This window comes from Candidatus Thiothrix sulfatifontis (assembly GCA_022828425.1).
Taxonomy (GTDB): domain Bacteria; phylum Pseudomonadota; class Gammaproteobacteria; order Thiotrichales; family Thiotrichaceae; genus Thiothrix; species Thiothrix sulfatifontis.
This window is the reverse complement of the sequence record CP094685.1, coordinates 456,215-686,020: the sequence shown is the minus strand read 5'-3', so window position 1 is coordinate 686,020 and position 229,806 is coordinate 456,215. Positions and strand designations below refer to the sequence as shown.

General features: G+C 52.5%; 235 protein-coding genes, 7 pseudogenes and 1 riboswitch (2 of these 243 only partly in view). Of the genes and pseudogenes, 121 read left to right on the top strand and 121 right to left on the bottom strand.

All coding sequences use genetic code 11. The features are described 5' to 3' along the window. From L3K52_03500 to L3K52_03490, 3 genes are all read right to left on the bottom strand, one after another. Positions 1-92: the 5' end (the start) of a hypothetical protein gene (locus L3K52_03500; protein ID UOG92804.1), read on the bottom strand. 727 nt of this gene lie to the left of the window's left edge; only the first 92 of its 819 coding nucleotides appear in the window; the start codon lies at positions 90-92; the stop codon falls past the left edge of the window. Positions 93-197: 105 nt separating this feature from the next. Beyond that, on the bottom strand, positions 198-1,841 hold the full coding sequence (locus tag L3K52_03495) for a HAMP domain-containing histidine kinase (GenBank protein UOG92803.1): 1,644 nt from the start codon (positions 1,839-1,841) through the stop codon (positions 198-200). Beyond that, entirely contained in the window at positions 1,832-2,530 is a 699-nt protein-coding gene (locus L3K52_03490) for a response regulator transcription factor (GenBank protein UOG92802.1), read from the bottom strand. Before L3K52_03490 ends, L3K52_03495 begins: the two co-directional genes overlap by 10 nt. 366 nt (positions 2,531-2,896) lie before the next feature. On the opposite strand from L3K52_03490, the gene fusA reads away from it, so the two are divergent. Beyond that, positions 2,897-4,993 carry an elongation factor G gene (fusA, locus tag L3K52_03485; GenBank protein UOG92801.1) on the top strand — a complete coding sequence of 699 codons (2,097 nt, stop codon included), beginning with the start codon at positions 2,897-2,899 and terminating at the stop codon, positions 4,991-4,993. Between the two features lie 66 nt (positions 4,994-5,059). On the opposite strand, the gene L3K52_03480 is transcribed toward fusA, so the two are convergent. Beyond that, positions 5,060-7,354: a PKD domain-containing protein gene (locus L3K52_03480; GenBank protein UOG92800.1), complete on the bottom strand. Its 2,295-nt coding sequence runs from the start codon at positions 7,352-7,354 to the stop codon at positions 5,060-5,062. Positions 7,355-7,522: 168 nt separating this feature from the next. Here L3K52_03480 and L3K52_03475 point away from each other — a divergent pair, with 168 nt between their 5' ends. From L3K52_03475 to L3K52_03445, 7 genes are all read left to right on the top strand, one after another. Further along, positions 7,523-8,221 (top strand): SDR family oxidoreductase, encoded by a 699-nt coding sequence (locus L3K52_03475; protein ID UOG92799.1) that lies wholly within the window; start codon positions 7,523-7,525, stop codon positions 8,219-8,221. Further along, complete coding sequence (locus L3K52_03470) at positions 8,215-8,757, top strand: hypothetical protein (GenBank protein UOG92798.1); 543 nt, start codon at positions 8,215-8,217, stop codon at positions 8,755-8,757. The genes L3K52_03475 and L3K52_03470 overlap by 7 nt, the downstream gene beginning before the upstream one ends. A 169-nt stretch (positions 8,758-8,926) precedes the next feature. Continuing rightward, complete coding sequence (mog, locus tag L3K52_03465; protein ID UOG92797.1) at positions 8,927-9,475, top strand: molybdopterin adenylyltransferase; 549 nt, start codon at positions 8,927-8,929, stop codon at positions 9,473-9,475. A 241-nt stretch (positions 9,476-9,716) separates the two neighbouring features. Continuing rightward, positions 9,717-10,919 (top strand): RtcB family protein, encoded by a 1,203-nt coding sequence (locus L3K52_03460; protein UOG92796.1) that lies wholly within the window; start codon positions 9,717-9,719, stop codon positions 10,917-10,919. A gap of 39 nt (positions 10,920-10,958) precedes the next feature. Next, positions 10,959-11,909: a hypothetical protein gene (locus tag L3K52_03455; protein UOG92795.1), complete on the top strand. Its 951-nt coding sequence runs from the start codon at positions 10,959-10,961 to the stop codon at positions 11,907-11,909. Next, complete coding sequence (locus L3K52_03450) at positions 11,887-12,063, top strand: hypothetical protein (protein UOG92794.1); 177 nt, start codon at positions 11,887-11,889, stop codon at positions 12,061-12,063. Before L3K52_03455 ends, L3K52_03450 begins: the two co-directional genes overlap by 23 nt. Positions 12,064-12,163: 100 nt before the next feature. Next, positions 12,164-13,129 (top strand): class I SAM-dependent methyltransferase, encoded by a 966-nt coding sequence (locus tag L3K52_03445; protein UOG92793.1) that lies wholly within the window; start codon positions 12,164-12,166, stop codon positions 13,127-13,129. Positions 13,130-13,139: 10 nt separating this feature from the next. Here L3K52_03445 and L3K52_03440 read toward each other — a convergent pair whose 3' ends face one another. Next, entirely contained in the window at positions 13,140-14,204 is a 1,065-nt protein-coding gene (locus L3K52_03440) for a polysaccharide deacetylase family protein (protein UOG92792.1), read from the bottom strand. A gap of 182 nt (positions 14,205-14,386) precedes the next feature. Here L3K52_03440 and L3K52_03435 point away from each other — a divergent pair, with 182 nt between their 5' ends. The 8 genes from L3K52_03435 (at position 14,387) to L3K52_03400 (ending at position 23,605) form a co-directional block, all read left to right on the top strand. Next, positions 14,387-15,673, top strand: a complete 1,287-nt coding sequence (locus tag L3K52_03435) for a hypothetical protein (GenBank protein UOG92791.1) — start codon at positions 14,387-14,389, stop codon at positions 15,671-15,673. 3 nt (positions 15,674-15,676) lie between these two features. Beyond that, positions 15,677-16,939 carry an O-antigen ligase family protein gene (locus tag L3K52_03430; GenBank protein ID UOG92790.1) on the top strand — a complete coding sequence of 421 codons (1,263 nt, stop codon included), beginning with the start codon at positions 15,677-15,679 and terminating at the stop codon, positions 16,937-16,939. A 402-nt stretch (positions 16,940-17,341) separates the two neighbouring features. Further along, positions 17,342-18,109: a bacteriorhodopsin-like gene (locus tag L3K52_03425; GenBank protein ID UOG92789.1), complete on the top strand. Its 768-nt coding sequence runs from the start codon at positions 17,342-17,344 to the stop codon at positions 18,107-18,109. 85 nt (positions 18,110-18,194) lie between these two features. After that, positions 18,195-19,100 (top strand): polyprenyl synthetase family protein, encoded by a 906-nt coding sequence (locus L3K52_03420; GenBank protein UOG92788.1) that lies wholly within the window; start codon positions 18,195-18,197, stop codon positions 19,098-19,100. Then, positions 19,093-20,658: a phytoene desaturase family protein gene (gene crtI, locus L3K52_03415; protein ID UOG92787.1), complete on the top strand. Its 1,566-nt coding sequence runs from the start codon at positions 19,093-19,095 to the stop codon at positions 20,656-20,658. Before L3K52_03420 ends, crtI begins: the two co-directional genes overlap by 8 nt. Continuing rightward, positions 20,618-21,544, top strand: a complete 927-nt coding sequence (locus L3K52_03410) for a phytoene/squalene synthase family protein (protein ID UOG92786.1) — start codon at positions 20,618-20,620, stop codon at positions 21,542-21,544. Before crtI ends, L3K52_03410 begins: the two co-directional genes overlap by 41 nt. A gap of 10 nt (positions 21,545-21,554) precedes the next feature. Then, positions 21,555-22,748 (top strand): lycopene cyclase family protein, encoded by a 1,194-nt coding sequence (locus L3K52_03405; GenBank protein ID UOG92785.1) that lies wholly within the window; start codon positions 21,555-21,557, stop codon positions 22,746-22,748. Next, on the top strand, positions 22,730-23,605 hold the full coding sequence (locus L3K52_03400) for a Brp/Blh family beta-carotene 15,15'-dioxygenase (protein ID UOG92784.1): 876 nt from the start codon (positions 22,730-22,732) through the stop codon (positions 23,603-23,605). The genes L3K52_03405 and L3K52_03400 overlap by 19 nt, the downstream gene beginning before the upstream one ends. A gap of 83 nt (positions 23,606-23,688) precedes the next feature. Here L3K52_03400 and L3K52_03395 read toward each other — a convergent pair whose 3' ends face one another. From L3K52_03395 to L3K52_03380, 4 genes are all read right to left on the bottom strand, one after another. After that, on the bottom strand, positions 23,689-24,159 hold the full coding sequence (locus tag L3K52_03395; protein ID UOG92783.1) for a fasciclin domain-containing protein: 471 nt from the start codon (positions 24,157-24,159) through the stop codon (positions 23,689-23,691). Positions 24,160-24,535: 376 nt separating this feature from the next. Then, entirely contained in the window at positions 24,536-27,940 is a 3,405-nt protein-coding gene (locus tag L3K52_03390) for a polysaccharide biosynthesis tyrosine autokinase (GenBank protein ID UOG92782.1), read from the bottom strand. A gap of 50 nt (positions 27,941-27,990) precedes the next feature. Next, positions 27,991-29,493 (bottom strand): oligosaccharide flippase family protein, encoded by a 1,503-nt coding sequence (locus L3K52_03385; protein ID UOG92781.1) that lies wholly within the window; start codon positions 29,491-29,493, stop codon positions 27,991-27,993. Then, positions 29,486-30,604 (bottom strand): glycosyltransferase family 4 protein, encoded by a 1,119-nt coding sequence (locus L3K52_03380; GenBank protein UOG92780.1) that lies wholly within the window; start codon positions 30,602-30,604, stop codon positions 29,486-29,488. Before L3K52_03380 ends, L3K52_03385 begins: the two co-directional genes overlap by 8 nt. 156 nt (positions 30,605-30,760) lie before the next feature. Between L3K52_03380 and L3K52_03375 the strand changes: the two genes are divergently transcribed. Next, positions 30,761-31,801, top strand: a complete 1,041-nt coding sequence (locus tag L3K52_03375; GenBank protein UOG92779.1) for a tRNA (5-methylaminomethyl-2-thiouridylate)-methyltransferase — start codon at positions 30,761-30,763, stop codon at positions 31,799-31,801. 1 nt (position 31,802) lies between these two features. Here the strand turns inward: L3K52_03375 and rnd are convergent, their stop codons facing one another. From rnd to L3K52_03360, 3 genes are all read right to left on the bottom strand, one after another. Beyond that, a complete protein-coding gene (gene rnd / locus L3K52_03370; GenBank protein ID UOG92778.1) occupies positions 31,803-32,945 on the bottom strand; it encodes a ribonuclease D in 1,143 nt (380 codons plus the stop codon). Positions 32,946-33,269: 324 nt separating this feature from the next. Beyond that, positions 33,270-35,012, bottom strand: coding sequence for a hypothetical protein (locus L3K52_03365; protein ID UOG92777.1), 1,743 nt, complete (start codon positions 35,010-35,012; stop codon positions 33,270-33,272). 8 nt (positions 35,013-35,020) lie between these two features. After that, complete coding sequence (locus tag L3K52_03360; protein ID UOG92776.1) at positions 35,021-36,298, bottom strand: hypothetical protein; 1,278 nt, start codon at positions 36,296-36,298, stop codon at positions 35,021-35,023. 106 nt (positions 36,299-36,404) lie between these two features. On the opposite strand from L3K52_03360, the gene L3K52_03355 reads away from it, so the two are divergent. The 8 genes from L3K52_03355 to L3K52_03320 all read left to right on the top strand — a co-directional run bounded on the left by L3K52_03355 (position 36,405) and on the right by L3K52_03320 (position 44,801). Further along, on the top strand, positions 36,405-36,752 hold the full coding sequence (locus tag L3K52_03355) for a hypothetical protein (protein ID UOG92775.1): 348 nt from the start codon (positions 36,405-36,407) through the stop codon (positions 36,750-36,752). 72 nt (positions 36,753-36,824) lie between these two features. After that, a complete protein-coding gene (locus L3K52_03350; protein ID UOG92774.1) occupies positions 36,825-37,112 on the top strand; it encodes a heavy-metal-associated domain-containing protein in 288 nt (95 codons plus the stop codon). 4 nt (positions 37,113-37,116) lie between these two features. Beyond that, positions 37,117-37,476, top strand: a complete 360-nt coding sequence (locus tag L3K52_03345; GenBank protein UOG92773.1) for a hypothetical protein — start codon at positions 37,117-37,119, stop codon at positions 37,474-37,476. A 109-nt stretch (positions 37,477-37,585) separates the two neighbouring features. After that, complete coding sequence (locus tag L3K52_03340) at positions 37,586-39,199, top strand: hypothetical protein (GenBank protein UOG92772.1); 1,614 nt, start codon at positions 37,586-37,588, stop codon at positions 39,197-39,199. A gap of 113 nt (positions 39,200-39,312) precedes the next feature. Beyond that, positions 39,313-40,968 carry an ATP-binding protein gene (locus tag L3K52_03335; GenBank protein UOG92771.1) on the top strand — a complete coding sequence of 552 codons (1,656 nt, stop codon included), beginning with the start codon at positions 39,313-39,315 and terminating at the stop codon, positions 40,966-40,968. Between the two features lie 76 nt (positions 40,969-41,044). Further along, complete coding sequence (locus L3K52_03330; GenBank protein UOG92770.1) at positions 41,045-41,887, top strand: transglutaminase family protein; 843 nt, start codon at positions 41,045-41,047, stop codon at positions 41,885-41,887. A gap of 94 nt (positions 41,888-41,981) precedes the next feature. Continuing rightward, positions 41,982-43,784 carry an ATP-binding cassette domain-containing protein gene (locus L3K52_03325; GenBank protein ID UOG92769.1) on the top strand — a complete coding sequence of 601 codons (1,803 nt, stop codon included), beginning with the start codon at positions 41,982-41,984 and terminating at the stop codon, positions 43,782-43,784. A gap of 234 nt (positions 43,785-44,018) precedes the next feature. Then, positions 44,019-44,801 carry a methyltransferase domain-containing protein gene (locus L3K52_03320; protein ID UOG92768.1) on the top strand — a complete coding sequence of 261 codons (783 nt, stop codon included), beginning with the start codon at positions 44,019-44,021 and terminating at the stop codon, positions 44,799-44,801. Here the strand turns inward: L3K52_03320 and L3K52_03315 are convergent. Beyond that, a complete protein-coding gene (locus L3K52_03315) occupies positions 44,782-45,378 on the bottom strand; it encodes an SCO family protein (GenBank protein ID UOG92767.1) in 597 nt (198 codons plus the stop codon). The two genes, L3K52_03320 and L3K52_03315, sit on opposite strands and share 20 nt — an antisense overlap. A 149-nt stretch (positions 45,379-45,527) precedes the next feature. Between L3K52_03315 and L3K52_03310 the strand changes: the two genes are divergently transcribed. From L3K52_03310 to L3K52_03280, 7 genes are read left to right on the top strand one after another with little or no spacing between them, the layout of a single operon-like run. After that, positions 45,528-46,385 (top strand): TonB family protein, encoded by an 858-nt coding sequence (locus L3K52_03310; protein ID UOG92766.1) that lies wholly within the window; start codon positions 45,528-45,530, stop codon positions 46,383-46,385. Positions 46,386-46,407: 22 nt separating this feature from the next. After that, positions 46,408-46,974 (top strand): YqgE/AlgH family protein, encoded by a 567-nt coding sequence (locus tag L3K52_03305; protein ID UOG92765.1) that lies wholly within the window; start codon positions 46,408-46,410, stop codon positions 46,972-46,974. After that, positions 46,971-47,417, top strand: coding sequence for a Holliday junction resolvase RuvX (ruvX, locus tag L3K52_03300; GenBank protein UOG92764.1), 447 nt, complete (start codon positions 46,971-46,973; stop codon positions 47,415-47,417). The genes L3K52_03305 and ruvX overlap by 4 nt, the downstream gene beginning before the upstream one ends. Beyond that, positions 47,398-47,904, top strand: coding sequence for a bifunctional pyr operon transcriptional regulator/uracil phosphoribosyltransferase PyrR (pyrR, locus tag L3K52_03295; protein UOG92763.1), 507 nt, complete (start codon positions 47,398-47,400; stop codon positions 47,902-47,904). The genes ruvX and pyrR overlap by 20 nt, the downstream gene beginning before the upstream one ends. 10 nt (positions 47,905-47,914) lie before the next feature. After that, positions 47,915-48,445 (top strand): bifunctional adenosylcobinamide kinase/adenosylcobinamide-phosphate guanylyltransferase, encoded by a 531-nt coding sequence (gene cobU, locus L3K52_03290; GenBank protein UOG92762.1) that lies wholly within the window; start codon positions 47,915-47,917, stop codon positions 48,443-48,445. After that, complete coding sequence (gene cobT, locus L3K52_03285; protein UOG92761.1) at positions 48,433-49,476, top strand: nicotinate-nucleotide--dimethylbenzimidazole phosphoribosyltransferase; 1,044 nt, start codon at positions 48,433-48,435, stop codon at positions 49,474-49,476. The genes cobU and cobT overlap by 13 nt, the downstream gene beginning before the upstream one ends. Continuing rightward, the gene (locus L3K52_03280) at positions 49,477-50,118 is read left to right on the top strand and encodes a histidine phosphatase family protein (protein ID UOG92760.1); all 642 of its coding nucleotides are present in this window, start codon (positions 49,477-49,479) and stop codon (positions 50,116-50,118) included. Between the two features lie 6 nt (positions 50,119-50,124). Here the strand turns inward: L3K52_03280 and L3K52_03275 are convergent, their stop codons facing one another. The 3 genes from L3K52_03275 to L3K52_03265 form a co-directional block, all read right to left on the bottom strand. Continuing rightward, on the bottom strand, positions 50,125-50,604 hold the full coding sequence (locus L3K52_03275) for a cupin domain-containing protein (GenBank protein UOG92759.1): 480 nt from the start codon (positions 50,602-50,604) through the stop codon (positions 50,125-50,127). Continuing rightward, complete coding sequence (locus tag L3K52_03270; GenBank protein ID UOG92758.1) at positions 50,601-51,182, bottom strand: sigma-70 family RNA polymerase sigma factor; 582 nt, start codon at positions 51,180-51,182, stop codon at positions 50,601-50,603. Before L3K52_03270 ends, L3K52_03275 begins: the two co-directional genes overlap by 4 nt. A 148-nt stretch (positions 51,183-51,330) precedes the next feature. Then, positions 51,331-53,211 (bottom strand): hypothetical protein, encoded by a 1,881-nt coding sequence (locus L3K52_03265; GenBank protein UOG92757.1) that lies wholly within the window; start codon positions 53,209-53,211, stop codon positions 51,331-51,333. Between the two features lie 182 nt (positions 53,212-53,393). Between L3K52_03265 and L3K52_03260 the strand changes: the two genes are divergently transcribed. From L3K52_03260 to L3K52_03240, 5 genes are all read left to right on the top strand, one after another. Beyond that, positions 53,394-55,292, top strand: coding sequence for a Dam family site-specific DNA-(adenine-N6)-methyltransferase (locus L3K52_03260; GenBank protein ID UOG92756.1), 1,899 nt, complete (start codon positions 53,394-53,396; stop codon positions 55,290-55,292). After that, entirely contained in the window at positions 55,292-56,995 is a 1,704-nt protein-coding gene (locus L3K52_03255) for an AlwI family type II restriction endonuclease (GenBank protein ID UOG92755.1), read from the top strand. Before L3K52_03260 ends, L3K52_03255 begins: the two co-directional genes overlap by 1 nt. Beyond that, positions 56,992-57,720: an adenosylcobinamide-GDP ribazoletransferase gene (locus tag L3K52_03250; protein UOG92754.1), complete on the top strand. Its 729-nt coding sequence runs from the start codon at positions 56,992-56,994 to the stop codon at positions 57,718-57,720. The genes L3K52_03255 and L3K52_03250 overlap by 4 nt, the downstream gene beginning before the upstream one ends. A gap of 136 nt (positions 57,721-57,856) precedes the next feature. After that, positions 57,857-59,149 (top strand): hypothetical protein, encoded by a 1,293-nt coding sequence (locus tag L3K52_03245; GenBank protein ID UOG92753.1) that lies wholly within the window; start codon positions 57,857-57,859, stop codon positions 59,147-59,149. A gap of 32 nt (positions 59,150-59,181) precedes the next feature. Further along, positions 59,182-60,009, top strand: coding sequence for a hypothetical protein (locus L3K52_03240; GenBank protein UOG92752.1), 828 nt, complete (start codon positions 59,182-59,184; stop codon positions 60,007-60,009). Positions 60,010-60,016: 7 nt separating this feature from the next. On the opposite strand, the gene cobO is transcribed toward L3K52_03240, so the two are convergent. The 5 genes from cobO to L3K52_03215 all read right to left on the bottom strand — a co-directional run bounded on the left by cobO (position 60,017) and on the right by L3K52_03215 (position 65,043). Continuing rightward, positions 60,017-60,622: a cob(I)yrinic acid a,c-diamide adenosyltransferase gene (cobO, locus tag L3K52_03235; GenBank protein UOG92751.1), complete on the bottom strand. Its 606-nt coding sequence runs from the start codon at positions 60,620-60,622 to the stop codon at positions 60,017-60,019. A 27-nt stretch (positions 60,623-60,649) separates the two neighbouring features. Beyond that, positions 60,650-61,555 carry a tRNA-dihydrouridine synthase gene (locus tag L3K52_03230; protein ID UOG92750.1) on the bottom strand — a complete coding sequence of 302 codons (906 nt, stop codon included), beginning with the start codon at positions 61,553-61,555 and terminating at the stop codon, positions 60,650-60,652. A 37-nt stretch (positions 61,556-61,592) separates the two neighbouring features. Next, a complete protein-coding gene (locus L3K52_03225) occupies positions 61,593-62,156 on the bottom strand; it encodes a hypothetical protein (protein ID UOG92749.1) in 564 nt (187 codons plus the stop codon). Between the two features lie 9 nt (positions 62,157-62,165). Continuing rightward, a complete protein-coding gene (locus tag L3K52_03220) occupies positions 62,166-64,001 on the bottom strand; it encodes a TonB-dependent receptor (GenBank protein UOG92748.1) in 1,836 nt (611 codons plus the stop codon). A 56-nt stretch (positions 64,002-64,057) separates the two neighbouring features. Next, positions 64,058-64,198, bottom strand: a riboswitch (cobalamin riboswitch). A gap of 20 nt (positions 64,199-64,218) precedes the next feature. Continuing rightward, on the bottom strand, positions 64,219-65,043 hold the full coding sequence (locus L3K52_03215; protein UOG92747.1) for a metallophosphoesterase: 825 nt from the start codon (positions 65,041-65,043) through the stop codon (positions 64,219-64,221). A 174-nt stretch (positions 65,044-65,217) separates the two neighbouring features. Between L3K52_03215 and L3K52_03210 the strand changes: the two genes are divergently transcribed. Both L3K52_03210 and L3K52_03205 read left to right on the top strand, forming a co-directional pair. After that, positions 65,218-66,003: a TatD family hydrolase gene (locus L3K52_03210; protein UOG92746.1), complete on the top strand. Its 786-nt coding sequence runs from the start codon at positions 65,218-65,220 to the stop codon at positions 66,001-66,003. Continuing rightward, positions 66,000-66,494 carry a hypothetical protein gene (locus L3K52_03205; GenBank protein ID UOG92745.1) on the top strand — a complete coding sequence of 165 codons (495 nt, stop codon included), beginning with the start codon at positions 66,000-66,002 and terminating at the stop codon, positions 66,492-66,494. The genes L3K52_03210 and L3K52_03205 overlap by 4 nt, the downstream gene beginning before the upstream one ends. 1 nt (position 66,495) lies before the next feature. On the opposite strand, the gene L3K52_03200 is transcribed toward L3K52_03205, so the two are convergent. The 10 genes from L3K52_03200 to L3K52_03155 form a co-directional block, all read right to left on the bottom strand. Then, entirely contained in the window at positions 66,496-67,161 is a 666-nt protein-coding gene (locus L3K52_03200; protein UOG92744.1) for a hypothetical protein, read from the bottom strand. Between the two features lie 8 nt (positions 67,162-67,169). Then, the gene (locus L3K52_03195; protein UOG92743.1) at positions 67,170-67,898 is read right to left on the bottom strand and encodes an OmpA family protein; all 729 of its coding nucleotides are present in this window, start codon (positions 67,896-67,898) and stop codon (positions 67,170-67,172) included. 161 nt (positions 67,899-68,059) lie between these two features. Beyond that, on the bottom strand, positions 68,060-69,106 hold the full coding sequence (locus L3K52_03190) for a hypothetical protein (protein UOG92742.1): 1,047 nt from the start codon (positions 69,104-69,106) through the stop codon (positions 68,060-68,062). 2 nt (positions 69,107-69,108) lie between these two features. Further along, on the bottom strand, positions 69,109-69,858 hold the full coding sequence (locus tag L3K52_03185) for a phosphate/phosphite/phosphonate ABC transporter substrate-binding protein (protein ID UOG92741.1): 750 nt from the start codon (positions 69,856-69,858) through the stop codon (positions 69,109-69,111). Between the two features lies 1 nt (position 69,859). Beyond that, complete coding sequence (locus tag L3K52_03180) at positions 69,860-70,345, bottom strand: PAS domain-containing protein (GenBank protein ID UOG92740.1); 486 nt, start codon at positions 70,343-70,345, stop codon at positions 69,860-69,862. Positions 70,346-70,447: 102 nt separating this feature from the next. After that, positions 70,448-70,810, bottom strand: a complete 363-nt coding sequence (locus L3K52_03175) for a roadblock/LC7 domain-containing protein (protein UOG92739.1) — start codon at positions 70,808-70,810, stop codon at positions 70,448-70,450. 38 nt (positions 70,811-70,848) lie between these two features. Continuing rightward, positions 70,849-71,496, bottom strand: a complete 648-nt coding sequence (locus L3K52_03170) for a hypothetical protein (GenBank protein UOG92738.1) — start codon at positions 71,494-71,496, stop codon at positions 70,849-70,851. Next, positions 71,496-72,041, bottom strand: a complete 546-nt coding sequence (locus L3K52_03165) for an ATP/GTP-binding protein (protein UOG92737.1) — start codon at positions 72,039-72,041, stop codon at positions 71,496-71,498. The genes L3K52_03170 and L3K52_03165 overlap by 1 nt, the downstream gene beginning before the upstream one ends. Before the next feature lie 4 nt (positions 72,042-72,045). After that, entirely contained in the window at positions 72,046-73,419 is a 1,374-nt protein-coding gene (locus L3K52_03160; GenBank protein ID UOG92736.1) for a hypothetical protein, read from the bottom strand. 27 nt (positions 73,420-73,446) lie between these two features. Further along, positions 73,447-74,163, bottom strand: coding sequence for a hypothetical protein (locus tag L3K52_03155; GenBank protein ID UOG92735.1), 717 nt, complete (start codon positions 74,161-74,163; stop codon positions 73,447-73,449). 186 nt (positions 74,164-74,349) lie between these two features. Here L3K52_03155 and L3K52_03150 point away from each other — a divergent pair, with 186 nt between their 5' ends. From L3K52_03150 to L3K52_03115, 8 genes are all read left to right on the top strand, one after another. Further along, positions 74,350-74,745, top strand: a complete 396-nt coding sequence (locus L3K52_03150; GenBank protein UOG92734.1) for a hypothetical protein — start codon at positions 74,350-74,352, stop codon at positions 74,743-74,745. 75 nt (positions 74,746-74,820) lie between these two features. After that, positions 74,821-75,183, top strand: a complete 363-nt coding sequence (locus L3K52_03145) for a polymer-forming cytoskeletal protein (GenBank protein UOG92733.1) — start codon at positions 74,821-74,823, stop codon at positions 75,181-75,183. A 211-nt stretch (positions 75,184-75,394) separates the two neighbouring features. Beyond that, positions 75,395-75,577, top strand: a complete 183-nt coding sequence (locus L3K52_03140) for a hypothetical protein (GenBank protein UOG92732.1) — start codon at positions 75,395-75,397, stop codon at positions 75,575-75,577. A 118-nt stretch (positions 75,578-75,695) separates the two neighbouring features. Beyond that, entirely contained in the window at positions 75,696-76,013 is a 318-nt protein-coding gene (locus L3K52_03135) for an NAD(P)H-dependent oxidoreductase subunit E (protein ID UOG92731.1), read from the top strand. Then, positions 76,010-76,867 (top strand): 4-hydroxybenzoate octaprenyltransferase, encoded by an 858-nt coding sequence (gene ubiA / locus L3K52_03130; GenBank protein UOG92730.1) that lies wholly within the window; start codon positions 76,010-76,012, stop codon positions 76,865-76,867. The genes L3K52_03135 and ubiA overlap by 4 nt, the downstream gene beginning before the upstream one ends. A 50-nt stretch (positions 76,868-76,917) precedes the next feature. After that, positions 76,918-77,433: a 3-hydroxyacyl-[acyl-carrier-protein] dehydratase FabA gene (fabA, locus tag L3K52_03125; protein ID UOG92729.1), complete on the top strand. Its 516-nt coding sequence runs from the start codon at positions 76,918-76,920 to the stop codon at positions 77,431-77,433. 105 nt (positions 77,434-77,538) lie between these two features. Continuing rightward, entirely contained in the window at positions 77,539-77,790 is a 252-nt protein-coding gene (locus L3K52_03120) for a type B 50S ribosomal protein L31 (GenBank protein UOG92728.1), read from the top strand. An 84-nt stretch (positions 77,791-77,874) separates the two neighbouring features. Further along, the gene (locus L3K52_03115) at positions 77,875-78,858 is read left to right on the top strand and encodes a M48 family metalloprotease (protein UOG92727.1); all 984 of its coding nucleotides are present in this window, start codon (positions 77,875-77,877) and stop codon (positions 78,856-78,858) included. A 5-nt stretch (positions 78,859-78,863) separates the two neighbouring features. Here the strand turns inward: L3K52_03115 and L3K52_03110 are convergent, their stop codons facing one another. From L3K52_03110 to hemC, 4 genes are read right to left on the bottom strand one after another with little or no spacing between them, the layout of a single operon-like run. Next, positions 78,864-80,141, bottom strand: a complete 1,278-nt coding sequence (locus tag L3K52_03110) for a heme biosynthesis protein HemY (protein UOG92726.1) — start codon at positions 80,139-80,141, stop codon at positions 78,864-78,866. Beyond that, on the bottom strand, positions 80,138-81,481 hold the full coding sequence (locus tag L3K52_03105; GenBank protein UOG92725.1) for a uroporphyrinogen-III C-methyltransferase: 1,344 nt from the start codon (positions 81,479-81,481) through the stop codon (positions 80,138-80,140). Before L3K52_03105 ends, L3K52_03110 begins: the two co-directional genes overlap by 4 nt. Next, the gene (locus L3K52_03100) at positions 81,478-82,257 is read right to left on the bottom strand and encodes a uroporphyrinogen-III synthase (protein ID UOG92724.1); all 780 of its coding nucleotides are present in this window, start codon (positions 82,255-82,257) and stop codon (positions 81,478-81,480) included. Before L3K52_03100 ends, L3K52_03105 begins: the two co-directional genes overlap by 4 nt. Further along, positions 82,250-83,182 (bottom strand): hydroxymethylbilane synthase, encoded by a 933-nt coding sequence (gene hemC, locus L3K52_03095; GenBank protein ID UOG93961.1) that lies wholly within the window; start codon positions 83,180-83,182, stop codon positions 82,250-82,252. The genes L3K52_03100 and hemC overlap by 8 nt, the downstream gene beginning before the upstream one ends. A 331-nt stretch (positions 83,183-83,513) precedes the next feature. On the opposite strand from hemC, the gene L3K52_03090 reads away from it, so the two are divergent. Further along, entirely contained in the window at positions 83,514-83,954 is a 441-nt protein-coding gene (locus tag L3K52_03090; GenBank protein ID UOG92723.1) for a transcriptional repressor, read from the top strand. On the opposite strand, the gene L3K52_03085 is transcribed toward L3K52_03090, so the two are convergent. After that, complete coding sequence (locus L3K52_03085) at positions 83,949-84,749, bottom strand: sulfite exporter TauE/SafE family protein (GenBank protein ID UOG92722.1); 801 nt, start codon at positions 84,747-84,749, stop codon at positions 83,949-83,951. The two genes, L3K52_03090 and L3K52_03085, sit on opposite strands and share 6 nt — an antisense overlap. Before the next feature lie 112 nt (positions 84,750-84,861). On the opposite strand from L3K52_03085, the gene L3K52_03080 reads away from it, so the two are divergent. Continuing rightward, positions 84,862-85,461, top strand: a complete 600-nt coding sequence (locus L3K52_03080) for a CAP domain-containing protein (GenBank protein ID UOG92721.1) — start codon at positions 84,862-84,864, stop codon at positions 85,459-85,461. Between the two features lie 58 nt (positions 85,462-85,519). Next, entirely contained in the window at positions 85,520-86,437 is a 918-nt protein-coding gene (hemF, locus tag L3K52_03075; GenBank protein ID UOG92720.1) for an oxygen-dependent coproporphyrinogen oxidase, read from the top strand. Between the two features lie 4 nt (positions 86,438-86,441). On the opposite strand, the gene L3K52_03070 is transcribed toward hemF, so the two are convergent. From L3K52_03070 to L3K52_03055, 4 genes are all read right to left on the bottom strand, one after another. Next, on the bottom strand, positions 86,442-86,588 hold the full coding sequence (locus L3K52_03070) for a hypothetical protein (GenBank protein UOG92719.1): 147 nt from the start codon (positions 86,586-86,588) through the stop codon (positions 86,442-86,444). Between the two features lie 134 nt (positions 86,589-86,722). Beyond that, positions 86,723-87,949, bottom strand: a complete 1,227-nt coding sequence (locus L3K52_03065; GenBank protein UOG92718.1) for a S8 family serine peptidase — start codon at positions 87,947-87,949, stop codon at positions 86,723-86,725. 7 nt (positions 87,950-87,956) lie between these two features. Continuing rightward, entirely contained in the window at positions 87,957-88,703 is a 747-nt protein-coding gene (locus tag L3K52_03060; GenBank protein ID UOG92717.1) for a hypothetical protein, read from the bottom strand. A gap of 23 nt (positions 88,704-88,726) precedes the next feature. Continuing rightward, positions 88,727-89,335 (bottom strand): sigma-70 family RNA polymerase sigma factor, encoded by a 609-nt coding sequence (locus L3K52_03055; protein UOG93960.1) that lies wholly within the window; start codon positions 89,333-89,335, stop codon positions 88,727-88,729. 277 nt (positions 89,336-89,612) lie between these two features. On the opposite strand from L3K52_03055, the gene L3K52_03050 reads away from it, so the two are divergent. Next, positions 89,613-90,623, top strand: coding sequence for a class 1 fructose-bisphosphatase (locus L3K52_03050; protein UOG92716.1), 1,011 nt, complete (start codon positions 89,613-89,615; stop codon positions 90,621-90,623). Between the two features lie 53 nt (positions 90,624-90,676). On the opposite strand, the gene L3K52_03045 is transcribed toward L3K52_03050, so the two are convergent. From L3K52_03045 to purE, 6 genes are read right to left on the bottom strand one after another with little or no spacing between them, the layout of a single operon-like run. Then, entirely contained in the window at positions 90,677-91,276 is a 600-nt protein-coding gene (locus L3K52_03045) for a methyltransferase (GenBank protein ID UOG92715.1), read from the bottom strand. Beyond that, entirely contained in the window at positions 91,276-91,653 is a 378-nt protein-coding gene (locus tag L3K52_03040) for a SirB2 family protein (protein UOG92714.1), read from the bottom strand. Before L3K52_03040 ends, L3K52_03045 begins: the two co-directional genes overlap by 1 nt. Before the next feature lie 12 nt (positions 91,654-91,665). Beyond that, complete coding sequence (locus L3K52_03035; protein UOG92713.1) at positions 91,666-92,793, bottom strand: 5-(carboxyamino)imidazole ribonucleotide synthase; 1,128 nt, start codon at positions 92,791-92,793, stop codon at positions 91,666-91,668. 52 nt (positions 92,794-92,845) lie between these two features. Beyond that, on the bottom strand, positions 92,846-94,090 hold the full coding sequence (locus tag L3K52_03030; protein ID UOG92712.1) for an ATP-binding protein: 1,245 nt from the start codon (positions 94,088-94,090) through the stop codon (positions 92,846-92,848). A 54-nt stretch (positions 94,091-94,144) separates the two neighbouring features. Beyond that, positions 94,145-96,454 carry an ATP-binding protein gene (locus L3K52_03025; protein UOG92711.1) on the bottom strand — a complete coding sequence of 770 codons (2,310 nt, stop codon included), beginning with the start codon at positions 96,452-96,454 and terminating at the stop codon, positions 94,145-94,147. Between the two features lie 9 nt (positions 96,455-96,463). Further along, positions 96,464-96,967 carry a 5-(carboxyamino)imidazole ribonucleotide mutase gene (purE, locus tag L3K52_03020; GenBank protein UOG92710.1) on the bottom strand — a complete coding sequence of 168 codons (504 nt, stop codon included), beginning with the start codon at positions 96,965-96,967 and terminating at the stop codon, positions 96,464-96,466. Between the two features lie 77 nt (positions 96,968-97,044). Here purE and L3K52_03015 point away from each other — a divergent pair, with 77 nt between their 5' ends. From L3K52_03015 to L3K52_02990, 6 genes are all read left to right on the top strand, one after another. After that, a complete protein-coding gene (locus L3K52_03015) occupies positions 97,045-97,944 on the top strand; it encodes a phosphoribosylaminoimidazolesuccinocarboxamide synthase (protein ID UOG92709.1) in 900 nt (299 codons plus the stop codon). 29 nt (positions 97,945-97,973) lie between these two features. Further along, positions 97,974-98,990: an NAD-dependent epimerase gene (locus L3K52_03010; GenBank protein UOG92708.1), complete on the top strand. Its 1,017-nt coding sequence runs from the start codon at positions 97,974-97,976 to the stop codon at positions 98,988-98,990. A gap of 34 nt (positions 98,991-99,024) precedes the next feature. After that, positions 99,025-100,008, top strand: a complete 984-nt coding sequence (gene gspC / locus L3K52_03005) for a type II secretion system protein GspC (GenBank protein UOG92707.1) — start codon at positions 99,025-99,027, stop codon at positions 100,006-100,008. An 81-nt stretch (positions 100,009-100,089) separates the two neighbouring features. After that, positions 100,090-101,430 (top strand): NAD(P)/FAD-dependent oxidoreductase, encoded by a 1,341-nt coding sequence (locus L3K52_03000; GenBank protein UOG92706.1) that lies wholly within the window; start codon positions 100,090-100,092, stop codon positions 101,428-101,430. Positions 101,431-101,523: 93 nt separating this feature from the next. After that, entirely contained in the window at positions 101,524-101,748 is a 225-nt protein-coding gene (locus L3K52_02995; GenBank protein UOG92705.1) for a hypothetical protein, read from the top strand. After that, positions 101,748-102,152 carry a type II toxin-antitoxin system VapC family toxin gene (locus L3K52_02990; protein UOG93959.1) on the top strand — a complete coding sequence of 135 codons (405 nt, stop codon included), beginning with the start codon at positions 101,748-101,750 and terminating at the stop codon, positions 102,150-102,152. The genes L3K52_02995 and L3K52_02990 overlap by 1 nt, the downstream gene beginning before the upstream one ends. On the opposite strand, the gene L3K52_02985 is transcribed toward L3K52_02990, so the two are convergent. Further along, positions 102,149-104,197, bottom strand: coding sequence for a primosomal protein N' (locus L3K52_02985; GenBank protein ID UOG92704.1), 2,049 nt, complete (start codon positions 104,195-104,197; stop codon positions 102,149-102,151). The two genes, L3K52_02990 and L3K52_02985, sit on opposite strands and share 4 nt — an antisense overlap. 435 nt (positions 104,198-104,632) lie before the next feature. Between L3K52_02985 and L3K52_02980 the strand changes: the two genes are divergently transcribed. Continuing rightward, positions 104,633-106,255, top strand: a complete 1,623-nt coding sequence (locus L3K52_02980; GenBank protein ID UOG92703.1) for an ABC-F family ATPase — start codon at positions 104,633-104,635, stop codon at positions 106,253-106,255. 2 nt (positions 106,256-106,257) lie between these two features. Here L3K52_02980 and L3K52_02975 read toward each other — a convergent pair whose 3' ends face one another. Next, positions 106,258-108,069: a hypothetical protein gene (locus tag L3K52_02975; protein UOG92702.1), complete on the bottom strand. Its 1,812-nt coding sequence runs from the start codon at positions 108,067-108,069 to the stop codon at positions 106,258-106,260. A 103-nt stretch (positions 108,070-108,172) separates the two neighbouring features. Between L3K52_02975 and L3K52_02970 the strand changes: the two genes are divergently transcribed. Further along, positions 108,173-108,406, top strand: a complete 234-nt coding sequence (locus L3K52_02970) for a DUF6489 family protein (protein ID UOG92701.1) — start codon at positions 108,173-108,175, stop codon at positions 108,404-108,406. Here the strand turns inward: L3K52_02970 and bioF are convergent. Both bioF and L3K52_02960 read right to left on the bottom strand, forming a co-directional pair. Then, positions 108,382-109,575: an 8-amino-7-oxononanoate synthase gene (gene bioF, locus L3K52_02965; protein ID UOG92700.1), complete on the bottom strand. Its 1,194-nt coding sequence runs from the start codon at positions 109,573-109,575 to the stop codon at positions 108,382-108,384. The genes L3K52_02970 and bioF overlap by 25 nt on opposite strands. A gap of 53 nt (positions 109,576-109,628) precedes the next feature. After that, on the bottom strand, positions 109,629-109,859 hold the full coding sequence (locus L3K52_02960) for a sulfurtransferase TusA family protein (GenBank protein ID UOG92699.1): 231 nt from the start codon (positions 109,857-109,859) through the stop codon (positions 109,629-109,631). Between the two features lie 126 nt (positions 109,860-109,985). Here L3K52_02960 and dapF point away from each other — a divergent pair, with 126 nt between their 5' ends. Genes dapF through xerC form a run of 3 tightly spaced genes read left to right on the top strand, consistent with a single transcriptional unit; the run spans position 109,986 to position 112,459 of the window. After that, positions 109,986-110,825 (top strand): diaminopimelate epimerase, encoded by an 840-nt coding sequence (gene dapF / locus L3K52_02955; GenBank protein UOG92698.1) that lies wholly within the window; start codon positions 109,986-109,988, stop codon positions 110,823-110,825. After that, complete coding sequence (locus tag L3K52_02950; GenBank protein UOG92697.1) at positions 110,822-111,541, top strand: DUF484 family protein; 720 nt, start codon at positions 110,822-110,824, stop codon at positions 111,539-111,541. The genes dapF and L3K52_02950 overlap by 4 nt, the downstream gene beginning before the upstream one ends. A 6-nt stretch (positions 111,542-111,547) precedes the next feature. Next, positions 111,548-112,459 carry a tyrosine recombinase XerC gene (gene xerC, locus L3K52_02945; protein ID UOG92696.1) on the top strand — a complete coding sequence of 304 codons (912 nt, stop codon included), beginning with the start codon at positions 111,548-111,550 and terminating at the stop codon, positions 112,457-112,459. Positions 112,460-112,470: 11 nt separating this feature from the next. Here the strand turns inward: xerC and L3K52_02940 are convergent, their stop codons facing one another. From L3K52_02940 to rpmH, 9 genes are all read right to left on the bottom strand, one after another. Then, positions 112,471-113,076, bottom strand: a complete 606-nt coding sequence (locus tag L3K52_02940) for a hypothetical protein (GenBank protein ID UOG92695.1) — start codon at positions 113,074-113,076, stop codon at positions 112,471-112,473. Positions 113,077-113,110: 34 nt separating this feature from the next. Then, positions 113,111-113,452: a hypothetical protein gene (locus L3K52_02935; GenBank protein UOG92694.1), complete on the bottom strand. Its 342-nt coding sequence runs from the start codon at positions 113,450-113,452 to the stop codon at positions 113,111-113,113. Positions 113,453-113,529: 77 nt separating this feature from the next. Next, positions 113,530-114,312 (bottom strand): ATP-binding protein, encoded by a 783-nt coding sequence (locus L3K52_02930; protein ID UOG92693.1) that lies wholly within the window; start codon positions 114,310-114,312, stop codon positions 113,530-113,532. A 94-nt stretch (positions 114,313-114,406) separates the two neighbouring features. Beyond that, a complete protein-coding gene (locus tag L3K52_02925; GenBank protein UOG92692.1) occupies positions 114,407-115,147 on the bottom strand; it encodes a YdcF family protein in 741 nt (246 codons plus the stop codon). Next, positions 115,144-116,094, bottom strand: a complete 951-nt coding sequence (gene lipA, locus L3K52_02920; protein UOG92691.1) for a lipoyl synthase — start codon at positions 116,092-116,094, stop codon at positions 115,144-115,146. The genes L3K52_02925 and lipA overlap by 4 nt, the downstream gene beginning before the upstream one ends. Before the next feature lie 54 nt (positions 116,095-116,148). Further along, positions 116,149-117,489: a tRNA uridine-5-carboxymethylaminomethyl(34) synthesis GTPase MnmE gene (gene mnmE, locus L3K52_02915; GenBank protein UOG92690.1), complete on the bottom strand. Its 1,341-nt coding sequence runs from the start codon at positions 117,487-117,489 to the stop codon at positions 116,149-116,151. Between the two features lie 13 nt (positions 117,490-117,502). Beyond that, positions 117,503-119,245, bottom strand: coding sequence for a membrane protein insertase YidC (gene yidC, locus L3K52_02910; protein UOG92689.1), 1,743 nt, complete (start codon positions 119,243-119,245; stop codon positions 117,503-117,505). Next, positions 119,206-119,583 (bottom strand): ribonuclease P protein component, encoded by a 378-nt coding sequence (gene rnpA, locus L3K52_02905; GenBank protein UOG92688.1) that lies wholly within the window; start codon positions 119,581-119,583, stop codon positions 119,206-119,208. The genes yidC and rnpA overlap by 40 nt, the downstream gene beginning before the upstream one ends. Positions 119,584-119,587: 4 nt before the next feature. After that, the gene (gene rpmH, locus L3K52_02900) at positions 119,588-119,722 is read right to left on the bottom strand and encodes a 50S ribosomal protein L34 (protein UOG92687.1); all 135 of its coding nucleotides are present in this window, start codon (positions 119,720-119,722) and stop codon (positions 119,588-119,590) included. Positions 119,723-119,954: 232 nt separating this feature from the next. Here rpmH and dnaA point away from each other — a divergent pair, with 232 nt between their 5' ends. The 9 genes and pseudogenes from dnaA to L3K52_02855 all read left to right on the top strand — a co-directional run bounded on the left by dnaA (position 119,955) and on the right by L3K52_02855 (position 131,507). Further along, complete coding sequence (gene dnaA, locus L3K52_02895; protein UOG92686.1) at positions 119,955-121,337, top strand: chromosomal replication initiator protein DnaA; 1,383 nt, start codon at positions 119,955-119,957, stop codon at positions 121,335-121,337. A gap of 221 nt (positions 121,338-121,558) precedes the next feature. Further along, positions 121,559-122,668, top strand: coding sequence for a DNA polymerase III subunit beta (gene dnaN, locus L3K52_02890; protein UOG92685.1), 1,110 nt, complete (start codon positions 121,559-121,561; stop codon positions 122,666-122,668). Between the two features lie 18 nt (positions 122,669-122,686). Next, positions 122,687-123,784: a DNA replication and repair protein RecF gene (recF, locus tag L3K52_02885; GenBank protein ID UOG92684.1), complete on the top strand. Its 1,098-nt coding sequence runs from the start codon at positions 122,687-122,689 to the stop codon at positions 123,782-123,784. A gap of 31 nt (positions 123,785-123,815) precedes the next feature. Beyond that, entirely contained in the window at positions 123,816-126,248 is a 2,433-nt protein-coding gene (gene gyrB, locus L3K52_02880) for a DNA topoisomerase (ATP-hydrolyzing) subunit B (GenBank protein UOG92683.1), read from the top strand. A gap of 8 nt (positions 126,249-126,256) precedes the next feature. Further along, positions 126,257-128,297, top strand: a pseudogene (locus L3K52_02875) (M3 family metallopeptidase). After that, positions 128,294-129,061, top strand: a complete 768-nt coding sequence (xth, locus tag L3K52_02870) for an exodeoxyribonuclease III (GenBank protein ID UOG92682.1) — start codon at positions 128,294-128,296, stop codon at positions 129,059-129,061. Before L3K52_02875 ends, xth begins: the two are co-directional and overlap by 4 nt. After that, positions 129,058-129,561 (top strand): hypothetical protein, encoded by a 504-nt coding sequence (locus L3K52_02865; protein ID UOG92681.1) that lies wholly within the window; start codon positions 129,058-129,060, stop codon positions 129,559-129,561. Before xth ends, L3K52_02865 begins: the two co-directional genes overlap by 4 nt. Positions 129,562-129,655: 94 nt before the next feature. Further along, positions 129,656-130,525: a hypothetical protein gene (locus L3K52_02860; GenBank protein UOG92680.1), complete on the top strand. Its 870-nt coding sequence runs from the start codon at positions 129,656-129,658 to the stop codon at positions 130,523-130,525. Between the two features lie 4 nt (positions 130,526-130,529). Beyond that, the gene (locus L3K52_02855) at positions 130,530-131,507 is read left to right on the top strand and encodes a patatin-like phospholipase family protein (GenBank protein ID UOG92679.1); all 978 of its coding nucleotides are present in this window, start codon (positions 130,530-130,532) and stop codon (positions 131,505-131,507) included. Here L3K52_02855 and L3K52_02850 read toward each other — a convergent pair. Next, positions 131,504-132,181 carry an energy-coupling factor ABC transporter permease gene (locus L3K52_02850; GenBank protein ID UOG92678.1) on the bottom strand — a complete coding sequence of 226 codons (678 nt, stop codon included), beginning with the start codon at positions 132,179-132,181 and terminating at the stop codon, positions 131,504-131,506. The two genes, L3K52_02855 and L3K52_02850, sit on opposite strands and share 4 nt — an antisense overlap. Here L3K52_02850 and L3K52_02845 point away from each other — a divergent pair. Then, the gene (locus L3K52_02845; GenBank protein UOG92677.1) at positions 132,180-132,569 is read left to right on the top strand and encodes a VanZ family protein; all 390 of its coding nucleotides are present in this window, start codon (positions 132,180-132,182) and stop codon (positions 132,567-132,569) included. The genes L3K52_02850 and L3K52_02845 overlap by 2 nt on opposite strands. Here L3K52_02845 and L3K52_02840 read toward each other — a convergent pair. From L3K52_02840 to L3K52_02795, 10 genes are all read right to left on the bottom strand, one after another. After that, positions 132,566-133,231, bottom strand: coding sequence for a DUF3299 domain-containing protein (locus L3K52_02840; GenBank protein UOG92676.1), 666 nt, complete (start codon positions 133,229-133,231; stop codon positions 132,566-132,568). The two genes, L3K52_02845 and L3K52_02840, sit on opposite strands and share 4 nt — an antisense overlap. Before the next feature lies 1 nt (position 133,232). Next, on the bottom strand, positions 133,233-134,492 hold the full coding sequence (locus L3K52_02835) for an ABC transporter permease (GenBank protein UOG92675.1): 1,260 nt from the start codon (positions 134,490-134,492) through the stop codon (positions 133,233-133,235). After that, on the bottom strand, positions 134,489-134,737 hold the full coding sequence (locus L3K52_02830) for a VF530 family protein (protein UOG92674.1): 249 nt from the start codon (positions 134,735-134,737) through the stop codon (positions 134,489-134,491). Before L3K52_02830 ends, L3K52_02835 begins: the two co-directional genes overlap by 4 nt. Before the next feature lie 87 nt (positions 134,738-134,824). Beyond that, a complete protein-coding gene (locus tag L3K52_02825) occupies positions 134,825-135,907 on the bottom strand; it encodes an ABC transporter ATP-binding protein (protein UOG92673.1) in 1,083 nt (360 codons plus the stop codon). Continuing rightward, positions 135,907-137,031, bottom strand: coding sequence for a GTP-binding protein (locus tag L3K52_02820; protein UOG92672.1), 1,125 nt, complete (start codon positions 137,029-137,031; stop codon positions 135,907-135,909). The genes L3K52_02825 and L3K52_02820 overlap by 1 nt, the downstream gene beginning before the upstream one ends. Beyond that, positions 137,012-137,383, bottom strand: a complete 372-nt coding sequence (locus L3K52_02815) for a DUF2237 domain-containing protein (protein UOG93958.1) — start codon at positions 137,381-137,383, stop codon at positions 137,012-137,014. Before L3K52_02815 ends, L3K52_02820 begins: the two co-directional genes overlap by 20 nt. Positions 137,384-137,491: 108 nt before the next feature. Beyond that, positions 137,492-139,123: an NAD(P)-binding protein gene (locus tag L3K52_02810; protein UOG92671.1), complete on the bottom strand. Its 1,632-nt coding sequence runs from the start codon at positions 139,121-139,123 to the stop codon at positions 137,492-137,494. After that, on the bottom strand, positions 139,120-140,124 hold the full coding sequence (locus L3K52_02805) for a thiamine pyrophosphate-dependent enzyme (protein ID UOG92670.1): 1,005 nt from the start codon (positions 140,122-140,124) through the stop codon (positions 139,120-139,122). The genes L3K52_02810 and L3K52_02805 overlap by 4 nt, the downstream gene beginning before the upstream one ends. A gap of 10 nt (positions 140,125-140,134) precedes the next feature. Next, positions 140,135-141,388, bottom strand: a complete 1,254-nt coding sequence (gene porA / locus L3K52_02800) for a pyruvate ferredoxin oxidoreductase (GenBank protein ID UOG92669.1) — start codon at positions 141,386-141,388, stop codon at positions 140,135-140,137. After that, positions 141,382-141,963 carry a 2-oxoacid:acceptor oxidoreductase family protein gene (locus tag L3K52_02795; GenBank protein ID UOG92668.1) on the bottom strand — a complete coding sequence of 194 codons (582 nt, stop codon included), beginning with the start codon at positions 141,961-141,963 and terminating at the stop codon, positions 141,382-141,384. Before L3K52_02795 ends, porA begins: the two co-directional genes overlap by 7 nt. Positions 141,964-142,114: 151 nt before the next feature. Between L3K52_02795 and L3K52_02790 the strand changes: the two genes are divergently transcribed. The 4 genes from L3K52_02790 (at position 142,115) to L3K52_02775 (ending at position 148,045) form a co-directional block, all read left to right on the top strand. Next, the gene (locus L3K52_02790) at positions 142,115-143,236 is read left to right on the top strand and encodes a PQQ-dependent sugar dehydrogenase (GenBank protein ID UOG92667.1); all 1,122 of its coding nucleotides are present in this window, start codon (positions 142,115-142,117) and stop codon (positions 143,234-143,236) included. 184 nt (positions 143,237-143,420) lie between these two features. After that, a complete protein-coding gene (locus L3K52_02785) occupies positions 143,421-146,321 on the top strand; it encodes a molybdopterin oxidoreductase family protein (protein ID UOG92666.1) in 2,901 nt (966 codons plus the stop codon). 1 nt (position 146,322) lies between these two features. Then, positions 146,323-147,054 (top strand): 4Fe-4S dicluster domain-containing protein, encoded by a 732-nt coding sequence (locus L3K52_02780; GenBank protein ID UOG92665.1) that lies wholly within the window; start codon positions 146,323-146,325, stop codon positions 147,052-147,054. 13 nt (positions 147,055-147,067) lie between these two features. Then, complete coding sequence (locus tag L3K52_02775; protein UOG92664.1) at positions 147,068-148,045, top strand: dimethyl sulfoxide reductase anchor subunit; 978 nt, start codon at positions 147,068-147,070, stop codon at positions 148,043-148,045. A gap of 661 nt (positions 148,046-148,706) precedes the next feature. On the opposite strand, the gene L3K52_02770 is transcribed toward L3K52_02775, so the two are convergent. Both L3K52_02770 and L3K52_02765 read right to left on the bottom strand, forming a co-directional pair. Further along, on the bottom strand, positions 148,707-149,162 hold the full coding sequence (locus L3K52_02770; protein ID UOG92663.1) for a hypothetical protein: 456 nt from the start codon (positions 149,160-149,162) through the stop codon (positions 148,707-148,709). Continuing rightward, a complete protein-coding gene (locus L3K52_02765; GenBank protein ID UOG92662.1) occupies positions 149,159-149,875 on the bottom strand; it encodes an ATP-binding protein in 717 nt (238 codons plus the stop codon). Before L3K52_02765 ends, L3K52_02770 begins: the two co-directional genes overlap by 4 nt. A 100-nt stretch (positions 149,876-149,975) precedes the next feature. Here L3K52_02765 and L3K52_02760 point away from each other — a divergent pair, with 100 nt between their 5' ends. Both L3K52_02760 and L3K52_02755 read left to right on the top strand, forming a co-directional pair. Continuing rightward, the gene (locus L3K52_02760) at positions 149,976-150,551 is read left to right on the top strand and encodes a YaeQ family protein (protein UOG92661.1); all 576 of its coding nucleotides are present in this window, start codon (positions 149,976-149,978) and stop codon (positions 150,549-150,551) included. An 80-nt stretch (positions 150,552-150,631) separates the two neighbouring features. Continuing rightward, positions 150,632-151,691, top strand: a pseudogene (locus tag L3K52_02755) (transposase). On the opposite strand, the gene L3K52_02750 reads toward L3K52_02755, so the two are convergent. The 8 genes and pseudogenes from L3K52_02750 to dprA all read right to left on the bottom strand — a co-directional run bounded on the left by L3K52_02750 (position 151,668) and on the right by dprA (position 158,597). Beyond that, complete coding sequence (locus L3K52_02750) at positions 151,668-152,795, bottom strand: MvaI/BcnI restriction endonuclease family protein (GenBank protein UOG92660.1); 1,128 nt, start codon at positions 152,793-152,795, stop codon at positions 151,668-151,670. The pseudogene L3K52_02755 and the gene L3K52_02750 overlap by 24 nt on opposite strands. Before the next feature lie 396 nt (positions 152,796-153,191). Beyond that, positions 153,192-154,202, bottom strand: a pseudogene (gene dcm, locus L3K52_02745) (DNA (cytosine-5-)-methyltransferase). Positions 154,203-154,332: 130 nt separating this feature from the next. Continuing rightward, positions 154,333-154,409, bottom strand: a pseudogene (locus tag L3K52_02740) (hypothetical protein). Positions 154,410-154,517: 108 nt separating this feature from the next. Continuing rightward, positions 154,518-155,510, bottom strand: a complete 993-nt coding sequence (gene dcm, locus L3K52_02735; protein UOG92659.1) for a DNA (cytosine-5-)-methyltransferase — start codon at positions 155,508-155,510, stop codon at positions 154,518-154,520. Continuing rightward, a complete protein-coding gene (locus L3K52_02730; GenBank protein UOG92658.1) occupies positions 155,500-155,688 on the bottom strand; it encodes a hypothetical protein in 189 nt (62 codons plus the stop codon). Before L3K52_02730 ends, dcm (L3K52_02735) begins: the two co-directional genes overlap by 11 nt. Before the next feature lie 347 nt (positions 155,689-156,035). Continuing rightward, positions 156,036-156,893 carry a polyamine aminopropyltransferase gene (speE, locus tag L3K52_02725; protein UOG92657.1) on the bottom strand — a complete coding sequence of 286 codons (858 nt, stop codon included), beginning with the start codon at positions 156,891-156,893 and terminating at the stop codon, positions 156,036-156,038. A 70-nt stretch (positions 156,894-156,963) separates the two neighbouring features. After that, positions 156,964-157,437, bottom strand: coding sequence for a DUF494 domain-containing protein (locus tag L3K52_02720; protein ID UOG92656.1), 474 nt, complete (start codon positions 157,435-157,437; stop codon positions 156,964-156,966). After that, entirely contained in the window at positions 157,437-158,597 is a 1,161-nt protein-coding gene (gene dprA / locus L3K52_02715) for a DNA-processing protein DprA (GenBank protein ID UOG92655.1), read from the bottom strand. The genes L3K52_02720 and dprA overlap by 1 nt, the downstream gene beginning before the upstream one ends. Positions 158,598-158,778: 181 nt before the next feature. On the opposite strand from dprA, the gene L3K52_02710 reads away from it, so the two are divergent. The 3 genes from L3K52_02710 to L3K52_02700 are packed head-to-tail and all read left to right on the top strand — an operon-like array spanning position 158,779 to position 160,308. Further along, entirely contained in the window at positions 158,779-159,111 is a 333-nt protein-coding gene (locus L3K52_02710; protein UOG92654.1) for a hypothetical protein, read from the top strand. A 13-nt stretch (positions 159,112-159,124) separates the two neighbouring features. After that, a complete protein-coding gene (locus L3K52_02705; protein ID UOG92653.1) occupies positions 159,125-159,799 on the top strand; it encodes a transporter substrate-binding domain-containing protein in 675 nt (224 codons plus the stop codon). After that, the gene (locus L3K52_02700) at positions 159,796-160,308 is read left to right on the top strand and encodes an SEL1-like repeat protein (GenBank protein UOG92652.1); all 513 of its coding nucleotides are present in this window, start codon (positions 159,796-159,798) and stop codon (positions 160,306-160,308) included. Before L3K52_02705 ends, L3K52_02700 begins: the two co-directional genes overlap by 4 nt. On the opposite strand, the gene hisH is transcribed toward L3K52_02700, so the two are convergent. From hisH to moaA (L3K52_02660), 8 genes are all read right to left on the bottom strand, one after another. Beyond that, positions 160,309-160,947, bottom strand: a complete 639-nt coding sequence (hisH, locus tag L3K52_02695; protein UOG92651.1) for an imidazole glycerol phosphate synthase subunit HisH — start codon at positions 160,945-160,947, stop codon at positions 160,309-160,311. It lies immediately after the preceding gene. Positions 160,948-160,977: 30 nt separating this feature from the next. Further along, positions 160,978-161,280, bottom strand: coding sequence for a DUF3368 domain-containing protein (locus L3K52_02690; GenBank protein ID UOG92650.1), 303 nt, complete (start codon positions 161,278-161,280; stop codon positions 160,978-160,980). A 174-nt stretch (positions 161,281-161,454) separates the two neighbouring features. Next, positions 161,455-161,718, bottom strand: coding sequence for a UPF0175 family protein (locus tag L3K52_02685; GenBank protein ID UOG92649.1), 264 nt, complete (start codon positions 161,716-161,718; stop codon positions 161,455-161,457). Then, entirely contained in the window at positions 161,709-162,962 is a 1,254-nt protein-coding gene (locus L3K52_02680; GenBank protein ID UOG92648.1) for an XRE family transcriptional regulator, read from the bottom strand. Before L3K52_02680 ends, L3K52_02685 begins: the two co-directional genes overlap by 10 nt. Positions 162,963-162,996: 34 nt before the next feature. After that, entirely contained in the window at positions 162,997-163,536 is a 540-nt protein-coding gene (locus L3K52_02675) for a hypothetical protein (protein ID UOG92647.1), read from the bottom strand. Then, entirely contained in the window at positions 163,508-164,566 is a 1,059-nt protein-coding gene (locus tag L3K52_02670) for a transposase (protein UOG92646.1), read from the bottom strand. The genes L3K52_02675 and L3K52_02670 overlap by 29 nt, the downstream gene beginning before the upstream one ends. 287 nt (positions 164,567-164,853) lie before the next feature. Further along, on the bottom strand, positions 164,854-165,447 hold the full coding sequence (hisB, locus tag L3K52_02665) for an imidazoleglycerol-phosphate dehydratase HisB (GenBank protein ID UOG92645.1): 594 nt from the start codon (positions 165,445-165,447) through the stop codon (positions 164,854-164,856). A gap of 63 nt (positions 165,448-165,510) precedes the next feature. After that, on the bottom strand, positions 165,511-166,521 hold the full coding sequence (gene moaA, locus L3K52_02660) for a GTP 3',8-cyclase MoaA (GenBank protein ID UOG92644.1): 1,011 nt from the start codon (positions 166,519-166,521) through the stop codon (positions 165,511-165,513). Positions 166,522-166,666: 145 nt separating this feature from the next. On the opposite strand from moaA (L3K52_02660), the gene L3K52_02655 reads away from it, so the two are divergent. Beyond that, positions 166,667-167,155 carry a disulfide bond formation protein B gene (locus L3K52_02655; protein UOG92643.1) on the top strand — a complete coding sequence of 163 codons (489 nt, stop codon included), beginning with the start codon at positions 166,667-166,669 and terminating at the stop codon, positions 167,153-167,155. A gap of 204 nt (positions 167,156-167,359) precedes the next feature. Here the strand turns inward: L3K52_02655 and L3K52_02650 are convergent, their stop codons facing one another. The 5 genes from L3K52_02650 to moaA (L3K52_02630) all read right to left on the bottom strand — a co-directional run bounded on the left by L3K52_02650 (position 167,360) and on the right by moaA (L3K52_02630) (position 170,111). Continuing rightward, complete coding sequence (locus L3K52_02650) at positions 167,360-167,503, bottom strand: hypothetical protein (protein UOG92642.1); 144 nt, start codon at positions 167,501-167,503, stop codon at positions 167,360-167,362. A gap of 648 nt (positions 167,504-168,151) precedes the next feature. Beyond that, positions 168,152-168,292 (bottom strand): DUF433 domain-containing protein, encoded by a 141-nt coding sequence (locus L3K52_02645; GenBank protein ID UOG92641.1) that lies wholly within the window; start codon positions 168,290-168,292, stop codon positions 168,152-168,154. Next, the gene (locus tag L3K52_02640; protein ID UOG92640.1) at positions 168,265-168,444 is read right to left on the bottom strand and encodes a hypothetical protein; all 180 of its coding nucleotides are present in this window, start codon (positions 168,442-168,444) and stop codon (positions 168,265-168,267) included. Before L3K52_02640 ends, L3K52_02645 begins: the two co-directional genes overlap by 28 nt. Beyond that, complete coding sequence (hisB, locus tag L3K52_02635) at positions 168,444-169,037, bottom strand: imidazoleglycerol-phosphate dehydratase HisB (protein UOG92639.1); 594 nt, start codon at positions 169,035-169,037, stop codon at positions 168,444-168,446. Before hisB (L3K52_02635) ends, L3K52_02640 begins: the two co-directional genes overlap by 1 nt. Before the next feature lie 63 nt (positions 169,038-169,100). Beyond that, positions 169,101-170,111: a GTP 3',8-cyclase MoaA gene (gene moaA / locus L3K52_02630; protein UOG92638.1), complete on the bottom strand. Its 1,011-nt coding sequence runs from the start codon at positions 170,109-170,111 to the stop codon at positions 169,101-169,103. 145 nt (positions 170,112-170,256) lie between these two features. Here moaA (L3K52_02630) and L3K52_02625 point away from each other — a divergent pair, with 145 nt between their 5' ends. Next, the gene (locus tag L3K52_02625) at positions 170,257-170,745 is read left to right on the top strand and encodes a disulfide bond formation protein B (GenBank protein ID UOG92637.1); all 489 of its coding nucleotides are present in this window, start codon (positions 170,257-170,259) and stop codon (positions 170,743-170,745) included. 78 nt (positions 170,746-170,823) lie between these two features. Here L3K52_02625 and L3K52_02620 read toward each other — a convergent pair whose 3' ends face one another. Genes L3K52_02620 through L3K52_02605 form a run of 4 tightly spaced genes read right to left on the bottom strand, consistent with a single transcriptional unit; the run spans position 170,824 to position 171,943 of the window. Continuing rightward, positions 170,824-171,090: a hypothetical protein gene (locus tag L3K52_02620; protein UOG92636.1), complete on the bottom strand. Its 267-nt coding sequence runs from the start codon at positions 171,088-171,090 to the stop codon at positions 170,824-170,826. A gap of 51 nt (positions 171,091-171,141) precedes the next feature. Further along, entirely contained in the window at positions 171,142-171,345 is a 204-nt protein-coding gene (locus tag L3K52_02615) for a hypothetical protein (GenBank protein UOG92635.1), read from the bottom strand. Positions 171,346-171,359: 14 nt separating this feature from the next. Further along, a complete protein-coding gene (locus L3K52_02610) occupies positions 171,360-171,713 on the bottom strand; it encodes a DUF5615 family PIN-like protein (GenBank protein UOG92634.1) in 354 nt (117 codons plus the stop codon). Next, positions 171,710-171,943: a DUF433 domain-containing protein gene (locus L3K52_02605; GenBank protein ID UOG92633.1), complete on the bottom strand. Its 234-nt coding sequence runs from the start codon at positions 171,941-171,943 to the stop codon at positions 171,710-171,712. The genes L3K52_02610 and L3K52_02605 overlap by 4 nt, the downstream gene beginning before the upstream one ends. Before the next feature lie 193 nt (positions 171,944-172,136). Here L3K52_02605 and L3K52_02600 point away from each other — a divergent pair, with 193 nt between their 5' ends. Then, complete coding sequence (locus L3K52_02600; protein UOG92632.1) at positions 172,137-173,195, top strand: hypothetical protein; 1,059 nt, start codon at positions 172,137-172,139, stop codon at positions 173,193-173,195. 306 nt (positions 173,196-173,501) lie between these two features. On the opposite strand, the gene dld (L3K52_02595) is transcribed toward L3K52_02600, so the two are convergent. After that, entirely contained in the window at positions 173,502-175,208 is a 1,707-nt protein-coding gene (gene dld, locus L3K52_02595) for a D-lactate dehydrogenase (GenBank protein UOG92631.1), read from the bottom strand. Between the two features lie 9 nt (positions 175,209-175,217). Beyond that, entirely contained in the window at positions 175,218-176,912 is a 1,695-nt protein-coding gene (locus L3K52_02590) for an L-lactate permease (GenBank protein UOG92630.1), read from the bottom strand. 142 nt (positions 176,913-177,054) lie between these two features. Here L3K52_02590 and L3K52_02585 point away from each other — a divergent pair, with 142 nt between their 5' ends. The 6 genes and pseudogenes from L3K52_02585 to L3K52_02560 all read left to right on the top strand — a co-directional run bounded on the left by L3K52_02585 (position 177,055) and on the right by L3K52_02560 (position 183,077). Further along, the gene (locus L3K52_02585; protein UOG92629.1) at positions 177,055-177,852 is read left to right on the top strand and encodes an FCD domain-containing protein; all 798 of its coding nucleotides are present in this window, start codon (positions 177,055-177,057) and stop codon (positions 177,850-177,852) included. Positions 177,853-177,856: 4 nt separating this feature from the next. After that, positions 177,857-178,606, top strand: coding sequence for a (Fe-S)-binding protein (locus L3K52_02580; protein UOG92628.1), 750 nt, complete (start codon positions 177,857-177,859; stop codon positions 178,604-178,606). After that, a complete protein-coding gene (locus L3K52_02575; protein ID UOG92627.1) occupies positions 178,603-180,018 on the top strand; it encodes a LutB/LldF family L-lactate oxidation iron-sulfur protein in 1,416 nt (471 codons plus the stop codon). The genes L3K52_02580 and L3K52_02575 overlap by 4 nt, the downstream gene beginning before the upstream one ends. Next, positions 180,011-180,661 carry a lactate utilization protein gene (locus L3K52_02570; GenBank protein UOG92626.1) on the top strand — a complete coding sequence of 217 codons (651 nt, stop codon included), beginning with the start codon at positions 180,011-180,013 and terminating at the stop codon, positions 180,659-180,661. Before L3K52_02575 ends, L3K52_02570 begins: the two co-directional genes overlap by 8 nt. 22 nt (positions 180,662-180,683) lie before the next feature. Further along, positions 180,684-181,412 (top strand): annotated as a pseudogene (locus L3K52_02565) (transporter substrate-binding domain-containing protein). A 330-nt stretch (positions 181,413-181,742) separates the two neighbouring features. Next, a complete protein-coding gene (locus L3K52_02560) occupies positions 181,743-183,077 on the top strand; it encodes an IS4 family transposase (protein ID UOG92625.1) in 1,335 nt (444 codons plus the stop codon). Here the strand turns inward: L3K52_02560 and L3K52_02555 are convergent. After that, positions 183,055-183,441, bottom strand: a complete 387-nt coding sequence (locus L3K52_02555) for a transposase family protein (protein UOG92624.1) — start codon at positions 183,439-183,441, stop codon at positions 183,055-183,057. The two genes, L3K52_02560 and L3K52_02555, sit on opposite strands and share 23 nt — an antisense overlap. 172 nt (positions 183,442-183,613) lie before the next feature. Here L3K52_02555 and L3K52_02550 point away from each other — a divergent pair. The 19 genes and pseudogenes from L3K52_02550 to L3K52_02460 all read left to right on the top strand — a co-directional run bounded on the left by L3K52_02550 (position 183,614) and on the right by L3K52_02460 (position 198,211). Then, positions 183,614-184,246: pseudogene (locus L3K52_02550) on the top strand (DUF3363 domain-containing protein). 128 nt (positions 184,247-184,374) lie between these two features. Then, positions 184,375-185,103, top strand: a complete 729-nt coding sequence (gene phnF, locus L3K52_02545; GenBank protein UOG92623.1) for a phosphonate metabolism transcriptional regulator PhnF — start codon at positions 184,375-184,377, stop codon at positions 185,101-185,103. Between the two features lie 50 nt (positions 185,104-185,153). After that, positions 185,154-186,023 carry a phosphonate ABC transporter substrate-binding protein gene (gene phnD, locus L3K52_02540; GenBank protein ID UOG92622.1) on the top strand — a complete coding sequence of 290 codons (870 nt, stop codon included), beginning with the start codon at positions 185,154-185,156 and terminating at the stop codon, positions 186,021-186,023. 57 nt (positions 186,024-186,080) lie between these two features. Next, complete coding sequence (phnC, locus tag L3K52_02535; protein ID UOG92621.1) at positions 186,081-186,860, top strand: phosphonate ABC transporter ATP-binding protein; 780 nt, start codon at positions 186,081-186,083, stop codon at positions 186,858-186,860. 31 nt (positions 186,861-186,891) lie between these two features. Continuing rightward, positions 186,892-187,638 carry a phosphonate ABC transporter, permease protein PhnE gene (gene phnE / locus L3K52_02530; protein ID UOG92620.1) on the top strand — a complete coding sequence of 249 codons (747 nt, stop codon included), beginning with the start codon at positions 186,892-186,894 and terminating at the stop codon, positions 187,636-187,638. Then, complete coding sequence (gene phnE / locus L3K52_02525; protein ID UOG92619.1) at positions 187,635-188,444, top strand: phosphonate ABC transporter, permease protein PhnE; 810 nt, start codon at positions 187,635-187,637, stop codon at positions 188,442-188,444. The genes phnE (L3K52_02530) and phnE (L3K52_02525) overlap by 4 nt, the downstream gene beginning before the upstream one ends. A 41-nt stretch (positions 188,445-188,485) precedes the next feature. Next, positions 188,486-188,980: a phosphonate C-P lyase system protein PhnG gene (gene phnG, locus L3K52_02520; protein UOG92618.1), complete on the top strand. Its 495-nt coding sequence runs from the start codon at positions 188,486-188,488 to the stop codon at positions 188,978-188,980. Continuing rightward, positions 188,970-189,563: a phosphonate C-P lyase system protein PhnH gene (gene phnH, locus L3K52_02515; protein UOG92617.1), complete on the top strand. Its 594-nt coding sequence runs from the start codon at positions 188,970-188,972 to the stop codon at positions 189,561-189,563. Before phnG ends, phnH begins: the two co-directional genes overlap by 11 nt. Beyond that, positions 189,551-190,657: a carbon-phosphorus lyase complex subunit PhnI gene (locus L3K52_02510; protein ID UOG92616.1), complete on the top strand. Its 1,107-nt coding sequence runs from the start codon at positions 189,551-189,553 to the stop codon at positions 190,655-190,657. The genes phnH and L3K52_02510 overlap by 13 nt, the downstream gene beginning before the upstream one ends. After that, the gene (locus L3K52_02505; protein ID UOG92615.1) at positions 190,654-191,568 is read left to right on the top strand and encodes an alpha-D-ribose 1-methylphosphonate 5-phosphate C-P-lyase PhnJ; all 915 of its coding nucleotides are present in this window, start codon (positions 190,654-190,656) and stop codon (positions 191,566-191,568) included. The genes L3K52_02510 and L3K52_02505 overlap by 4 nt, the downstream gene beginning before the upstream one ends. Then, a complete protein-coding gene (locus tag L3K52_02500; GenBank protein ID UOG92614.1) occupies positions 191,565-192,404 on the top strand; it encodes an ATP-binding cassette domain-containing protein in 840 nt (279 codons plus the stop codon). The genes L3K52_02505 and L3K52_02500 overlap by 4 nt, the downstream gene beginning before the upstream one ends. Positions 192,405-192,415: 11 nt before the next feature. Further along, on the top strand, positions 192,416-193,138 hold the full coding sequence (gene phnL, locus L3K52_02495) for a phosphonate C-P lyase system protein PhnL (GenBank protein ID UOG92613.1): 723 nt from the start codon (positions 192,416-192,418) through the stop codon (positions 193,136-193,138). Beyond that, positions 193,135-194,289, top strand: a complete 1,155-nt coding sequence (locus L3K52_02490) for an alpha-D-ribose 1-methylphosphonate 5-triphosphate diphosphatase (protein ID UOG92612.1) — start codon at positions 193,135-193,137, stop codon at positions 194,287-194,289. The genes phnL and L3K52_02490 overlap by 4 nt, the downstream gene beginning before the upstream one ends. A 10-nt stretch (positions 194,290-194,299) precedes the next feature. Further along, positions 194,300-194,914: a phosphonate metabolism protein/1,5-bisphosphokinase (PRPP-forming) PhnN gene (gene phnN / locus L3K52_02485; GenBank protein ID UOG92611.1), complete on the top strand. Its 615-nt coding sequence runs from the start codon at positions 194,300-194,302 to the stop codon at positions 194,912-194,914. After that, complete coding sequence (gene phnP, locus L3K52_02480) at positions 194,905-195,666, top strand: phosphonate metabolism protein PhnP (GenBank protein ID UOG92610.1); 762 nt, start codon at positions 194,905-194,907, stop codon at positions 195,664-195,666. Before phnN ends, phnP begins: the two co-directional genes overlap by 10 nt. Before the next feature lie 11 nt (positions 195,667-195,677). Further along, complete coding sequence (locus L3K52_02475) at positions 195,678-195,932, top strand: hypothetical protein (protein ID UOG92609.1); 255 nt, start codon at positions 195,678-195,680, stop codon at positions 195,930-195,932. Between the two features lie 30 nt (positions 195,933-195,962). Further along, entirely contained in the window at positions 195,963-196,874 is a 912-nt protein-coding gene (locus L3K52_02470) for a LysR family transcriptional regulator (GenBank protein ID UOG92608.1), read from the top strand. A gap of 32 nt (positions 196,875-196,906) precedes the next feature. Then, positions 196,907-197,128 (top strand): EexN family lipoprotein, encoded by a 222-nt coding sequence (locus L3K52_02465; protein UOG93957.1) that lies wholly within the window; start codon positions 196,907-196,909, stop codon positions 197,126-197,128. Positions 197,129-197,413: 285 nt separating this feature from the next. Next, positions 197,414-198,211, top strand: a pseudogene (locus L3K52_02460) (type IV secretory system conjugative DNA transfer family protein). Between the two features lie 156 nt (positions 198,212-198,367). On the opposite strand, the gene L3K52_02455 reads toward L3K52_02460, so the two are convergent. The 5 genes from L3K52_02455 to L3K52_02435 form a co-directional block, all read right to left on the bottom strand. Next, positions 198,368-199,408, bottom strand: a complete 1,041-nt coding sequence (locus L3K52_02455) for an IS5 family transposase (protein UOG92607.1) — start codon at positions 199,406-199,408, stop codon at positions 198,368-198,370. A 249-nt stretch (positions 199,409-199,657) separates the two neighbouring features. Further along, positions 199,658-200,035: a transposase family protein gene (locus L3K52_02450; protein ID UOG93956.1), complete on the bottom strand. Its 378-nt coding sequence runs from the start codon at positions 200,033-200,035 to the stop codon at positions 199,658-199,660. Then, positions 200,023-200,568, bottom strand: coding sequence for a transposase (locus L3K52_02445; protein UOG92606.1), 546 nt, complete (start codon positions 200,566-200,568; stop codon positions 200,023-200,025). Before L3K52_02445 ends, L3K52_02450 begins: the two co-directional genes overlap by 13 nt. 296 nt (positions 200,569-200,864) lie before the next feature. Continuing rightward, positions 200,865-202,571, bottom strand: coding sequence for a D-lactate dehydrogenase (gene dld, locus L3K52_02440; GenBank protein UOG92605.1), 1,707 nt, complete (start codon positions 202,569-202,571; stop codon positions 200,865-200,867). Between the two features lie 10 nt (positions 202,572-202,581). After that, positions 202,582-204,276, bottom strand: a complete 1,695-nt coding sequence (locus L3K52_02435; GenBank protein ID UOG92604.1) for an L-lactate permease — start codon at positions 204,274-204,276, stop codon at positions 202,582-202,584. 142 nt (positions 204,277-204,418) lie between these two features. Here L3K52_02435 and L3K52_02430 point away from each other — a divergent pair, with 142 nt between their 5' ends. The 5 genes from L3K52_02430 to L3K52_02410 are packed head-to-tail and all read left to right on the top strand — an operon-like array spanning position 204,419 to position 210,114. After that, the gene (locus L3K52_02430) at positions 204,419-205,216 is read left to right on the top strand and encodes an FCD domain-containing protein (protein ID UOG92603.1); all 798 of its coding nucleotides are present in this window, start codon (positions 204,419-204,421) and stop codon (positions 205,214-205,216) included. Positions 205,217-205,220: 4 nt separating this feature from the next. After that, entirely contained in the window at positions 205,221-205,970 is a 750-nt protein-coding gene (locus L3K52_02425) for a (Fe-S)-binding protein (GenBank protein UOG92602.1), read from the top strand. Further along, a complete protein-coding gene (locus L3K52_02420) occupies positions 205,967-207,382 on the top strand; it encodes a LutB/LldF family L-lactate oxidation iron-sulfur protein (GenBank protein UOG92601.1) in 1,416 nt (471 codons plus the stop codon). The genes L3K52_02425 and L3K52_02420 overlap by 4 nt, the downstream gene beginning before the upstream one ends. Further along, positions 207,375-208,025 (top strand): lactate utilization protein, encoded by a 651-nt coding sequence (locus L3K52_02415; GenBank protein ID UOG92600.1) that lies wholly within the window; start codon positions 207,375-207,377, stop codon positions 208,023-208,025. Before L3K52_02420 ends, L3K52_02415 begins: the two co-directional genes overlap by 8 nt. 22 nt (positions 208,026-208,047) lie before the next feature. Beyond that, on the top strand, positions 208,048-210,114 hold the full coding sequence (locus L3K52_02410; GenBank protein ID UOG92599.1) for a response regulator: 2,067 nt from the start codon (positions 208,048-208,050) through the stop codon (positions 210,112-210,114). 98 nt (positions 210,115-210,212) lie between these two features. Here L3K52_02410 and L3K52_02405 read toward each other — a convergent pair whose 3' ends face one another. From L3K52_02405 to L3K52_02395, 3 genes are all read right to left on the bottom strand, one after another. Next, positions 210,213-210,788 (bottom strand): Uma2 family endonuclease, encoded by a 576-nt coding sequence (locus L3K52_02405; GenBank protein ID UOG92598.1) that lies wholly within the window; start codon positions 210,786-210,788, stop codon positions 210,213-210,215. A gap of 138 nt (positions 210,789-210,926) precedes the next feature. Next, positions 210,927-211,991 (bottom strand): tRNA pseudouridine(13) synthase TruD, encoded by a 1,065-nt coding sequence (gene truD / locus L3K52_02400; protein UOG92597.1) that lies wholly within the window; start codon positions 211,989-211,991, stop codon positions 210,927-210,929. Between the two features lie 7 nt (positions 211,992-211,998). Continuing rightward, positions 211,999-212,934, bottom strand: coding sequence for a prenyltransferase (locus tag L3K52_02395; protein ID UOG92596.1), 936 nt, complete (start codon positions 212,932-212,934; stop codon positions 211,999-212,001). 83 nt (positions 212,935-213,017) lie between these two features. Between L3K52_02395 and ubiD the strand changes: the two genes are divergently transcribed. Next, entirely contained in the window at positions 213,018-214,481 is a 1,464-nt protein-coding gene (gene ubiD / locus L3K52_02390; GenBank protein ID UOG92595.1) for a 4-hydroxy-3-polyprenylbenzoate decarboxylase, read from the top strand. Positions 214,482-214,508: 27 nt separating this feature from the next. Here the strand turns inward: ubiD and L3K52_02385 are convergent, their stop codons facing one another. The 9 genes from L3K52_02385 to L3K52_02345 form a co-directional block, all read right to left on the bottom strand. Then, positions 214,509-215,507, bottom strand: coding sequence for a hypothetical protein (locus tag L3K52_02385; protein ID UOG92594.1), 999 nt, complete (start codon positions 215,505-215,507; stop codon positions 214,509-214,511). A 156-nt stretch (positions 215,508-215,663) separates the two neighbouring features. Next, positions 215,664-216,347: a hypothetical protein gene (locus tag L3K52_02380; GenBank protein UOG92593.1), complete on the bottom strand. Its 684-nt coding sequence runs from the start codon at positions 216,345-216,347 to the stop codon at positions 215,664-215,666. A 41-nt stretch (positions 216,348-216,388) separates the two neighbouring features. After that, on the bottom strand, positions 216,389-217,444 hold the full coding sequence (locus L3K52_02375) for a hypothetical protein (protein ID UOG92592.1): 1,056 nt from the start codon (positions 217,442-217,444) through the stop codon (positions 216,389-216,391). Then, positions 217,441-218,103, bottom strand: a complete 663-nt coding sequence (locus L3K52_02370; protein ID UOG92591.1) for a hypothetical protein — start codon at positions 218,101-218,103, stop codon at positions 217,441-217,443. The genes L3K52_02375 and L3K52_02370 overlap by 4 nt, the downstream gene beginning before the upstream one ends. Positions 218,104-218,149: 46 nt before the next feature. After that, complete coding sequence (locus tag L3K52_02365) at positions 218,150-218,620, bottom strand: lysozyme inhibitor LprI family protein (GenBank protein UOG92590.1); 471 nt, start codon at positions 218,618-218,620, stop codon at positions 218,150-218,152. After that, positions 218,598-219,293, bottom strand: a complete 696-nt coding sequence (locus L3K52_02360; GenBank protein UOG92589.1) for a lysozyme — start codon at positions 219,291-219,293, stop codon at positions 218,598-218,600. The genes L3K52_02365 and L3K52_02360 overlap by 23 nt, the downstream gene beginning before the upstream one ends. Before the next feature lie 13 nt (positions 219,294-219,306). Continuing rightward, positions 219,307-220,263 (bottom strand): hypothetical protein, encoded by a 957-nt coding sequence (locus L3K52_02355; GenBank protein ID UOG92588.1) that lies wholly within the window; start codon positions 220,261-220,263, stop codon positions 219,307-219,309. Between the two features lie 160 nt (positions 220,264-220,423). Beyond that, the gene (locus tag L3K52_02350) at positions 220,424-221,392 is read right to left on the bottom strand and encodes a HAMP domain-containing histidine kinase (GenBank protein ID UOG92587.1); all 969 of its coding nucleotides are present in this window, start codon (positions 221,390-221,392) and stop codon (positions 220,424-220,426) included. Between the two features lie 19 nt (positions 221,393-221,411). Then, complete coding sequence (locus L3K52_02345) at positions 221,412-222,065, bottom strand: response regulator transcription factor (GenBank protein UOG92586.1); 654 nt, start codon at positions 222,063-222,065, stop codon at positions 221,412-221,414. Between the two features lie 231 nt (positions 222,066-222,296). Here L3K52_02345 and L3K52_02340 point away from each other — a divergent pair, with 231 nt between their 5' ends. Further along, positions 222,297-223,469 carry an ATP-binding protein gene (locus L3K52_02340; protein ID UOG92585.1) on the top strand — a complete coding sequence of 391 codons (1,173 nt, stop codon included), beginning with the start codon at positions 222,297-222,299 and terminating at the stop codon, positions 223,467-223,469. Here the strand turns inward: L3K52_02340 and L3K52_02335 are convergent. Then, the gene (locus L3K52_02335) at positions 223,466-224,344 is read right to left on the bottom strand and encodes a fumarylacetoacetate hydrolase family protein (GenBank protein ID UOG92584.1); all 879 of its coding nucleotides are present in this window, start codon (positions 224,342-224,344) and stop codon (positions 223,466-223,468) included. The genes L3K52_02340 and L3K52_02335 overlap by 4 nt on opposite strands. 98 nt (positions 224,345-224,442) lie before the next feature. Between L3K52_02335 and L3K52_02330 the strand changes: the two genes are divergently transcribed. Beyond that, positions 224,443-225,744, top strand: a complete 1,302-nt coding sequence (locus tag L3K52_02330) for a hemolysin family protein (protein ID UOG92583.1) — start codon at positions 224,443-224,445, stop codon at positions 225,742-225,744. Here L3K52_02330 and L3K52_02325 read toward each other — a convergent pair. Genes L3K52_02325 through L3K52_02315 form a run of 3 tightly spaced genes read right to left on the bottom strand, consistent with a single transcriptional unit; the run spans position 225,721 to position 228,139 of the window. Further along, on the bottom strand, positions 225,721-226,497 hold the full coding sequence (locus tag L3K52_02325; GenBank protein UOG92582.1) for a sulfite exporter TauE/SafE family protein: 777 nt from the start codon (positions 226,495-226,497) through the stop codon (positions 225,721-225,723). The genes L3K52_02330 and L3K52_02325 overlap by 24 nt on opposite strands. A gap of 18 nt (positions 226,498-226,515) precedes the next feature. Beyond that, a complete protein-coding gene (locus tag L3K52_02320; protein UOG92581.1) occupies positions 226,516-227,697 on the bottom strand; it encodes a hypothetical protein in 1,182 nt (393 codons plus the stop codon). A 43-nt stretch (positions 227,698-227,740) separates the two neighbouring features. Further along, positions 227,741-228,139 carry a hypothetical protein gene (locus L3K52_02315; protein ID UOG92580.1) on the bottom strand — a complete coding sequence of 133 codons (399 nt, stop codon included), beginning with the start codon at positions 228,137-228,139 and terminating at the stop codon, positions 227,741-227,743. Positions 228,140-228,268: 129 nt separating this feature from the next. Between L3K52_02315 and L3K52_02310 the strand changes: the two genes are divergently transcribed. The 4 genes from L3K52_02310 to L3K52_02295 all read left to right on the top strand — a co-directional run. Further along, entirely contained in the window at positions 228,269-228,433 is a 165-nt protein-coding gene (locus tag L3K52_02310; GenBank protein UOG93955.1) for a rubredoxin, read from the top strand. 54 nt (positions 228,434-228,487) lie between these two features. Beyond that, positions 228,488-229,177: a DUF433 domain-containing protein gene (locus L3K52_02305; GenBank protein UOG92579.1), complete on the top strand. Its 690-nt coding sequence runs from the start codon at positions 228,488-228,490 to the stop codon at positions 229,175-229,177. Beyond that, entirely contained in the window at positions 229,174-229,608 is a 435-nt protein-coding gene (locus L3K52_02300; GenBank protein ID UOG92578.1) for a hypothetical protein, read from the top strand. Before L3K52_02305 ends, L3K52_02300 begins: the two co-directional genes overlap by 4 nt. Before the next feature lie 98 nt (positions 229,609-229,706). Then, on the top strand, positions 229,707-229,806 hold the 5' end (the start) of the coding sequence (locus L3K52_02295; protein UOG92577.1) for a YebC/PmpR family DNA-binding transcriptional regulator. 650 nt of this gene lie beyond the right edge of the window; the window shows 100 of its 750 coding nt (coding positions 1-100); its start codon is at positions 229,707-229,709; the stop codon falls past the right edge of the window.

Sequence of the window (229,806 nt, the reverse complement as noted above, 5' to 3'; positions counted from 1 at the left end):
TCCACCTGAACTTGGGCAGGTGCGGTGAATGCCCAGAGCTGCAAAGGCAGACAAGTGAGCAATACCAATAACAAGGCTTTGAGGTAACGCATACGCTGATCCCGACGCTATTAAATGAAATCACAGCTATTCTGTAACGCTAGGCGCTAGTAAAGGAAAATGCACCGGGGTTAGCGGTAGTGGAAAAACGATAGCCGTTATTTGCCGTCGCTTTTTTCCAGCGACAATAGCAGGATAAATTCCGCCCCGTGAGCCGCATCCCCCAGCCGAATGCTGCCGTTGTAAGCTTTTAGGATGGAGGCAACGATTTCCAGCCCCAAACCCGTGCCGCCTTTGGTGCGTTTGGTGGTGAAAAATGGGGTGAAAATCTTGTCACGATTCGCTGCCGAAATTCCCTCCCCGTTGTCGTGCAAGCGCAGACACAACTGCTGCCCGGAAGCATTCGCATACACATCCACGCCCTTGGCGCCGTGTTGCAAGCTGTTATCGAACAGGTTGATAACAACGGTTTCCAACGCATCCGGCGCAATCGCCAGCGGTGTATTGGGCAAGGCATTGTGAATGCGCACCTGCAAACCCCGTTCCTGATAACGGTTGTGCAAGGCTTTGAACAAGGCAGGCAACGTGCTGGTTTCTTTGCGGGTTTCGAGTGAATCGGCGCGGGCTAATTCCAACAAGCGATTCACCAATTGCTTGAGGCGCTGGGTATCCGCCAATAAGTTTTGAATGAATTTTTCACGGCGTTCAGCGGGCATGGTGTCAAGGTGATCATGCAGCAATTCCAATGCGCCTTGCATCGCGGTCAGGGGTGTTTTGAATTCGTGGGAAACGTGGGTAGCAAAGCGGCGGATGTAATCGGAACGTTCCGCCAGCGCGTGTGACATGCCCGCGAAACTTTCCGACAATTGCGCAATTTCTTTGGTGACGGGATTTTGAATCGGTTCGACTTCGCGCTGTTCGCCTTGGCGTACCCGTTCGGTTTGCCGCAATAATTCGCGGATGGGGCGCGAAATGGTGGATGACACCAATAAAATCAGCAACACCGCCAGCACCAACAAGCTGAAGGTAGCCATGAACAATACACCCTTGTTGGCGTACAAGTGCTTGATAATATTGTTCGGCGTGCGCGATAGCAGCAGCACGCCTTGCAGCCGTTCGTCTTCAATAATCGGAAACGCGGTGAACACCCGAATCTGGCTGCCCCGGCTAATCGAATACAGCGGCGGCGGGGGCTGATCAGAAATGCGCTGGCGGATGACGCTGGCGTATTTCCCTTGTATGGCCTGCTTGACTTCAGCAATGTGCGCCAGTGATAAGCCGACTTCTTCGCGCCCGGCAATCACGGTGCCATTGGGGTCGAGCAAACGTATCCCGGATAGCGTCACTTGCTGGGTATCGCGCAATATTTGGCTCATTTGCTCGCCGATCTCGCGGGCTAACGGGTCAATCGCTTGCGTGCTAGGGCGGGCTTCGGGGCGTGGTGGTGCAATCGGCGCAATCAAATCCACGCTAGGTTTGACCGGGGTGTAAAATGGATCGTCCAGCGGTTGTTCTTCCGTGTACGGTGGGTCAGGTTGTGTCAGAGAAGTGGAAAATCGAATGTAGCCGTAATTGCCCTTTTGCGGCTGATTGCGCACCAATTGCCGAAACGTGGCGGCGAGTGCCGCCGATTGCGAAATCAGTTCCAACTCGGTTTGCTGGACTAATTCATTTTCATAAATGCGGAAAAAATACAGCCCACCCAAGGGCAACGCCAATACCGCGAGCATCACCAATAGCAAAATGCTCCGCAAGCGGAATAGCGTTTTACGAGGAAACGGTAGGCGTGCATTTATTGGCATGTGGCAAGTTTATAACCGACTCCATGCACCGTTTCAATCACATTTTCACAGCCGATGTCCGCAAATTTCTGGCGAATGTGGCGAATATGGCTATCAATGGTGCGGTCACTGACATACACATTGCCGTCGTAGGCGTTGCCCATAATGCTGTCACGGCTGAAAACGCGAGTGGGTTGGCGGGCAAACAATTGCAACATGGCAAATTCGGTGGCGGTTAGGTTCAACGCTTTGCCATCCCAATTGGCGGTGTGTTGTTCGGGCTGAATGCTGAGCTTGCCGTGACGCAGTGAACTTTGCTCTGGCTCCGGCGCTGCTTTGCTGTGCTGTTGCGTGCGTTTGAGAATGACATTAATGCGTGCCACCAATTCACGCGGGCTGAACGGTTTGGTCACGTAATCATCGCCGCCGATTTCCAAGCCTAAAATGCGGTCAATCTCGTCATCGCGGGACGAAAGAAACAAAATCGGCACCTCTGAAAACTTGCGGATTTCGCGGCAGACTTCTAGCCCATCAAGCTCTGGCATATTGATGTCGAGTACGATCAAATCAGCGGCATGACGGCGGAAGGTGTCGAGGGCTTGGCGACCGTCTTCGGTTTGGGTGACTTGCATCCCCGCTTTTTCCAGCGCAAAGCTAATCACATCGCGGATATGAGGGTCGTCGTCGGCAATGAGGATATGTTTATTCATGTGAGCCATTGTAGCAAACAATAAGAAACCCCGACCAACGGGTGTCGCGCCGTTGGTCGGGGTCTAGGCGTCTCAGGGTGTTACAACCCCGCCGGGAAAACTGGTCGTAGCAGAAGATTATTGTTGTCATCTCCAGCCTCCCGTTCAGTGAGTAGTGTCAGGGCTGCATGGTACGGAAAACATGTGCAGGTATTATCCCAATGGTGTGGAGATGCGTCGGAAATAGTTTGCAGATTGTGTGCAGAGCCGCAAAATCAGCAATTTCTACAAATCGTGCTTGAATTCCCCCTTACTCCGTGTTGCAAGATGGATTACAATCACGCCTTTATCCGCAGTTCCTGCGCTTATTCTTAGAGATTTGGACACATGACTGACTTAACACTTTACCGAAATATTGGCATTTTTGCCCACGTTGACGCGGGCAAGACCACTACCACCGAGCGTATTCTGAAGCTGACCGGCAAAATCCATAAGATCGGTGAAGTGCACGACGGTGCTGCCACCACTGACTTCATGGTGCAGGAAGCAGAACGCGGGATCACCATCCAGTCGGCTGCGACCACCTGTTTTTGGAAAGGTCACCGCTTCAATATCATCGACACCCCAGGGCACGTTGACTTCACCATCGAAGTTTACCGTTCACTGAAAGTTCTCGATGGCGGTATCGGCGTATTCTGCGGTTCCGGCGGTGTTGAACCCCAGTCTGAAACCAACTGGCGTTATGCGAATGATTCAGGCGTTGCCCGTGTCATTTACATCAATAAACTTGACCGTATCGGTGCCGATTACTACCGCGTTATCAAACAGGTAGAAGAAGTGTTGGGCGCACGTCCAATGCCCATGACCTTGCCTATCGGTATCGAAGACAACTTCGTTGGTGTGGTTGACCTGTTGACCCGTAAAGCATGGGTCTGGGACAACTCCGGCGACCCCATGAATTACACCATCGAAGACGTTCCCGCCGACATGGAGGAGCTCGTCAATGAATGGCGCGAAAAGCTGATCGAAATGGCGGTCGAGCAAGACGACGAACTGATGGAAATGTACCTCGGTGGCGAAGAACCGGCACTGGAAGACATTAAGCGCTGCATCCGCAAAGGCACGATTGCGCTGGACTTCTTCCCGACGTTTGCAGGTTCTTCTTTCAAAAACAAGGGCGTGCAATTGGTGCTGGACGGCGTAGTCGATTACTTGCCAAGCCCGGGTGAAGTGAAGCCGCAGCCTGAAGTGGACTTGGAAGGCAACCCGACCGGCGAATTCGCTATCGTGGATGCGGCGCGTCCCTTGCGTGCTTTGGCATTCAAAATCATGGATGACAAATACGGCGCCTTGACCTTTACCCGCATTTATTCCGGTACGATGAAAACCGGCGACACCATCCTCAACACGTTCACCGGCAAAACCGAACGCGTCGGCCGCATGGTGGAAATGCACGCGGATGAAGCCAACGCGATCGACTTCGCACAAGCGGGCGACATTATCGCCTTGGTTGGTCTGAAAAACGTGCAAACCGGCCATACCTTGTGTGACCCGAAACAACCGGCGACGCTCGAACCAATGGTATTCCCTGATCCGGTTATCTCGCTTGCTATCTCACCGAAAAATAAAGCCGGTGCCGAAAAAATGGGTGTTGCCCTCAACAAAATGGCAAAAGAAGACCCCTCTTTCCGCATTGAAACCGACCAAGAAACCGGCGAAACCATCCTCAAAGGCATGGGCGAATTGCATTTGGACATCAAGGTCGACATCTTGCTGCGTACTCACGGTGTGGAAGTCAACATCGGTAAACCGCAAGTGGCTTACCGCGAATCCATTACCCAGCGTGTGGAAGACAGCTATACCCACAAGAAGCAGTCCGGTGGTTCGGGTCAATACGGCAAAATCGACTACACCATCGAACCCAATGAAACGGGCGCGGGTTACGGTTTTGAATCCGTGGTCGTCGGGGGTTCTGTACCACGCGAATTCTGGCCTGCGATCGACAAAGGCTTCCGTGACAGCATGGTAAAAGGCCCCTTGGCTGGCTACCCAGTGGTTGACGTGAAAGTGACCTTGCGCGAAGGCGGTTTCCACGCAGTTGACTCCTCTGCCATCGCGTTTGAAATTGCGGCAAAAGGCGGCTACCGTCAAACCATGCCAAAAGCTGGCCCGCAAATCCTTGAGCCAATCATGAAAGTTGACGTATTCGCACCAGACTCCCACGTCGGTGACGTGATCGGTGACTTGAACCGTCGCCGTGCGATGATCAAGTCACAAGATACCGCGCCTATTGGTGCACGTATCAAGGCTGACGTGCCGTTGTCTGAGATGTTTGGTTACATCGGTGACTTGCGCACCATGACGTCCGGTCGTGGTCAATTCTCGATGGAGTTCTCACATTACGCGGCTTGCCCACGCTCGGTTTCCGATCAGGTTATCAAAGAAGCGCAAGAACGCAAGAAAGCGTTGGACGCTGAGAAGTAAGCTTCGCGATCTCCGACTGCAAAAAAGCCCCGCGATTGCGGGGCTTTTTTTTGTTACGGAATGATATTAAAACGCCATCACGTAACTCTTACCACTCTGCTCCAGCACGCTATAACGCTCTGTCCCCTCCGCATTGAAAAACACAAAGCGTGGTTTAACCGCCGCGCTGCTGCCATCAATGCTCAAGCCTTGCAGCGTCAAGCTGTTGTCAAGATTCAGCAACGGTGTAGTGTACGTCTTGAAGCGGTAGCTATCCGCCGCCGCTTCAATCGCCACAAACTTGGCTGCTTTTTGCGAATGGTCAGCGTGCAATAAATACGTGGCAGAATTGCCGTCATCATCCGCCAAGCTACGTTGGTACCGCATATCCGCTTCAGCTTGCGCGGCGGTTTGGAATAAGCTGCCGCCAGCAGTCAGCAAATACATGCCATCATCTGTGCGCCACAAATTGCTATTGACAGCACCGACGTCATGCTGACCGGCGTATGGCGAGTCATACAACCAGCGCGGTTGCGCAGCGCTGGTGTCGTAGCGGTTCAAATCATTTTTCACAAAACTGGTATCCAAGGTATAGGCGGCTTTCAAACCCGGCACCAATTGCAGATGTGCGCCCCCAAACAGGCGTTGTGTGCCGCTGTCTTCTTGCACGTTGCCGCTGGCAAGATCAATCACGTACAAATAGCTCCACGACGCACTCGCCGGGGGTGTCACGTAAGCCTTGCCATCATTGCTGAGAGCAATATCAAATACTTGAAAACCCAGATTGTCGTGAACCTCTAAAATTTCAGCGTCGATTAAATCAACGTAAGTCAGCGCACCGTCATGCCCGACCACGGCGGTTTCACCATCCGCACTGATCGCGAGGCTAGTCGGCACCGCTGGTAATGCCACGGCTCGCTGCCTACCACTGCTAGGGTTAATGATGTTTAGCGCGTTGCGGGGTTGGCTACTGACAGTGATCAATTGTTCCGTCTCATCGTTGTAAGCAGCATCCAGTGCATTACTGCTCAAGGGGTTAGCCGCTGCCAGCACCGTCAAGGTGCTGCTGGTCACGTGGGTATTGCTGAATGCGTCGGTCACTTTCAGGCTGACGGTGTAGGAGCCTTGTTTGTCGGGGGTGAAATTGGCGGTGATGCTGTCAGCGGCGATCAGCGCGGCCAGGCTATCGGTTGGCGCGGCTTCCAGCGTCCATTGGTAGGTGAGGAAATCGCCGTCGGGGTCGGTGGTTTTGCTGGCGTCTAATACAACGGGTACGCCCAATGGCATGGCAAGCGGCAAGGTGGCAATCGCGGTGGGGGCGGTATTGGCGGTGACGGCGTAGTTTTTCAGTACCGATTCGTTGCGGATCGACGGAGATTCGTACACGCCATCGCCATTGCTGTCCAAATTCACTTGTAATTTGCGCTGTGGCGGGGTGGACGTGTCGTAACCTTGTGCAATCACTTGGACTTTGCTGTTGGCGGCACCCGTCAGGGCGAGTTCACCTTCGAGGGGAACGCCATCGGTCGCAAACAGCAGCGGTTTTACGGTGGTAACATTGACACAACCTTGCACACCCTCGCAGAATTTACCGCTGATGTCGGTATAGCCGTCGCTTGACACCAGCATTTTTACGGTTTCGGCGAGTTGCTGTTTACCCGTGCTGAGATTGCGTTGGAATTGATTTGCCAGCAAAGTGCCCTGCCCGGTGGTCATGTTGACATCGGTTCGTAACGTGCCCGTGACCGTGTAAGGCACATCGTCGACACGAATGCTTAAGCCTTTCATGCTGAGGGTGAAGGCGGTGGGCTCTAAATACGCAATATTAACGCTGTGGATAACCAGCATTGCGCTGCCATTGGTGACGACATTTTCGCTCTTGCATTGGTTGTAGGTCACTTGCAAGGTGCCGGTTAAGGTGGTGTCATCCACGTCGCCAGTCACAGTAGCGCTGCCGCCACCGGGACAGGTATCGCTCTCAGTCACAGAGCGAGCTTGGTAGTGTTGCGCGGTAATGTGTTGGGCGGCCAGTGCAGACAATACACGTTGAGATTGCAGCCAATTGAGTTGCGCAGTAGTAGCCGTCGCCGGGGGCGTGCTGGCTTCTGCCGGGCGTGGCGCGGTAATATTGTCATTAATATTTTCGGTGCCTAACACCAAATTCACAAACGCCATGCTGCTGACAGTATCCAGCAAGGCCAAGGAACGGCTGCCGGTGTAAACGCTGCTCGCCTCTGCCAATGCAGTATTTGTGGTATTGCTGCTAACAATGCTGGTACTTGTGTTGCTGCCCGTGGTGGTGCTGGAAGTGGTCGTGCCACCGCCGCACGCGCTTAACAGTGTGCCTGCCACCAATGCAGGCAAGATGTGCGATATTTTCATGAATAGCCCCTGTTATTAGTAATTGTCGTCGCCAAAGACGTAGATCCCATTATAACTCAATTAGCTGAATAGATTAATATCATTAATTAAAACTACTGCTCATGCGGTCTCCCACAATCTTTAACGACCCTGCTATAATCGTTTCACCCCACTAGAAGGAAGCGTTACATGCCTACAATTATGATTACAGGTGCCAATCGCGGCATTGGTTTGGAACTGGTTCGTCAATACGCTGCGGATGGCTGGCATGTTTTGGCTGGTTGCCGTTCCCCCGAAAATGCGCACGATTTGAATAAATTGGCTGCTGCATCTGCGGGTAAAGTCGCAGTGTATTTGCTGGATGTTACCAACGCTGCCCAGCGCACGGCACTGGCGGCGCAACTCAACGATCAGCCCATCGACATTCTGTTCAACAGTGCGGGCGTATCGGGCAGTTGGAGCACGCAAGGTTTCGGGCAATGCCAAGCCGATGAATGGTTGGATGTGTTGAATATCAACGTCATTACCCCGATGCTGATGATGCAAGATTTTGCCGCCAATGTTGCCCTAAGCGAGCGCAAAATCATTGCCAATATGAGCAGCAAAATGGGCAGTATTACCGACAATACGTCGGGTGGCAGTTACATCTACCGCTCCAGCAAAGCCGCGTTGAATATGGTCAATAAAAGTGCGGCGCACGATTTGGCGCGTAAAGGCATTAGCGTGGTATTGCTGCATCCGGGTTGGGTGCGCACCGACATGGGCGGCCCCAACGGTGAGCTGTCGGTGGAAGAATCTGTTACCGCGTTGAAACGCAATTTGGCAACCGTGACTTTGGCGGATTCGGGGCGTTTGATTGATATTGATGGCAGTACCATCGCGTGGTAGCAACGTCGGATAAGCAGCAGCGCCTGCTCACCATTTTTGAACGCTTGCTGCCGTTGGTGGATAGCGTGTCTGACAAGGTGCGTTTCGCCGCCTTGTTGGGCGTGGGGCTGGATGTGTGGATTTTTATCTGGCTGTTTTTCCTCAAAGGGCTGTCGTTGACCAGTGCGTTGATTGTGGCGGGCGTGGTATTGCTGCCGCTGCTGATCTTGCTGCGCTTTTGGTGGGCGTTGGAAGAGCTGAAAGATTTGCCGAACATCGCCGGGCGCATGATGACCGATGCCAAAGGCGAGATTCAGGAAACGGTGCAAGGCATCCGTGCGGGGCAAGTCAAAAAGCTGAGTTTCTTGAGTTCGGCGAAAAGTTTGTGGAGCATTGGTTCGCTGGCAAGCGAAGCGCGCGAATTAGTGGGTTCGTATATCAGCATCGGCACGCTGGTCAACCCACTGTCACTGATTCTCGGCTTTTTGTCGTTACTGTTTGTTTTCTTGCTGATAGTGGTGGGTGTCGTGTTGCTGATCTTGGCATTTTTCTTGTGAGGGTTCACCCTCGGATAAGCCCTTTTGAAAACACTACACAGTGCTTTACGTATCCACTGACGCTAGGAAAAACTCACATGAAATTACACGCACTTATTCTCGCTGCTCTGCTTGCCACTTCCGGGGCTGCTGGAGTACCCGTAACCCACCCCACCGTTGCACAGTAAATATGACACAAGCCATCGCACGTATTGGTATTTTAACCGTTTCCGACCGCGCTAGTCGCGGCGAATACGAGGACAAAGGCGGCCCGGCGATTCATGCGTGGTTTAGCCGGGTCTTGACCAGCCCGTGGGAAGCGGTGGCGCGGGTGATTCCTGACGAACAGCCAGAAATTGAAGCGGCATTGCGTGAACTTAGCGATGTGGCAGGGTGTAGCCTGATTGTGACGACTGGCGGCACGGGGCCTGCGTTACGTGATGTTACCCCGGAAGCGACCGAGGCGGTGTGCAGCAAGCTAATGCCCGGTTTCGGTGAGTTAATGCGCACGGCTTCGCTGCTTGTTGTGCCAACAGCGATTTTGTCACGGCAAACGGCGGGTATTCGCGGGCGCAGTTTGATCGTGAATTTGCCGGGTAAACCGTCAGCGATTGATGATTGCTTGCAAGCGGTATTCCCGGCAATTCCGTATTGCTTGGATTTGATTGAAGCGGCGTATCTGGAAGCTGACCCGGAACAGTGCAAAGCGTTTCGCCCGGCCCATGCCAAACCACGCTAGTGATTACACGCAAAATTCTCATTGACTTTAGCAACATTGCCGCTACACTTTCTTACCATTATCAACCTTATTTTATGGAGACACCCAACATGCTGAATGGACATATACGGAGCAATTCAATCAATTAGTGTCTCCCGCGCTTGTGCCGGGGGACTGATCTCAGTCATCCGGCGTAACAATGCGGTGCTTCGTGTACAGCATGTCGAAAACCCCGGATGGTGTGAACCAACGGGGTTTTTTTATGCCTATCAGTTTTATGCTCAATAAGGGCAAAGTGCCGGTCAAGATTTTTACTGACGATGTGGATAGCGGCTCGCTGACACAGTTGGGAAACCTGTCGCAACTGCCCTTCATCCACAGCCACATTGCGGCGATGCCAGACGTGCATCACGGCATTGGTGCGACCGTGGGTTCGGTGATTCCCACCCGTGGCGCGATTATTCCCGCTGCTGTCGGCGTGGATATTGGTTGTGGAATGAACGCGGTACGTTTATCGCTCAAAGCCCACGACTTGCCCGACAACTTGTACAGCATTCGCAGCGCGATTGAACAGCGCGTACCCACGGGTTTCGACGAACACGAACGCCCCAGCATCAACGGTTCGACGCTCAATAATATGGGTAAGCATCTGGATGTTATTACCGACAAGCACCCCGGACTGGTGAAAATGTTGAAAAACTTTCACCGTCAATGGGGCAAGCAACTCGGCACACTCGGTGGTGGCAATCATTTTATCGAGCTGTGCATCGACGAAAGTGACGACGTGTGGGTGATGCTGCATTCCGGCAGTCGCGGGGTCGGCAATGCCATCGGGCGTTATTTCATCGAAAAGGCCAAAAAGGATGTGGGGCGAGAACTCGGTCAATTGCCCGACAAAGACCTCGCCTACTTCACCGAAGGCACAAAGCATTTCGATGATTACGTGGAAGCGGTCGGTTGGGCGCAGGATTACGCCCTGGTCAATCGTCGCGAAATGATGCGCTTGGTATTGGATGCGTTGCAACGCAGCAAAGCCTTGCCCACCTTCACCACCACCCGCGAAGCGATCAACTGCCACCACAATTACGTGCAAAAGGAAACGCACTTCGGCGCGGAAGTCTACCTGACCCGCAAAGGCGCAATCAGTGCGCAGTTGGGGCAGCTCGGCATTATTCCCGGCAGCATGGGCGCGAAATCGTACATCGTGCGCGGCTTGGGCAACGAACAATCGTTCTGCTCCTGTTCACACGGCGCGGGGCGACGCATGAGCCGCACCGAAGCCAAACGGCGTTTCAACACCCTCGATCTGGAAGCCCAGACCAAGGGCATCGAATGCCGCAAGGACAAAGGCGTGGTCGATGAAATTCCCGGCGCGTACAAAGACATCGACGCGGTAATGCAGAACCAAACCGATCTGGTCGAGGTCGTACATACGTTGAAACAAGTCATTTGCGTGAAAGGTTAGTAGGGGCGTATTGCATACGCCCTCTTCAAGGAGCAACCCATGGAAAAAACACAAGTTGAACTGATCCGCGAGTGCTTAAGCGGCAGCCGCACGGTGTTCCGCTACGCACCGGACAGCTACGCACTGCAATTGCTCAAAGACTACATCGGCAATGGCATGGGGATTGCAGCATTGCGCCGCTCCCCTTACGCCAAATTGTTAACCAAACCGATTGTCACCGAAGCCTTGGCATTAGCGGGCAAAGGGCAGCTAGAACCGTGGCATTTGGAAGCGGTCATTGCCCAATACCGCGACCACAAACCACTGAATTTCATCCTCACGCTGGACGAGTGGGGTACAGACGACAAAGACGACCGCCACTGGAAACAGACCTGCCGCACAGGTTACGACTTGGTGCTGCAACTGAATTTTGCCAATGATCACCACCAGCACCTCAAAACGCTGGTTGGCGCAGACGATGTTGCGCCGTTTTCCTATCACGGGCACCCGGTGCGCAAAGATGGCACGCTGGAAACACTGGCATGGGCGCGGATCGACCTCGACTTTGCCAGCAATCAGGCGCTGATCGAAGAAATCCAGTCCGATTGGGTCAAAGGTGCAGCGGATAGCTACCAAAACTGTCTGTACGGCGAGGACAAGATGCAGCAATACCGCGAGGTATTACGTCCTTATGCCAAGGTGTGGGATGAGGCGATGTTGACGGCGGCACTGTGCTTTATTCGCCGCGAACTGGGTATTCGCGACGTGTTTTACCACAGCTACGACACGGGTAATCGCCTCAAAGGTATCGAGCGTTACTACCATCTCGGCAAGCCGCCGCGTTACTTGTACACCGAATTGCCGAAAAAGTTTTGCTTCGTCCCGACCAGCGAAGCGCCGGACTTCCTCAAACCTGTCCGCTATCTGCATTACCTGCAACGGCACGGTAAAGCACAATGGTTCAAACTGCCCACACAGGAGCAATCTCATGGCAAAAAAGCCGCCGCGTAAGCGCAATCCCGTCGCCCACCACTTATTCGTCAATCGGGGTGGGGTTCACGAAAAAAGCCAGTCTGCCAAGCGGCAGGAAGACAAACGCCAGTTGCGTAAGCTGGTAGCGAAAGTCAGTGCCGGTGATCCCGGCGCTGATGCCCTTGCTGCTTAATTCTTCCCATCTGCAAAAGCACGCCCTCTATCCTACCTGAAGCCGTTAATCGGTGAGTCGCACCTAGACTTGAGAGTATTTACCCTAGGAATACTTTTCCATGAAACAGTCTGTTAAGCGCCTTGCCAAGCAATGGTTATTGCCCGTGCCGAACGCCTTACGCAAGAACCAGATCAAACCCGACCCCGCTGGATTGGCGCACATCGAACAGGCTATCCGCACCCATTATCACCAAGATTGGCGCAGCGAAGCACATTATTCCCCTGAAAAATACCAAGAAGATTTGCAAGCGCATTTATCCGAACGGCTGGAAAACGACCGACGTTTGATTGTACCGTGGTTGAATAAAGCCAAACCGTTACGCGGGCAGCGCATTCTGGAAATCGGTTGCGGCACAGGTTCATCGACCATCGCTTTAGCCGAGCAAGGGGCGCAAGTTACCGGCATCGACATTGACCAAGGCGCACTAAAAGTGGCGCGTGAACGGGCGGCGGTGTACGGGGTTTCCGCCGACTTTCAAAGCATCAATGCCAATCAATTGCTGAATACTTTCGGTAAAGGCACTTTTGACAGCATTATCTTCTTTGCCTCGTTGGAACACATGACTTTGACGGAACGGCTGGCGTCGCTGCGGGATGCGTGGCAGATGTTGCCGCTGGGTGGTTCGCTGGTGATTATTGAAACGCCGAATCGCTTGTGGTTTTTTGATAGCCATACCTCGCGCTTACCGTTTTTTAACTGGTTGCCGGATAAGCTGGCGTTTCGTTATTCAAAATTTAGCCCGCGTGAAAATTTCCGCGAATTGTATCGGCAATACACACCCGAATCCGCCGAGCACTTTTTACGGCGTGGGCGCGGCATGAGTTTTCATGAGCTGGATATTGCGATTGGGGAGGTGCAAAAGCTCAAGGTGGTAAGCAGCATTTCTTCATTTCTGGGGATGCGTTATCGGCTGAAACAATCCGCCATCGACCGCGAATACAAAAACCTGCTTGGTAAAATTTACCCGGATATTCACCCCGGTTTTTTCGACGATCATTTGTATTTGATCATCGAAAAAACCTGAGGGGATGCTATTACCAATTAAACGGGGCGGAAACGCCTACTTTGGCGGTGTTGCGGTAGAGGATGGCGACATACGCTTGCCCGCGTGGTGCGTTGGCAAGGGTGATGCCTAGTTTACCGGCAGCGCTGCCATCGGCAGTTGCGCCCGCCATGCCTGTTTGCCACTCGGTTTGGTTGGCGGGGACGATGCCGATAAAATCGGTGGGGGTGTTGTCCCATTGAATGCGCACACGGTCGCCATCTACTGTCGCGCTGATGGCGGCGTTGCTGGGGGCAACAGTGCTGCTAACTGCGCCACTGCGATTGCCGACTTTATAGGCTTCTTGGAAGGTGTAAAACCGTAAGCCCAAGGCTTTGGCTTGCTCAATCACGGCATTCAATTTGCTGGCGGGTGTGCCGTAAGCGTGGGTTTCACCAGCGGGTAAAATGCGGTGGGCGTACAGGGTGAGAATTTCACCACGATCTTTGGCGCGTTGCATGGCGGCGGTGATTTCGGGCAATTCGTGTTGGTAGCTGCTGTCGATACCATCGCCGGAGAGGAAACCGTAACGGCTGCTGCTGGTGTGGTAAAGCTCATTCAAGGTGGATAAGGATTGCCCGGTATTGGGGGTGGTTGCCCGCAAGTACGGCAGGTAAGGGCGCAGCGCGTCATCATACGCGGCATTGTGTCGTCCATTCGGGTAGGCAAAACTCTGCGGATAAAACCCTGCCGCCTGCATATTGGCGATGGCGGGTAACACTTGCTGCGCCAGGTAGAGCGGCGCATTCGCGGGTTCAGATAAATACGGGGCATGATGAATCGGGATATGGTCATAGCTGTGGCAACCGATTTCATTGCCTTTGTTTTGCAAGCTACGCAGCTTTTCAATTTGAGGGCTGGATAAGGTATGCCAGTGACTCACAAAAAATGTCGCTTTGACATCATTACGTTCAGCGAAAAAATCATACCATTGATCGACTGAGGTATCGTCAAAGGTTAAAACAATACCTGCATCAGCAGCAAACACTTTAGAAACAGGTAATACCAAACAGCCTATTAATAAAATTGGCATTAATGCATTGATTAGGCGTTCCATGCCTTTACTCCTTATACCCAGCACCGTTAAAAATCATTTATTTCTTAATAGCATAGCCTTTGTCAGCCACAATGCAAGACCAGTTATCACCAATAACACTTATGTTATCGTGAAAATGCTAAAATTATTCGACAGCTATAATACCATTGAATTAACAACAATAATTGAATAAGCAGCGTTGAATGAAAAGATCGCACCTTCATCTTCTGAGCATGAGTTTGCTTAGTTTGTTGCTCATCCATGGCGTGTCGGCGCGTGAACACGTTGCCAGCCCACTGCCAATCCCGCCGCTGGCTGGCTTCAAACTTGACCCCGACACGGGCTTGAAAGTTTGGCGCTTGGGCGGCAGTGCAACAGAAATGCAGCAGCAACACCCGCACCCAGAGGGCGAAGAGGTGATTACGCTGTTACATGCACAACACTTTTACAGCCGCACCTCGCCTGCTAACCGTGACGAAACCCACGCCCTCAGTTCGGGTGGGCAACATAAACCCCATGCGGCGTTATGGCGGCTCAAAGACAAGCAATTGGTGGCGTGGGTTCCGGCAGCTGATCCCGCTTTGCACCTGCAACAGCGCCAATTATTGTGGGATAAACAAGCGGCGAATGTGTATTGGTTTACGTCCGGCAATCGCCTAATGCGTGCCAGCATTGATTTTGCCACTTATGAAACCCGCACCGAGGTTTGGGATACGTTCCCCGCTTTTGATTACGTCACCTTTGGCTTCGGTGAAGGCAACTTTTCCGATGATGGCAAGCGGGTAGTGTTGGCGGGGGAAGCCAAAGACGGCGCGGGGATTTACCTGCAACCCTACGACATTTCGCGCAAACAAGCGCTGCCTTGGCGCAACGTTGCGGACGATGAAAGCGCTTTCGATTGGGCGAGCGTTGATCCCAGCGGCGAATATATCGTGTATGCGCAACATGCCCCGCACGAAATCACTGCCATCATACCGTTTAGTGAAGCTGCCAGCGCTAAGCCACGCAGTTTGCTGGACGATGTAAAACACAGCGATCTCATCCTTGATAACGCTGGGGAGGCGTGGTGGGTGTATGGCAATTGGCGCGGTTTGTTTGCCGTGCGGCTGGCGGATGGGCATTCCAAACGTATCTGGCCGGTGCAGGATAATGGGGATGCGGAAGACGCCCCACCTAGCTATAACGCTTCCGGGCATGTGGCACGCATTGCGGGCAAACCCGGTTGGGTATTGCTCTCCCGTCAGCAAAATGGCGGTTTGTATTTAGTCGATAGCAGCGGCAAACAAGCGGCGCGTTACGTGGGGAATTCCCGTCACGGCCCCGGCGAAGTGAGCAATTATAAACGTGAAGCCCGTGCTGCCAGCTCTATTTCAGGGCGTTACCTGTTTTTTGTGTCGGATTATTATGCTCATGCCAAACGTGGCTATGACCCCGAACCTGAGCCGGGTACGGCTTACCTCAATCTGATTGAACTCGACCAAGGGCTATAAATCATGCGTACTGTCATTTTGGGCTTGTTCGCCCTGCATTTCATTTTCTTGGCTTACCTGAATAATGTGTACCTCGCCGGTTTGCCGATGCGCTCGTTTCTGATTTTGCTGGCGGGTGGTTTGGTGATCATGCTGGATTATGGAACCCTGTTTCGCATAGGGTTGGTGAGCAAGGTGTATGCATTGCTGGCGATGCTGGGTTTGCTGGTGTCGTTAGCCAATAACGTACCATTCAGCAGTATTGTCAATGGCGAGTTGAAATTGCTGCAATCTTACTTGATGGTGCTCGTGGCTTTTTTTGTGGTGGAACAATACGGATTTCGGATGCTGGCTTATTTGGTGATCGGGATTGCACTGCCATCGGCTTTGGTGGGGATTATGCAGGGCTTGGAGGTGCAGTTTGCTTGGAAATTGCACGGCATCTTGATGGGGATTCAGAACAAAGAATTGAGTGATGAAATTCAGTCACAAATTACCGAAGCCTTGCTGCGTCCGCCGGGCTTGAGTTTGTATGCGATTCCGCAAACTTACATGCTCTTGGGTGCGTTGATTTTGAATTTGTATCTGGTGCTGCAAAACCGCGATAACCCACGGCTACAAGCGATTGCCCTAGTAGTAAGTATGGTACTGATTGGTGGAATTTTTGCGTCAGAAACCCGCTCGGCGATGGGGGCGGCGTTATTAATGCCTGCACTGATTTACCTGATCTTATTTCCAGCGCGGGTGTTGCCGATTGCGGGTTTGCTGGTCTTGTTGGGTGGGGTTGCCGCCGTGTTACTGGCAGACAAAGCAGGCTTGGATTCGCGGCTGGTCAGCTTGGATGATGCTTCCGCCGTGGGGCGTAGCACGCTCTATAAATACGGCACGGAATTATTCTTGCAACAGCCGTTCGGTTACGGGTTTAATTTTGATACGGTGGACTATGCGGTGAATTATTTTATTAACGATAATAACCTGTTCCGCTACGAACCGAATGAAAAAGCGCATTACATTGTGCCGGTACACAATTCCATTCTGAATTTGGTGCATACCTTTGGGTTTGCGGGGGTGTTGCTGCTGGGCTATTACGTTTACCGACTCATCGGTTGGCGTTGGTATCGGGCAGTGTTTATTTTTGGCGCATTTGTAAACTCCATTTTTCACAATGCGGGCATTCTGAGCAACGACCTGTTTATGGATATTGGAATCGCGGTAATGGTATACGAATTGTACCGCCAGCGTACAACCAGCATCGCGCCCGTTAAGTTTAATCTAGCGCAAAGGTGATTGTATTTTTGTATAAATATTTCGTTAAAATCTCTACAATTTTAATCAGAATTTGTACAACACATCCCTAGTCTTTTTTAGGGTAAACCCTAAAGGTTTTGTCATTTATTATAATTTTCATGATTTATGTTTTTAACAAAAATACGCTGATATTATACAAATAACTGATAATAAAGACTATATTCAATTTTGTTGATTTATATCATGGTAATGCAAAATAGTAAAAAAATCATGGCCGGTTGTATTTCTAATACCACACAAAGATTATACACATCTTGCTAAACGCAAATAAACCTCTACAATATTTAAATAACTTTGTACAACAATTCGTAGTGTCTCAGTCTGTTGTCAAAGTTAGGAGCAATATTTATTGTTTTCCATCATCAATTAAAGAGGTGAAACATGGACGGTATAACCGTTGGTCAATTCGATCTCGTCTACAATGCTCTATCCTTTGGCTTTGCTACCATGGCAGCCGCCACTCTGTTTTTCTGGATTAGCCTGACGCAAGTCAGTCGAAACTACAAAATGGCGTTAACCATCACCGGCTTGGTGACATTCATCGCTGCTTATCACTACTTCAGAATTTTCGAGAGCTGGGAAGCCGCGTACACGGTCACTGATGGTGCAGTCGCGTTGTCAGGGGCACGCTTTAATGATGCTTACCGTTATGTGGATTGGTTATTGACCGTGCCATTGCTGCTGGTTGAACTGATTTTGGTTATGCGTTTGACGCCGCAAGAAACGCTTAACAAAGGTCTGAAATTGGGCAGTTTGGCAGCTATCATGGTGGTTTTGGGTTACCCTGGTGAAATTTCTGACGCGTCAACCACACGTTGGATCTGGTGGGCACTGGCAATGATTCCATTCGCGATGATCGTATTGGAATTGTTCAAAAGCCTGAGCACCTCCATTGAATCACAGCCAGAAGAGGTGCGTGGTTTGGTCAATACTGCGCGTTGGGTAACGGTGTTATCTTGGTCATTCTACCCAGTGGTCTTTATTTTCCCAATGATTGGTTTAACAGGTGGCGCGGCGGAAACAGCGGTGCAAGTCGGTTATACCATTGCGGATATCGTTGCTAAAGCCGGTTTCGGTGTGTTGATTTATATGATTGCAGTACGCAAGTCTGAAATCGAATTTCGTGCAGCACAGATGAGCCATGCATAACCGTTAGTGGCGTGAACGGTACGGCATTGGGCTTGCGTTCAATGCCGTACCACACCTGAGCAACTGGCGATGCAGGAGAATAATCATGGCACTGGTAAAAGCTTATTCAGAACGCTTTGACACCGAACAAGCATTGACTGCCTGTCACCTGACAATGACCAACACGTGTTTGGATGGCAGCTTTCACGATGACACCCTCAAACAAGCACTTTCACACCACTTATCTTCGGGTGGTCATTACACCCGCTTAAGTTTGGCACTGGACGCTTCCGCCACCTTGGAGCTGCCGCAAGATGACGCGGTTTACATTGCCAGTGCTTGCGAATTGCTACATAACGCCTCCTTGATTCACGATGATTTGCAAGATCGCAGCGCATACCGGCGCGGCAAATTAGCCGTGTGGAAACAGTTTAACCCCAATATTGCGATATGTTTGGGCGACCTGATGCTATCAGGCTCTTATGGACTGCTGGCACGCGTCTCGCCTGCCTGTAACCCCAGTAATTTAGTGCAAATCATGCACACAGCGGTTGCCAGCACCGTTCACGGTCAGGCAGCCGACTTGGATTATCACGCGCAGCAACCGCTGTCATTGGATGCGTATGAAACCATTGTGGCGTTGAAATCGGCTTCGTTATTGTCACTTGCACTGGAATTGCCGCTGGCAGCCTCTGGTCAGCAAGCGTTATTGCCTACCGTGCGCCGGGCGAGTCGCGCCTTTGGCATTGCTTACCAAATCAGCGATGATTTGCAGGACATTGAACAAGACCGTCACCGCAATGGTGGTCAGCCGCTCAATGCGGTGTTGCTATTGGAGCGCGAACATCCCCCACAAGAAGCGCGGCGCATCGCCGTGCAACGCGCGTTTCAACACCTGACCCAAGTCAAACGCTCACTGGAAGGTTTGCCCGCTGATTGCGGCAGACTCATGATGCACCACGTTGTCCGGCTGTATCAGACGCTGGAGCAAGGAGAACAAACCCATGATTAATGAGCAAGCCCGCACCGCACTGGTAATCGGGGGTGGCTTGGGTGGCATCGCCGCCAGTTTGCGGTTGCGTGCCAAAGGTTACGCGGTAACGGTGGTAGACCGTTGCCCGCAATTGGGCGGTCGCGCTCAAGTGTTTGAGAAAGATGGGTTCCGGCACGATGCAGGCCCTACCGTGATTACCGCCCCGTTTTTGCTGGATGACTTGTTCGCATTATTTGGCAAGCAGCGCGAAGATTACGTGCAATTGGTGCCCTTGAACCCTTGGTACCGCTTCTATTTTGCTACGGATAACACCACCTTTGATTACGGTGGCAGTGTTGAAGATACCCAGCGTGAAATCGAACGCATTTGCCCGCAAGACGTGGCGGGTTATGCCGCTTTATTGGAAAAATCGCGCGTTATTTTTGACGTGGGTTTCACGCAATTAGCCGCGCAACCGTTCCACCGACTGGGGCTGATGCTTAAACAAGTGCCACGTTTATTGAAATTGGGCAGTTACCGCAGCGTTTGGTCGTTGGTTTCCCAGCATTTATCGCACCCGAAATTGCGCCAAGCATTCAGCATTCACCCCTTATTGGTCGGGGGTAGCCCGTTTGACACCACCAGCATTTACAATTTGATTCATTATTTGGAACGCCAATGGGGTATCCATTTCGCGATGGGCGGCACAGGTGCGCTGGTTAAAGGCTTGGAACGCCTGATGCGCGAACAAGGTATTGAGATTCGTCTGCAAACTACCGTGAAACACTTGGCGGTGGCGAATAACCGAATCACCCACGCGGTATTGGAAGACGGGCAAACCTTAACGGCGGACATTATTGTTTCCAACGCCGACCCCGTGCACCTCTATACCAATATGCTGGATCGTGAGGCGCAGCGTTATTCAGCACAGGTAAAAGCACGGCACGCACGTTTGTCAATGGGCTTGTTTGTGTTGTATTTCGGTACGCGCCGTCAATACCCAGAGGTGAAGCACCACACGATTTGGTTGGGCGAACGTTACCAGACGTTGTTGAACGATATTTTTCACCGCAAGATTTTGCCGCAAGATTTTTCACTCTACATTCACCGCCCGACCGCGACCGATGCGTCGTTTGCGCCTGAAGGCTGCGATTCGTTTTATGTACTCGCCCCTGTGCCCAATTTGCAGGCGAATATTGATTGGGACGTGGAAGGCGCGGCCTTGCAAGAGCGTATTATTGACGCGCTGGACAAAACCCTACTGCCCGGTTTGCGCGAAAGCATTACCGCTGAATTCCACATGACGCCGCGCGATTTTGCCGCCAATTACCAAAGCGCGTTCGGCAGCGGTTTTTCGGTTGCGCCGTATTTTACGCAATCGGCGTGGTTTCGCTTCCACAATAAAGCGGAAGGCCCCGAAAACCTTTATTTGGTCGGAGCAGGCACGCATCCGGGCGCTGGCGTTCCCGGCGTACTCAGTTCCGCCAAAGTGATCGACCAGCTTATTCCCGCCGTTGCCAATGCCTTTACCCCCGTGCAGCAAAGAGGCCACACCCATGGAAACCCCAGCGCTCAACCCGCTCCAAGTGCTCCGTAAACACGGCAAAACGTTTTACTTTGCCAGCCATTTGTTGGGAAAAACCGAAGCCCTGCGGTGTGCGCGGTTATACGCTTTCTGTCGCTACATCGACGACATTGCGGATGAATCCCCTGACAAAGTGTGGGCTGATCAGCAATTAGCCGACATCTACCAGCAGATTGAACAGCGGCAAGCACGCGATGTGTACGCCATTGATTTTTTGGCATTGGCGGCTGAATGCGAATTTTCGCCGCAACCGGCGTTGGAATTGATCAAAGGGGTGCGCGGTGATTTGCAACACCAGCAACTGCGCGATGAACAGGAATTGATGCACTATTGCTACCGCGTGGCGGGTACGGTGGGTTTGATGATTTGCGGCGTGCTGGGAATGCGTGACCCGACAGCGCTACCGTTCGCGATTGATTTGGGCATTGCCATGCAATTAACCAATATTGCTCGCGATATTAAAGAGGATGCCGCAGCCGAGCGGGTGTATCTGCCAGTGCAATTGATCGGTGCGGTACAGCCACAAGCCATCAGCGAGCCCGATGCGTTTATGCAAGCGTACCTGAAAATTGGCATCGCCTGTGTATTGGATAAAGCGGAAGAATATTATGAGAGCGCCGAACACGGGCTAGGCTTTTTGCCTTGGCGGTCGCGCTTGGCTATTTTGGTGGCATCGCGTTTGTATCGTGCAATCGGCTTGCGCTTGTGTCGGCAGCAATTGGCGTTTTGGCAGGGGCGCACGGTGGTGCCCGTCAGCGAAAAACTGTTGCACGCGGCAACAGCGTGCGGCGAATTTGTCACGCGCCCGGTTTATCACCAACGTTCGCACCCGCACCAAGCCGATTTGCACCGCACTTTGCACGGCTTGTTCGGCACCAACACCCGGCAATTGCACTGAGGTTGGGGTTATGCACCAAGCGACGGCACCATTCGACTTGGCAATCATTGGCGGTGGCTGCGCCGGGTTAATGTTGGCGCATTACTTGCTCCAACAAGCACCGCCACAAATTCGTATCCTGTTGCTGGAAAGCCGTGCGCATTACACCCGCGATAAAACCTGGTGTTTCTGGCAAGCAGACCAACACGGTTTCAGCGATTTGGTGCAACACCGTTGGCAGCAATGGTCTTTCGGTTTGCAGGGGGAAGTCCGCGATTGGCAGCACACGCAAGCGGGTGCATTAAGCTATCAATGCATTCCCAGCGACGTGTTTTACGAGGCGATGCAAGCGCGATTGTCGCAACACTCCGGCTGTACTTTGCTGCTAGGCACCCGCCTCACCCACTGCCAAACGCACGATACGGGTTATTCCCTGCAAACAGACGCAGCCACTTTTTATGCCAACGCGGTTGTCGACACCCGCCCACCCGATGCCGCGCGTTGGCGTGGTGGTTTGCAGCAGGTATTTTTGGGTTACGAAGTGCGCACCACCATCCCCGTGTTTTCCGCAGGCAGTGCGGGCTTGATGCAAGGCATGAGCAGTGATGAATACGGGTTTCGTTTCACGTATACCCTGCCATTCAGTCCCACCCATGCGCTGGTGGAAGAAACCCGCTTCACGGCGCATACCGTTCCGCTGACCCAATTGCAACAACGTTTGACGCAAACTTTGCAGCAACGCTTGAACGGACAAGCCTACCAAGTGGAACGCGAAGAATACGGCTGCATTCCCATGACAACACATTTAGCCAATGGCGCGTCCAAACCCGCAACCTATGTACGCGCTGGCACCGGCGGTGGCGCGGTTCGGGCTGCCAGCGGCTATGCGTTTCAACGCATTCAGGGCTGGGCACTGCAATGTGCACAGGAGTTTTTACGCACGGGCTTATTATTGCCGCATCCACCAGAACCGCGTTGGCGGCAAGCAATGGACGCGATTTTTTTAGAGGTGTTGCGCACCCGTCCAGCACTCACGCCGCAACTCTTTATGCGCATGGCGCAAGCCTTGGATGATCAAACATTCGCGCGTTTTCTGTCAGAAAAAGCCAGCATTGCCGACGTGCTACAAGTGGTTCGTGCCATGCCAACACTGCCCTTTATTCAAGCACTACCCGTTTTACTTCCACACATACCGCGAGGTTTACGATGGACATCAACACATTGAATCGCTACCACCACTACGCTTTTTTGAGTATTGGCGCGTTGTTTATTTTGACCAACTTAATGGGATTAACACCGCCGCTGACAGCGCAAATCATCATCTTAAGTTTGGTCGTGGCTGTTGTGGGCATTCCACACGGTGCACTTGACCCCTTGGTCGCTTATCAAGCGGGGGTGTGGAAAAAACCTGCTGGACTGTTATTGTTTATGCTGGCTTACGCAGGGCTATCGGTGAGCGTAGTGGCGGCTTGGCTGTATTTGCCAACAACCAGCTTGATGATTTTTCTAATGGTATCCGCTTGGCACTTTGCGGGTGATTGGAAAGCACATTTGCCACTGGCAGTGCGGGTGTTAGCAAGCAGCAGTGTTATCGTGTTGCCAACGCTATGGTATGCGCCGGAAATCCAGCAATTGTTTGCTTGGTTGACGTCGGCTGAAGCAGCAGCGCAATTGACCCAAGGGCTAAGTGTTATTGCTCCGGTGCATTTAGGGTTATTGGCATTGGCTTTACCTTATATTTGGTCACGTGATTCGGCTGCTGCTGCTGAAATAGCCATTTTGAGCGTAGCGGCTGTTTTATTGCCACCGCTGGTATTGTTTTTTCTGTACTTCTGCGCATTACACAGCCCACGGCATTTAATAAAACACATTGCGAACGCTGCCGTATCCCCGTCAACAGTTATTGCCACATTACTGATTTTTTCATTATTAACATTTATATTAGCTGCTATTTATTGGTATTTTGTTGTTGATCGTCATGCCGTAATCACACAACAATTAACACAGATTATCTTTATTGGTTTAGCGGCATTAACCATGCCGCACATGGTATTAATCACCAAAACCAAACAACAATTTTAAAAAGATAACGCAATAAAAAAGCCAAACAATTGTTTGGCTTTAAATGATGGGAAACTCTGTATAACGTTCAAGTCACGCCGGTTTTATTTCGCGGGTGGCATTAAGACCGTATCAATGACGTGAATTACGCCATTGCTTGCCATAACATCCGCTTGTATTACCGTTGAGTCATTGATTTTGACACCGCTGGTGGTGTCAATTTTGACTGGCAACTCCGCCAAGGTATCAGCGGTTGTTAGTTTGCCAACGTCTGCGGCAGTAACTTTGCCACTCACCACGTGGTATTTCAGAACCGTTGCCAGCTTTTCTTTATCTTTCAGCAGATTGTCTAAGTCAGCCTTGGGAATTTTCGCAAAAGCTTCATCATTCGGCGCAAATACCGTGAACGGGCCTTCCGCTTTCAAAGCATCAACCAAACCAGCCGCTGTCAGTGCAGCCGCCAAGGTATTGAATGAACCCGCAGCAACGGCAGTGTCCACAATATCTTTCGTCGCTTCAGCGACCGGCGCCGCTTGAGCAGCCGAGGCTTTTTCATAATTGCCGGTTTTCATCATGCCATAGCCTTGTTGATTATAAGCGGGATGCATATAATTAACGGCAGGTTGATAAGAACGGTAAGCTTGGTTTTGCTTATACCCATTACAATGGTCTCCACCGGCATAAGCAGTTGAAGTGAGTAATCCTAAAGCAGTTAATCCTACTAATAATTTGAAATACATCATCAAACTCCTTCCAACATAATCTCAGTAAACCAATACATGGTTAGCGTTTTGTCTCTTGACAAAAATCAATATACTGAGCTCTTATCTAACTGTCGAACAGCCATTGTTTAGCTATGGACTTTAAAACGTTTAATCATGGGGTTTTATTTTAAAGCATCATTAAATTTTAGTAAGAATACGCAATAAGTTTTAAAAGCACACACCGCAATTAGGCGTGCACAATCATATTGCGCCCATCCGAGTAATAGCTGCCAGCGCTGCTAGCTTTGCTCGGCACCATGTTTTGCACCAGCCCCAAGAGTTTACCGTGGCTTTTTTCAATGCAATCAATGCCGGTGCGCACATCCTGTTTGGTGGAGCGGTTATTCGCCACAATCAGTAAAGTGCCATCGGCACGATTTGCCAGCAACAGGGAATCAGCCATGCCCAGCACGGGCGGTGCATCAATAATCACGTAATCAAAGATTTCGCGTGATTTATCCAGCAAGGTTTGCATGTAATCGCTGGAAAGCGCTTCCACAGGGTCGGGAACCGCCGGGCCCGCACACACCACGAACAATAAGCGTGAGCCTTTCACCCGTGCCAGCGGGCTTTCATGCGCTACACCCGTGAGGTAATGGGTTAAACCGTGGGTATTATCCAGTTCCAAATGCTTATGCACGGTAGGTTTGCGCAAGTCAGCATCAATCAGCAACACCTTATTGCCGGTATTTGCCAGCATCAGCGCCAAATTAACCGCTGTCGTGCTTTTGCCTTCGCCCGGTAACGGGCTGGTAATGTGCAAGATTTGCGGAAACTTGCCATTATTCGCCAACACCAACGAGGTTTTCAGGTAACGCAAGGCATCCACCCACACCGGGTCTGGATTCTGGCGCAGCAATTCGGCCTGCGCACCCCGCCCCAAGGTTTTACTGAAAGGCAGAGAGTGCAACACTTGGTATTTACCCCCGATTTCTTGTAAATCAGCGGTGAGGCGCACCTTGGGTTGCAGGCTTTCACGCAATAACACCAGCAATGAACTCAAAAATAAGCCTGACAATAACCCCAACAAACCGTATTTGGCGTAATTCGGGCCATCTTTACGCGGTGGAATAATGGCTTTGTCCACTACCGAAATGCTGCCGGTCTGCGCCGTTCCCACCACGCTGATTTCCTTGAGACGTTGCAGCAAACCGTCATACAAACTGCGGGATGTTTCGACATCGCGCTTGAGGTTGGCATAACCAATGCTGTCATCACGGAATTGCAGCAATTGCTGTTCCAAGAGCTTAATTTCTTTGCCCAGCTTACTTTCTTCCGCAGCGGCAGCTTCATACGACGCTTTCATATTCGTGGTGGTGCTGGAGCGGATATGGGCACTTTCGGTCGCAATCAGGCGTTTGCGGCTATCAATTTGTTCCTGTAATGACAGCATTGACGGGTAATTTGGCTTGAATAGCTCCAAGTTAGCCAAATACGTGCTTTCCAGTTTGCCCAACTCTTTTTTATGCTCCTGAATCAAAGGGTTTTCATCCACATTTAGCCCGCCGGAAAGCTTACCTTTGCTGTCGTATAGGCTCTGGGTTTGGATGCGCTTTTCTTTAGCCGCCATGAATGACTTGCTGAGTTCTTCCAGATTTTTCGCAATCAGGGATTTGTCCGAATCGGTATCGACAATGTTTTTATCACGGGCATAGCGAATCAAAGCGGTTTCACTGGTTTGCAGCTTGCCACGGGCTTCGTCAATTTGTTGGTCAAGGAATTGCTTGGCTTGTTCCGCCGCCGCTTGGCGTCCACGGTGCTGCAATTGCACGAACACTTCCGTCATGCTTTGCACCACATCCCGCGCCATGACCGGATCGGCTGCCGTGAAGTGGATGTCAATAATGCGTGAATTACGCACCGGGCTGATGGTCAGGTGTTCGAGAAAAATCTCTTCCGCCGATACGGGTGAGGTATCCCCCAGCGCGGCATCGTTGCTGGGGAACAGTTGGCGTGCGTCCGCGATCAAACTTTTCAGCGGGTCAGTCAACCAATAAACCGGCGCTTTAAATGCCCGCTCTTGTAGCAAGGCGTTACGTATCCCTAGGGTATCAATCACTTCTGTCGCCAAATCGCGGCTGCGCAACATTTTATACTGCGTGTTGTAGAAAATGTTTTCATCAATATAGGACGGCGGACGGGCGGTATCCACGTCGTATTCCAATAACTTAGGCGAAGTGGTTTCGATTTTAACGCTACTTTTCGCGGTGTAGGTCGGGTTAGTCAGCAATGCCAACGCTAACAGCAACGCCGTCAGCAGCGCGGTTGCTAATACGATAGACCCCAGATTCTGGCGCAAGGTGCTCCAGTAATGCGACAAGGGAATTTTCGGCGGCGCAGCATACGCGCCGTACTCACGCCCGGCGACGGGTTCTGCCAGCAAAATGTGTGGGGCGTTGGGCGACTCCTGCACGGTCTTGGCAGGGTAGTGAATCGGGGAAGCGTGGTTGCTTTTCATAATGGTTACATTGCCTTTATTGACCGTCGCGGGTAATGCTTTCTGATAAAACTGGATGAATTGATCCGTCACCAATGTCCAGGTGTAATGGGTTAAAACGTGTTGGTACAAGGTATCGCCAATGGCTTGCACTCGCGCTGGATCATCGAGCGCCGCTTGCAAACAATCGCGCAAGGCAGCGGGTTGCCCGGTCGGAAACAAAATGCCTTTGCCGCCGAGTGCTTCGGTATTCGCGTCAATGTCACTGGCGATGCAACAGCAACCCAGACTCATCGCCTCCAATAAGGTGATCGGCAAGCCTTCCATCTGTGAGGGCAATACGTACACGAACGCATTGTCGTACCACTCCGCCAATTCTTCGCCATACACCGCGCCCGTAAACACGATATTCGGATCAGCGTTTGCCAGCACTTGCAATTCCTCGCCATAAGGGTCTTGCGCTCGTGCACTGCCGACTATCACCAGTTTGACGCGGGGTTGCACCAATTGCTGGTAAGCCTGAATCAGGTCATGCACCCGTTTTTCCAAGGATAAGCGCCCGACATAGAGGATGTAGCCCCCTGCGGTTACGCCGTAAGCTGCGATTTTGTGCAAAGCAGCCGGGTGCAAGCGCGGCGTGATACCTGTCGGAATGTAGGTAACATTTTTTTGATACTTTTGCTGGTAATACTGCTGGAGAGTGCGTGAAACCGCCGTGGCATCGTTAGCAAACCAAAACGTTAGCTTTTCTGAAACCTGAAAAAACAGTCTGGCTACCCAATTCCAAGAATTACGTTCCCATTCATGCCCGTGGCTTTGAAACACAGTGTAACGCCCGATCAAACGTGGCAAAAACGCAAACAAGCTGGGGCCTACCGCGTGATAATGCACCACATCAATGCCTTTCACCGCAAACTGATGCAGACTCGCGAGGATAACCAACACCATTTTTTCAAAATATTTATGACGCAATGTGGGCAGCGGGATAATCCGCATCCCCTGATAATAGAATGGCGTCGGGTGTTCCGGGGTGGTTGCCGTGTACACAATGACCTGATGCCCGGCATCAACCAACCTTCTGCCCAACTCGATGGTATAGGTCTCAACCCCGCCGATGCGGTCGATTCCTTTGATGGCAATGAATGCGATTTTCACGGGATGCTCGTTTTTAATGGTTTCGGTAAGCTTGACAATAGGCAAAGCAGTCAGCCGCCGCTAGACAGGCGTGGACAAATGGCAGAAACCACTCGATGATGCGTATTAATGGGTTTTTTGATAAGAAATAATAATCCCAATGCTTGTAGGCATAAAATCGTGGCAATGGTCAAGAGCAGTGGTATACCCGCTGTCTCCAGTACCCAGCATAATCCCCATAACACGCCCAATAACCCGATAACTGGCAGTAATTTGCAGATAACGACCCGCACCAAATGCCAAAATTTGCAACGCACAATCCCCGCCATCACCCACAAACGCAGCAACGCCGTAACGATTGCCGCCACTACACCGGCGAAAATAACCCCATCCGCATCAAACCCATTAATCAGTGGCAGCAGCAAGCCCAACTTGAGCACAATTTCCAATAATGCCAGCGTCGCATTGCTGCGTTGTCGCCCTAACGCATTGAAATACGGTGAGGTTGCCAGTTGCACTGCCAGCCCCGGCAATATCAACGTGAATAACGTTAGCGAGGTTGAAAGCGCCGCATAGGTGTCACCCACCCACAAGCTAAGAAATTGAGCGCCCAATAACCAAGTATCAAACGTGGCTAACAACGCCAGCGACACCCCAATTTGCAAAGAAGTCAGCGTGGTATCCAAGGCACTCGCCAGCCGCTGTTCCCCCGCATGGCGCATAATGATGGTGTCCCAATAGCTTTGAAAACGCATCAGAATTTGCGTCAACATGTCGATGACCACCACCATAATCGCGTAAGGCGCGACCGCACTCACGCCGAGCAATACCCCGACCAACAGATTGTCGGTACGGTATTTGAAAAATTCCGCCACCTGAGTCACCGCCGCGTATTGGCTAAAACCCAGCAATTCGCGCAGATGCTGCGCATCCCATGCTTGCCAATCGAGGTAGGTGTTGCGTTCACGCCAATACACACTGCCCAGCATTAAGGCAAAAAACAGCACATTGATGACCGAGGCATACACCAAAATGGTCATTAACCCGCCGCCTCCCCACAGCAGCAGTGGAATTCCCACCAAGCGCAGCCCAATCCGCACGATTTCAAATAGCCCGATTTCCACATAGCGCACTTCTGCCCGCAAAATGCTTTGGTACAAACGCAAGGGAATCGAGAGCGCCACTTCCACCAACAACAGCGTAATCACATCCGGTAGCGGTTGATAAGCGGCAGGCAATACCCCGCTGTACAGCAATAACTGCACGGCGCTGGCAATACCTACCAAGATTGCCGCCAAGCCCAGTGACAGCAGGAACGCACTGCTAAACGTGCGTCGCCATTGCTGTTTATCCTCGCTGTGCACCGATAAATAACGGGTACACGCCAAGGCAATCCCAAAATCGAGCAGCATTAAATAGCCGGTGATCGAGGTTGCCATGGCCCAAATCCCAAAATCGCTTGCGCCCAAGGCATTGAGTACAAACGGCAACAACAGCAACGCGCCAACCGCATTCAGCCCAATTGCCAGCAAGCGAATCAGGGTAGAACTGGCATAACCGTGACGCTTAGCCATCAATAGCCGCATCAACCAAGGCGACCAGACGCTGATCCCAGTCAAAGGTATAACGTGCGCTGCACTGTGCGGTTTTGGCTTGAATCACTCCTGCGTAACCGGGCAGTTGCAAAAAACGCTCCAGTTTGCGGGTCAATTCCGCCGGATGGTGCGGGTAAAACAACAATTCCGCGTCGGGTAAAATTTCACGAATTTCAGGAATATCGCTGGCAAGGCAGGGCAGCCCATACCCCATGGCCTCCAACAAGGCATTGGGCGAACCTTCGTGCAAGGTCGGCAGCAACAACAAATGGCAGCGTTGCAATATGGCGGGAACATCATCACGCCAGCCGAGAAATTTCACCCGTTCGCTCAAGCCATTGTCGGCAACAAATGCCTGCAATTCTGCTTGGTAATCAAGCCCGCTGTTATCACTGCCAATCAGCAGGTATTCCCAGTGTTGCGCCGGTAATTGCTGAAGCGCTTGCAACACCAATAACTGATTTTTGCGCGGATTCAACACCGACAGCGTGGCAATCCGTACCGTGTCTTGACGAATATTCGGCAACTGAATGGGCAGTGCTTGCGTGGTAATGTTATTGGGCAAGCTTTGGGTTTTATCCTGCCCGCCGGAACGCTGATTGATAATTGCCTTCATGGTCTCGCTGGTGGTAATCACCTGATATGAATAGCGTATTCCCAGTTTTTCCAACACGCGATGCACCCACAGGCGCGGGCGGGCAAAACGTTTTTTTGCCGCATCGAAAATATCATCCCCACGAATAAACGTGAGGGTACGCACCCCCAAGCCCCAACTCGCCAGAATCGACAAGCTGGCATAAAAAAACGAAAACATCAGGTGATGTTGCACCCGATGTTCACGGGTCAGACGGCGCAATTCACGCGCAGCACGCCAGTAAAATTCCGGCCAATACCACAGTGAAGTTGGGCGGGAACGCATCGGTAAAATGACCGGCTGGATACGTTCACCTGCCACCGGCAACGTTTCAGTTGCAATATAAATCACCCGATAACCCGCCGCATCCAAGGCGCGGTAAGCGCGATACAGGCGCGTGGTAAACCCGCCGGGTTTGTGCCGGTAATACGCAGACAAAATAACAGTGGCATTCATGCAATCAACTCAAACGTAGACATAAATACACCCTATCACTGTATCGAATCGCTGTTGAGCGCCGCTGCGAACAGTGGTAGCAGTCGCAGGAAGACTGGCACAAGCGCCCGGCGCATAGCGTATACTTAGCCTCAACCCAACCAGTTAGTGAGCCTAATGACCCGACAATACCGCGCTGTTTCCCTGCTTTCCGGTGGCCTTGATTCCATGCTTGCCACCAAAGCGGTGTTGGAACAAGGCATTCATGTGGAAGGCATCAACTTCTACACCGGCTTTTGCGTGGAAGGCCATACGCACGCCATCCGCCGACGTCACAGCGACAAAAACAAGCGGAATAACGCCCTGTGGGTAGCCGAGCAACTCGGCATCAAATTGCACATGATTGACATTGTGGAAGCCTACAAAGATGTCGTGCTCAACCCCAAATACGGTTACGGAGCGCACCTAAACCCTTGCCTTGACTGCAAGATTTTCATGGTAAAAAAAGCGCACGAATGGATTCAGCAAAAAGGTTTTGACTTCATCATTACCGGCGAAGTGGTGGGGCAACGCCCAATGTCACAGCGCCCGGATACCATGCCGATTATCGCCGCCGAATCGGGCGCGGAAGAACTGCTGTTACGCCCGCTGTCTGCGCACAATTTACCCCCCAGCAAACCCGAACGCGAGGGCTGGGTGAATCGCGAACAACTGTTTGGTTTTAGAGGGCGCAGCCGCAAACCGCAAATGGCACTCGCCACGCAATGGGGAATTACCGATTACGCGCAACCGGCAGGTGGCTGTTGCTTTCTCACCGACGCGCATTACGCCGGTAAACTGCAAGATTTGTGGGCACATCGCCCCAACCGCGCTTACGAACTCGATGACATTATGTTGCTGAAAATCGGGCGGCATTTACGCCCGCGCCCGCATTTCAAAATGATTGTGTCACGCGAGGAGGGTGAAACCCATTTCCTCGAAGGCTACCAAAACCAATTCCTCTGGATCAAAACCGCCAGTCATTCCGGCCCCCTAACCCTGCTGGATGGCGACACGCTTACCGATGACGATGTGCACCTTGCCGCGCAAATTTCAGCCCGTTACAGCCACGGCAAACACGCGCTGGAAGTCGTCTGCCAGTTCGCTCGACCGGGTACTGCGCTTCAGGAAATCAGGGTCACGCCCTTGCGCGACTTGCCGGATAATTGGCTACTTTGAATCACGCTTCCATCACCAATTGCTGATCCCGCACCCGAATGCTGGCCTTGCCTGCCAATACCGCCGTAAACAAATCATTCACTAACGCGCCCCGCCAATCGTCAGACAGAGTATTTCGCCCTTCTTCCAGCATTTTTTCAAGCTGTTGGCGGGTGGCAATCATCTGCGCCGAAATGCCATTTTCATGCGCGACTTGATTGAGCAGGGCAGTCAACACATCCGCCACCACGCTCATGGAGGCGTCCAGTTTGCGGCGACGCGGCAAAGACGGGCATTCACTTTTCGGCACCGCTTGTCCGCGTGCAATGCAGGCCAGCCATTCGCCCGCGCCGCGTTCAATTTGTTCATCGCTTAAGCCACGAATCTGGCGCAATGCCGCTGGGCTGTCCGGTTGCATCCGTGCCATGTCCAGCAAGATTTCATCGGATAAAATCCAGCGTCGAGGAATGTCTTTGAGCAAGGCACGCTGTTCACGCCATGCCGCTAATTCGCGCAAAATTGCCAATTGCTGCGGCTTGAGGATTTGCAAACCTTTCACCCGTTCCCACACGGTTTGCGGGTCAACGGTGTAAGTCGCGGGATCGGCGAGTTTTTGGAACGGTTTTTCCAACCAATGCATCCGCCCCAATTGTTCCAGTTGTTCACGCAAGCGCAGATAAACATCGCGCAAATGGCGCACATCGTCGATGGCGTATTCCAGTTGCGCGGTCGTCAAAGGGCGGCGTGACCAATCGGTACGTGACTGCGATTTATCCAGCGCTATGCCCAGCAAGGCTTCCACCAAACGCGCATACCCCAATTGGTCGCCCATGCCCAACACGGCAGCGGCAACTTGGGTATCAAACAGCGGAGCGGGTACGTTGCCATCGCCTAAATAGTGGAAAATTTCCATATCCTGCCAAGCAGCGTGCAACACTTTCAGGCGCTGCGGCTGATTGAGCCAAGCTAAAAACGGTTGCAAATCACCGATTGCCAGCGGGTCAATACACGCCAACGTGTCGGCACTGGCAATTTGGATCAAACACAAACGCGGGTAATACGTCTTTTCGCGGATAAATTCCGTATCCAAGGTAATCCACTCGGCAGCATCGAGCCGAGCCAGCAAATCGGTTAATTTCTCAGCATTATCAATATAATCAAACATAGACGTGGTGCGCTTTAACTAAAACAATCAAGATTGTACGGTAAACATGCACACAACCATACCGTGTAACCCCAACATACCCATAAAAACACAGCAATCACCATGGCTTTGTTGCAGCGCAACGTTAGTATTTAAGAATATTTTAAATATCAACTGCTTATTGACATTGCGCGTGTTTTTCTGCACATTGAGTAATATCAAATTTCCTGAACAGCAACGCTTTTAAAACCGCTAGTGAGGGTAGTTGCCATGCACAGTATTGCTAGGTTGTGTATGGTCTGAGCGGTCAACCCGGTCACCGCGACCGGGTTTTTTTTAGGTTGACTAAACCGACTTCAAAATGGATTCAAGGTAAGTAGTAATGCTACTTGCTGTTTTTCGTGTCGAGCCACTCAAATCCATCACCTGAATCAGCGCGGCATTGCGCAAGCCCAACAAATAACGTATCAGCAAAATCGCATCTTTGTCAGCCTGTTGTTGCCCATCCGCATCAATATCCATCACCTGCTGCACGGCGGCTAATTGCGTTTCCAAGGTCGCAAGATTGAACGTATGCTGAGTAACACCTTCCACCAACGCGGCCCCGCGTGTCCCTTGCAAATAACGGGCGACAAGCACGCCTTCCACTAAACCCGTGGGCGGAATGCTGCTACCGCGCAGGCGCAATGACGGCGGCGTGCCGGTTGCCCCCAACCAACTGCTAATCAACGGCCAAGTGCGCTCGAAACGGCTGTATTCATCCGGCGCAGCGGGGTTGGCACAATCCGACGAACCGCCCAGTAAAGAACCGTTAAGATAATGTTTGCCGCCCTGTTCCACCCAAATGCCCGAACCGCTGCTCCCCGGCGCGGTAATGCCGGTGTGCCACTGCACGCTGGAAAAATCACCGTTAGTATCGGGGATGACAGAATAGCCACCGTTGAGGGTTTCCATGCGCATGTGCGCTTGAAAATTGCCCATCGCGTACTTTTTCGGGCTGCCCAAACCGTGATGGATGCCGGTCACGGCTTGGTTGCTGGTCAAGGGCGTATTCGTCCACCCCGACATCAGCACGCCAGTGGGCGGATTTTTATTCAGACGCACAAAAGTTGTGTCCAGCGCCGTTTTGCTCATCAACAATTGTGCGCCGCCGGTGGTTTGCGTAAAGCTGCTGTTAGTGCCGCCACAGGTGGCATTCGCATACAACCAAAACAAATCCATGGTGCTGGCGGCTTGCTGATCACTAACGCAATGCGCGGCGGTGAAAAAATACGGCACTTGCGTGTACACATCGTTATCCGCCAGCACCGTTCCCGAACACAAATAACTCAAACCATCTGCTTCGGTAAACACATAACGCGCCACCGCTTTGCCGGTTTCCTGCCAAGCGGGGCTGGCACAGGCGATGTCTTGCTGGCAACTGGCGTATTCTTCTTTGAGAATACTGCTTTTGAGTTGGCTACTGGCAGGGTCAAGCACCAAATGTGAAAGCTGCGGCAGCGCCAATTCCACCTGTTGTGGTGTCACGCCGGTGGGCAGAAACACCTCCATGCCCAAGGTATCGCCTTCCACCGTCGGCGACCAAGTAAGGCTATGGGCGGCGGCATCCGCCGCAAACACTTGGGCCGGGTTCGTGGGGGAATAAAAGCGCAGCTCTGCGCCTGCGGGGAAATTGCCGATCTGCACCTGCGCCCGTACCCGCACCGCGCCAGTGGAGGTCACACTGAAATGCGCCACTTGACCGCCGCTAACCGTTGTCCATTGCCAAGCATTCAAATCCATGGTGTCACTGACGCTGCTGGGCAATGCCCGCCCGACGCCGACGCGATACGCCTTCGCCCCTTGCCCGTTTTGCAATAACTGAAGTTCAGCGTCTTGCAATGCCGGTAAACTCACCGCATTAACCGTTGCCGTAGTGCTGCGCGTGCTTGCACCCCGTGCCGCCGTCTTGGGCAATACCGGCAAGCGCAATGCCACCGCTTCTGTAGCGGTTTCGCCTTGAAACACTTCCGGTTCAGCGCGGCTATTTGCCTGCACCGGGTGCGCCAAGGCCAGTAATAAACACGTCAGGGTTAGCGTTTTCATCATAAATGACCTTATTGCGGCAAGCTGCTGGGCAGAATGTAATTGGTGCTGTTAGTGCTATTGCCCGGTGCTAATAAAATGCTACCCAATAAGGCATTGACATCATTATCCGGGCCGACGTAGAGGGTTTTACCGTCCAGATTCACATCGGTTGCCCGATAGCCCGGTAACTGATAATTGGTGTGTGCCCCGGCATTGTCAGGGCTGGCGAGAACGGCACCTAGCACCGCGTTTTTGTCGTTACCGGGGCCATCGGCAATCAATTTGAAATCCGCATTGGCATCGCCCGTCGGCAATAGCCGCACGGCGCTTTGTGAAATCCGCATCTCATTGCCGTAAATCGGCGTGGTGCTTTGGCTGAAATCCAGCGTGCTGGCGGTGGCGGTCAGTTTGAGCGGGGCAGCACTCATTACCCCTAAATGGTTACGGTGACGCAAAGCCACGTAATAATTCCCCGGCGCAACCTTAACGCTCAGAGTAGGGCTTCCCGTTACGGCATCAACGACATCGCCATCACGCTGCAATAAGGCGGCTTGGCTGGCAACGCGCGTTTGCGGCTGTTGTTGCGGGCGTAATTCCACCAATACCCAGTCGACGATTGCATCATTACCCGTGGTCGCCAGCAAGGTGGTGGTCGTGGTTTCACTGCCCGCGTGACCCCATGCTGCATACGGCTGTGTCAATGGAATCGAATTAGTGGTACGCAAACTATCCCGCATCTGCGCATCCGCACTCACGTAAGCGCCTTGTAACATTCCGCGCAACTTGAGCGTTACCGGCTCTGCGACGGTTTCCGCCGTCACCTTCATTGGCGTTGTTTGCAAAGCCACGCCATCCGCCGTGTCACTGGCGCTGGTGCGGATGTGGGTCGTGCCGGTAAACCCTGGCAACACCTCAAACGCCACTTCACCCAAGGTTAGCGGCAATCCGTCAGCGCCCGGCCATTGCGCGGTCACATCCACCCAAGCCAGCGTGAGGTAGCTATCGGTACTGGCATCGGCATCCGCATTAGCGCTGTCCACGCTCACCTCGCCCACCGGCTGAAGACCGTAAGCGAACGCCTTACTCACCCCCTTGAATTGCAACGCATTGGCATTGAAATGCACCCGCAAACCCAGCCCGGTTTCTGCGCCATTATCCGGGGTTGCCACGGTGTAAACCGGCTTAAAAACGATTACACTACCGCCGCTAACCGTGGTAGCTGCTGTGGAAGGCTGGATGATTTGAGTGGCGTGAACCGGCAATGCCAGACACACCAACAGACACGCCAAACCGATGGAATACTTCATACTTGATGGCTATCCATGATATTTTTTATGATTAGTGATAAATTTAACAGAACTCTCTTTACAAATAAAACTCCAATGATCTAAACGGTCTATCAAAGGGCAAACAATGAACGATTATTCTCTCACTACCGCGCCAAGCACTGACATTCTCTCCTCCGCTTTCCTGTTGGGGAACGTGGGCGCACCTTTTGTCATCGGTCTGGCGGTCGGCTATTTCGCTAAAAAGATGTTGCGGCTTGCCTTGTTTCTTGGGGGCGCGGCGATTGTGTTGTTATTCGTCACCGAGTATTACGGGATTACCGAAATGACCGATGAAAAGCTGCAAAGTGCCGCCAATGCCGCCACCGGCATGGTCAAACAATCGGGTGGTTTTCTGGTCGAACGCCTCTCGTACATCACCAGCAAAGGGGTGAGTGCAGTTGCTGGATTTTTTGTCGGACTGAAAATCGGCTAGTACTTGTATTTCTCTCCCATTGACTTCATATTAATATTCCTAGATTAATCGCCAGTCAGGGAGATGAGTGTCATGGAAACCCGTATCGAAGTTGAAAATATCCGCTGTGGTGGGTGTGCGAATACCATTTCCAAAAAATTAATGGAAAATGAACAAATCCAAGCGGTGGATGTCGATATAGAGCATCAGGTTGTCACCTTGCACAGCAACGAAGCCGTGCGTGACGCTGCCGTGCAAACCCTGTTTGGCCTTGGCTACCCCGAACGCGGTTCCGTCGAAGGCTTGGCATCCCTGAAAGAAAAAGCCCGCTCAGTCGTCAGTTGCGCGATTGGGCGGATTGACATGCCTAAAAAAGGTTAACCCCATGAAATACCCTCTCATCCTGCTGACCCTGCTCGGCATCAGCACCAGTGCTACCCTCCATGCAGAAGACAGTGCCGCTGAAAACAACAATGCGGCACTCACTGAACTGTGCAACACCTATGCCGAAGAAGACGGCATTAGTGACGGCAAAAAATCGGCATACCTGCAAGAATGCTTGAGTAATATGACCGATTTAACCGAAAGCATACAGGAAGATTTACCCCTCGCGGCAGCGGAAGAAACCCCAGCACTCACTGAGTCAGCGACCAAGCCGGTGAATAATACCCCAGAGAAATTGGTGCAAAATGAGTTGGTTGAAACCCCGGATCCTTCCGCCGAACAACTGAGTGCTGGAAAATAGAACGCTTCTATGCCATAAGCCCAATTTAATAAAAAAAATCTATTTTACTTGATAAGCTGATTAGCTAATAAATAACAATATTCGACCTATTTATCAGGTGGGCAACAATATGATCGGGGTATTTGTCACCTTTTGGCGGCATCAACAAGGGCAACACGCCGTTGCCAACGTACTGGATAGCGCCCAAGGATTCGTCGCCCGTGAGCGCGAACTCTTGGCATTGGATCACGCTTGGCACGATGAAGCCACCGGCTTTTTTCTGCTCAATGCACTCGGCGGCACGGGGAAAACGTCCTTGCTGCAAGCGTGGTTAAGCAGGCTGGAAGCCGCTGATTGGTTAGGAGCTGACAAAGTGTATGCGTGGTCATTCCCCGACAGCACTGACGCGGCGGATGTGCCAGCATTGGTTGACGAATTCGTCCAACACGCGCTGCAATGGTTTGGCAATCACCTGATTTTGCCCGAACACCCCCTTGAGCGCGTCAACCTGTTAGCCAAACTGATTCAACGCACGCGCACGCTCTTAGTGTTGGATAATTTCCCCAGCGTCAGTTTTGATGCTGATGAAATAACCGATGAATCACCCGCCCCGCAGACGCAGGCACTGGGTGTTCTCATTAATTTACTGGCAGCGTATAACCCCGGCTTATGCGTGATTGCTTCCCGCCTGCCATTGCCAAGCTGCGAAGTATTTCAACAACATATCACCCAATACACCTTGCCCGATTTGAGTGAAGACGAAGGCGCGGAATTATTGCGTCAACGCGGTGTGCTCTTATTACCCGACACCTTGCGCAGGCTTTCACATGACTTTTGCGGTCATGCGCTTACCCTCAATTTATTGGGGTCACACCTTGCTAATGGCGGGCGTGTCGAAGAAGCACACAGCATTCTGGCATGGCGCGATAAAGAACGCGAAGGCTTACAAACACGGCGGGTACTCGCGTTAATCGAACAATGGCTGTGGAAAACCCCAGAGCTATTATTGCTCTACCTCATTGCCTTATTAGACCGCCCGGTGACGCAAAAGGAATTATTCTTGCTGCTGCACAGTCAGCGGCAGGCGTGGTTTCAGCGTTGGTTGAAGCCCGATGAAACCCTGCAAGCGCTGGCGCCACTGAGCAAACTCAGTATTCGCGAATTTTCCAGAGTGCAACGCCGCTTGTATCACCTCCAATTAATCACCGCCGCTCCCGACACTGGCGCATTGGATGTGCACAGCTTATTACGCACCTATTTCCGCGAACGGGTACACGCCAGATTTCCCGGCATCCCCGAACGCCTGCAAAGTTTATTGGAAAAATGCACGCAAACACTCGCCACCGTGCTTCCCCCTAATACTGCGACCTTGCCCGGTAGTCAGATCAAATATTTGGCATTGGGGCATTCTGACTTGCAAGCAACCGTCACAGCGACTCGTTCGCTCGGCGTCAAACTGGAAAAATCTGCCTTACAAAAACATTGGTATCGCGCTTCGATCATTGCGAATCACTTGTGTGAACACCATTTGATTCTCGGCAACCTCGCGGCGGCAATGTATTGCGCCCGACGCGGGGTCGCGTATGCGGAACTCAGCCACGACCAACCCAGCATGGCGCAAAACATGAAGCTGTTGACGCGCTTATTGCGTTTAACCGGCGGTATCCGCGAAGCCGCATTCCTGTTGCAACGCGCTCGCCATATGGCGGGCATTCAACCCACGGTTAAACGCCTCAGTGCCTGACTGAACTTTCTGCCACAAAGCGGGACTGAATGGCAGACGGGCTGCTTGACAAGTGCGGGTGATTTGCTACCGTGTAGCCCATAAGAACGTTTTACAGGCATTGGGGAATGCAAATGACCAGGATCTTTATCCGGGACGAACACCATTGTGGACAGCGCGATACCGAGGCGGAAGACTACGTTAAGCAGTTTGAAACCCCCGTGCTCTTTGGGCGTACTCACGAAATCGGTTTGCTGAATCAGGCTTGGGTTGATAGCCAGTCACGCTTGTTTTTGCTGCACGGGGAAGCGGGGATAGGCAAAACCGCCCTGATGCACAAATGGCTGCATACCCTGCAAAAAAAGCACTGGCATGATGCCGAAACGGTATTTCTCTGGTCATTTTACCCGCCCGATCTGACCCAACCCCTCCAAGACCCGGTAGAAGAATTTTTCCACTACGCGCTGCATTGGTTCGGTGGAGAAGTCGCCACCCGTTGCCCCAATTTACTACAAGGTGAATATTTAGCCAAACTGGTGATTGCGTACCATACCTTATTGATTTTGGACGGCTTGGAAACCTTGCAATACACCAAAGGCAGTAGCGAGAACCAAGTCGGCGACCCGCGTCTGAAGGTATTATTGGAACGCCTTGCTGCTCAAAATCCAGGTTTGTGTGTTGTCATTGGTCGTCAACCCTTAGCAGGCCATTTCCCCGCCGCTGGGGTCAAACGCCATGCACTGGAAAAATTATCCGTTGATGCTGCCGCCGAATGCTTAACCCACAAAGGCGTGCAAGCCGATAGCGACAAATTGCGTCAAATGGCGGTCGATTATGGGCAAAATCCGCTGACGCTGCATTTGCTGGGCGGCTACCTGAGCGTTTGGCACGCGGGCGACTGGCAACGCATGGATCAAATCCCCGTGTTGATGGATCAGCAAACCGACGGTCGCCAAGCCCGCCGCATTCTGGTCGCCAACGCCACCGAATTGCACGGCAAACCCAGCGAAGCCATCCTCTATCTCTTGAGTTTATTGTACCGCCCGGTGCACTGGGACACGCTGGAAGCTTTACTCAGCCGAGAACGCGGCTGGGCGTTGCCCCCGATTTTCAAGCGCCCGCCGCAAGATAATTACGCCAGCTTGATCGCAGGCTTCTTACGCCTAAGCCAACGCAAGCGTTATCAAGCCATTTTGCAATTACGCGAATTGGGTTTGTTGGAACTCTCCGGGCGGTGTTTCTGGCTGCCGCTCTGGGTGCGGGAAGCTTACCAACGGCAATTCAAATACGATTGGCCGGTAGCATGGAAACAAACCAACGCGCATTTGATGCAATACCACGCGGCGCTGCCGCCTGTTACCGACACGTTGGCAAATATCGTTCCGCTGACGGTCACACAAAAATCGGTCAAAGTAGCCGAGCCGTTCGGAAAAGTCATGACTCCAACGCCTGCGTTCACCGCAGCCAGCGTATACACGCCAAACATTGATTTGGCTTGGCTCAACACCATAACCCCCGCGCTCACGGCAGCGTTACCGCCCACAACCGCACGTAACACGGAAACCATTCCCGAACCTGCACAAATCAGCGTTTTTGATACCGATACTGCACCGCCGGTCGCTCCTGCTGTCGCACTGCACCGCGCCGATCTCGATAAAATGACCGAACTAATGGCACAACTCAAGCACTACCAAAACGCCCTGCATACCTTGGAAATCCGTACCCAGAAATACCAAAAACAGGTGCGACAATTCGATAAGGAAGTGCAAGCTTACGCAGCCCGCGCTTGAATAATCATGACGATGGCGGTTACTAAGTGGCAAGGGAAATGCTATGTTAATGCTGCGTTTTAAAGGAAGTTACTCGATGTTGAATAACGTGATCAATGTTTTTTGCAAATTGGATTACACCATTATTAATCCCACGAGTTTTGTATTCAATATTGCCCCGGCGCTAACAAATTTCCAGCAATTGCATCAAGAAGCCTTGATCATCACGCCGTATACGTCCGCCGAATGGTTAAACGTGGGCGATTACGGCAGCCGTTTAATTCGGTTTCAATCGCAACCGGGAACTTTAACGGTAGAGTACTGCGCCACCGTGCAATTAATGTCGGTATTAACCCCAGCAATGCCATTGGAAGAAATTCAATTCAGTGCGTTATCGGCCGAAATCTTGCCTTATTTAAATCCCAGCCGTTATTGTGAATCTGACCGTTTAAGCAGTTTTGCTTTCAAAGAATTCGGTCAACTGCCAACGGGTTACGCACGTGTACAAGGCATCGCTGATTGGGTGTATCACAATATTGATTACATACCGGGCAGCACCGACGCGTTATCCAGTGCTTGCGATGTATTGATTCAGCGGGCTGGCGTGTGCCGTGATTTTGCGCATTTAAGCATTGCTTTTTGCCGCGCGATTGGCATTCCCGCGCGTTACGTGGCGGGTTATGCGCCAGAATTGCAACCACCTGATTTTCACGGCTTCTTTGAGGCGTATTTGGGCGGCAAGTGGTATTTGTTTGATGCGACCAAGCTGGCACCTGTCAGCGGTTTTGTGCGCATTGGCACCGGCAGGGATGCCGCCGATGCCTCATTCGCTACGCTTGTGGGGCAAGCCACGATGGATAGCATGGTGGTATCAGCGGTAACGGCTTCTGGGGAAAGTCTGATTGATACTGGAATTGCGGTTTCCAGTGCCACGCAATAAGTGACGTTTTGTGCAACGTGACGGATGACAGACAGAACCCTTTTTCCCGCATCTGCGCTATACTGCCCGCCTGTTTAACACCTTGCTGGCACTCATGGCTTTACTTCACTTACGCAATATCCACCTCGAAAACGGCGACAATCGCCTGTTTGACGGCATCGACCTCACCATTGAACCGAACGAACGCCTCTGTTTGTTAGGGCGCAACGGCACGGGCAAATCCACCCTGATGAAGCTGTTGTGCCGCGACATCCTGCCGGATGATGGCGAAATGATTCACCAGCCCGAACTCAAAATTGCCCGCCTGCAACAAGACGTGCCGCACGACCTGTCAGCCCGCATTTTCGACATCGTGGCAGAAGGCTTAGGCGAAGTAGCCCCTGAAGACGACTGGCAAATCCAATGGAAAGTCGACACGGTGCTTTCCCGCATCCAGCTTGACCCTGACACCTTGTTTGAAAGCCTCTCCGGTGGCTGGAAACGTCGCGCATTGCTCGCTCGCGCCCTCGTTGCCGAACCCGATTTGCTGTTGCTGGACGAACCGACCAACCACCTCGACATCCCCGCGATCGAATGGTTGGAAACCTTTCTAATGGGCTTCAAAAGCACGCTGTTGTTTGTCAGCCATGACCGCTCCTTCGTGCAAAAGCTTGCCACGCGCATTATTGAACTCGATCGGGGCAAGCTCACCAGTTGGCCCGGCAATTTTCAAAAATACCAAGAAAACAAACAAGCCGCGCTCGATGCCGAAGCCCAACAAGCCGCACTCTTCGACAAGCGCTTAGCAGACGAAGAAGTGTGGATACGCCAAGGCGTCAAAGCCCGCCGCACCCGTAACGAAGGCCGCGTGCGCCGCCTCGAAGCCATGCGCGAAGAATTCAAGCAACGCCGCAACCTGCAAGGCAAAGTCACTGCGCAAATCGGGCAAGGCGACAATTCCGGCAAAATCGTAGTCGAAGCCGAACACTTGGATTACGGCTGGGATGGCAAGCTGTTGATTCAAGACTTCAACACCACTGTATTGCGTGGCGACAAGATCGGCATTATCGGCCCTAACGGTGTCGGCAAAACCACCCTGATCAAACTGTTATTAGGGCAATTACAGCCCACAGCAGGGACGGTGAAGCTCGGCACACGTTTGCAAGTCGCCTATTTCGACCAACACCGCTCGCAATTTGATGGCGAAAAGAACCTGCGCGACAATATCGCCAGCGGTTCCGATTTCGTCGAAATCAACGGGCAACGCCGCCACATTATCAGCTATTTGCAGGATTTCTTATTCACTCCGCTGCAAATCCAAAAGCCGGTAAAAGTGCTCTCCGGCGGCGAACGCAACCGTTTATTGCTGGCACGTTTATTCTCGCAACCCTCCAATTTGCTGGTGCTCGACGAACCGACCAATGATCTCGATGCCGAAACCCTCGAATTGCTGGAGGAATTGCTGATCGACTACCAAGGCACCTTATTGCTGATTTCGCATGACAGAAGTTTCCTCAACTCAGTAGTCACGCGCACCATCGTGTTTGATAACGGCACTATCGGCGAATACGCGGGCGGTTACGATGACTGGCTGTTACAACGCCCGCAGCCGGTGTCAGAGAAAGACAAATCTGCCGCCAAAACCGAAAAACCGGCGGAAAAACCCGTCGCGGTCGCCGCTAAACCCGCTCCTAAAAAAAAGCTTAGCTTTAAAGATCAGCGCGAACTTGAACAATTGCCTGCCCGCATTGAGCAACTGGAATTGGCGATTGCTGCTCTCCATGACCTGATGAGCCAGCCCGATTTTTTCCAACAAAGTGCCGCTCAAGTGGCAGCACGTCAGGATGAATTGCAAAAGCTGGAGGCGGAAATGGAAACCACGTTCGCCCGTTGGGAAGCGCTGGAGCAACAAGCTTAAGCTTGCGGGCATAAAAAAACCGGCGTCCACAAGTGTCGGCCGGTTGAAATATGTGCCAGATGATATGGTCAGTTGAGGGGTCTCTGGCACACCAAGTTGATTAGAAAGAGTCCTTACAACTTGAAATCAGCATAGCAAACAAAAAGTTAATGCCGGTTTACACGTCAAGTCTTTTTCCATGATCTTTGTCAAAAATTGTGGGAATTTTCCTAGTAATCACCATAGGTTTCCGCCATGCAACACGACCGCATCTTTGATGGTTTGGCTCAACGCTTCCAGCGCAGCATCTACGATGACCCGCGTGGCGCGATTCGCTTGGCTATTCTGCAAGATGATTTGCAAGCCTTGGTGGTCAATACGCCCCCGTTGCGGATTCTGGATGCCGGGGGCGGCTTGGGGCAAATGGCGATTTGGTTAGCAGAGCAAGGCCACCGTGTGGTGTTGGCGGAACCGTCCGGCGAAATGTTGCAACGCGCTGCCGCCACCATTGCCGCCGCTGGGGTGCAAGATTCCATCCAATTATTGCCGCTGAGTGTGCAAGAACTCACCGCCAACGACTGTGGCAGTTTTGACCTGATTACGTTTCACGCGGTATTGGAATGGATGGCGCAGCCACGGGCGGGATTAGCCGAATTGTTATCCCACTTAAAGCCCGATGGCTGGTTGTCGCTGATGTTTTTCAACCACCATTCCACCGTGATGCGGCGGCTGATTGCGGGCGATTTGGAAACCGTGCGCCAAGGCAATATTGCCAGTGACGGGCAACGCGGCTTGGCACCAATTTCCCCGCTGAAGCCTGATGAAGTCTTAAGTTGGCTGGCTCCCATGGGTTTGGAATTGCATACCTGGTCGGGGGTGCGTTGCTTTTACGATTATATGTACCGTGATGTGCGCAAAGCCGCCAAATTGGAGGAAGTGTTGCCGTTGGAACGCCAGTATTCACAACAAGAACCTTGGCGTTCGCTGGCGCGTTACCAGCACATGCTGTGCCGCAAACTCACAACCACCGGCGAATAGCAGCGGCTAATTCAGCGGGGGGAACCGCGTGTTGCACCTGTTCGCGCACTTGCCCTTGCTTATCAATCACGTACAAAATCGCGGAATGGTCAATGGTGTAAGCCATGGCTGACCCCGGCACTTCCACCTTGCGGTAAAACGCATTGTAGCGGCGGGTAATTTCCTGCAACTGCGCCTGTTCACCGCTCACGCCCACCAGATTGGGGTGAAAATAACCGACATAACGCTGGATGTGCGCCAAGGTGTCGCGTTCCGGGTCAACCGATACGAATAACCCTTGCACTTGCGGCAATTCGGCAGCATTCAACTGCCCCAGCGCGGCTTTCAAGGTCGCCATTGACGTGGGGCAAATATCCGGGCAGGCGGTGTAGCCAAAATACAGCACCACGGTTTTGCCACGAAAATCACTCAGATTGACCGCGCCATTGACGCCCTGCAAGGTAAAATTCCCACCTTGCGGTAAGGGTAAAGCGGCATCGCTGACCACCGCATCCGGGCTAAAAAATCCGGCGGCGAACCACGCGCCACCCGCGCCCAACACCATGGCTAACACGACCCCAATGATTTGTTTCAACATCAAACTCTACTCAATCGGCTATCAATAATGCTAAGATAAGCCTAATCAAAGGGGCATACCTTGAAAAAAAGCAAGCAGGATCATATTAACAACAATATCCTGTCCGTGGGACACGTTATCTGCGTACTATAACAATGCATGTATTGCCAATGAACCTAGCTGACGAACCGTTAGCCAAAACATTTCCCATTGCCGCGCTGTTGCACTTGGCACTGATTTTCGGCGTGGGCTTTCTCCCGGAAATTAACCAGAATACCCGCCTTGCACCTGTATTGGACATTACCCTCGTGCAAACGCATTCGGCAGCAGCGCCCGATGTGGTGGATTTCATTGCGCAAGCCAACCAGCAAGCCAGCGGCAGCAGCGATGAAACCAACCGCCCACAGAGCCCGTTGTCCTCGCTAGTACCCATCGAAACCAGTGGCGAATCGCCGGTGCAATCGGAAGCCAGTTCCCCCGACACGCCGCTGAAATTGACACCGCAAATCCTCACCACCAAGGGCGAAACCTTCCAGCGCGTCGAAAAAACCCCGGAACAGCCAGAGGAAGCAGAAGACGTGCCGGTGGCGGATGAACGCACCGATGCCACCGAAGAAATTGCGCAATTACTCGCCGAAATGGACGAAGACGAAGCGCGTTACGCCCGCCGCCCGCGCATCCACTTCATTGATGCGGTCAGTGCCAAAAGTGCGGTGGAAGCGGAATACATTGATGCCTGGGTGAAAAAAATTGAGCGCATCGGCAATATCAATTTCCCCGAAGAAGCCATTATGCGCAACCTCAGCGGCAAACTTATCTTGAATGCCACGCTGGATCATGGCGGGCGTGTTGTTGACGCGCAAATTAGTCTATCATCAGGGTATGACGTGCTGGACAAAGCCGCGCTGCGCATTATTAAACTCGCAGGCCCTTACCCCGCATTGCCAGATGAAATTCGCCGCAAGTGGGATCAATTGAACATCACTCGCACGTGGATTTTCCACAGCGGAACCCTGAATACCCAATAGCCAGAGTGTGACCGAAACAACCGTGACCCAAGATACCTTCAACTTGCGTAATCATTTGCTGATTGCTATGCCGAGCATGGGCGACCCCAACTTCGAGCACACGGTCAGCCTGATCTGCCAACACGATGAATTCGGTGCGTTTGGTGTGACCATTAATCGCCCACTGGACATGACCGTGGGCGAGTTATTTGAGCAACTCGACATTGTGATTGACGACCCGCACATTGCCGGGCAATACGCGCTCAGTGGCGGCCCGGTGCAAGCCGAACAAGGCTTTGTGCTGCATGATGGCGACCGCAACTGGGATAGCACCTTGCGGATCAGTGACGATTTAGCGCTCACTTCATCGCGCGATATTTTGCAAGACATTGCGCACAATCGCGGCCCGGCACACTTTTTGCTGTTGCTGGGCTGTGCGGGCTGGAGTCCGGGGCAACTCGAACACGAAATCAAAGAAAATACGTGGCTGACCTGCGATTCCACTGCGCCGCTTTTATTCGAGATGCCGTATCAGGAACGCTGGCGCGGTGCAGCGCGTACCCTCGGCGTGGATTTGAATCTATTAGGGGTTGCGGCGGGTCACGCATGAGTCACATGACGGTGCTGGGCTTTGATTACGGCAAGGCAAGAATTGGGGTGGCGATTACCAATACCGTCACCGGGATTGCGACCCCGCAGTCGACCATTCAAGCGCACGACGGCGTACCCGACTGGAATGCGATTAGCCGTTGCCTGCAAGAATGGCAGCCGAAGCGCTTGGTGGTGGGAATGCCGCGCAAACTGGATGGTTCGGACAGCGCCATGCAAGAGCCGATTTTACGCTTTATCCGCCAATTGGAAGGGCGTTATCACCTGCCTGTCGACGTGGTAAGCGAACAACTCTCGTCGCTGGAAGCGGAACAACGCTTGAAACAAGCCCGCCAAGCCGGACGCAAGCGCAAAGTGCGTAAAGAAGAAATTGACCAAATAGCAGCGACGATCATTCTCGAAAGCTGGATGCAGGAATACACCCATGAACAACAAAAACTATAATATCAACGAATTACTCGACCAGCTCGAACAACAAACGCGCGCATGGATGCAAGCCAAACACATTACCAATCCGGTGATGGTCGGCTTACACACGGGCGGCGTTTGGGTAGCACAAGCCTTGCAGCAACGCTTGGCGATTACCGAAGCGCTCGGCGAACTCAGCGCTACGTTTTACCGCGATGATTTCCATCAAGTCGGCTTGCATCGCCAGCAAAAGCCATCGCACCTGCCGTTTGAAATTGAAGGTCGCCATGTATTGCTGGTGGATGATGTGGTCTACACCGGGCGTACTTTACGCGGCGCAATGAACGAATTGTTTGATTTTGGCCGCCCTGCCAGCATTACCGCGATCGCACTGATTGCACGTGAAGGCCGTGAATTACCCATCGAACCGCAAATTGTCGCCTTGCGTGAAGAACCGGGTAGCGGTTTCCGTTATCAAGTCAGCGGGCCTGCACCACTGACGTTGCAATTGGTTAAAGTCTGAGCGGCTCACGATGCAAGCCCTGATCCTCGGTGGCGCACGTTCTGGCAAAAGCCGCTACGCCGAAACCTTGGCGCAACATGCCGCCTGCGAGGTGATTTACATCGCCACCGCGCAAGCCCACGACGCCGAAATGCACGCCCGGATTGCCCACCACCGCACTTCGCGCCCGGCACACTGGCAAACCGTGGAAGAGCCCATCGCCCTAGCCGCCACCTTGCAACGTTACGCCACGCCCGGACGCTTGTTATTGGTCGATTGCCTCACGCTCTGGCTCACCAACCTGCTATGCTCAACGGATACGGAATGCTTAGCCCGTGAAACGCAGGCATTGCTCACGTGTTTACCGCGACTTCCCGCTGACTTATTACTGGTCAGTAACGAAGTCGGTTTGGGCGTTGTGCCGCTGGGCGAATTAACCCGCCGTTACGTCGACCATGCGGGGCAACTTCACCAGCAATTGGCGGCACAAGCCGACACGGTAATCTTCATGGTGGCGGGTTTGCCACAGGTTTTAAAAGGAGTGATTCCATGGAATGGTTAAATGCCACCTGCCCCGGCCCAGACACCTTGGCACAAGAAGCCGCCCGCTTGCATCAGGCACAACTCACCAAACCACCCGGTGCCTTGGGTGAATTGGAAGCTGTTGTGATTCGCTTGGCGGGCTTGCAAGGGCACGCGGAACCGTCACTGGATAAGGTTCACATTACGGTATTTGCTGCCGATCATGGCGTAGCCGACGAAGGCGTATCGGCTTTTCCGCAAGTTGTGACCGCGCAAATGGTGCAAAACTTCCTCAATGGCGGCGCAGCGATTAGCGTGTTGGCACGCGAATTGGAAGCAACGCTGGAAATCGTGGATGTTGGCGTCAAAACGCCCATCGACCACCCGCAATTGCTGAGCCAACGCGCCGGGAATGGCACTGCCAATAGCGCCCTTGAAGCGGCCATGACACTCGCCCAACTGGAGCTTGCGTTGCAAGCCGGAGCAGACGCGGCTGACCGCGCCGCGCTTGCCAACGCTGATTTATTCATCGGCGGGGAAATGGGCATTGCTAACACCACAGCGGCAACCGCGATTTATTGCGCGGTGTTGGATGTTCCCATCCTCGATGCCACCGGCCCCGGCACGGGTTTGGATCGCGAAGGCATGTTGCATAAGGTGAATGTGATTCGCCGCATCCTCAACCAACACCGCAGCCATTTCGACCAACCGCTGGAAGTCTTACGCCGCTTGGGTGGGTTTGAAATCGCGGCGCTGACTGGGGCATATATCCGAGCGGCGCAACTGGGTTTGCCGGTGTTGGTGGATGGTTTTATCAGCACGGCGGCGGCATTGATTGCCATCCAAGTGCAACCGGCGGTGGCGGATTGGTTGTTGCTGTCGCATACGTCAGCCGAACCGGGGCATTTCTTTGCAGTAGCAGAGCTGAAACAGCGCCCTTTGCTGGATTTGAATTTACGCTTAGGCGAAGGCAGCGGGGCAGCCATCGCCGTGCCATTGCTGCGCATGGCTTGCGCTTTACACAATCAAATGGCGACCTTTGCGGAAGCTGCGATTGCCGGAAAATTGTAAGTGACCCTAGAAAACCCAGCGGATGAACCAGCACCGCCCGCCCCCATTACCACGCCGACAACAGTGGACTTATTGCGCCACGGGCAAGTCGTGACCCCTGATTTGTTTTGCGCCCCCAGTCACGAACCGCTCGGCAATCACGGCTGGAAACAGCTTACCCTCGCCACCAATCCGGGGAAGTGGGACATCGTAATCAGCTCCCCCAGCCGCCGTTGCCACGATTTTGCCCGCTTGTTAGCCCAGCGCCTCGATTGCCCGTTTGTGGTGGATGCGCGTTTTGGGGAAATGGATTTCGGCGATTGGATCGGCAAAACCCACACCGCCATCTGGGAGCAAGACCCCGAACTCATGCAACATTTGTGGTATCAGCCGCGCCGTTTTATTGCCCCCAATGGCGAAGCGATGGAAGATTTCATCGACCGCGTGCAAGCAGGTTGGCAGGATTTGCAGAACATTTACGCGGGGCAAAAGGTGTTACTGCTGACTCATGCGGGCGTGATTCGGGTGGTGCTGGCGAAAGTACTCGACATCCTTTATCAGCGTAGCTTGCGGTTTGAAGTGGGTTACGCGCAGATTACGCGGGTGCGCACTTACCCTGACGGGGAAACCTCATTGGTCGGGCACGGTTTGCCACACGCCTGACACGTTTTAAACCGGCAACACCCCTTTCTGAAACACCAATGCGCCCGTTTCTGTCCGCAACTTGCCGTGCAACACGCCCTTGGCGGCAAAATGGTAATCGCCCGCCTTGAGGTGCAAGTCCCCCAGCCACATTTCGCCTTCGAGCATAATGCACTCTTCATCGTAGGGGTGCGGATGCCCCGGCATTTCAAACCCCGGCTCCAACCGTGCCAAATACGTGACCACCGGGGAATGCGCACTTTGGTGCAAGATTTTGATTGCTGCACCGGGGACAGCGTGTATCCATTCCCCATCCGCCGCGCGAATAGTTTGGAAACCCGGTGTTAGGCACGCGCTTTCTGCCGCCACTTTTTCCAGCACAGCAGTGCGCATCCGCAGTTTCAGCGCGGCTGGCACGGTCGCACTGGCGTGGTGTTCTGCCAATAATGCTGCCACGTCCGCGTCCAATGCGTCTGTCATTACGTTGTTGTCGTCATTGCTGTTCATGACACACCTCTGTCTGGAAAAGAATCCGCTAAGGCGGCGCGTAAAATCGCTTGCGCCCGCCGTAACTGTGTTTTGATTGTCCCTAACGGTTCGCCGGTATGCGCGGCGATTTCCTGATGGCTCATGCCTCGATAAAACGCCAAGGCAATCAATTGGCGTTGCGGCGCATCCAACAATTGCAAGGCGGTTTGCAAGGCACTGTCCGCTTCTACTGCCAAGGTTAAATCGAGCGGGTTAGGCGTATCGGGGTCGGCTGCCTCGAAATCATCGCTCAATTCCACCTGCTGTTTGGTGGTGGCAGACTCTTTGCGCAGCGCGTCAATCGCACGGCTGTGTGCCATCATCAACAACCATGCCAGCGGGGTAGCACGTTCGGCGCTGTAACTGCCCGCCGCTCGCCACACTTGCCAATACACATCGCTGACAATCTCTTCCGCCAACGCCGGATTCGCGGTGACTTTGAGTGCAATGGCATACACCCTGCCCACGGTTGCATCGTAAAAATTGCCCAATGCCTGTTGATCACCCCGCTGCACTTGTGCCAGCAAAGGGTAAAGTTCGGCCTGATCGTGTGCCATTCATGCTCTCCCGCAAAATGATTTTGTGAGTCTAGCACAGGGGCATTGCATCCCGAATTTTAAAAAAATAAGCCTGACGGATGAGGGGGAATCCTGTCAGGCTTTAAAACCCCAGCCATGACAGCCAGGGGAGTGTGTTGCGGAACGCTTATTGTTGAGTGGTACGGCTACGCAAGTATTCGGTCAACGCTTCACGCCCGGCACTGCCATCACCATTGCCCAGATAAGGCCCCAATTGCAGCTCACCCGTGGCACTCAAGCCCGGAAAGTAGAACGGATGCGGTGACTCCGTGCCGCGTGCGGGGTCAAGCAGTTTGTTCAAACCTGCCGCAGCCGTTGCCCCGCCCACCGAGCCGTCATGCAGGAAATCATCCTTGGCATTCAAGTCCAGCAATAACGGTTTGGCGTAACCCGGTTTTGACCCCGGCGCACTGACTGGTTCACCGCGAATACTCGCATCCAACACCACCAGTGACAGGTCGTAATTCGGGTCAGCCCCTGCCAGCGTTTTCTGGATATTGGTAATGCCTTTGTCCGAACGATCCAGCAAGGTCAGCAAGTTAGTGCTGTAAGGGCGGTACATTTGTTCGAGTGGGCGCACAAAACTTTCCACCGCCTTATCCGGTGCGGTATGGCAGGCAATGCAATTTGCCCCACCCGCAGCGCGTGGCATCATGAAAATCTGTTCGCCCAACGCCACTTTTTCAGGATTCAAACCCGCCGGAGCAGCAGGCGATTGCAATTGATCGGTGTACGCCCGCAATGCCTGCAATTTGCTCTCATCCACCCGCAAACCCACGGGGCCAGTCGGCGAACCTGCCGCCATGCCGGTGGCATTCGCGGTGACAAACGGCTTGATGGCGTCGGAAGTCGTGGCATCGGGAATCACATGGGTCGCCCGCAACACCGTTTCATAGCGTTCGGCAATTTCATCCCCCACCGGCCCTGCGAGGAAGTTCAGGAAAGCACGCCCGTCTTTGGTCAGCAAGCTGGTCGGGTCGAGTGCCACGGTGTATACCAGATTGTTGAAATCATCCAGCTTCTCAAACGCGCCACTGCTACCCCACGGCGCGGCAAGGTCGGTGCGGAAAAACGGCGGGATGTAAGTGGCATTGCCGATACCGTCCGGGGTCGCGTCAAACGAGCTAATCGGGTAATGGCGCAAACCTTCAGCGGTCATGCCTGTCAGGTATGCGCGAGCAGCGGCGGTTTGATCCGCAATCGAATCGCTGCTTTTAATACCGGCGAAACTGCCACGCCCTAGGGTTGCATCGCCCAGCGCGTCATACGAGAGTTGCAGGAACGGCAAATACGCCAGCGGGTTTTCTGCTGCGGCAAAAATTGCCCCAACATCCAGCTTTTCCGCAATCACGCCATCGACTTGTCTGCCAACTGAACCGGGGCCTGCAAAGCCTGCGGGCACGACCGAATTATCGGTGGCGGCATGGCACAAGGAACACGAGACCCCAATGCGGTCGCCGACCAGCGGGTTGAAGACGCTATCATTTTTGAACGCGGGATCACTGCCCAAGGGTTTGCGTTGGCCTGACGCATCGAAGGGTACAACCCCGATGACTGCGCCTTCGTTGATCAAGGCAAGGGTCACTTCCGGCTTTGCCAGCACGGTGTCGCTGGGGGATGTGCCTGCCTTGATTTGATCCAACGCGCCCACTAAGGCGGTGGCTGTTCCCGGCGATAGGGCTTCCACATTCACGTTCAACCCCAGATTCAGAGCATCCAGCGGGGTGACGCCTGCGCCCGCCAAGCCTTGCGGCAAGCGCATGGCATCTGTCCAGAAACGTTCATTGCCGAAGGTTTCGTAGCTGAATACGCTTTTGCCCAAAGCGACGGAGGAAACGGCTGGCGGGGCAGGGGTCACAGGCGTTACGGGTGTGGGGTTCGGGTCGGGGGTGACAGTTGCGCTGTTGCTGCTGCCGCCATTGCAGCCACTCAGTAAGGCTGCCAGTAATACGCTGGCACCGCCCACACGCGGGTAGGTGAGATTACGTCGGCTAAGGTTATTCATCATGGCTCTCCAATCGTTCGTTGTCAGGATTCGGGCAGCGCTGGTATCGACATGTCTTGAGGTATTACGCAAGCGCGTGACAACTGGATTGGTGTTTGTGCCATTTTGTGCAGAAAAAAGTGAAACGGCTCACTATTTAGGGAATACTGCTGGCTTAGTGTCTCGGTAAGTATTAGGGAAAAATCATGGCATACGCATTGAAGCATTTATCATCAAGCACGGACAAACCCCGCCCCTTACTCAAGTGGGTCGGTGGCAAGTCACAGTTGCTCGATGAATTATTCAACAAAATGCCGAAACGCTACGGTCGTTACATCGAACCCTTCATCGGCGGTGGTGCATTGTTTTTTGCATCTCAACCCCAAAACGGCTTAATCGCTGATAGCAATCCCGAACTCATCAATTTGTATCAGGCGGTCGCTGACGATGTGGAAGCGGTGATTAACCATCTGGCGCAATTCCGCTACGATAAAGAGCAATTTTATGCTGTCCGCGCATGGGATTGGCACAGCCTCGAATCCAGTTTAGCCGCAGCCCGCACGATTTATTTAAACCGTACTTGTTTTAACGGTTTGTATCGGGTGAATAAACAAGGGCAATTCAATGTGCCATTTGGTCGTTACACCAACCCCACGATTTTGGATGCTGATAACCTGCGGAATGCAGCGATTTTGCTGCAACATACCCAGATTGTGTGCGCGGATTACAAAACGGTTTTGCACGAATACACCCAACCCGGCGATTTTGTATTTCTCGATCCGCCTTATTTGCCGGTATCGACTTATGCCGATTTTAAACGCTATACCAAAGAACAATTTCACGAAGAAGATCATATCGAATTAGCCAGCGAAGTCATGCGCTTGCATGAATTGGGTTGCCATGTGGTCTTAACCAATGCGAATCATCCGTTGGTGCATGAGTTGTACGGCGCTTTTACCTTGGATGTCTTGCAAACCAAGCGTTATATTTCCTGCCAAGGCAAAAAGCGTGAAGGGCAGGATGTCATCGTGAGCGTTCCCCTGAAAAAACAGTTTCAACTCAAACTCGTTACCGCCTTGCCGGTACAAATGAGCAAATACCCCTCCACCCGTTACATGGGATCGAAAAATAAGCTGTTGGATGCGATTTGGAGTGTGGCTTCGCAGTTTGAATTTGACACCGTACACGATTTATTTGCCGGTTCTGGCGTGGTGAGTTACTTGTTTAAAACGCAAGGTAAACAAGTAGTTAGCAATGACTACATGGCAATGTCTCACACGATTAGCAAAGCACTGATTGAAAATAGCGATGTCACTTTGAGCAGTGCTGACGCGCAGGCGTTATTGGATACGCCAACACTCGGCGATGGTTTTGTGGAAACGACCTTTCAAGGTTTGTATTTCAGCGATGACGACAACCGCTTAATCGACCGTTTGCGGGCGAATATCAAGCTGATGGCTGATCCGTATCAACAAGCGATTGCGCGTGCCGCGTTAATCCGTGCTTGTGTTAAAAAACGCCCGCGCGGTATTTTCACCTATACGGGGGAACGTTACGACGATGGGCGCAAGGATTTAAAACTCACGTTTGCCACGCAATTTTTAGAAGCCGTTACCAGGTTGAATGCGGCGGTTTTTGATAACGGTAAACAAAACCGCTCATTGCATAAAGACGCGCTGGAAGTTTCCTCGAAAGGTTGCGATTTGGTGTATCTTGATCCACCTTATTATTCGCCTTATTCAGACAATGAATACGTGCGGCGTTACCATTTCGTCGAAGGCATTGCCCGCGATTGGCAAGGTGTGGAAATTCAACAACACACCCAAACCAAAAAGTTTAAGTCTTACCCAACGCCATTTTCTTCACGCCAAGGCGCGACAGCCGCATTTGATACCTTGTTTAAGCGTTTTAAAGACAGCATTTTGCTGGTTTCCTACTCGTCCAATAGCCAGCCCACGCAAGAAGAAATGTTAGCCTTAATGGGTAAATACAAAACGCATGTACAAGCCATTCCGGTTAATTATCGCTATTCAATGGGCAATCAACAGCACAAAGTCGGGGATAACAAGAATCAGGTCACAGAATACCTGTTCGTGGGGTACTAATGAAACCGTGGCTATTTGGTAATACCACTGTCCGCAGCCCGTTGCGCTTACGCGATGGTTTGGCGGTGTTACGGCATTCTGCTTTGCATGGCAATTTGCGCGGCAAAGAGGCGGATTGCGCATTTTATGAGTTATTGGGAGCGGCAGGCATTGTCGATCCCAAAGGTGATGAAACTTGTAGCGTCAGCCGCAAGTGGCGTTCCGCACTGGGGCAAATGGGGTTTCTCTACCCCAAATTGCAAGGTCAAGCAGCAGCGTTGCAAAGTCAGTTGGGGGCGGCAGATACCATCACCCCCAATGGCGAACGTTTGTTACAAAATACCACGTTAGGCGGTTGGCAACTCTGTTTCTTGCGGGCATTGGCGGCTTATTACATTCCATCGCCGGTTGAACCCAAACACGATTGTCCGGTATTTTCACCCTTGCGGCATGTGTTGGGCGTAATGGCGGCATTGCAGCAACAAACAGGTGATGAATCGTTAAGCTTTATGGAAATGGCATTGTTTACTCAGCGCACCTCCTCAGCAATGCCTGCGTCGCAGCTTGCTACTGACATTCTCGCTTTTCGGATGCAACGCGACGCTGCACCGTATAAACGCAAATTCGACGATGCGGCACTGCAAACCGCGCAACAGCAAGACGGTATTCAAGCCAGTTCGCTGAAAGATTATGCGGACACCAATCTGCGCTATTTGAAAGCGACAGGTTTGTTCTTGCGCAAAGGACGTGGGATTGCTTTTGCCCCCGAAAAACGCAGCGTTATTCACGCTTTAGCACAAGAAGCGTTCAAACCCGCGACAGACTTAGCCTTACTTCAAAGCCTGACCAATGGTGCAACTTTGCCCACCGATGAAATTGCTGGGGCGTGGGAAGCCTTACACGATGTCAGCGCAGCATTGCAGCAATACGGTGAACAGCCACCTGTTCCAACCGATTTAAACCAAATCGCCGACATTGCGAGCCTGACCGCCACCTTGCAAGCGCAATTGGAGCAGCACAAAGAAACTGACTACGCCCATCAGCAAGCGGGACAAGTCAGCGACATACTCGATTATCTCGCACTGTTAACCAAGCGCAACCGCAAACTGGTGCGTGAAAACGATGACATCTTGGAAATTCCCAGTTCAGAAGCGCCTGCTTATTTTGAATGGGCGGTGTGGCGAGCGTTTCTAGCCATTAATTCATTGGTCAAACCTTCATGGGAAGCCCGGCGTTTTACGATTGACCGTGATTTTTTGCCCGTCGGCACAGCCCCCGGCAATGGGGCAGATATGGTGTTTGAATTTGACGATATGGTGCTGGTGGTGGAAGTTACATTAACCGTTTCATCGCGTCAGGAAGCCGCAGAAGGTGAGCCGGTGCGTCGCCATGTGGCACAAGTCATCGAGCAATACGAGGGGACGGGCAAACAGGTGTTTGGGTTATTTATTGCAATCAATATTGACACCAATACTGCTAATACCTTCAAATTGGGTGAGTGGTATCTCAAAGACGACCGTAAACTGGACTTGCACATTATCCCGCTGGCACTGGCAGACTTTTCCTGCTTACTCGCAGCCTTTACCGATCATCCCAGTGAGCTATTGCCCCACTTAAAGTTGTTATTGCGCGACTGCCGCATGTACGCCAATAAAGATGCGCCGGACTGGAAACAGAAAATTAGCCAATTGGCGCAACAGTTAGCCACAAGGCAAGTAACGTGATAAAACACTTTTTCCTTGCCCTCTCCTTCCTCACGCGCATTCCCATACCCAACCTTGGCAAGCTGGAACCGCCCGATTTTGCCCATGCTGCCTTGTTTTACCCACTGGTCGGCTTGGTGATCGGTGCTTTGCTGTGCGCACCCTTGCTGCTGTTCCCGCACGCCGCACCGTTGTTGCTGGCAGCAATCCTCAGCGTGTTCTGGGCGGTGCTGACCGGCGGTCTGCATTTGGATGGGCTGGCAGACAGTGCTGATGCATGGCTTGGTGGCTTGGGGGATGCGGAAAAAACTCACCGCATCCTCAAAGATCCACGGGTGGGTGCAGCGGGCGCGATTGCGCTGATCAGCGTGTTACTGCTGAAATTCGCGGCGTTGACGGTCTTGATTGAGCAGCAACACTGGCAAAGCGTGTTATTGGCGCCATTGGTGGGGCGCACCTTGATTTTATTGCTATTTCTCACCACGCCCTATGTGCGGGCTGGTGGATTGGCGAGCGCTGTGACCGAACATTTGCCTCGGCAAACCGCAGGGTGGTTCACTGCTGGCGGTTTATTGTTAAGCGCCAGCATCTCCCCGGTTGGAACCGCGTTGACGTTATTAGGATTTTGGCTACTACGGCGCATGATGTTGCAACGCTTACAAGGGTGTACCGGGGATACCGCCGGAGCCAGCGTAGAAATTGGGGAAATGTTTTGGCTGCTGGGCGCGGCGTTGGTGATACATTAAAACCTGATTAACACGAATCAACGGCATATTTTTTTCAACAAATGGGGTATTTCACACTAGAATTAAGGGATACAAACCGGAAAACAGCGGTCTATTCAATAATACGATGGGCAAATAACATCTGGGGAACGACACCATGCCACCAACCACAACCAGCGCTTCAGAAAACCGTGACACCGTAAAAGCCAAAATTCAGGAAATGAATCAGTTGGCGAAAGACGCTGACGCTAAAATGCGCGAAGCCTTGCAAGCCCGCAATCAAGCTTCGGCCGATTTATGGCGCGAACGCCGTGACTACTACAATGCCGAAGTGAGGCGTCTCACCGATTGGTTGAACGCGCCACCAGCCGCCGCGCCTGACACTGCCAGTGCGAATCAATTCATTATCGCGGTAGCTGATTCTTTTAACGCCACGGGCAACCAAGATTCTGCGCACAATGCGATTCTCAAAGAATTGCTGGACGGTAAATACAGTGCTGCCCGGATTCCCGCCAATGACAGTAAAGCTGCCGCCTACAAGATTATTCGCGAAAACAATAGCTCACCGCTGTACTGGATTCGTAACCAAACCCAAGCTCAAGACATGTACAACCGTTTGCCGCTGATTAGCGATGCGGAACAACGCCGGTTCACGCGCCTCAACCTAAGCGGGCGCCGCATGGGGCAGACATTTTTTATTCGCGACTTTATGCAAATCTACAGTCAAGGCAATTTAACGATTGGCAATCTAGTGGTGGTGGATGATAGCGTGTACGCCAGCTTTGCCCAAGACTTTGACAAGTTAGTGAACAATATCAATGCCTATCAACAACAACGCGGGCGCACCCACCGTATGTTTCCGTTTTTGCGCATGGCACACCGCGATGCCTTCCAATTGATTCCCGACCGCACAGCGGATGGCATTGACCGCTTCGGCGGGGCGGTTATGAGCAACGTCAGCATTTCAGGCAATGTGATTTATTCTGATGGAGCGCTGCAAGGCATCTTTGCCAGTGATGGCGCGTTCCGCAATTTGCATGTTCGCAGCAATCACTTGCAGATCGGTGGGCAACACACGATTTCGATCAGCGGCATGTTGAGCGGATCGATCATGGGCAACACGGACATTCAAAATCAACCGCTGGCAGCCGATAAAATTACGTTGTATCCTTTGCGGCTGGGTGGTGGTGCTAATATTTATATCATCGGTTTCAAGAATAAATCATCGCTTAGCCCAACCGACGGTCGCTATTATCAGTATGACGCGATTTTAGGCGTACCGCCCGCACGTGATTTCCGGCAGCAAGTGCAAACACGCGGGCGCTGTTACCGCGCAGTGGATATGTTGGAGTTGCATACCCTGCTCAAGCGGCAAAACCCGCAAACACCCGCGCAATGGCAGGTGCTAATGGATAGTTTGGTACAACAGGGCTTCGCGCAAGCCGTTTAATGACAGGATTATCACGGAGGATAACCAACCCAATGGTGTACAACATCACAACCTTAAGCCGCTTATTGCTTATTATGGGCTGCTGTTTAAGCACTGCCGGCCACGCCGCTCCCGATGAAGCAGCGGTTAAATTGCCAACCAACTGGTACAAAGCGGCGTTTGAAACACGCTTTCCCCCCGTCGTGCCCGCACTGCCTGCGGCGAATGGCTGGGTCATATTGTATAAAAACAAAGCCGATTTAATGGGCGAACAACACGATGATGTGTTCCACGCCATCAGCCCGGCGCTGAACGCGGCGCTGTCAGCCGACAGCACGGACAACCCGTTTCGCAAGCGTTACCCGGCTTTCTACACACCCGCTAATAATCGCAAGCGGCTTGACGATTGCGCGGTGCTAGGCGTCCCTTTCGAGCTGGATGATAAGCCCACCACACAGGAATGGGTGATCGCGTTTTCCGCCAGGCAATGCTTAAGTGATGATGAAAGCGCCAAGTTGCGCCAAGGCGATACCGAACCGCATCAGTGGGTGTTGCAAAAAGCCGCTAACGGCAAATACCGCGTGTTGGCAGAAGGTGATGGCAGTTTGCATGTGCTCAATCACCAAAAGGAACAAGGGTACAAAGAAATTCGCACCCGCTTAGTGCTCAAACGCGCGTTTCCCAACGATGAATTGCAATGTGGCGGCGCAGAATTTACGTGGCGCTACCGCAATCAAGGTTATTACCTCGCGGCGACCGAAATCATGGCGCAAGATTGCCAGCCGCTGTATTTCCCAGAACTCAGCGGCGAAGCTTGGCAACAGGCGTATAACGAATACGCTCGCCGCGCCAAAGTATTGGTAGACCAATGGGTGAAGTAAGTTAGCGCTACAAGTCAATGCCCGGTTGCGCCTTAATGCCGTCGCGGTAAGCGTGTTTCACATCGGTAATGTCCGACACGGTGTCGGCGAAATCGCGTAAGGTCTCGCTGGCGGCTCGCCCTGTAACCACCACGTGTTGCATGGGCGGGCGAGCGCCGATGGTATCCAGCACCTGATCCGCATCCAGATAGCCGTAATTGAGCAAATACGTCAGCTCATCCAACACCACCAAATCGTAACTGGCATCGGTCAACATGGCTTGTGCCACTGCCCAGCCGCGTTCCGAGGTGGCAATGTCTTGTTCGCGGTTTTGGGTTTCCCAGGTAAAACCGTCGCCCAATACGTGCCATTCGCAGCGGGCTTGCTTGCCAAAAAACGCTTCTTCGCCGGTATCGGTACGGCTTTTGAGGAATTGGCAGACGCCAACTTTCATGCCATGCCCCAAGGAGCGCCCCACCATGCCGAATGCGGAGCTGGATTTGCCTTTGCCATTGCCGGTCAACACCAGTAATAAGCCTTTTTCTTGGTCAGCATTGGCGATGTTGGCGTCGATAATGGCTTTTTTGCGTGCCATGCGCAGTTGGTGGCGGGTGTTTTTATCGGTGTCAGTCATCGGTTCGTCTCGGTTCAAAGGGGGAAGCTACGCGATAATAGCCGCTTTGATCTCGCTCGGCAGTTTCATACGTTTTATGTGTTGGAACAGCGCTTCGGCTTCGGGGTATTGGCGGCGCAAATAGGTGAACCATTGCTTGATGAAACTCGCGGCGTATTGCGGGGCGCGGGCTTCTAATTCGGTAGAATAGCGCACCACCAGGGGCAGCACTTGCGCCCATGACAGCGGCGTATACGCTTCACCGGCTAATCGCGCCCGAATCGCCAGTGCCAAATCGGGGAAACTTAATGCGCCACGCCCCAACATTAAATCCGCACAGCCGCTGTCGGTTTGGGCTTGAATGGCATCCGCCACTGACCAGATTTCACCGTTGGCAATCACCGGCAGGCGCAAATGCGGTTTGACCGTGCCGATTTCTGCCCAATACGCGGGGGGTAAATAACCGTGTTGCTTGGTGCGGGCGTGGATGCACAATTCGGTTGCCCCCGCTGCTTGGACGCCGTGCGTAATCTCCGCCAGCAAGCTGCTGTCTTTGAAGCCGAGGCGGATTTTGGCAGTGACCGGAATTTGTGGGCTGACTGCCGCCCGCACCGCTTGCACAATGTCATGCACGCGCTGCGGTTCGCGCAATAACACCGAACCGCCATCGCTTTTGTTCACAGTTTTGGAGGGGCAACCAAAATTGATGTCGATGCCGGGTGCGCCCAAACGTTCCAGCACCTGCGCATTTAACGCCATGTACAGCGGATCGCCGCCGAGGAGTTGCACATACACCGGCGTTCCGGCGGGCGTTTTACCGCCCGTGTGCAATTCGGGGCAAGCGCGGTAAAACACCCGCGTGGGCAATTGCCGATCAACCACCCGCACAAATTCGGTCACGCAACGGTCGTAACCGCCGACACGGGTAAGCAAGTCACGCATGGTGTGATCCATCACGCCCTCCATCGGGGCGAGGATTAGGCGCACACCATTACGCCGTGGTTTTCAGACCCGACACTTGCTTAACGGCAATGTGTAACAAAGCCGCAACCGTTAAATACAGGCCGGTCACATACAAACCATGCGGTGCATACGTCACCAATTGCATCACAAAACCCATCACGCTGATTTCAGCAGAAGTGCCCGACAAGGCATAAAAACTGCCGCTGGAAATCACTTCCGTTAGCGCAAACCCGACCAATACCGCCAACACCAACTTGCCAAGTGCTATTAACGTTTCCCCTTGATACTGCCCCGCGAACCAACGACCCGCCGCAAACATCGCACCATAAGCCGGAATCAACGCAATGTACGCAGGCGACACGCAGAAATTACTCACACCCAATTGACTGGTAGCAACGTAATCAATCGCCACCGCCGTCGCCATCAAGACCCCGAACGCCAACAAATTGCGCAGGTAAAATCCAGCAAGGAAAAAAACTGCCCAGGACGCATCCAGCAAGTGATCGCTCACATGAGCGCGGGTGACAAGCATCGCCAGCAGCAACATGCCGCCGACCAACCCTTGATTTTTTGTAGAAAGTGCAAACATCATGATCTCCTGTTATTGAGGTGCATATTTAACCGTCACCAAACCGTTAATACCGTCTTGATTATACCCAGCATTGGTTTGGTAATCTTTGTCCAATACATTGCCGAGTTTTGCGCCAACCGTCCAGTCTTTTGCCAAGCGGTAATCAGCGCGTAAATCGACCGTACCGTAGCCGGGCAATTTGGCACTGGCGGTATTGGCATCGTCGGTATAACGCTGACTTTCCGCGCGTAACGTCGCACCAACCCGGAATTTATTCACCGCGCGATCAATGTCGACACTGGCCAGTTGTTCTGGGCGGTAGATCAACGTCTTGCCCGCGTCCGTGCCGCTGCGGTTTTCGGGACGTTGCAGGGTAACATTGCCCGCAATCTCCCAAGCGGCTAATTGGGTGCTCGCGCTCAACTCCACGCCTTGAATCCGGGCTTCGTTGGTTTGGCTGACTTGGTAAGTGGGAGGGCGATAGCTGATCAAGTTGTCGATGCTGTTATTAAAAGCATTCGCTGACCAAGTGGTGTTACCCTCGGCAAGTTTACCGGCAATGCCGAGTTCCGCGTTTTGCGACTCTTCCGGTTGCAAGCTCGGCTCACCGCTGAATGGGTAGTATAAATCGTTGAAACTAGGCGCTTTAAAAGCGGTGCCATACGCCGCCGTTACACGCATCCCATTGCTGAGATCGCGCCCGATGGCAACGCCGCCGCTGTTGTAAGTACCGAATTGCTCGTTGTCGTCATGCCGGGCGGATACTTCCAGCCGATTCGCACCGACATCGGTTTGGTAGCTGGCGAACACCCCGGTATTGTCGCGAGTGGTGCGTTCATAAGCACTGTCACTGGTCACTTGATCGCTTTGCTGATCCAGCCCTACCGTTGCGGCGCTGTTGTTGCCCACGTCAATATCAGCTTGCAGGGACGCAGTGTCACGCTGAGTATTGTAAGTGCGGAACGCCGCCAGCGGCTCACCATTGAGGTAGTTTTCCGCTTCATCCCGTGCTTGCCCCAATTGTGTTGTCACCAAAACACGTTCACCCACCGGCTGTTGCCACTGAGCACTCAAAATTTGCTGGGTAACGTGTGTTTCGTTGTTAAAACTGCTATCAAACTGGCTTTGTCCTTGGGCACGCAGCGCCGACACCTCCGCGCTACCGCCATTGGCAAAGCGATGCCCGGCACGCAATGACAAACTGTCGCGCTCATAGCCATCCGCATCCGGCTCGCGCTGATCAGCAGTCGCGTCAATGCCATCGGTTGTTTCCGTGCCTGCGTTGAGGTTGTACCACGTTTTGGCGTCGCCACCTGCCAGATTCACATGGGCTTTCTGGGTATTATTGCTGCCCACACTCACGCTGACTTCAGGCTGAAAGCCCTTGCCACCTTTGCGGGTGAAAATTTGGATGACGCCACCCAGTGCCTCTGAACCGTACAAACTGGAACGCGGGCCACGCACCACTTCAATGCGTTCGACTTGATCCAACGGTAAATCTTCAAAAGCCACGCTGCCAGTGGTAGCGGAACCCACTTTAATCCCGTCAATCAACACCAAGACGTGGTTGGAATTGGTGCCGCGCATGAATACTGACGTTGCTTTGCCGGTGCCGCCGCTGTTACTCAGGTTGATACCGGGTACACGGCGCAAGGCATCGGCAATGCTGCTGGCTTGGTATTTTTCAAGATCCGCCCGCGTAATAATGCTGACAGGGGCTAAGGTTTCATCAACGGTGCGGGCTTTGCGGTCAGCCGTGACGATAATGGCGTCAAGCGCGGTGGTTTCATCAGCCAATACCAGCGGGGATGCCAATAGGCAATGAGCAGCAGTGCCAAACACTGCGGCAAAAATCGTGTATTTCATGGGGGTATGGATTTCCGTAACGCTGCGCCCATCGCGCACGCATGTGAAAACGACTCGAAAGTCGCGCCTTGTCAGGCCGGTGTCGGACTTATCAGATTGATCAAACCTGCTTACCGTTGCGAGGGCAGTGTTGGTGTTGCACCAACTTCCCGTTTAACGCTCACCGCAATGAGCGCACCTAAACAGCGCTGCAAACTACGGGATTAAGCCGCCACTGTCAAATGGAGTCGAGCGCATCGGCATGAACCACGAAGGGCAGATAATGCACATGCGTTTCCACCCTGCCATCCGCCAACAGCGCAATATCACGCCATGCCGGTTTGCTGTGGTCAAACTCAATGTTTTTGCGCACGGGTTTCATTTGCACACACGTAGCCGGTGTGCCGTGAACCGCCACACTACGTCCATCGGCATACTCATGCTTGCCGTTGAATTCTTGGTGAATATGCCCGTTGAACACCACTTTGACTTGCGGGAAATGCGCAATCACATTCCAAAAATACGTTTTCTGCCGCAAGCCCATCACATCCATCCACTCGCTGTCTATCGGCACCGGGTGATGGTGCATGAAAATAGCAGCAAAGTGATCGTCAGGAAGCGTCGCGAGGTGCTGCTCAAAACGTTCAAATTGCGCATCGGTTAAACGTCCGTCGGGTTTGCCATCGGCATGGGTATTCAGCAATAATAAGTGCCACACGCCCAAAGTAACGTGTTCCGGCATGGTGACATTGCCATTCAGATGTTCCTGCATCATTTGCGGAATATCGTGATTACCGGGAATGGTGTAGACCGGCAAAGGGAAACTGTTCAACAAGGCATTGACGCGCTGATAAGTTGCCGGAATTTCTTCCTGTGCCAAGTCACCTGTCAATAACAATGCACTGTAACCCTGTGCCTCCGCGCCCAAATGTGCCAGCATCGCCTGCAATGACAAATTGGGATAAATCGGCAGATCCGTCCAAGTCAGGCGACTGTCATCGCTGGCATAGCAATGGCTATCCGTCACTTGAAATAGATGCACCGCGTCAGGTGTTTTTTTCATATTAATAGCCCCTCACGAGCCTGTTTTAAGCGTAACTGACCACATAACAACATCTTATAATTATTTTCGATGGATTGGCTAGTTTCTTTTTTGGGTAACAATATTCGCCAATAGCGATCATCAACACCAGCCACATCCTATTCATTCCATTCATTATATTGTACTTTACTGCAAATGAGACTGATCGACACACACTGCCACTTCGATGAACCTGATTTTGCCGACGATCGGTCATTATTAGTAGATAAAATGAGCGCACTTGGCGTTAGCGACCTGATTTTTCCTGCCATCAGCGCCAAGCACTGGCCTCGACTGCGCGATATTTGCGCGACTTCGCCGCATTTTCATGCAAGCTATGGCTTACACCCGGTGTACCTTGCTGAACATGCCCCTACTGATCTTGTGTCATTGCGCCACTGGTTAAAACAAGAACAACCCGTCGCGATTGGCGAATGCGGGTTGGATTTTTTCTTGCCAGAACTGAGCGTAATGGAACAAGAATCTTTATTTATCGCCCATTTAATACTCGCTCGCGAATTCGAGCTGCCACTCATTATCCACGCTCGCCGCTCGCTTGACTGTGTTCTCAAACACATTCGACGCTTTTCTGATAAAAAAAATTTAGGTGGCGTGATCCACAGTTTTGCAGGCAGTCAGCAGCAAGCCGATATGTTGATCAAATTAGGGTTTTATTTGGGGGTGGGCGGCACCGTGACGTATCCTCGCGCACAACGGCTGCGGCAGGTACTTGCCAATGTACCGCTGGAGCGGCTGCTATTGGAGACGGACGCACCTGATCAGCCGGACAGTGCATGGCGTGGTAAACGCAATGACCCTACACGCCTGCCAGTGATTGCGGCAAGCTTGGCAGAATTACGGGGTGAAAGCCTTGAGCACATTGCTGAAATAACCACCGCGAATGCGTTACACTTATTTAAACTGCAACACGAGTCTTTATGAAATACTTTTTTCCAACCCTAATGATCTTAGCCATCCTTTCTGGGGTAAGTCTGGCACTGACGCCTTACATTGCGGAACTGTTTTTTCCGGCATCTAAAACCAGTTTGCGTATTGCCGACCCCGAACGTGCCAAACAAGCGCTTGCCAACTGGTTTGGTACTGAACCGACTAAAGTGAGCGAAGTGCAAGCCAGTAATCAGACATCTGCGGAAAGCAATACCTCGTGGTTTGCGTTTGGCATGGAGCGCTCAGCAGTCGAATATTTCATCCGTCAAAACGGTTTGAAACAACAAAATTTAAGCTCTGAGGTCTTACAAAACACCTTCATGACGCAGCAACCCCCGGCTCCTTGGTGGCAACCGGCAGCGTTAGGGCGCGAAACCTGCTTTACTGGCAGCGCTGAAGGCCGTGAAATCGGCTTGATTTATCATGCGGAATTGAAGAAGGGTTTTCTGATTATGCGCACTCACCAAAAACCTTCTAAGTTTTGAGTCAGCATAAGGCACGTGCGTTTTGCACCCACGTTTCTGGCGGTTGATACAGATCTGTGCCGATAATGCGTTGAATGTGCTGCACGTCATCCGTGGTAAATTCAGCCACTTGGCGGTAGGTAACAATGCCTAGCGCCTTCAAGTGACTGGCTAATTGTTGGCTAATGCCTTGAATGCGGGTCAGATCGTCGTGCGGTGCAGCGCCTGACAGCAAGCTATCGGCTGCTGATGCAGAGTGCAGCGCATCTTCCTTGGCAGTTGTAGCGGGAGCCGCTTGCATCGCCGTGCATACCTGCTGCTGACGTTGCCGCTCAACGCGCCAATCAGCCAAGGTTTTTTCTTGCGCGTGGTATTGTTCCAGCAGGTGTTGGTATTCGCGCCGAGTCTTTTCCAGTGTTTTCCTGAGTTCTAGGAACTGACCATAATCGCTTGCTGCTGACGGTGTACTAATTTTGCGCAAGACTTTTTCCAACTGACGGGCTTTATCGCGCAAATACGCATTGTCTGCCCTCGCATCTTGATAATTGCGCCGCAAACCTGCCAATTCGGTCAGGCATTGCGCTGCTTCGCGGGCACAATGCCATCTCACAACCCAAGCGCCCAACAGTGCACCGATCAAGACTGCAATGCTGAGCCACGACACCATTTGGAGAGCGAGATAGAACATTGCCGCTATTACTCCAACACCGTAATAGCGATCCGACGGTTTCGCTCCGAATCTGTGGCGCTGGCGTCCACGATTGGGCGGGTAGAACCGTAGCCCTTAGCTTGCACCTGCTTAGCTTCGATGCCTTGCGACAATAAGTAATTGCGGATCACTTCGGCGCGCGCTTGACTGACCGTCAAATTACCCAGTGCCGTGCCGCCGTGGTCGGTGTGTGCGGAAACTTCAATAATCATTGTCGGCTGTTGACGCAATTCAACCAGCACTTGCTCCAACGCAGCCATAGCCTCGCCGTCTAATTCGGCTCTGGAATACTCAAATTGAATGGCACTCAAATCAATTTTTTCAATGGGAAAACGTTTAGATGGGGTATGTAACCCAGCGGGTGCGGCGGGAATTTCCAAACTGTCGGCCTGTGCGGAAGCCGTACTCACAGGGATAAGACGATTCTCAACGTGACGCACCCCGTAAACATTGCTAACGATTTGTTGCAAGCGTTGCCCCTCTGTTTCACCGGCAACGGTTCCGGTCAAGACGCCATCACGCCCATTAAAATGAACCAAATGCGTGGGCAAACCCGACTCCGCTAATGCTTGGCGGGTACGTTGCAATAAATCTGTTTCAATCGCCGGTTGTTGCACCCACAAACTCAACAAAGTTAAGACGGTGACTGCTACCAATGCCAGCAGCGCAGCAAACGGCATGACTTGCTGTTTGCTCACGGTTACGGAAAAAGCCATTAGATGCTCCCAATCTATTACTCGAACCATAGAATATAGACCAATGGTTGAGTCTTGAGATTAGAAGCATCGCGATATATTCGCCAGTGACAACAGGATAGAGGGGGATAAGCAGCAGATCAGCAGGATAAACTGCTAATTTATAAAGATTAACGGTTTTATCAAGTAATAAACGATAAAATTTCGCGGGCTTCTTGGCGTTGCTGTTCGCCGCCTTCGACCAAAACATCCTGCAAAATGTCAGCAGCGCCTGTCGAATCCCGCAAATCCAAATACGCGCGAGCAATATCCAGCTTGAGGGCAGCGTCCGGGTTTTCATCTGAGGGAAGTACAATACTGGTCGTTGCAGGCGGCAAATCCGTCATGACGGGCAGCGGCGGTACCTCAACCGATGCCGTTGGCTCGGTGATCACGCGACTGGTTACGGCTGCAACGGGTGCTACTGCACGTTGGCGCTGCAACAGCCACAACAGTGGCAGAGTCAATAGCGTTAGCAAACCGAGTAAAATCCACGGCAAGTTACCCGAGCCTACCGCTTTGGTTTCTGCCACTGCTGCCGCCGCGCGAATTTGTTGCAGGTCATTCTGCAATACTTCGTTTTCGCGCTGAATTGCTGCCAGTTGTTCCTCTAACGTGGTATTAGTGGCTTTACTCGCAGACAAGGCTTTTTCTGCCTCCGCCAAGCGCTGTGGCAATGCGTCATCAACCGGGGATGGCGCGGACACTGGCTCAGTGGTAGGTTTGCCTGCTGCCGCCTCATTCACCATTTCCTGTAACGAGGCATTTTCCTCTTCTAAAATGGTAATGGTTTCTTCGAGTTCCGTGACCTGTACCGTTAGCGCTTGTACTTTTTCTTGGAGCGCGGGGTCAACACCTTCAGCAGGCTTGGGAACCGGCGGTTTAAGCTCAGGAATGTCAGCGGGCTCAGGGAGCTGAAGCGTTTTGCCCACAATCAAGCTATTAATATTTTCACTGCGAAAAGCTTGCGGGTTCCGTTTGAGGATTTCCCGCATAATCGCCTGACGGTTGTCATAACCGGGATATTTTTCAGCAACAATCTTGCCCAAAGTATTGCCGGACTGAACCTCCCAAGCACTATCTGCTGCTAGAGCCGTGCCAGACAAACACGTTCCTACCAATGACACAGAAATTAACGCCCGCAATAAACGGGAGCGCACCTGCTGGTGAAAATAGGTCAGTTTTTTCATGCTTAGTTAACCAATGTATCCATCAGGTCAATCATAAATTCGGTATCTTCCTGTTCCTGTATTTCCCAGCCTTGCAAACCCATGCTGGCTAAAACGCCTTGGCTCTTGGGGTCAGCACTCATGGCTGGCAAAATACGGCGCAATGACTCATGCTGCGCTTGCAAACGTGGGCCTGCCAACAACACATGGCGAATCACGTGTATTTCGCTGCGAATCAATTCACGCAACTGGCGGCGAATCATGCCAGAGAGCGCTTCAAACGCATCCCGCAGGAAAAATCCAACATCCGCTTGCTCCTGCAATAAGCGCTTAGCCACCAACACATAAGTATCCACCGTATGGGTTTGGATATTTTGCGCCGATAAATCCGCAGGCTCTAACATAATCATCGCGATCAGGTTCACATCCGGGTCATCGGTTGCCGCAATCCGAATACCCGGCAACAAATCTTCGATACATTGCACGGGTGAGTCGACCGCCACCGCAATAATCGCCTCATCCGATTTGTGCAACGGCGTTGCAATGGCAGTGAAACCCTTTTCGCGCACCAACATTGCCGCATCGAAAGGGTTGGCATAAATCAGGTCGATCCCATCTTGCTGAATCACTGCCCGCTGACTGGCAAAATCATCAAACAAACTCACGTGAATGGGCACATCCAACTGGCGTTGCAACCACGTGTTAAAAATGTACCAACCTGCAATCTGTGCGGGTGGAAAATCGGGGCTGACACTCATTACATAAGGCTTCATTTCAGACCTCCGCTTGCTTTAACTGCGCGTAATACGCAATGCAGGCATCGACTTGGGTGCGCGAAGGTTTGCGTCTTACCGAGGTACAACTGATCGCATTTCCTGCCCGCATATTGAGAATTATCGTGGCATACACCCAGTAATAACACCCGTTTTTACACAAATTCTTAATGTAACCGTGCCATTTTTCGCCCCGTGCCACCGTTTCCCACGCATCCTTGAAAATGGCTTTCGGCATATCGGGATGCCGCAAAATGTATTGTGGCTGCCCAAGCAATTCGGTTTCAGAATAACCAGACATTTCCACAAATGCCTGATTACAATGGGTGATAATGCCACGCAAATCCGTGCGCGACACAATTAACTTACCTTCTGGAAAAGGTGTTTCTTCGTCCCTCACCAGTACACGCCGCGAAGTACCGTCGTAATAATGTAACTGATGCGCCGTGTAAGGCGCTTCCACGTCCTTGTTTGTCATATCTTCCATCACATCACTCCGTGTTGGCTTCCCGCAATCTAAAACGGCGTAGCAATAAACCGTCAGGCATGGGTTGAGACAACTTTATTGTTATGATATTCAGCTTAGCGATTAGATAATTTTGCCGATATTCTCGGCAGCACGCTTCACGTCCAAGAAAATCAGACCAAGACGTGCATTCGGTTTCGCCAATACTGTCACCACCGCTTCATTGCCTGCGTGTGTCATCAAAATATAGCCTCTAGCGCCTTTAATCAGCACTTGTTCCAGCGCACCACGCGCCAATTCTTCTGCCGTGCGATCGCCCAAAGACAACATCGCAGCACTCATTGCGCCCACGCGGTCTTCGTCCATACCACCGGGTAACATCGAGGCCATCATCAAACCATCCGTAGACAAAACCGCAGAGGCTTCGATATCCGCAGACGAACCGTTTAGGTCACTAAGAATAGAATTCAGCATTTCAGAGCGCATGTCGCGTTTTCTCCTTGATTATCAATAGTTAATTCAATTTATACAGGTATTTCAGTATTGCCGTAACGCATTTCCAGCGCCCACACCAAGCGTTTGAAGTCTGGCTGGTTAAATTGGGGAATGCCGCCAATAATCAGGGTAAAACGGTTTTGACCAATGTAGAGCGGCCAAAAACCGACTTCACTGTTACCACTGGCATCCACCAGACCCCACGCCCGTTGACGATAGCCCAAATTGCCATGCAACAATTCTTTATGGCGAGAATACACTGCCGTCAAGTTGGCACTTAAGGCGGCAAGCTCTTCAGCTGCTTCGTGGGTAAAACCGGCACTGCCCAAATACAGCCCCCGGCTTTCCGCCAAAATCGCCTTGCCCTCATCAGACAGGGTACGCAATAATTTAGGCAGTAAACGCTCCAGCGTTTCTTCCGGTGCAGACTCATCTTGCTCTTGCCCCAGAATCATCCCGGCTTCTTGCATCCAGTGGACGAATTCCAATGCACGCTTTTTCTTGTAGCCGCTAAGCTCACAGGCAATATCAACCGTAAACAGTGGAGTAACAGCTTCCTGAAACAAGCGGTGTAAAAATACCCGCCCCGGTTCTGCGGCATTGTCTTGTACCGCATAATAAGTACCTGCCGGGGTCACGCCCAGATGCAAGTTTTCGGTGAGTATGTATTCGCTCATCAGTTGCTTACTCCGGGATCCAGTGAGAATAACAACGCCTGAATCAGCATGGTGACATCTTTATGACTGCGTGCGTCGACCTCGAACACCGGCGCTTGCAGTGACAACGATTCCAGATAATGCCGGTATTCGATCAAGCCTGGTTTGCGGTGCAAATCCATGCGTGTCACTCCCACCACCATTTGCTGCTTTTCAATGAAGTCGCGGAAAGCGTTCGTGTAGAAGCGGATGTCTTGAAACGGATCCTTGCGGGTATTGTCCAGTAGCAAAATCAAGCCGATTCCACCTTTAGTCAAAATATCCCACATAAAATCAAAGCGTTCCTGACCGGGCGTACCGTATAGGTGCACCCGCTCGTTTTCACCCAAGCGGATCAAACCATAATCCATCGCCACCGTGGTTTGCGGCTTGCGGCTTTTGGTCATGTCCGAAGCGTATTCATCGGTCGAAATGGGTTTTATATCACTGATGGCGGCGATGGCAGTGGTTTTACCAGCACCGACCGGGCCTGTGAAAATAATTTTGCGGTTAATCATGCTACTCATAAAGCTATTTCGTCCCCCCTCCCAACAAACGCTTCAACAAGCGCGAGAAGAAGCCACGATTTTCCTGCTGCGGCTTCTCTTTTTCCCGACTTTTGAGTTTGTTCTGATCCATTTCAAACAAGTTAAGTGCATTAGCTGCGGTGTGGAATGCAAATACATAGCGTTGCGGAATGACCAAAGCCTTGGCAATATCCAGCGCGTTTGCCGGGCGTTGATTCCACAAAGCAGCGATACGCATAATGTGGGGGAATTGCTCAAGACGTGTCAGGTTTGGCCAGTATTTCAGCGAAATCTTTTGCTCAATCTCAACACCACGCCCTAAACGACCGCGTGCAGTCAATAAACTGCTGACCCACGCAAAGGCCTCCAGATCCAACAGCATCTCAGCATTGTGCGCTGCATGCTGTTCTAATCTTTCAAGTTCCGCACCGTTGGGTATATGTAGCGCAATTTGCCCCGTTTGTACGGGATTATTGCACAGGATGCGAAATTCTTCTGATCGGGTGTCCAATGTGCAGTGCGCCAGCCCTTGCTGCGGCATCAGTAAAGCGTAATTTTGCGCTGATAATTTAAGATACACGGTTTGTTGTGAATCTCTTGCGACCCGTATGGCTTCTAAAATTGTGCTGAGCACGTAATTTTCCGGGGTAAATAACGCTATATCAGCCATGGACGCCACGTCGTCTTGTTCACCACACAATGCTTTCCAACGATTCTCTGCCTCTTCCTGAGACAATGAATCATCGACAGGGCGATCGATTTCCTCCAAAGGAATATCCACTTCCGCCGGATCAAACACGCTGGCGGGAATGTCCGCTTCAGGCAGGGGTGTAGCGGGGGGAGCCTGCTCCTCGGTTTCGTCTTCATCGGGCAGATTGATGACCAGCGAGCGCAATTTTTTATCAGCACGTTGCGCGGATGCTGCCACCCCAAACGGTTGCGGCAGGTCACGAAAATGGGCTTGCGCGTGCTGTACCAAGGGTTTCTCAGCAGCAATTTCTGCACTTGAATCCGCCAAGGGGCGTTGCACTTTGTGAGACTTCGATTCCAACGTCACCAGTAACTCGTGTACCCTGTCAGCGGCATCAGTCAAAGCACGTGAGGTCAAGGGTTTAGGAATCCAGATGCAGTTCGGTAATTCAGCGGGATGCACCGACAAAATAATGCCCGGTTTGTGTGCAGCCGTCCGCTGTTGCCAATCTTCCTTCGCATCAGGGTGATCATGATCCAGAATAAAGGCATCAGCCTCGGCTTCTGGCACCACCCGAAATAAATTGCGCCCAGCACCTGAGAAAAAAAACTCAAGTATTGCTCGGTTGTGCGGGCTAATCGCCAGCAACGCAACTTTCAAGGGGCCTGTTTTAGAATGTTTCAGCATAAATCCAGCCTGCTTATCGTTATTTTTTTACCATTGTTCGGATTCCTGCTGCTTCTCCAGCCACAGGGCAGAAATTTCGCGCCCCGCTGCCTGCATCCGCTCGACCATGGTATTCAGCCCATCCTTGCTGCGCGTGTACTGATAAATGTTCACAAGCTCCTGCTCCATTGCTACCTCGGTGTTGCCTGCGAGAACTTCGGCTTCCAATAACTCGCGGGCAGTATCAATCTGACCGTATTCCAAACAAGCGAAAACTTCTTCCATCACATTGGAATATTGAGCCGCTTCTTGAGCACGCTCAAGCATTAGCAATTTGACCCCGGAGGTTTCTTGCCCAGTGGATAAAACCGATCCCTCGCGCCATTGCTGGTAATCGTCAAGCGCTGCCGGTGCTGCCAGCCATTGCTGGAAAAACATCTCATCTTGGCGATTCAAGTCGTCTTTCACCAAATTAAACAAGCGTTCGCGTAGCAACGAACCTGCACCGTCCAAGGCCAGAAATAAATCCTGAAGACTACCTGCTAAATAATTACGCAATGACTCGTGCTGTGTCAACAAAATGCGCTGGGTGTGTGCACGTAAATCCTGTGGGTAGCGGCAAATGTGGTGAGAAAGAAAACGCCACACGCCCAAAACGTCATGGTGCTGATGCAGCCGGAGCTGTCGCTCAGACGCAAGACTAAAAGCCAAGGGCAATTCCGGCGGGGGCTGGGTTTTCCCGCTGCGTAGCAATTTTCCTAACATAATTTCAGGTTCACACCAAACACTCAATCATGATTTATAGTATATTCTATCAGAATAGAAGAAGACATTTTAATCATAGTCTATAAACAACGGGGAAAAATGTTTTTCTGATGAAAGGTGAGGCTCTCTAGTGGCACGATGCTGCTACAATAGGGCAGTCTGGTGATTTAAGGCAAGAGGACGCCGATGTTTTACCTAACAATACAAATTGCTTTGTTGTTGGCACTAGCGGTGGTAAGCGGCTTGGCCATTGGCTGGTGGGCTGGTAATAAAACGGCACAATCACACACATTGGCTCCAGAAACGGTCGATGACCCTTTTGATGCGCGGTTTCGCTTGGAACAATGCCATCGTGAGAATGCGACCTTGCGCCGCGATTTGAAAGAAGCCGAGGAACGTGCTGAAAAACTAACAGCACGTTTAGAAAACAGCACGCAACCGGATGATGACGTGCTGGAGCGCTTGGAAACTTATGAAATTCGCGTGCAAGCGTTGTTAGAAGATTTGCAGATGCGCGACGATACCATTGCGGTATTGGAAAATGAGCTGGAACAAATGCGGGCACATGGCAATAACACATGATGTTTCGTCAGACACCTGCTAGTATCCTTGACTTGATTACTTTGTTTTTACGAACTCAATAAATAAGACAAATACATGACAACCAGAAACACCTCTTCAGCTTCGTTGCTTGAAAAAGACCTGGAAATTATTGGCAATATCACTTTTCAGAACAATTTATACGTTCACGGAAAAGTGAATGGCAATATTGTTGCCCCCATGGACTCGCGTGCTGCTTTGTATATTCAGGGAGATAGCGAAGTGAGGGGGGAAATACGTGCACCACTCATTATTGTTTCGGGCGCTATATCAGGTGATATATTTGCATCCCGGCGCATCTCATTAAAATCCACTGCTAAGATTAATGGTAATATTCATTACGTTGAAATTCAAATGGATGAGGGCGCCGAAGTGAACGGTGTGCTCGCCAGCATGAACAGTATTTCTGATGACCAATAAGACTGGCTTGCTGCTTTATTAAAAATCTATACATAAATTTTAAAACAGTGCTACGCTTAGCATCGTAGGAACACCTATGAAAGATAAGCAAGGATTGCTCATATAGAACAGTGGTTTTCAAGGAAACAAGAAGGCCACAAGTGTTAGGCGCGTATTCGATGCGACCATCACTTAACTATTTTTTAAAGTCAACTTTTGTGGAGATAAAACAATGACTCAATACCGTGTACTGATCGCTGCGCTGCTGGCTGCTTTCGCTCTGACTGCTTGTGGCGAAAAAGCTGCTGAAGCACCTAAAGCTGATGCACCTGCTATGCAAACTGCTCCTGCTGCTGAGCAAGCTGCACCAGTCGCACCTGCTGCTGATCCGGCTGCACCTGCTGCACCAAAGTGATCACTGGCCGTTAGGCTGTTGACTACAGAACAGGGTGGATTTTTCCACCCTGTTTTATTTTGTGGGTATCCTATCGTCTGGCATAATCGGTTTCTGTTTTCCAGAAAAGCCATTACCCATGAGTTACTACCAATACCACGTCTTTTTTTGCACCAATCAACGTGCTGATGGCGAATCCTGTTGTGCGCAATTTGACGCCCAAGCCATGCGCGATTACGCCAAGCAACGCACCAAAGACCTCGGCTTGCACAAAGACGGCAAGTCACGCATCAATTCTGCGGGCTGCTTGAATCGCTGTGCTGAAGGGCCAGTGATCGTCGTTTACCCTGAAGCCATCTGGTACACCTATGTCGATAAAGACGACATTGATGAGATCGTCGAAAGCCATTTGCAGCAAGGCAAACCCGTCGAACGTTTAATGCTTGACCCAGTATGATGGATAAATGGCGGCATTATGCCCGTTTGGTACGCCTTGACCGCCCGATTGGTATTTATTTATTGCTGTGGCCTACTTTGTGGGGGCTGTGGATAGCGGCGGAAGGCGTACCCGATTTATTGGTGTTGCTGGTGTTTGTTGCTGGCGTGGTGCTGATGCGTTCTGCCGGTTGCGCGATTAACGATTATGCTGACCGTGAAGTTGACCCACACGTTGCTCGCACCAAAACGCGCCCGTTGGCGGCAGGGCACATCACCTCGCGTGAAGCCTTGGGTGTATTTGCAGTATTAGGCTTAAGCGCTTTTGCGTTGGTGCTATTGTTGAACGGCTTGACCATTGCGCTATCGGTGGCGGCGGTATTATTGGCGGCGACTTACCCGTTTATGAAGCGCTTCCACCATTTGCCGCAAGTGCATTTGGGAGCAGCGTTTGCGTGGGCAATTCCGATGGCGTTTACGGCGGTAACAAACACGTTGCCACCGTTGGTGGCGTGGTTGCTGTTTCTGGCTGCGGTGCTGTGGACAACGGCCTATGACACCATGTACGCGATGTGTGACCGCGAGGATGATGTAAAAATCGGGGTAAAGTCCAGCGCGATTTTGTTCGGGCAACACGACCGCTTGATCATCGGTATTTTGCAGATTCTTACGTTGGCGTTGCTGGTTGCTGTGGGTATTCTGAGCGAACGCGGGGCGTGGTATTGGCTGGGATTAGTGGTGGCGGCGTTACTGTCGGTCTACCAACAATGGTTGATTCGTGAACGTGAACCGCAATCCAGTTTACAAGCTTTCCTCAATAATCATTGGCTGGGCATGGCGGTATTTGCCGGAATTGCAGCCGATTATGCTTTCTGAAGCAGATTCCGCTACAATCGCCTGCTTTATGACACTTTTGAGCTTGCATTATGTCCAGACAATCCAGTTTTACCCGTGAAGAACTTCTACAATGTGGCCGTGGCGAGATGTTCGGCCCCGGTAACGCGCAATTACCTGTCCCCAATATGCTGATGATGGATCGCATTGCCGAAATCAGTGCGGATGGCGGCACGGCAGGCAAAGGCCATATTGTGGCAGAACTGGATATTACCCCCGACTTATGGTTTTTTGATTGCCATTTCCCCGGCGACCCGGTGATGCCCGGCTGTTTGGGCTTGGATGCGATGTGGCAAATCATCGGTTTTTACCTCGCGTGGCTCGGCAACCCCGGTCATGGACGCGCCTTAGGTGTGGGTGAAGTCAAATTCTTTGGTCAAGTATTGCCAAAAGCCAAGCAAGTGACTTACAAAATCGAATTAACCCGCGTCATTACCCGCAAACTGGTAATGGGCATCGGCAACGGCACCATGGAAGTCGACGGGCGCGAAATTTACAGCGCGAAAGACTTACGGGTTGGGTTGTTCACCTCAACCGACAATTTCTAATGCAATAACTGCGAGCGAATCGGTAAACCGTGATTGAAGTTTGGATTCAATCACGCTATCATACTTCGCTTTTCGTACATACCCGAATAACTTAAGGATTTCAACATGAAGCCCGGCATTCACCCTAACTACAGAGAAGTCGTCTTTCAAGACATGACTAGCGGCTTCGCGTTTTTGACCCGTTCCACGGTCAACACCAGAGAAAATATTACCTGGGAAGATGGCAAAGAATACCCACTGGTCAAAGTGGAAATTTCTAGCCAATCTCACCCATTCTACACCGGCAAGCAAGCGGTTAGCACCACGGCTGGTCGTGTAGACAAGTTCAAGAGCCGTTATGCACGTGGCGCTAAGTAAGCCCTAGCAGACTGTTCCAGAATCATGCATCATTGAAAGGCGTTCATCAGAGCGCCTTTTTTGTGTTTGATGGAGAACGATAACATGCGGCTAACGACTCTTATTTCCAGCATCCTGGTCAGTGGCACAATCTTACTTGCCGGGTGTTCGGTCAGCCCGGTCACGGGTGAAAAGCAACTGGCCTTGATGTCCGAAGCAGAAGAAATTCAAACCGGGCAACAAGCCCACCGTGAAATTTTGGCGAAAAGCCCACCGTATCAAGATGCTGGCGTACAAGCTTACGTCAGCCGCATTGGGCAACTGATGGCGTCACAAAGCCATCGCAATAACTTGCGTTTTACCTTCACGGTATTGGATGACCCCGCTGTCAATGCGTTTGCTTTACCCGGTGGCTACGTTTACATCACCACGGGGTTGATGATGTATTTGAATTCCGAAGCCGAGCTTGCCGGGGTATTGGGGCATGAAATTGGTCACGTTGCCGATCGTCACAATGTCCAACAAGCTTCTTGGAATGCCGTGGGCGGTCTTGCCGCCAGCGTAATCGGTGAAAAATTCGGCAACAAAGAGCTGATTAACACCCTCGGTGAGTTTGGCTTGAGCAGTTACAGCCGCACCCAAGAACTCGAAGCCGATGGTTTGGGTGCGGAATACTTGGCTCGCGCCGGGTACGACCCTGCGAATATGGCGAATGTAATTGCGACCCTGCAAGCTTACGACCAATTCAAAGGTGGCAGTTCTGACCCTTATCGCGATTTGTTTGCCACGCACCCCAACAACGACGTGCGCTTGCAACAATTGATCGGGCAGGCACGACGCTACGGCAGTGGCACCCGCGATAATGGGCGTGATACGTATTTGCGCCAGATCGACGGCTTGCGCCTGCCGCTAGGCAATGGGCAAACCGTCCAAGTGCGTCTGATGACGGCGCGTCCCGGCGATAACTTCGACAACTTGGCGGTATCCAGTCGTTTGAGCAATAACGCGGCGATGCACTTGCGGGTAATGAACGGGTTATTCCCAAATGGTGAACCCGTCCCCGGTCAGTTACTCAAAACCATTCAGTGAGCGCCTTACAAACCGTTGTAGGGGGTTAAGGCTGGCGGCGTCTGCGGGTTTATCTGCGGACGCTGCGTTGGGGTCAAGCTCAGTTTCTCGCCATCAGCGCGGATGCAATAACGCAAGCCCATGCGATAGCAGCGCTGCGCATTCGCTGGCTCTTTCATGGTTTCCAGCAATTCCGCCAATTCCAAATAGCCTTCGGTGTTCGGCGCTTGATTGAGGCTGGCTTCGTAATAACTTTTCGCCATGCCCCACAGTTTTTGCTGGTTATACAACCGCGCCAGCAACAACAGCAATGCCGGATTATTCGCGGGTTGGCTAAGCTGCCATTTTTCCGCTTGCTGGATGGTATTGCCGAGGCTGTGGTGTTGAATCCGCCCGTATAAATCCGCCAAGTCATCGTCCCAACGCTTATTGAGAATGTTGTTGACGAAGCTGTTACACGCCAAATCGTCCCCGGCAGTGTGCAGCGCTTTGGCATACAACACCATCGCCTCGTGGTTGTCACGAATCAAAGGCGGTAGCTTTTTCCACATGGCTTGGAGCTTATCGGTCTGTCCCGCTTTAGCATAATGCTGGAACATGGCTTTCAGGGTCGCGCCTTGTACCTTGCCCATGTCGTCGTTTTTAAGAAGATTTTGCTTGGCTAAGTCCGGCAATAATCCCAGCAGCGCGTCCCAATTTTCTTGGCGATACAACACTTTCGCCAACAATTTCAAGACGTAAGGATGCTTGGGGGACAGTTCGCGCAAACGCACCAAGGTAGCGTGGGCTTGTTCCAATTGCCCGCTGCCGAATTGCATTTCAGCTTGTGACACCCCGACCGCAACATTGGCTTTGCTGTCGCTTTCAATCGCTTGCTTGAGCAATTCGTCACGGCGTTCATACGCTTCACGCATATGTGCCGCGCGTGCCGCCGCGAGGTAGTTCAGCAGCGGCGTATCGCTATAAGGTGCATGATCCACCAACAGCTTTTCGGCTTTATCCCAATGGCCTTCGGTCAATTGGATCAAGCCTTGCGTCAACGCACGGTTGGCTTTGCTGCCCAGTCGCGCGGCACGAAAACGGCTAAAACTGCGGCGCATCCCAAAGCCGTGCCGCAACAACGTGACCAGCAAATAAAATCCCACACACGCCAGCAACACCAATGCAGCAAGCGTGGCAGTCTTCATTTCCAGACTCCACACGCCCCACGTAATGGTGGCAATACCGGGGTGTGCCAACACCAACTGCCCCAGCCAGGTCAGCAGTGCAAGCAGAATCAGCAACACGATTAGGTAAAACATCATTCGCGTTTGCCTCCTTCTGCGTTAGTCTTGCCTGAATTTTTTGCTGGTTTTTTGCCAGTACTGGTTTTGGCTGCGTCAGCATCCTCCGCTGCGGGTTCAGCGGTCTCGGCGGGCTTAAGCGCCTCCGTTTTACTGTCAGCAGCGGATTGTTCTTGCAGCACTCTAGCCGTTTCCGCCTGACGCGCACTGTCCAACTGCTTGAGGCTGGCCGAAATATCAGGGATAAGCGGCTGCAACTCCAATTTGCCGATGTCGTCCAGTTCCGCCAATAACGGCTTGGCCTGATCGGGCGGGTAATAGCCATTCAAGGTTTCCCGAATCAGAGTCAATTGCGCCTTGAACCCGGCAGCGTCGCCTTGAAGTACCAATAAGCGCAAATTTTCCAACCGCAATTGCAACAGTTGGAACAAATGCAAACGGGCGTCGGCGTCCAACTGCATTTGCAGAGGCTTGTCGTGTTGGCGGATAACCACGGCGTCATTCAATGTTTCTAAGAATTTACGCTTGTAATCTGCCCATAACGAATTACCTGCCACCACCGATTCAGCATCCGCTGCTGCAAGCGCGGATTCTTCCGTCACCGGGGTCGCAGTCAGTGCGGGTAGCGGCTTCAAACCTAGCGTCATGGCGTTGATGCGTTGCGATACGCCCACAATGTCGGGTATCGGCACGGCCTCTAAACTCGACATATCCCGCGCAATTTGTTGGCGCACCGGCAAATAATTCACCGAGCCGACCTTTGCCAACAACACATCGGCCTCTTTCAGCGCGGTGATGGCGGTGCGTACATCATGCGCCAGATGCAATTGCCGGGAAGCCAGTTTTAACAGGAACTCCACTTCAGCAATCTGCCATTCAGCAGCACTGGCCGGGGTCGCGCTTTGCTGCATTTTCGCTTGCAAAAAGGTCACTTGCTCGACTTGTGAGGCGACTGTATCGGCAAATTGGCGGGTTTGGTTTTGCAACCTGGCCATTTCTTGTAAGGCTTGCTCATTATTACTAAGCGATTTAGCGGTTTTGGCTTCTAAATCCGCGCGCAAGGTATTCAACGCATCACTGGTCGGCACCGTATTGAGCTGTTCACGCAAGTTGGCAATTTCAGCGGCATCTTCGCGCACTTTATCGTTCATGCGCTGCCAATGCTTGTAGCCTGCGGCAATGCCGATAACCGTGAACGAGAGCGCCAAAATGGACATAAAAGCAGCAAAACGGGCGCTGGCTGATCTTGAGGCGGCAGCGCTGTTTTCAACCACTGTAGCCGACCCCATCGGCTCAACCGCATCCACTGTTGAGTGCAAAGTATCGTTATCGGCTGCGTGTGTCGCTGGTTTATCAATCATGCTTGGAATTCCTGTGCCCAATGAATCAGCGCCTGTAACATCGCCTCATCACCGGGGTTGTCTGCAATGCGAATGGCTCCAGTGAATCCAGCGCTGCGTGCCGTGGCTAACATGCGCTGGCTACCGACCAACAAGGGAACCGTTTTTATCCAGTCGAGATTTTCCAGCAAGGTAAGCAAATTCAACACTCCCTCGCTGCTGGTGATAGTGATTATATCAAGCTGACGCTGTTCATGAAGGTATTTCAGGTGATTAGCGTCGATTTGTGGGCAAACCCGTTGATACACATCCAAATAAGTGACCTGTGCACCGCGTTCCCGCAAGGTATCAGCGAGTAATTCCCGCCCACCTTGCCCGCGAAAGATTAGGATATGCCGACCGGCTAAATCCTGTGTTTGCGGCAATGCCAGAAAATCTTCGCTGGTAAAACCTTGTGCGGGAACCCAGTTTGCAGTGAAACCGTGCTGTTGCAACGCCTGCGCGGTTTGCTTGCCAATCGCACCCAGCGTCATCCGGTGTAGCAGTGCTTGCTGTGCCGGATGCAGCGCTGGCAAACCGTATTCCACGGCATTCGCGCTGATAAAGATGGCGGTGTCATGACACGATAACTGTGCCAACGTGAGCGGGATTGCCGCTTGATTATCCGGTGGGCGAATCTCAATCAATGGCAACGGCAACACTGTCGCGCCAGCTTGCTGCAACGCTTGCCGAAACCCGGCGGCTTGATGCGCAGGGCGAGTAACGGCAATGTGCAAGCCCTGCAATGCTTTAGGCATGAATGCCCAGCAACGCCAGCACTTTATCCCCACCTTGTGCCAGCAAATCTTCGGCAATCGCTACACCCAAAGCCTCCGGGTCAACGGTGCAACCGCGTTGTTCACAGGTGTACAGCGCCGAACCATCCGGGAAGCCAATCAACCCGCGCATCCGTAACGCGCCGTCTTGCAATTCCGCAAACCCTGCCACCGGCACTTGACAACCACCGTTGAGGCGCTGATTCATGGCACGTTCGGCACGCACACACACCGTGGTTTCTGCATGGCGCAAGGGAGCCAGCAGATTTTCCACCCGTGGGTCGTTGTGGCGGCATTCAATCCCCACCGCGCCCTGCCCAATTGCAGGCAAGCTTTGTTCGGTGGATAAAAAAGCGGTAATCCGTGCTTGGAATTCAAGCCGAATCAACCCCGCTGCCGCCAGAATAATCGCATCGTATTCGCCGTTATCCAGTTTCGCCAACCGCGTATTCACATTACCGCGCAAATCCTTGATCTGCAAATGCGGGTAACGGGCACGAATTTGAGTTTGACGACGCAAACTCGACGTTCCCACAATAGCGCCATGCGGCAAAGCATCTAAATTCTGGTAATGATTGGAAACAAACGCATCACGCGGGTCTTCACGCTGCAAAATCACCGGCAGGTGCAACCCTTCGGGAAATTCCATCGGCACGTCTTTCATGGAATGCACGGCAATATCCGCAATGCCTTCCAGCATCCCCAGCTCCAGTTCCTTGACGAACAAGCCTTTGCCACCGATTTTAGACAGCGGGCTGTCGAGAATTTTATCGCCACGCGTCACCATTCCCACCATTTCAATCTGGAGGTCAGGGTGAAGTGCTTGTAAACGGTGAGCGACGTGTTCGGCTTGCCACATGGCGAGCGGGCTGGTGCGGGTAGCGATACGAATAATCTCGGACATGATTCCTGCGCGTGTCTGATTGAATAAAGGAATAACAGCCTAGCACTTTACGGCAAAGCTGGGGCAACTTCCATCCTCAGGCAATATTTACGATTAAACTTTAGTCATAATCCTTGCTTTTTTCTCCATTCAGGCTACATTAAGCATACGACCAACGGAATGAAAAAATAACACGGAAGTTATACCCATTTCTTCCTCTTAACGTGGTTGTTCAAGGACGGGCGAGATGATCAGCCCCCATATGTTTCGCTTGTAACGTGCCGGATCTTTAGCCCGGATCCGGCACTTCCTTGATTACTTAACTTTTGGCTGCGCTAAGGTTTATACTAAACCCATGAGCACATCCCCTTACGAACAAACTGCCCGTACCTTATTACAGCAAGCCAGTGGGCGTGTCACGCCTGCCAGAATCGGCGTGTTGGGCATACTGCTCGCCGCCACTGCCGCGCTCACGCATCAAGAAATCGAACACCTCGCCCAACAACAAGGTTTCAGTTTTGACCGTGTAACCCTGTACCGTGCGCTCGATTGGCTAGTCGAACACCACATGGCGCACAAAATTGCCGGAGCCGACCGTACCTGGCGCTACAATGCGCAAATGGGGATTCCCCACCAACACGCCCACTTCCATTGCAAACGTTGCGAGCACGTATTTTGCTTAGAAAATTTGCAACCCGCATGGCTGTTCGCGCTGCCCCCCGGCTATCAATTGGAAGAAGTCGACTTGAATCTGCAAGGCTGCTGCCCCGATTGCGCGGTTAATCGCGCGTCATAACACCGAATGCAACATCTTCGCACTCAGTAAAATCAGCAATACAGCGAACACCTTTTTCAACGCCGCTACCGGCAAGGTATGTGCCAAATTTGCCCCCAAACGTGTCGTGAAAAAACTCATCGATGCAATTAACAACACCGCAGGCCAATACACAAAGCCGATGGTGTAAGCGGGCAACCCCGTTTGCCCCCAACCATTGACGAGATAACCCAGCGTCCCCGCAATCGCAATTGGCAAGCCAATCCCGGCAGAAGTCGCAATCGCCTTGCGCACGTCAACATTGCACCACATCAGGTAAGGCACCGACAACGAACCGCCCCCAATCGCGACCAGCGCTGACACGCCACCAATCACCAAGCCCGCGACGGATAAACCCGCCATGCCCGGCAATTCCCGATGCGGTTTCGGTTTGATATTCAGCCACATTTGTACCGCGACATACGCCATAAACGCCGCGAAAAACCATGCCAAGCTAAGTGTTGACAACACCGTTGCTAAAAATGTTGCGGCAAACGTTCCCAGCAAAATCCCCGGCGTAATACGTTGCACCACCGCCCATTGCACCGCTTGTTTGGCATGGTGCGCCCGCATACTCGCCAACGCCGTGGGCACAATTGCCGCCATCGAAGTTGCCAGCGCCACGTGTACCACATGCTCAGTGGGAAAGCCTTGCGCCACCAATAACGCCGTCAGCACCGGCACCATAATGCCGCCGCCGCCAATGCCCAGCAGCCCTGCCGCAAAGCCCACCACTAAACCCAGTGCCAGAAAAGAAACCAATAAATACCATTCCAAGCTATAATCTCCCACGTAAACTCATGCATCCGGCTGACCAAGATGATGTTAGCGCCATTTTAGGGTGTGAGTCGAACACAACCCCTTTATCCCATCATGCGAGGACGGTAAAGTGCGCAATCTACTGGTCATCATTGGCATAACCCTGCTGAGCGCCTGTGGCGGCGGCGGTTCGTCGAACACTCTCCCAGCGACTCCCACAGCACCGTCTACCACGGTTCCCGTTTCGCCCGCCCCTGAGCCGAGCACCCTGAGTGGAATGTTGGAAACCCACAACCAAGCGCGCGCAGCAGTGGCGGTGATGCCGCTTACTTGGTCAAGTCAAATGACCAAGTACGCCCAAGAATGGGCAACTTACCTTGCCAATAACAACAATTGTGAGATGAAACACCGCGCGGTGGCAGGCAATGCCCCTTTAAATGTCGGCGAAAACCTGTTCTGGGGCAGTGCGGTGCGCTGGAGCGACGGACGTACCGACGTTCAAGCCATCACCCCCAGCCAAGTTGCAACGGCGTGGGCAGATGAAAAAGCTGACTATGATTATACCACTAACAGTTGTGCCCCCGGCAAAGCCTGCGGGCATTACACCCAGATGGTCTGGAATGCGACCACCGAAGTGGGCTGCGGCATGGCAATTTGCCCCGACAAAGGCCAGATTTGGGTATGCAACTATAACCCACCGGGTAATTACGTCGGGATAAAACCGTATTAGAGCCACGCACCATTTCCCGCTACAATAGGTGTTTTTCAAGCATTAAGGTACGAACACCATGTCGCAAGTGGATATTGCCGCCGTCAAAACCTACCTGCTGGCCTTGCAGGATGATATTTGTGCGCAATTAGCAGCCGAAGATGGCAATGTCACGTTTACTGAAGATGCGTGGGAGCGTCCCGAAGGCGGGGGCGGGCGTACCCGCGTGATTAGCAATGGTGCCGTATTTGAGCAAGGCGGGGTGAATTTTTCGCATGTGTTTGGCAATAAATTGCCGCCATCAGCAACCGCGCAACGCCCGGAATTAGCAGGGCGCAGTTTTCAGGCATTAGGCGTTTCGCTGGTGATTCATCCCAATAATCCGTTGGTGCCGACTTCACACGCGAATGTGCGCTTTTTTATTGCCGAAAAAGCAGGCGAAGACCCGGTATGGTGGTTTGGCGGCGGTTTCGACCTCACCCCGTATTACGGGTTTGCAGACGATTGCATCAGTTGGCACCGTGCCGCCAAAGTAGCGTGCGACCCATTCGGGGAAGATGTTTACGCGAGTTACAAGCAATGGTGCGACGACTATTTCTTCCTCAAGCACCGCAACGAGCCGCGCGGTATCGGCGGCCTGTTTTTCGATGATTTGAATGCCTGGGGTTTCGAGAAAACGTTCGCTTTCACACGCAGTGTCGGTGACACTTACATCAATGCTTATCGCCCGATTGTTAGCAAACGCAAAGGCTTGCTGTTTAACGATACCCAGCGCGATTTTCAACTTTACCGCCGAGGGCGCTATGTCGAATTCAACCTCGTTTATGACCGAGGCACATTGTTCGGTTTGCAATCGGGCGGACGCACCGAGTCCATTCTCATGTCATTGCCGCCATTGGTGAAATGGCGCTACGCTTGGCAGCCAGAACCGGGCAGCGAAGAAGCCCGTTTATACACTGACTTTCTGCGTCCGCGTGATTGGTTAGCAGAAGCTTAGCGAATCACCAGTTTTTTTCACCGGGCACTGGCTTGTGACCAGACAATTTGTAAAATTTCCAAGCCAGATAGCCCATAAAACCAAAAATAAAAGCGATGGTTAAGACAGACATTAGAATGATGCCTTCAAAACTGGTGAAAAAACTTGACATGGCGTTTGTTCCTTTGCGGTGAATTTATGGAATCATCGTAAAGGTAGCCTTGCGGTGAAGCGTTGAGCAAAATCAAATTCAACAGTGCTGAAAAAGCGAATTCTTGCTAAAAATCAAGTTTATAGCAATTTCCGCTATTGCACTGCCAGCGCCCGCTCAATATTGATCAGGCCATGACCATAATCCCGGTCAAGACTCGGCTGCCCTAAATCGGTGGCGGTGTGTTTGAGCGATTCGGGGTCGAAATGTGGGTTCAGCGACTTCAATAAAGCTATCGCGCCGGTCACATGCGCGGTTGCCAACGAAGTACCGCTCGACACTTGAAAGGAACTGTGCGGTGCAGTTGTCAAAATCCCCACGCCAGGCGCAGACAAATCAATGTAATCGCCACGATTAGCGCGATTAAATACCTGCTCATTTTTATCAACAGCCGTTACCGCAATCACTCCCGGCAAAGCCGCAGGGTAAGCAGGCGGCGCCCCCGGCCCGCCATTGCCCGCCGACGCCACCACCACAATGCCTTGTTGAATCGCTGCCGCGACCAATTTGTCGACCAGCGGATCAGCCTTGCCTGCAAAACTGAGATTGAGCACTTGCACCCCTTCACGCATCGCCCGCTCCAAGGCACGCGCCACCAAACTGGAATTGCTGCGGCGCTCGTCAGGGTTGGCGGGGTTAGCACTGAACGCACTGATTGCAATCAATTTAGTATCGGGCGCAATCCCAATCCGCGCATTCTGGCTAATAATGACACCCGCTACTTCCGTGCCGTGCAAACGATTGCGTTCGTCGCCTCGCGGAATCAACTCAATGCGGTCAATCGGCGAGCGGAACGAATCGTGGTTAATGTCAATCGGGGTATCAATCATCCCGACCACCACGCCACGCCCAGTGGTGCGTTGGCGCATCGCGTCTGCGCCGGTTATGCCCAAGGGATACTCGCCACTTAGCGTGCCGCTAGTACCGGCGGAAACATAAAAATTGCTAGTGGTTGCCTCCACTTCGGTTTCATTGGCTTTAATCGACTTGACCAAATCGTAAGGGTCTTGCCCGTTGGTCGCTGCCGTAATCATGGTGGTGCCAATAGAATCCAAGTTGTCACTGCGTTTTGCGCGTAATTTGTATTTTTTCAGCACGGCATCCGCGACCTCAGCGGGTTTTTGCTGGTCATAAGCGAGTAACATTTCATCTTTTTCGTAGTCTACGCGCCGAAATACCGGCGTTTCCACACAAATACTGCTGCTGAGATTGCAAGCGGGCGAATCGCTGGCTTTGCCAATCACTTTGTATTCCACGGGGCTGCAAGCACTAAGCAAACCCAGAGCTGCGATGAGGGTAAAAAGGCGTAATACGGCTGGCATGGTGATTTCAGTATTCTTGTCCGATAAAAGCAATGACGGCGTTATCCTGCTGCATTTGCTGTAAAATAACACTCGCTTGCGGGTCGGACGAGAGTACATCCTTCATTTCAATTTTGAAATAGCCCGTCTCGGTCGGACCATCAAGGATGCGGGCATTCCAATGCGATAAAAACTCGCGAACTTGTTGTATCCGCGCCTCCCCATTGAAATCGACCAACAAGACCATGCCTTTAATCACCGGCACGGTCGCAGCAGGGTCATCGGCCACGGTAGCACTCACATAAATACCTTCTGGCTGACTGCTGCTGGCATTAGCAAACCACCCTAAGAAACCTGCCTGGATCAACAACAATAAAGCAAACACTGCGTTGGCGGGCGTTAAACCCTGCCAATTTGGTAATAGCCTGCGCATCCATTGCTTGGCTTCGCGCAGCCGATCACGCGGTGGCGGGCGTGGGTGCACCGCTGTTGGCGATGGTGCTGCATTGATCTGCTCGTCACGTTCAATGCGCTTCATTAACTTCTCTAAACGCTGTTGCGTGGTGTCAACGGCTGATAATTCCAACAGCGCGGTATTGGCGCGAATCATGTCCACTAACTTGAGTTCACTGCGGTATTCGTCGGCTAACTCAGGGTGGGTTTCCAGCATCCGTTCAACCAGTTTACGCTCGGTTTCGGTTAATTTGCCGGTGATATACCAAGGCAATAACAGCCGTGCTTCTTCAACTGGATCGCCATGTGGGTATAAGCTCATATCACAATAGTCTCAAATGCCGTTTAAAAGTCGACGCCGACGATACCGGCTTTTTCCAGTAACTGCGCCAAGCGCTTACGCGCATAAAACATGCGAGTTTTGACGGTGTTTTCCGAAATATCCAACACAATCGCCACCTCCTTAACCGACTTATCCTCAAAATAAGTCAGGCGAATCACTTCACGGTGTTCTTCCGTCAACTGATCCATTAAACGCAGCAATTGCTGTTTCATGTCATCCAATGCCAATTCCTCGTGAGGGCCGGCGGCTGGGTCAATCATGGCATCGAGTATCGACTCATCTTCCAACGTCACTTCCGAGGTTTTGCGTAACCACGACACCATCTTGTTGCGAGCAATCGAATATATCCACGTCGATACTTTTGATCTGCCTGCAAAATTTTCCGCTGACCGCCAAACATCAAACATGGCCTCATCCACTAAATCAGCCGCCTGAGCAATGTCGTCACGCAAAACGCGCGAACAATATTTAACCAATCTGGGCTGGTATCTCAGGTATAACTGACTGAATGCCTGTTGGTCTCCGCGACCGATGCATTCCATCAGGGTTTCATCGCTAAGCTTGCTTATCAGTTCAGTTTGTTGCTTGCTGCCTTGTGGGTGGCCTTCCATCACTGTGTCGCTCTCGTTACCGTTTTGGTTCTAATCGATTTGGCGTATATGCCAAAAAAATAAAAAATAATTTTTTTCAACTGCTGTTGAACCACTAGCGCAATGGTAGCGACTCATCAGCAACACTACACACTCAACTAGTAATATTCAAAGTTATAATACTCCCTCGCAAGTCTGGCGGGTCTTCGGATCCGCCTTTTTTTATTTACAATCCATCCATCAGCATATCATAATCAATTTATACACGATTTTTTCTTTCTAACCTTGGAAGCTAGGCATGTATCAAATTGGCACCACACTGACACAATTTATCCTCGAAGAACAACGCAAACACGCAGGCGCAACCGGCGAATTCAGCCTAGTACTGAATGACGTTACCCTTGCTTGCAAAAAAATTGCAGCACTCACCAGCAAAGGCGATCTCATCGGCGTGCTAGGTTCTGCTGGCTCTGAAAACGTTCAGGGCGAAGAGCAGAAAAAAATGGACATTATCACCAATGACGTGATGATCGAAGCCCTTTCCCACGGTCACGCAGCGGGATTAGCCTCTGAGGAAATGGATGAGGTTTACCATCTGCCTAACCATGTGCCGCGTGGTCATTACTTGGTGACATTCGACCCTTTGGATGGCTCTTCTAATATGGACGTGAATGTATCGGTTGGTACGATTTTCTCCATCATCAAAGCCCCCGAAGGCGTGGAAAACCCGACCGCTGCCGATTTCATGCAGCCGGGCACCAAGCAAGTCGCGGCAGGTTATTGCCTGTATGGGCCTTCTGCCATTATGGTGTTGACCACGGGCAACGGCGTGAACATGTTCACCCTGGATAAGGATTGCGGTGAATTCTTGCTGACCCGTGAAGACGTAAAAATCCCGGTTGACACCAAAGAATTCGCGATCAATATGTCGAACCAACGTTTCTGGGAACCGCCGATGCAACGTTACATCAGCGAATGCTTACAAGGCGTCGAAGGCCCGCGCGGTAAAGACTTCAATATGCGTTGGGTAGCGTCAATGGTTGCCGAAATTCACCGCATTTTAACGCGCGGCGGCATTTTCATTTATCCCATGGATAGCAAAATGAAAGCCAGCGGCAAAACCGGCAAATTGCGTTTGTTGTACGAAGCCAACCCGATGGGCTTCATCGTTGAGCAAGCGGGCGGCATGGCAACCACGGCTTACGAACGCATCATGGAACTGCAACCGACTGACCTGCACCAGCGCGTGCCTGTCGTCATGGGTTCACGCAATGAGGTGGAATTGGTGACGAGTTACCATAACGCCTAAAGATTCCCCCCATCCCAACCCTTCCCCCGCAAGGGGTGAAGGGCTCTTCTGTTTTATGCGTTACTTATTTTTTCGGCATACGACACGGTGTACGACTGGCCTTGTTTGAGCTTGTCGAAATTGCCGAACACGTCCTTCAGGTTGCGCTTCATGTATTCGCGCAAGCCATTAATCGTCACGATATACACGCGCCCGCCCGGTTTGAGGTGATGTTTCATGTCGTGCAGCAAAATGCTCATCATTTCCTTGCCCACTTTCGCGGGCAGGTTGGATGCAATCACATCAAACCGCGCCTCTTTGTCGAGGTGCTGGAAACCGTTGCTGAGCATGGCGCGCGCATTCGTCAATTTATTCACGCCCGCATTGCGATTCGCGTATTCCACTGCCATGAAATCCTTATCCACCATCAAGGTTTGACCTTGCGGGGCAAGTTTCGCCATCACCAAACCCACCGGCCCATAGCCGCAGCCAAGGTCGAAGCAATCATCGGTCGGGTTGATTTTCAAGTATTTCAGCAGCAAATCCGTGCCGTCATCAATTTCACGTGGTGAAAAAATCCCCCACGTTGATAGGAAAGTAAACGGCTGCCCGCACAGTTCGGTTTCAAAACGGATGTCGTCGCGCAGGCTTTTAGTGTAAGGAATATCAGCCATTAGAGGATCGCCGGTGCAAGATTTTTCGCATACAAAAAGGTGTAAACAAATGCCGCCAAACCTGCTAACCACAGCATTACCGCACTGATTTTCCCCAAGCCCGGTTTCAGTGCAATCACGCCCAATACCACGTACACAATCAAACCCACCGCTTTGATAATGACAAAATTATCCACGCCGTGTGCGGTAGTGACGAATGCCAGCCACAGGCCGGTTCCCAACAAAATCAGCATCGACAATGACGCACTCGCTAAAGCCGTTTTGCCGTTGACAGCGGGGTTATTGGTCAACATCCATACCCCTCGGATGAGGTAAATGGCCACGGAAAGCAGCGCGATAATCGCGTGTACTTTCAGTATCAAAGTGTTCATATCCATGTGGTACGTTCCTTATTGCAATTGTTGAAAGATGTGTCCCGCTTCTGCCAGTGCATCGTCAAGCTGCGGCGCTAGTGTGCAGTAATGCCCCATTTTACGACCGGGGCGGGCTTCGTGTTTGCCGTACAAGTGTAGCTTGGTATGGGCACTTTGCAGCAAGGCTACCCATTCCGGTTGGGTGTCGTGCCACAAATCGCCGAGCATATTGACCATGACCACGGGGGACAGCAGGTCGGTTGCGCCGAAGGGTAGTTCACAGACCATGCGCACTTGCTGCTCGAATTGCGAGGTGATGCACGCATCAAGGGTGTAATGCCCGCTGTTGTGAGTGCGCGGTGCCATTTCATTGATGAGCAATTCGCCCTGGCGGGTGACGAAGAATTCCACTGCCATCACGCCAATGAAATCCAGCTTGTCCGCCATGCGGGTGGCGGCGGCTTGCGCGGCGGCAGCGAGGGCGGCATCAATGCGGGCGGGTACAATGCTTTGGTGCAGGATGCCGTCGCGGTGTTCGTTTTCTGCTACAGGAAAACAGCGCACTTCGCCGCCGACACTGCGGGCGAGGATGACCGAAATCTCGCGTTCCAATTCCACGCGCTGTTCCAGCACACACGCCACACCGTGCAATTGGGCAAACGCGGCTTGCGCTTCGGCAACCGAATGCACCGTGACTTGCCCTTTGCCGTCGTAACCTAGGCGGGCGGTTTTGAGGATGGCGGGGAATTGGATGCTGTTGGGTGCTGCGGCAATATCCGCCGCTGTGTGAATCGCCGCAAACGGCACAGGCTGCAAGCCGCACGCTCGCACGAATTCCTTTTCCACAATGCGGTCTTGTGCCATTTTCACCGCTTGGGCGGACGGGCGTACTGGGCAGAACTGCGCAAGGAATTCCAGCGTTTGCGCGGGAATATTCTCGAATTCAGTGGTGATCACATCGCAACGTTTACCGAAAGCCGTAAGCGCGGCTTCGTCATCGTAAGCGGCAATAATGTGGTCGTCAGAGAGTTGCGCGGCAGGGCTGTGAAAATCCGGTTCGAGGATAAGCACGCGGTAGCCGAGGGTGCGAGCGGCGACGGTAAACAGGCGTCCGAGTTGCCCGCCGCCGAGCATTCCGATGGTTGATCCGGGGAGTAGTGTCATAAGGTGTCGAGTAAGCTGGGGTTACGAAATAACAGATAAGGATACAGGAAATTCATGGTTTCTCCACTCCCCACCACAGCGACAACGGCACGGCAAAGAGCCGTTCACCAAACGGCACGACTTCGCGCCCACTATACAGCACGATGCCGCGTTGAAACAGCGTGGGTTCGGTTTCTTGCAAATGCCGCAAACCTTTGAAATCTTTGCTATCTATGGTGGCGCTGGCTTTGACTTCGATGCCCGTGAGTTTGCCTGCCCGGTTTTCCAACACGAAATCGACCTCTATATCGCTGATGGTGCGGTAATGCCATAACGACAAACGCTGGGCAGAAAATGTCAGGTGTTTGAGTAATTCACTGAGGACGAAGGTTTCGACTAGCCCGCCGAGTACATTGGGTTCATGCTCGATGCGCTCCAATGAGGTGTGGGTAAGGTGCGCCAGCAAGCCGCTATCCGGCAAAAAGATTTTCGGGGCTTTTACCATGCGTTTGCCGAAATTGCGTTCCCACGCGGGGAGGCGATACACCAAAAACAGTGTTTCCAGTAAAGTGAAGTAACGCTTGAGGGTGGATTGTGCCAAGCCGCTGGTGCGGGCAAGTTCGGCAAAATTCAGCAGTTTGGCACTGCGCGTTGCCAGCAATTGCAGCAAGTGCGGGATTTCGCTGAGTTGCTCGACGCGGGCTAACTCACGCACATCACGGTACAAAATCGCTTGTAGGTAATTGTCGAACCATGCCGCTCGCCGCCGGATTTGCGTGCGCCCCACGGCTTCGGGGAAACCGCCCGCCAGCAAGCGTTCCAGCAGCACGGTGCGTTCACACGGGGCAATCGTCACGCTATCCAGTGCGCCATCGAACAGCCAATCTGCCCAGTTAAAGGTGGAGGAATGCGTGATTTCAGCGCTGGAGAGCGGTAATAACGACAGCACTTCCATGCGTCCTGCCAATGAATCCGCCAGCGTTGGCAATAACATGACATTCGCTGAACCCGTTAGCAGAAAGCGTCCCGCTTGACGGTCGCGATCAACCGCTGCTTTGATGGCAAGGAATAAAGCGGGGGCGCGTTGCACTTCATCCAATGCCACTTTACCTTGCAGACCTGCGATAAAACCGGCTGGATCACTCTGTGCCGCTGCTAACACGGCATGATCATCCAGCGTCAGGTAGCGGCGCTGCTGCGTTTTTGCCAGCGTTTGCGCCAAAGTGCTTTTGCCCGTTTGGCGTGCGCCATTGAGCAATACCACGGGGGTATCGGTGAGCGCTTCGTGCAGCAGTGGGGTGATGTGGCGTGTATACATAACCGTGAGTATAGCTCAGGAAAATCAGCCAGTGAATGGTTGATTTTCAGCGCATCAACGCAACCACCGCTGCATAATGGTTTGTAAATCCTTCATCTCGAACGGCTTCACCAGAAAATCATTCATCCCCGCTGCAAGACAGCGCTCGCGTTCCCCCGCCAAGGCGTGTGCTGTCAGCGCAATAATCGGCAATTCTGCCGATGACTTAAAGCAACGAATTCGCCGGGTTGTTTCGTAACCATCCATCCCCGGCATACTCACATCCATGAGCACCAGCGCGAACGTTTGCTGTTGCACCTGTGCAATTGCGTGTTGCCCGCTACCCACTACGGTGACTGTTAATGACAACGTATTCAGCAATTTGGGCAGAAAAAATTGATTCAGTTCATCATCATCCACCAGCAAAACGTGGGCAGGCACCTCAGGTTTGGGAGTATCCGACAGCAGCGATGTAGGGGCAGCGACTGCCAAGGGAAACGTCAGGGTAAACTGGAAACAACTGCCCTTACCCAGCGTACTTTCCAGCAACAAGTTTCCACCCATTTGTGCTACCAAGCGCTGGCTGATGGCCAAGCCCATGCCACTACCGCCGTAACGACGCGCCGTGCCACGCTCCGCTTGGGAAAACGGCTGAAACAACTTGGCTTGCTGTTCTGGAGTCAAGCCAATGCCGGTATCGGTCACGCTAAAGCGCAAACTGATCGAATGCGTATCTGCGGGCGGCGTGTTCACCGGCTGGATTGCCAAGCGCACACTGCCGCGATGGGTAAACTTAATGGCATTGCCGACTAGATTAAATAACACCTGCTTCAAACGGGTGGGGTCGCCTTGCAACTGCGTGGGGAAATCCAGTGACTGCGGCACGCTTAAGTGAAGCTGTTGCGCCCGTGCTGGTTCGGCAAACAAGGTGTGTAGCTCATCCAGGATCTTTGCAAGGTCAAACGGAATCTGTTCCAGCACTAGCTGGCGTTGTTCAATTTGGGATAAATCCAAGACATTGTTCAGCAACGCCAGCATGTGTTTGGCAGCAATTTCCAGTTTCTCCACATAACCTTGCTGAGGTGGGGTCAGCGCCGTCTGGCGCAACAACACCCCCGTCCCCACAACCGCATTCATGGGGGTACGCAATTCGTGGCTCATGGTGATCAAAAACTCACTTTTCGCCTGATTCGCGGCTTGGGCACTCGCCGTTTGTTCACGCAAAACCCGCGTCTGATCCGCTTGCGCCAACGACAATAACAAGGAAAACAACGCAATCCCCGTCAGCGCCAGCAAAATATCTTCCGATAAACGCGGCATAATCGCCAAATCCGCCAAAATCGTCGGCAATAAACCCAGCAGCAAAATGACAAACGCGCCGATCAATTTACCCGCTACCGGCTGTTTTACCCGGAATGCCTGCCAAAACACCAATACCACTAAGCACGTTGCCCCCAGTGCTACACCACTCATTAAGAAGGAACGGTAGGGCAACCAAGCACTATTCAGCGCAATGACCAAAGCCACCCAGAAGAAGCCCCGCAGCACCTTATCCAGCGTCTGTAACGGGTAAGTCGGCACGATATGCCGAAAAAAGGCGACAAATCCCACCACCGCCAAATGCCCGAAGACATTGTGAAACTGCGGATATTGCGACCAGCTTCCCGCGTATTGCTCAAAAATCCCCGTGTGGCGGTTCAATTCAAACAGCGTCGCTAAAATGAACAGGCTTAACCAAGCGTAACTGCTATCCCGCAGGCTGGTAAACAACAGCAAGTTGTACAGCCCCAACGCCAATAATCCCCCCGTGATAATGGCTTCCACCACGAGCACAGGCAGATTGATCCGAGCCTCTGCGTTTACCAAGCGGAAATCGACCGGCATAAAATCATTCACACGGGGCAAATAAACATACAACGCTTGCACGCCTTGCGCGGGTAAGGCGAGCTGATAAGTGTGATGGTGAAAATACGGCGTATGCGGCAACATTACTGGCGTATTGCCAGACGCTGAATCATTGGGGGTTAGGTAAAGCTGCGTCTGTGGAACCGCAATTCCCCAACACTGCACGTAACCTTGCCAAGCAGCACCCGTTTGATTATCAATCAGTATCCTGAGCCAATAAGGGTGGTCGCGCCGGTCTGCTAAGAATGCCATCTGCCCAGTGTTGCGAAATTGCGCTGCATACGTGGGCGCGATCACGTCATTCACGCCCAGTGTTCCGGTGGGGTCAGGTAAAAAATCCAGAGAATGGTCAATCACTAGCGGGGCATGGCGCAATACGTGAGAACGTTCTACCGCCCAGCCATTCACTGGCGCGAACAAGCACCCCAGACTCAGCAGCAACACGAGTCGAATGCTGACACCCCATCCCCCATGCCACATGGTTAAGGATTACGTCGGGGGTAACGCCATATTCATGGCACACTGGCGTTGTTCTTCACGGAATTGCGCCAACTTTTCCGCCAGCACTGGGTCGTTATTCGCCAGCATCGCTACCGCAAACAACGCCGCATTCGCCGCACCCGCTTCGCCAATCGCAAACGTGGCCACGGGGACACCTTTGGGCATTTGCACAATCGAATACAGCGAATCAATGCCGTTCAAGGCACGACTGGTGACGGGCACGCCTAAAATCGGCAAGGTGGTTTTTGCCGCTAACATGCCGGGCAAGTGCGCAGCCCCTCCAGCACCCGCGATAATGCATTTCAAACCGCGTGCGCGGGCGGTTTCCGCGTATTCAAACAGCAAATCGGGTGTGCGATGGGCGGAAACGACGCGGTATTCATGCGCAATACCGAATTTTTCCAGTTGTTCAACGGCTTTGGACATCACGTTCCAATCGCTGTTGCTACCCATGACAACCCCTACCACTACCGCCGAATTGGGTTGAGTCATGAAGCTCCCCTTATTTCTCTGCAAAATCTGATATTATAACGTGATGTACCTTTTACGCACTAACTAACCGCAAGCGAATGAATACAAACAGTCACCCAAGCAGCGTTCTTGAGACGCACATCACCTCCCTGCCGTTGATTGCACGGGGCAAAGTCCGCGATATTTACGCCGTCGATGACCAGCACATGCTGATCGTGACCACGGATCGTTTATCGGCATTCGATGTGATCATGCCGACGCCTATTCCACAGAAGGGCGTTATCCTCACCCAAGTGGCGAATTTCTGGTTTGGCTTGCTGCATGACGTGATCCCGAATCACTTGAGCGACAAAACATTGGATGATCTGCCGCTGACCGCCGATGAAAAAGCGCAATTGCAGGGGCGCAGCATTATTGTGAAACGCCTCAAGCCCTTGCCGGTGGAAGCGATTGTGCGCGGTTACTTGATCGGTTCGGGCTGGAAGGATTACCAGCAAACCGGCGCGGTGTGCGGTATCGAATTGCCCGCTGGTTTGCAAATGGCAGACCGTTTGCCTGAACCGATTTTCACGCCCTCCAGCAAAGCCGACGTGGGCGATCACGACATCAATATCAGCTTTGCCGACATGCAAACCCGCATTGGCGCAGACCTTGCTGAGCAAGTGCGCAGCGTGAGTTTGGAATTGTATCGCCAAGCGGCGGAATACGCGCTCAAACGCGGTATTATTATCGCTGACACCAAGTTCGAGTTCGGGTTGGATGCGGAGGGTAAGCTGGTGTTGATCGACGAAATCCTCACGCCGGATTCTTCGCGTTTCTGGCCTGCTGATCAGTACGAACCCGGCATTAGTCCGCCATCGTTTGACAAACAATTCGTGCGGGATTATTTAGAAACGCTGGATTGGGGCAAAGTCGCGCCGGGGCCGGAGTTGCCTGCGGAGATTATGGAAAAAACCGCAGCTAAGTACCACGAAGTTGCCGACTTACTCACGAAATAACCAAAAAATTAATAACACAGGAATAAGCCATGCGCGTATTGATCACAGGGGTTGCGGGATTCATCGGGATGCACCTCGCGTTGCAATTGCTGCAACGCGGTGATGAAGTTGTCGGTATCGACAATTTCAACGATTACTACGATGTGACCTTGAAAGAACGCCGTTTGCAACGGGTGATCGAGGCGGATGCGGCAGGCAAATTCAAGTTCATTCGCTTGGATTTAGCTGATCGTGCGGGGATGGCAAAGCTGTTTGCGGAAGAAGGTTTGGATGCGGTGGTGAACCTTGCGGCGCAAGCGGGGGTGCGTTATTCCATCGATAATCCGCTGGCTTACATTGACAGCAATCTGGTGGGGTTTGGGCATATTTTGGAAGGTTGCCGTCATAATGGCGTGAAGCATTTGGTGTATGCGTCGTCCAGTTCGGTGTACGGCGCGAATGAATCCATGCCGTTTTCGGTGCATGACAATGTGGATCACCCGCTGTCGCTCTACGCGGCTTCCAAGAAAGCCAATGAGTTGATGGCGCATACGTATTCGCATTTGTACAACTTGCCGACCACGGGTTTGCGCTTTTTCACGGTGTATGGCCCGTGGAGTCGCCCCGATATGGCGATGTTCAAATTCACCAAGGCGATTTTGGCAGGTAAGCCGATTGATGTGTTCAACTACGGCAAGCATCGCCGCGATTTCACCTACATCGACGACATTGTGGAAGGTGTGATTCGCACGTTGGATCATACCGCGACAGGCAACCCCGATTGGAGCGGGATGCAGCCAGACCCCGGCACAAGCAAATCCCCTTGGCGCGTTTACAATATCGGCAATCAGAATCCGGTGGAATTGATGGACTATATTCGTGCCATTGAAGAGGCATTGGGGATGAAGGCGGAGCTGAATTTGCTGCCATTACAACCGGGCGATGTGCCGGATACTTACGCGGATGTGGGTGCGCTGGTGCAAGATGTGGGCTATCGTCCCAGTATGTCGGTTGACGAAGGTACACGCCGCTTTGTGCAGTGGTACCGCGATTATTATCAGGTTTGAGGCATTAACTGCCATTAACGAATGAGGCTTTCCCATGCAAGGTACGCAACGTGCGCGTTTCGTTGAGCAACTGCTAAGCCGCGCCCCGGACTACGCCAGTTTTGTGCTGGTGATTCTGGCGGGCTTTTTGCTGGCACGCTTGGCGTGGATGCTATTTCCCACCGAGCCACCGCCACTGCTTACTGCCAGCGGTGCGGGCGTGGTCAATAGTGCCGCGTCAACACAACCAAATCTCGGCGATACTTTAGCGGGCTATCATTTGTTTGGCGTCTATCAAGCAGATACCAGCAAACCCGCGCCAAGTAATATTCAAAACACCCAATTGGCACTCAAACTTCAGGGGGTTTATGCCCCGCCAAATAACAGCGGTTATGCGGTAATCGAGGAAAATGCGCAGCAGAAAGCTTACGCAGCGGGCGAAACCATTGGAAGTTCTGGCGCAGTATTGGAGCAAATTTTAGCGGATCATGTGCTATTGCGGCGCAATGGGTTGCTGGAAAAACTGGCACTTCCCAAACCGGAACTCAGCGGTGGTGGCAATACCGCTGCGGGGTTGGTGGACAATGCCCCCATGGACATGCCCACTACCGACTTTACCCAGCCGCCACCGGACATTATGCCGCCGGAAGTGTTCATTCCCAGCGAAGGTGCAGTGCCACCGCCGCAAGCAGAAGAGCCTCCCCCCATGGAACCGGCAGCAGAACCCCAAGCTAATTTGGGGGAATTTCGTCAGTCGGTGATGAACAATAATACGCGCTTGTTAGAGGTTGCCAGCCCCCAGCCTTACGAACGTGATGGCAAATTTCTGGGGTTTCAATTAAGTCCGGGTAGCAATGTGGCAATGTTCAACCAATTGGGGCTGCAACCGGGCGACATTGTGACCGCCGTGAACGGCACCGTGCTGGAAAATCCGGGGATTGCGATGCGCGTGCTTCAAGAAGCAGCGACGGCTAACCAAGTGAACCTCAATATTACCCGCAATGGGCAAGAAGTCTCCTTGCCGATTAATTTCCAGTAACCCTCTATCCCCCCAACTTTTTGCCAATCCGTTTTCGCTGCGTTATGCTGCACTGCAATATCCTTAACGGTGAGAACGATTATGCAAACTCATATTCCTGACGGGCAGGGGATGCACCGCATTGTGATTGTCGGCGGCGGCGCGGGCGGGCTGGAGCTGGCGACTTTGCTGGGTGATAGCCTCGGTAAAAAGCAGCTTGCTCACATTACCCTGATCGACAAAAACCGCACGCACATCTGGAAGCCGATGCTGCACGAAATTGCCTCCGGTAGCATGGATTACAGCCTGCACGAAATCGACTACCTCGCTCAAGCGCACTGGCACCATTTCCGCTACCGCATCGGCGCCATGACTGGCATTGATCGCCAGCAACAACGGGTGCATGTTGCCTCCCACCAAGATGAAGATGGCAAACCCGTTACCCAAGAGCGCAGTTTCCCTTACGACACGTTGGTGATTGCGGTTGGCAGCCGTACCAACGACTTCAAAATTCCGGGCGTGGCGGAACACGCAATTCAATTGGATACCCCTGAACAGGCGCAACGTTTCCACCGTAAGCTGGTAAATGCTTGCATTCGCGCTCATGCCCAACCCGAACCCTTATTCCCGAATCAGTTGCAAGTCGCGATTATCGGCGCAGGCGCTACCGGCGTGGAACTCTCGGCTGAATTGTACCGCAGCATTCGCACCTTGGTGTCGTATGGCTTGGAACGCATCGAAGCCGATCAAGACGTTACCCTCACCCTGATCGAAGCCGCCCCGCGCATTTTGCCGGTATTGCCCGAACGCATTGCCAGTGAAGCGACCCGCATCTTGGAAAAGCTGGATGTGAAAATCCGCACCAATGCTCGCGTCTCCGGCGTAACCCCGTTTGGGGTGCAATTGGCAACGGGTGAGTTTTTGCCTGCCGAATTGGTGGTGTGGGCGGCGGGAATTCGCGCTCCAGCGTGTTTACAAGACCTAGATGGCTTGGAAAGCAATGGCATCAACCAATTGCTCGTCAAACCGACCTTGCAAACGACGCGCGACGATAATGTGTTTGCGTTCGGCGATTGTGCCGCTGCACCTTGGTTGGACGCAGCCGCCGAAACCATGATTCCACCTCGCGCCCAAGCCGCGCATCAGCAAGCGGTACACCTTGCTAAACAATTGCGGCAACGCATAAACGGCAAACCGCTGGCCGACTTCCACTACCAGGATTTCGGTTCATTGGTGTCATTGGGTGAAAACTGGGCGGTTGGCGGCTTAATGGGCAATCTTGCCAAGGGAACCTTGTTCGTGGAAGGCTATATTGCGCGTTTTATGTACAACATGCTCTACAAAAAGCACCAAGTGGGGTTACATGGCGTTTGGAAAGTCGCCCTGAATTCATTGTCAGCGCTGATTCACCGCAGTACCACGCCGCGCATTAAACTGCACTGAAATTAGCGCCAAAAAGTTAAAATGCCAACTGACAGTCAATCAAATTTGTGTAATAGTGGAAAACACATACACCACATATATTTGGAGGCATACATGCCGCAGCTCCACTGCTACGTCGCTGAAGAAGTCGCAATTCAGCTTCAACATAAAGCCGAACAGCTACACCTTTCCATCTCTAAGTATCTTGCGTTGCTGATTCAAAAAGACGTTGGTACACAATGGCCTGAAGGCTATTTTGACTTATTCGGCGCTTGGGAAGGCGACGCTTTGCAACGCCCAGAACAAGGCGAACACGAATTGCGCGAGATGTTGTTTTGATGTACTTGCTGGATACCAACACCTGCATTCAGTTCATGAATGGCACCTCGCAAGCAGTCAAACGCCACTTCCAGCAATGTTCACCCGGTGAAATTGCCGTATGCAGCGTTGTGAAAGCAGAATTGCTGTTTGGCGCACGCCATAGCCAGCGAGTCGAAGCCAATCTGCAAAAACTAACATTGTTTTTCGCACCGCTGGCAAGCCTGCCGTTTGATGATCGCTGTGCCGCAGAATATGCGCAAATTCGTGCTGACTTGACACGCCAAGGCAAACTGATCGGCCCGAATGACCTATTAATTGCAGCAATTGCCCGCACACATGATGCTGTGCTAGTAACGAATAACACCCATGAATTTGAGCGCGTTACAAACTTGCGGTTGACTGATTGGCAAGCTGCTATCTAGCTAAACTCAATCGGATCAATATCAATCGACCAGCGCACGCCCGAACGTCCCGGCAAACTGGCGGCGTGTTGCAGCAATTGGTGCAAAGCGTTGTGCAATGCGGCGCGTTGCTGACTGCCTAACAGCAATTGCGCCCGGTAACGGTTGGCGCGTTTTTCCAATGGTGCGGGAATTGGCCCCAAGCGCTGAATTCCCGCGCCATCCACCGCCAGCAAACGTTGACTAACGTGCTCCAAAAATTCCAAGGCTTTTTCCATGCTCACGGTGCTGCTGGCACGAATCAAGGCTTGGTAGCCGAAGGGCGGGAAATGCCAGCGTTTGCGATCTTCCAGCAATTGCCGTGCAAACGGGGTGTAGCCATGCCCGACCAGTTGGTGCAATAAAGGGTGATCTGGCTGGCTGGTTTGCAAAATTACCCGCCCCGGTTTGTCAGCACGCCCAGCACGCCCTGCGACTTGCACCAGCAATTGCCCCAAACGTTCCAGTGCGCGGTAATCGGTGCTGAGCAGCGATTGGTCAATGTCAATAATCACCACCAAGGTGAGATTGGGGAAATCGTGACCTTTTGCCAGCATTTGCGTGCCGACCAGAATCAGCGGGTCATTGCTGCGCACCGTGCTGAGTTTGTCTTCGAGCTGCCCTTTGCGGCTGGTGCTGTCGCGGTCAATGCGCACCACGAGGGCGTCGGGAAACGTGGTTTGCAGGGTGAGTTCCAGCCGTTCCGTGCCTTGGCCTTGGGTGGTGAGTTGGGGATTTTTGCACACTGGGCATTGCATTGGCGTGGTTTGTTCAGCGCCGCAATGGTGGCAAACCAAGCGGTTACGCCGTGCGTGCCAAGTCATTTTCACGCTGCAATGGTCGCAATTGGCGTGCCAGCCGCAGGAGGGGCAAAACAGGGTGGGTGCAAACCCGCGTCGATTCAGAAATACCATGATTTGTTCGCCCCGCGCTAAGGTCGCACGAATGGCTTGCAGGCTTTGCGGGGTTAAACCGGCTTGCAATTCAAACGGGCGCGTATCCTGAATTTGTAAATCGGGTTTGCGCGTCGTGCCGGGGCGACGTTCGAGGCGGGCGTAATGAAAGCGCGAGGTTTGGGCATTGTATAGCGCTTCCAATGACGGTGTGGCGGTTCCCATGACGATGGGAATATCCAGCATTTGCGCACGTTTAATCGCCAAATCACGGGCGTGATAGCGGAAGCCTTCCTGTTGCTTGAGGGAGGCATCGTGTTCTTCGTCAATCACGATCAGCGCGAGGTGGGGGGCAGGGGTGAAAATCGCCGAGCGCGTGCCGATAATGATTTGCGCCGCGCCGCTACGCGCTTGCAACCAAGCTTTGAGGCGTTCGCCATCACTTAAACCGGAATGCAAACACGCCATCGGGGTATCGCCAAAAAAATGGGCAAAACGTAACAGCAATTGTGGGGTCAAGCCGATTTCGGGAACGATGACCAGCACTTGTTTTCCCGCCGCAAACAGTGGCGCAATCAGGCGCAGGTAAATTTCGGTTTTGCCGCTGCCGGTAATGCCGTGTAATAAAATCGGGCGACGCGGGGTTTGTGCATTCCATTGCTGGATGTGGTGCAGGCATTGTTGTTGTTCATTCGTCAACTGTAAGCGTGCGGTGTTAGGTGAACTTGTTGCGTTAGGTGGCGGTGCTATCAACAGTTTTTGCAAACGGGCAGACAAGGGTTTCGGTTTGCGCAACGCGACCGGGAGAGCGGAAAAGATCACTTCGCCGACCGGGTGGTGATAATAACGTGCCGCCCATTGCAACAATTCCAGCAAGTGCGCGTCAGGCAGGGCGGTGTCATCCAGTATCGCCGCCACCGGCTTAACGGTAAAGGCGGCGTTGGCATCGTCAGCAGTGTCAGTTGCTGCTAAAGGCTCAGCACTGACGACCAAACCAACCGCTTGTTGCTTGCCAAACGGCACCAACACACGCGTGCCGACGGGCGGCGCAGCAGTAGCACTGTAGGCGTAACTCAGCAAGGTGCGCAGCGGGCGTGGCACTGCAATTTGGAGGATGTAGGCGGTTTGACTCATGGGCGCAAGTTTAGCGGAATTATGCAGAATGCGCGTTAGCGTTTGTGGCGCAGTCTGGTGCGAAGCTTGCGGAAGCCTTAACAACTGCTTGCTGCATAAGCGGAAATTGCGGTTATGCACAGAACCTGTGGATAACTCTGTGGAAGAACTGCGGACAGTTGCCGCTACGCCTTGTCAAATAAGCACTTATGCACTTTGAATAAAAATTAAACAATTTGATTTAATTAAGCCATTTCAACAACTTAAATTATTTTTTTACACCCGGTTGACAAGTCAAACGCAAATGTGAACGTAAGGTTATGATGTGGACAACTCTCCGAGCCGTCACGTGAAACTAAACACAGGCGAAACGCATCAAGCGTGGTTCAAAAATCCAGAAAATGCTAAAGTAATGTTTCATTTTATTTGCCCCTGTTGTCGCTCAAGGATTGATCCATGCTAGTTGCTGCCAATGTCACCATTCAGTTCGGTGCTAAACCCCTATTCGATAACGTTTCCGTCAAATTTGGCGACGGCAACCGCTACGGCTTGATCGGCGCAAATGGCGCGGGCAAGTCCACTTTCATGAAAATCCTCTGCGGGCAATTAGAGCCAACAGCGGGTAACGTTTCCAAAGACCCGCACGAACGCATCGCCTATTTGCGCCAAGACCAGTTCGGTTTTGAAGACGTGCGCGTGCTGGATGTGGTGCTGATGGGGCACGAAGAAATGTGGAAAGTCATGTCCGCCAAAGACGCGATTTACGCCAACATGGACGCGACCGAAGACGATTACATGAAAGCGGCGGAACTCGAAGGACAGTTTGCGGAAATGGACGGCTACACCGCTGAATCGCGTGCCGGTGAATTGTTGATGGCGGTCGGCATCCCCATCGAACAGCACAACGGCCCGATGAGCCAAGTCGCTCCCGGCTGGAAATTGCGCGTATTGCTGTGCCAAGCCCTGTTCGCCAACCCTGACATTTTGTTGCTGGACGAACCGACCAACAACCTCGACATCAATACCATCCGCTGGTTGGAAGAAACGCTCAATAACCGCGATTCCACCATGATCATCATCTCGCATGACCGCCACTTTTTAAACCAAGTGTGTACGCACACGGCGGATTTAGATTTCGGTAAAATCCAGATTTACTCCGGCAACTACGACGACTTCATGGAAGCCTCTACCCAAGCCCGTGAACGCCAAGCCAATGCCAACGCCAAGGCGAAAGACCGCATTCTGGAATTGCAAGACTTCGTGCGCCGTTTCTCCGCTAACAAATCCAAAGCAAAACAAGCCACTAGCCGCCGCAAGCTGATCGACAAACTCAAGCCGGAAGACATTAAACCTTCCAGCCGCCAATACCCGTGGATTCGCTTCGAGTACGACGAAAAAGAACGCCTGCACCGTTTTGCCGTCGAGGTCAATAACCTCACTTTTGGCTACGAAGGCATGGAAAAACCGCTGATCAAAAACTTCACGTTCGCGATTGAAGCGGGTGAAAAAGTTGGTATCATCGGCGAAAACGGTGTAGGTAAAACCACTCTGCTCAAGCTGCTCGAAGGCAAATTGCAGCCGCAAAAAGGCAGCATCAAGTGGGCAGAAAAAGTGCGTATTTCGACCTACGAGCAAGACCACGAAGACGACTTCAAAAGCGACATCAGCCTCACCGATTGGATGGCAGATTTCGTGCGCAAAAGCGGCTACGAAGGTGAAGATGCCGAAACCCAAAACCGTGGCACCTTGGGACGCTTGCTGTTCGGCGGCGATACCGTGAAAAAGCCGGTGCGCGTATTGTCGGGTGGTGAAAAAGGGCGGATGATTTTCGGGCGTATGATGCTTTCCCGCACCAATGTAATGCTGATGGATGAACCCACCAACCATTTGGACATGGAATCCATCGAATCCCTCAACGGCGCACTCGACAAATACGACGGCACCTTGCTGTTTGTGTCGCATGACCGCGTGTTCGTCGGTTCCTTGGCAACGCGCATTTTTGACATGAAAGGCGACGGTACGATTGTCGATTACCGTGGCACTTACGAAGAGTATTTAAGCAGCCAAGGCTTGGATTAAGCTCACGGGCAAGTGCCGGTGAACGCCGCGAGTTTATCCTCACACGCGCTAAGCTTTCCACCCGGCAACGCGGCGGCGTCTTGCACAATCGCGCAAGCTGCCGCTTTTGCCCCCGCCACCCCGTGCGCCGCTTCCAACAAGGCCAGCTTGTCGATGACTTTGCTGGTATTGCAATCGCGCTTGCGATCCGCGCTGACTGCAACTTGATACGTGCTCGCTGCCTGTGCGTATTGCGCTTCCAGCAAGTAACGATCCGCCAATGCCAGATAAAACTGTTTGTCGAGGATCACTTTATTGGCAGGATTTAAACTGCGGGCGGTGGTGCACGCGGTATCGCCTACCATCTTTTCTACCGATTCCAAGGGTGCAAGCCAAGCGCGGGCGATGCACAGGTTGTTTTGAATCCAGTCAATCTTATCGTTTAGTTTAACCGCCATTTCCAAGGCGAGTTTGGCCTCATCCGCGCTCCGCAATGGCGGTTCAGTCGAGACCAGCAACACCCCTAAATTCGCCCAAGCAAATACATTGCCGCAATTCTGCTCAATGGCTTGTGCGTATTTTTCTGCCGCTTGAATCGGGCGGTTATTGTTGAACAGCAGCGTTGCATCGCTTTCGGTACGGTTGGACGCCAATATTTCTTGTGGTTTAGCCGCCGGGTGCTTGGCACATTGTGCTTGTAAGGCTCTGACCGAGGGTAATGCCACCAAGGGTTCGGCTACCGCATTCGCCAACGGCTCAACCCGAATCATGCTGCGCATCGACAGCGTATCCGGTTCAAATGCACGGGCATCTGGCAGTTCGGGGTATAACGATGGCGCCGCAGGCGCGGCAGCAGCCACCATTGGCTTAGGCAATTTCAGCGAAATTTGTGCGACTTCTGGCAATGTTGGTGCTTTGCAGACTTTGGTAGTCGGATAATCAGGACAAAGCAAACGGGCTTTATCCAAAGCACTGCCGATGGTTTGTCCTAAAATATGCCGCAACGTATCATTGCCATTCGCCAGTTGCCGGGTGTGGGCGGAATGCAGGTCGTTCAGCAAGGTATTGAGAATTTCTGGCGTCACTTGACTGCTTTGCAAGCGCGAACAATAGTCAAACCATTCGTTCAGTCGGCTATCGGGATGCTCCACCGTGGCGGCTTCTCCGCTGCAATAAAAATACAAGTTGTGGCTTTCGGAGGCAACGCTCAGCAGTTGCGTGCGGGCTTCGCGCAGCATGTCGCGAATCAAATCCATATTGAGGGCGTTAGGGTCGTGGTCGTCCAGTTTGCGCTCGAAGTGGAAAATGCGCCCATCGAGTTCGACTTGCAAAAACAGCTTGCCTTGGTCTTGATAGACCGAGCCAGTGAGATTGCGCCGCCCAAAAATGCTGCCGATAAATTCCACCACATCATTAATGGAAATGCCGGTTTCGGGCAGTTTAATGCTGGAGCCGAGTAAATATTCTTCGTTACTGCCGGTCACGGCATCGATATTGATTTTGCCATTGCTGTTGCGGCTGGTGCGCTTGACCGTGGCGTAAATGTCGCTTTCCGCCAGCAATAACTCTTGCTTGAGGGTGTTGGCGATAATGCGCCCGGCGTCAGCATGGTTAGCGCTCATGCTTTGCGGCACGGTAAAAGCTTTCACTAAAACCAAGTTGGCGCTATCCACCGCTTTGGAAACCACAAATAACACGATTAGAAACAGCCCTAAAGTGGCAAACAGCCGCAGGAATCCCATCAGGCGTTCGGTGAGCAAGCGCATAAACTCAAGGGAATGCAAGGCCCATGCCTGCAAGCGTTTGCCAATGCTTAGCGGAGGTGTATCAGCCATGAGCGCCCGTTTCCTTTGCAAGTGTTTGACAGAGTATAGGCAATATAAACGCGATTAACGGATTTATGGCAAAATGAATGCCTTGCAATCAAGGGAGTAACTGATGAATATCACCGTCAACGTCGAGATGACCCCAGAAGAACTGCGCCGCGTCATGGGCTTGCCCGATGTGCAGGCATTCAATCAAGAAGTCATGGCACAAATGCTGAAGAAAATGCAGGAAGGCGCGGAAGGTTTCGACCCCCTAACCTTTTTCAAACCGGGTGTCGCGGGCAATGCGGACATATTTAAGCACTGGATGGATATATTCGGTCAATTTGGTAGCACAAAGAGCTGACATTTACCGAGTGCGTCCAACAAACGTTCCACCTCTTCGGCGGTGTGCGCTGCCGACAAAGTAATTCGCAGCCGTGCCGTTCCCGCTGGTACGGTAGGTGGGCGAATCGCGGTCACTAGAATGCCGCATTCTTCTAACTGACGGCTAACTGCCAACGCGTGTTCGCTGCTGCCGACCAACAGCGGCTGAATCGCGGTGTCAGACGGCATTAACGGCAAACCGAGTTGGGTAGCGCCCGTGCGAAACTGTTGAATCAGGTTGCGTAAATGTTCACGCCGCCAGCTTTCGGTTGCTACCAGTTGCAAGCTGACTAAGGTGGCAGCGGCAACAGCGGGCGGCTGAGCGGTAGTATAAATCCAGGTGCGCGCGGTTTGAATCAGGTATTCAATCAAATCATGGCTACCGGCGATGAATGCGCCTGCGGTGCCGAGTGCTTTACCCAAAGTGCCCATAAGAATCGGCATGTCGTCTTGATTCAAGCCAGCGGCTTCCACCAAACCCGCGCCAGTATTGCCCAATACACCAAACCCGTGCGCATCATCCACCATTAGCCAAGCCTCATGCTGCCGCGCCATCAGCGCGAGTTTGGCCAGCGGAGCCACATCGCCATCCATGCTGAAAACGCCATCGGTGAGAATCAGTTGGGTGGGAGCATCACCCTCGTGTGCCAGCAAACGTTTGCCGAGGCTAGTGGTGTCATTGTGCGGGTAACGGATCAGTGTTGCGCCGGATAACAAGGCCGCATCCACCAGCGAGGCATGATTTAAACGGTCGGCATACACCACGTCATTACGCCCGCTTAGCAGCGCATTGACTACGCCCAGATTGGCCATGTAGCCGGTGGAAAATAACAAGGCGCGTTCCCGCCCCGTGAAGGCGGCTAACGCTTCTTCCAATTGCTGATGCGGGCGCGAATGCCCATTGACCAAATGTGCCGCGCCACTGCCGACACCGTAAGTATTGGCGGCTTGCTGAAACGCACGAATGACGGCGGGGTGATTCGCCAGCCCAAGGTAATCATTGCTGCAAAACGTGAGAAAAGGTTTGCCGTCGATGTGGCGTTGGGGTTGTTGCGGGGAGTCCGCGAGGCGGGTGCGGCGGTAAAGGTGCCGGGAACGGCGGAGGTCGAGTTCTGTGCGGAGTTTGGTAAATTTGGAATCAGCAGGCATTAGAATAACAATATTTTACGCAGGGGCGAAACAGCTTCCGCCCCCACACGCCCTTACGCTTTCTTGATCATGAAAGTGTAGTCGCCACCAGATTCGCTGGTGCTGATCATTTCATTGCCAGTTTGCTTGCAGAAAGCTTCCATATCTTTGACAGAGCCTGGGTCAGTTGCGATGACCTTCAGGATTTCGCCAGAAGCCAAGCCGTTAATGGATTTTTTAGTGCGCAGAATGGGCAGTGGGCAATTTAAGCCGCGAGCGTCAAGTTCTTGTTTGAAATCAGACATGTTTCCTCTCCTAATCTTGCGATTAATGTGATGCGATCCGAAAAATTGAGTGATATAACATATCACCAAAATTGCTGTATCGCTATATGTTTGTATACTAATGCTTTCGTTAATAGGAAATTCAGTATGGGCGGTGGCGAGCTTCATTTCACCAAAATGCACGGCTTAGGCAATGATTTTGTGGTGTTGGATGGGATTAATCAGCAGGTAGATTTAAGTGCCGCGCACATTCAGCACCTTGCTGACCGCCATTTTGGGGTGGGCTGTGATCAATTATTGCTGGTGGAAGCCTACGCAGGGGCGGATGCGGCGTTTCGTTACCGTATTTTCAATGCCGATGGCGGTGAAGTGGAACAATGCGGGAATGGGGCGCGTTGTTTTGCGCGTTTCGTGTCTGATCAGGGTTTAACTGATCAGACCACAATCCCGGTGATGACCGCCAGCGGGCGCATTGTGTTGCACATTCAAGCCGATGGGCAGGTAATGGTGAACATGGGCGTGCCGGTATTAGCACCTGCACAAATACCGTTCGTTGCCGAGGGGCAGCAAACGCTTTATTCCGTGGATGTGGGTGGTGAAACCCTTGCCTTAGCCGCTGTGTCGATGGGCAATCCCCATGCTGTGCTGCAAGTGATGGATGTGGATAGCGCTCCGGTGGCAACCTTAGGCGCATTGTTGGAAAGCCACCCGGCGTTTCCCAAGCGGGTCAATGTCGGTTTTATGCAAGTGGTGGCGCGTGACCGCATCCGCTTACGGGTTTTCGAGCGCGGCTGTGGTGAAACGCTGGCGTGTGGCACGGGTGCGTGTGCCGCCGTGGTAGCCGGGCGCTTGCAGGGTTTATTGGATGAGCAGGTTAGCGTCAGCTTGCCCGGTGGCGAGTTGCGGATTCAGTGGCAAGGTGCAGGGCAGCCGGTAGCAATGACCGGCCCGGCAGTAACGGTATTCAGGGGAACACTTACCTTATGAACACAGCAGATGGACAGCGCGATCAGGGCATCAGCGCTGAGCAGGTAGCGGCTTGGTTGCGCCACCACCCCAATTTTTTCCGTGAGCACGAAGACGTGCTGGATGGCTTGAGCATTCCGCATTTGCATACCGGCGGGGCAGTCTCGCTGCTGGAACGCTTGGTGCAACGCCAGCGTGATCAGTACCGTGAATTGCAGGAACGCCAAAGTGACATGCTGAAAGCGGCGCGTGACAGCGAACATGTGATTGCCCGCTTGCACCATCTGGCGCTGGAACTCATGACCTGTGATAGCCTCGATGATGTGGTGGGAACCTGTAATCACATGCTGCGTGGTGATTTCAAAGCCGACAATGTGGTGTTACGCCTGATCGGGCATGGGCGCACGCGGAATGGCCTGCATTTCATTGACCCCGATGACAAGTACCTCAAGCAATTGGCCACGCTGTTTCGCAAACGTCAGCCGGTGTGTGGGCGTTTGCGCCCGCGCCAGCAAATGTTTTTGTTTGGCGACGAGGGCGCATCCATTAAATCAGCGGTGTTGATTCCGTTGTTTGAAGCGCGTGAAATCGGGGTATTGGCACTGGGCAGCGAAAACGAAGCCCGTTTTTACCCCGGCATGGGCACATTATTCATTGGGCAACTCGGCGACTTGGTAGCGCGGGCGTTAGCGCGTTATTTGGAACCGCCCCTGCATACTGTCGAGATGGGGTCTTAGGTGGCCTTGAATGCAGTTGTCGATGCGATTCTGGCGCGTTATCACCACCATTTATTCAGCGAAAAACGCTATTCGCCGCGCACTGTCAGCAGTTACGAGCACGATTTGAACGATTTCATCACCTGGTTAGAACAACAGGCGGGCACGGCTGAAGCACCCTCGCCGTTGACTATCCACACCGCGCAAGTGCGTCAATGGATCAGTCATTTGCACCGCAAAGGTTTATCGGGCAAAAGTTTGCAACGCAAGCTGTCTTCCATCCGCCGCTTTTACCGCTTTTTATTGCGCGAAAATCTGATTGAAAGCAACCCGGTCGTGGATGTGCAATCGCCGAAACACGCCCGCAAATTGCCCGATACCTTGGATGCGGATACTTTGGAACGGCTGTTGAATATCGAATCGGATGATATTTTAGCCGTGCGTGATAGTGCTTTGATGGAATTGCTGTATTCCTCCGGGTTGCGCTTGGCAGAACTGGTGGGCTTGGATATTCACGATGTCGACCCGCACCAGCAGCAAGTGCGCGTGATCGGCAAAGGCAATAAAGAGCGTTACGTCCCCGTTGGACGCATGGCATTAGCCGCCGTTGCCAAGTGGTTGCAGCAGCGAGTTACGTTGGCAGCACACGGCGAAACGGCGTTGTTTGTCAGCAAACGTGGCACGCGCTTACACCCGCGCAGTGTGCAATTTCGCTTGAATCATTGGCGTTTGCAGCAAGGGTTGGAACAGCACGTTCATCCGCACAAATTGCGCCATTCCTTCGCCAGCCATGTGTTGGAATCGTCGGGGGATTTACGCGCGGTGCAAGAAATGCTGGGTCATGCTGACATTAGCACCACCCAGATTTACACGCATTTGGATTTTCAGCACTTGGCTGCGGTGTATGACAAGGCGCACCCCCGCGCCAAGAAAAAATAGCGCACGCACGGTTAGTCTTGCATTAGCCAAATGGAATGGATGGTGGCAGAAGAGGCCGCCACAGTGGTGATCGCTTCACCAGTGGGGTAAATGCCCGCCATGCCATTATTGGCAATCACTTGGAATACCATGGTCACGGGGGAATTGTTGAACGTGGCAAATTCGCGCGATTCAATTTCAGTCCACTGAATTTCTTTCAAGCCGCCGAGTTTTTCACCCACGCTTTGCAGATTTTCCCCAACCTTCACGCCTTGTGCCGTGATGAAACGTGGGCTGAGGATGCGAATCAAGTTGGCGGTGTGTGTGCTGCGATCCAGCATAATATTCATGAGGGCTTCGCCGTTCATTTTCAGCGTCATCCACTCAATGCCGTCACCGTCTTGTTCGACGGCAGCATCGGCACCGGGCATCGCCGCCGGAATGTCCGTGGACAACATCCCCAACTGGATAGCACCGGCGCTGGTGTCGGTAATGGGGTAACGGTCAAGCAGTGTCTCAGCAATAGGCGCATTGGGCTGCCGTTGGGTCGAAGATTGCGGGTCAGCAGTGTCTGTCCCGCAGCCATTCAGCAACAGTGGCACCAGTAACAAACCAGTGGTTAAGCGGGTGCGTAACATGTTCGCCCTCCGTTAATAGCCGTCAATGCCTTGCTCAGGATGGATTCTCAAAGAATACATAGGAAGTCGAGTAGTCACTGAATTCAAAGTAGACTTTCTTCTCATTTCCATCCGCAACGCCGTTCAAATTCGCATCCATAATGCCATAACCGAAACGGTAAGGGCGATCAACGCCACTGCCCGTGCCAGCGCTAGTGGTGAGCTTATCGATTTTCATGAAACGTCTGACCAGTTTCTCACCGGCATACACTTCCAGCACGCCGTTGACGCCGGTCCAGTTATTGATTTCACGCCCGATTTTATTTTGGGTTTCTTGGGTACAAGCGCCCAGACCCAATAGCAGGGCGAGTGTTAAAAATACGGTTGTCGATTTCATGTGATGTCCTCAATAATTATTTAATCAGTAACCTAGCGCCACTTGTACCGGAGTTTAGGCCAGAGTACCAGTAGTGCTTAACTTAAACCTGTTTGGCAATGGTTGAAGAAATGCCGTGCCGTGCGCCCACTTTGCCCGCCGCGCTCAGTCGCAAACGTCATGGCTTCTTGGTGCAACAACTCTGCATCTTGTACGCGGCCTTTAAACAACTTATCCACAATTTCCAGATAAGTATCCCGATTCATGGAATGAAACGGTAGCGACAAGCCAAACCGATCCGCCAATGAAAGTTTGTCGTCAATGGCTTCACCGGGGTGAATGTCGCCGTTGATTGCGCTGGTGGCGAGGTTGTCGAACAATTGCTCCGGCATCATGTGCCGCCGGTTGGAGGTAGCGTAAATCAGCACGTTTTCCGGCGGCTTTTCCAAAGTGCCTTCCATCGTGCTTTTTAACATGCGGTATTCCCCTTGGCCTTCGTCAAAGGTCAAGTCATCGCAATAAATGATGAAACGGTGGTGGGAATCAACAATTTCATCGGTAATATCCACCAACACATTCAGATCATCTTTGGAAATCTGAATCATGCGCAAACCATACGTGTGGTAACGGGTCAACACAGCTTTGATCAGCGACGATTTGCCCACACCACGCGCACCCCATAACAGGGCATGGCTGGCGGGTTTGCCCCGTAAAAAATGTTCGGTATTGCGAAATAGCGCTTCTTTCTGCGCGTCAATGCCCTGCAAGGTATCAGGGTTTACCAAGTCAACATTCCTGATAGGTTTGAGGAAATGCCGGTTGGAACGCCACACCGCTGCCAGTGTACTACGCCAATCAATCGTCAGTTTGCCGAAAGCCATTATAACTCCCTTCGATAATGTGCCAGTGCGGATTGCTTTGTAAGTTTAGCTGTTTCTGCAAAAACTTTCCGCTGCTTTATAAAACGGAGTGCCGCTACCGAAGTTCGTAAGCGAGTAATCCCAGCCATTCGTGCAGCGCGGTTTGGCTACGTGCCAGCGCATTGGCTTGCGGTACCCACCACAACCATTCATGCCGCCAAAAATTGCTTGACCCGTAGCTCAGGGATGCGGGCAAATAGTGCACCTGTCGATCGGCAAATACCTGCATGGCACGCGGCATGTGCCATGCGTGTGTCACTACCCAAGCGGAACGAACCCCCGCATCCGCCAAGATTTGATCAGTGAATGCCGCATTTTCCCAAGTGGTATGACTTTGATTTTCCTGCCAACGCAACGGCACTTGGAAGGTATTGGCCAATACATCCCGCATAAACTTCACATCGCGATCACTGCCGGAGAGCAATAGCGGTAAGCCGGTGTTACGGTGCAAATGCGCGGCGTAATTGAGGCGCTCCAGCTCGGTGCTGGCACTCATGCGCCCGGCGTATTCGCTGGCTTCGAGATTGCGTTCTGCACCTAAAATGACGATGGCTTCAGGCAAGGGCGCTTGTAACCACAATTCAGGAACGGGCGGGTATTGCTGCTCCAAGCCCACCATGAGTTTTTCGGCAACCACTGGCAGACTCAACACCACAGCCTGCACCGTGCCAATGAATAACACGGTTAGCCTCGCGCCACGCCAACGGTAGAGCAGCAGCGCTAACAATAAAAACACTACCAGATTGCCGGGGGGCAATAGCAAAAATTCCAGCGTGCGGCTGGTAACGGTGTTCATGCGCTGGCAAACGTTCCAGCGGCTTGCTGATCCGCATGGTAAGACGAGCGCACCATCGGCCCGCTGGCCACTTTGCTGAAACCCATCGCGGTGGCAATATCGGCGAGTTCCGCGAATTCGCCCGGGGTCACAAAGCGGTCTACCGGCAAATGGTGGCGGCTGGGTTGCAAATATTGCCCCAAGGTCAGCATGTCACAGTCGTGAGCGCGTAGGTCTTTCAAGGTTGCAATGACTTCTTCCTTGGTTTCGCCCAAGCCGAGCATTAAGCCGGATTTGCTGGGAATCTGCGGGAACAGGCGTTTGAATTCCTTGATTAAATTCAGCGAATATTGGTAATCCGCACCGGGGCGTGATTGTTTGTACAAACGCGGCACGGTTTCCATATTGTGGTTAAACACATCGGGTGGCGCGGTTTCGAGGATTTGCAGGGCAATCTCCATGCGCCCGCGAAAATCGGGGGTGAGAATTTCGATCTTGAGCGCCGGGTTCAATTCGCGGGCTTTTTGGATGCATTGAACGAAATGTTCCGCGCCACCGTCACGCAAATCATCGCGGTCAACCGAAGTAATGACCACGTATTTCAAACTCATCGCACGGATGGTTTCCGCCATATTCAGCGGTTCGTCGGCATCTAAAGGCAGCGGTTTGCCGTGGGAGACGTCACAGAACGGGCAACGTCGGGTGCAAATATCCCCCATGATCATAAAGGTTGCCGTACCGTGGGTGAAGCATTCGCCAAGGTTAGGGCAGGCCGCTTCTTCACAGACGGTATGCAATTTTTGCTCGCGCAAGATCGCTTTGAGGCGTTTGACTTCCGGCGAAGTCGGCGCTTTGGCTTTGATCCACGCCGGTTTGCGACGGAATTCGGTGGTGGGTTCAACTTTGATGGGGATGCGGGCTACTTTGTCAGCACCGCGTTCTTTATGACCGGGTTCTTTGCGTTCCATAAGGTCTGCGTGTCTCGTTGGTGGATTGTCGACACATTTTGACATCCTCGCCCGTTACTTTCCAATACAAAACGAACTGAATATTTCCCCCAGCAAATCATCTGGCGTAAACCGTCCTGTAATTTGCCCCAAGGCATCCTGTGCCATCCGCAATTCTTCCGCCATCAACTCCCCGGCGTTAAACTCGCGCAACTGCGACTCAGCCCGTTCCACCGCTGCCTGCGTCGTCTCCAACGCCTGCAAATGCCGCCGCCGTGCCATAAACGTACCTTCCGCCTCACCCTGATAACCCATCCGTGTTTTCAACTCGGCGCGTAACGCATCAATCCCCAACGACTGTTTGGCGGAAATATACAAGTGTTCGCCTTGTTTACCGGGCGGCTTGCCACTCAAATCGACTTTGTTATGCACCGTAATGCGCGGCAGGTGAGGGGGCAAACGCGCCAGAATGTCCGCATTTTCCGGTTCATCATGGCGGGTATCATCCACCAGTAACAGGATCAAATCCGCCTTAGCCATTTCCGCCCAAGCACGTGCAATGCCGATTTTTTCCACCGGATCGGCACTCTCGCGCAACCCAGCCGTATCAACGATATGCAACGGCATTCCGTCAAGGTTAATGCGTTCGCGCAACACGTCACGGGTCGTACCGGCAATTTCGGTGACAATTGCGGTTTCTTGTCCAGCCAACGCGTTCAACAGGCTCGATTTGCCTGCATTCGGTCTGCCCACAATGACCAAGTGCATTCCATCGCGCAACAAACTGCCTTGCCGCGCTTTGAGGAAAATCGTGTGCAATTGCTGTTTAATAGTTTCCAATCGACGCGTCACCGCGACACTGGCGAGGAAATCAATTTCCTCATCGGGGAAATCTAACGCCGCTTCCACGTAAACCCGCAGTTCAATTAAGCCACTGAGAAGAACATTCACCGCCGTGGAAAACTCACCCTGCAAAGAACGCAAAGCTGAACGTGCTGCCTGTTCCGACCCCGAATCAATCAAATCAGCAATCGCTTCGGCCTGCGCCAAATCCAGCTTGTCGTTTAAAAAGGCGCGTTCGGAAAACTCGCCGGGGCGAGCCAGTCGCGCACCCAGTTCCACACAGCGTTTGAGCAGCATATCGAGCACCACCGTGCCACCATGACCTTGCAGCTCTAACACATCTTCGCCAGTGAACGAATGCGGGGCAGGGAAATACAAGGCGATACCGTCATCCAACGCTGTGCCATCGGCAGCGTTAAACAAACGGTGAACCGCTTTACGCGGGGAGGGCAGAGCGCCGAGGATAGCGACGGCAAGCTCAGGCACACGCTTGCCGGAAAGTCGGATAATCCCAACCCCACCGCGCCCTAGTGGTGTAGCGATGGCAGCGATGGTGTCAGGATTGTTCCACATGAAACATTAGCCTCTAAGCAGCATGACCAACAATTTTCTTGTTGATAAACCATTGCTGAGCAATCGACAACACGTTATTGACCACCCAGTACAGCACCAAACCCGCCGGGAACCACAGGAACATCACCGTGAAAATAATCGGCATGAACTGGAAAATTTTCTGCTGCATCGGGTCGGCCGGTGGCGGATTTAATTTCTGTTGCACAAACATCGATACCCCCATAATCAGCGGTAACACGAAGTACGGATCCATAATCGACAAGTCTTTGTACCACAGCAACCACGGTGCTTGGCGCAATTCCACGCTTTCCAGCAATACCCAGTACAACCCCATGAACACCGGAATCTGAATGACAATCGGCAAACACCCGCCTAAGGGATTGATCTTTTCCTTGCGGTAAATGTCCATCATGGCTTTTTGCTTGGCTTGTGGGTCGTCGGCGTAACGCTCGTTAATGTCTTTAAGCTTCGGGGATACAGCCTTCATTTTCGCCATCGACTTGTAACTCATCGCCGACGGGTAGAAGAATGCCAGCTTGATCAATACCGTGAGCAGAATAATTGTCCAACCCCAGTTACCAACAACGTTATGAATCATCTGCATCAACCAGAAAATCGGCTTGGAAATGAACGCGAAGATGCCGTAATCCACGGTTAAATCCAATCCGGTTGCAATGCTTTCCAGCAAGTCTTGGTTTTTAGGGCCGACGTAAAAACCCGTTTTGAATAAGCCTGTCGCTCCCGGTGCCACTTGCTGCGTGGCGCTGCGCATCCCCAGCACATACCCTTTCACGCCTTGGTTTTGGCTCACCATGCTGTAATATTGCGTTTCTTGGTCTTGCTGCGGAATCCAAGCACTCAGGAAATAATGTTCCTGCATCGCCACCCAACCGCCGTTCACGGTTTCGTTGACTGGCTTATCGTCTAAATTATCGAACGATAATTTGGTGTATTTGCCTTCATGGAAGTACGCGCCACCAACATAAGCTTGCACCCCACCCAACAGACTGCCGCCGTTTGCCGCATAACCGTGCTTCAATTGACGGTATTCAGTACCACTCCAAATGCTGGTGGATTGGTTGTTCACCTCGTGTTCCACATTAACGAGGAAACTGCCACGCTTGAAAATAAAACGCTTGGTAACGGTGACACCGTTGGCACCTTGCCAAGTTAGCGGCACAATCAGCTCGTCTTGCCCTTCAGCCAAAACGTACTCGGTTTGTGCGGCGGTGTAAGTTGCCAAATGATCCGGCGCGAGGGCTTTAGCATCAATGCCCGCCACCACCTGGTGTTGCAAGCCGGATTGCGCCACGTAATTGCGCCCGTTCAAATCCAGAATTTTGACTGGCTTGTCCGGTGTATCCAGGCTAATGGGATAAGTGGGCAAATCCGTCTCTAAAATTTCGCCACCACGGGTATTAATGCGAAACACCAGCGTATCGGTACGCACGGTCAGGGTTTGACCCGCACCATTATCGGCGGACGGCACGGGTGCAGCCTGTCCCGGTAGGGCGGCTACACTGCCTTGTGTAGGAACTTCTTGAGTAGCACCGTCGACACTGGCGGGCGCTGTGACGCCACTGGCAGCGGCGGCGGGCGGTTTGGGTGCATGATCCTGTTGCCAAGTTGTCCAAATCAGGAACAGCATGAAAATCAGGGTGAGGTACAGGAAGGGACGTTGCGAATCCATGAATAAAGCAATCCGGTTATTGACGGTTAGGGTAGGGCAGAGTATAGCTTGTGTAGACGCAACCATAAACCTTCCAATTGCTGGAAAATGTCAGTATTGCTCATTGTTAATACGTCAGCGCGGCACATAATCACCATATCCACCGCTGGCAGGCTGGCTTGATGCTGACGGAAACTTTCCCGCACTAACCGTCGGATGCGATTACGCTCATGCGCACGTCGCAGGGCTTTTTTAGCAATCGCCATTCCCAAACGCGGAAAGCCAACGCTATTAGCGGCGGCTCTGGCATTCAATCCGTTGGCGTGCAGGCGTTTACCGTGTTGGAATACCCGCTGAAATTCTACCCCGCGTGTCAGACGCACGCCACGCGGAAAAGCGGTTATCCCTGAGTGACCTGCATCCAAAATCTTATGGAATCAAACGTGCGCGGCCTTTAGCACGACGCGCACTCAATACTTTTCGACCGTCCGCTGTTGCCATGCGTGCGCGGAAGCCGTGAGTACGAGCACGGTGAATTTTGCTTGGTTGAAAGGTTCTTTTCATGACAGGTCATCCGTTAAATCATTAAGTCAATCACTGCTACCGTTCCAAAAATATTTGATTCACGGGCAGCCAAAAAGGTTAAGTATGTTAAGGGATTGCGTGGATTTTGTCAATACCGCAATCCGGCGGTGTGCAGAGCTTGTGCTTGTGGATAACTCTAAAGCGCGTCTATAATTGCTTGTTCCAACACTGTGCTCTCCACCCGTTTCAACCACCTTGGAACCGCTTTTCTATGCTTTGGCAACAATGTTTACAGCAACTCGAACAGGAAATCCCTGACAGTGACATCAATACATGGCTACGTGCTTTGCACGCGGTTGAAAAGCGTCAGGCTTTGTATTTATTAGCCCCGAATACGATTGTGCTTCAACAAGTGCATGAACACTACCTGCCCCGAATCGTATTCCATGCACGCATTATCACCGGGGACAATGAATTTGATGTGCTCTTACAAATTGGCTCATCCGTAGCGCCGCCGCCACGTGAAGAACCCGCGCTCACGTTCCCACAACCCCTTAGACCGCTTGGCGACGCGCCGAACCGTGATCGTGGGTGGAACACCCAGCAACCGGCACCCGTGAGTGAGCGCTTTGCGAATTCGCTCAACCCGCGCATGACCTTTGCGAATTTCGTGGAAGGTAAATCCAACCAATTGGCTTGTGCCACCTCGCAACAAGTTGGGGATCACGCGGATACCGGCTATAACCCGCTGTTCATTTACGGCGGGGTCGGCTTGGGTAAAACGCATTTGATGCACGCGATTGGCAACCGCATTCTTGAATGCGACCCGGCGGCTAAGGTGATTTATGTGTACGCCGAACGTTTTGTAAACGACATGATTTCCGCCATCCGCAATTCGCGCATGGAAGAGTTCAAGCAGCATTACCGCAATTTGGATGCACTGCTCATCGATGACATTCAGTTTTTTGCAGGCAAAGACCGTTCGATGGAAGAATTTTTTCACACGTTTAATGCGCTGCTGGAAGGCCAAAAGCGTATTATTCTCGCCAGTGATAAATTCCCCCGCGATCTCGATGGCATAGAAGACCGCCTGAAAACGCGCTTCAACTGGGGTTTGACTGTGCAAATTGAATCCCCCGATCTCGAAACGCGGGTAGCGATTTTGCGTAAAAAAGCCGAAGATGCAGGGCTGCACTTGCCGAATGAGGTCAGTTTTTTCATTGGCAAACGCTTCCACTCTAATATTCGTGATTTGGAAGGCGCCTTGCAACGGGTCATCGCCAGTATGCGCCTGAAATGCACCACCCAAGTGACCTTGGATTTTGTGCAAAATGCGCTGCGCGATCAGTTAGCCAGCCAAGATAAGATGGTTTCGATGGGGAATATCAAAAAAATAGTCGCGCAATACTATAATATTCGGATAACCGACATGGATGCAAAAAGCCGTAACCGCTCGGTGGCACGTCCCCGGCAAATTGCGATGGCGTTATCCAAAGAACTGACCAACCACAGCTTGCCGGAAATTGGCGACGAGTTTGGCGGACGCGACCACACCACGGTATTGCACGCCTGCCGTAAAGTGACCGAACTGCGTGAGTCTGATCCGAAGCTGGAAGAGGAATACCGCATCTTGTTTCGGACGCTAACAAGCTGAGGATAACCACCCTGATAACCCATGGGGCAACCTGTGGATAATTGGTGGATGGAAAAGTATCCACAAGATACTAACAAAAAGGCAAGGAAGTAACCCACAGCCTTATCCTTGTGGATAAGTACAATGTGATACAGGAAAATCAGCTAGATAGCCAGGTTATCCACAATTGAGCTGCTTCCCTATTATGATTACTATTCTTTAAGATTTAAGATATATCAGTAATGAGACTAACCCAAACCCGTGAACACCTGCTCGAATCCCTGCAAGCCACCTTAGGGGCTATCGAGAAACGCCATACTGCCCCGATTCTGGAAAACGTATTACTGCGGATTCAAAGCAGCCAAGCCTTCTGGCGCGGTACTGATCTGGAATTGGAAATTGCCACCCACGCGCCAATCATGGACGGTGCCGACGGGGAGATCACTTTACCCGCTCGCAAACTCGCCGACATTTGCAAATCGCTTCCCCCTGAAAGCATTGTGAATATCGAAGTGCAAGAAGACAAACGCGCACGGGTCACTGCCGGTCGCAGTCGCTTTGAACTTGCCACCCTACCCGCCAGCGAATTCCCGGAACTGGAAGACATTGGGGATGTGCATACCCTTGAACTGCCAGAAAATACCCTGAAGCATTTGCTTGAAGCCGCCGCGTTCGCAATGGCTAATCAAGATGTGCGTTATTACCTCAATGGCCTGTTGCTGGAAGTCAACCCCGATGGTGTGCGCACGGTAGCAACCGACGGACACCGTTTGGCGCTGTGTTTTCATACCGCTGAGATGTCTGGCGTGGAACACAGCCGTCAGTTGATTATTCCGCGCAAAGGCGTATTGGAGTTATCACGTTTGCTCCGCAATGACTGCCAAGTGCCTGTACAGGTACAGAGCAGCCAAAACCATTTGCGGGTGCAGTTGGATAATTTGCGCTTCACCACTAAATTGGTGGATGGGCGTTACCCGGATTACCGCGCGGCAGTTCCGGGTGGCGGACAAATTCAGGTGGATTTGGATCGTAAAGCTTTCAAAGACATGTTGGGTCGAGTAGCGATACTCTCCAATGAGAAGTTTCGGGGGGTGCGCCTTTCTTTGAGCGAAAACAGCTTAAAAGTTGAAGCCAATAATCCTGAGCAAGAAATCGCTACGGATGAATTGGATGTGCAATACAGCGGCAAGGATTTCAGCATTGGCTTCAACGTCACTTACCTGTTGGATGCGGTCAACCATTTGCATGGGCAAACCCTGCGTTTGCATTGCAACGCCCCAGAAAGCAGTGTGTTATTGACCGACCCCGACGATGAGACAGTGCGCAACGTCATTATGCCGATTCGCCTGTAAGGTGCGGAATCCAAACGCATGTGGCTAAGCCGCGTCAGCGTTGAGCATTGCCGCGTGGTTTTGCGTGCGGAGCTGGCTTTGGCAGAACGGGTCAATGTGCTGTACGGCGATAATGCTTCAGGCAAATCCAGCGTGCTGGAAGCCTTGAGTGTGTTGTCACGCGGGCGTTCGTTTCGTACCCCACGTATTGCCGAATTAATTAGCCGGGGGGAAACCGAACTCACCGTGGCAGCCATTGTGGAAAACGGTTTATCCGGGGCGCGTTACCCTTTGGGCATCAGCAAAAGTGTGGCGGATACCCGCATTCGTATCAACCATGCTGATGTGCCGCAGCAAGCCGAACTCAGCAGCCATGTTCCCCTCACCCTGATTCACCCCGGTTCGGTGGAACTGGTCACTGGCAGTCCGACAGCGCGGCGGGCGTTTCTCGACTGGATTGCGTTTTACCGTTTTGCCGATTTCAATACTGCATGGCGGCAGTATCAGCGGGTATTGAAGCAGCGCAATACCTGTTTGCGTGATCCGCGCCAGCGTCAGGCGTTGCCGCCATGGACGCAACAACTTATCAGCTTGCAGCCCGTGCTGTACCGATACCGCGTGAACGCTCTCAGTGCCTTACTGGAAGCCTTGCAGCATACCCACGAACTGTTAGCGGCGTCAGGCACGCCGCAACTGCATCTCAGCAGCGGTTTCCCGCAAGGTATTGCAGTGGAAGACGAAACTGCCCTGCATACTTTTTTTCGTGAGAAAGCCGAACAGGAACTCAAGCAGGGTTTCAGTCTCTACGGTGCGCATCGGGCGGATTTACACATTCTGTTGGATGGGATTCCGGCGGTGCGGGTTGCGTCACGCGGGCAACTGAAAATACTCGCGGTGAGTTTATTATTGGCGCAAAGCCATGCCATTGCCGAGAGCGGTACAAAACGCGGTATAATCGCCATCGACGACTTGGCAGCAGAATTGGATGAGCAAAATCAGCAAGCGTTATACAATACGCTGCACACGACACAACAACAGTTGCTGATTACCGGCACACATCACCAACCTTTGAAGAACTGGGTGGCAGATGCCAAGGTGTTTCACGTGAAACACGGGCAAGTGTTTGCCAGCGCGTAGCCACCAAAATCACAGCAATAATGGAAAAGACATGACTGAACCAACACCTGTACCAACCTACGATTCCTCGAACATTAAAGTACTCAAAGGCTTGGAAGCGGTGCGCAAACGCCCCGGTATGTACATCGGTGATACCGATGACGGCACGGGTTTGCACCACATGGTCTTCGAGGTGGTGGATAACTCTATCGACGAAGCGCTGGCCGGTTATTGCAAGGAAGTCAAAGTCGAAATTTTCAGTGATGGCTCGGTACGCGTGTCGGATGACGGTCGTGGCATTCCAGTGGATATGCACGAAGAAGAAGGTCGTTCTGCTGCTGAAGTTATTATGACCGTGTTGCACGCGGGCGGTAAATTCGACGATAACTCGTACAAAGTGTCCGGCGGTTTGCACGGTGTGGGTATTTCGGTGGTGAATGCGCTGTCGTCCGACTTGGAATTGACGGTGCGTCGCAACGGTAAATTGCATCAGCAGATGTATAAATTGGGTGATCCGGTTGCGCCACTGGCGGTTATTGGCGATACCGAAGGCACGGGGACATCGGTGCGCTTTTGGCCGAGTGCAGAGATTTTCGCGCTGACTGAATTCCATTACGACATCCTCGCGAAACGCTTGCGGGAACTGTCGTTTTTGAACTCTGGGGTGCGCATTCACCTGATCGACCGTCGCGGCGAAGGGCGTGAAGACGTGTTTGAATACGAAGGCGGCATTAAAGCCTTCGTCGCGCACCTTAACCGCAACAAATCACCCATCCACAACAATATTATTTACTTCACTACCGAACGCGATGGCGTGGGCGTGGAAGTGGCGTTGCAGTGGAATGACTCGTATCAGGAAAACATTTTCTGCTACACCAACAATATCCCGCAGCGTGATGGCGGTTCGCATTTATCCGGTTTCCGCGCTGCCCTCACCCGCACTCTGAACAGCTACATCGAAAGTGCTGGGTTGGCGAAGAAAGAAAAAATCAGCCCAACGGGTGATGATGCGCGTGAAGGCTTAACCGCCGTGTTGTCGGTGAAAGTGCCTGACCCGAAGTTCTCATCGCAAACCAAAGACAAGCTGGTGTCGTCCGAAGTTAAGGGCATTGTCGAAGCCGCCATGAACGAACGCCTCGGCGAATTCCTGCTGGAAAGCCCTTCTGAAGCCAAGCTGATTGCGGGCAAGATGATCGAAGCGGCGCGGGCGCGTGAAGCCGCTCGCAAAGCCCGTGACATGACCCGCCGCAAAGGTGCGTTAGACATTGCTGGTTTGCCCGGTAAACTCGCCGACTGCCAAGAAAAAGACCCTGCCCTGTCCGAACTGTTTTTGGTGGAAGGGGACTCAGCAGGTGGTTCTGCCAAGCAAGGCCGTGACCGTCGTACCCAAGCGATCCTCCCGTTGAAAGGTAAAATCCTCAACGTGGAACGCGCCCGTTTCGACAAGATGATCAGCTCGCAAGAAGTCGGCACCTTGATCATTGCGCTCGGCTGCGGCATCGGGCGCGAAGAATACAATATCGCCAAATTGCGTTACCACCGCATTATTATTATGACGGATGCGGACGTGGACGGTTCACACATCCGCACCTTGCTTCTGACCTTCTTCTATCGCCAACTGCCCGAATTGGTTGAAAATGGCTACATCTACATTGCGCAACCGCCGCTGTACAAAGCCAAACGCGGCAAGCAAGAGCAATACATCAAAGACGACAGCGAGATGGAACGTTACTTGCTGCAATTGGCCTTGGATGGCTCGAACCTGCATTTGGATGCGCACTCCCCTGCGATCAGTGGCGAAGCTTTGGAAACGTTGGTGCGCCAATACAATGCCGCCAAACAAGTGATTAGCCGCTTATCACGCCGTTACGACCGTAATTTGCTGGAAGCCTTGCTGTTTGAAAGACTGCCCTCCACTGAAGACATTAATAGCGTCACTGCCGAGTCGTTTGCGGAATGGGTTGGCAGTGCCATTGCCACCATGAACACGGCGGATAATGGCGCACGCACTTACACTTCGCACTTAAACAAAATTGACGATAGCGCGTGGACGTTGGAAGTTAATCGCCGCCAACACGGTTTGGATCATCGGATTATGCTCGACCGCGATTTCTTCCTGATGCCAGAAACCAAATTGCTGATCAAAACCAACCGCGAAATGGATGGCTTGCTGGGTGAAGGTGCGGTGGTGATGCGCGGCGAACGCAAATACGAAGCGCAGCGTTTCGACCAACTGGTGGAATGGTTGATGAAAGAAGCCAACCGTGGGCTGCAAATCAGCCGCTACAAAGGTTTGGGTGAAATGAATCCTGAGCAATTGTGGGATACCACGCTGAACCCTGAAACGCGCCGTTTGATGCAAGTGCGCGTCGAAGATGCGATTGCTGCCGACGAAGTGTTTACCATGTTGATGGGCGATGAAGTCGAGCCGCGCCGTGACTTTATCGAAAAGAATGCGTTATCTGTTTCCAATCTGGACGTGTGAGGTTTCACGTGAAACAAGAAAATCCCCTGCTGGACATCAGCAAACTGCCGTTGTTTTCGCAAATCAAGCCGGAGCATGTCACTCCCGCGTTGGATGTGGTGCTTAACGATAACCGTGCGGGTTTGGAAAAAACCTTGGCACAAACAGCCGGTTTCACGTGGAACAATCTGGTTGCGCCCTTGAACGAAGCCAGCAACCGTTTGGAACGGATGTGGTCGCCCGTCAGTCATTTGAATGCGGTGGCTAACAGCGAGGAATTGCGCAAGGAATACAATGCCAACCTGTCGCGCCTCAGTGATTACCACACCGAGATGGGGCAGAACGCGCAGTTGTTTGCAGGCGATTCAGGCGATTCGGGAAAACGATACGTCGCTGGATACGGCACAGCAAAAAAGTCTGGATGACAGTTTGCTGGGTTTCAAACTCTCTGGCGTGGCGTTGCCAGCGGAGCAAAAGGAACGTTACCGCGCTATCAGTCAGGAACTCTCGCAACTGAATTCACGCTTTTCTGACAATGTGCTGGATGCCACCAATGCGTGGACGAAGCAAATTCTGGATGTGAACGAACTCGCGGGTTTACCGGAATCGGCGTTGGAGATGGCAGCGCAAACCGCTAAGCAACGCGATTTGGAAGGTTGGGTGATTACCCTGCAATTCCCTTCTTACTTCCCGGTCATGACTTACGCGGATAACCGGGAGTTGCGGGCGGAAGTTTACCGTGCGTATACCACCCGTGCGTCGGATTTGAGTGCGAACCCGGAGTGGGATAACAGTCAGGTGATGCGCGATATTCTGCGCTTGCGTCACGAAGAAGCTACCCTGCTCGGTTACGCGAATTACGCCGAATTGTCGCTGGCAACCAAAATGGCGGAAAGCCCGCAACAGGTGCTGGATTTCCTCGAAGACCTCGCACAGAAAGCCAAGCCGTTTGCCGAAGCCGAGTTTGCTGATGTGCAGGCGTTTGCGCGGGAACAGTTGGGGATGGATGAGGTGCAGGCGTGGGATGTGAGCTACGTCAGCGAAAAGATGAAACAGGCGCGTTTCGATTTTAGCGAAGAAGATTTGAAGCCCTACTTCCCTGCTATGCGGGTGATCGGCGGCTTGTTTACCTTGGTGGAAAAACTCTTCGGGGTGCGCATCGAACGGCATCAGGGGCACATCGATTTGTGGCATAAGGATGTGCGTTTCTTTTTGGTGTATGACCGTACCGATACGGTACAAGCCTGTTTCTACTTTGACCTGTATGCACGTCAGCACAAGCGCGGCGGGGCGTGGATGAGTGATTTCTGCGGACGGTTCCGGCGTGCGGATGGTTTGCAAATTCCGGTGGCGTTCATGACCTGCAATGGCAGCGCACCGGTCGGCGACAAGCCTGCCTTGCTGACTCATGATGAAGTGGTCACGTTGTTCCACGAGTTTGGGCACGGTTTGCACCACATGCTGACCCAAGTCGATTACCCCGATGTGGCGGGGATCAACGGGGTGGAATGGGATGCGGTGGAGTTGCCGAGCCAGTTCATGGAAAACTGGTGCTGGGAACGCAGTGTGCTGGATATGATTGCGGCACATTGGCAAACGGGCGAAGCCTTACCCGAAGCCTTGTTCCAAAAAATGCAAGCAGCTCGGCATTTTCAGACCGCGATGGCGACAGTGCGCCAATTGGAATTCTCGTTGTTTGATATGCGTTTGCACCTTGATCCGCAGGCGGCAGAAGCCGGTCGTCTGGAAGCCCTCCGTCAGGAGGTGCTGGAACAGGTGGCGGTGATTAAACCCCCTGCCTTCAACCGGATGCCGAACAGTTTTACCCACGTATTTGCCGGTGGTTACGCGGCAGGCTATTACAGCTACAAATGGGCGGAAGTGTTGTCAGCCGATGCGTTTGCGCGTTTTGAAGAAGAAGGCTTGTTTGACGCAGGCGTGGGCGAAGCGTTCTTGAAAGAAGTGCTGCAAGTCGGTGGTTCACGCAAAGCAATGGAATCGTTTGTCGCTTTCCGTGGGCGCAAACCTTCCGCCGATGCCCTGCTGCGCCACAGCGGTCTTACCGTATGAAAATTGCGACATGGAACGTCAATTCGCTGCGGGTACGACTGCCTCACGTCCTGCAATGGTTAGAGGCGGCTCAACCTGACGTGCTGGCGATTCAGGAAACCAAAACGGTGGATGAACAGTTTCCGCTGGCAGAGCTGGAAGCCGCTGGTTACAACGCAGTATTCGCTGGGCAGAAAACCTATAACGGCGTGGCGATTGTGAGTAAATCACCCGCCACCGACGTTGTTACTGACATCCCGGATTTAGACGACCCACAGCGCCGCATCCTTGCCGCAACTATCGACGGTGTGCGCGTGGTGAATTTGTACGTGGTCAACGGCGCAGAAGTCGGCTCGGACAAATACGCTTACAAGCTCGATTGGCTGACGAAAGTGACCGCGTGGTTGCAGCAACAAGCCGCCAGTTACCCGCAACTCGTGGTGTTGGGCGATTTCAATATTGCCCCCGAAGACCGCGATGTGCATGACCCGGTTGCGTGGGGCGAAGGTATTCTGTGCTCCCCTGCGGAACGTGCGGCGTTGCAGGCGATTCAGGCATTGGGCTTAAGCGATACCTTCCGGCAGTTTGTGCAGCCGGACAAAAGCTTTAGCTGGTGGGATTACCGGGGCGGTGGTTTTCGGCGCAATCACGGTTTGCGGATTGACCTCATCCTTGCCAGCAAGCCGTTAGCGGATGCGTGCCAATCGTGTGTGATTGACCGTGAACCGCGCACGTGGGAAAAGCCGTCTGATCACACGCCGGTGGTGGCGGAGTTTTTACGGTGATACGTTACCTGCTGATCGGCATAACTGTGTTTGTGCTAACGCTTGCGGGCAAGTGGTGGTTTGATACTCGCCTTACCACTGCCCTACCTAACGTCGCGTTAAGCCTGCAAACCCCGTGTGATTTGCGCCAAGCACCGTGTGTGGCGAGTGATGCGCAAGGGCGGAGTCTACGTTTCAGCATTAATCCCACGAGTATTCCGTTGATGGAGGAGCTGACCGTACAGGTCGACACCAACGGTCTAACAGACGTCAACAATCTACGCCTGACGGTCGAAGGCGTGAATATGTTCATGGGCTACCAATACGCCGATTTGAAATCCACCGGCGCAACGCAATTCCAAGGCAAACTCATTTTGCCGGTGTGTACGCTGGAAAGAATGGAATGGTTGGCGACTGTAGACGTCTTTACCCCCGCTGCGAAGCTGCAAGCCAAGATTCCATTCGTCACGATCAGCAGCAAAGCTTTACCGCCGTTTAACCAAAATCTGCTTGATAAATAATCAAAATAATGTGCCTTAACCGTCAGGCGTAAAAATGTTGGTGTCTGTCTGCTGAAGATTGTTATTCAGCTTGCGATAGCGTTTCATGGTTGCCATGTCAGAACGCAGTGCATTTTTCATGGTAAACAATAAAAACAATATGCCATTGTTGGCAGCCGTATTGCTATTAGCGGTTTTCAGCATCGGCTCCGCCAAATTATCGGTAACCACTCCTACACCGTTGCCAGTAGCGACGGTTAATGCCGTATCAACCGATAATTTAGCCCTGTCGGTGGGGTTAGCAAGTGATCTCGCGGTGGCGGTAAGGGATATTAGTTGGCGCATCCGCGCAGCCGATGGCAGCTACGAACAGCGTTATTTGGGGCCTTCGCCTTCGCTCAGTGTGCCTAGCGGTCAATACGAAATAACATTGTTGGTCGGCAGCTATACCGCCACTCAGACAATTAAGGTTTTGGAAGGGAAACTCAGCCGTCTCGCTTTTGCGGCCAATATCGGGCGTTTACGGATCAGCAGTTCGCACCCTGCTGATTGGAAAATTACTGCTCGACAGGGAGCGGATGCCGGAAAAGTCGTTAGCCACAGCAAGGGTAGTAAAATCCTCAATACCCTCTTGCCACCCGGTGAATACGACGTATTAGCCAGCCGTGGCGATGGTATTCAACATTCGCAGCGCTTGCGCGTCACCTCTGGTAAACTCAGTGCCGCTACTATCCAAATGCCCTCCGGCAAAGTGACATTGGTTGCAACCCTTGCTAATGGTCCCGCCCTGCGCCCGATGAGTTGGGCAGTGTATCGGCTCGATGATGGCAAGCAAACCATTGCGACCCCGCGCCGTCATTCTGCCAATCTCGAAGTGGCTCCCGGTCATTACGAAGCCGTGGCAACCTTGGATGGGCAAGAACGCCGTCGCGCCTTCACGGTATTGGCGGGAACCAGTAACCGCATTGTGATTGCAATGGATTAAACGCATGGCACATCTCCCCCGTATTGGCATTGCACTGGGCAGTGGTTCTTCGCGTGGCTGGGCGCACATTGGCGTGTTACGCGCCTTAGCCGAACACGGCATTCACCCAGAAATCGTGTGCGGCTGTTCGGTCGGCGCTATTGTCGGCGCGGCTTATGCCGCAGAGCGTTTGGATGTGTTAGAAACCGGGGTGCTGACGCTCAACCGTTTGGAACTGGTGCGCTTTTTCGAGTTAAACCCTTCGCTTAACGGTTTTGTGAACCGCGATAAGCTGCAACAGTTTTTTCACACCAACGTGTGTGATGCTAAGCAAAGCATTGAACAATTGCCGCGCAAATTTGCCAGTGTTGCCACCGATTTAGAAACCGGGCGCGAAATCTGGTTTACGCAAGGTGCGGTGCTGGAAGCGGTCTTTGCCTCCATCGCCCTGCCCGGTTTATTTACCCCTTATCGCTATGGCAAGCAATGGCTGGTGGATGGCGGTTTGGTTAACCCCGTGCCTGTGTCCATGTGCCGCGCATTGGGGGCAGAGGTCATCATTGCGGTGAATTTGAATGGCAACATTGCGCGGCGTTATGCCAACCATACCCAAAAAGCCAAATCAGAAAAACCGGCTGACGCCACCCCCAATAAAACCAGTGACGGTACAACGGCTAAGCCTGAAACGTTTGTGGATACCCTAACCACTTCATTGCGTGAATATTCCGCCGCGTTATTCCCCGATACCAACAGCAAACCCAAAGAAACGGCTCCTGGCTTGATGGATGCACTCGCCGCTTCCATCAATATCATGCAGGATAAAATCACCCGCAGCCGCATGGTCGGCGACCCGCCGGAAATATTGCTTACCCCCGCGCTGGAACACATTGGATTGCTGGAATTCCACCGAGCGGCGGAGGCGATTGCCGAGGGTTATGACACCGTGGAACGCATGTGGCCTGAAATTAACCGCCTGCTGGGAGCAAGCCCCAACAGTGCTTAACGCGGTTTATCGTCATCGATTTTGCGCAAGTAGCGGGCATCATCAAACGCCGGAATGCATTGCGGCATGTACATCACCGCAATTGCCACCAACATGCCATTGACGATGCCTTCGGGAAACATTATTAAGGGAATGAAAGGCAGGTAGTAAGTTTGCAAATAATGCGCGGTGAAAGTATCCGTCAACCACAGCAATAAGCTGCCGGTGAGTACTACCGCGACACTGCTCAAAATCGCGGCAAGAAACGCATTAATGAATACGAAAGTGAAAACATTGGTCGGCAAGCGCTGCTGGCTCCACACCAATAACTGGTGGGTGATCAGGATCGGGAGTCCGCCCATCACCAAAGTATTCAACGGTATTGCCAGCAAACCCGCATCCAAATGCCAGAATGCAATGCTGACGATCACCGTAGCCGCAAGCAGTGCTAAGCGCCAACCGAACATCAGCGTCATCACGGTCATGCCGAGTAAATGAAAATTGAGGGTGGTGCCTATGCCTGCCCTTAATAGCCAGATAACGCTTGCAAATGCAATCGCGCCCAAGTAAACATGCGTGTGTTCACGCACGTAAACCCAGTTCGCGTGACGCAGCGCACGCCCTAACACAACAAAAAGTAGGAAACTGGCAGCAATTAACCAGTCCTCATTGAAAACATTAGCAGGTATATCCATGCAAGCCATCCTCTCACGATTCACGGTTAACCCGCGACAAACCCGACTTCTACTGAAGTTTTTATTCGTCGCGCTGTGTGGACTCGGTATTGTTGCCGCGTTACTGCCGGGCGGTGGTCAAGATTTACCTTACGCCGACAAATTGATGCACGCCGCTGCCCTGTTTGGGTTTGCCCTGCTCTTGGATTTGGCAACCACGCGCAGTTTTTGGCGCTGGCAAGTACCTATACTCCTGTGCTACGGCGTTTTCATTGAAATAGTGCAAGGTTTTACCACATGGCGCTCGGCATCCTTAGCGGATGTTGCTGCTGATGCCGCCGGTATCTTGCTGTATTGGGTATTGTGGCGGTTGGCATTGCAACGCGCAGTACCGCACGATAACGGTTAATTGGGTTTAGCCGTGGTGTCATCGTCTTGGTAAATTTCTACGGAGGCGTCCTTGATTTGGTAGCCCGCCTCGGCAAGATCGGTGTGAATTTGTTCGGTGACAATCGTCCCATACACCCACACGGGTTCATACATGCGCTCTATGCCGATGCTTTTGCCTTCCAGCGGTTTGACCAGCAAAGTCTGGTTAAGCGGTGGCGGTGGGGTGTGAATGCACGCGCCAAAATACGGTACCAGCAGAAATTCCTTCACCACGCCCTTGGCTTCGTCCACTTCTAGCGGGGAAAGGAAGCCGGGAATTTTGATCTTTTTGCCATTAAGTTCAGGGTTGACCGGAGCAGCATTCAATTCGGCTTGCATTTGTTCCATCACCGCGTCTTCTGCGGGGTCGCCTTCGGGGATGGAATCAATTTGTGGCTGGTATTTTTTGACGATTTCCGCCAATCCCTGCCCCGGTAGTTCCAGATTTTCCCATTCGATTTCGGTGTATTCGCCGTTTTGTGGTGATTTCGCGGCGCTAGGTTGAGTGACGGATTTAATGGGTGTACCCACCGCAGGCGCATTGCTAGGGAGCGCGGGCGGTGTGTCTGCTTGGTTTTTTTCACCGCAAGCGACCAGCAGGCTAGTGAGGATAATGACGGGGAATAATAGTTTTGTGTTCATTTTAAACTCTTACGGTTAAACCATCTTGCAGGGAACGCCGATACGCAATTGCCCCCGGAATCAGGCTGAACAGTAACGCAAGCAGCGCCACCACTGCAAGCAACAGCCCTTCATGCCAAGTCGGGAGCCAAGTGCTCAGGTAAAACCCGTATTCCGCCATCACCCACGGACGTGCCGCTAATACCCCAACCCACACCAGCGCTGCACCCAACAAGCCACCGAATACCGCCAATACCCCCGCTTCCAGCACAAACAGCAGGAACACCTGACGCGGGTGTGCGCCCACTGCCCGTAAAATTGCCATTTCGCGCCGCCGCTCATTCAAGGTGGACAGTAGCGTGGTCAACATGCCCAGCAAGCCCGCTATCACCACAAAGCCAGTGATAATGCGCAACACGTTTTCAAACATGCCAATGGCTTGCCAGAGTTCTGCCAGCGCCACGCCGGGGACGGTTGCCAGCAAGGGTTCGCGTTTGTAGTCGTTGATTTCGCGTTGTACTCGAAACGCGGCAGCGCGGTTTTTCAGCCCGACCATGAAGGCGGTAATCACTTTAGGTTGCAGGTTTTTCTGCAAGGCGGTCTCGGCACTGATTTGATAGCCGGGGACTTTTGCACCCCCTACCCAGTCGATGTGAATGGCTTCAATGCCTTCCAGCGAGACATGCACGGTGCGGTCAATCGGCGTGCCGGTGGGTTTAAGAATGCCCACCACCTGAAACGGTTTGTCGTCATGCAAGGTAAAGCTGGTCGCGGCAGCACCGTGCGCAATCACTATTTTGTCGTGGAGTTGGTAGCCGAGTTTGCGTGCCACTTCTGCGCCCAAGACGGCATCAAACACGCCTGCAAACGGCTTGCCAGCGGCAAATTCCAGCAAGCGTTTATCGCCGTGGCGGTAGTAACGGAAATAATCCTGATTCGTGCCCAACACCCGATAGCCTTGGTGTGAATCGCCGAGGCTGATGGGGATTGTCCAGTCCACCAGCGGTTTGCTGGCGATCTCTTGGTACGATTGCCAACTGATATTGTTGGTGGCGTTGCCGATGCGGAACACACTGTAGAGCAGCAATTGCACCGGGCCACTGCGTGCGCCGACCACCAAATCGGTGCCGGAAATGGTGCTGAGGAAACTGCTTTTGGCTTCTTTGCGGATGTATTCCACGCCCAGCAACAGCGAAACGCTAATGGCGATGGAAAACAACGTGAGCAGCAAACTGGCGCGGCGATTCCACAAACTGCGGAGGGTGAGGTGAAGTAGGATCATGATTCGCGGCGCTTTTCACGCAACATGAAGCCGTACAGCCCTTCGACTTTTTCCCGCGCCCAGGGGGTTTTGCGCAGGAATTTCAGGCTGGAGGCGATGCTGGGGTCACTGGCAAAGCAGCGCACAGGGATGCGGTCGGCTAAGCCTTCCCAGCCGAAGTAGTCGACCAGCTCGGTGAGGATGGTTTGCAAGGTTAAGCCGTGCAGTGGGTTGTTGTTTTGCTTTTGGGTGGGGATTGTATTCATTTCAAGACTCTCCAATAGCCTGCTTTGGTTGAACCTACATGCTCGATACGTCCTGCGGTTTTCAATTTTTGCAGGTGATGTTTTACGCTATCGGGTGTTAGTGATAGGCGTTGAGCCAGTTGATGGCGGGTCAAGTGTGGCTCGTTGTTTTCGCGGTTGATCTTTTCGATACCACGCCCCCATGACTCGATTTAGAGTTTCACTGGTTATGGGTAGCGGCGGTTGCAATGCCCGTAGTTTGGCATGATCGAGGCGTTGTTCTGCTTGTATCATTGGTGTTGGTGTTGGTGTTGGTGTTGGTGTTGGTGTTGGTGTTGGTGTTGGTGTTGGTGTTGGTGTTGGTGTTGGTGTTGGTGTTGGTGTTGGTGTTGGTGTTGGTGTTGGTGTTGGTGTTGGTGTTGGTGTTGGTGTTGGTGTTGGTGTTGGTGTTGGTGTTGGTGTTGGTGTTGGTGTTGGTGTTGGTGTTGGTGTTGGTGATGGGTTTGTCCGATCCTTGTTGGGTTGATTCACGTCACTCAAATCCACCACGCGCGAGAAATGGCTGGCAATGTGCGGATCGTGGCTGACAAATACGATGGTACTATGTTGCGCCGCCGCTTCTTTGAATAACAAGTTTAGAAAGCCATCACGGGTATCGGTATCCAGCGCCGAGGTCGGTTCATCCGCAATGATCAATTCGGGGCTGCCGATCAGGGCGCGGGCGACGGCGACGCGCTGTTGTTGCCCCACGCTCAGGTCGGTGACGGGGCGTTCCCACAAGTTGCGATCCAGCCCCAGATGTTCCAGCAAGCGGTTGGTGGTGGCTTGCATATCCCCTGCTTGCTGCTTGCGGCGCGTGGAAAAATGGCAAGGTAACTGCACATTTTCGCGCACCGACAGATACGGCAACAGGTTGAACTGCTGGAAGATCACGCCCATGTGATCCGCACGGAAACGGTCGCGGGCAGAATTGTTCATGCTGTGCAAAGCTTGACCCAGAACGGTCAAACTGCCGCTGGCAGGGCGCAAAATGCCTGCCAGCAAATTGAGAAAGGTGGTTTTGCCGCTGCCGCTGGCGCCGCGAATAAACAGGTGTTCGCCTTGGGCGACGTGCAATGCGGCAATTGCCAGCGTGTCGCGGCTTTGCCCTTGCCAGCGGTAATGCAGGTTTTGCAGTTCGATCACGTTCATTATTTTCCAGTAGGCGTTGCAGTCTTCACAGTTTGGGTAAATGAAGCCAATAAATTGCTGACAAAAGCTTCGTCGAGGTCGGCGGTGATGAACACAAAGCGGCTGCGCTGGTCAGCGTCAGGCCATGCGGGGAGTTCCACCGAGGGGTAAAACAGGTGTTGCACCGCGTGTAGCACAATGGGGCGACCGGGGTATTCTTGCACGTTGACGATGGCTTTCATGCGTAACAGGCGGGCGCTGCAAAATTCCACCAGCGTGTCGAGTGCTTCGGAGACCCCTGCCCACGGCAAAGGCTGGTCGAATTGCAGGGAAAAGCTGCGGATGCGCCCGTCCGTGCCACCGTGCGTGGGGACGTTGGGGTTGAGGATGCCGGGTTGTTTGAGTGGCAAACTTGCGGTCACGACGCGGAAGTTTTCTGCCGCAAGCCATTGCTTGGCTTTGACGGGTTCGGATTGGTGGTAGGCGCGGAGTTTGAACACGTGGTCGGGGTCAACATTGCCGTGTTGGACGTGGACAATAGGAGCCGCAGGGTTGAGCGTTGCCAGCCGTGCTTCAAGCTGTTGGATGGCGGCAGCGTCGGTAAGGTCGGTTTTGGTGAGCAGCAAGCGGTCTGCACCCGCGACTTGACGCACGGCTTCAAAATGTTGGTCGAGCTGTCCGTTGCCGAATACCGCATCCACCGTGGTCACAACGCCATCCAAATAATGGCGTTTGGCTACCCAGTCGGAACGCAGCAGGGTTTCGAGGATCGGTGTGGGGTCGGCGATACCGGTGGTTTCGATAATTATGCGTTCATAGGGGGGAATTTTGCCGTCGCGTCGCCCCATCCACAGGTTTTTCAGGGTGGGGACGAGTGAACCTTGGATTTCGCAGCAAACGCACCCGCCGGACAGCAGCGCCATCGTACCTTGGGTGTTATCGACGAGTTGGTGATCCAGCCCGATGCTGCCGAATTCGTTCATGATTACCGCAGTAAGCGGTGGTGCGCGTAACAAACGCTCCCAAAACGACGGTTTCAACAGGTTATTGAGTACCGTGGTTTTGCCGCTGCCCAAAAAACCCGTGAGCAGCGTAATCGGGATGTGCACCTCCACCCCGTCGGGTTCACGATAAGTCGATGGCATGAGCTTTCAAGTCATCCAATGACACCAACCGCAAGCAAGCCTGATGCGTGGCACGTACCACGACCCGTGGGGCTTTTCCGGCTTTGAAGGCTTCTAACCAACGCCCGGCGCACAAACACCAGCGATCGCCGGGTTTTAAACCAGCAAAACCGTATTCGGGCATTGGGGTGATTAAATCGTTGCCTCGGTCACGGCTGTATTCCAAGAAATCCTGCGTCATGACTGCGCATACCGTGTGTGAGCCGACGTCTTGTTTGTTGGTATTGCAGGAGCCGTCACGGAAAAAGCCAGTCACGGGTTTGACCCCGCATTCTTCAAGCTCGGTACCGAGTACATTGAGGGATTCCATCATGTCCATGTGTGTGCGCTCTTGATAATGTTTGGATACCGATAGTAACCGACTGCCCCGCGTTTTTGTACCACACGGCTAAACACAAGGGTTAAAGCCGTGCCTTGCTGTTCACTTGTCCTCTAACACCACCACAATCGCCCCGCACGGACATTCCTCCGCGCACAGCCCGCAGCCTTTGCAGTAGTCGTAGTTGAACGCAAATCGCTTGCCCGCCCCCAACTTGATCACCGCGCTATCCGGGCAGACGCCGTAGCAGTTGTCGCACTCGAAGCAATTGCCGCACGACAAACAGCGCCGCGCCTCAAACAGGGCATTGCTTTCATCCAGCCCGCCGACCACTTCGTCAAAGGTGGACTGGCGGCGGATAATGTCCAGCACCGGACGCACTGTCTTTTCCGCATCGGCGTAATACCAGGTGTTGAGGCGCTCGAAAGTGGCAGGCTCATGCTTGGGCGCAGGCTGGTAACATTCGCCACGCAACCACGCATCAATCGCCCACGCCGCCTTCTTGCCATGCCCGACCGCCACAGTCACGGTGCGCTCACTGCCCTCCACCATGTCGCCCCCGGCAAACACACCGTCATGGCTGGTCATCATTACCGCGTCGGTCTGCACGCTGTCCCACTTCATTGCCAGACTGGGGATGTGTTCCAGCAGCGTCTGTTCCACGTTCTGCCCCAGCGCCAGCACCACCGAATCGGCAGGCAAGGTCTCGAATTCGCCGGTCGGTTGCGGGAAACCTTTCGCGTCCAGCGCCATTTTCTCAATCGTGATGCTGCCTTCTCCCGCTTCGGTGATGGTGGAAAGCCACTTCAGCTTCACGCCTTCTTCCAGTGCTTCTTTCACCTCGAAATCGTGGGCGGGCATTTTGTCGCGGGTGCGGCGGTAGATGATGATGGACTCTTCCGCCCCCAGCCGTTTGGCGGTACGCGCCACGTCGATGGCGGTATTGCCGCCGCCGTATATCACCACCTTGCGCCCCAGCAAAGGCTGGCTGTCTTCGACTTCGTGTAGCACGCTGACCGCATCAGTAATGTGGCTGGCATCACCTGCCGGAATGTAGGCACGCTTGGCAATCCCCGCGCCAATGCCGAGGAATACCGCATCGAAACCTTCCGTCGCCTGCATTGCCAGCACGTCATCCACGCGGGTATCAAGGCGCAATTCCACCCCCATGTCCACAATGCGCTGCACTTCGGCATCCAGCACCTGACGTGGCAAACGGTAGCGCGGGATGCCGTAACGCATCATGCCGCCCGCCGCCGTTTCCGCCTCGACAATGGTCACGCCATGCCCCATGCGGCGCAAATGGTAGGCAGCGGACAAACCCGCAGGCCCTGAACCGACCACCAGCACGCGCTTGCCGCTTTCCACAACAGGCTTGGCGAATGCCCAACCTTGTTTCAAGGCTTCATCGCCGAGGAAACGTTCCACTGCATTGATACCGACCGCCTCGTCCAGTTGCCCGCGATTGCACGCACCTTCACAAGGGTGGTAACACACCCGCCCCATGATCGCAGGCAGCGGGTTGTTTTCAGTCAGCGAACGCCATGCCGCTTCGTAATTGCCCGATTCGGCATGGAACAGCCAGTTCTGGATGTTTTCCCCTGCCGGACAAGTCGCATTGCAAGGAGGCAAACGGTCAACGTACACCGGGCGCTTGCTGCGCCATGAGCCAGTGTGGTTGGCAAGGCTAGTATTTTTGTCCAGCGTAATCGCGAATGGTTTTTCGATACTCATACAGCAGCCCCCTTCTTTTCAAGCAATTTGAAGCGGCGGATATTGCGGTCAGCAATCGCCTGCAATTGCGCAATCACCGCTACCTGCTTGGGATTGCGGAACAGATGGGCGAAGCGTTTTTGCAGCTTCAAATAATCCTCCACTGGCACTTGTTCGCGGATGGCGCGATGCCCGGTCATTTCGCCATGTTCGGCCTCAAACACCGGGAACAGGCCGGACTCAATCGCCAACCGCGCCAGTTTGATGGTGTGCGCCGGGTCTGCGCCCCAACCCAGCGGGCAAGGTACGTGGATGTGGATGTAACGCGCCCCGTGGATACTCATCGCCTTGGTGACTTTTGCTTCCAGATCGCGCAAATCGGCGACGGAGGCAGTCGCCACGTAGGGGATTTCATGCGCCATCGCAATCAGCGGTACGCTCTTGCCCTTGCCGAATACATTGCCGTTGGGATGTTGCCCGATGGGTACGGTGGTGGCAGTGCGGGCGGCAGGTGGAGTGGCGGACGAACGTTGCACCCCGGTGTTCATGTCGGCTTCGTTGTCGTAGCAGATGTACAGCACGTCATCGTTGCGCTCAAACATCCCCGACAGGCAGCCGAAACCGATGTCGGTCGTGCCGCCGTCGCCGCCCTGCGCCAGTACGCGGGTGGTTTTGCCCTTGACCCGCTGTGCCGCCGCGACACCTGTGGCGACCGCTGCGGTATTGCCGAACAGCGAATGTATCCACGGCAATTGCCAAGAAGATTCGGGGTACGGAGTGGAAAAGACTTCGAGGCAGCCGGTGGCGTTGCAGGCAATCAGGTCATTGCCCGCCGCCCGCATTGCCGCATCTACCGCAAACCGTGCGCCCAGTGCTTCGCCGCACCCCTGACAGGCGCGATGCCCGGAATTGAGCGCGTTGGTGCGCTGCATTCCCGCCTGCACGCTGCGCTCTTGCTCGCTCAGCAGGCGGTTGCCGACGGTGAAAGTGTCGGTCTGGTAAAACTTGATGGTGGTTTCCATGTTTGTTCTCCTAGCGAATCTGGCTGGCGACAGTGCCGACACTGTGCAGGATGTTTTCCGCAATCGGCCCGGAACGGCGTCCGGCTTCCATGCGGGCAATTTCGGCGTGGACGACATCGTGCTTGAGGTCGAGAAATTCCAGCCGTTCCAGATGGCCTGAATCCGCCCGGTGGAACAGCTTGCGCAGGGAATCGCGGGTAATCGGTCTACCGCCCAAGCCTGCGACCACGGTATGTACCGGCTTGTGCAAGCCTGCCACCGCCATCTGCACGTCGGTGGCAACGATGCCGCCAATGCCCAGCGCGAGGGATTTTTCCACCACTACGATACGTTTGGCGTGTTCCAGCGCACTGCGTACCGCCTTGTGCGGGAACGGGCGGTAAGTGCTAATCGCCAGCGAGCCGATCGACATGCCTGCATCGCGCAGTTCATCCACCACATCCTTGATCGTGCCGTTGACTGAGCCGAGCGCAACTACGATGGTGTCGGCATCTTCGCTGCGGTACGGCTTGATCAGGCCACCGGAATCGCGCCCGAATTGCTGCTGGAATTCCTCCGCCAGTTCCGGGATCAGCCCCAGTGCCTGCATCTGCTTGTAATGCGCGAGGTAGCGCACTTCCATGAAGGCTTCCGGCCCGACCATCGCGCCAATGGTGACGGGGTGGATGGGGTCAAGGAGTTGGCGCGGCTCGAACGGTGGCAGGTAAGCATCGACCTGTGCCTGTGCGGGAATATCCACCCGCTCGTAGGCGTGGGTGAGGATAAAACCATCCACGCACACCATCACCGGCACGGAAAGCTCTTCCGCCAGCCGGAACGCCTGAATGTGCAAATCGACCGCTTCCTGATTGGTTTCGGCGTAAAGCTGAATCCAGCCGGAATCGCGCATCGACAGGCTGTCCTGATGGTCGTTCCAGATATTGATCGGTGCGCCGATGGCGCGGTTGCCAATGGTCATCACGATGGGCAAACCCAAACCGGAGGCGTTGTAGACCGCTTCCGCCATGAACAGCAAGCCCTGGCTGGCAGTAGCGGTGTAAGCCCGCGCCCCGGCAGCACTCGCGCCGATGGCAACTGACAGCGCGGCAAATTCGGATTCGACATTGATGAATTCGCACGGCTGAATTTCGCCCCGATCCACCATTTGCCCCAAGCCTTCCACAATGTGGGTCTGCGGGGTGATGGGGTAGGCGCAAATCACTTCCGGGCGGCACAGGCCGATGGCTTCGGCGATGGCTTGAGAGCCTTCGATCTGTTTCAGCATGGGTTTCCTCCCGGTAAGGTGGCCTGCACTTGGGCAAAGGCGGCTTGCGCAGCGGCAATGTTCTGTTCGGCAATCTTGCCGCTGAACTTTTGGCGGATGGCGGCTTGCAACGCTTCCATCTGGATCAGCCCGGTGAGGGCGGCAAAACCACCCAGCAAAGCGGCATTGGGCAACGGACGACCGACGTACTTGAGAGCCAGTTCGCTGGCGGGAATGACGCTGATGCGTTCGCCGGGATGCGTTTGCAAGAAGGTGTCCAGCCCCAGTTCACTTAGCGAATGGTTGGAATTGATGAGGATGTAACCGCGTTCCGCCAGCCCTTCAAACAGGTTGACCTGATGCAGCAGACCGGGGTCTTGAATGATCAGTGCGTCGGGGGTGAGGACGGGTTCACGCAGGCGGATTTCCTTATCGTCAATACGGCAAAACGCCATGACGGGTGCGCCCATGCGCTCGGAGCCGAAGCTGGGAAAGGCTTGTGAATGCTTGCCTTCGACAAAGGCGGCGATGGAGAGCATTTCGGCGGCAGTGACAACGCCCTGCCCACCACGCCCGTGGATTCTGACTTGAAACATGTGGTGCTTCCTTTGGTACGGAAAACGGTTTGGTTTTCTTATTTGTGGATAGCCTAGCAGTGTTGCGTGAGGATTTGCTTGATGGATGTCGGGAAAAGGGTGGATAGCTTCACTATACTCAAAGGAATGGTGTGTTTTAACGGAGGCTTCGATGTCAACTTTTGCGCATGGCTTACGTCGGTGGTGGTTGCCAGTAATGCTGGTGTCATTGCTGGCTTTTTCTGCTTCGTTGGCGGCTGAATCACTGACGGCGACCAAACTGGTTGCGGGGCTGGAACATCCGTGGGGGATGGTATTTCTGCCGGATGGTGAGGTGTTGGTCAGTGAACGGGCGGGCAGATTGCGGCGCATTCAAGACAACACCTTATTGCCCAAGCCGGTGAGTGGCCTGCCAGCGATTGCTGAGCAAGGGCAAGGTGGCTTGTTGGGCTTGGCGTTGCACCCGCAGTTTGCGCAAAACCGTTGGTTATACTTTGCTTATGCGGCGGAGGGTGATGACGGTTACAGCACGCATTTGGCTCGCGGGCGCTATCAGGATGGCGCATTGACACAGCTTGAGGTGTTGTTTGCGGCCACCCCGCAATCGTTTGGCGGGCAACATTTTGGTGGGCGGATAGCGTTTGACCGTGCCGGTTACGTTTACCTGACGCTGGGCGATCGGGGGGAGCGTGAGAATGCGCAAATGCTGGAAAATCATGCGGGCAGCGTGATTCGCTTGCAGGATGATGGACGGATTCCGGCGGATAATCCGTTCGTCAACACCGCCGGGGCGCAGCCGGAAATTTATACCTATGGGCATCGAAATGTGCAGGGCATTGCGCTACACCCAACCACCGGGCAGGTGTGGACGGGCGAACACGGCCCGCAAGGTGGCGATGAAATCAATATTCTGCAAGCAGGCGCGAACTACGGCTGGCCGGTGATCACTTACGGCGAAGAATACGGCGGCGGCAAAGTCGGGGCGGGTTTGAAGGAAAAAGCGGGCATGGAACCGCCGGTATTGCATTGGACACCTTCGATTGCACCCGCAGGCATGACGTTTTACACCGGGGACAAATACCCCGGCTGGCAAGGCAATTTGCTGGTCAGCGCCCTCAAGTTTGCATTGATTTCGCGCGTTACGCTGGATGGGAATCGCTATGTGGCTGAGGAACGCTTGCTGAAAGACGAGATCGGGCGGATTCGGGATATTCAGCAAGCGCCGGATGGGTATTTGTATGTGCTGACGGATGAGAGCGACGGGGCATTATACCGGCTGAAATCGTTGCCATGACAACGGCTTATTCCCTATGTGATAGTCATAACGGCGATACAAATATCCCTTGTGGGTTGTTCTATCTTGCAATAGAAAAATTCTATAGTCATAGATAATTTTTATTATTGATTCCTTGATCTATCTCAAGCACTATCAGCGTAATGCTGTAATTCAGTAATCCCTTATTTAGTTACCTACTGATATGACTACTCAAATTAATCAAGCAACCGAAATCAAAAGCACCACCTGCTACATGTGTGCCTGCCGCTGCGGTATCAATGTCCACCTCAAAAATGGCGAGGTGAAATACATTGAGGGCAACCCCGATCACCCGCTCAACAAAGGCGTGATTTGTGCCAAAGGCTCATCCGGCATTATGAAGCAGTATTCGCCTGCCCGTCTGACCACGCCGTTGCGCCGCAAAGCCAACGCAACCCGTGGCGAAGGGCAGTTTGAAACCATTACGTGGGAAGAAGCCTTCGACACCCTCGAAACTCGCCTGCGCCACATCCGTGCCACTGACCCGAAAAAGTTCGGGCTGTTCACCGGGCGTGACCAGATGCAAGCCCTCACCGGCTTGTTTGCCAAGCAATTCGGCACGCCGAACTACGCGGCACACGGTGGTTTCTGCTCCGTCAATATGGCGGCGGGCATGATCTACACCATCGGCGGTTCGTTCTGGGAATTCGGCGGCCCCGACCTGCACCACGCGAAATTGTTCGTGATGATCGGCACGGCGGAAGACCACCATTCCAACCCGCTGAAAATCGAGTTGTCGCAGTTCAAGCGCAACGGCGGACGCATGATTGCGATTAACCCGGTGCGCACGGGTTATGCAGCGGTGGCGGATGAGTGGATTCCGATCCGCCCCGGTACCGACGGCGCGTTGTTGCTGGCGATTACCCGCGAAATCATTGAGCAAGGTTTGTATGACCGCGACTTCGTGGTGAATTACACCAACGGCCCCGAATTGGTCAATATGGATCCGAACAACCGTGAATACGGCATGTTCCTGCGCTTTGAAGTACCGCATGAAGAAGGCTGTTTTGATGCGCAAAACAAGCTGTGGTGGGATCGCGACCTCAATAAGCCGATTTCAACTCATACCCCCGGTGTTGACCCGTTTTTGACTGGCGAATTCAAGCTGAAAGACGGCACCCCGGTGAAACCCGCGTTCCAATTGCTGCGTGAGCGCGTCGAAAGCTACACCGCAGAATGGGCGGAAGGCATTACTGGCATTCCGGCGGACACCATCAAGCGTTTAGCGCATGAAATGGGCATTACGGCGCGTGACCAGAAAATCGAATTGCCGATTGCGTGGACAGACGTGTGGGGCAATGAGCACGATCACGTGGTTGGCAACCCGGTGGCGTTCCATGCAATGCGTGGCTTGGCGGCGCATTCCAACGGTTTCCAAAGCATTCGTGCGTTAAGCATTCTGATGTCGTTGTTGGGTACGATTGACCGCCCCGGTGGTTTCCGCCACAAAGCGCCGTATCCGCGCCCGATTCCGCCTTGCCCGAAAACAGGTACGTCGCCGGATGCGGTCAAGCCGAATACCCCGTTGGATGGGATGCCGTTGGGCTGGCCTGCTGACCCGGACGATTTGTTTGTCGATGACAAGGGCGAGCCGGTGCGGATCGACAAAGGGTTCTCGTGGGAATACCCGCTGTCGGTACACGGTTTGATGCACAACGTTATTACCAACGCATGGCGCGGCGACCCGTACAAGCTCGATACCTTGCTGATTTTCATGGCGAACATGGCGTGGAATTCCACCATGAACACCACCGAAGTCCGCGACATGCTTAAGGATAAGGATGAGAACGGCGAGTACAAAATCCCGTTCCTCGTGGTGTGCGATGCGTTCCATTCGGAGATGACCGCGTTTGCGGATTTGATTTTGCCGGATACCACGTATTTGGAACGCTATGACGTGATGTCGATGCTGGATCGGCCGATTTCCGAATTCGACGGCCCGGTTGATTCGGTACGAATTCCAATTTTGCCGCCGACAGGTGATTGCAAGCCGTTCCAAGAAGTGTTGATTGAACTCGGTTCGCGCTTGGGCTTCCCGGCATTCACGGACAAAGAGGGTAAGCGCAAATTCCGCGATTACCCCGATTTCATTGTCAATTTTGAAACCGCGCCCGGTTCCGGCATTGGTTTCTTGAGCGGCTGGCGTGGGCAGAACGGTCAAAAGACCATGCGTGGCGAACCGAACCCGAATCAGTGGGAACAGTACGCCAAGAACAATTGTATGCACCACCATGTGATGCCGAAGTCCTACCAGTACATGCGTAACTGGAACGAAGGCTATTTGCAATGGGCGAAGGCTAACGGTTTAGTGCGTCACGCCGAGCCGATCAATATCCACCTGTATTCCGAGGTGCTGCACAAATTCCGCCGCGCCGCGCAAGGCATTTCGCACGGCAAGCAGCCGCCGGAACGCTTGCGTAAACGGGTGGAACGTTTCTTCGATGCGCTGCCGTTCTACCACGAGCCGCTCGAAAACGAGATGATCAATAAGCAGGATTTTCCGCTGAGTGCGTTGACGCAGCGTCCGATGGCGATGTATCACTCGTGGGATTCGCAGAATGCGTGGTTGCGCCAAATTCACGCGCACAATTATTTGCACATGCACCCCAGCGTCGGCGAAAAGTACGGCTTTGAAGACGGCGATTGGATTTGGGTAGAATCCACCCACGGGCGCGTGCGTTGCGAAGCGCGTTACTCGCAATCGGTCGAGCCGAACACGGTGTGGACTTGGAACGCGATTGGCAAAGCCTCTGGCGCGTGGGGTCTGGAAAAAGATGCCAACGAATGCACCCGTGGTTTCTTGCTGAATCACATTATCGGCGAAGAGCTGCCCAATCAGGCGGAAGGCGAACATATCTCCAACTCTGACCCGATCACCGGGCAGGCGGCGTGGTTCGATGTGCGCGTCAAAGTCTACAAAGCGGACGAGAAAGACCAAGGTTCGACTTTCCCGCAATTCCCGACTCAGCCGCGTTACCCCGGTATGGCGAAGCCTGTGGGCAAGTGGCTGACCTTCGTGGGTGGTTCTGGCAAATTCAAGAACATGTTCAAAGGGGGTAAGTAAGATGACCCAGTTGGCTTTGGTGATTGACCTGAATGTGTGCGTCGGCTGTAGCGCCTGCGTCACCTCGTGCAAAGAATGGAACACCTCCAGCGAAGGCGGCGGTGGCATGGTGGACAAAAACCCGTATGGCAAAGACCCGACGGGTACGTTCTTTAACCGCGTGCAAACTTTTGAAGTGGGCGAATACCCCAACGTCGAAACGGTGCATTTCCCGAAAAGCTGTTTGCATTGCGAAGACCCGCCGTGCGTGCCCGTTTGCCCGACAGGGGCAAGCTACAAGCGCAAGGAAGACGGCATTGTGCTGGTCGATTACGACAAGTGCATTGGCTGCAAGTATTGCTCGTGGGCGTGCCCTTACGGTGCGCGGGAAATCGACGAAAAGCAGAAGGTGATGAAGAAGTGTACCTTGTGCGTGGATCGGATTTACGACACGACCTTGCGCGAAGACCGCCGCAAACCGGCGTGTGTGTTGGCTTGCCCGACCAATGCGCGGCTGTTTGGTGACGTGCATGACCCGCTGTCAGCCGTGTCGGTGGCAATCAGCGAACGTGGCGGCTATCAATTGATGCCGGAATGGGGAACGCGACCCGCGAACCATTATTTGCCTCGGCAAAAAATCAAGTCGCACGTAACTGAAGAGTCTTTACACCGTATTGATAACCCGTTGAAGAAAGAAGAACACCGTGCGCCGGTCAGTGCTGACCTGCCATCGTTGGACGACTTCCTGTTCTAAGGAGATTGGATTTATGCATCCTGCTTTTTCGGTCATTTTTTTGACCACATTGATTGGTACGGGTCAGGGCTTGTTTTTGGCGCTGTACACCGGCCAAGTTTATAATACGTTCGGCGTCGTAGGCGATGCCATGCCGCCGCTGGCGCTGTACGTTGTGGGTACCATCGTGGTGACGGTACTCATGGCATTGGGTTTGTTTGCGTCGTTCTTCCATTTGGGAAGACCGGAGCGGGCATGGCGAGCAGCAACCATGTGGCGCACGTCGTGGTTGGCGCGTGAAGTGATTGTGTTGCCCGCGTTCGCCGGGGCAGCGTTCATCTGGGGCGCGTTGCATTATGTGGGATTTGACCCGATTATGTTGACGGCGGGTGCGGTGCCAATCAAACTGACTTTAATTGTCGGTTTTGCCGCCGGTTTGCTGGCATTTTTGCTGTACGTTTGCACGGGGATGATTTATGCAGCGGTGAAATTCATTCAGGAATGGGCAACGCCGTTTACGATTGTGAATTACACCTTGCTAGGGTTGGCTTCCGGTTTCTCATTGGCAGCCGCGCTGGGCGCTTATTTCGGTAGCAGTTTGGTGGATGCGTACATTTTCTGGGCAGTATTGTTCACGCTGGTGGGCTTTGTGAGCCGCATGTTTGCGTTGCGCCGCAATGGACGCCTTAAGCATAAAAGCACGGTTTGTACCGCTATTGGAGTACGTCACCCGAAAATCACGCAGATTTCACAAGGCGCTATGGGTGGGTCGTTCAACACGCGTGAATTCTTCCACCACCAAAGCCCGCAATTTTTGCAGACAGTGAAATTGTTCTTTTTGATTGTGGCTTTTATTGTGCCAGTGACCTTGATGGTGATTGGTTGGTCGAATCAGCTTGCGTTGGTATTGTTAGCCTCGGCGCTGATTCAGTACGTTGGCTTGCTGGCGGAACGCTGGTTCTTCTTCGCACAGGCGAATCATCCGCAGAATCTCTACTATCAGGCGACGTAAGTGGGCTGGTGGTGAGTGATGATGAAAACGCCCGCTGATGCGGGCGTTTTTGTGTTGGTTAAGCTAAAACAAGCAGTTAAATCAAGTAAAGAATCTTATTATTGTTACATTTAATCAAATACTTAGGGAAATATTAGTCTAGGAATGTCTTGGTTATTAAGCTAATTCTGCAAAACCCATTTAGCTCCTTTGCCCTTCTTTCCTTGATTTTGGATAGTCCCCTCCTGAACCATTTCTTGTAACAGATTTTTAATTTTGTTCTTTTTTTGATCATAATCCAAAATATCGGGAAGTTTTCTCTAGTAGTAATCTTTTCATGTCGTTTGGGCTGGCTTCTTTCCATTCCTGTAAGTACTGAACCACTAAATTTTTATAGTAGGCGTTATCAAAGCCACGATGTCGGATATAGGCGGCTTTTCCTTCAGTAGCCTGCGCGACTGCGGCGGCAACATAGAGGTTGGGTCTGCCGCCCTTCTACCAATTTGCGGTGTTTAAGCAGACGGAATTGCTCGTCTGTTAAGACTTGCCCTTTTTGCAAACAATCTAGTGCAACGACTTCGTGTAGCAGCAAGTCGGTATTGTTTAGCAAAGCACGGTATAGTTTTCGTTTAAAATCTTGCCGTACAAACGCACCCGTACCCGTTGCGGGTCATGCAAATCGTCAGTCCGGTAGCGGGAAGAAACGCTCCCGTTGTTTATTGAACACCCGCCTGATGCCGCTACCAATGGTGTCGATCATTTTGAGTTCCACCATTGCTTGGGCAAGGAACGGGTTGCGGTATTGGTCTGGTGGTGAATCGTGTTCAATCACCCATTCCACCGAATCAGGGAGGAATTTCCCCATATTGGTGAACAGCAGGGAATCTTCTTGCTCCACCACATTGATGCGTCCACCCAAAGCATAATCCTGATGGGCAATGCAATTGTGCAGCAACTCGCGGATTACCCATGAATCGTATTGGCTGACTTCGGTTGGCAGCAGGGTATTTTCCCGCAGGTAACGGTAAGTCAGGTTACGTACCTTGGCAAACAAGGCATCGGTGTTCAGCAAAAAGGGTGGGGAGAAATGCTGATAATCGCGATCATTGCCTTGAGCATCTTTTAAGACCCACGTCATTTGAGCTTGGGCGGGGGAAAGCCAGTGAACGGATTCAGGTCGCCCCCAGATAACAGGATAGCGGTGTTGGTAATGCGCCCAGCAATGGTGATTTTGGCTTTGTTGAGGAAGATCGTGTCATTCCAGCTATCGACCTGTTCAGCCAGATGTGGGTGTTTTTCTTGGTATTGCTGGCGGGCTTTCAGGATAGCTTGGGGCAGCAAATCATCCAAAGTGGCATCCGCGATGGTTTGGGCTGACCAGTCTGGGTGGGCAGGATGGCGGATACGTTCCAGCTCTGACAACGATAAGGGGGAGAGTGATTCATTTTCACGCCCGTAGAAATGACCTTCCCATGCGGTGGGTATCCCAGTCGGTGTGGGTGGAATTTCAAACATGACCACTCGACCTTGCGGATGTTGTACCTCGTGAATTTCGGTAAAGGTTAGCCTGCCGCTGGTTTTGTCGGCGATTTCCTTTTTGAGTTTATCCAGTTGGGCGCGGTCGGGGCGGTAGTTGCTGCCAACCACTTGATGGTGCGTGTTGACACCGAAAATCAACCAGCCTGCGCTTTGCCGATTCAAGTTTGCCTCGTTGCTGAGAGCGGAAAAGTATTTACCCAATTTGGTGAAATCGAAATGCTCTTTGGCTTCCTTGAACTCCAGCCACTCGGTTTCTGCGGGGAGTGCCAGCAAATGGGAGAGTAATGGGAGAAGCTCTGCCTGTGTTTTCATGAGGGTTTCCTGTTCGTTTTATCATGGCTCTGACAGCTTGCTTATCATAACAGACAAGGAAAATGCCTAACCTCTGATGTTTTGTCAGTGTAATGTTAGTATGCGCACGCACCCTTCCAGCAACCCAACAGACAAGGTTTACCGTGGCCATCAAACCAACCATTTACAAAGCCAGAATTGCGTTATCGGATATGGAACGCAATTACTACGATTCCTGAATCTGACCATTGCCCAGCACCCCTCCGAAACGTTGGAGCGCATGATGGTGCGGATTTTGGCGTATTGCCTCAATGCTCAGGAAGGAATTGAGCTGACCAAAGGGCTGGAAGACGTGGAAGAACCCGCCATCTGGGTACGCACGATGGATGAGCAAATCGCCCTGTGGATTGATTTGGGCGAACCCACCCCAGAACGGATCAAAAAGGCGAAGCATCGGGCGCGAGCAGTGCGTGTTTACAGCTTTAACAGCAAGTCGGATGTCTGGTGGTCACAAAATCTGAAGAAGTTTAGCCAGTTGGATGCGGCGTTTTACCGCTTCCCCGCAGAAGAGATTGAAGCGCTGGCGGCGTTGGTGAGCCGCACGATGGATTTGTCGATCACAATTACCGGCGACTCTGCTTATATCGCGGGTGATAAGGGTGAGGTTGAGGTTCATTGGGATGTGTTGCAGGCTTAGTTTTTCTGATGAAAGATCGACAGTCTCATGTTTGTAACTGATGTTACGCAGTCCGACCGCTCATCGACTATATTTCAGGTATGAATCAAACACGCCTTGACCTCTACACCGACTACCTGACCGTGACTTTTGGCTACGCCACAGCAACGGGTTTATCGCAACGTACTGGATGGCGAAATTCGCCACGATGCGATCAGTCGTTTTCTTCCGGGAGATGAGTACACCTCGAAAGACCTATGGAAACAGGTAAAAAAGACTGTCAGGGAGGTCGAATCAGCCGATGGCATCCTGATTTTCGACGATACGGTGCAAGAAAAGCCCCATATGGACGAAAGCGATCTGATTTGTTGGCATTACGACCACTGCAAAGGACGCAATATCAAGGGAATCAACCTATTGAACTGCCTGTACCATAGCAATGGAGCATCCATTCCCGTCGCGTTTGAGCTGATACGAAAACCGTTCCGTTTCTGCGACATCAAGACACGCCAAGAAAAACGGTGCAGCGGTGTCACCAAAAATGAGCAAATGCGCTCAATGATTGACACCTGCATTCAAAACCAACTGAAATTTTCATGGGTGTTGAGCGACATTTGGTTCGCCTCCGCCGAGAATATGGAACACATCAAGGAGAAACGGCAAAAGGACTTCATTATGGCATTGAAAAGTAACCGATTAGTGGCATTGAGCGAAGCAGACAGCAAGGCAAAACGTTACACACGGCTCGACCAATTGGCATGGACAGAACAAAAAGCCATCACGGGCTACTTGAAGGGGCTGACATTCCCCGTCAAACTCGCCCGGCAAATCTTTACGAACAAAGACGGCAGCAGCGGCATTTTGTATCTGGTTTGTAGCAAGTTGGTGGCAGAGTGGGACGAAATCACGACAACCTACCAAAAACGGTGGAAAGTCGAGGTCTTCCATAAATCGCTCAAATCCAATGCGGCATTTGCCAAATCCCCTGCCCACACTGCCAAAACTCAAGCGAATCACTTATTCGCCTCCATCGTCGCCGTCTTCAAAATGGAGTGTTTGACCATCAGCAAACATCTTAACCACTTTGCCTTACGGGCAAAACTCTACGCCAAAGCAGTTCGTATCGCTTTTGATGAGCTACAGGTACTCAGGGCTGCGTAACATCAGTTTGTAATAAAGGTTGATGAGGTTGTCGTGTTTAATCCGAAACTGACTACGCCGCTTGGTTACAGGTTTTTGGGATGAGGCTTTTTCCATCTTGATCGCGGGGTCATAGGAAATGGTTCCGTTTGCTATCGCTTTCAGGAACAGCAAGAAGTCGGTTTCTTCGCACAGCAAAACTTGGCAACCAAAGGCATATTCTGGCGGCGGAGTCCGAAATAGCGACGGAATATAAGCGGCTTGCGCGTGTTTGCGGTTCCAATGATCCAGCATACCGCTAAAGCTCCACGATGCAGCTATTTCTCCAGCTTGGGTTTCAAGGCCAATACAGCCTGCCATATCGGTGATTTTCCCCGATTGCTGATCGTAGCCATCTAATATCAAACGTAAGCCTGTGTCGGCGTGGTAGGTGCGACCGATTGTATAAATGCCGCCAAAATTGATGCGGTCAACCTTGCCACTTTTGTCGGGATAGCCGAAGCGACGCAGGAAATCAGGTACGCCGTTATCACAATAAAATCCACCAGTGGGTTCGGGTGTCATCAGTGTTACGGGGCTTTTGGGCTTAAAAGAACGGAAGTCATTGACTCCATACTGTTTGATTTCCCATCCAAGGTAATCGGGTTCTGAGTAACCATTGGGGGAAATACCCAGTTCAGCCTCCAACGTATAGCCGCCGCCATTTCTGGCACTGTAAGGTGTGATCACACCATCTTTCCCCAGTTTCTGTGAAGCTATCCAATTTTTCTCACAAATTTCTTTGAGGGCTTCCAATAGCAGAACGCGGGTATTTTGCTTTTTATCAGGTGGGAATAGCTCAATAAGAACACTGCTGACGTTGATGTTATTGCTGGTAAGCGCATAAAGCTCCTTGCTCAACGGGTCATCCGGGGTAGCAGCGTAACCCAATACATCGCCGTTTGGGGTGATACCAATGAACAATGTCCTGCCTTCATCGCGGGAAGCGATCACGCTTGAGGGGGCATGACGGCAACCTTTTAGAAGCCCAGACATGCGTACTTCCGGGTATTCGGGATACAGAATAAGCTGAGCATTCGGGGCAAGATAACGTCCGTTCTTGATCGACCCAATAGAAGGTAACATCGGCTTTTGTGCGTGACGTTTTGCCTTTAGCTATATTGCTATCGTCTACGTAGAGGGAACCATGAGGAATAGTGTGCAAGGCAGAAAAGCCACCTCCAAGGTAGAACTGATTTTTTGAGTTATCGTTAGGCGCTAACTTTTTCGCATAGAAACGGATTGCTCCATGTGATTCCATGAGCTGTAAGAGCGAGTTGATTGATTCCATAGATGTTCCAGTTCTGGTATTTTCGTCTTGCACGATAAATTTTCTCCCGCTATACCCCTGTACCAGCCGCTGTTTTATCCGTAAGTGCGGGAATCATTTCTACTGACAACATAGTCTGTCTCCATTACAAATAAAGGGGTTGAGTCATCCTGATTGATCCACATATCAGCCATCAGGGGTTTGTAAGTTTGTTGCATTATCCAAGGTTTCATCACGCGGGCAACTTCGCGGAAGACAGGCATCACCACTGAGTTGCCGAACTGCTTGTACGCCCGTGTATCCGACACCGGAATACGGAAAGTGTCTGGGTAGCCCATCAGCCGCGCACATTCTCGCGGGGTGAGGCGGCGCGGGTTTTTGTTTTCGCCTTGCCAGACCAGTATTTCCGAGCCGTCTTTGTAATAACGGGCGGAAAGGGTGCGGGTCACGCTATTGGCATACGCCAGCCCAAAACCAAAGCCGTTACCCTTAGCCTTGTGTTTGTCAGAGTAATCTTGCAGGTATTTCCAGAGATTGTTGGTTAGGGTGTATTTGTCATGAATCTTGCGGTTGGCATGATCGAAATAGCGGCCTTCGTCGTGTTCCAGTACAGGTTCGCTACCATCGGTCTTGTGTAGAATGTTGCCTAGCGTGATGCGCCCTTTGCCCGGCAATTGCAGTGCATCCCAGCTAAATGCGGTTGGTTCGCGGAAGCCGACAATGACCGTGCGTTCACGATGCTGGGGTGTCCAGTGCTGCCCATCAATGGTTGTCCAGTGAACTTGATAGCCGAGTTCTTCCCGCAGGGTATGCAGGATGATACGGAACGTATTGCCCTTGTCATGGGATTGCAGATTCTTGACGTTTTCCAGCAGGAATGCACCGGGGCGTTTGGCTTTGATAATACGTGCCACATCGAAAAACAGCGTGCCTTGAGTTTCATCCTCAAAACCGTGCGCCCGTCCAAGGGCATTTTTCTTCGAGACTCCCGCAATCGAAAACGGCTGGCAGGGGAAACCGGCTAATAGTACGTCATGTGCCGGAATGTTCGCTTCGGGTATCGCGGTAATATCCCCGGCAATCGGTTGCCCATCGGCAAAGTTGGCGTGGTAGGTACGTTGGGCGTAAGCGTCCCATTCGCTGGTAAATACGCAGCGCCCCCCTTGCAGTTCAAATGCCTTGCGAATGCCGCCAATTCCCGCGAACAGGTCGATGAAGGTGAAATCGGCACTGTCAGCGGGTTTGCCAAACGGCATTAACATCTGTTGCAGGCCGTACAGAATGCCATGTTTTGGCTCTGTCTCATGTTTTAGCCAGCGTCCGACGGTGCTGGGATTAACTCCCAGCTTTTCAGCAATTTCGGAATGGTTGTAGTAGTGCGCAGCCTCTTCAAGACACTGCAACACCGTTGACGCTCTGACTTCGTACATGATTGACTCCACGGGAAACTTTTTTGCATTTTATGCTTATAGTTTCCCTTTAGCAATCAGTGGTTCGTTTTTAGTTCGTCATTTGGATTCATACTTAGGGTTAGGGCATCAGCCGAATTTAAGGGTTTGTTGTACGGGCATTCCCGCAGGCATTACTTCAGTTTCCTTGCAAAGTCGATTCAGAAAATCCACGAGCGACAAACCCAGTTCATACGCCATGTTGCTGGGCACAGCATTGCCAATCTGCTTGTATTGCGAAGTCAACGCCCCCTTGAATTGCCAATCATCCGGGAAGGTTTGGATACGGGCATATTCGCGCACGGTAAACGGACGGGTTTCTTCGGGGTGGCAACGTTCCGTCTGTTTTTGTGCGGGAGCGCAGGTCAATGTGAGGCAAGGTTCATCCCAGTGCATCCGCCGTGCCATGCCGGTTTTGCCGCCACCGAGGTAATAACTTTGCATCATGTAGGCTTTTTGCACGTCTTCCGGCAAATCACGCCAGTAACCACCGGGGGGAACTTGTGACATCACTGCGGCTTTTTTGGCAGGGTAGCCTTGCCCAGCGGAGGTGGGAACATGGCAAGGAAACAGTTCACCCGCTTGCAACGCATCTTTGAGCGTGTAGATTTTTTGGTAAGGGCGGGGCCAGTGGAATTTTACCAATCCGGCAAGATCGTTGCGGATACCAACCAGCAGTAAACGTTCACGTTTTTGTGGGACACGGTAGAAAATGGCTTTCATCACGTGCGGTTCAAGCAACGTGTAGCCCAGTTCGCTGATGACGGAACGGATATTTTCCAGCGTTTTACCACCGTCATGGTTGAGTAAGCCGCGCACATTTTCCGCCATAAACAGCTTGGGGTTGGTTTCCTTGATGGCGCGGGCGAACTCGAAAAACAGTGTGCCACGGGCATCTTCAAAGCCCATTTTTTTGCCTGCATAACTAAAGGCTTGGCAGGGAAAACCACCCGTTACCAGGTCAATTTGGTTGTGGTACGGCGTAAAATCTAATTTGCCAATATCGCCACATTGCACGTTCCAGTGAGGGCGGTTGGTCTTGAGGGTATCGCAGGCATTTTTGTCGATTTCGTTAAGCAACACAGTATCTGAGCCCAGCTTTTTCCAACCCAATCGCTAAACCACCTGCACCCGCGAACAGTTCAATGGTTTTATAGGCATCGGTTTGGGTGATTACCGGGCGTTTGGAATCATCAAAGATGAAGCGTAATTCCTCGAATTGCCGCAACTGGTCTTTGTCGTAAAAACGGTAATTATTCATAGGGTTGCGCGTAGAGGGCAACTTCCCGCTGTTATCCCACGGCGTAGCGTTTCCTTTGAGACGCCCAACATATCGGCAACTTGTGCGACAGAGTACATAATTAACCTTCAACAACCTTACACATGGTTACTATTATAGGTTACATAGGGCGGACTTCTTGAGGGACTTGGCAGCAAATTCTGTAATGCTGTTCTTGATGGTGTTTTTTACTAAAGTTTTTGCATTTTCTCGCGTCAACATTAATTTTCACCGTCTATTGATCAAGTCTTACATTGGATGTATTGGAAGATTGGCTTAATGCAGGTATGCCCTCATCAAGCCAATCCTCCAGTCCTGAGAATTAAGTTTTAACCCAGCAATGCCTTCATAAACTGCGGCAGCGCCGCGCTACCCTGATGCACACCCGCATTGTAATACTTGGTCGGGAACGCCAACGCTTCCGCCGCTGCTTGCCGTGCAAATTCCACCTTGCCCGCTTTCGCCGCAATCGTGCAGCTCCACCACCCCGTCGGATAACTCACCAACTGGAACTGATGCAATTTCGTATCGCTGAAACCCGCCTTACGCATGGTATCGTGCATCGGCTTGATGATTTTCTCCGCATGAACCAACGGCGATTCACTTTGCTGTACCAGCAAGCCGTTTTCGCCCAACGCCCGCCAGCAGCCACGGAAAAACTCTTCGCTATACAACACTGCGCCTGGCCCCACCGGGTCAGTGCTATCCACAATCAGCACATCCAACGAACCCGGTTCGGCGTTATTGATCCACGCAATGCCGTCTTCAAACGCCAGTGTCGCACGCGGGTCGTTATTGGATTCGCACAATTCCGGGAAAAACATCTCACTCACGCGGGTAACACGCTCGTCGATGTCGATTTGAATGGCAGCTTCGACTTCGGGGTGACGCAAGACTTCACGCAAGGTACCGCAGTCGCCGCCGCCGATAATGCACACGCGCTTCGGTGCGGGGTGGCTGAACAATACCGGGTGCGCCATCATTTCGTGGTAAACGAAGTTGTCGCGGGTCGTGACCATCGTGCAACCGTCCAGCGTCATCAGCTTGCCGAAGGTTTTAGTGTCGTAGATAGCCAGCGTTTGGAACGGGGTTTGCTCTTCGTGAATTTTGCCCGCATCGGTTAATTCCAGCCCGAAAATCGTGCCGGAATCGGAAAGTTCAGTAAACCAGTTAGGTTGGGTTGTCATGGCAGTGCCTGTTAGTTGTTCACACAAAGGCGCTATGATGCCACAAGCCTTCAGTCGGGTGAATGCTTCTTCAGTGAAACACCGGGGCTTCGCCGGAAACGCTCAAGCCTTCTGCCCAGAAAAAGCTATTGCCCTCTTCGGGGCGGTTCAGCAAGACCATTAATACCACCCATTTGAGGCGGTCGAGGTTGAAATCGTCGTCTTGCAATTCCAGCACGCGGTCGAGGATTTGTTCGCGGGCTTCCGCGCTGATCACGCCCGCGTGTTCCAAGAATATTAAATAGCCTTGGCATTCGCCGTCCAGCCAATAACGTTCTTGCGGGGAAAAGATGCGCGTGGTGCACGAGCGGTAGGTCACTTCCACGCGCTCGGCGTCGTCACCAAGACTTTCCAGCCAATCGAAAGCGCGGGTAATTTCGCTGTTCAGGAAACCAGCGTCTTGCAAATAACCGTGCATGGAGGCGCGGTCTTCCGGCAGGTTGTCACCCATGTCGGGATAATTGTCGAAAAGGTAGAAGAGAACGTCCAGCGTATTTTCTTTCATCAGTTTCCAGTTCCTGACCCCAATCGCATGTAATGCCCACCACCACATGCTGCTACAAGGTTGTGCAGTTCAAGCATAAGGAGGATGGATGAAACTGCCTCAGCGGTCAAGCCTGTATTCAGGATAATCTGGTCTATCGGTAGCGGTTCGTAGCCCAACGCATCAAGCACTTGCGCGTATTCGGGATCAAAGGTATCGGTGTCGGGTAATTGCGCAGATAGGTTCAATACCGCTTGTCCGGGTGTTGTCGGATTCGCCTTATCTTGTTGTAACCAAACGTTTAGTTGTGGCGCAATTTCCTCCAAAATATCGTTAGCCGTTTCGACCAATTTGGCACCTTGGCGGATCAAATGGTGGCAACCGCGTGCCAACGGGTTATGAATCGAGCCGGGAATGGCAAATACTTCGCGCCCTTGTTCCATCGCATGGCGGGCGGTCACAAGTGTGCCGCTTTGCAAAGCCGCTTCCACGATTAATACGCCAAAACTCATGCCGCTGATAATGCGGTTGCGGCGCGGAAAATGTTGCGGGTGCGCAGGAATACCGATGGGGAATTCGGAGACGATGCAACCTTGCGCGGCAATGCGTTCCGCCAGTTTGCGATTGCGCAGCGGGTAGATAATGTCGAGACCGTTACCGACCACGGCGAGGGTATTGCCCCCGGCGTCTAACGCGGCTTCGTGGCTGTGTGCGTCAATGCCGACCGCCAAACCGCTGGTGACGGTGAGGCCATTGGTGGCGAAATGCGCGGCAAAGGCGCGGGCGTTTTCTTTGCCGCCTTGGGTCGGGTTGCGGCTGCCGACCATGCCGATTTGCGGGTCATTCAGCAAATCGGGGTTGCCGAGAGCAAACAATACCGGCGGCGCGGTGCGGATGCGTTTGAGCAAGGCGGGGTAACGGCTGTCTTCGGGCACGAGAATGTGGTGATCAGCGGCGGCTTCCAGCCAGCGCCAATCGGGGAGCGCGGCTTCGCGGTCTTGCGCACGGTAGGCGGCAATGCCTTCCTGTTTCAAACCCGCTTCCAGCAAGGCACTGTCAGACACGCGCAAGGCTTCCGCTGCCCCGCCGAAATGTTCCACAAGTCGCCGCAGGCTGCTAGGGCCCATGCCTTTGGCACGCCAGAAATGCAGACGGGCGCGAAGTTCTGAATCAGTGAGCATGAAAAAAAGATCCCGTGGTGAAGAGCCTGCATTTTCCGCCAAGCACACGCCCGCGTGCAAACAAATCCGCTGGACTGTGTTTCGCGCCTAACCTACCTTTTATCTCTATCACACTCAACAACACTGGCATTGCATCTATACTGTCAATGTCAATCAACCATAACAGTGTGAGAATTGTGGTATGCAAAAAATTATTTGGTTCTGCGGTGTTGCCTTGCTTTGTCTGGCAACCAGCCTAGCAGCGGCGGTGCCGCCCCCGTCACCGCCTGCCGCCACTGCAACCACGCCACCCGCCGAGCCGGTCAATGTACTGTCTGCCGCCAAACAAGCGGGTGTGTTACGGGTAGCGATGGAGCCGGATTTCCCCCCATGTATTGGATTAACGAAGAAGGCAAGGAAGACGGTTTCGATTACCACTTGGCGTTACTGGTGGCTAAAGAGCTGGGTACTTCCGACCGTGCAAGCGGTGGAAGATGATTATTCCAAGCTGCCCGGTTTAGCGGTTGAAGGGTAAGGCGGACATGGTGATGGGCGGCTACATTCCTGATGATTCCATTGAGGGTATCGCTTGGTCGGATAGCTATCTGGATTTCGGGCAGTGCCTGATTGTGCCGCGTGGTAGCACGATCAAAAATATCAAGCAGTTGCGCGGGAAAACCATTGGCGCTTACGAAGACCCTGCTGTTATTAAGTGGATCAACGACACGATTCCCGGCAAAAAAGCGTTAGTGACTTACGAAGGCGTGGGCTGGTTTCGTCATCTGGAAAAACGCGATGTTGACGCCATCATTTACGATTACCCGTTCACGGTTGAAGAAATCAAACCGTTTAGCAGCAGTTTGCAAATTGCTGCCTTTAATTTGAATGAAAGCACCTACGCGATTGGCATGAAACAGGGTAACGATGCGATGCGTACCGCTGTCAACACTGCGCTTGCGAAGATCAAGGAATCCGATGAATATGCCGAGTTAATCAAACGCTATTTGCCCTTCAAAATTTCCAACGAAGTGCCGGAAGGCAGCAATACCTACACTATCCAACCCGGTGATTCACTTGGCAAAATTGCTGCAACAAAATTGGGTACGGCAACCGCTTGGAAAACCTTGTGGGAACTCAACAAAAATCGTATTCCTAACCCTAACTTGTTGGAAACAGGCGATATATTGATTATGCCTAAAGCAGCGGAGAAGGTAACACCGTGAAAATTGACCGTTTTTGGATGATACAAATCGTCATTATCATCAGTTTATTTGCGCTATTGATTGGCAGCTATTTGTTTTCGTTTGGCTGGTTTGCCGATAAGTCCACCAATCTTGCGGCAACCGTAGCGCCAACGCCTGTTGAAACCGCAGAAATAGCGCCTCCTGCCCCCGCAGTCACTCTTGTAGCGGCTTCCAGCAAACCGCCTGCAACGTGTACGCCTGCTGGGGAAACCTTATCCAGTGACAGCATTCGCGACAGCTTAAGCAGCAGTGATGGGTTACGCCAGACAAGTTGCTTAGAGTTTTTGCAAGCGGAAAGCCTTGCCGGTGATAAAGGTGCAGAATTATGGCTAGGACAAGCGCATCATCATGGTTGGAGTGTGGTGAAAAATCTTGAGGAAGCCGCCCGCCATTATCGGCAAGCGGCGAGTAGTGATGATTTGTCAGTGCAGGATTCCGCCCAGCAGTGGTTAAAGCAGTTGGAACAAGAGCAGGCGTTGCCCAACTGATTACGGCTGCCAGTTGACGAAATTTTCCAGCAATTTCAAGCCATCATCCGCCGATTTTTCCGGGTGCGCCTGAATCGCAAACACATTGTCGTTGGCAATCGCTGAAGCATAGCTGATGCCGTATTCGGTCGAGCCTGCAATCAAGTCTGGCGTGACTGGCTCGACATAATAGCTGTGGACGAAATAGAAGCGTGCGCCATCCGCAATGCCTTGCCACAGCGGGTGTTCGACTTGATGCCAGATTTGATTCCAGCCCATTTGCGGAATCTTCAGGCGCACGCCGATTTCCTGATGCACCGTGCCGAAGTAGCGCACATTACCTTCGTACAGCCCTAAGCATTCGATGCCGCCGTTTTCTTCGGAATGCTGCATCAAGACCTGCATCCCCATGCAAATGCCGAGGAAGGGTTTGGTCTGGATGACTTCGCGTACCACTTCCGCCATGCCACGAGTTTCGAGTTCGCGCATACAGTCACGCGCCGCACCTTGCCCCGGAAATACCACGCGGTCGGCTTTGAGGATCATGTCCGGGTCAGACGTAATCGCTACCGTGGCATTGCCAGCAGCAGCGTGGGAAACGGCGCGTTCCACCGAGTGCAGGTTGCCCATGTTGTAGTCGATGATGGCGATTTTTTGCATTAGCTGTTCTCTTATAAGTGCGGAGAGTCTTCAAATCTCACCAGCTTGTTGTAAGGCTTTAATAATGATGTTCTCTCCAAGATGAACATCCGAAGCCGATAAGGTCATTAATAACGGTTTGATCGCAGGCAACATACCGCGTTGCTTCGCTAACAACAGCACGCCCACACTGCCCATGACTTCTAAACCGTTGGCATACGCAACTTTTTTAGCGCGTTGGTCATCAACCAACGATAAATCAGCGGATATTTCCAGATACAAAGCCATTGCTTCGCGCTCACCCAAGCCTAAACCTTTGAGCGGATGAATCGGAAAATTTGCGGTTGAAGCCATCAATACTTTGTCTTGCAAATACAAACTGAGATTGCTGGCTTCAGGTTTACTCTGCTACGCGAACTTCTTGAAAAACAGCATCAGGGACTCGCACCTGCCCAAACAATTTATCCAACAGTGACAGGCAGCCACACACGGACAACGCTACCAATGGCGAGGAATCAGCAATAACAATCATACGGGGTGTAGCCGATTAAAGCGCATCACATCCGCTTCTAAATCATCCGCATCCGTGTTAATAACAGGGATATTGTATTGTTTACACGCGGCAAAAAAGCTGTAGATGTCAACCCCGGCAAATTCACAAGCAGCACCACGCGATAATTGCCCAGACTGAAACAAAAGCAATGCTGTGTACAGTTTTGCTTTTTGCGCCAGTGTCGTCGTGTCTTGTTGGGACGGAAAACAGTGGTCAGGTATGTCTAATGTCAATTGCATGGTTGTGTACCTCTGCTGGGAATTATGCGAACGGGCAGCGAAATCACGTTTGAAGAATCACGCCTAACCATCGTATTAAGATTGCCGGACACCTCATCCCGTTTGCGCAATGTGGGTATGTTTATCTGAATAACTTCGCCAAAATCTTCACGCAAATAACCTTCTGGCAACTGGCACAAGGCTTCTACATCATAGGCAGACAAACCGATCGTGCTTAATAGCTGCGCTTTGCTGAATCCACCGTCTTCCAGCAACAACTTGATAGCGCGAGGCAACAGGCGTGGTAATTCCGGTTGCAGTACATCATCCAGTGGCTCACCACGCTTCCAGCCTCTTGCACTGTAGTTTTTCCATAGGCGAGTGGTATAAGCATCATCCAGTACATTGAGAGACTTTGCTCGCATGATCATGGCTGCAATGGAGGTTTTCCAACGCCGTTTCAGCACCAACAAGGTATCCAGTGTTGGGCAAGCCAATTCCACTGAAATACTGTCCGCTGGCATCAGGAATGCGCTAGCAAATAAATGGGCTTGGCGTTCTAACTCATTATACATACGCGAATTATCGGCTGGCGTTAAATAACGGTGCATGATGAGATGACCCAATTCATGGGCAACATCAAAACGATTACGTACTGCACTGGCCTTGTCTGCGGCAATGAACATGTAAGGGCGACCTTCGGGATCAAACCAGCGGGATACGCCATCCATCTTGATGTATCCCAAAGATTCACGCACGGTCAACACACCTGAGCCTTCAACAATACGAATAACATCGTCAATCGGTCCAAGCCCCAAGCGCCAATGGTTACGGCAAGTCACTGCAAGCGTTTCAATGTCCTCATCCGTCAAGGCTAGTGCCTCCTTACGGGACAATGAAGCGGGCAAATTAAGAGCAGGCCAACCCACCCACTCCTGTATGGTTTGTGACAGTTCGTATGCCCACTCCAAACGGGTTTTGGCAATATTGCGGGCTTCCTTAGTCAAAGCAACACTGGAACGGAAAAAATAACCCGTTTGACCGTAATCAGGAACGGTTTTTAGAAACCACGCTGTCGGTAAATTGAGAGCAGCCGCAACCTTTTCCAATGCACCAATTTCAGGAAGCTGCTCATTCCGTTCCCATTTGGACAAGGACGCAGTAGAACAACCACTAATCGCACTGAGCGCGGTTTGAGTCAGCCCCCGTGCAGTACGTGCTTGTGCCAATCGTTCGCTTTGAAAACCTGCTACTCCAGTACGCATATCATCACCTTACCCTGCGGTTGAGTTACCGCCCTCAATATCGCCAAGACGCTTTTTCAGGAAAGGCAGTGGCTCCAGAATCATCTGACGACAATGTATTGCTATGGCAAGCAGCCCGTATTTCATCGAGGCTTGCCCGCATATGGAAATTCGTTAAGTCAGAAAATGGCACAATGAAAGCAATGTAAGGTAAATTTTGTTGCAGGGGATTTTCTGTAACAGTTGCAACCAAAAAAATCTTATCTGAGGTTGTGCCGACTTGACAGGCTTCAAACATATCCTGCGTGAAGGGTTCTACCGCTTCATTCAACTTACCCAACTCTTTCTTATGCTTTGCGTTATTCCAATGCTTGGATTTGTCGCGGATGCAACCCATAACAAATGTATTGGAAACCACTTTTGCATAATGATGCCCTTTGGGGCTGGTTGGGGCACGTGATGCTTCCAAACCAGCATGACTAGCAGCATCAACCACTTCATCCACAAGATGCGCGTGTTGCATAGTGCCTTCAATATGGGAACGCATTTCTTTTGAATAACTGATGTTACGCAGCCCTGAGTACCTGTAGCTCATCAAAAGCGACACGAACTGCTTTGGCGTAGAGTTTTGCCCGTAAGGCAAAGTGGTTAAGATGTTTGCTGATGGTCAAACACTCCATTTTGAAGACGGCGACGATGGAGGCGAATAAGTGATTCGCTTGAGTTTTGGCAGTGTGGGCAGGGGATTTGGCAAATGCCGCATTGGATTTGAGCGATTTATGGAAGACCTCGACTTTCCACCGTTTTTGGTAGGTTGTCGTGATTTCGTCCCACTCTGCCACCAACTTGCTACAAACCAGATACAAAATGCCGCTGCTGCCGTCTTTGTTCGTAAAGATTTGCCGGGCGAGTTTGACGGGGAATGTCAGCCCCTTCAAGTAGCCCGTGATGGCTTTTTGTTCTGTCCATGCCAATTGGTCGAGCCGTGTGTAACGTTTTGCCTTGCTGTCTGCTTCGCTCAATGCCACTAATCGGTTACTTTTCAATGCCATAATGAAGTCCTTTTGCCGTTTCTCCTTGATGTGTTCCATATTCTCGGCGGAGGCGAACCAAATGTCGCTCAACACCCATGAAAATTTCAGTTGGTTTTGAATGCAGGTGTCAATCATTGAGCGCATTTGCTCATTTTTGGTGACACCGCTGCACCGTTTTTCTTGGCGTGTCTTGATGTCGCAGAAACGGAACGGTTTTCGTATCAGCTCAAACGCGACGGGAATGGATGCTCCATTGCTATGGTACAGGCAGTTCAATAGGTTGATTCCCTTGATATTGCGTCCTTTGCAGTGGTCGTAATGCCAACAAATCAGATCGCTTTCGTCCATATGGGGCTTTTCTTGCACCGTATCGTCGAAAATCAGGATGCCATCGGCTGATTCGACCTCCCTGACAGTCTTTTTTACCTGTTTCCATAGGTCTTTCGAGGTGTACTCATCTCCCGAAAGAAAACGACTGATCGCATCGTGGCTAATTTCGCCATCCAGTAGTTGCGATAAACCCGTTGCTGTGGCGTAGCCAAAAGTCACGGTCAGGTAGTCGGTGTAGAGGTCAAGGCGTGTTTGATTCATACCTGAAATATAGTCGATGAGCGGTCGGACTGCGTAACATCAGTGAATAATGATTCGTTACGTAGCTTGATGCTGCTTGAAATTTTGCCGTGATGCGTTCTTCAAGCTCAGTTAAAAATGCAGAGCCGAACTCCACTGCCATTCGACTGATCAATGATTGCCTAATATCGTCCATTATTCTATCCTAAAGTTATCCTTAATCGGAATAATAGCACCATTTTTTTCGTTATGTAGAAAATAAGGCATTAGTTTTTATGCATTACGCCAGATAAATCACTTAGTAACCCTTACAAACTCCCCTTGGTCGACGGCATAATCCCCGCCATGCGCGGATCCAGCTCCAACGCCATGCGCAACGCCCGCCCGAAAGCTTTGAAAACGGTTTCGGCAATGTGGTGCGAATTGCGCCCTTTCAAGTTGTCGATATGCAATGACACCAGCGCGTGATTCACAAAGCCTTGGAAGAATTCGTAAAACAGGTCGGTTTCAAATGCACCAATGTTGGTGCGCGGGTATTCCACCTGATGTTCCAGCCCCGGTCTGCCGGAAAAGTCGATGACCACGCGAGACAGGGCTTCGTCCAACGGTACGTAAGCGTGACCGTAACGGCGGATGCCTTTTTTGTCGCCGACGGCTTGCGCGAAGGCTTGCCCTAAGGTAATGCCGATGTCTTCGACGCTGTGGTGGTCGTCGATGTGGTGGTCGCCTTTGCACTCAATGTCGAGGTCGATCATGCCGTGGCGTGCCACTTGATCGAGCATGTGTTCGAGGAAGGGAATGCCGGTCGCAAAGCGTGATTTGCCGGTGCCATCGAGGTTGATGGTAATGCGAATTTGGGTTTCGAGCGTGTTGCGTGCCACGCTGGCAGTACGTTCAGTCATAAAGAACCTGTGTAACAGTAAGTTTGCTCGGATTCTACCACAGGCAGGCCGCGCTGCTAGGCTTTAGCCGCCCGTGGCGCTCATGTGGCGGAAAATCAGCGGTTGTGCCGCTTGCAGATTAAACTCATGCCCTTGCGGTTTGATAGCCATGGATTCGAGCAACGCTGCCCGCACGCGCGCATCATCGCTTGGGTTTGCCCGCAATACGCGCCGCAAATCCATCGAATGTTCCTGCCCCAAACACAGCAGCAAGCGTCCTTCTGCCGTCACGCGCACCCGGTTGCAGGTATCGCAAAAATTGTGGCTATGCGGTGAAATAAACCCCACACGGTACGCGCTGTCTTCGCGGCGAAAATAGCGTGCCGGGCCGCCAGTCTGTTCTTCGATCGCGCTCAAAGGCAAGTGCTGTTGCAAGTCGCGCAAAATTTCATCGCTGGAATAAAACGCTTCGGCACGGTCATGATCGCCAATGACACCTAGGGGCATTTCTTCGATAAAGGTAATGTCCATGCCGCGCCCGTGGGCAAATTCCACCAAATTCAGCACTTCGTCGTGGTTGCGGTGTTTCAAAATAACGGCATTGAGTTTGACGCGCTGGAAACCCGCTTCCAAGGCTGCGTCGATGCCTGCCAGCACTTTATGGATGTCACCCAAGCGCGTTAAAGCGTGAAAACGGTCGGGATTTAAGGTGTCGAGGCTGATATTGACGCGGGTAACGCCAGCGGCTTGCAGGTCTTTGGCGTAACGCGCCAATTGCGTGCCGTTGGTGGTCACGGTCAAATCGTGCAAGCCGTCGAGTTGCCCCAAATCTTGGAACAGTTTCAAAATATTGCGGCGCACCAGCGGTTCGCCGCCGGTAATCCGAATTTTATTCACCCCCAGCTCCACAAAGGCTTTGCCCAAGCGCGTCATTTCTTCTAGGGTGAGTAATTGTTCACGCGGTACAAAGGTCATGTCTTCGGACATGCAATACACGCAACGCAAATCGCAGCGATCCGTCACGGACAGCCGCACATACGTGACTTGCCGCCCGAAACGATCCACCAATTGCACAGGGTTTGCCTTCGTATCCATAACCGCCTCTCTCAACCGCATCCAAACACCTACTGTACACAGCCTACCCCGGAAAAGAAAACAACCGCAATAAGGGATTTCATACTGTGGGGTGCTGCTAATTCTTGTACGATAGGCGTTGTGAAAATACAGGAAACCCCGACACATGTTGACAGTAACCTCTAAAACCTTATGGCTGGCGCTTGGCCTGATTGCCATGAGCCTCGCGGCAAGCAGCTTTGTGCTGACCGCTTGGCTGGATTTGCATCCGTGCTATTTGTGCGTTTTTCAGCGGCTGTTATTCATGCTGCTGGCGGTGTTTGGGTTGCTGGCGGCGACGGGGTTTGGTGAAAAAGTATGGGGCGGGCTGGTGATGTTGCTGGCAGGCGTGGGAACCGCGACCGCCGGTTATCAGACGTGGTTACAATTGCAGCCGCCGGGCAGCGCGTCATGCGCAGGCAGCAATCCGAATCTGATTGAGCAATTGGTGTATTTCCTCAGCGATAATATTCCCAGCTTATTTGAAGTCAGCGGCTTATGCGAAGACCAAGAACTGGTCATTTTGGGACTTTCGCTCGCGAATTGGGCGCTGGTGTCGTTTTTGGCGGCGGTGATTGCGGCGGTGTGGGCGTTGCGTTTGAAAAAGACTGCTTAGGACGATGCAGCGGCAGTTACGGGATAGATTGCTCAATATCCCGACGTAGACCAGACATGTTCAAAGTCCGGGTTATGAAGTTACTTGGTTAGTACGGTGAAATCGTCAAATCCGCATGGTTATTATGCGACACACCAAACGCTGGAATGAATATGCCTTGCCACACTGTGCGAGTGAGTTCCTTGATTAGACTTGCTCGATCTGTCACTGCAGGTTCTGCGCTTGCATGAAGCACCAGACGTTCTTCATACACGCGGAAGGCAAATTAGGGTCAATGGTTATCGCAATGGACATCCATAGCAGCTTGTCCAGTTCTGAGTAGAGCTTACGGTTGATGGTGGTTGGCATGGCGGCTTTGCCTGCTTTGCTGGTGCTTTCATGAGGATAGCATGAATGCCTGTCAACGCGGGATTGAGCCGAGGCAAACACTATCGACCACGATGTTTAGGAACTGCAAGGCGAAATTGACTATGCTGGCAAAGGATTTGGCGTGATCATTATTGCGCATAGCTCGCCTTTAATCGTTCGGCATCGTGATGCGCATTGCTTGGAATGTTTTGGATGCACTATTTGGCGAAGCTCATCGCAGTGTTCGCACAGACTGTTTATGACAGAAGTTACTGTCGGAAATAAAGCATGGCTCAGCCAAACTTGCTAGTTATTTACAAGGAAAAGTGAAAGAATCGCATCTGATTTGCACATTATCGGTGGCGACACAATCGACAAGGGTGAATTAACCTCTATCGTATTGTCAGAAAATGATGTTGATCTGTTGATATGACGAGCAAAGCCAGGGCTGATCTTTAAGCCAGCATAAATCCACCAAGTCAAAATCATTGGCAGACTCGACGATTCGATTGAAGCCAAGCGCAAAGGTCGTTGATGAATTGATCAGTCGTTCGATTTGCTTTGCGGTAAGCCCAAAGTATGGCGCGTATCGTAACCCGCTTCTTTAAGCTGGATTTGCCAACTTGCGTGGCAAATGTGCATCGAACTTCACAATGTCGTTTCAATGCGTTTGACTTGGGAAAGACAGGCGGCATACGCCAGCACTGCCAGCAAATCCTCGCGTTCCAAGTCTTCGTAGTCATCCAGAATCTCATCGAGACTCATGCCCGCGCTGAATAGCTCCAACATGGTTTCCACGGGGTAACGTAACCCACGGATGGTGGGTTTGCCGTGGCAGACGTAATCGCTACCGTGGCATTGCCAGCAGCAGCGTGGGAAACGGCGCGTTCCACCGAGTGCAGGTTGCCCATGTTGTAGTCGATGATGGCGATTTTTTGCATTACAAACTCCCCTTGGTCGACGGCATAATCCCCGCCATGCGCGGATCCAGTTCCAACGCCATGCGCAACGCCCGCCCGAAGGCTTTGAAAACGGTTTCGGCAATGTGGTGCGAATTGCGCCCTTTCAAATTGTCGATGTGCAATGACACCAGCGCGTGATTCACAAAGCCTTGGAAAAATTCGTAAAACAGGTCGGTTTCAAACGCGCCAATATTGGTGCGCGGGTATTCCACCTGATGTTCCAAGCCCGGTCTGCCGGAAAAGTCGATCACCACGCGGGACAGGGCTTCATCCAATGGCACGTAAGCGTGACCGTAGCGGCGGATGCCTTTTTTGTCGCCAACCGCTTGCGCGAACGCTTGCCCCAAGGTAATGCCAATGTCTTCGACGCTGTGGTGATCGTCGATGTGGTGGTCGCCGTTGCATTCGATGTCGATGTCGATCATGCCGTGCCGCGCCACTTGATCCAGCATGTGTTCGAGGAAAGGAATGCCGGTCGCAAAGCGTGATTTGCCGGTGCCATCGAGGTTGATGGTAATGCTAATTTGGGTTTCGAGCGTGTTGCGTGTCACGCTGGCAGTACGTTCAGTCATAAGGAACCTGTGTAACAGTAAGTTTGCTCGGATTCTACCACAGGCAGGCCGCGCTGCTAGGCTTTAGCCACCCGTGGCGCTCATGTGGCGGAAAATCAGCGGTTGTGCCGCTTGCAGATTAAACTCATGCCCTTGCGGTTTGATGGCCATGGATTCGAGCAATGCTGCCCGCACCCGTGCATCATCGCTTGGGTTTGCCCGCAATACGCGCCGCAAATCCATCGAATGTTCCTGCCCCAAACACAGCAGCAAGCGTCCTTCTGCCGTCACGCGCACCCGATTGCAGGTATCGCAAAAATTGTGGCTATGCGGTGAAATAAACCCCACACGGTACGCGCTGTCTTCGCGGCGAAAATAGCGTGCTGGGCCGCCAGTCTGTTCTTCGATCGCGCTCAAAGGCAAGTGTTGTTGCAAGTCGCGCAAAATTTCATCGCTGGAATAAAACGCTTCGGCACGGTCATGATCGCCAATGACGCCTAGGGGCATTTCTTCAATAAAGGTAATGTCCATGCCGCGCCCGTGGGCAAATTCCACTAAATTTAGCACTTCGTCGTGGTTGCGGTGTTTCAAAATGACGGCATTGAGTTTGACGCGCTGGAAACCCGCTTCCAAGGCTGCGTCGATGCCTGCCAGCACTTTATGGATGTCACCCAAGCGCGTCAAAGCGTGAAAACGGTCGGGATTTAAGGTGTCGAGGCTGATATTGACGCGGGTAACGCCAGCGGCTTGCAAGTCTTTGGCGTAACGTGCCAATTGCGTGCCGTTGGTGGTCACGGTCAAATCGTGCAAGCCGTCGAGTTGCCCCAAATCTTGGAACAGTTTCAAAATATTGCGGCGCACCAGCGGTTCGCCGCCGGTAATCCGAATTTTATTCACCCCCAGCTCCACAAAGGCTTTGCCCAAGCGCGTCATTTCTTCTAGGGTGAGTAATTGTTCACGCGGTACGAAGGTCATGTCTTCGGACATGCAATACACGCAACGCAAATCGCAGCGATCCGTCACGGACAGCCGCACATACGTGACTTGCCGCCCGAAACGATCCACCAATTGCACAGGGTTTGCCTTCGTATCCATAACCGCCTCTCTCAACCGCATCCAAACACCTACTGTACACAGCCTACCCCGGAAAAGAAAACAACCGCAATAAGGGATTTCATACTGTGGGGTGCTGCTAATTCTTGTACGATAGGCGTTGTGAAAATACAGGAAACCCCGACACATGTTGACAGTAACCTCTAAAACCTTATGGCTGGCGCTTGGCCTGATTGCCATGAGCCTCGCAGCAAGCAGCTTTGTGCTGACCGCTTGGCTGGATTTGCATCCGTGCTATTTGTGCGTTTTTCAGCGGCTGTTATTCATGCTGCTGGCGGTATTTGGGTTGCTGGCGGCGACGGGGTTTGGTGAAAAAGTATGGGGCGGGCTGGTGATTTTGCTGGCAGGCGTGGGAACCGCGACGGCAGGTTATCAGACTTGGCTGCAATTGCAGCCACCTGGCAGCGCGTCATGCGCAGGCAGCAATCCTAATCTGATTGAGCAATTGGTGTATTTCCTCAGCGATAATATTCCCAGCTTGTTTGAAGTCAGCGGCTTATGCGAAGACCAAGAACTGGTTATTTTGGGACTTTCGCTGGCGAATTGGGCGCTGGTGTCCTTTTTGGCGGCGGTGGTTGCGGCGGTGTGGGCGTTGCGTTTGAAAAAGACTGCTTAGGATAAGCAGCGGCAGTTAAGGGATAGATTGCTCAATATCCCGACGTAGACCAGACATATTCAAAGTCCGGGTTTGAAATTACTTGGTTAGTATGGTGCAAATCGTCAAATCCGCATGGTTATTATGCGACACACCAAACGCTGGAATGAAAATGCCTTGCCCCACTGTGCGAGTGAGTTCCTTGATTAGACTTTGCTCATCGTCACTCAGGTTCTGCGCTTGCATGAAGCCCCAGCGTTCTTCATACACGCGGAAGGCAAATTCAGGGTCAATGGTTTCGCAATGGACATCCCATAGCAGCTTGTCCAGTTCTGAGTAGAGCTTACGGTTGATGGTGGTTGGCATGGCGGCTTTCCTGCTTTGCTGGTGTTTTCATGAGGATAGCATGAATGCTTGTCAGGCGGCTTTTTGCTGAGGTAAATGCACATCGACCACGATTTCGGAATAAGGCGTAAACACCTTGCCCTGTGCATCGCGCTCAATTGCTAGCCACTCCATCAAACGTTCCACATCGTTATGCACATTCTTGTAATCGCGCTGCAAGGTGCGGGCAAGTTCGGCAATGCTCATCGCGCAGTGTTCGCGCAACGTTGCCAACATGTGTTTACCCCGCCCTAAGCATGAATGATCAAGCTATCCCTCGTCAGTTCGATGAAACGCGCGTCCGCAAAAGCCGCCTCGATTTTCCCCAGATTGTTCAGAAACAAGGCTTTCAACTCATTGTTGTGGATGTTGCCTGTTGATACCAAGAGCAACTTCCACGGCTGATCTTTTAACCAGAATGAATCCACGAAATCAGCATCTTTGGTGACAACAATTCGCTCTTCTGCAAGCGAAAGGTCGTTGATGAATTGATCAGTCGTTCGATTTGCTTGCGGTAAGCCCAAAGTATGGCGCGTATCGTAACCCGCTTCTTTAAGCTGGATTGCCAACTTGCGTGGCAAATGTGCATCGACTAAAAACTTCATGCTGCCAATGCCGTTTCAATGCGTTTGACTTGGGAAAGACGGGCGGCATACGCCAGCACTGCCAGCAAATCCTCGCGTTCCAAATCTTCGTAGTCATCCAGAATCTCATCGAGACTCATGCCCGCGCTGAATAGCTCCAACATGGTTTCCACGGGGTAACGTAACCCACGGATGGTGGGCTTGCCGTGGCAAATGCTGGGGTCGATGGTGATACGGCTGTGTGCATTCATTCGCTGTCCCTCAGGTGCTTTTCAAAAAGCATATCACAATGCCTGAGCGTTTATATGCACAGAACTAAGCCGCCCGCTGTTGGGGCAAATGCACATCGACCACGATTGAGCATTGAGGCGTAACAAACGAAAGTGGTGGCTTTTTATTAACCATAATGATAGGTTATATATCATCTGATTTTTGGATGCTGATATGTTCAATGCACTTTTTAAGTTATATAACAGTAGCTCTGTAAGAACCCCGCAAGAACGTTTTACAACAGAAGCATTCTGTAGTGTTCTGCGATCTGATCAATCTTTATTGAAAAATTTTCTCAAAGAGTTTGCTGGGATTGAGACAGAAGATATTAATTTCAATATAAGCACTGAAAAAATTTATAAAAATCACTCGCGTCGTATTGATGTGATTTTCGAGAATAATAGTTATTTGATATTTTTAGAGATAAAAGTCAACTCTTCCGAAAATGACCAAGAAGACGCTGATGCTCAGCAATTGAAGGCTTATGCTGAAATTCTTAAGACAATATCTAAAGAGACTGTTTTATTGTTTTGTACAAAAAATTACGAGCCAAAAAACCCAGCATTATATAGCCCAATCAAATTCAATCAATATCAATGGTGGCAAGTATATGATTTTTTGATAAAGCAAGAAAAAAGCAACCACTTAGTTACGCATTTCTTAGATTATTTGGACAGACAGGAAATAGGTAAAATGCATAAAATAAATAAATATGATTTAGAAACAATGCGATATTTGGTTGAAATGTTAAAGTCTTTAGATGCCAATATTGCATTAATAAGTCCAAAATTTGAAGCAAGGTTTGGAAAGCCAGATGGAAAGAGTTTGGTTCTTAGTCAAATGCTAGATCATCGTAGAGTTGTATTATCTAAAAATGTATTAGGGAAAGAAGGCGTTGTTATTGTAGGTTTTTATTTTGGAAGCACTTCAGTAGTTCAGCCAAAACTATTAGTCTATGTTTGGCTAAATGACAGAAAAGATGAAAATAATAATTATAAGAATATTAGAAATCTCATAGATTCATATGCTGGATCAAAAGATGATTTTTCTAGTTCTCCCAAAGAAAGCGTTTGGTTCGGTTTTGGATATCAAAAAGAACTGGAATTCTTTCTTGAAAAAGAGAATCAATCCAAATTGATTACAGAATGGTGCGTAGAAAAAATGAAAGAACTTCATGACTTCATGATGAAGTCTAAAAATGAATATGATATTCCGTGGCAAATAAGAACATAACATAGCAAAAATGACAGTTCACGCCAACCAAAAAGGCGAGGCATCTCGCCTTTTTCTTTCCCTAAACCGATTGCATTTTAGTGCTTTTTTTCGGTGCAATCAAATCGGTAAGCGAGCATCCAAGCATTTCCGCTGCCATTGCTACCGTTTCGGAAAGTGTTAGGGGCGGATGTCAGTTGCATTAGAACCCATCTCAATAGTGTGAACGCTTTGGATAGAGTTTACAGTTGATGGTAGTAGGCATGGTGGCTTTCCTGCTTTACTTCGTTTTCACAAGAACAGCAGGAAAACCCATGCGTCCGCCCATCACCCACAACAACTACAATTCCTCTTATACTTCTCCATCTTCCCAATCCCCGGATTAAACGTATTGGTCGGGTCGAGCTTTTTGTAAAACTCGCGCAAACCGCTTTCCGCCTCATACAAATGCCCGACATTATGCTCCGCCGGATACTTCGCCCCCCGCGCATCCAGCAATGCCAACATCGCCTTTTTCACCGCATGGGCATCCGCACCCTTTTTCAGAATGTAATCCTGATGGAAAACATGGCACATAAAATGCCCGTAATACAAAGTATGTTCAATCTGGCTGCGAATATGCTCCGGCAACACTTCCACCCAATCCGCATCATTGCGCCGCAACGCAATATCCAACGCCAACATTTCTTCGCCGACCTGATCACTGAACAACGTCTGGTAACGAATCGCCGCGCCCGCCGCCGCAAACCGCTGCAAGAACGCCTTACTCGCCTCCTGCGGCGTACACTCAAAATACGCCCCCGCATTGCCCGCATCCGCAAAGAATTCCGGCAAAAACGCCTGCGCCTCGGCAATCCCGCCCTCGCTCATTTTCAAAATCAAGTGATGTTCATAACGGTCACGGAATTCCAACAAACGCCCCGGCAAATGCTGCGGAAACAAATGACTAACGCCCTGCATTACCCGATCACTCAAATATTTGGGCAACACCGGCAACTTATTCAACGTCGCATCGGTACGCCCCTTAATCGCAAACAACTTCGGCATCACATCCGTACCCAACTTCTCAATCGTCAGGAAGGTATCTTTGCCGTACTTTTCCGCAATATTGAAAATATCGCGGTGCATGTATTCGCCCACTTCCGGCACATTTTCAAACTGACTGAGGATGTGGCGACGCAAGCGCGTCAACACCTGCGGGTCATTCGTGCCGATGTAAAACGCTTGCTCCTGCTGCACCATCGGAAACGTATCCAGTCGCACCGCAAACACCGCCAATTTCCCCGCGCACCCGCTGGCTTCAAACAAACGGCTTTCATCGGCATTGAAACGCGCTGGTGTCGCCGCGTCCACATCGCGCAACCGCGCCACGTAGTCGCGAGCCGATGCCAGCTTACCGCCATCATCCACCCCGTCTTTCGCAAAATTGCCAGACTCCAGCCGTGTAATCATCTCCTCCGGCGAATCGCCCAACGCAATGCCCAAATGGTTAACCATTTCGAGCTTGCCCTGTTCATTCACCTGCGCAAACAGTGCCATTTCGGTATAAGCCGGGCCGCGTTTGACCAAAGCTCCGCCCGAATTATTCGCCACGCCGCCGACAATCGACGCGCCCAAACAGGACGAGCCGATCACCGAATGCGGCGCACGCTTCAATGGCTTGAGCAATTTTTCCAACTTGTGCAAAGTCGCACCGGGAAAACTCAACACCTGTTCACCGCCGTTCAACAGCACCAAATCGTCCATCGCCAAGGTATTGATCACCACCACTTCACGGTCGTAATCGTCCCCGCTGGGGGTCGAGCCTTCCGTCAAGCCGGTTTTCGCCGCCTGCATAATGATAATGGTGTTTGCATCCACACAGGCTTGCAGCACGTTCCACAGTTGCATGAGGGTGTGCGGAAACACCACCGCCAATGCCGTGCCACTGCCCGAACGGAAACCAGTACGGTAATACTCAGTACGGCGTTGCCCGGTCGTTAGCTTATCCGCGCCCACAATGCCTTGCAGGGTGGTGATCAGGGGATGGTTCATGGCAATGCCTCACATTAATGGGTCAGTCACGCCTAAGAAATGGATGGCAATCATGGTAATAATGCCCGCCATCACCAAATAATACAGCGTCGGAATAATCGTCAAGCGAATGGTTTGCCCTTCACGCCCCAGCAAGCCCACCGTTGCCGATGCCGCCACCACGTTGTGAATCGCAATCATATTGCCCGCCGCCGCGCCCACCGCTTGCACCGCCACCAACATTGCACCCGATACCCCAATCAAGCCAGCCGTATCAAACTGGAATTGCGCCAACATCAGGTTGGAAACGGTATTCGAGCCAGCAATAAACGCGCCCAACGCCCCAACTGCCGGAGCAAAGAACGGGTAAACATCGCCCACACTGCTGGCAACCAATTGCGCCATTGCGCGTGGCATGGACGGCAAGTCCGCCAGATTCACCCCAGAGTTAATCAAAATCCGTACCATTGGAATGGTGAAAATCAATACAAAGCCAGCACCCAGCAAAGTACGCGAAGACTCGCCCACTGCCGCTTTCAACTCAGAAAATTTCATGCGATGCAGGAAGAATGTCGCCAGCACCACCAACACCATAATGCCACCCGGCAAGTACAGGAACTCGATTTTGCCGGAAATGCCTTTTTCACCGAGAATATCCACCCATGGCAATACCAACGTATTGTTCAGGAAGGCTTTTACCTCGGCATTCGCCCGTGACAGCACCAGCAACACTGCCAGCAATACATACGGCAACCACGCCATGCCAATCGACACGGGTGCTTTTGCGGTCAGGCTATCCAGCTTGATTTCGATGCTGCCCATCCATTCCGCTGCCCATTCGCTCGGTGGCGCAAAATCCCACGATTTTTTCGGCACCAAGAAACCGGCACGCGCCGCTGGTACAACCAATGACAAACCCACCAATGCACCAATGATAGAAGGGAATTCCGGCCCTAAAAACACGCCAGCCAATGCGTAAGGAATTACAAATGCCAAACCGGCAAAAATCGCAAATGGTGCAACTGCCAACCCTTCCATCCACGACTTGTTACGCCCAAAGAAGCGGGTCAACATCACGCACATGAACAGCGGCATTAACACGCCAATAATCGCGTGCGTAATCGCCACTTCCGAGGTAATCAGTGCGTACAACACATCCCAGCTTGAGCCTTCGCTGAGTAATTTTTCGCTGATGCCAGCCTTATCCAAACCGCCAGAAACCCCAACGATAATCGGCGTACCCACCGCACCGAATGATACCGGCGTGGATTGCACCATCATCCCGACCATGACCGCTGCCATTGCCGGAAAACCCAAAGCCACCATCAACGGCGCAACCACCGCTGCGGGTGTACCAAAACCGGATGCACCCTCAATAAAGCAGCCAAACAACCACGCCACGATAATGACCTGAATGCGTCGATCGGTGCTGACATTCGAGAAGCCCGCCCGAATCGCGGTAATCGCCCCCGAATGCTTCAGCGTATTCAGCAGCAAAATGGCTCCGAAAATAATCCACAGAATCGCCCCTGTGAGAATCAACCCTTGCAGGGTAGAAGCCAGCACCCGATTAGCCGTCATTTCCCACGCGGTAAGCGCAATCGCCACCGTCACCACGAAAACCACGGGCATCGCTCGCCGTGCAGGCCAGTTAAATCCCACCAGCAGCACGGCTGCCAGCACCAAGGGCAAAAATGCCAGTAACGAAAGTAGCGTTTGACTCATTGAGAACTCCTCCTCCTGAATATTATTGGTCTTACCAATTGTGCTATAATGGCTAAATGGTAAGACCATGAATTCTGGGGCTTTTCGTAAGTCCTTGTCAATACACAATCTAATCCACTTGCAATAAAACTTTCAGGCTTTTATGATAGCGAAAATTGGTAAGACCAAAAAAGCGGAAGCCATGAAGAAATTACGTATCGCCGAACAACTCACTCAACAACTGGAACAAATGATCACCAGCGGGCATTTCACGCTGGGCGAACGTTTGCCTGCCGAACGCGCCTTGGCGGAACAATTCGGCGTATCGCGCCCTTCCTTGCGCGAATCCATCCAAACCCTGATTAGCCGGGGTTTGCTGGTTTCCAAACCCGGCGGCGGCACGTTTGTGGAAAACGATACCCCGCAAGCCAACGCGCCGTGCAGCAGCCCCTTGGTCGAGTTGTTCCGCGACAATCCCGAATACCGTTTCGACGTGCTGGAAATCCGCCACGCCTTGGAAGGCAATGCCGCCTGGTATGCCGCTTTGCGTGCCACTGATGACGACAAAGCCAATATCCGCGACTGTTTCGAGCGCATGATCGCCCGCCACGGCAGTGCTGACCCGATGGACGAAGCCCGCGCCGATGCCGATTTTCATCTGGCGATTGTCGAAGCCTCGCACAATCTGGTGCTGCTGCACGTCATGAAAAACCTGTTTGAACTGCTGCAAAACAGCATTTCGCACAATCTGGATAAGCTCTACACCATCCCGCGCGTGTTCGATCCGCTGAAGAATCAGCACCGCGAACTGATGGAAGCCGTCCTTGCCAGTGACTCCGAACGCGCCCGCAAAGCCGCGCAAGAACATCTGGCTTTTGTGGAAGATTCCCTCAAATCCATCGACGCAGACGAAGCCCGCAAAGTGCGGTCGTTGCGCCACCTTACTTTGCTTGGAAGGTAAACCCATGCCCCCCATACCTGACACCATTTACTTTTTCGGCACATGCCTTGTTGACTTGATGTACCCGCAAGCGGGCGTGTCGGCGATGCAATTGCTGCAACGTGCGGGAGTGAAAGTGATTTTCCCGCCTGCACAAACCTGTTGCGGACAACCCGCCTGGAATTCCGGCTACCGCGACGAAGCGCGTTCTGTGGCACGGGCGCAAATCGCGCTGTTCCCCAAACCCATTCCCATCGTGATTCCATCCGGTTCGTGTGCGGGGATGATGAAAGTGCATTACCCCGAACTCTTCGCGGGGCAACCGGATGAAGCGCAAGCCGTCGATGTTGCCAGCCGCGTGTACGAACTCACCGAGTTCCTCGTTGATGTGCTGCACATTGAGCTGCAAGATTTGGGCGAACCGCTGACAGTGGCAGTACATACCTCCTGTTCCGCCCGCCGTGAAATGGGTGTTGCCGACAAGATCGAATCGCTGCTGGGGCAACTCAGCAATGTGCAACGGGTGGAACACGCTCGCAAACCCGAATGCTGCGGTTTCGGCGGCACGTTCGCGGTGAAAGAACCGGAAATTTCCGCTGCGATGGTGCTGGATAAAGTGACCCATATTCGCAATACCGGCGTGGATCGTTTGATCAGTCAGGAATGCGGTTGCTTAATGAATATTGGCGGGGCAATGGCAAAGCAGGGGGATGCGATTCCGCACCAGCACATTGCTGAATTTTTGTGGGAAAGAACGGGGGGGAACGCAGCATGAGCAGCGAATTCCGCAATACTGTCCGCGCTAACCTCGCCAAGCCCGAAGTTCGCGCCAATTTCTACCGTGCGATGGATGGCTTGATGACACGTCGCCTCGACCAGTTTCCCGACAAAGTGGAACTGGAACGCTTGCGCACCCAAAGCATGGCAATCCGCGCCAATGCCCTGAGCAAGTTGCCGGAATTGTTGGAAACGCTCGAAGCCAACCTGACCCGCAACGGCATCCAAGTGCATTGGGCAGAAACCGCTGAACAAGGCAACCAGATCGTGCAAGCGATTTTGGAACGCCACAACGCCAAGTCGATCATCAAAGGCAAGTCGATGGTGTCGGAAGAAATGGGCATGAACCATTTCCTCGAAGCTCTGGGGATTGAGTGTTTGGAGTCCGACCTCGGCGAATTCATTATCCAACTGGATGGCGAAACCCCGTCGCACATCATCATGCCTGCGATTCACAAAAACCGCATACAGATTGCCAAGCTGTTCCACGAAAAATTCCCCGACATTCCTTACACCGAAGACGTGGATGAATTGACGCAAACCGCTCGACGTATTTTGCGCGACAAGTTTTATGCTGCACCCGTGGGGCTTTCCGGCGTGAATTTCATGGTGGCGGAAACCGGCACGCTGTGTCTGGTGGAAAACGAAGGCAATGGGCGGATGTCGACCACCGCGCCGTCGGTGCATATCGCGGTCACGGGCATCGAAAAGGTGGTGGAAAGTTTGAGCGATGTGCCACCGCTATTGAGCATTTTGACGCGCTCGGCGACGGGGCAGCCGATTACCACTTACTTCAATATGATTTCCGGCCCGCGTAAGCCGGGGGAAAAGGATGGCCCTGAAGCCGTGCATCTGGTGTTGCTGGATAATGGGCGTTCCAATATTTACAGTGACCCGGAATTGCTGGCGACCTTGCGTTGTATTCGTTGCGGGGCGTGCATTAATCATTGTCCGGTATACGTGCGCATTGGTGGACACAGTTATGGCACGGTGTATCCGGGGCCAATTGGTTCGATTTTAGAGCCGCAAAAAGCGGGGCTGGATGTGCATGGCGAATTGGCGCAGGCGTCGACTTTGTGCGGCGCGTGTAGCGAAGTTTGCCCGGTACGCATCCCGATTCCGAGTATTCTCAACCGCTTGCGTTACGACGGGGTACGCAGGGATACCGCCAATACCAACACAGTGGGGTCGGGTAAACGCCGTACCTTGAGCGAAGCAGCAACGTGGAAAACGTGGGCGTGGGCGGCAACGCATCCGACGATTTATCACGCAGGTTCGACGCTGGCGACGCGCTTTAAAGGGATGTTGCCGACGAATTTGGGCGCGTGGACGACAGTACGTTCTGCGCCGAAACTGGCGGAATCCACTTTGCACCAACAGGCAAAAGATCTGGGAGTTGATCATGAGTAATACGGCACGCGCTAATATCCTCGCCCGCCTGAAAGAAACCGCCTCTTGTTCCTCCCCTGACAAGGGGAGGTTAGGAGGGGTTTCTTACGATTGGGACACGGCAGAGCGGGTACGCCGTTTCACCGAACGCATGGTCGCAGTACGCGCCGAAGTGCATCACGCCACACCCGAAACGTGGCTAGATGTCGTCCAACAGGTGTGTGTGGATAAAGGTTTGAATAATTTGTTGGTTTCGCCAGAAACGGTGCTGGGCAAACAGATTCACGCGCAAGCCGAACGGTTTCCAGCACTCAAAACCTACGACCAGCCGATTGAAAGCTGGAAACAGGAGCTGTTTTACGGGATAGATGCGGCGTTTACGGGGACTCATGGCGGGATTGCGGAAACGGGAACGTTGATCGTGATGCCTTCCGTTGACGAACCGCGTTTAATGTCGCTGGTTCCACCCGTGCATATTGCGCTGTTGGAAGTGGATAAGCTCTACACCACGTTTGCGGAAGCGGTGCAGGCGCAAGGCTGGGTGCAAATGGGAATGCCCAGCAATGCGCTACTGATTTCGGGGCCGTCGAAGTCGGCAGATATTGAGCAGACGCTGGCGTATGGGGTACATGGGCCGAAGGAGTTGGTAGTTATATTGGTGTGACAGATGCGCTACTATTGTGCGCATGAAACCCTTGCTCCTCATCCTCCTGTGTGGTCTGTTGATCTTTTCAACGGCGAATGCTCCGGCTGTTGAGCAAGCCCCACCCACCACCCGCATCGTTCTGACCAACGCAGAACAAACATGGCTCGACCAACGCCAAGGCGCACCGCTGCGCTATTGCTTCAGCCCCGTCTGGAAACCCTATGACTTCTTGGAGGATGGCAAACACAAAGGCATTTTCGCCGACTACCTCCAACTTTTTTCGCAACGCTTGAATCTCCCGTTGCAGCAGGTGTTGAGCAATACGTGGGGCGAAGCCTTGCAGTTTGTTCGCGAAGGCAAGTGCGATTTCCTGTCTGGTGCGGTCAAAACCCCTGAACGTGAAGATTTTTTGTCCTTCACCACGCCTTATTATCAAACGTCGCATGTTTTGCTCGCCAAATCCGGGCGACCGTTTGTGCAGTCGTTGGCGGATATTGCGGATCAAAAAATCGTTATCCCCACCGGCGGCGCAGTTGGCGTGCGCTTGCGCCAAGACTACCCCCGTACCCTTTTTATTGAGGCGGAAACCCCCGATGCGCTGTTTGAAAAGGTGGAAAACGGTGAGGCTTACGCTGGCGTGGCATCGTTTGCGCATGGCATTCAGATTATTCAGCAAGGGCTGTACAACCTAAAAATCATCGGCAAACTGGATTACAACTACCCCATTTCGGTTGCGGTGCGTAAAGATTCCCCGCCACTATTGGGCATTATGCAAAAAGCCGTCGATTCCCTGACGCAAGCCGATCACGATGCGATCAAGCGCAACTGGAATTCAATCACGGTGGTTGAAACCACAGATTATGCCTTGCTGTGGAAACTCGTCATCGGCGCAAGCCTGATTTTGCTGGGCAGTATTTATTGGAATCGTCAACTGACCCGTTTGAATACCGCGCTGCAACAAGCCAAGGAGGAGGCGGAACGCGCCAATCAATCCAAAAGCGAATTTCTGGCGAATATGAGCCACGAAATCCGTACCCCCATGAACGCATCTCCTTATACACAAGTCCCCAAGCTGATGTAAGATAAGCAATTTTCACCCATGAACTGGTCATCTACCGAACTCACCGATCTTGATTTGGGAGACAAGCGTCTCGAAACACGCGCTGCCCATATCCTCAACGCCATGCTCAAAGCCCCCCAATCGAGCATCCCGAAAGCTTGCCAAAGTTGGTCAAGCACCTTGGCGACGTACCGTTTCTTCTGGAATGAGGCGGTGAGTCATGACGCTTTGATGGCATCCCACTTTGAAGCGACCGAGTGTCGAATCCGTCAGCAAGATTCGCGGATTATCCTGTGTATTCAAGACACCACCGAACTGGATTTCAATGGGCAGGAAACCGAGGGTTTGGGGCGTTTATCCTACGATAAGCAACGCGGGATGTACCTGCATCCGACCTTGTGTATCACCCCAGACCGTCTGCCACTGGGGATCACCGATACGTGGATGTGGTCACGGGGCTTGAGCAAAGCGGCGGATCTTGCCAACCCCGGCATCAAAGAAAGCCGTCGCTGGATTGAAGGGTATGAACGGGTAGCCGAACTGGCGGCACGCTGCCCTGAACACCGCCTCATCTATACGGGCGACCGTGAAAGCGACTTTTATGACTTACTCAAACGGGCGCAAGCCTTGGATTACCCGGCTGACCTGCTGATACGGGCGCAACATAACCGCGCCTTGGGGGATGACCTCAAACTGTGGGATGCCATTGATCAACAACAGGCGTTGACTCGTATCACTTTTACCAAACCGCGCAAGCAGGGTGAAAAGCCTCGCAAAGTGGTACAAGAAATCAAGGTGTTACGTTACACCCTGCGTCCCAAAAGTAAGCATCCGATGCTATTGACCTTGGTTCAAGCCAAAGAAATCAACCCACCCGCCGGAAAATCGTCCCTCATTTGGCGTTTAGTCACCAACCGTTGTGTAGAGACCGCCGATGCCGCCTGTGAACTCATCGACTGGTATCGGGCGCGTTGGGAAATCGAGATGTTTTTTGATGTCCTGAAAGTCGGCTGTCGCGTCGAAAAACTGCAACTGGACACTAAAGAGCGCATCGAAAAAGCCCTCGCGCTCTACATCATGGTGGCCTGGCGGATTATGTTTCTGATGCGGTTGGGGCGTACCTGCCCAGAACTTCCGGCTGATCTGGTGTTTGACCCGCTGGAATGGAAAGTATCCTTCCGGCTCGGCAAAAAAGCACTACCCGATGGCATACCTACCCTCAATCAAGTGATCCGCAATCTAGCGGAACTGGGGGGCTTTTTGGGCAGAAAATGCGATGGCGAACCGGGGGCTAAAAGTATCTGGCTTGGCTACTCAAGGGTGCTGGACTGTATTTATGGGATTCAGATGGCTAGTGAGTTGGGGGAGGACTGATTTGTGTATAAAGAGATGGCTTATGTCCCATCTTATCCAATGCACTTTGTAATACCGGGCATAAGCGGTGTATCCAGTGGTTTGCCACACTTTGGGGAAGATCAAATGAATGCGCCAGCACTTCTTGTAAAGGATAGGTCTTCAGGTAAAACAGAATGAAAAACAGTTTGTCTTCTATTAATGCCAGTTTCCCATCAGAACGACCCCGCGTCTCATCAACACGTTTGCCCCGTGCGTGTAGGTCAGTTTGGTAAGCTGCGCTGAACAGTTCGAGCAAACCCAAAAACTCCTTGACGTTGAGACTGGTCATGGCAACAAATGCCTTTTCATTGGATTTCAATGCGTTAAAGCTGTACTCCGCCATGCCGTTAGTCCCTACTCTAGGCTATTATTACTGTTAGGAATTTACGCTCTGGATGTGCATTTTGCCATTTATAATTATTATCTATATATTTTATTTTTTTATAGATAATGTCTACTGTCATTCGTTTATAGACGAAAATGACAACCTACGAGATTGAACACTACCTGAGTCCCGGTGAGCACAAGGACTTGTACATCGACTGGCTGAAGCGGTTACGCGACGGGCAGGCCAAGGTTGCTGTGGCACGGCGCGTTATTCGCATCGAGCAAGGCAATACGACATGCAGCGGCTGGGTGGCGTGGCAGTGGAACTGCGTTCGCACTTGCCCATCGAGCGGCAGGCACGTGTGATCGGCGCGACCTGGCTGGACCAGCAATTGATCGGAGGCGGCAAGGGCTTGGGCGAGCTGGGCTTTGGTAATGAAGTACGCGAAGCATTCAAGCAGCGCTCCGACTTCTTGATTGACCAAGGGCTGGCCGAGCGACGCGGGCAGCGCGTGATCTTGGCGCGCGACCTGCTGCGAACATTGCGTGACAGGGAGCTTGCGGTCGCAGGTCAGAACATCGCGGTCGAGACTGGCTTGCAGCACCGGCCGGTGGCCGATGGCAAGAACGTAAGCGGGGCCTACCGACGCAGCGTGCAACTCGCCAGCGGGCGGTTCGCCATGCTCGACGACGGTATGAGTTTCAGTCTGGTGCCGTGGAAACCGGTGATCGATCAGCGGCTTGGGCAGACTATGACCGCAACGGTGCGAGGTAACAGTGTGTCGTGGGAGATTGGACGGCAGCGCGGACCCTCTGTCTGATTGACAGCTGCCCTTGCTGATTTTCGTAAACATATAGTCGGTTGCTTTTCGTCGAGCCACTTTCGTCATGAAGATGTCACATAGGCGGGTTACTATCACTGCATATCAACATGTATAGATAACCACATATGAGTCTTTACGCAGTCAGCCGGAATAACGGTGAATCGCTTTATGTGCAGATTGCCCGTCAGCTTGAACAGGAAGTAGCCACCGGCTACGGACCTGGAGATTGCCTACCGGCAGAAGGCTTGCTTGCGGTCCGATTCGGAGTAAACCGCCACACGCTGCGTCGCGCGATTGACGAATTGGTCGAAGCCGGCCTGCTGGAGCGCCGCCACGGGCGTGGCGTGTTTGTACTGGACAGCCAGATCGACTACCAGATTGGCACCGGCACACGTTTCACAGAAAACCTTGCAGCTCTCGGGCTGCAATCGGAAAACCGCATTTTGTGCCTGCAAACGCTGGGCGCAACCGAGCGTGTGGCGCAGCGCCTGGCGCTCAATATCGGTGACCGGGTTTTCTGGATTGAAACATTACGTACTGCTTCTGATCGGCAACTGTGTGTGATCTCTCACTTCATCCCTTCTGATCGATTTCCCGATCTGGATACGCGCTACAGCGGTGAGTCACTTCACCAATTTCTTGCAGCCAACTATGGCTGCAAGTTAAAACGAACCGAAAGTCTGGTGACAGCGGTGCTCCCGCAAGGAGATGACGCAGAGTTGCTGGGCATGCCGCAGAACCGACCGGTGCTGCGGGTAAAGAGTGTGAATGTAGACGAGCGGGATGGAACCCCAATCGAATACGCCATTACCCGGTTCCGTGCAGACCGGATCCAACTGCGCATTAACCCGTGACTGACCAGTCATTCAATTTTTCGACCATCTTCCCCACAGGAGTCTCCTAAATGTATTTGAAACCTACTCTCGCTGCAAGCGCCTTGACTTTGGCCTTGTCTTTTGCTGCCAGCGCTGCTCAAGCGCGTGACATTGTTATGGGCCTGATTCCGGCCGAAAACAACGAAGAAATGATCCAGAAATTCGAGCCCATGCGGCTCTATCTGGAAAAGAAACTTGGTGCGAACGTGAAGGTCTTTACCGCGACCGATTACACCGGCGTGATCGAGGCGATGAAAAAGAAACGTGTGGACGTTGCCTGGTTTGGCCCTCTGTCGTATTACTTGGCTGAAATGGAAGCCGGTGCTGAAGCTTTTGCCGTTGGCATCCGCAAGGGTGGCACAACCAGCACCTACAAAAGCATCATCGTTGCCCCTTGCGACTCGGGTATCAAGTCAATCAAGGATCTGAAGGGCAAGAACGTCGCTTTTGTTGATCCAGCTTCGACCTCTGGTGGCTTGATGCCAACTTATATGGTCAAGCAGGAAACCGGCATGATGCCGCAAGAGTTTTTCGGCAAATTCACCTACGCAGGCTCGCATGACGCGGCTGAGTTGGCCGTCAAGAACAAGACCGTTGATGCCGCCGCAGACAACGACATCACTTATCCCGCCATGATTGCCAAGGGACTCATTACCAAAGAAACCAACTGCATTATCAAAGAGTCCTCCCCCCTGCCTGGCTCGCCGTTGGTTTACCGGGGTGATTTACCCGCTGACATGAAGGCCAAGATTCGTGACGCGGTGTTGAATGCGCACAAAGATATTCAGGTTACCGGCTACGGCGATCTGAGCCATTACGTGGCGGTCAGCCCGAAAGACTACCAAGTCGTACGCGACATGGTGAAAGAACTCGGCCTGAAAAAAGAACAGCTCAAGTAAGCCATTCAGGCAAGGTGGGCTATGTTGGCCTGCCTTGTCTGATCAAGGAGAAAGTTAATGTCCGATATTTCGATTCAGGCCGTTACCAAACGGTTTCCCAATGGTTTTGAGGCGCTCAAAGGTATCAATGTTGAGATTAAACCGGGCAGCTTCACGGTCATCCTCGGCCCCAGCGGTGCGGGAAAATCCACATTGCTGCGGCTGATGAATGGCCTGGAGACACCAACCAGCGGTTCCTTGCGCATTGGCGGCGAAGTCGTCAACGGCAAGCAACTGCGCCGAATTCGTTCCAAGGTCGCCATGGTTTTCCAGCAGTTTAATTTGGTGGATCGACTCTCAGTGGTCACCAACGTCCTGACTGGTCGCTTGGCCCATCGTTCGTGGGTAGGTAGCTTATTTTACCTGTTCCGCCATGAGGACATGGGCATTGCCCAAGAGGCGCTGTCACGTGTGGCGTTGACAGACAAGGCATGGAATCGTGCCGACAAGTTGTCCGGCGGTCAGCAGCAGCGTGTTGGCATCGCACGCGCATTGGCGCAGCACCCTAAAGTCATTCTGGCAGACGAGCCCGTGGCCAGCCTTGACCCGGTTTCCAGCGAAGAAATCATGACGCTGTTGCGCGATATCTGTGACCGCGATGGCATCACGGTGGTTGTCAACCTGCATCAAGTCGAACTAGCGCGTCGCTTTGCGGACCGCATCATTGGCATGAACAGCGGCAGGATCGTTTTCGACGGTAGCCCCCAACAGATGACAGCCACGGTGCTGCGCACTATTTACCAACGTGAGGGCATAGAAAATGACAACAGTCTCGACATGGCGCTGGCCTACGTCTAGCGGTCGGCTGCCGCTGCCACTGGTAGGCAGCGTGCTCGCACTGTTGCTCACGCTCTGGTTGACGGCACCGATCGTCGAGGTGGACTTTGTGCGCCTGATCACCTCGGTTGGCAAGATGCTGGCCTTTGCGGGGCAGATGTTTGTGGCACCAGACTGGGCTTATGTGCCACAACTGCTGGCAAAGATGCTGGAGACCATGGAAATGACCGTGCTTGCCACCGCCATTGCCATCGTCATCAGCTTACCGTTGGGCGTTCTGGCAGCACGCAATGCCACGCCGCACCTCGTCGTCTATCGGCTCACGCGCGACTTGTTGAGCCTGATGCGCGCTTTGCCGGAGTTGGTCTGGGCACTGGTATTTGTGTCTGCGGTTGGACTGGGCCCGTTGCCAGGCGTGATGGCACTGGCGTTTGTCACGGTGGGATTCATGGGCAAGTTCTTTGCTGAGTCGATAGAGGTGGTAGACCACAAAGCGGTGGAAGGCGTGCGTGCGCACGGTGCGGGCTGGATGCAGGTTCGCCTGTTTGCCATGCTGCCCCAGGCTTTGCCTGACTTTGTCGGTACCGTGATGTACATCCTGGACCATAACCTGCGCGCCGCCGCCATTCTCGGCTTGGTGGGTGCTGGCGGTATTGGTTATGACTTGGTCATGTCCATGCGCCTGTTCCAGTACGAACGGCTGCTGCTGATCGCGCTGTCGATTTATCTGGTGGTCACCGCGCTGGACCGGGCGTCCGACAGCTTTCGCCGTCGGATTCTGAATGGGAGAAAGCAATGATGCCAAATAAGTCCAAGCTGGTAGCGTCAGTGACCAAATCGCTGCCTCCTAAACCGCGCAGCCCGATACCCGTGTGGGTGGCTTTGACACTTGCGCTTCTGTGGGTGATCGTGCACGACTTGGAGCTTTCCTTTGAAACACTGGCCTACGGGCTGGCCGACATGGGCGAGTATTTCAGCCGCTATGGAAAACCCGATTTCGCAGACTTATCTAGATATGTACACCTCATGGGTGTCACCCTGGCCACAGCACTATGGGGCACAGTGTTCGCGCTGGTCGTCGCCTTTTTTCTGGCACCGCTGGCCGCACGCAACTTTGCCCCGAACGTGGTGATCTACCGCATCGCCCGCGAGCTGCTGAACTTTATGCGGGCCATGCCCGACCTGCTGTTGGCGCTGATCTTTGTGACAGCGCTAGGCCTAGGGCCCTTGCCCGGCGCACTGGCTCTGGGCGTGCACACGGCAGGTTTTTTGGGCAAGTTTTTTGCCGAAAGCCTGGAGCGCGTGGACAAAGGTGTCTGTGAAGGCGTGGCTTCCACCGGTGCCAACTTCGCGCAGATGGTCATGTATGCAGGTTGGCCGTCGATTTTGCGCGAAGCCCTGGGCAACGTGCTCTACATCCTGGACCGCAACGTGCGCATGGCCTCCGTGCTGGGCTTGGTGGGTGCGGGCGGCATCGGGCTGGCGCTGCACGACACCTTGCGCCTGTTTGAGTACGGCCAATCTGCAGCGCTGATTCTGGTCATCCTGGCGACCATTTTGCTCATCGACTACGCCTCAGCCTGGTTGCGAAAAAGACTGGATTGATGATGACTACCCACCTAAATTCTGAAACAAGGAGTTCGCCCATGAGGCCTTCACCCCACGCCTTGATTGGCGTACCTGAGCGCACCCAATGGCCGCGTCTGTTGCTGGCTTGTCCGGCTGCGTCTGTGCGCAATATGGCACGCAGTCTGTGTGAGCTGCACGCGGTGCAAGACATCCAGCTACCCCAATCGGGTCTGGCATTGCTCAAGTTGTGCGACAGCGCCCAGGGCGATGCCTATTACCCCGGCGAAGTGCCCTTGGCGATTGCCCGCGTGCGCGTCACCACGGCAGATGGCAAGTCGTGCGAAGGCGCGGCTCAGTTGCTCGATGACCGCGCCAGCCTGGCCCGCGCCATTGCTGTGCTGGATGCGGTACTGGCAGCCCAGATGCCCGGCCATGAAGAAGCACAGGCTTTGCTGGCAAGCGGACAGACCCGCCTGGCCGAGCAAACCGCGCAACGCCGCGCCTTGCTGGCAAGCACGCGGGTCGATTTTTCGCTGCTGGGCACATCCGATGAGGAGAACGATGATGAATGAGGTCATGAGTGCAGACCTGCAGGTCTGGAGTGCGCCAAACCAGCAAACCGTGTTTCGCCAGTTGATGCGCGCCTTCAGCTTTCCCGGTCGTATTGAAACCCTGGCCGATGGTGAAGCCTTGACGCAAACGCTGGCCACGCTGGTGGACCGCGAGGCCACCCTGGCCGACCCGCAAAACCTGCTGGATGCCTTGACACTTCAGCGCCTGCAAGCCCGCATGACGGAGCCTGAGCACGCGCAATTCATTGTGGCCGATGGCAGCCAGTCGCCCCCATTCGAGCCAAGCTTGGGCACGCTGGAGTCACCAGAATTTGGTGCGACGATTTTGCTGAAAGTTGCCTCCCTGGGCGAGGGCATGCATTGGCAACTCACCGGCCCCGGCATTGCCACTACGCAAGCGCTGGCCATCTCTGGCCTTGACCCCGCTTGGCTGGCGCGCCGCCAAGTCTGGAACGAAGGCTTCCCATTGGGCGTGGACCTAATCCTGGTCGATACCAACAGTGTCGTCGCCCTGCCCAGAACCACATTAGCCACAGATGCCACACCGATGGCCGCGCAAGGAGAAACAACATGGGCTATGTAGCCATCAAAGGAGGCGGTCGCGCCATTGAAGGCTCGCACGCTGCCGCAGAAGCTCTACGCACCGCTGAGGGGGATAACGGCACGCCTTTAACTTTATCGACCATTGAGCACCAGTTGCGCCTGTTGACCTCGCGTGTGGTGTCCGAAGGCGGTCTTTACCACCCACGCCTGGCAGCACTGGCCATCAAACAGATGCAGGGCGACACGCTGGAAGCGGCGTTTACCCTACGGGCCTACAGGTCAACCAAGCCGCGGCTGCTGGAGATGCCGGTACAAGACACCTCCAACATGCGACTGATCCGGCGCATCTCGTCGGCTTTCAAGGACATTCCTGGCGGCCAGATGCTGGGGGCCACTTACGACTACGCCCTGCGCCTGATGCGCATGGATCTGGCTGAGGAGTCGCCGCAGGCGTTTCGTGACGTGGCCAGGCGCTTCATGCAAGCGCAGCCCGATGCCGACTTGCCCGATACCTTCCCCAAAGTGCTTGATGCCCTGCGCGCCGATGGCTTGCTCCCGCCATTGGCCTCACGCTCTGCTGAAGCCTTTGACATCACGCGCGAACCGCTGGTGTTCCCGGTGCCGCGCTCGGCTGCACTCGCCACGATGGCGCGGGCTGAAACCGGCTCCTTGCTGGCCATTGCCTATTCCAATATGCGCGGGTATGGCGATGTGCACCCCACTATTGCCGAACTGCGCGTGGGTTACCTGCCGGTAATGCTGCCGCACCCGGTGACGGGTGAATTGATCGAAGCGGGCGAGGTCTTGATGACCGAATGCGAAGTGGTCGCCATGTACGAAGGGGGCGACAACGACGGCCTGCCCGTGTTCACCCTGGGCTATGGCGCTTGCTTCGGGCACAACGAGGTCAAGGCCATTGCCATGGCGATTCTCGACCGCGCGCTGCAAAAAGGCATGCGCGACGGCCCCAGTAACCCTTCGGAAGATCCGGAGTTTGTGCTGTTGCACGTGGATGGTGTCGATTCGATGGGTTTTGCCAGCCACTACAAGATGCCGCACTACGTGACCTTTCAGTCCGACATGGACCGTCTGCGCACTACACAGTCCAAAGCCACGCAAGGAGTCAAGGCATGAACCCCGGTTACGAACTCCCGCTTGACGAAGCGGCCTACAGCTTCGGTTTTCTCGATGAATACGCCAAGCGCGAGGTGCGCCGCTGCATTCTCAAGGCCATCAGCATCCCTGGTTACCAAACCCCTTACGCCTCGCGCGAGATGCCGATGGGGCGCGGCTTTGGCACCGGCGGCCTGCAGGTGACCTTGTCGCTAATTGGTCAGAACGATGTCTTGAAAGTGATTGACCAAGGCTCCGACGACTCGGTCAACGCCGTTAGCCTGCGCCAGTTTGTGGAGCTCACCTGCCCCGGCATCGATACCACCGAGTCCACGACTGATGCCACGCTGATTCAGTCGCGCCACCGCATTCCAGAGACAGCGCTGACCGAAGCGCAGGTGCTGGTGCTGCAAGTGCCGTACCCAGACCCATTGGTGTTGGTCGAGTCCTCGGAGGCCCGGCGCAAGGTGATGCATGGCGAGGGTGATTACTCGCGGCTGTTGACCAAGCTGTACGAAGACCTGGTGCACTTTGATGAGATCACCATCTCGCACCGTTACCCCACACGCATCAACGGGCATTACGTGATTGACCCCAGCCCGATCCCGCGCTACGACGTGCCGCAACTGCACCAGTCCAAAGCATTGGTGCTGCTGGGGGCCGGGCGGGAAAAGAAAATCTACGCAGTGCCGCCATACACCCGCGCCGAGCCCTTGGTTTTTGACGATGTGCCGTTTCGCACCGAAGACTTCACAAATGCGCAGGGCCAGCGCCACGCCTGTGTGCGCTGTGGTGCGGTGGACTCTTTCCTGGACGAAATCATTCCGGCCGATGCACAGGACGGTACGCAAAAATTCTGGCAGTGCTCGGATTCTGACTACTGCAACCAGCAGCTGGCCCAGCACATGCTGCTGGCGGAGGAAAACGCATGAAAAAAATTCTTGAAGTCCGTGGCCTGTCAAAAATCTACGGCCGGGGTTGCCCGCAGTGTTTTGAGTCCACCGGCCCCGAGGCCGACACCAACATCTGCCCGCACTGCGGCTCGGTGGTGGCGGCACACAACGTGAGCCTGGACCTGCACGAAGGCGAGATTCTCGGCATCATGGGCGAGTCGGGCAGTGGCAAGTCCACCGTGGTCAAAAATCTGTTTTTTGACGAAGCCCCCACCTCAGGCGAAGCCATCTTTTTCGACAATGCGCAAGGCGCTCAGCAGTGGGACATGTTCGCGCTCAACGCGGCCCGTCAGCGCTGGCTGCGCAACCACCGCTTTGGCATGGTGTACCAAAACCCGCACCTGGGGCTGAACTTCAACGTCTCGGCCGGCGGCAACATCGCCGAGCGACTGCTCATGAGTGACATCAGCCACTACGGTGACATCCGCGAACGGGCGCGCCAGTTGCTGGCGCGCACCGAGGTGCTGATCGACCGCATGGACGAGTCGCCAAAGAAATTCTCGGGCGGCATGCAGCAGCGCGTGCAAATTGCCAAGGCCCTGGCGACACGGCCACCCCTGTTGTACCTCGACGAAGTCACTACCGGCCTGGACTTGTCAGTACAGGCCCGCATCCTGGACTTGATTCTGGAAATCCAGCAGGAGCTGCGCACCGCCATGATCGTCGTCACCCATGACCTGGGCGTGATCAGGCTGCTGGCGGGGCGCACGCTGGTCATGAAGTACGGGCGCGTGATCGAGTCGGGTCTGACCGATCAAATTCTGGAAGACCCGCAGCACGCCTACACCCAGCGGCTGGTCGCGTCTGCCTTGTAAGGAACCATGTGATGCAACCTATTCTTGAAATCGACGGCTTGAGCAAGCACTTTCAGTTGCACGAGCAAAACAAGCTGATTCCTTCGTGCGCGAACGTGCACCTGCAAGTTCATGCCGGTCAGTTGACCGCGCTGATTGGCCCCACGGGCGCGGGAAAGTCGTCGGTGCTGAAGTGCGTTTACCGCACCTACCTGCCTTCCAGCGGGCGCATGGTCTACCGCGATAGCGAAGGCCACAGCACCGACCTGGCCCAGGCCTCGGAGCACCGCATGCTGGAACTGCGCCAGCGCGACATCGGCTTTGTCACCCAATTCTTGCACTGCCTGCCAAGGCGTAGCGCGCTGGACGTGGTGTGTGAGCCGTTAGTGGCACAAGGTGTACAGCGAGAAGCGGCCCGCGAACGCGCCAGTGAACTGCTTGGCCTGCTCAATGTGCCCGAGCGCCTGTGGGGGGTTCCACCAGCCACCTTTTCGGGCGGCGAAAAGCAGCGCGTCAACCTGGCGCGTGGTCTGATTGCGCGGCCCCGTTTGCTGCTGCTGGACGAACCCACCGCCAGCCTCGACCCGACGACGACCGAGCGGGTCATTGAGCTGATCAACACCATCAAGGCCGAAGGCGTGGCCATGCTTGCGATTTTTCACCACCCCGAGCTGGTGCAGCGCCTGGCTGACCGCGTGGTGGAACTCACACCCCCTGTGGCTGTATCTGACATTCTGGAGACCTGTGCATCATGAGCCCTCTACTTTTGACCCATGCCCGTGTCGTTTTCGCCCAAGAGGTGCGTGACGACGTGGCCATTTTGATCGATAACGGCATCATTGCGGCGATTGACCCCGAAGCGGTGGGCAACACCCGCACGCTTGACCTCTCCGGACACCTGTTAATCCCCGGCATGATTGACCTGCACTGTGATGCGCTTGAAAAAGAAGTTGAACCCCGCCCAGGCGTTCACTTTCCTCTGGATTTTTCCTGCGCCCAGGCCGACAAACGCAATGCCATGGCTGGCATCACCACGGTGTTTCACGCCCTGTCGTTTGCCAATCATGAGCTGGGCGTGCGGAACAATAGTTTTGCCGCAGAGATTGCTCGCGCAGTTTACGCATGGCAGGCGCACGCACTGGTAGACAACAGGGTACATGTTCGTTACGAGGTCACGGATGAGACCGCTCCTCCGGTGTTGTCAGATCTTCTGAAGCACGGCCATGGGCACTTGCTGTCCTTCATGGACCACAGTCCCGGGCAGGGGCAGTTCCAGGACGTAGCCTCCTACCGTGCCTACCTAGCACGCAGCTACAAGACCTCCGATACAGAGTTGGATGCGTTGCTAGCCAACAAGCAGTCCGCCGCCGAAGGGGCAATGGCGCGTATGTCCGCTCTTGCAGCAGTAGCTCGTGAGCATGGCGTGTCAATTGCCAGCCACGACGACGATAGCGTTGAGAAGGTCGATGCGCTGGCGAGCCTGGGTGCTGTTATCTCGGAGTTTCCAACGAATCTGGCTGCTGCCCAGGCAGCGCGTGCGCGTGGCATGGCGACGCTTTTTGGTGCACCCAACATCCTGCGCGGGAAGTCACAGTCGGGCAACATGCGCGCGCTGGACGCGGTGCTCGAAGGTGTGGTCGATTGCCTGTGCGGCGACTACTCGGCTGCAGCGCTGCTGCCGTCAGTGATGAAGTTACCCGAGCTGGCTGGCATTGGCCTGGCTGATGCCATCAGTTTGGTGACCCACAACCCAGCGCGTGCTGCGGGGCTCACTGACCGGGGTGAAATCGCCCTCGGCAAGCGGGCGGATCTGGTGGCGGTCAAATATCTGGGTGGCTTGCCACAGGCCGATCGGGTTTGGGTGGCTGGGGTGGCAGCGCTGTCGGCGCACTTCGACCATGCGTGAAGGAACTGCCATGAATGCACGTGTGATCTATGTCGTGGGTGCCTCGGGAAGCGGCAAAGATAGTCTGATGAGCTATGCGAGGAATAGCCTGGCCAACGAGAGCCAGGTGGTGTTTTCCCATCGCTACATCACCCGGGCTGCGGATGCTGGCGGGGAAAACCACGTTGCATTGACGCAAGAGGAATTCGATTCCCGCCGCAGGGCTGGTTTGATGGCCATGCATTGGGAAAGCCATGGTCACTCCTATGGCATCGGGATTGAAGTCAATCAATGGCTGGCAAAAGGCATCACGGTGGTGGTGAATGGGTCGCGGGAATATCTTGAAACGGCAGCACAGCGCTATCCCGAGCTAATGCCAGTATGGGTTGAGGTGTCGCCAGAGGTGCTGCGTGCGCGGTTGCAAGCGCGCGGCCGTGAGTGTGCAGAAGAGATCGAGAAGCGCCTGGCGCGTGCGACCCAAAGCCAGCCTTTGGGTCGCCGTGGCGAGGTTATCCGCAACGATGGCGAACTACGGGTGGCCGGTGACACGCTGGTGGACTTGATTCGCCATTGCAGTGGCGCGCCCCCTGTGTTGCAAAGCGACCGACAAAAAATGGGTGACAGCGAGGCTGTGCCATGCGCGTAACTTTTTTAGGCACAGGCGCTGCGGGTGGCGTGCCACTGTTTGGTTGCCCCTGTGAGGCCTGCGAGCGCGCGCGCTTAGAGCCGGTTTTTGTACGCCGACCGTGCTCAGCGCTGATCGAATCAGGCAACACGCGCATCTTGCTTGATGCCGGGTTGACGGACCTGCATGAGCGTTTCGCCCCCGGTGATCTGGATGCCATTGTGCTGACGCACTTTCACCCCGACCATGTGCAGGGTCTGTTTCATCTGCGCTGGGGTGTGGGTACGCGCATTCCTGTTTATGGGCCACCCGACTCGGATGGTTGCTCCGACTTGTACAAACACCCCGGCGTGCTGGAATTTCATGCATTAACCAAGTTTGTAGCAATCACTATCGCCGATGTGACACTTACGCCCTTACCTCTGATTCACTCCAAAGTGACGTTCGGCTATGCCATCGAATCTTCACGGGGTAGCCGCTTTGCTTACCTAACTGATACGCTCGGCTTGCCACCCCGCACCGAAACCTTTCTGACCGACTGGCATCCGCACGGCCTGGCCCTCGATTGCAGCTACCCGCCACAGATTGAGCCGAAAAATCACAATGACTGGCCCACTGCACTGGCGGCAATTAATAAGGTAAATCCCGACCGCACCTGGCTCACGCACATTGGCCACAATCTTGACGCTTGGCTTCTTGCCACAAGCGAGTCATCCCCCCATGTTGAGATTGCCAAAGACGGTGAGCAAGTATGCGTGCAAGTGAATTCGTAAGGTTGACTGTGATGGTGAAGATCGCGGTGCCTGGCCGTGACCATCGGCTTTTCGTTCCCGTCTTCGACTATCAGCAATTCAATGTCGACTCGCTCAAGCATCAATTTGATGTCGTGTTCGACACGGCCGGAACACTGACTATCAAGGATGGCCGTGCCCAGCTGAAACCGAACGGAGTTGTTCTCGGCATCAATCCATCCCCTGGCAAGCTGTTCGGAATCATGCTTTCGGGGCGGCACAAGCTGGTTCGGACCGAACAATCGTGAGTTGCGCAAATAACCGATAGGCCAGACAACATGGAGTTACGTCACCTTCGTTGTTTTATCGCAGTGGCCGAAGAGTTGCACTTCGCCCGTGCGGCCGAGCGCCTGCACATCGAGCAGTCGCCGTTGTCGCGGGCTATCAAGGAACTGGAATCCCACTTGGCCGTGCAGTTGTTCGAGCGGACGACACGACGCACGCGGTTGACCTGGGCGGGTAAGGTTTTTCTGGAGGAGGCCCATCGCATCTTCGCAGCTATCGACCAAGCTAAAGCCAGCGTGAAGGCGGCGGCTACCGGTTACCACGGCCGCCTACGCATCGCGCTGTCCGATGGCATCGCCCAGCCACGACTATCGGCTTTGCTGGCGCAGTGCCGCGAAGATGAGCCAGAGGTAGAGATTCGCTTATCAGAAACGCCGCTGTCGCTGCAGATCAAGGGGCTGAACAGTGACCTGTATGACGCGGGGTTTGCACAATCCGATGAAGTGGGAGAAGGCATCGTTGCTGAGGCTATTTGGAGTGAGCCATTGGTGATCGTTGTACCGGCGCGCCATCCGATCCTGGTGCATCGGCGCATCCCGCTTGACGAGGTATTGCGCTATCCGCTGGTACTGTGCCATCCCGAAACCTGCGAAGGCTTCTGGCAGCAGGTCAAACGGGTCCTGCGCACGGTGGATGCCAAGCCCATCGTGACGGATCGTGTGCCAACACTGGACTTGATGATGACCTTGGTGGCCGCTGGTTACGGCTTGGGGTTCGCGGGCGAAAGTCAGATCGCCGCATGCCGCAATCCCGATGTGATCGCCCGTCCGCTGGCCGGTCGATCACCGATGCTGACCACCTACCTGTTGCGACCAGACACCGAGCCCTCCGAACAGTTGAGCCGCTTCATCGACAGGGTGAGCCCTGTTGATGACCAAGCATCGAATCCCGCCACCGTTCAATGAGAGGACATGCCATGAAGATGACTACTACCCTGATGCTCTTGGTCTTGCTGACCGCCTGTGGCCAGTCCGCTCCTACAGAGACGGTCGAATCGCTGGCAGCCAATCCCGAGCGGTTGAAGGAACTGCGCAAGCAGTGCAAGGCCGACCGTGCGAAGCTGGGCGATGCGTTGTGCAACGCAGTGGCCGAAGCCGCACGCAAGCGCTTCATGGGCAACGGCACGCCGTACACGCCCGAGCCGACACCGAAGAACTGATCGCCTAGCACAGATAGCGCCCCTGCCGCCGGTCAATGCCTGTCGTATGGCTCCGTGTGTATCGATTCTTCACGTCGGCAAAAAATCTTTCAACAAATCTCCATACACGCCGCAACGCGCAGCCGCTTGCGGCGTTTTTCTCGTCTTCGCTGCTACTGGAAGTCTTGCTTTTTCTCCGTAGATTGTGCCAATAACGGTCTTTGACCGGCACTGACCTAACACCGAATCTCACGTCTGTGGCACGTCTTTGTGCACGCGATGTGCAGGAGAAATTCGGAGGTCAGGATGCAAGGGACCAGTGTGCTGTTCGGTCAGGTGCTGACGGTGTTTTGCATCGTCATAGCCGGCGTGTGGGGTGCCACACAATGGACTGCCGCTGCCCTGGGCTACCAGCTACGCCTTGGCATTCCCTGGTTCGACTTCTTCGGCACACCGGTCTATCACCCTTGGCGTCTGTTCGAGTGGTGGTTCTTCTTCGACGCTTACGCGCCGCACATCTTCAACACGGGTGGCACCATCGCTGGCGCCAGCGGCATGGTCGCCGTGATGGTCGCCATTGGCATGTCGATATGGCGCTCGCGGCAGTCCAAGCTGGTTACCACCTACGGCTCCGCACGCTGGGCCGATGCAAAGGAAATCCGCAAAGCAGGATTGACCAATCCAGCTGGTGTCTTCCTCGGCCTGCATGACGATCAGTACCTGCGCCATGAAGGGCCGGAACACGTCCTGACCTTCGCGCCCACACGCTCGGGCAAAGGCGTGGGTCTGGTGGTGCTGACGCTGTTGTCATGGCCTGCATCCGCAGTCATCCACGACATCAAGGGCGAAAACTGGAACATCACCGCTGGCTGGCGCTCGCGCTTCTCGCACTGCCTGCTGTTCAACCCGACCGATCCCAAATCAGCTGCGTACAACCCACTGCTGGAAGTCCGACGCGGCGCGCATGAAGTGCGCGATGTACAGAACATCGCCGACATTCTGGTCGATCCCGAAGGTGCGCTGGAGCGGCGCAACCACTGGGAGAAGACTTCGCACGCACTGCTGGTCGGAGCGATCCTGCATGTACTCTATGCGGGCGAAGACAAGAGGGAACCTCTAAAAACTCGGCGTATTGCAGCAGTTAGCGTTGGCCTGTCGGCATTTTGTTAAAAAAACACCAGTCCACCTCAATTTTTAACACACCAAGCCACAATTAGGTTGTTTTTCCGCATTTTTGCGGCTTTTTCGGGGATTTTCCCGTCAAATGGGTACAACTCCGCCCTCTTTGAGCGAACAGAGCCGCCGCAGGTTGTATACGGCAGCCTTGATACTGAGGCCGAATACTGCCCGCGCCAACCCAATGGTGCGGATGGCTTTACCACCCATTGCACAGATTGACCCAAACACATGCTCAACCCGTGCGCGGGGTCTGGCGATGCGGGTGTTGCGGCGCTTCTGGCAGTCGGATTGCGGCTTGCCTTTCTTGGCTTTGTGCTGGATGTGTAACCGCCAGCTACTTTGGTTGAGGCGTTGTTCACGGGATTGGTCTTCGTAACCTTTGTCCGCCCATACGTCACGGCTGGTGTTGGCTCGGTCAAGCACCGCTTCAAAATGGTTGGTGTCATGTTCTTTGGCAGTGCTGATGTGGCGTTTGCGGATGAGTTTGTATTTCCGGTCGGCACTGATACTGAGTTTGTAGCCGTGGTAGCTTTTGCCGTGTTTTTTCGTCCAGCTTGCTTCCGTATCCTTTTGGCGACGTTGGGCAGGTGTCCAGCCAGCGGGGGTTGCCGCTTGTTCCAACAGCGCTTTTTCTTCTTTGTGGAAATGTTGTTTAGGGGCTTCCACCAGCGTGGCATCGACGATTTGACCACCACGGGCAATAAAACCGTGTTGTTGTAATTGCCGTTGGACGGCATCAAACAGCGCATCCGCACCACCTGCCGCACTGACCCGCTCACGGAATACCCACAAGGTGTTGGCATCCGGGATCGTGCTGGAATGCCGCAGACCACAGAAGCGTTGGAACGACAGTCGGTCAAGTAATTGGTATTCCAATGCCTCGTCCGACAGGTTGTAAAGGTGTTGCAATACCAGGATCCGTACCATCAGTTCCGTGGGGTATGGCGGGCGACCTCCTCGCTTGTCACCTGGACGTGGGGCGATGTGGTCGATTTCTGCTGCCAAGGCGACAAAGTTGACGTGCTGATTTAGGGTAGACAGCAGGTCGCCCTTGCGGTCGAGTTTCTGTTCCCGTTCTTCGGCGGCAAACAGGCTGGTTTTGATGGCACTTTTCTTGGGCATGGCTAGTAACGGGGTCATTGGCTCAAATGGATATTTTCTCACATTTGTACGGGGTTCAGGGGGTTTTTAGAGGTTCCCTCTATTTGTGGATTTGCCATAAAAAGTGGCTTTGGCAATAAAAGCCGTGTCCATTACACAATGGATATAAACAAATGGAATAGCCCATGCAGGTATATTGATATTCCATTTGCAGGCATCGATATTAGACATTATCTATAAATAATTTTTATCTAAAAGTTTTTAAAACTTTCAATAGATGGGATTTCTCATGGAGTTTCTCAGGTTGTGTAGTCCGCAAGCAATTTCCATAATCTGGTCATCAAAGTCATCTTTTAAATTACGGTACACATCTTTCAGGCATCGGCAGCGTTTAATACCACTGATGATATGTTCAACGACTACCCTGCGGGCAGAAATTTGACGGTTTTCTTCTTTTTCTTGCGGGGTCAGGCATTTATTCCGTGGCTTCTTTTTTGGCTCAATGACGGTGACACCTTTTCCCATGTCAGCCCCCTTGAAGCCTAAATCACGTAAAATCACAGAACCCTCCGGTAATCGGGTCTGCTCCTCATCGGCAATTTTCTTGTCATGCTTCTTGCCTGAGTGGGTATTCCCTAAGTATTTGATATGTCTGTCAGCACAGCCAACGATGACATTGTTTTTAACCGTATGGGATTTTTTTTACCACTATAGTATTCACGCTGGACATCATTATCCACGGGGCGCTGGATTCTCCGCTCTGTTCCGTCAATAACCAATTCCTGTTGCCCTTCTTCTGCTAGCCGTCCCATTAATTCTGAGCATAGTCGAATGGGCTTATGTCCCATCTTATCCAATGCACTTTGTAATACCGGGCATAAGCGGTGTATCCAGTGGTTTGCCACACTTTGGGGAAGATCAAATGAATGCGCCAGCACTTCTTGTAAAGGATAGGTCTTCAGGTAAAACAGAATGAAAAACAGTTTGTCTTCTATTAATGCCAGTTTCCCATCAGAACGACCCCGCGTCTCATCAACACGTTTGCCCCGTGCGTGTAGGTCAGTTTGGTAAGCTGCGCTGAACAGTTCGAGCAAACCCAAAAACTCCTTGACGTTGAGACTGGTCATGGCAACAAATGCCTTTTCATTGGATTTCAATGCGTTAAAGCTGTACTCCGCCATGCCGTTAGTCCCTACTCTAGGCTGTTATTACTGTTAGGAATTTACGCTCTGGATGTGCATTTTGCCATTTATAATTATTATCTATATATTTTATTTTTTTTATAGATAATGTCTATTAATAACTTCAAGAATTCAGCAATTTCTATTACAGATGGAGCAGAATTAGCTGCAAACAAAAAAGCGATCGATGAGATCATTGAATTTATTTTTCAATAATAATCGAGTGGGGAGGTGAGACATTCGTCTCATCTCTCTCACATAACTACATATACGGTTTATATATACGCTTTGTGCCCTCACCCACAACAACTACAATTCCTCTTATACTTCTCCATCTTCCCAATCCCCGGATTAAACGTATTGGTCGGATCAAGCTTTTTGTAGAACTCCCGCAAGCCACTTTCCGCCGCATACAAATGCCCCACATTATGCTCCGCCGGATACTTCGCCCCCCGCGCATCCAGCAATGCCAACATCGCCTTTTTCACCGCATGGGCATCCGCACCCTTTCTCAGAATATAATCCTGATGGAAAACATGGCACATGAAATGCCCGTAATACAACGACTGTTCAATCTGGCTGCGAATATGCTCCGGCAACACTTCCACCCAATCCGCATCATTGCGCCGCAATGCAATATCCAACGCCAACATTTCCTCGCCGACCTGATCACTGAACAACGTCTGGTAACGAATCGCCGCGCCCGCCGCTGCAAACCGCTGCAAGAAAGCCTTACTTGCCTCCTGCGGCGTACACTCAAAATACGCGCCTTCGTTATCCGTATCCGCAAAGAATTCCGGCAAAAACGCCTGCGCCTCGGCAATCCCGCCCTCGCTCATTTTCAAAATCAAGTGATGTTCATAACGGTCACGGAATTCCAACAAACGACCCGGCAAATGCTGCGGAAACAAACGGCTTGCTCCCTGCATTACCCGATCACTCAAATATTTTGGCAACACCGGCAACTTGTTCAACGTCGCATCGGTACGCCCCTTAATCGCAAACAACTTCGGCATCACATCCGTTCCCAACTTCTCAATCGTCAGGAAGGTATCTTTGCCGTACTTTTCCGCAATATTGAAAATATCGCGGTGCATGTATTCGCCCACTTCCGGCACATTTTCAAACTGGCTGAGGATGTGCCGCCGCAAGCGCGTCAACACCTGCGGGTCATTCGTGCCGATGTAAAAGGTTTGTTCCTGCTGTGCCACCGGAAACGTATCCAGCCGCACCGCAAACACCGCCAATTTCCCCGCGCACCCACTGGCTTCAAACAAACGGCTTTCATCAGCATTGAAACGCGCAGGTGTTGCCGCATCCACATCACGCAATCTTGCCAGGTAGTCGCGAGCCGATGCCAGTTTACCGCCGTCATCCACCCCGTCTTTTGCAAAATCGCCAGACTCCAGCCGTGTAATCATCTCCTCCGGCGAATCGCCCAAGGCAATGCCCAAATGATTAACCATTTCGAGCTTGCCCTGTTCATTCACCTGCGCAAACAACGCCATTTCGGTGTAAGCAGGGCCACGTTTGATCAAAGCTCCGCCCGAATTATTCGCCACGCCGCCGACAATCGACGCGCCCAAACAGGACGAGCCGATCACCGAATGCGGTGCACGTTTCAATGGCTTGAGCAACTTTTCCAGCTTGTGCAACGTTGCGCCGGGAAAACTCAACACCTGTTCACCACCGTTCAACAGCACCAAATCGTCCATCGCCAAGGTATTGATCACCACCACCTCACGGTCGTAATCGTCCCCGCTGGGGGTCGAGCCTTCCGTCAAGCCGGTTTTCGCCGCCTGCATAATGATAATGGTGTTCGCATCCACACAGGCTTGCAGCACGCGCCACAGTTGCATGAGGGTTTGCGGAAACACTACCGCCAATGCCGTGCCGCTGCCCGAACGGAAACCCGTGCGGTAATACTCAGTACGGCGTTGCCCGGTCGTCAGTTTATCCGCGCCCACAATGCCTTGCAGGGTGGTGATCAGGGGATGGTTCATGGCACTTACCTCACAATGACGGGTCAGTCACGCCTAACACATGAATGGCAACCATGGTAATAATGCCCGCCATCACCAAATAATACAGCGTCGGAATAATCGTCAAGCGAATGGTTTGCCCTTCACGCCCCAGCAAGCCCACTGTTGCCGATGCTGCCACCACGTTGTGAATCGCAATCATATTGCCCGCCGCCGCGCCCACCGCTTGCACCGCCACCAACATTGCACCCGATACCCCAATCAAGCCAGCCGTATCAAACTGGAATTGCGCCAACATCAGGTTGGAAACGGTATTCGAGCCAGCAATAAACGCGCCCAACGCCCCAACTGCCGGAGCAAAGAACGGGTAAACATCGCCCACACTGCTGGCAACCAATTGCGCCATTGCGCGTGGCATGGACGGCAAGTCCGCCAGATTCACCCCAGAGTTAATCAAAATCCGTACCATTGGAATGGTGAAAATCAATACAAAGCCAGCACCCAGCAAAGTACGCGAAGACTCGCCCACTGCCGCTTTCAACTCAGAAAATTTCATGCGATGCAGGAAGAATGTCGCCAGCACCACCAACACCATAATGCCACCCGGCAAGTACAGGAACTCGATTTTGCCGGAAATGCCTTTTTCACCGAGAATATCCACCCATGGCAATACCAACGTATTGTTCAGGAAGGCTTTTACCTCGGCATTCGCCCGTGACAGCACCAGCAACACTGCCAGCAATACATACGGCAACCACGCCATGCCAATCGACACGGGTGCTTTTGCGGTCAGGCTATCCAGCTTGATTTCGATGCTGCCCATCCATTCCGCTGCCCATTCGCTCGGTGGCGCAAAATCCCACGATTTTTTCGGCACCAAGAAACCGGCACGCGCCGCTGGTACAACCAATGACAAACCCACCAATGCACCAATGATAGAAGGGAATTCCGGCCCTAAAAACACGCCAGCCAATGCGTAAGGAATTACAAATGCCAAACCGGCAAAAATCGCAAATGGTGCAACTGCCAACCCTTCCATCCACGACTTGTTACGCCCAAAGAAGCGGGTCAACATCACGCACATGAACAGCGGCATTAACACGCCAATAATCGCGTGCGTAATCGCCACTTCCGAGGTAATCAGTGCGTACAACACATCCCAGCTTGAGCCTTCGCTGAGTAATTTTTCGCTGATGCCAGCCTTATCCAAACCGCCAGAAACCCCAACGATAATCGGCGTACCCACCGCACCGAATGATACCGGCGTGGATTGCACCATCATCCCGACCATGACCGCTGCCATTGCCGGAAAACCCAAAGCCACCATCAACGGCGCAACCACCGCTGCGGGTGTACCAAAACCGGATGCACCCTCAATAAAGCAGCCAAACAACCACGCCACGATAATGACCTGAATGCGTCGATCGGTGCTGACATTCGAGAAGCCCGCCCGAATCGCGGTAATCGCCCCCGAATGCTTCAGCGTATTCAGCAGCAAAATGGCTCCGAAAATAATCCACAGAATCGCCCCTGTGAGAATCAACCCTTGCAGGGTAGAAGCCAGCACCCGATTAGCCGTCATTTCCCACGCGGTAAGCGCAATCGCCACCGTCACCACGAAAACCACGGGCATCGCTCGCCGTGCAGGCCAGTTAAATCCCACCAGCAGCACGGCTGCCAGCACCAAGGGCAAAAATGCCAGTAACGAAAGTAGCGTTTGACTCATTGAGAACTCCTCCTCCTGAATATTATTGGTCTTACCAATTGTGCTATAATGGCTAAATGGTAAGACCATGAATTCTGGGGCTTTTCGTAAGTCCTTGTCAATACACAATCTAATCCACTTGCAATAAAACTTTCAGGCTTTTATGATAGCGAAAATTGGTAAGACCAAAAAAGCGGAAGCCATGAAGAAATTACGTATCGCCGAACAACTCACTCAACAACTGGAACAAATGATCACCAGCGGGCATTTCACGCTGGGCGAACGTTTGCCTGCCGAACGCGCCTTGGCGGAACAATTCGGCGTATCGCGCCCTTCCTTGCGCGAATCCATCCAAACCCTGATTAGCCGGGGTTTGCTGGTTTCCAAACCCGGCGGCGGCACGTTTGTGGAAAACGATACCCCGCAAGCCAACGCGCCGTGCAGCAGCCCCTTGGTCGAGTTGTTCCGCGACAATCCCGAATACCGTTTCGACGTGCTGGAAATCCGCCACGCCTTGGAAGGCAATGCCGCCTGGTATGCCGCTTTGCGTGCCACTGATGACGACAAAGCCAATATCCGCGACTGTTTCGAGCGCATGATCGCCCGCCACGGCAGTGCTGACCCGATGGACGAAGCCCGCGCCGATGCCGATTTTCATCTGGCGATTGTCGAAGCCTCGCACAATCTGGTGCTGCTGCACGTCATGAAAAACCTGTTTGAACTGCTGCAAAACAGCATTTCGCACAATCTGGATAAGCTCTACACCATCCCGCGTGTGTTTGATCCGCTCAGCGAACAGCACCGTGAATTAATGGAAGCCGTGGTTGCCAGTGACCCCGAACGCGCCCGTAAAGCCGCGCAAGAACATCTGGCTTTTGTGGAAGATTCCCTCAAATCCATCGACGCAGACGAAGCCCGCAAAGTGCGTTCGTTGCGCCACCTTACTTTGCTTGGAAGGTAAACCCATGCCCCCCACACCTGACACCATTTACTTTTTCGGCACATGCCTTGTTGACTTGATGTACCCGCAAGCGGGCGTGTCGGCGATGCAATTGCTGCAACGTGCGGGAGTGAAAGTGATTTTCCCGCCTGCACAAACCTGTTGCGGACAACCCGCCTGGAATTCCGGCTACCGCGACGAAGCGCGTTCTGTGGCACGGGCGCAAATCGCGCTGTTCCCCAAACCCATTCCCATCGTGATTCCATCCGGTTCGTGTGCGGGGATGATGAAAGTGCATTACCCCGAACTCTTCGCGGGGCAACCGGATGAAGCGCAAGCCGTCGATGTTGCCAGCCGCGTGTACGAACTCACCGAGTTCCTCGTTGATGTGCTGCACATTGAGCTGCAAGATTTGGGCGAACCGCTGACAGTGGCAGTACATACCTCCTGTTCCGCCCGCCGTGAAATGGGTGTTGCCGACAAGATCGAATCGCTGCTGGGGCAACTCAGCAATGTGCAACGGGTGGAACACGCTCGCAAACCCGAATGCTGCGGTTTCGGCGGCACGTTCGCGGTGAAAGAACCGGAAATTTCCGCTGCGATGGTGCTGGATAAAGTGACCCATATTCGCAATACCGGCGTGGATCGTTTGATCAGTCAGGAATGCGGTTGCTTAATGAATATTGGCGGGGCAATGGCAAAGCAGGGGGATGCGATTCCGCACCAGCACATTGCTGAATTTTTGTGGGAAAGAACGGGGGGGAACGCAGCATGAGCAGCGAATTCCGCAATACTGTCCGCGCTAACCTCGCCAAGCCCGAAGTTCGCGCCAATTTCTACCGTGCGATGGATGGCTTGATGACACGTCGCCTCGACCAGTTTCCCGACAAAGTGGAACTGGAACGCTTGCGCACCCAAAGCATGGCAATCCGCGCCAATGCCCTGAGCAAGTTGCCGGAATTGTTGGAAACGCTCGAAGCCAACCTGACCCGCAACGGCATCCAAGTGCATTGGGCAGAAACCGCTGAACAAGGCAACCAAATCGTGCAAGCGATTTTGGAACGCCACAACGCCAAGTCGATCATCAAAGGCAAGTCGATGGTGTCGGAAGAAATGGGCATGAACCATTTCCTCGAAGCCTTGGGTATTGAGTGCCTCGAATCTGACCTCGGCGAATTCATTATCCAACTGGATGGTGAAACGCCCTCGCACATTATCATGCCCGCGATTCACAAAAACCGTGTGCAGATTGCCAAGCTGTTCCACGAAAAATTCCCCGACATTCCCTACACCGAAGACGTGGATGAATTGACGCAAATGGCGCGGCGGATTTTGCGCGACAAGTTTTATGCCGCACCCGTGGGGCTTTCCGGCGTGAATTTCATGGTGGCGGAAACCGGCACGTTGTGTTTGGTGGAAAACGAAGGCAACGGGCGCATGTCGACCACCGCGCCGTCGGTGCATATTGCGGTCACGGGCATTGAAAAGGTGGTGGAAAGTTTGAGCGATGTGCCGCCGCTGTTGAGCATTTTGACACGCTCGGCGACGGGGCAACCGATTACCACCTACTTCAATATGATTTCCAGCCCGCGCAAGCCGGGGGAAAAGGATGGCCCCGAAGCCGTGCATTTGGTGTTGCTGGATAATGGGCGTTCCAATATTTACAGTGATCCCGAATTGCTCGCGACCTTGCGCTGCATTCGGTGCGGGGCGTGTATTAACCATTGTCCGGTGTACGTGCGCATTGGCGGGCATAGTTATGGCACGGTGTATCCGGGGCCGATTGGCTCGATTTTAGAACCGCAAAAAGCGGGGCTGGATGTGCATGGCGAATTGGCGCAAGCCTCGACCTTGTGCGGTGCGTGTAGCGAAGTTTGTCCGGTACGGATTCCGATTCCGAGTATTCTCAACCGCTTGCGTTATGACGGGGTGCGCAAGGATACCGCAAATACCAACACTGTCGGTTCGGGTAAACGCCGTACTTTGAGCGAGGCAGCAACGTGGAAAACATGGGCGTGGGCGGCAACGCATCCGACGATTTATCACGCCGGTTCGACGCTGGCGACGCGCTTTAAAGGGATGTTGCCGACGAATTTAGGGGCGTGGACGACGGTACGTAGTGCGCCGAAACTGGCGGAATCGACCTTGCACCAACAGGCAAAACATCTGGGAGTTGACCATGAGTAATACGGCACGCGCTAATATCCTCGCCCGCCTGAAAGAAACTGCCTCTTGTTCCTCCCCTGACAAGGGGAGGTTAGGAGGGGTTTCTTACGACTGGGACACGGCAGAGCGGGTACGCCGTTTCACCGAACGCATGGTCGCAGTACGAGCCGAAGTGCATCACGCCACACCCAAAACGTGGCTAGATGTCGTCCAACAGGTGTGTGTGGATAAAGGTTTGAACAACTTGTTGGTTTCGCCCGAAACCGTGCTGGGCAAACAGATTCACGCGCAAGCCGACCGTTTTCCCACCCTCAAAACCTACGACCAGCCGATTGAAAGCTGGAAACAGGAGATGTTTTACGGGATAGATGCAGCGTTTACGGGGACTCATGGCGGGATTGCGGAAACGGGAACGTTGATCGTGATGCCATCCGTTGATGAACCACGTTTGATGTCGCTGGTTCCGCCCGTGCATCTTGCGCTGTTGAAAGTGGATAAGCTCTACACCACGTTTGCGGAAGCGGTGCAGGCGCAAGGCTGGGTGCAAGCGGGAATGCCCAGCAATGCGCTGCTGATTTCCGGGCCGTCGAAGTCGGCGGATATTGAGCAGACGCTGGCGTATGGGGTGCATGGGCCGAAGGAGTTGGTAGTTATATTGGTGTGACAGATGCGCTACTATTGTGCGCATGAAACCCTTGCTCCTCATCCTCCTGTGTGGTCTGTTGATCTTTTCAACGGCGAACACTCCGGCTGTTGAGCAAGCCCTGTCCACTACCCGCATCGTTTTAAGCAACGCAGAACAAACATGGCTCGATCAACGCCAAGGCGCACCGCTGCGCTATTGCTTCAGCCCCGTCTGGAAACCCTACGACTTCCTAGAGGATGGCAAGCACAAAGGCATTTTCGCCGACTACCTCCAACTCTTTTCGCAACGCTTGAATCTCCCGTTACAGCCGGTGTTGAGCAATACGTGGGGTGAAGCCTTGCAGTTTGTTCGCGAAGGCAAGTGCGATTTCCTGTCTGGTGCGGTCAAAACCCCTGAGCGTGAAGATTTTTTGTCCTTCACCACGCCTTATTATCAAACGTCGCACGTTTTGCTCGCCAAATCTGGGCGACCGTTTGTGCAGTCGTTGGCGGATATTGCGGATCAAAAAATCGTTATTCCCACCGGCGGCGCAGTTGGCGTGCGCTTGCGCCAAGACTACCCCCGTACTCTTTTTATTGAGGCGGAAACCCCCGATGCGCTGTTTGAAAAGGTGGAAAACGGTGAGGCTTACGCTGGGGTGGCCTCGTTTGCGCACGGCGTCCAGATTATTCAGCAAGGGCTGTACAACCTAAAAATCATTGGCAAACTGGATTACGACTACCCCATTTCGGTGGCGGTGCGCAAAGATTCCCCGCCGCTATTGGGCATTATGCAAAAAGCCGTTGATTCCCTCACGCCAGCCGATCACGATGCTGTCAAGCGTAACTGGAATTCAATCACGGTGGTGGAAACGACCGATTATGCCCTGCTGTGGAAACTCGTCAGCGGTGCCAGCCTGATTTTGTTGGGCAGCATTTACTGGAATCGCAAACTGACCCGTTTGAATACCGCGCTGCAACAAGCCAAGGAAGAGGCGGAACGCGCCAATCAAGCCAAAAGCGAATTTCTGGCGAATATGAGCCACGAAATTCGTACCCCCATGAATGCGATGATCGGTTTGGGGTATCTGCTGCAACAAACGGATTTAACGGCGCAACAAGCGGATTACCTGAATAAAATGCAGTCGTCTTCCAAGATGTTGCTGGGCATTATCGACGATATTTTGGATGTGGCGAAAATCGAAGCGGGCAAGCTCGCGCTCAATTCTACAGCGTTCCGGCTCAGTAACGTCTTGCAGCAACTCAGCTATTTGTTTGAAGAACCGGCGCGGCAAAAAGGCTTGGGATTTCAGATTCACGTCGCCGAAGATGTACCGCCGTGTTTGATTGGCGACCCGCAACGCTTGGCGCAAATTTTGCTGAATCTGGTGAGTAACGCCATTAAGTTCGCCGATGTGGGCGAGGTGTGTATCCGGGTGACGTGCTTGACGGCTGACGCTGCCACTGTCCGCTTGCAATTCAGCGTGACTGACACCGGCATGGGCATCAGTGTGGCGCAACAGGCGAAACTGTTTAAACCGTTTTCGCAAGCGGATAGCTCCTTTTCGCGGCGGCACGGCGGTAGCGGCTTGGGTTTAGCCATCAGTCAATCGCTGGCGCGGCTGATGGGCGGTGAAATCAGGCTGGAAAGCCTGGAAGGGCGCGGCAGCACGTTCAGTTTTGGCGTGGCGTTTGCGGCGTGTGTCGATATTGTGCCGATCAATACACCCTTCGCCCAAGCCACGGGGCTGTTCAAGACGGCGCAGGTCTTGTTGGTGGAAGATGACCTGTTGAATCAAATGGTGGCGGGTGAATTGTTGCAGCGCTTAGGTGTGACGGTCACGGTGGCGAATAACGGCCTCGAAGCGCTGCAAGCTTTGGAGGCAAACACCTTTCATCTGGTATTCATGGATATTCAAATGCCACACATGGACGGCTATCAAGCGGTTAAATTGATTCGCCAACAGCCGCAATGGGTGCATTTACCGATTGTGGCGATGACTGCCCACGCGATTTCCACCGAACGGGCGAAGTGCATTGCAGCGGGGATGAACGATTATTTGAGCAAGCCTATCGACCCTGCCGGGTTGGTAACGATGCTGGCGAAGTGGGTAGTCGTGGTAACATAGCTCCCCATTCCCCTGATGAGAAGTCGCTGTACCCATGACCGTTGCCAAACTCACCCTTGCCCGTCTTGAATCCCTGTTGCTGACTCGTGAAAGGCACGTTATATCCACAGCGCTGCCAGCGAGATTTCTATGGCATCAAACGGTGGGATGCGTGCCACGTCGTCGTCGCCCCATGCACCCAGCAAAATCCAATGCCCGCCCGATGATTGGTAGGCTTCCAAGGTTTTGTGTTCGGGGTCAACTATCCAGAACCATTCCACCCCTTCTGCACGGTAGATAGGCATTTTGAGGATTCTGTCTTTGCTGGCAGTAGAGGGGGAGAGGACTTCACATGCCCAGTCAGGGGCAAGTTCCAGCCATGCGGTATCCGGTAGGCTGGGCAGGCGTTCGCGTCGCCAGCCTGCCAAGTCGGGAACGAGGATGTGCGGTTTGTCACCGAGGTGCAGTTCAGGTTCAAACAGTATGAGCCAGCCGTCTGAACCTGTGTTGTCAAAGTCAAACGTTGGCGCTACTTTGCCAGATAGCACGGAGGAGGCGCGGGCATGGCGAATGGCGGGGCGCGGCATGGTGTGCAGTTCGCCGTTGAGGATTTCACCCGTGAGGTGTTCCGGCAGTTGCAACAGGTCGGCGTAGGTTGCGGGAGGGGTGTCGTGTTTGCGTGCTGGTTGAGCCATTGTTAGGTGTCCTTTTGACTCGATTCATAAAAATCTCGTGTTATTTAGCGAGCTTACGCTTAAAAAATCAAGGCTATTTTCTGAGCGACCAGCGATTGCGTGCTGAGCGGGTGTCACTACCGTGAACGCAAAGAATGGCTACGGCAACACGGCGTGAGCTTGAATTTGTAGCGGTACGACAAACGTCCCCAACTGCTCCAACACCACCGTGGCATAAGCCCCCGCTGGCAAGGCAAAACTCAGGCGCAAGGTGCTGTCATCCACCACCTCAAACCCCACCGTACCCACATTGACACGCAAAGCACGGCGTTCCTGTTTCAGCCCCTGTTTTTCCAACCCGGCGCAAAAGATCGGGAAACGTGCGGCTTGTGCGGCTTCCAACTCGCGTGCCTCGGCTTGTGTAGGCAATTCGCCACGTCCCCACAAAACGCCGGTCGGGTGGATGGCTTGCGTTGCCAACCGTGCAGGCAATTCCGCACTCGCATCGTCGGCAAACCAGGCGCTGCCGCCTTCAAACATAAACACATCGCCCGGCACGCGCTGATTCCAGGTTCCGTCTGCGACCCGTTGCGCCAACACATTATTGAAAATCCACGAACGCGCTGCCGACAAATACAAGCTGCGCTGGTTACGTTGCTTCGGCTCTACACCCGCTGCAAACCAGCGTTCTGCTTTGCGCAAATTGCCGAAGTTATGCCCGAAACGCTGATCACCGTAGTAATTGGGAATCCCGTGCTGGCTGATTTGTTCGCAAATCGCCGCCGCTTCAGCGAAATCGCCGCTGCACTGCCGCAAGGTGAGGATGAAACGGTTGGCTTCCAATGCGCCGCGTCGCAGCTTTTTGTCATGCCGCTGTTGTTGGAGGACTTCGATTTCAGCAGGCAATGCCGCAAAATCCGGGTCAGCCATGCCGGGCAATTGCAGGCTAAACCATTGCGTGGTGATGGCATGGCGGTCTTTTAGCCCCGCGTAACCGACTTCCTTGGCAGGTACACCGGCACAGCGGGCGAGTTGCCCTGCCACCCAGTCGGTATTCGCGCCGGTTTTGCGGACTTGCACCCACAAATGTTCGCCACTGCCGGTGAGGGCAATCTCCATTTGTTCATCGACGATAAAATCTTCCGGCAAACTGCGGAATTCACCGCGTAACGGGGCGGCATAAGCGCGGGCAAAGCCCGTGGTATCAAAGGTAGTTGGGTTCATGCGCGAACTATACCAGCCACAACGCCAAGGACAACAGCACGCCGTGCAATACCGCGCTGCCAATCGTCATTTTAATCGCCGGTTCGAGCTTGTGCGGGTTGTGCGCGTGTTCCACCAATTGCAAACCGGCACGCAACGCAATCCCCAACGGCAAGGCGCTCAGCAATGCCATCGGTGGCAATACATCCAGCATTACCCACAACACCAGCAGCAACGTTGCCAGCAAGACTGCCGCCACATAAACCTTCGCTGCCGCATCCGCCCCAAAGCGCACGACCCAATGGTGTTTGCCGCTGGCGGCATCGGCTTCGCGGTCGGGAAATTGGTTAATTAGCAAAATATTCATGATTAACAACGACAAGGGCAAACTGATCACTATTGGATACCACGCCAACGTTCCGGTTTGCACAAACCACGCGCCCAACGGGGTTAATACGCCAAAACTCACCGCAATAGTGGGTTCGCCCAAGCCGCGACTATTCAAACTCAACGGCGGCGCGGAATAACCCCAACCAATCACCAAACCCGCCACGCCAATCCACAACAAATCCATCCCGCTTTGCCATGCCAAGCCCACCCCGATCAGCATTGCCACCGCCAGCAAGCACGCGCCGAATACCAAAGTTTCGCCCGCGCTTAATACGCCGTTCTGGATAAAGCGACTGCCGCCAGTAAACGGAAACAAGCGTTGGGTATTGCGCCGATCCGTGCCGTTTTGCTCGTCGTAGTAATCGTTCAGCACATTCATGCCCGCGTGTACCAGCATCACCGCCAGCAATGTCCACGCCAGTAACCAGCCGTGCAAGGCATACCCTTGCGCCCACGCCGCTGCCGCGCCCACCACCGCCGGTACAACACTTGCCGCCAGAAACGCGGGGCGGGTTGCCAGCCAATAACGTAACAACGGCTGCTGCCGCAAACTCAGATCGGGTTCTTGTGCCATCGTGTTGCCTATTGCGCTGCAAAAAACCTGATTATACGCAAGCTCATAGTCAGCTTAGGAAAATTTCCGTTATTATCCTCGCCATGAAATACCATGACCTACGCGACTTTATCCAACAACTGGAAAAAATGGGCGAACTCAAACGCATTAGCGTGGAAGTTGACCCGTATTTGGAAATGACCGAAATCGCCGACCGCGTATTGCGTGCGGGTGGCCCTGCCTTGCTGTTTGAAAATCCCAAAGGGCATAACACGCCAGTGCTGGCAAACCTGTTCGGCACACCGCGCCGCGTGGCGTTGGGGATGGGTGAGGAATCCACCGAAGCTTTGCGCGAAGTCGGTAAATTGCTGGCGTTGCTGAAGCAGCCCGACCCGCCGAAGGGGTTTAAGGATGCGTTCAATGCATTGCCGATTTTTCGTAAGGTGCTGGATATGGCGCCCAAAGTGGTCAGCAAAGCCGCGTGTCAGCAAGTCGTGGTGGAAGGCGATAAGGTGGATTTGAGCAAACTGCCGATTCAGCATTGCTGGCCGGGGGATGCTGCACCGCTGATTACGTGGGGCTTAGTGATTACCAAAGGCCCGAATCAGAAGCGCCAGAATCTGGGAATTTACCGCCAGCAAGTGTTGGGCAAGAATCGCGTGATTATGCGCTGGTTGTCGCATCGCGGCGGCGCGTTGGATTTTCGCGAGTTTCAGCAGGCGAATCCGGGTAAGCCGTTTCCGATTGCGGTGGCGATTGGCACTGATCCGGCGACGATTTTGGGTGCAGTCACGCCTGTGCCGGATACATTGTCGGAATATGCGTTTGCGGGGTTGTTGCGTGGTTCGCGGACGGAATTGGTGAAAGCTATCGGCTCGGATTTGCAGATACCGGCATCGGCGGAATTTGTGTTGGAGGGGCATATTTACCCCGATGACATGGCTCCTGAAGGGCCTTATGGCGACCACACCGGCTATTACAATGAAATTGATAGCTTTCCGGTGTTTACCATTGAGCGCATTACGCACCGCAAAGACCCGATTTACCACAGCACGTATACCGGGCGACCGCCGGATGAACCGGCGATTTTGGGCTTGGCGTTGAATGAAGTGTTCGTGCCGATTTTGCAGAAGCAGTTTCCTGAGATTGTGGATTTTTACCTGCCGCCGGAAGGCTGTTCGTATCGCATGGCGGTGGTGAGCATCAAGAAGCAATACCCCGGTCACGCCAAGCGGGTGATGATGGGGGTGTGGTCGTTCCTGCGCCAGTTCATGTACACCAAGTTCATTATCGTGGTGGATGACGATGTGAATACGCGCAAGTGGGAGGATGTGATCTGGGCCATGACCACGCGCATGGATCCGGCGCGGGATACCACGTTGATTGAACATACGCCGATTGATTATCTGGATTTCGCCTCGCCCGTGTCGGGGCTGGGGTCGAAGATGGGGATGGATGCGACCAATAAATGGCCGGGGGAAACCACGCGGGAGTGGGGTACGCCGATTGTGATGAATGCGGCGGTGAAATCCCGCGTGGATGCGATGTGGGAGAAACTTGGCTTATGAATTTATGCTGCTCACGTAAGGCAGTAATTACAGCCTAGACCAAGTAAGATTGCGCGTTTTTTCATAAGCACCATCACCGTCCTCGTCGATATTCAAGACTATCGTTTTCGTTGATGTTGGCAAAATTTGTGCTTTTGAATTATTCGCTCCATTCAAAATCAATTCGCCCGAAAAGATGAGTCCTCCGCTAAAGTAGAGTGGCTGTATAACTTTAGGCGTAACATACCCATAATCGCCTACATACGTTTGTCCGGTCATTTCTGTAATGACACCTTGCTGTTCATCACCTGTACCCAAATATTGTAAGTTGAATTTAAGAGATTCTACATTTTCTTCTTTAATGTAGAGGTTTTGCTTAACTGTTAAATTATTGTCTTTTTTGGTGAGTAAAGTATCACCATTGTATACATCAATATAATCTACGGATGCAGATTTAACAGTATAATCATAATTATAACCATAAGTTATAGTTTTGGATGGCGATTCAATATTGATACGAGTGTAAGTGTTACTACCATTGAGTACTGCTATTTCAGTTCCACATGCATTATAAATATCTTGCCTCACATACTTGCTCCCCCCGTCATCCAATGAGGTCTCATTGCTTGTTCTCGTAATTTCTCCCGACATAAAACACGGTATAGTCCCCGAAAACACTATAGGAAGATATAAAAGAGCGACAGGAACGGGTCTATATCCACCATCAGAAACGAAGAAATCCCCCCATTCAATAAATTGCATCGTGGCTTCTTCTGTCAAGCGTGCTTGCTCGCGTTTCCCTGTATAAAGGGGATTTAATGGAGTGGTATCAGTATTTACCACTACCGTTGGCGTTGGTGTAACGGGGGGCGTAGAGGTGACGGTAGCTGTGGCGTTATCGCTGGGGTTTGGCGTATCTGAGGTGCTACTGTTACCGCCGCCGCCACATCCGGTGATAATTACCATGCTGGCAACCAATAAGATGTAATAACTATACTGCCGATGTAACCCGACTAATTTTCTTTCAGTATATTCAAATGCGAACATGACACAGACTCCTTGCATCGATTACAGAAAACACCCTCTGTTTTCATCGTAACAAAATACTTGGATGAGCCAATAGAACAAAGGTCTATATTTTGACTATTACCTATAAATTTAAATCACTTACATTTAAAACATGTCATTCGTGAAAAATTAGCATCATTTGTACTTATGAGAAAATTTAATATTTTGAGCGTGCCATGTTTTAATATCACCATCCACTGTCGCTGATAAATACACAGTACTTTCGTCGCTTAAGGATAGCTGAAGTTTACGAAAAGCATAATTCTTGCCCTTAAAAGCTTCAATTATTTCCCCGCCAGAAGTTTCTATGAAACCTTTCACAGCCCCATTTTCTCCCAAATAGTCTTCCCACTCTATATACATTTTTGAAGAAACACCACTCCAAGTGCCATTGTATACATGTGTCTTTTTCGATCTTTTTATAGCTAAGATCATTGATTTTGATATTAACTCTTTTTGAACGGGTGACTCAGCAGGAAAACTCTTCTTTGGCAGCAGCGTTTCTGTGGAAGATTTAATCACCTCTTTACTTTCTACATTACTTTCATCTTTTTTATCAATTGAATTACTTATAGGGGATATTATTTTTTGGTTACTAGAACTATAATCATCCTTCATGATCAACTCTATTTTTGGAACCATTAATACTGCACCAGAGATCATCAAAATCAATCCTACGAACCAAGTTTTAAATCCTTTTGAAACTGTGATTTTCTCAACGCTTATTATATCAAGCCCAGATACAAATAAAAACAATCCGATTAACAATAACAATATGGCTATATATATAATACTTGGGTCAGAAGGTATATTAGGCATAACAAATCCTTTTTATCTAATAAAGAAAAGCATATTTGTGTTTATTTTTCATGAACCTCATCTACATTATTTACCCGCTTTTCTTCTATTTTATCCAAGAAGCTAGGAATGAAACGCTCACTAAATCCAGCTAGCATAGATAAAAAGGCTAGAATCCAAACTTCTCTGCCATGATTAATACCATTATCACCTAAATTCAAAAAATTAAGAATAATCCCAGACTTTAATAAAATGAAAACAATAATTGCAGAAAAAACACCCGTCATTACCCTAATAGTCGCCTCTCCCCAATGAACCATACGACCAGCAGCAGGGTCAACTTTTATTTTATATAATCGGGTAAGAACTGAAAATTGCGCCCCAACAATACCAGATCCCATAGATAAAAGTAGAAGTAATACATCATGAGCGCTTGAATTAAAGAAAGAAGAACTCATCCATTTCCAAGAAGGATCATGATTTACAAAAGCAGATAACATAAATAACAAAAGAAATAAAGAACCAGATGCAATGACGCTCGATTCTATCATCCAAATACGTGCTTTTTCTTTAGTTCTTGTTCTTATGAAAATCTCAGCGTGTTCGAGAATTTTTTTTGCTCCGATAACATTATTATTATTTCCCGAATTATCACCACTTTTGTTTGTTTTATTATACGTGATTAATGATATTGCATGAGCAATCATTCTAGCCCAAGAAAATAGTTGTTTATCATTAAGATATTCGGTTGGAAAAGCCGATAGATATTCAATACTACCTAATATTTCCAATTTATCTTGATCAGTGTGATACATAGTATGCTCTCCTACTTCCCATCTTAAATTATTATGCTTATCAATATAAACAATGTACTCAGAATTACGTTCACGTATAATATATTTATCTTCTTCATGACCTCCATCATTTTTAAGACGGCTTTTAATCTTTTCTCTTAATGTAGGAATGGTTTTATTTGCATTACCAGACTCTGCTAATTCACTAACAGCAGCATCATGAACAATGAGATTATTAGACGTATTCGCCGGACTCACAACATGGTCTCTATTAACATTATAGTTAGCACTAACATCTTTGATGTGGTTTTCATTATTTTTCATGACTCACCCCATTTTTCTGGTAACAAAGAATTATAACCGCGAATATCTTTATCAGCGCCAAGCAACTGATAATAGTTTTTCTGATAAACAGAGAACATACAAAGATCTATTGGTGTCACCTCAGATGAATTAACACTATCAATACCTCCACCAGCTTCTAATGCTGCTGCCACCAACTCAGAACAGAAGAATCGAGTAAAATCTTCAATGTTATAGGTAGTAGAGCCAAGCAATTGAACTTCATCCAACGCATCTAATAAAGACTTTATTGCTTGAGATTCATCATATGGCTTTCTATTCTGGCGCAACAAAAAATCGTAAAATGCTTTCAAATCAAGCTTAGAACGTATCTCATCACTTAATGGTAGCCACCAAACTTCACCATCATAATTGGTAATGCAATCACTTAGACGACTGATAGTAACACCTGACGATTTTTCATTGAGTGATGTGGACTCAATAATCTGATTTAAAAAGCTATTCGACGAGTCATTATTAATCAAAAGTGTAGACTGAAGAACCACACCCACATGAGAAACATTTGCGCGTGTAGCCCACTTTATGAGTTCTGATAAATTACCCTTCCCAGAAAACGCAATGACATCACCTGGCTTCATTAAGTAACGTACATCACTATAGTTTGCTTTTAAACGACTCATATCAAACATCCTTCTAGTAAATAGTCTTTCCAATAGAATCTATTGCTTAATAATTTTGCAGATAACTTAATATCTCAATAATTCTATTTTTAACCAATACTGTTCGGTAAGCGTCTCTAGAAATAGCAGATGAAGAGCCAAAATCTTTTATTGTCCAATTATTAACAATAAAACCAAACTCAGCATCTCTGAACCTAAGCCACTGACGCTGCGAGAAGACTAATTTTTTCTTTGACTTCTCATCCAATAGCGCTATTAGCTTCATATAAGCACTATTTAGCTCTTTATCAAGAAACAACATATATTCTTTATTTTTTATGGAAATTTCATGATCAGTATCAGCCTCTTCATTAATTACTATTGCATATTTCTTGCAACGCAACTCAAATTCTTTAATCAAATCAAGGTCATTAGGATCATCTACTGCAAAACAAAATGACCCGACCATTAAAAGATACAGAAAGGAAATAGTATATTTTAAATACAACACCACTTCACCATCTTTTATAAACAGCATCAAAATAAATATTCAATTCACACTTCCGTCTATTTATTAAGCCATTGTTTATTACTCCTTGAGATTTATTCCAAGCTTTCCATGCGATTTTTAACTCATCAGCACAGTTGTCATCAAAAGAACCATTAATGATTTTCAATACTGATGATCCTTTAAATCCACCAATGCCAATATTAAATGCAAACATTACTAACGCATCAAATTGGTGCTGCTTAATATTAACATCTATACTTTCTCTAATTAACTTGACAAAAGGTTGCAAATCACGAAAAAACAAATTTTCCGCTTCAGCCTTTGTGATTCCATTTTTATAAGAATCCCATTCAACTCTTTCAATCAGATGACCATAACCTATAGTTGCACCTATTATCCATTTTGAAATTTGCTTACTCGTTTGATCATCATAAGGTTTCAGATTAAGTTTTTCAATACTCTGAAGTAATGCTTTCCCCTCATTGCTTAAGAAAAATAAACTTGCTGATTTTTCATCAGTGTCGTTATTTTCTTCTGGTGGGATTGCAATAACTGTATAAGGTGGCACATTTCCAATTATTTTAACTTGCCAGTCTTCATGCTGAGAAACAATATTTTTCGCTTGTCTTTCCGCTAATTCAATAGTTAGTATTCCAGTATATTTTTTTAGCCGCGAAGCCCTGTTCACAATAGCTGACATGTCAAACACCTCTTTAATCAAGTTTCAAATTTTTAACAACAGATTTTTGTATTTTCAAGTATTTATTATCTCCCGAAAAAAGCACATCGTTTACATCAAATACTGCGTCAGGAGCAATTTTATCAATTTCAGATTGAATGGTTTTCAATCGCTCTTTTCTTTCGCTATCAGTCAATGATAAATCAACATACTTATTCAGAATTTCTGTATAATAATTAACCCCATATGCAATATTATCAATATCAGGAGCAATTTTTACAGAAAACTCCTTCGCCAAAAGATCAATGTTATCTGTTAATTCAACAGTAGGGGTAACTGAATCATCAAAAGAACGCTCTCTCGATTCTCTAAGAGAAAGAATCGATAAATTATCGCCCAAACTTGTTAATGCACCGACAACAGTACCCGCATGGTAATATTCATTGAGATGGCTTAATGCCAAAGGTAATGGATATTCCATATCATCATGATTCGCCAAATTATCCCAAATTTGGGATGAAATCCTTTTACGGTCAGTTCCCATCTGCGTAATCAAAAGAGGCAATGTTCTATCAACCAATATTTCCTTGGTAAAAGCCTGTCGACCACCTTTCAAAGCCGTGTCCAGCCCTGCCATGATTTTTGTCCGTTGACCGGGTTCAGATACAGAGGCAAGGCCACTCAACAAAATACTGGCAAAATCAGTTCCGAATGCCCCACTACGCAATTCCTGAGTAATACTTTGTGTGTACTCCGAGAACTTAATATCTGACGCATACAGACGTGCACTAATAATCTGATCACGTAACGCTCTTCTTGTCTCTGGGTTTTGCTCAGAGAAATATGCAAGTACCTGATTGGAATCAAATACTGGTTTCAGTATATTGATTTCTTCATTTGAGGGAATGATAGGATCAGGGCCACCAGAAATACTGGCACAACCTGCAAGCGCAACCATACACACAGCACTTAAAACCGGGATCAGTTTCATAACAACATCCTTTTGCCCGAAGTCATTTAAGCAGGACACTTGTCACTGCCTTTTAAGATGTAATTCCAAGAGAATTTCTTAGCTATAATAATAATTATTTAATAAGATAATTAAATACCACAAAAGTCTAATAACCTTTATATGCCAAACCTATCGTTGGTCATACATCAGAAGCCATCATTACAGACAATAAGAAACGGCTACCTCGCATCAACTCAGGGTCAATATGGCAATGAAAGCCGTTATTCTCACACTCCCCCAACACAAACCCCAGCCCCAACCCATGCCCATTCACCTTAAAACTCTGCCCATTCCCCCGCATCACCGCCTCAATTTGCTCCGCCGTCATCCCCACGCCATTATCTTCCACCGCAATAACTATCTGATTACCCAAGACTTCAGCCGTAACCCTAACCTCGCCCCCCAACTGTTCCCCAAACCGCGCCTCCACCGCCTCCAACGCATTCTTCACCAAGTTATGAATAATCAGATAAGTCGCCCCGGTGCGTTCCTCAAAACGGTACTGTGCCGCATCCGGCGGGAACACCACCGACAACGCCACCTGCGGGTGGGATTGCCCATGCCCTATTAATAAACGCACATCGTCTTGCAGTTCTGCCAGCGAAAGCGTGCGGGTAGTCGCGTGCTTATTGCCTATCCCATCCAGTATCAAATGGGTTACTTGGGTCATATACCCCAAGGCTTTTTCCAAGCGGTCTATGTCTTTTGGCATAGCCACCGGGGAATAGCGCAGGTTATCCACCGACAGTTTAGCAATGCCGATCAGGTTATTAATTTCATGGGTAACAACGCGGACAGAATGCCCAACGGCAGCATCGCGCTGCAAACAATGCGCTTCGCGTTCAATCACAGTGCAGTGCAATTGCGCCGCAAACAATTCCTGTAATTCGGCGTGTAAAGCGTGCCCGAATCGAAACAATAATGCCGCCAGCCCCATATAGCCCAGCAACCAATACCACCAGGGAATAACGCTACAAAAGACCCCGCCCAGCACAAATACCACCGTCGTCAGAATCAGCGGCAGAATCACTTGCACCAATAAACGGTAATAATGCCGCCGTAAATACGTGTCCCACGCCTCATTCTGAATCGGTGGTTGTGCCTGCATGAATCCTCACTGGGTCAAGTTACAACACCCCTAAACGTGTTGCGGCCTGCACCGCTTCCGTCCGATTACGCGCATGGAGGGTGCGCAAAATCGCACTCACGTGCAGTTTCACCGTGCCATCCGAACAATTCAGCTCTCTGGCGATGGATTTATTGGGCAAACCCCGCGCCATCAAGCGAATGACATCGCGCTGACGCGGCGTCAAACCCGTGTTATCGGTCGGTGGTGGCAAATTCGGGGGAGGTGGGTCTTTCGGTTCAGTACGTTGGCGCACCTCCGCTAACATCGACGGCGAAATATAAATTTCCCCCGCTAAAATCAAATGCAACGCATTTTTCACATCGCCCACGCCCGCTGACTTCGCGATATAACCTCGCGCACCCTTGGCAAGTGCTTGATTCATCATCTCTGAATTGTCCGAGCCAGACATAATGACAATCGGGGTCTCCACCGCAACACTGGCGTGCAACGTCTCTAAGCCCGCCACACCGCTTTGCCCCGGTAAAAAAACATCCAACATAATCAGATCGAACGGTGCATATTGGCGCACCACGCCTGCGGCTTCTTCCACCGAACCGACTTCAAATACTGCTGCACTGGGGTAAAAACGTTCGAGCAGACTGCCTAACGCCTCACGGAATAACGGGTGATCATCCACAATCAAAATACGCATGATTAAGCCCCTTGACACACGTCACACAACACTCAAAAGGTATGCCTAATCATATAGATATTTCGGGATAAATTTCGACAACAGATATAACTATTAGCAGCTTTTTTAATGACTATTTGACTTATCGCAGCATTTTTAGGTGTTTGCGATGGGATGTAGCAAAATCTATAGTTGCAACTTACAATCTGTAAGTCCAACTTACAATCTGCAAGAATGTTGCCGAGGCAAACCATGATCCCCCGTACCTTAACCGCTGTATTACGCCAACGCGCCGCCAGCAACCCTGTCGTTACCCTGCTGGGGCCGCGCCAATCCGGTAAAACCACGCTGTGCAAAGCCACCTTCAGCGACAAAGCCTACGTTTCGCTCGAACCGTTGGACACACGCGATTACGCCAAAGCTGACCCGCGTGGTTTTCTGGATCAATTCGGCGACCAAGGTGTGGTGCTGGATGAAATTCAGAATGCACCGGAATTGCTGCACTACATCCAAGATCGGGTGGATAACAACGGCAACATGGGGCAATACATCCTGACTGGTTCGCAAAATCTGGTCATTTCCGCCAAAGTGTCACAATCCTTGGCAGGGCGCACCGCGATTCTCACGCTTTTGCCGCTCAGTTATACCGAAATCAGCCAAGCCGTGACACCGCCCGCCAACGTCTGGGAAGCGGTTTGGAAAGGTGGCTACCCGCGTCTCTATAATCAAGCGGTTGCGCCAGAGGAATGGCTGGCAGATTACATCCTTACCTATTTGCAACGCGATGTACGCCAATTGGTCAACGTCGGTAATCTCGACCAATTTTCCCGCTTCCTGCAATTATCCGCCGCGCACACGGCGCAGGAAGTGAATTACACCACGCTCGGCAATGATGTGGGGCTGTCACACAACACCATCCGCAACTGGTCATCGGTCTTACAGGAAAGTTTCCTCACCGCAACGCTCATGCCGTGGCTCGGCAATATCCGCAAACGGCTGGTCAAAACCCCCAAACTGCATTTTCTCGACACGGGCGTGGTGTGCTCCCTGTTGGGCATCAGCAATCCCGAACAATTACGGCTACACCCCTTACGCGGCGCTATTTTCGAGTCGTGGGTGGTTGCCGAATTGCACAAGCATTACCTCAACCAAGGAAAAAAACCGGGGCTGTACCATTACCGTGAAAACAGCGGGTTAGAATTCGATGTACTGATGGAAACACCGGAAGGGTGGACTCCCGTAGAAATCAAATCGGCGCAAACCATCAACAGTGAATTTTTCAAGAATTTCACCCAAGCCGCCAGCCGCGACGAGCTGGCAGCCCAACTGAACGCCAGTCAGGGGAAAATCGTATACGCGGGCGATACACCGCAAACCCGTCACGGCGTGCGCGTGATACCGTGGGGTCAATTGTCCAGCATTTAATCTACGATGGTATTGCGCAACACGCCCACGCCTTCCACCTCACATTCCACCACATCCCCCGGTTGCAAATACTCCGGGGGTTCGCGTACAAAGCCCACGCCACTCGGCGTACCCGTGGCAATCACATCGCCCGCTTCCAGCGTCATCCCCCGCGACAGCCATTCAATAATGCTGGCAACGTCAAAAATCATATTGCGCGTATTCGATGCCTGTTTCGTCACCCCATTCACCCGACACGTAATCGCCAGCGCTTGAGGATCGGCAATCTCATCCGCCGTCACAATCCAAGGCCCCATCGGGCAACCACCGTCGATGCTTTTGCCCAGAAAATACTGCTTGTGATTCAACTGAATATCCCGCGCACTCAAATCATTGATCACGGTGTAACCAAACACATGCGCCAAGGCATTCTCACGCGCAATCTTCCTACCGCCTTTGCCCAGCACTACGCCCAGTTCCACCTCCCAATCCAGTTGTGCGCAAGTATCCGCATCAAACGGCACAGCGGTTTCATGCCCAATCACGCTGGTCGGGCATTTGGTAAACACAATCGGGTATTGCGGTGCTTTGCCGGTGCGTCCGATTTGGTTCGCGGTTTCCTCGGCATGTTCCAAATAATTCAGTCCCAAGCACATCACGTTTTTACGCGGGCGCGGAATCGGTGCCAACAGCGTCACGTCCGCCAATGGCACCCGCATTGCCGCCGTCAAGGTGTTACGCGCCGCCTGCAAGTCGATGCAGCTATCAATCAACGCCAACATATCGCGCCATGCGGGTTGATCAAACGCCGCATCTAACGCCGGAAGCAGGGCAATCTCCGCCTCGACAATGCCGACAAAACGCTGATTCTGGTACTGACAACTGATTAATTTCATGGATTTAAACCAAAAGTGTGGGTGAAATAGCGGAAATAGTAACAATCGCAGGTACAATGCCGCCATTCTTTTCATAACATCACGGAACACACAGTCTCATGGACATTGCCATATTGTTTGGCTTGATTTTCCTCAATGGCTTTTTCGCCATGTCAGAAATTGCCTTAGTCGCCGCCCGCAAAGCCCGCCTGCAAAACCTCGCTCAGCAAGGCGACAGTGCCGCTGCTACCGCGCTGCGTTTGGGCGAAGACCCCACTTTTTTCCTCTCAGCCGTGCAAATTGGCATCACCTCCATCGGCGTTTTGAACGGGATGGTGGGCGAAGCCGCCCTAAGCCCGCCGTTCAGTGCGTGGTTGCAAGGCTTTGGGGTGGAAGCTCACATTGCTAATCCGTCGGCAACCGTGCTGGTGGTGGTGGGCATCACCTATTTTTCCATCGTATTGGGCGAACTGGTGCCCAAGCGTATCGGACAACTCAGCCCCGAAGGAATTGCGCGTTTCGTGGCACGCCCGATGCTGTGGCTGGCGATTCTGACCAAGCCTTTTGTCATGTTGTTATCGGGTTCGACCCGCTTGCTGTTGCGTCTACTGGGGGTGAAAGACACCGGCAATAACAGTGTCACCGAAGAAGACATTCACCACCTGTTGAACGAAGGCTCGGATGCCGGGGTAATTGAGCAGCAAGAACACCAAATGGTGCGCAACGTCTTCCGCTTGGATGACCGCCAGATTGCCTCGTTCATGGTGCCGCGCAATAACGTGGTGTTTTTGGACGCGGATAAACCGCTGGCAGAAAGCTTGAGCCAAGTGGAAGCGCACCGTTACACCCGTTTCCCGGTGGTGCGTGGCAATTGGGAGGAGGTGCTGGGCTTGGTGAGCACCAGCCATTTGCTGAATCAATTGTTGCGCGGCGAAGAACCCAGCCTGACCGAACACCTCAGCCCGGCTGTCTTTGTACCCGAATCGCTGACCGGCATGGAGTTGTTGGAAAACCTTAAGAATTCCGGCGGCGAAATGGTATTTATCATCGACGAATACGGCGAAATTCAAGGCATTGTCACCCTGCATGACCTGATGGAGGCGATTACCGGCGAATTCAAACCGCAATCGCAGGAAGATGCGTGGGCAATCCAGCGCGAGGATGGCAGTTGGTTGTTGGACGGTTTAATTCCCGTTCCCGAACTCAAAGACCGTTTGGGCTTCCGCAGCGTCCCCGAAGAAGACCGAGGCCGTTACCACACCCTAAGCGGCATGTTGATGCTGATTCTAGGGCGTTTGCCGCAAACCACCGACCATTGCGAATGGGAAGGCTGGCGGCTCGAAGTGGTGGACATGGACGGCACGCGCATTGACAAAGTACTCGCCAGTGCGCTGCATTCAGACACCACTGCCGGTGATTAAACCGCTAATGCCATCGAACATCAGCTTGCAGCCGGTGAGAAACAAAAACACGTAAGCGACTTGGAAAAACTGCTTCTCCGGTACGCGGTGATGCAGTTTGTAGCCTAACCAAATCCCGAACGCCGCAATCGGCAACAACAGCACCGATGCTCCCATGTTGGTGCTGTTGAATTGCCCTAACGCCGCATAAGGAATCAGCTTCACGTAATTCACGCTGGTAAAAAACAGCACCGTGGTCGCCTGATACACCGTTTTATCCAGCTTTTGTGGCAACAGGTAAATATTCACCGGCGGGCCACCCGCGTGCGCCACAAAACTGGTGAACCCCGCAATGCTGCCCCAAAACAGCCCTGACTTTACCCCCGGTTTACCCATTGCCAAGCGCTGGAAGGGCTTGAACCAATAATTCAACGCAAACCCGACCGCAATCAGCCCCACCAATAAACGCACATCGCTGGCACGAAAATACGTAAAGGTGAACGCGCCAATCACAATCCCCAGAATGGCAGCAGGTAATAATTGCTGAAGGTGCACCCATGACCAGCGTTGCCAAAAGGCTTTCAACGCCATCAAATCCATGACACATAAAATTGGCAGCAAAATCGCCGCTGCTTGCGCAGGGGGCATGGTCAGCGCCATTAACGGCACACCCAATACCCCCAAACCGCCGCCCATGCCACCTTTGGAAATGCCGACGATAAGCAGTGCCAACACCGCCATGGTTAGCGTTAACGGGTCAGATAATACGTTCATTCAGCTAATACACTTCACTTAACGGCACGGCTGGTAATGACCATTCGGCCAGCACGGGGCAGACAACGATTCACCCAAGTTAGCGGCCTGCAAGCGTCCGCGCACCTCCAACAAACGGCTGACCAATCCCTCTTCCACGGCAGCGTAAGCATCGGAATCGACTTGGCGTTTCACCACAATCCCCAGCAACTCGGTGATCGCATTGCCCACCGAATTCTGCGAAATCGTTACCACCAAGCGCCCTTTGTCATCACGGAACAGGATTTGCTTGTACGCCGGTCGCCAGCGAATATCGTTGGCAAATTGCGGGTCTTGAATCACTTTTTCGCGCAAATCGCGTGCGACCCGTACAAAACGCTGATTACCCAGCAACACATCATCAATCTGGTTCGGGAAATTGGCATTATCCGGCACTCGCGCCTCACCCGTGGCAACCATCGAGAAAAAGGTGCGGTAGAAATCCAAAAAGCCGCGCAACACTTGCTCGTATTCGTACCAGAAATACTGGTCTTTCAAACGCTCTGCGCCGCCCACCACTTCCCAACACGGCAAGCCTTGCGGGTAGCAGGTCAAGCGCAAGGAGGCTTCTTCGGTTGGCAATAGCTTGAGAATTTGCAGATCCAACACTTCCAGAAACTTGCGGTAAGCCTCACTCAATTGCCGTAAAAACAAGGTGTTATGTCCACTGTCGGTTAGGTTGGGGTTATTGGCATCGGCTTCCTTGGCCTCGCGTAACTCTGCCATCGGAAACACCATAAAATGGTTGTGAATCATGCGGATACTGGGAACACCCGGCTTGTTCAACGGCCAAGTCGAATCCAGGCTGGCTTCCCCGCATAAAATCAGGTGTTCGGCAGGGTCGGGGTATTTTTCAAACATGTAATCGCAGATGATTTGTGTCATCTTCGACCAGACTTTCTTTTCCTGACGTTTCATTTGATCGCGGCGCACCGGGCGACCCAGCGGGTCAAGAATGCGGCGTGAACAATCCAGAATAATCGAGGTGTCGAATTCCACGCTATGCCCCACCAGCTTGCGGTAGAGCAGCAAATCTTCCGGGGTGCGGAACAAGCCGTTTTCTTCGGCAAGGTTTTTCAGGTTGGCGGGGCTGTTGAAAAATTCCACCTGCGTCATGCCTTGCGGCACTTTCAGGGACATTTGCGGGCAAGGGGTAGCGATTTCACGGGGTGCTGTTTTCATGGGTGCGGCATCACTCTAAGCATGAAGAAATTCTCGTGTGTTTTTACCCCGATCGGAACAGGTATACAAGCAGCAACACGAACAACGCAATCAATAACCAGCCGCCGAATTCTTCCCACAGCATACTAATGAAGCTGGGTTTCGGCGATGCAGGCGCTTTTTTCTGTTCGGGCTTGGCGGTAATCGCTTTCAGCACTTCTTCTTTCACTTGCTGATGCAAATCTTCGTGCATCCCCGGAATGGGTTTGGCATCCACCAAGGTGGTGACCATGTGCTCTTTAATGCCCGCTTTGAGACCGGCTTTCATGCCATCTTCGTGACCTTTTTTGAAACCTTCGCCTGCACCTGCTTTATGCCCTTCCAGCAGGCCGCGCTCCCAACCGGCTCGATAAGCCAGCCATGCTACTAGCAGCAGTGCTAAACCAAACAATACCCATATCATGACAACACTCGATTCCTTTATTGGTAATGCTAATAGTAGCAAAATCCTTGACGTCATCCGTCTTTTTGCTTAATGGTTTTATTTGTTTGATAATCAAGCCATTATTCTAACCAACAAGTGATAATGCCAATGAAAACGTGGATGTGTGTGGTGTGCGGCTGGATTTACGAAGAAGCCAACGGTTTGCCCGAAGAAGGTATCGCGCCGGGTACGCGCTGGGAAGACATTCCCGATGACTGGCGTTGCCCGGATTGCGGCGTGGGCAAAGACGATTTTGAGATGCTGGAAGTCTGATTATGTTGTATCGTTGTTGGAGTTAATGCCCATTTTGGGTAAGAGAGGTCGACAATGGCAATGAGTGAATTGGTGGGCAAGGGCTTGTATTCAGCCCGCGAAGCCGCGCACATCATCCGCGTGCCTGCGTCAACCTTGCGGCGGTGGATGTTTGGCTACCACAGCAAGGGCGTGGCATACGCGGGTTTGTGGCAACCTGAAATCGCTGAAGCAGGCGTGATTAGCTTCCATGATTTGCTGGAATTAAAGCTGGTGCATGAATTTCGCCAGCAAGGTTTGAGCATTGCCGTCATTCGTGAAGCGGCACGGATTGCGCGGGAAGAATTCGATACGTCTTACCCCTTTGCCCGCCAACACTTCCATACCGATGGCAAAAAAGTATTTCTGGAAGCAGCAGAACAGATGGGTGACTCGCATCTAGTCGATGTCATCAGCAAACAGTATGTGATGGATAAAGTTTACCGCCCGTCGTTTTTGGCAAGCATTGATTATTCTAGTCTTGGAGATGCGGAACGCTGGTATCCGATGAATGAGGCGCAATATGCCGATAAATCCATTGTACTTGACCCGCAACGGGCTTTCGGCAAACCGATTTTGACAGAATCTGGTGTACCGACACGGGTGCTGTATGAGGCGTATCGACTGGATGAGCCGCTGGCGGTGATTGCTGCCAATTACGCGGTAACGCAGGAAGACGTTAAACAAGCGGTGCTGTATGAATCGCGCTTACAGGAAGCCGCTTGAAACTGTTTCTGGATAATAATTTACCGCCATCACTGGCAAAAGCACTGGATGCTTTGATTGCGCCCACGCATCAGGCGATTCATTTACGTGACAAATTTCCGCCGCATACGCCTGATATTGAATGGATTGCTGTCTTAAAACGCGAAAGCGACTGGGCAATCTTAAGCCAAGACCAATTCAGGGAATCGGCGGCTGAACGTAAAGCCTTGGCTGAATCGGGTCTGGTAGTCTATTGGCTGTCGGGCAAGCAATGGAACAAGCTGCCCTCACTCGAAAAGAACCTTGCCGTGCTGGAATGGACACGGGAGATTCTGGAACATGCCGAACACGCGATTCGAGAAGCACAACAAACGGGTAAGGGTTCGGCTTGGTCAATCAAGTACGTAGCCAACAATCGCAAACGGTCTTTTGTGAAAGAGAATCTGACGTAAGCATTTTCACTGCCAAGTTTTTACGACGGAAGTCTAAAACTTTTAGCGATTATGCTAAACTGATCTGCACTTTTTGAGACTGAAAACGAGAGTTCGACATGGCCGGTCATAGCAAATGGGCAAACATCAAACACCAGAAAGCCTCGGTTGATAAGAAACGCGGCAAAATCTGGACGAAAATCATCCGCGAAATCACCG

Excerpts from the sequence above, each read along its gene's own strand:
- phnC (UOG92621.1), top strand. The coding sequence starts at position 186,081 with ATGTCCGATATTTCGATTCAGGCCGTTACCAAACGGTTTCCCAATGGT.
- L3K52_02835 (UOG92675.1), bottom strand. The coding sequence starts at position 134,492 with ATGATCCTACTTCACCTCACCCTCCGCAGTTTGTGGAATCGCCGCGCC.
- truD (UOG92597.1), bottom strand. The coding sequence starts at position 211,991 with ATGAACCCAACTACCTTTGATACCACGGGCTTTGCCCGCGCTTATGCC.
- moaA (UOG92644.1), bottom strand. The coding sequence starts at position 166,521 with ATGGATACGAAGGCAAACCCTGTGCAATTGGTGGATCGTTTCGGGCGG.
- L3K52_03275 (UOG92759.1), bottom strand. The coding sequence starts at position 50,604 with ATGAACAGCAATGACGACAACAACGTAATGACAGACGCATTGGACGCG.
- L3K52_02330 (UOG92583.1), top strand. The coding sequence starts at position 224,443 with ATGGACATTGCCATATTGTTTGGCTTGATTTTCCTCAATGGCTTTTTC.
- mnmE (UOG92690.1), bottom strand. The coding sequence starts at position 117,489 with ATGTGGAACAATCCTGACACCATCGCTGCCATCGCTACACCACTAGGG.
- L3K52_02710 (UOG92654.1), top strand. The coding sequence starts at position 158,779 with ATGCAAAAAATTATTTGGTTCTGCGGTGTTGCCTTGCTTTGTCTGGCA.
- L3K52_02820 (UOG92672.1), bottom strand. The coding sequence starts at position 137,031 with ATGCCATCGACTTATCGTGAACCCGACGGGGTGGAGGTGCACATCCCG.
- L3K52_03320 (UOG92768.1), top strand. The coding sequence starts at position 44,019 with ATGCAACACGACCGCATCTTTGATGGTTTGGCTCAACGCTTCCAGCGC.
- L3K52_02845 (UOG92677.1), top strand. The coding sequence starts at position 132,180 with ATGCAAGCCATCCTCTCACGATTCACGGTTAACCCGCGACAAACCCGA.
- L3K52_02860 (UOG92680.1), top strand. The coding sequence starts at position 129,656 with ATGTCAGAACGCAGTGCATTTTTCATGGTAAACAATAAAAACAATATG.
- L3K52_02925 (UOG92692.1), bottom strand. The coding sequence starts at position 115,147 with ATGAACACCGTTACCAGCCGCACGCTGGAATTTTTGCTATTGCCCCCC.
- L3K52_02455 (UOG92607.1), bottom strand. The coding sequence starts at position 199,408 with ATGCCCAAGAAAAGTGCCATCAAAACCAGCCTGTTTGCCGCCGAAGAA.
- L3K52_03225 (UOG92749.1), bottom strand. The coding sequence starts at position 62,156 with ATGATGTTTGCACTTTCTACAAAAAATCAAGGGTTGGTCGGCGGCATG.
- L3K52_03055 (UOG93960.1), bottom strand. The coding sequence starts at position 89,335 with ATGGAAGGCCACCCACAAGGCAGCAAGCAACAAACTGAACTGATAAGC.
- L3K52_02560 (UOG92625.1), top strand. The coding sequence starts at position 181,743 with ATGAACTGGTCATCTACCGAACTCACCGATCTTGATTTGGGAGACAAG.
- L3K52_02935 (UOG92694.1), bottom strand. The coding sequence starts at position 113,452 with ATGAAATCGACAACCGTATTTTTAACACTCGCCCTGCTATTGGGTCTG.
- L3K52_02350 (UOG92587.1), bottom strand. The coding sequence starts at position 221,392 with ATGCAGGCACAACCACCGATTCAGAATGAGGCGTGGGACACGTATTTA.
- L3K52_02585 (UOG92629.1), top strand. The coding sequence starts at position 177,055 with ATGATAGCGAAAATTGGTAAGACCAAAAAAGCGGAAGCCATGAAGAAA.
- L3K52_02500 (UOG92614.1), top strand. The coding sequence starts at position 191,565 with ATGAAAAAAATTCTTGAAGTCCGTGGCCTGTCAAAAATCTACGGCCGG.
- L3K52_03170 (UOG92738.1), bottom strand. The coding sequence starts at position 71,496 with ATGAGCGAATACATACTCACCGAAAACTTGCATCTGGGCGTGACCCCG.
- L3K52_02830 (UOG92674.1), bottom strand. The coding sequence starts at position 134,737 with ATGAATACAATCCCCACCCAAAAGCAAAACAACAACCCACTGCACGGC.
- L3K52_03165 (UOG92737.1), bottom strand. The coding sequence starts at position 72,041 with ATGAGTAGCATGATTAACCGCAAAATTATTTTCACAGGCCCGGTCGGT.
- L3K52_02750 (UOG92660.1), bottom strand. The coding sequence starts at position 152,795 with ATGTTACCTTCTATTGGGTCGATCAAGAACGGACGTTATCTTGCCCCG.
- phnD (UOG92622.1), top strand. The coding sequence starts at position 185,154 with ATGTATTTGAAACCTACTCTCGCTGCAAGCGCCTTGACTTTGGCCTTG.
- L3K52_02990 (UOG93959.1), top strand. The coding sequence starts at position 101,748 with ATGTACTTGCTGGATACCAACACCTGCATTCAGTTCATGAATGGCACC.
- L3K52_03215 (UOG92747.1), bottom strand. The coding sequence starts at position 65,043 with ATGAAAAAAACACCTGACGCGGTGCATCTATTTCAAGTGACGGATAGC.
- L3K52_02850 (UOG92678.1), bottom strand. The coding sequence starts at position 132,181 with ATGGATATACCTGCTAATGTTTTCAATGAGGACTGGTTAATTGCTGCC.
- L3K52_03425 (UOG92789.1), top strand. The coding sequence starts at position 17,342 with ATGGACGGTATAACCGTTGGTCAATTCGATCTCGTCTACAATGCTCTA.
- L3K52_02305 (UOG92579.1), top strand. The coding sequence starts at position 228,488 with ATGGCAATGAGTGAATTGGTGGGCAAGGGCTTGTATTCAGCCCGCGAA.
- L3K52_03220 (UOG92748.1), bottom strand. The coding sequence starts at position 64,001 with ATGAAATACACGATTTTTGCCGCAGTGTTTGGCACTGCTGCTCATTGC.
- ubiD (UOG92595.1), top strand. The coding sequence starts at position 213,018 with ATGAAATACCATGACCTACGCGACTTTATCCAACAACTGGAAAAAATG.
- L3K52_03490 (UOG92802.1), bottom strand. The coding sequence starts at position 2,530 with ATGAATAAACATATCCTCATTGCCGACGACGACCCTCATATCCGCGAT.
- L3K52_02395 (UOG92596.1), bottom strand. The coding sequence starts at position 212,934 with ATGGCACAAGAACCCGATCTGAGTTTGCGGCAGCAGCCGTTGTTACGT.
- L3K52_02415 (UOG92600.1), top strand. The coding sequence starts at position 207,375 with ATGAGTAATACGGCACGCGCTAATATCCTCGCCCGCCTGAAAGAAACT.
- gspC (UOG92707.1), top strand. The coding sequence starts at position 99,025 with ATGCAAGGTACGCAACGTGCGCGTTTCGTTGAGCAACTGCTAAGCCGC.
- L3K52_02325 (UOG92582.1), bottom strand. The coding sequence starts at position 226,497 with ATGAACGTATTATCTGACCCGTTAACGCTAACCATGGCGGTGTTGGCA.
- L3K52_03345 (UOG92773.1), top strand. The coding sequence starts at position 37,117 with ATGAAATACCCTCTCATCCTGCTGACCCTGCTCGGCATCAGCACCAGT.
- L3K52_03420 (UOG92788.1), top strand. The coding sequence starts at position 18,195 with ATGGCACTGGTAAAAGCTTATTCAGAACGCTTTGACACCGAACAAGCA.
- L3K52_03240 (UOG92752.1), top strand. The coding sequence starts at position 59,182 with ATGGTGTACAACATCACAACCTTAAGCCGCTTATTGCTTATTATGGGC.
- porA (UOG92669.1), bottom strand. The coding sequence starts at position 141,388 with ATGCTGAAACAGATCGAAGGCTCTCAAGCCATCGCCGAAGCCATCGGC.
- L3K52_02620 (UOG92636.1), bottom strand. The coding sequence starts at position 171,090 with ATGCCAACCACCATCAACCGTAAGCTCTACTCAGAACTGGACAAGCTG.
- L3K52_03480 (UOG92800.1), bottom strand. The coding sequence starts at position 7,354 with ATGAAAATATCGCACATCTTGCCTGCATTGGTGGCAGGCACACTGTTA.
- L3K52_03185 (UOG92741.1), bottom strand. The coding sequence starts at position 69,858 with ATGAAGCCTTATGTAATGAGTGTCAGCCCCGATTTTCCACCCGCACAG.
- L3K52_03230 (UOG92750.1), bottom strand. The coding sequence starts at position 61,555 with ATGGATCACACCATGCGTGACTTGCTTACCCGTGTCGGCGGTTACGAC.
- L3K52_03145 (UOG92733.1), top strand. The coding sequence starts at position 74,821 with ATGACAACCAGAAACACCTCTTCAGCTTCGTTGCTTGAAAAAGACCTG.
- cobU (UOG92762.1), top strand. The coding sequence starts at position 47,915 with ATGCAAGCCCTGATCCTCGGTGGCGCACGTTCTGGCAAAAGCCGCTAC.
- recF (UOG92684.1), top strand. The coding sequence starts at position 122,687 with ATGTGGCTAAGCCGCGTCAGCGTTGAGCATTGCCGCGTGGTTTTGCGT.
- L3K52_03190 (UOG92742.1), bottom strand. The coding sequence starts at position 69,106 with ATGAAAAAACTGACCTATTTTCACCAGCAGGTGCGCTCCCGTTTATTG.
- L3K52_03040 (UOG92714.1), bottom strand. The coding sequence starts at position 91,653 with ATGGATATGAACACTTTGATACTGAAAGTACACGCGATTATCGCGCTG.
- L3K52_03430 (UOG92790.1), top strand. The coding sequence starts at position 15,677 with ATGCGTACTGTCATTTTGGGCTTGTTCGCCCTGCATTTCATTTTCTTG.
- L3K52_02420 (UOG92601.1), top strand. The coding sequence starts at position 205,967 with ATGAGCAGCGAATTCCGCAATACTGTCCGCGCTAACCTCGCCAAGCCC.
- bioF (UOG92700.1), bottom strand. The coding sequence starts at position 109,575 with ATGCCTGCTGATTCCAAATTTACCAAACTCCGCACAGAACTCGACCTC.
- L3K52_03435 (UOG92791.1), top strand. The coding sequence starts at position 14,387 with ATGAAAAGATCGCACCTTCATCTTCTGAGCATGAGTTTGCTTAGTTTG.
- L3K52_03385 (UOG92781.1), bottom strand. The coding sequence starts at position 29,493 with ATGGCTAAGCGTCACGGTTATGCCAGTTCTACCCTGATTCGCTTGCTG.
- L3K52_03325 (UOG92769.1), top strand. The coding sequence starts at position 41,982 with ATGGCTTTACTTCACTTACGCAATATCCACCTCGAAAACGGCGACAAT.
- gyrB (UOG92683.1), top strand. The coding sequence starts at position 123,816 with ATGACTGAACCAACACCTGTACCAACCTACGATTCCTCGAACATTAAA.
- L3K52_03440 (UOG92792.1), bottom strand. The coding sequence starts at position 14,204 with ATGGAACGCCTAATCAATGCATTAATGCCAATTTTATTAATAGGCTGT.
- L3K52_02950 (UOG92697.1), top strand. The coding sequence starts at position 110,822 with ATGAACACAGCAGATGGACAGCGCGATCAGGGCATCAGCGCTGAGCAG.
- L3K52_02590 (UOG92630.1), bottom strand. The coding sequence starts at position 176,912 with ATGAGTCAAACGCTACTTTCGTTACTGGCATTTTTGCCCTTGGTGCTG.
- phnE (UOG92619.1), top strand. The coding sequence starts at position 187,635 with ATGATGCCAAATAAGTCCAAGCTGGTAGCGTCAGTGACCAAATCGCTG.
- L3K52_03070 (UOG92719.1), bottom strand. The coding sequence starts at position 86,588 with ATGTCAAGTTTTTTCACCAGTTTTGAAGGCATCATTCTAATGTCTGTC.
- L3K52_03450 (UOG92794.1), top strand. The coding sequence starts at position 11,887 with ATGGCAAAAAAGCCGCCGCGTAAGCGCAATCCCGTCGCCCACCACTTA.
- L3K52_02385 (UOG92594.1), bottom strand. The coding sequence starts at position 215,507 with ATGTTCGCATTTGAATATACTGAAAGAAAATTAGTCGGGTTACATCGG.
- L3K52_02685 (UOG92649.1), bottom strand. The coding sequence starts at position 161,718 with ATGCAATTGACATTAGACATACCTGACCACTGTTTTCCGTCCCAACAA.
- L3K52_03315 (UOG92767.1), bottom strand. The coding sequence starts at position 45,378 with ATGTTGAAACAAATCATTGGGGTCGTGTTAGCCATGGTGTTGGGCGCG.
- L3K52_02345 (UOG92586.1), bottom strand. The coding sequence starts at position 222,065 with ATGCGTATTTTGATTGTGGATGATCACCCGTTATTCCGTGAGGCGTTA.
- mog (UOG92797.1), top strand. The coding sequence starts at position 8,927 with ATGACACAAGCCATCGCACGTATTGGTATTTTAACCGTTTCCGACCGC.
- L3K52_03260 (UOG92756.1), top strand. The coding sequence starts at position 53,394 with ATGGCATACGCATTGAAGCATTTATCATCAAGCACGGACAAACCCCGC.
- L3K52_02980 (UOG92703.1), top strand. The coding sequence starts at position 104,633 with ATGCTAGTTGCTGCCAATGTCACCATTCAGTTCGGTGCTAAACCCCTA.
- L3K52_03100 (UOG92724.1), bottom strand. The coding sequence starts at position 82,257 with ATGCCTAAAGCATTGCAGGGCTTGCACATTGCCGTTACTCGCCCTGCG.
- fusA (UOG92801.1), top strand. The coding sequence starts at position 2,897 with ATGACTGACTTAACACTTTACCGAAATATTGGCATTTTTGCCCACGTT.
- L3K52_02825 (UOG92673.1), bottom strand. The coding sequence starts at position 135,907 with ATGAACGTGATCGAACTGCAAAACCTGCATTACCGCTGGCAAGGGCAA.
- L3K52_02840 (UOG92676.1), bottom strand. The coding sequence starts at position 133,231 with ATGAACACAAAACTATTATTCCCCGTCATTATCCTCACTAGCCTGCTG.
- lipA (UOG92691.1), bottom strand. The coding sequence starts at position 116,094 with ATGGAACGCAAAGAACCCGGTCATAAAGAACGCGGTGCTGACAAAGTA.
- L3K52_02615 (UOG92635.1), bottom strand. The coding sequence starts at position 171,345 with ATGTTGGCAACGTTGCGCGAACACTGCGCGATGAGCATTGCCGAACTT.
- L3K52_03310 (UOG92766.1), top strand. The coding sequence starts at position 45,528 with ATGAACCTAGCTGACGAACCGTTAGCCAAAACATTTCCCATTGCCGCG.
- L3K52_02410 (UOG92599.1), top strand. The coding sequence starts at position 208,048 with ATGAAACCCTTGCTCCTCATCCTCCTGTGTGGTCTGTTGATCTTTTCA.
- L3K52_03030 (UOG92712.1), bottom strand. The coding sequence starts at position 94,090 with ATGTATACACGCCACATCACCCCACTGCTGCACGAAGCGCTCACCGAT.
- L3K52_02780 (UOG92665.1), top strand. The coding sequence starts at position 146,323 with ATGACCCAGTTGGCTTTGGTGATTGACCTGAATGTGTGCGTCGGCTGT.
- L3K52_02960 (UOG92699.1), bottom strand. The coding sequence starts at position 109,859 with ATGTCTGATTTCAAACAAGAACTTGACGCTCGCGGCTTAAATTGCCCA.
- L3K52_02510 (UOG92616.1), top strand. The coding sequence starts at position 189,551 with ATGGGCTATGTAGCCATCAAAGGAGGCGGTCGCGCCATTGAAGGCTCG.
- L3K52_02775 (UOG92664.1), top strand. The coding sequence starts at position 147,068 with ATGCATCCTGCTTTTTCGGTCATTTTTTTGACCACATTGATTGGTACG.
- L3K52_03245 (UOG92753.1), top strand. The coding sequence starts at position 57,857 with ATGCCACCAACCACAACCAGCGCTTCAGAAAACCGTGACACCGTAAAA.
- L3K52_02625 (UOG92637.1), top strand. The coding sequence starts at position 170,257 with ATGTTGACAGTAACCTCTAAAACCTTATGGCTGGCGCTTGGCCTGATT.
- L3K52_02760 (UOG92661.1), top strand. The coding sequence starts at position 149,976 with ATGCGCACGCACCCTTCCAGCAACCCAACAGACAAGGTTTACCGTGGC.
- L3K52_03335 (UOG92771.1), top strand. The coding sequence starts at position 39,313 with ATGACCAGGATCTTTATCCGGGACGAACACCATTGTGGACAGCGCGAT.
- L3K52_03115 (UOG92727.1), top strand. The coding sequence starts at position 77,875 with ATGCGGCTAACGACTCTTATTTCCAGCATCCTGGTCAGTGGCACAATC.
- L3K52_02785 (UOG92666.1), top strand. The coding sequence starts at position 143,421 with ATGACTACTCAAATTAATCAAGCAACCGAAATCAAAAGCACCACCTGC.
- dnaA (UOG92686.1), top strand. The coding sequence starts at position 119,955 with ATGCTTTGGCAACAATGTTTACAGCAACTCGAACAGGAAATCCCTGAC.
- L3K52_03205 (UOG92745.1), top strand. The coding sequence starts at position 66,000 with ATGAAATACTTTTTTCCAACCCTAATGATCTTAGCCATCCTTTCTGGG.
- L3K52_03340 (UOG92772.1), top strand. The coding sequence starts at position 37,586 with ATGATCGGGGTATTTGTCACCTTTTGGCGGCATCAACAAGGGCAACAC.
- rpmH (UOG92687.1), bottom strand. The coding sequence starts at position 119,722 with ATGAAAAGAACCTTTCAACCAAGCAAAATTCACCGTGCTCGTACTCAC.
- L3K52_02720 (UOG92656.1), bottom strand. The coding sequence starts at position 157,437 with ATGAAAGAAAATACGCTGGACGTTCTCTTCTACCTTTTCGACAATTAT.
- L3K52_02425 (UOG92602.1), top strand. The coding sequence starts at position 205,221 with ATGCCCCCCACACCTGACACCATTTACTTTTTCGGCACATGCCTTGTT.
- L3K52_03000 (UOG92706.1), top strand. The coding sequence starts at position 100,090 with ATGCAAACTCATATTCCTGACGGGCAGGGGATGCACCGCATTGTGATT.
- L3K52_02970 (UOG92701.1), top strand. The coding sequence starts at position 108,173 with ATGAATATCACCGTCAACGTCGAGATGACCCCAGAAGAACTGCGCCGC.
- L3K52_02435 (UOG92604.1), bottom strand. The coding sequence starts at position 204,276 with ATGAGTCAAACGCTACTTTCGTTACTGGCATTTTTGCCCTTGGTGCTG.
- L3K52_03045 (UOG92715.1), bottom strand. The coding sequence starts at position 91,276 with ATGGCTGATATTCCTTACACTAAAAGCCTGCGCGACGACATCCGTTTT.
- L3K52_02355 (UOG92588.1), bottom strand. The coding sequence starts at position 220,263 with ATGAAACTGATCCCGGTTTTAAGTGCTGTGTGTATGGTTGCGCTTGCA.
- phnH (UOG92617.1), top strand. The coding sequence starts at position 188,970 with ATGATGAATGAGGTCATGAGTGCAGACCTGCAGGTCTGGAGTGCGCCA.
- L3K52_02940 (UOG92695.1), bottom strand. The coding sequence starts at position 113,076 with ATGTTACGCACCCGCTTAACCACTGGTTTGTTACTGGTGCCACTGTTG.
- L3K52_02610 (UOG92634.1), bottom strand. The coding sequence starts at position 171,713 with ATGAAGTTTTTAGTCGATGCACATTTGCCACGCAAGTTGGCAATCCAG.
- L3K52_02985 (UOG92704.1), bottom strand. The coding sequence starts at position 104,197 with ATGAGTCAAACCGCCTACATCCTCCAAATTGCAGTGCCACGCCCGCTG.
- crtI (UOG92787.1), top strand. The coding sequence starts at position 19,093 with ATGATTAATGAGCAAGCCCGCACCGCACTGGTAATCGGGGGTGGCTTG.
- L3K52_02475 (UOG92609.1), top strand. The coding sequence starts at position 195,678 with ATGGTGAAGATCGCGGTGCCTGGCCGTGACCATCGGCTTTTCGTTCCC.
- L3K52_03395 (UOG92783.1), bottom strand. The coding sequence starts at position 24,159 with ATGATGAAAACCGGCAATTATGAAAAAGCCTCGGCTGCTCAAGCGGCG.
- L3K52_02675 (UOG92647.1), bottom strand. The coding sequence starts at position 163,536 with ATGAGCTACAGGTACTCAGGGCTGCGTAACATCAGTTATTCAAAAGAA.
- L3K52_03380 (UOG92780.1), bottom strand. The coding sequence starts at position 30,604 with ATGAATGCCACTGTTATTTTGTCTGCGTATTACCGGCACAAACCCGGC.
- speE (UOG92657.1), bottom strand. The coding sequence starts at position 156,893 with ATGACAACCCAACCTAACTGGTTTACTGAACTTTCCGATTCCGGCACG.
- L3K52_03265 (UOG92757.1), bottom strand. The coding sequence starts at position 53,211 with ATGATGAATAACCTTAGCCGACGTAATCTCACCTACCCGCGTGTGGGC.
- L3K52_02975 (UOG92702.1), bottom strand. The coding sequence starts at position 108,069 with ATGGCTGATACACCTCCGCTAAGCATTGGCAAACGCTTGCAGGCATGG.
- purE (UOG92710.1), bottom strand. The coding sequence starts at position 96,967 with ATGACTCAACCCAATTCGGCGGTAGTGGTAGGGGTTGTCATGGGTAGC.
- L3K52_03110 (UOG92726.1), bottom strand. The coding sequence starts at position 80,141 with ATGATGTTTTACCTAATCGTGTTGCTGATTCTGCTTGCACTGCTGACC.
- L3K52_02365 (UOG92590.1), bottom strand. The coding sequence starts at position 218,620 with ATGCTGTTTATAAAAGATGGTGAAGTGGTGTTGTATTTAAAATATACT.
- L3K52_03375 (UOG92779.1), top strand. The coding sequence starts at position 30,761 with ATGACCCGACAATACCGCGCTGTTTCCCTGCTTTCCGGTGGCCTTGAT.
- L3K52_03120 (UOG92728.1), top strand. The coding sequence starts at position 77,539 with ATGAAGCCCGGCATTCACCCTAACTACAGAGAAGTCGTCTTTCAAGAC.
- L3K52_03195 (UOG92743.1), bottom strand. The coding sequence starts at position 67,898 with ATGGCTTTTTCCGTAACCGTGAGCAAACAGCAAGTCATGCCGTTTGCT.
- pyrR (UOG92763.1), top strand. The coding sequence starts at position 47,398 with ATGAACAACAAAAACTATAATATCAACGAATTACTCGACCAGCTCGAA.
- dld (UOG92605.1), bottom strand. The coding sequence starts at position 202,571 with ATGAACCATCCCCTGATCACCACCCTGCAAGGCATTGTGGGCGCGGAT.
- L3K52_02430 (UOG92603.1), top strand. The coding sequence starts at position 204,419 with ATGATAGCGAAAATTGGTAAGACCAAAAAAGCGGAAGCCATGAAGAAA.
- yidC (UOG92689.1), bottom strand. The coding sequence starts at position 119,245 with ATGGTTGCGTCTACACAAGCTATACTCTGCCCTACCCTAACCGTCAAT.
- L3K52_03160 (UOG92736.1), bottom strand. The coding sequence starts at position 73,419 with ATGCTGAAACATTCTAAAACAGGCCCCTTGAAAGTTGCGTTGCTGGCG.
- L3K52_03180 (UOG92740.1), bottom strand. The coding sequence starts at position 70,345 with ATGGAAGATATGACAAACAAGGACGTGGAAGCGCCTTACACGGCGCAT.
- L3K52_02465 (UOG93957.1), top strand. The coding sequence starts at position 196,907 with ATGCTCTTGGTCTTGCTGACCGCCTGTGGCCAGTCCGCTCCTACAGAG.
- L3K52_02490 (UOG92612.1), top strand. The coding sequence starts at position 193,135 with ATGAGCCCTCTACTTTTGACCCATGCCCGTGTCGTTTTCGCCCAAGAG.
- L3K52_03475 (UOG92799.1), top strand. The coding sequence starts at position 7,523 with ATGCCTACAATTATGATTACAGGTGCCAATCGCGGCATTGGTTTGGAA.
- L3K52_03410 (UOG92786.1), top strand. The coding sequence starts at position 20,618 with ATGGAAACCCCAGCGCTCAACCCGCTCCAAGTGCTCCGTAAACACGGC.
- L3K52_03010 (UOG92708.1), top strand. The coding sequence starts at position 97,974 with ATGCGCGTATTGATCACAGGGGTTGCGGGATTCATCGGGATGCACCTC.
- L3K52_02810 (UOG92671.1), bottom strand. The coding sequence starts at position 139,123 with ATGAGTATCGAAAAACCATTCGCGATTACGCTGGACAAAAATACTAGC.
- L3K52_02360 (UOG92589.1), bottom strand. The coding sequence starts at position 219,293 with ATGTCAGCTATTGTGAACAGGGCTTCGCGGCTAAAAAAATATACTGGA.
- L3K52_02690 (UOG92650.1), bottom strand. The coding sequence starts at position 161,280 with ATGGCTTCAACCGCAAATTTTCCGATTCATCCGCTCAAAGGTTTAGGC.
- L3K52_02340 (UOG92585.1), top strand. The coding sequence starts at position 222,297 with ATGATCCCCCGTACCTTAACCGCTGTATTACGCCAACGCGCCGCCAGC.
- L3K52_02645 (UOG92641.1), bottom strand. The coding sequence starts at position 168,292 with ATGTTGGAGCTATTCAGCGCGGGCATGAGTCTCGATGAGATTCTGGAT.
- hisB (UOG92645.1), bottom strand. The coding sequence starts at position 165,447 with ATGACTGAACGTACTGCCAGCGTGGCACGCAACACGCTCGAAACCCAA.
- hisB (UOG92639.1), bottom strand. The coding sequence starts at position 169,037 with ATGACTGAACGTACTGCCAGCGTGACACGCAACACGCTCGAAACCCAA.
- L3K52_02320 (UOG92581.1), bottom strand. The coding sequence starts at position 227,697 with ATGAAAACAGCACCCCGTGAAATCGCTACCCCTTGCCCGCAAATGTCC.
- L3K52_03200 (UOG92744.1), bottom strand. The coding sequence starts at position 67,161 with ATGTTCTATCTCGCTCTCCAAATGGTGTCGTGGCTCAGCATTGCAGTC.
- L3K52_03135 (UOG92731.1), top strand. The coding sequence starts at position 75,696 with ATGAGTTACTACCAATACCACGTCTTTTTTTGCACCAATCAACGTGCT.
- L3K52_03445 (UOG92793.1), top strand. The coding sequence starts at position 12,164 with ATGAAACAGTCTGTTAAGCGCCTTGCCAAGCAATGGTTATTGCCCGTG.
- L3K52_03460 (UOG92796.1), top strand. The coding sequence starts at position 9,717 with ATGCCTATCAGTTTTATGCTCAATAAGGGCAAAGTGCCGGTCAAGATT.
- L3K52_03405 (UOG92785.1), top strand. The coding sequence starts at position 21,555 with ATGCACCAAGCGACGGCACCATTCGACTTGGCAATCATTGGCGGTGGC.
- cobO (UOG92751.1), bottom strand. The coding sequence starts at position 60,622 with ATGACTGACACCGATAAAAACACCCGCCACCAACTGCGCATGGCACGC.
- L3K52_03365 (UOG92777.1), bottom strand. The coding sequence starts at position 35,012 with ATGATGAAAACGCTAACCCTGACGTGTTTATTACTGGCCTTGGCGCAC.
- L3K52_03025 (UOG92711.1), bottom strand. The coding sequence starts at position 96,454 with ATGTGGCATGGGGGATGGGGTGTCAGCATTCGACTCGTGTTGCTGCTG.
- ruvX (UOG92764.1), top strand. The coding sequence starts at position 46,971 with ATGAGTCACATGACGGTGCTGGGCTTTGATTACGGCAAGGCAAGAATT.
- L3K52_03495 (UOG92803.1), bottom strand. The coding sequence starts at position 1,841 with ATGCCAATAAATGCACGCCTACCGTTTCCTCGTAAAACGCTATTCCGC.
- L3K52_03155 (UOG92735.1), bottom strand. The coding sequence starts at position 74,163 with ATGTTAGGAAAATTGCTACGCAGCGGGAAAACCCAGCCCCCGCCGGAA.
- L3K52_02795 (UOG92668.1), bottom strand. The coding sequence starts at position 141,963 with ATGTTTCAAGTCAGAATCCACGGGCGTGGTGGGCAGGGCGTTGTCACT.
- L3K52_02335 (UOG92584.1), bottom strand. The coding sequence starts at position 224,344 with ATGAAATTAATCAGTTGTCAGTACCAGAATCAGCGTTTTGTCGGCATT.
- L3K52_03270 (UOG92758.1), bottom strand. The coding sequence starts at position 51,182 with ATGGCACACGATCAGGCCGAACTTTACCCTTTGCTGGCACAAGTGCAG.
- phnN (UOG92611.1), top strand. The coding sequence starts at position 194,300 with ATGAATGCACGTGTGATCTATGTCGTGGGTGCCTCGGGAAGCGGCAAA.
- moaA (UOG92638.1), bottom strand. The coding sequence starts at position 170,111 with ATGGATACGAAGGCAAACCCTGTGCAATTGGTGGATCGTTTCGGGCGG.
- L3K52_02930 (UOG92693.1), bottom strand. The coding sequence starts at position 114,312 with ATGGCTTTCGGCAAACTGACGATTGATTGGCGTAGTACACTGGCAGCG.
- L3K52_02790 (UOG92667.1), top strand. The coding sequence starts at position 142,115 with ATGTCAACTTTTGCGCATGGCTTACGTCGGTGGTGGTTGCCAGTAATG.
- L3K52_03210 (UOG92746.1), top strand. The coding sequence starts at position 65,218 with ATGAGACTGATCGACACACACTGCCACTTCGATGAACCTGATTTTGCC.
- L3K52_02730 (UOG92658.1), bottom strand. The coding sequence starts at position 155,688 with ATGAATAATTACCGTTTTTACGACAAAGACCAGTTGCGGCAATTCGAG.
- L3K52_02575 (UOG92627.1), top strand. The coding sequence starts at position 178,603 with ATGAGCAGCGAATTCCGCAATACTGTCCGCGCTAACCTCGCCAAGCCC.
- L3K52_03035 (UOG92713.1), bottom strand. The coding sequence starts at position 92,793 with ATGACACTACTCCCCGGATCAACCATCGGAATGCTCGGCGGCGGGCAA.
- dprA (UOG92655.1), bottom strand. The coding sequence starts at position 158,597 with ATGCTCACTGATTCAGAACTTCGCGCCCGTCTGCATTTCTGGCGTGCC.
- L3K52_02310 (UOG93955.1), top strand. The coding sequence starts at position 228,269 with ATGAAAACGTGGATGTGTGTGGTGTGCGGCTGGATTTACGAAGAAGCC.
- L3K52_02405 (UOG92598.1), bottom strand. The coding sequence starts at position 210,788 with ATGGCTCAACCAGCACGCAAACACGACACCCCTCCCGCAACCTACGCC.
- L3K52_03150 (UOG92734.1), top strand. The coding sequence starts at position 74,350 with ATGTTTTACCTAACAATACAAATTGCTTTGTTGTTGGCACTAGCGGTG.
- L3K52_02995 (UOG92705.1), top strand. The coding sequence starts at position 101,524 with ATGCCGCAGCTCCACTGCTACGTCGCTGAAGAAGTCGCAATTCAGCTT.
- L3K52_02555 (UOG92624.1), bottom strand. The coding sequence starts at position 183,441 with ATGGCGGAGTACAGCTTTAACGCATTGAAATCCAATGAAAAGGCATTT.
- phnG (UOG92618.1), top strand. The coding sequence starts at position 188,486 with ATGAGGCCTTCACCCCACGCCTTGATTGGCGTACCTGAGCGCACCCAA.
- L3K52_02770 (UOG92663.1), bottom strand. The coding sequence starts at position 149,162 with ATGACGTGGGTCTTAAAAGATGCTCAAGGCAATGATCGCGATTATCAG.
- L3K52_03140 (UOG92732.1), top strand. The coding sequence starts at position 75,395 with ATGACTCAATACCGTGTACTGATCGCTGCGCTGCTGGCTGCTTTCGCT.
- L3K52_02370 (UOG92591.1), bottom strand. The coding sequence starts at position 218,103 with ATGAGTCGTTTAAAAGCAAACTATAGTGATGTACGTTACTTAATGAAG.
- L3K52_02705 (UOG92653.1), top strand. The coding sequence starts at position 159,125 with ATGGGCGGCTACATTCCTGATGATTCCATTGAGGGTATCGCTTGGTCG.
- L3K52_03050 (UOG92716.1), top strand. The coding sequence starts at position 89,613 with ATGTATCAAATTGGCACCACACTGACACAATTTATCCTCGAAGAACAA.
- L3K52_02580 (UOG92628.1), top strand. The coding sequence starts at position 177,857 with ATGCCCCCCATACCTGACACCATTTACTTTTTCGGCACATGCCTTGTT.
- L3K52_02505 (UOG92615.1), top strand. The coding sequence starts at position 190,654 with ATGAACCCCGGTTACGAACTCCCGCTTGACGAAGCGGCCTACAGCTTC.
- fabA (UOG92729.1), top strand. The coding sequence starts at position 76,918 with ATGTCCAGACAATCCAGTTTTACCCGTGAAGAACTTCTACAATGTGGC.
- L3K52_02815 (UOG93958.1), bottom strand. The coding sequence starts at position 137,383 with ATGATGGAATCCCTCAATGTACTCGGTACCGAGCTTGAAGAATGCGGG.
- dapF (UOG92698.1), top strand. The coding sequence starts at position 109,986 with ATGGGCGGTGGCGAGCTTCATTTCACCAAAATGCACGGCTTAGGCAAT.
- L3K52_03350 (UOG92774.1), top strand. The coding sequence starts at position 36,825 with ATGGAAACCCGTATCGAAGTTGAAAATATCCGCTGTGGTGGGTGTGCG.
- dld (UOG92631.1), bottom strand. The coding sequence starts at position 175,208 with ATGAACCATCCCCTGATCACCACCCTGCAAGGCATTGTGGGCGCGGAT.
- L3K52_03330 (UOG92770.1), top strand. The coding sequence starts at position 41,045 with ATGTTGAATAACGTGATCAATGTTTTTTGCAAATTGGATTACACCATT.
- rnd (UOG92778.1), bottom strand. The coding sequence starts at position 32,945 with ATGTTTGATTATATTGATAATGCTGAGAAATTAACCGATTTGCTGGCT.
- L3K52_03360 (UOG92776.1), bottom strand. The coding sequence starts at position 36,298 with ATGAAGTATTCCATCGGTTTGGCGTGTCTGTTGGTGTGTCTGGCATTG.
- L3K52_03065 (UOG92718.1), bottom strand. The coding sequence starts at position 87,949 with ATGCCAGCCGTATTACGCCTTTTTACCCTCATCGCAGCTCTGGGTTTG.
- L3K52_02445 (UOG92606.1), bottom strand. The coding sequence starts at position 200,568 with ATGGCGGAGTACAGCTTTAACGCATTGAAATCCAATGAAAAGGCATTT.
- cobT (UOG92761.1), top strand. The coding sequence starts at position 48,433 with ATGGAATGGTTAAATGCCACCTGCCCCGGCCCAGACACCTTGGCACAA.
- phnL (UOG92613.1), top strand. The coding sequence starts at position 192,416 with ATGCAACCTATTCTTGAAATCGACGGCTTGAGCAAGCACTTTCAGTTG.
- L3K52_02670 (UOG92646.1), bottom strand. The coding sequence starts at position 164,566 with ATGAATCAAACACGCCTTGACCTCTACACCGACTACCTGACCGTGACT.
- L3K52_02315 (UOG92580.1), bottom strand. The coding sequence starts at position 228,139 with ATGATATGGGTATTGTTTGGTTTAGCACTGCTGCTAGTAGCATGGCTG.
- L3K52_02570 (UOG92626.1), top strand. The coding sequence starts at position 180,011 with ATGAGTAATACGGCACGCGCTAATATCCTCGCCCGCCTGAAAGAAACC.
- L3K52_03105 (UOG92725.1), bottom strand. The coding sequence starts at position 81,481 with ATGATTGATAAACCAGCGACACACGCAGCCGATAACGATACTTTGCAC.
- L3K52_02805 (UOG92670.1), bottom strand. The coding sequence starts at position 140,124 with ATGGAAACCACCATCAAGTTTTACCAGACCGACACTTTCACCGTCGGC.
- phnP (UOG92610.1), top strand. The coding sequence starts at position 194,905 with ATGCGCGTAACTTTTTTAGGCACAGGCGCTGCGGGTGGCGTGCCACTG.
- L3K52_03355 (UOG92775.1), top strand. The coding sequence starts at position 36,405 with ATGAACGATTATTCTCTCACTACCGCGCCAAGCACTGACATTCTCTCC.
- L3K52_03090 (UOG92723.1), top strand. The coding sequence starts at position 83,514 with ATGAGCACATCCCCTTACGAACAAACTGCCCGTACCTTATTACAGCAA.
- L3K52_02640 (UOG92640.1), bottom strand. The coding sequence starts at position 168,444 with ATGCAAAAAATCGCCATCATCGACTACAACATGGGCAACCTGCACTCG.
- L3K52_02380 (UOG92593.1), bottom strand. The coding sequence starts at position 216,347 with ATGCCTAATATACCTTCTGACCCAAGTATTATATATATAGCCATATTG.
- L3K52_03255 (UOG92755.1), top strand. The coding sequence starts at position 55,292 with ATGAAACCGTGGCTATTTGGTAATACCACTGTCCGCAGCCCGTTGCGC.
- L3K52_02655 (UOG92643.1), top strand. The coding sequence starts at position 166,667 with ATGTTGACAGTAACCTCTAAAACCTTATGGCTGGCGCTTGGCCTGATT.
- L3K52_03400 (UOG92784.1), top strand. The coding sequence starts at position 22,730 with ATGGACATCAACACATTGAATCGCTACCACCACTACGCTTTTTTGAGT.
- L3K52_02650 (UOG92642.1), bottom strand. The coding sequence starts at position 167,503 with ATGCCAACCACCATCAACCGTAAGCTCTACTCAGAACTGGACAAGCTG.
- L3K52_02855 (UOG92679.1), top strand. The coding sequence starts at position 130,530 with ATGGCACATCTCCCCCGTATTGGCATTGCACTGGGCAGTGGTTCTTCG.
- L3K52_02600 (UOG92632.1), top strand. The coding sequence starts at position 172,137 with ATGTTCAATGCACTTTTTAAGTTATATAACAGTAGCTCTGTAAGAACC.
- L3K52_03015 (UOG92709.1), top strand. The coding sequence starts at position 97,045 with ATGAATACAAACAGTCACCCAAGCAGCGTTCTTGAGACGCACATCACC.
- xth (UOG92682.1), top strand. The coding sequence starts at position 128,294 with ATGAAAATTGCGACATGGAACGTCAATTCGCTGCGGGTACGACTGCCT.
- hisH (UOG92651.1), bottom strand. The coding sequence starts at position 160,947 with ATGCAAAAAATCGCCATCATCGACTACAACATGGGCAACCTGCACTCG.
- phnF (UOG92623.1), top strand. The coding sequence starts at position 184,375 with ATGAGTCTTTACGCAGTCAGCCGGAATAACGGTGAATCGCTTTATGTG.
- L3K52_02375 (UOG92592.1), bottom strand. The coding sequence starts at position 217,444 with ATGAAAAATAATGAAAACCACATCAAAGATGTTAGTGCTAACTATAAT.
- L3K52_03455 (UOG92795.1), top strand. The coding sequence starts at position 10,959 with ATGGAAAAAACACAAGTTGAACTGATCCGCGAGTGCTTAAGCGGCAGC.
- L3K52_02470 (UOG92608.1), top strand. The coding sequence starts at position 195,963 with ATGGAGTTACGTCACCTTCGTTGTTTTATCGCAGTGGCCGAAGAGTTG.
- dnaN (UOG92685.1), top strand. The coding sequence starts at position 121,559 with ATGAGACTAACCCAAACCCGTGAACACCTGCTCGAATCCCTGCAAGCC.
- L3K52_02605 (UOG92633.1), bottom strand. The coding sequence starts at position 171,943 with ATGAATGCACACAGCCGTATCACCATCGACCCCAGCATTTGCCACGGC.
- L3K52_03060 (UOG92717.1), bottom strand. The coding sequence starts at position 88,703 with ATGAGCTTATACCCACATGGCGATCCAGTTGAAGAAGCACGGCTGTTA.
- L3K52_02680 (UOG92648.1), bottom strand. The coding sequence starts at position 162,962 with ATGCGTACTGGAGTAGCAGGTTTTCAAAGCGAACGATTGGCACAAGCA.
- hemF (UOG92720.1), top strand. The coding sequence starts at position 85,520 with ATGTCGCAAGTGGATATTGCCGCCGTCAAAACCTACCTGCTGGCCTTG.
- L3K52_03175 (UOG92739.1), bottom strand. The coding sequence starts at position 70,810 with ATGCGCTCTGAAATGCTGAATTCTATTCTTAGTGACCTAAACGGTTCG.
- L3K52_02765 (UOG92662.1), bottom strand. The coding sequence starts at position 149,875 with ATGAAAACACAGGCAGAGCTTCTCCCATTACTCTCCCATTTGCTGGCA.
- ubiA (UOG92730.1), top strand. The coding sequence starts at position 76,010 with ATGATGGATAAATGGCGGCATTATGCCCGTTTGGTACGCCTTGACCGC.